Below are 227,415 nucleotides of genomic sequence, written 5' to 3' on the forward strand. Positions count from 1 at the left end.
GGGCATTCGGTTCACACCCCGTGTGAAGGCAGGGCCACTACGCTGACGGCATCAGGCACTCGGGGGTCATCCCATGCAGCCCAACACGCTCCTTGACGCCATCCTGGACGAGGCGGGGATCTCGCACGCCGGTCTCGCCGCCCATGTGAACCAGGCGGGGCGCCGCCGGGGCCTCGCGCTCCGCTACGAACACACCGCCGTGGCCCGGTGGTTGAAGGGCCAGCGGCCGCGCGGCCAGGTGCCCGACCTGATCTGCGAGGTGCTGGCCGCCCGGCTGCACCGCCCCGTCACCCTGGACGACATCGGTCTCGGTGTGCCCGGCCGGCCCGGCACCGGCTCCGCCGGCACCCTGTCCGGCTTCGTGGAGCGGGCCACCGCCCTGTGGCGCTCCGACGAACAGCAGCGCCCCCATGTGCTGGGCGCCCCGGCCGTCACCGGCACCCCCGCCGTGATGCCCGTATGGGAGTGGGAGAACCCGCCGGAGGACACCGATGTGTCCCGGGGCGGCAGACACCGGGTCACGGCGGCCGACATCGAGACGCTGCGCGCGGCCCGCGCCCACTACGAGCAGATGTACCGCAAGGCCGGTGGCATCGCGACCCGCGCCCGGATCGTCGGCTTCCTCAACACCGAGGCGGCACCCCTGCTGCGGGGCAGCTACACCGACGCCACCGGCCGCCAACTGCACCGTGCCACCGGCGGGTTGGTCGCCGTCGCCGGGATCTGCGCCTACGACTCCGACGCGCACGGACTCGCCCAGCGCTACTTCCACCAGGCGCTGCGCCTCGCGAAGGCCAGCGGGGACCGGGGACTTGGCGCCTATGTCATAGCGCTGCTGGTCAACCAGTCCCTTTTCATGCGGGAGTTCCGGCAGGCGGTGGCCTTCGCGGAGGCCGCGCTGCGCACCGCGGGACGGCACATCACCCCCGCGCTCGCCTCCGACCTGTACGCGATGCAGGCCAAGGCGTACGCGCATCTGGGCGACGCGGGCAGCGCGCTCGCCTGCATCCGGCGGGCGGAGAGCGCGGCGGAACGCATCCGGCGCGGCCATGAACCCGACGAGACCGGCTATGTGCAGCCCGGCCTGGTCAATGTGCAGGTCGCCGAGGCACTGCTCAGCCTGGGTGAACTCGCCGCCGCCCGGGAGCACGCGGCGGCCGCCGTGGACAACCCCGCCCACGACCGGGGCCGGGTGCACCGGCTGGCCATGCTCAGCACCATCGAACTGCGCCAGGGCAACGCGGAGAAGGCCGTGGTCACCGCCGTGCAGATGGCCGAGCAGGCGCGCGGCATGGAGTCCCAGCGGCTGCGCGACCGGCTGCGCGCGGTGCGCGAACATCTGGCGCGCTGCGGGTCGCCCGGCACCACCGAGGCCGCCGAACTCATCGACGGAGCGCTGCGCGTGCCCCTGTAGACGCCCTGTGGGCGCACGGCCGCTGCTGCGATATTGCCACCTACCCCCCGAAAGGTGGCAGAACCGTGCAGTGGACGAAACAGAACGAACAACCCGTGTATGAAAACCGCTGGTTCAGCGTCAAACTCGCAGATGTCCAGCTGCCCGACGGCCGGCATCTGGACCACTTCCTCATCCGGATGCGCCCGGTGGCCGTCGCCACGGTCGTCAACGAGGCCAATGAGGTCCTGCTGCTGTGGCGGCACCGCTTCATCACCGACAGCTGGGGCTGGGAACTGCCCGCGGGCGTCGTCGAGGACGGCGAGGACATCGCGCGCGCGGCCGCCAGGGAACTGGAGGAGGAGACCGGCTGGCGGCCGGGGCCCCTGCACCACCTGATGACGGTGGAGCCGTCCAACGGCCTCACCGACGCCCGGCACCACATCTACTGGTCCGACCGGGGCGAGTACCTCGGGCACCCCGTGGACGACTTCGAGTCGGACCGCCGGGAGTGGGTGCCCCTCAAGCTCGTCCCCGACCTGATCGCCCGCGGGGAGGTCCCGGCCGCCAACATGGCGGCCGCGTTACTGCTGCTGCACCACCTCAGGCTCGCCGAGGGCTAATGGGCGCGCAGGGCCGACCAGACGGTCACCACGAGCGCGCCGAGCGCGGTCAGCGCGGCGAGCGAGGGCAGCGGCCACCGCGTGTGTTCCAGCGAGACCATACGGGAGTTCAGCTCGTCCAGCTCCTTGGCGGTCTCCTCGGTACGGTGACCGAGCAGTGCGAGTCCGCCCTCGACCCGGGCGTAGGCCACGTCCAGTCGGCGCCGTAACTCTGCGAGTTCTCCATGGACCACGGGATGCTCCGGATCGCCGGTCAAGGGTCCACTCCTTTCCGTAGTCGAACGGGGGGTTCCGCACCCCCTTGCATGCGCATGAAGAGTGAACTCGCCTGGTGGTCGCGTGGGGAGCGTGTGCGCTGCGCGGCTGCGGGCCCGGCGCGCACACGGTGTGTGAAACGGATGCGCCCGGCACCGAATCCGGTGCCGGGCACGTCTGTTGGTGGCTGTGTGTGATGCCGGGGCCGCGTCGACTCACACGGAGCCCGGACGGCCCGAGCCCGCTTTCGGCAGCTCATGGTCCCAGCGGAAGAAGCTGACGGCGGCGTGCAGCGCGAGCGCCACCGGTACGGCGAACAGAACGGGCCACGGCACCACGCCGAGCGCGGCCAGCAGGCAGAGGACGGGAAGGGCGAGGAGCGTGGGGAGCGTCGAGGCCAGGGCGAGGCGTATGCGGGTGCGACGGTTCACGAGGAGACTCCTTGGACACAGGGGGCGTGCGGGCCGGCCGAACCCGGCGGGCGCAGGCCGGGCGGGGCGGTGGCGGCCGGGGCGATGGCGGGCTGGGTGATGGCGGGCGGTGGTCAGGTGGCGCTGTGGCGGGCGCGGTCCAGGTACTCGGCCAGCTCGCGCCAGTCGTCGGCCGGGGCGCCCGGATCTCCCGACATGGCGGCCGGGTCGTCGTGCCAGGCCGCCCGCACACCGGCGGAGATGCCGCCGTCGCCGCCGGTGAACAGGGTGCTCAACTCGTCCATGCGGGCCACCAGCCGGCGGACCTCCCGATCCGTGGCGGGAGTTCCGGCCGCCCGGAGGCGTTCGGCCCTGCGGTACAGCTCGGGCCATTCGATTTCGAGCAGGTAGTGCATCGCGGGTCCCAGCGCGGCGGCACGGGTCTTCAGGACCTGAATCTCGTCGGCGTCCAGGTGGCGGTCCAGGATGTGCTCGCCCTCCGGGCCGGTGCCGCCGATCGCCCGCAGCGCGTCGAGCAGGTCCGTGGTCCCCGGAGCCTGGCCGGCGGACAGCTCCGCGCCGAGCCGCGTGAGCCGCTCGCGCAGGACACCGAGCGCGGTGATGGACGCCTCCACGCCGGCCAGATGATCCCGGACCAGCCGTGCCGGGTCGACGCCCGCGTCGAGGCAGACGGCGATGGTGTCCAGTGCCAGGCCCAGGCTGCGCAGGGCCAGCACCTGATAGAGGCGGACGAGATCGTCCTCGCCGTACTCCCGGTGTCCGCCCGCGGTGCGCCGGGAGGGGCTGAGCAGGCCGATGGTGTCCCAGTGGTGCAGTGTGCGCACGGTCAGGCCGCTGGCCTCCGCCAGCCTGCCGACTTTCCAGGTGGTGGACGTAGTCATGGACTCACTCTGCATCCTCACATCGCGTGAGGTTCAAGCCCCGGCCGCGGGCAAGGCTCTCCCCAGCACAGAGGGCCGCCCCCGGATCACGGGTGGCGGCCCTCTCGACGTGCCGTGTGCGGGTCAGCCGTAGGTGTAGAAGCCCGAGCCCGTCTTGCGGCCCAGGCGGCCCGCCTCGACCATGCGCTGGAGCAGCGGGGGAGCGGCGTACAGCGGCTCCTTGTACTCGGCGTACATCGAGTTGGCGATGGAGACGATGGTGTCCAGGCCGATCAGGTCGGACAGCTTCAGCGGGCCCATCGGGTGGGCGCAGCCCATCTCCATGCCGTTGTCGATGTCCTCGCGGGAGGCGATGCCCGACTCGAACATCCGGATCGCGGAGAGCAGATAGGGCACGAGCAGCGCGTTCACCACGAAGCCCGAGCGGTCCTGGGCGCGGATGGCGTGCTTGCCGAGCGCCTTCTCGGCGAACGCCTGGGCGCGGCTGAGGGTGCCCTCGGAGGTGGTGAGCGCGGGGATCAGCTCGACCAGCTGCTGCACCGGGGCCGGGTTGAAGAAGTGGATGCCGACGACATGGTCCGGGCGCGAGGTGGCGACCGCGAGCTTCACCAGCGGGATGGAGGAGGTGTTGGAGGCCAGGATCGCGTCCGGCCGGGTCACCACCTGGTCGAGGACCTGGAAGATCTCGGTCTTCACGGCCTCGCTCTCCACGACCGCCTCGATCACGAGGTCTCGGTCGGCGAACTCGCCGAGGTCCGTGGTGAAGCTGAGCCGCGCCTGGGTGGCGTCCCGCTCCTCCACGGAGATCTTGCCGCGCTCGGCCGCCTTGGACAGGGAGTTGTGCAGCCGGGTACGGCCGATCTCCAGGGCCTCGCCGGTGGTCTCGGCGACCTTCACGTCCAGGCCCGCGCGGGCGCACACCTCGGCGATGCCCGCGCCCATCTGGCCGCAGCCCACGACTCCGACGCGCTCGATGTCGGTCACATCGTCCCCTTCGCTGTTCTCCGGCTTGGCTGGCAGACCTCCGGGTTTCGGCGCCTGCTCCGATCGTGCACGTTACCGCGAAGTATCGATGATCGATCGTCTGGGTGCGGGCATTCTTGGCCACGGAGACCATCCGTGACCGAGCGGATCCGGACCGTCAAGGAAAGTGGCCGATGGAACCCATCTCACGCCGGGCCTTCGCCCTCGCGACGCTGTCGGCGCTGACCACGACCGGATGCGGGGCGGCGGCGACCGGAGCCGCGGAGATCAGGCCGCCGGTCGGGAAGACCGGGGCCGAGGGCGCCACCGGCGTCCGCGCGGCCACCGAGATGCGGGGCGTGTGGATGGCGACCGTCGAGAACCGGGACTGGCCCTCCCGCCCCGGCCTGACCGCCGCCGCGCAGGAGAAGGAGCTGATCGCCCATCTCGACCGGGCGGTCCGCGACCGGCTGAACACCGTGCTGCTCCAGGTGCGGCCCACCGCCGACGCGCTGTGGCCCTCGCCGTACGAGCCGTGGTCCCGATTCCTCACCGGCACCCAGGGCCGCGACCCCGGCTGGGACCCGCTGGGCACCGCCGTGCGCGAGGCCCATGCCCGGGGTCTCCAGCTGCACGCCTGGTTCAACCCGTACCGGATCGCGAACCACACCGACCCGGGTCTCCTCGCCGCCACCCACCCGGCGCGCGTCCACCCCGACTGGGCGGTGCCGTACGGCGGCAAGCTCTACTACAACCCGGGCCTGCCCGAGGTGCGCGCCTTCGTCCAGCGGGCGATGCTCGACGCGGTCGCCCGCTACCCCGTCGACGCGGTCCACTTCGACGACTACTTCTACCCCTATCCCGAGGACGGGGAGAGCTTCGCGGACGACGAGGCGTACCAGCGCCACCGGGGCGCCTTCACCAGCCGGGCCGACTGGCGCAGGAACAACATCGACCTGCTGGTCCAGGAGATGGCGGCGGGCATCAAGCGGGTCCGGCCCGGTACCCGGTTCGGGATCAGCCCCTTCGGGGTGTGGCGCAACGCGGCCACCGACCCGCTCGGCTCCGACACGGACGCGGGCGCGCAGACGTACGACGACCTGTACGCCGACACCCGCACCTGGGTCCGGGAGAACCGGATCGACTACATCGCGCCCCAGCTGTACTGGGAGATCGGTGCGAGCGGCGCGGACTACGCGACGCTGCTGGACTGGTGGGCGCGGACCGCCGAGGGGACCGGGACCCGGCTCTACATCGGCGAGGCCCTGTACCGGGCCGGAGCGTCCGGCGCGGACGGGCGCCCCGCGGCCTGGCAGGACCCGGCGGAGCTGACCCGGCATCTCACCCTCGCCGCCCGCCGTCCGCAGGTGGGCGGGCACATCTTCTTCGCCGCCCAGGACGTGGCGAACGACCCGATCGGGGCGATGCGCCGCGTGGTCGCGGACCACTACGCGCAACCGGCGAGCCCGCCCCGCTGAACCGGCGCAGGCATCGGGGGCATCGGTTGACCCCCGGTGCCTATCGCTGCCCGTCCTCCTTGTGCTTGACCTGGCAGTCGGGCCCCGGCGACATGATCGCCTCGTGCCCGTCCGTGAACCGGACCCGGTAGGGCGGATTGCCCTCCTGACCCATCACTTCGACGACTTCGGACTCCTGGTCGTGTTGGCCGACCACCCTGCCGTGCTGGACAAGCCGGTCGCCCTTGGATGCGCGCATCTCCAGGCCCTCCTCAACGATCACGACCGCTGGGTGACGGCGATGCACACGAGTACGGCGACGGCGGTCAGGGGAGCGGCCGCCGTGAAGTGTTCGCCCAGCAGCAGCGCCGACCACACCAGTGTGAGCAGGGGCTGAGCCAACTGCAACTGGCTCGCCCTGGGCACCCCGATGGCCGCCATCCCCCGGTACCAGACGACCAGTCCGAGGAACTGCGAACCCAGCGCCACCCAGAGCAGTCCGGCGATCCCGTGCGCGGTCACCCGGTACGGCTCCTGCGACAGCGCCAGCGCGGCGGCCGGCAGCGTCAGCGGCAGGCACAGCACCAGCGCCCAGCCGATGACCTGCCAGCCCGGCATCTCCCGGGCCAGCAGTCCGCCCTCGGTGTACCCGGCGGCGCACACCAGCAGGGCCGCGAACAGACAGCCGTCGGCCGCGGTGAGCGCGCCCCCGCTCTGCATCACCGTGAACGTGAGCACCGCCACCGCGCCCGCCACCGCCGCGAGCCAGAACCGGCGGGAGGGGCGGTGGCCGGTGCGCAGCGCCGAGCAGACGGCCGTGGTCAGCGGCAGCAGGCCCACCACGACGGCCGCGTGCGCGGTGGTGGAGGTGCGCAGCGCCAGTGTGGTCAGCGTCGGGAAGCCGAGGACCACGCCGAGCGCCACGACGGCGAGGCCGCGCAGCCGGCGCCGCTCGGGCGGCCGTACCTTCAGGGCCAGCAGGGCGCCGCCCGCGACCAGGGCGGCCAGGACGCTGCGCACGGTCACCAGCGTCCAGGGGCCGAAGCCCTCCAGGCCCCAGGCGGTGGCCGGGAAGGTGAGGGAGAAGGCGGCGACGCCGAGGGCGGCGAGCGCGGTGCCGAGGGTCCGGTGCTCCGGCCGGGGAGCGGTGACCGCTATCGGTCCGGCATCAGTAGCGCTACTCTGTATCTTCATGCAAGAGCGTAGCAGCGTGGGTGAACTGGCGGAACAGCTGCGAAGGGAGCTGGACCGCTACTCACCAGGTGGAAAGCTGCCGTCGAGCCGGGCACTGGTCGAACGGTTCCGGGTGAGCCCGGTGACCGTCTCGCGGGCCCTCGCCCAGCTGGCCGCCGAGGGCCTTGTCGTCACCCGGCCCGGCGCGGGCGCCTTCCGGGCCCGGCCGCGCACCCCCGAGACACCGGCCGGGGACACCTCCTGGCAGGAGGTCGCGCTGAGCGCCGACGGCGCCGCCGACCTCGTACCGCGCACGGTGGACGCCACCGGGGTCACCGTCTCGCTCGCCGCCCCGCCGCCCGGGGTGCTGGAGTTCAACGGCGGCTATCCGCACCCCTCGCTCCAGCCCGAGCGGGCCATGGCGGCGGCGCTGGCCCGCGCGGGGCGGCGGCCCGGTGCCTGGGGGCGGCCGCCGCTGGAGGGGCTGCCGGAGCTGCGCGAGTGGTTCGCGCGGGAGATCGGCGGCACGGTCACCGCGGCCGAGGTGCTGATCGCGGCGGGCGGTCAGTCCGCGCTGGCCACCGCCCTGCGCGCGCTCGCCCCGCCCGGCGCCCCGGTGCTGGTCGAGTCGCCCACCTACCCCGGCATGCTGGCCCTCGCCCGCGCGGGCGGACTGCGCCCCATCCCGGTGCCGGTGGACCGCGACGGCGTACGGCCCGAGCTGCTCGCGGACGCCTTCCGGGCCACCGGCGCCCGGGTGTTCGTCTGCCAGCCCCTCTTCCAGAACCCGACCGGCGCGGTCCTCGCCCCCGCCCGGCGCGCCGAGGTGCTGGGCATCGCCCGCGCGGCCGGCGCCTTCGTCGTGGAGGACGACTTCGTACGGCGCCTGGTGCACGCCGACGCGGGCCCGCTGCCCCGCCCGCTGGCCGCCGACGACCCGGACGGCGTGGTGGTGCACGTCGGTTCGCTGACCAAGGCGACCTCGCCCAGCTTCCGGGTGAGCGCGCTCGCCGCGCACGGCCCGGTGCTCGAACGGCTGCGTGCCATCCAGGTGGTGGACTCCTTCTTCGTGCCCCGCCCGCTCCAGGAGGCCGCCCTCGAACTGGTCGGCTCACCGGCCTGGCCCCGCCATCTGCGCACCCTGTCGGGGGAGTTGAAGGAACGCCGGGACGCGATGACGGGCGCGCTCGCGCTGCGGCTGCCCGAACTCGCCCTGCCGCACGTCCCGTCCGGCGGCTACCACCTGTGGGCCAGGCTGCCGGAGGGCACCGACGACGACGCGTTCAGCGCCGCCGCCCTGCGCGCGGGCGTGGCCCTCACCCCGGGCCGCCCCTACTTCAGCGCCGAACCCCCCGCGCCCTACGTCCGGTTGAGCTTCGCGGCGGTGGCGGGCCTCGGGGAGATCACGGAGGGGGTACGGCGGCTGCGGGCGGCGTGCGACGAGGTGCTGTAGCGGCCCACCACGGGGAGTCACCGCTGCTGGTAGGCGAGTTAACGGTTCGACCCCGCGGGCGGGGCCTGCGACGATCGCGGGATGAGTGACGCATCCCGGCTCCGGCTCCCCGACGGCTACGAGTTCTCCACCGACACCGCCCGCGTCGATGTCGACCTGGTCCACCGCTGGCTGTCGACCGACGCCTACTGGGCGGGCGGCCGCACCCGCGAGAAGCACGAGGAGGCCATGGCGTCCTCGATCAACTTCGGGGTCTACGACCGGGCCTCCGGCGCGCAGGTCGCCTATGCGCGCGGGGTCACCGACCGGGCGCTGTTCGCCTGGCTCGCCGATGTGTACGTCGACCGCTCGGTGCGCGGCAAGGGCGTGGGCACCGCCTTCGTCGCCGGTGTCCGCGACCACCTCGCGTCCTTCGGCGTCCGCCGGATCCTGCTCGCCACCGCGGACGCGCACGGGGTCTACGAGCGGCTGGGCTTCACACCGCTGGAAGACCCCGGGACCTGGATGGTCCACCGCTTCGAGTGAGCGGGCGCTCACCGCCGGTACATCACCGGCGGAAAACCTTGACCTGTGCCCGTCACGGCCGCACCATCACCGCATGCCACTGAGGGTGACGTTCGTCGCCGCCGCGCGGAGTGCGCCGCTGCTCGCGGAGCGGTTCGACGACGACCGGCCGCTGGACCAGGCCGGCTGGGACGAGGTGCGGCGCGCCGCCGACGAACTGGTGCCGCTGGCCGCCGCCGAGCTGCGCTACTGCTCGCCGACCCCCCGCAGCCGCGCCACCGGCGACGCCCTGGGCTATGCCCCGCTGGCCCAGCTCGCGCTGCGCGACTGCGACATGGGGCGCTGGCGCGGGCTGACGCTGGGCGAGGCGATGGCCCGGGAACCGGCGGCGGTGGACGCCTGGCTCGCCGATCCGCGCGCCACCCCGCACGGCGGCGAGTCCCTGCTCGCCTTCATCTCCCGGGCCGGCGGCTGGCTGGACACCCGCCCCGCCGACGACGGCGCCCGGATCGTCGCGGTGGCCGAGCCCGCGGTGATCCGCGCGGCCCTCGTCTACGCCCTGAAGGCCCCGCCCGCCACCTACTGGAACCTCGACATCCGCCCCCTGTCGACCACCACCCTGACCGGCCACAGGGGCCGCTGGAACCTCCGCTTCGAGAGCCCGGCCGTACGGGCGTCCTAAGGTCTTGCGCCCGCACCGGGACGGGCTCGCGGGGTCATGACGTCCTGGCGATCAGCGCCGCGGCGCCCAGGAAGACCAGCCCGACGAGCAGCGTGAACACCACCGGGCCCACCGTGTGCCGCCACATCGACACCCGCGCGTTCTGCGGGTCGTACGGCAGATACACCACCGGCACCTGCCGCCCGGTCGGCAGGGACATGCCGCTGCCGCGCATCTTCGTGGTGAACTCCACCCGGTAGCCGCGCTGATCGGCGAAGGCGATGACCGGCGCCCAGGTCGGGCCCGAATCCCGCCTCTGCACCCGTACGTTGTCCACCACGACGCCCCAGACCCGGATCCCGTGCCGGCGCAGCCGCCACACCACCACGGTCTCGCGCAGCGCGACGCCCAGGAGCAGCACGCCGATCGCCCCGCACAGCGCGATCCCGAGGAATCCGTCCAACACGTCGCCGCCTCTTCCGTCCCGCCCGTGCCCTCGTGTCCACGGAGACAGGGGACGCGTCGCCCGCGCGGGCGGTTGCGGCCACGCGGGACCGAACGCCCGGACCGAACGCCCGGACCGGACCGCCGAGTTCGCCGGGTTCAGCCGCCGAAGTACTGCTGCGCCGCCCGTACGCCCTCGACCAGCGCGTCCACCTCGGCCAAGGTGTTGTAGACGTAGAAGCTGGCGCGGGTGGTCGCGGGAATGCCGTAGCGGCGCACGATCGGGCGGGCGCAGTGGTGGCCGACCCGGACGGCCACGCCCCGGTCGTCCAGGATCTGGCCGACATCGTGCGGATGGACGCCGTCCACGGTGAAGGAGACGGCCGAACCCCGGTCGGTGAGATCGGCGGGGCCGACCACGCGGACGCCCGGGACCTCGGCCAGCCGTTCCAGGGCGCGGGCGGTCAGCGTCTCCTCGTACGCCGCGACCTCGGACATGCCGAGGCGCTCCAGATAGCCGATCGCCGCCGCGAGTCCCACCGCCTGCGCGGCCATCGGGACGCCCGCCTCGAAGCGCTGCGGGGGCGGCAGGAAGGTGGTGCGGTCCATCTCCACGATCTCGATCATGGAGCCGCCGGTGAGGAACGGCGGCAGCGCGCCGAGCAGTTCGGCACGGCCCCACAGCACCCCGATGCCGTTCGGGCCGAGCATCTTGTGCCCGGAGAAGGCGAGGAAGTCCGCGCCCAGCTCTCGCACGTCGACCGGGCGGTGCGGCACGGACTGGGCGCCGTCCACGACCACCAGGGTGCCGAACGCATGGGCCCGGTCGGCGAGTTCGCGCACCGGGTTGAGGGTACCGAGCACATTGGACTGATGGGTCAGGGCGAGCACCTTGGTGCGCTCGTCGAGGAGTTCGCCGATCCGGGTGAGGTCCAGGCGGCCCTCGTCGGTCAGCCCGAACCAGTCGAGCGTCGCCCCGGTGCGCCCGGCGAGCTGCTGCCAGGGCACCAGATTGGCGTGGTGCTCCATCTCCGTCACCACGATCCGGTCGCCGGGGCCGATCCGGCCGGCGTTGCCGAGGGCGTAGGCGACGAGGTTGATGCCCTCCGTGGTGTTCTTGGTGAACACCACCTCGTCGTCGGCGGCGCCGATGAACCGGGCCACCGCATGCCGGGCGCCCTCGTACGCCTCCGTCGCCTCGCCCGCGAGCTGATGCGCCCCGCGGTGCACGGCCGCGTTGCGCGTGACGTAGTAGTCCCGCTCGGCGTCCAGGACCGCCAGCGGTTTCTGCGTGGTCGCCCCGGAGTCCAGGTAGACCAGCGGCGCCCCGCTCTCCAGCGTCCGCCCCAGGATCGGGAAGTCCTCGCGCAACGCGCCCGCGTCGAAGGCCACAGCGTCTCACCTCTCACGGCTTCGTGACTGTTTCTCCGTGAGGCACGCTCATCCCGCCTCACGGAGAAGCACAAGGATTACCATGAGAGCCGTGGATCAAGAGACCCCCGTCTACCTGCACCGGCTCCCCGTCCCCGGCGAGGACCGCTACACCTGCCTGGCCCTGGTCAACAGCCGGTTCCGGGTCAGCCACGGCCAGGTCGACCTGCTCGACGGCGCCGAGGCCGCGCATCTGTGGCTGGTCCGGCACGGACTGCTGCCCGACCGGGTGCCGGTGAACGGACGCCAGACCGGCCGGCTGTGCGCGCTGCGGGAGGCGCTGCGGGCCCTGTTCGAGGCGTACGAGCGGGGCGGTCCGCCGCCCGCCGAAGCCCTCGACGCCCTCAATGCCGCGCTCGCCGCCGCCCCGGCCACGCCCCGCCTCGTCTGGAGCGCCGAGGGGCCGCGCCGGGACGACGTCCCCGACGACGGCAACCCGGCCGCCGCCGCGCTGTCCCTGCTCGCCGAGGACGCCACCGAACTGTTTACCGGGAGCGACGCGGCCCAGCTCGCCGAGTGCGCGGCCCAGGGCTGCGAGCGGTGGTTCCTGCGCTCCCACGGCGCCCGGCGCTGGTGCACGACCCAGTGCGGCAACCGGGTCCGGGCGGCCCGCGCCTATGCGGCCCGCAAAAGCACGTCACCTTGAAAACACCTGCGAATAACATGCAGGAAAGGTCGAGTTTCCCGGCCGGACATCAAATTCCTTAATTTTGCACGGCGTTCGGTGTAAAAAGCATCAACTTCCGTTGAGGGCACAACCGATCGGAATGCTGTCCCGTCTAGGTTGGCGAAATCCAAGGTGAATTCGCTGGGGGGTCTGCCGACCGATGGACCGTTCGACCGTGCCGGGTGCGAGGTGCCGGGCCGCCGCGGCACTCGCCGCCCTCGTGGCGGGCGTGGCATTGTGCGCCGGTGATCTGCTGGCCCGCGACTTTCCCTTCGGCTCCCGCACCCGGGGCGTCAATGACCTGGGCAATCAGTACGTGCCCCTGCACGCCCACCTCTGGGACCTGCTGCACGGCAGGGCGGACGGCGGGCTGCTGGTCAACTGGCAGTCCGGGTACGGCTCCAGCTTCCTGCCGGACTTCGGCACCTATCTCTCCAGCCCGTTCGCACCGCTGGTCGCGCTCTTCCCGCGCGACCGGATCGACCTCGCGGTGTACGCGATCACCGTTCTGAAGATCGCGAGCGCCGCGGCCGCGATGGCCTGGCTGCTGCTCCGGCTGCGCCCCGGCCGCTGGTGGGCGGCGGCGCTGCTCGGGGCGTCGTACGCGCTGTGCGGCTGGACGCTCGCCGCGGACTACAACCCGATGTGGCTCGACGGGCTGATCGCGCTGCCGCTGCTCTGCCTGGTCGGCGAGTGGGCCCTGGCCGGCCGGCGCCTGGTCCCCGGGGTGCTGATCGTCGCGCTCGCCTGGAGCGCCAACTTCTACACCGCCTACATGGCCACCCTCGGCGCCGGACTCGTGCTGCTGGTACGGCTGTCGCTCGCCGCCCCACCGCGCCGGCAGGCCCTGGCCGCCGCCGGCCGTGCCGTGCTCACCGTCGTCCTCGGCATGGGCCTCGCCGCCCCGCTGCTCACGGTCGTCTACCTGGGCACCACGCACGCCTACCCCGGCCGCCTCGCCCGATTCCATCCCGTCCCGGCCGAGAACCTGCTGGCCCGGCTGCTCCCGGCGACGTACGACTACAGCTCCCCGGCGCTCTACGTCGGCACCACCGCCCTGCTCCTCGCCCTCGCCCTGCCCTTCCACCGGGCCGTCCCCGGCCGGGTCCGCGCGGGATGGACCGCGCTGGTGCTGCTGGTGGCCCTCTCCCTGCAATGGGCGCCCACCAGCCTGGCCTGGCACGCCTTCGCCGTCCCGCAGGGCAGCTCCTACCGGCAGAGCTTCGTGCTGTGCGGACTGCTGGTCATCGCCGCCTGGCACGCGCTGTCGTACGGCCCGCCGGGGCTGCCCGCCCTCGGCGCGGCCGGGGCCCTGCTCACCCTGACCGTCGCCGCCGCGAGCCGCACGAACCTGGTCCACGCGCACACCTGGCCGGTGCTGCTGCTCGGCGTCGCCGGGGCGCTCACCGGGCTGCTCCTGCTGCGCCGCAGCGGTCAGCGGGGGCGGCTCGCCGTGCTGGCCGTGCTCGTCCTGCTCGGCGCGCAGACGGGGGAGAGCGCCGCCAGTGCCGCCGTGGCGAGCGGGCTGCGCCTCAAGCACCTGGACGACTACGCGCCCTGGGGCGAGCGGCAGCGGCTCCAGGCCGCCGCGATCGCCCGCGCCGACGGCTGGCCCCGCTACCGCACCGACCCCGGCCGCGAACAGACCGTCGCCAACGACCCGTTGGCGGTCGGCGGCCAGGGCGCCGCCTACTACAGCAGCCTGACCTCCGACGTCCTGACCCGCACCCTCACCGCGCTCGGCGGCGGCTGGACCTCGGGCGGCCGGGGCGTGCAGAGCCTCGACAACGCCGTCACGGACGTGCTCTTCTCAGTCGGCGCCCGGGTGCACAGCCCGCCCGACCCGCACCAGACCCACCGGCCCGAGGACACCGCCGCGCCGACCGTCACCCGGCGGGACGTGCCGCCCCTGGTGACCGTGCGGGCCCGCCCCGACGAGGCGCCCTTCGGCTCCTCGCCGTACCGCAACCAGGAACTGCTGCTCGGCAGCCGCGTCTACACCGTGCCCCGCGTCACCGTGCGGGGCGACGACGGGAGGCAGGTGGCCGGCCGCTGGGTCGGCTCCGGGAACGCGTTGACCGGGCCGACGATCACCACGAGCTGCCCGCCCGGCACCCAGGTGAATCTGTGGGCGCCGCACTTCTCCGGGACCGCCCGGCTCACCGGGGACACGGACGTCGCCGTTTTCCGGTTCACGAACGGGCGTGCCCTGGCCGCCATGGAGCCGCTGGGCCGCGCCCCCGCCTCCGGGCGGGTACGGATCGACCTGGTCCCCGACCGGCCCGGCCGTATCCCGCCCGGCGCCGTCGGCTGCCTGGACACCGCCCGGCTGAGCACCGCCGCCGCCCGCCTCAGGGCCACCGGCGCCACCTCCGTCACCGTCTCCGACGACACCGTACGCGCCCAACTCCCTGCGAAAAGCACGGGGCTTGCCGTCCTCGCCGCGCCCCGCATCGCCGGCTGGCGCTGCGCCGCGGGGGACGGCCCGGCCCGCCCCGCCCGGCAGTACCACGGACTGATCGCCGTCCCCCTTGACGGCACCGAGACCAGCCTGACCTGCACCTTCCACCCACCCGGCCTGCGCCTCGGCACGGCCGTCGGCCTCGCCTCGCTCGCGGCACTGCTGCTGCTCACCGCCGCGACCGCCGTCCGCCGCCGACGCCTGCCGACACCCGCCCCAACCACACCACCGGCACCGCGCGAACGCGTGACAGCCGCGCCCTGACCGCGATCCGACCGCGCCCCTGGGGGACCTCCGCCATGCTGATATCGATCGTCGCGCCCTGCTACAACGAGGAAGACGTCCTGGAACGCTTCCACGAAGCCGTCCAGGAGATCGCCGACGAACTGCTGCCGCTCGGCCACGACATGGAGTTCGTGTACGTCGACGACGGCAGCCGCGACCGCACCCTCACCGTCCTCGAACGCCTCGCCGCCCGCGACCAGCGGGTGCGTTACGTCTCCTTCAGCCGCAACTTCGGCAAGGAAGCCGCCCTGTTGGCCGGGCTGCGGCACGCCTCCGGCGACTCGGTCGTCGTCATGGACGCCGACCTCCAGCACCCGCCCGAGCTGATCGCCCGCATGGTCCGGCTGCGCGAACAGGGCTACGACCAGGTCATCGCGCGCCGCACCCGCACCGGCGACCGCCTCACCCGCACCCTCACCGCCCGCCTCTACTACCGACTCGTCAACCGCCTGGTCGACGTCGAACTCATGGACGGCGTCGGGGACTTCAGGCTGCTGTCCCGCCGGGTGGTGGACGCGGTGCTCGGCCTGACCGAGTACAACCGCTTCTCCAAGGGCCTGTTCGCCTGGGTCGGCTTCCCCAGCACCACCTTCGCGTACGAGAACGCCGTGCGCGAGGCCGGCAGCAGCTCCTGGAACCTGCGCGGACTGCTCGACTACGGCCTGGACGGCGTCCTCTCCTTCAACAACCGCCCGCTGCGCGCCGCCCTCTGGCTCGGCATCAGCCTGCTGCTGTGCGCCGGTCTCTACACCGCCTGGATCGTGGTCGCCGCGCTGCTGCACGGAGTGCAGACACCCGGATATGTCACCATCATCACCGCGGTCACCGCCCTCGCCGGTGTACAGATGGTCATGCTGGGAGTGATCGGGGAGTACACCGGGCGCATCTACTACGAGGTGAAGGGCCGCCCGCACTTCCTGGTGAAGGCGACCAATGTGGAACGGACGAAGGATCTCATTCCTTGATAGCGCGACAGATCATCACCTTCGCCGTGGTCGGCGTGCTCAACACGGCCGTCTACTACGGCCTTTACCTGCTCTTCCTCACCTGGCTCCCCTATCTCGCCGCGCATGTTCTCGCATTCGCGCTGAGCATGATCGGTTCCTTTTTCCTCAATGCGCGGTTCACCTATCGCATCCGTCCGACCTGGCGGAAATTCCTGCTGTTCCCGCTGACCAACGCGGCGAATTTCGTGATCACCACGGTGGGCGTGTACGTGATCGTGGACGTCCTGGGCGCCGGCAGCCGCTTCGCCCCGCTGCTCGCCTCGGCGGCGGCGATCCCGATCACCTTCGTGGTGTCCCGCTGGATCATGCTGCCGGGCGCGTCGCCGCGGGTGGCGGTCGAGGAGTGACCGCGGCCGCCCCGGGCGGCCGAGCGGGGACAGGGCCATCACGGCGGGGCAGACCGAGCCCGCCCAGCTGCCCGGCACCGGCGTGGAGCGTCAGGACGGCGAAGAGCGGCAGCACCACCAGGCTTGTGTGCTCGCCCAGTTGGGAGACCGTCTGACCCGCCCACAGCCGGCGGAAGTCGCGGTCGCGCCACAGCCCCGACGGAGCACCGGACACGGCGGAGGCGGACGGAGAAGAGGAAGCGGACGGCACGGGTGAGGGCCCCTCGGAGTACCGAAGACGGGTCCCGCCGGCCGCTTCGGGCAGCGGGAAGGAAGGGCTCGCGGTGCCGCGCGTTCAGGGCGGCACGCGATGACCGGCCGCTCTCACGGCCACGACGTCAACGCGCGCCCGGACGACCGACCATGTCCTCGCTCCTCCCAGGTCACCGACCGCACGCACCCCAGCCCTCGCCCGGCGCCCCCCGAAAGCCGATTACGCGGCGGCTCAGGGCAGGGCGAGCACGCGGAACTCATGCCCCTCCGGGTCGGTCAGACAGGTCCACGGGGCGTCGCCCTGTCCGAGGCCGGGATCGGTGGCGCCGAGAGACCGCAGCCGGGCCGTCTCCGCCTCCTTGTCGTCACCGGGGTACGGCAGCAGGTCGAGACGGACGCGGTCCGGTGCGGTCCTTCCCCCGGGTGTGCGGAGGAATTCGAGGTAGGGGCCGGTGCCCTCGGCGGAGCGCAGCACCGCGAGACCGTCGCTCACCCGGTGCACGGTCCAGTCCGTCGCCGCGCCCCAGAACCGGGCCATGGCCCGCGGATCCGCGCAGTCGACCACCACCGCGGCGATCGGCCCGGTGTCCCGGTAGACCTCCCGGGGCTCCAGCACACAGAACTCATTGCCCTCCGGATCGGCGAGGCACCGCCACGGCACGTTGCCCTGGCCCACGTCGACGGGCGTCGCGCCGAGTTCCGTGAGGCGTGCGACCAGCTCCGCCTGGTGGGCCGGGGAGGTGGTGGCGAGATCGAGGTGCGTACGGTTCTTCACCGGCGGTTTGGGCTCCGGCACGGGCACGACCTCGATGCCGAGGGCGACCAGGTCCGGCCGGACGAGGCCGCCCGCGGGCCCGACATGGGCGGTCCCCCCGGAGCGGTACGCGCTCCGGCCGAGCGCCGCCGCCCAGAACCGGCCGACCGCCGGGGGATCGAGGGCCTTGATGTTCACCTGGACGGGTCGCAGCGCCATGCCGGTGATCCTATGCAGCCGCGCCCCGACGTCCTCCGGCCTCGCACGGGACGCCGTGGCCCGCGCCTGGGACGACGGGCACGTTCGCCGGTCCCGGCTGACCATCCGGCCTGAGCACGCGTACTCAGCCGCGCCGCGCGGACGTCCCGGCACGGTGTGCCCATGGCGGACACCCTCCCCGAACGACCGGCCCGGCGCGACCTCGATCCCGGGGTTCCGGCAGCCGGGAGCCGCGTCAGCATGGTCCCCGGTGCGCCGCCCCGCCCCGTCGGGCGCCGCCCCCCTGCCGGCCGCGGTGGTCGCGGCTACTTGGTGGTGTGCGTCGGGTAGACCTGGACGTCGGTGTAGGCGCCCTTGATCGCCCCCGCGCCCGTGGGCCACTTCAGGGTCACGGTGTGGGTCTCGTTCGGGGGCGTGACCAGGATGTCGGTCGGGGACGCGAGGCTCTTGCCGCTGGGGTCGATGTCGTAGGCGATGTCGAAGACGGCGGCGTCGCCGGGCTTCAGGGTGGTGACACGCGGCTGGGCGGGGCCGCGCTCGATGGGGCTGGAGGTGTGGTCGGCGTCCTTGATGTCGACGCCCGCGAAGCCCGTCGCCGAGCAGGTGGTCGAACCCCGGTTGACCATGGTGACGTCGATCCTGCCGGACGCCTTGTCGGGCGAGGCGTTCGCGGCGTCGATCGCCAGGTCCGCCGTCCTGCAGAACGTGACCTTGCCGCTGGTCGCCGTCCCGCCGCTCGTGCTACCGGTCCCGGCCTTGCCGCTCCCGCCGGAGGACGACGCCGACTGCCCGGCCGCCGAGCCACCGGAGCCCGAGCCCCCCGGCTGCGAGCCACCCTCGGAGGACGAGGAGCCCGAGGACGACGCCGAGGACGCATCCGTGGGCGCGGACGAGGCCGCGGCGCCCTTCGAGGACGTGTCCTTCCCGGAGTCGTTGCCGCAGGCGGTGAGCGAGAGGGTGGCGACGAGGCCGAGGGCGGCGAGAGCGGTGATTCGCGTGGTCTTCACGGTGTTTCCCCCAGAAACAGTGCACTGCGCGTGGTCGGGAACCTTTGTATCCCGCAGCCAGCTACGGGCGGTTCTCTACGATGTCCTTGTTCGGTCACGGCCCGCAGCGGCCGTCGCCGGACCGCCCCCTGCCTCCGCATAACTCATTGCATAAACGTGCAGAGATGCGTATAGTCATGCCATCCAGAGGAGGACGGACATGGCGGTACGTGCGGCGGTTGCCGGAGCGAGCGGATACGCGGGCGGAGAGGTCCTGCGGCTGCTCCTCGCGCACCCCGAGGTCGAGATCGGGGCCCTGACCGGGAACTCCAACGCCGGGCAACGGCTCGGGGCGCTTCAGCCCCACCTGTGGCCGCTGGCCGACCGGGTGCTGGCCGAGACCACGGCCGAGAGCCTCGCCGGGCACGACGTGGTCTTCCTCGCGCTGCCGCACGGCCAGTCCGCCGCCGTCGCCGAACAGCTCGGCCCGGACGTGCTCGTGATCGACATGGGCGCCGACTTCCGGCTGAAGGACGCGGCCGACTGGGAGAAGTTCTACGGCTCCCCGCACGCCGGCACCTGGCCCTACGGCCTGCCCGAGCTGCCCGGCGCCCGCGCCGCGCTCACCGGCACCAAGCGGATCGCCGTGCCCGGCTGCTACCCCACCGCCGCGACCCTCGCCCTCTTCCCGGCGTACGCGGCGCGGATCGCCGAGCCCGAGGCCGTGATCGTCGCCGCCTCCGGCACCTCCGGCGCGGGCAAGGCACCCAAGGCGCACCTGCTGGGCAGCGAGGTCATGGGCAGCATGTCGCCGTACGGCGTCGGCGGCGGCCACCGGCACACCCCCGAGATGATCCAGAACCTCGGCGCGGTCGCGGGGGAGCCGATCACCGTCTCCTTCACGCCGACCCTCGCCCCGATGCCCCGCGGCATCCTCGCCACGTGCAGCGCGAAGGCCGTCCCCGGAGTGGACGAGCAGACCGTGCGCGCCGCGTACGAGAAGGCGTACGCCGACGAGCCGTTCGTCCACCTGCTGCCCGAGGGGCAGTGGCCCGCGACGGCCGCCGTCCACGGTTCCAACGCCGTTCAGGTGCAGGTCGCGTACGACGCGGCCGCGGGCCGCATCATCGCGATCAGCGCCATCGACAACCTGACCAAGGGCACCGCCGGCGGTGCCGTCCAGAGCATGAACCTCGCCCTGGGTCTCACCGAGACCACCGGGCTTTCCACGATCGGAGTCGCACCGTGAGCGTCACGGCAGCCAAGGGATTCCGGGCGGCCGGTATCGCCGCCGGGATCAAGCAGAACGGCAACCCGGACCTGGCCCTCGTGGTCAACGACGGGCCCCGCCGTGCCGCCGCCGGCGTCTTCACCGCCAACCGCGTCAAGGCCGCGCCGGTGCTGTGGTCCGAGCAGGTCATGAAGAGCGGCCAGGTCTCCGCCGTGGTCCTCAACTCCGGTGGTGCCAACGCCTGTACGGGCCCCCAGGGTTTCCAGGACACCCATGCGACGGCCGAGCAGGCGGGCGAGGTCCTCGGTCGCGGCGCCATCGAGGTCGCCGTCTGCTCCACCGGCCTCATCGGCGTCCTGCTGCCCATGGACAAGCTGCTCCCCGGCATCGGCACCGCCGCCGCCCAGCTGTCCGAGCACGGCGGCGAGAAGGCCGCCATCGCCATCAAGACCACCGACACCGTGCACAAGACCTCGGTCGCCACCGGGCCCGGCTGGACGGTCGGCGGCATGGCCAAGGGCGCCGGCATGCTCGCCCCCGGCCTCGCCACCATGCTGGTCGTCATCACCACCGACGCCGATGTGGACGACGCCACCCTGGACAAGGCCCTGCGCGCCGCCACCAAGGTCACCTTCGACCGCGTCGACTCCGACGGCTGCATGTCCACCAACGACACCGTGCTGCTGCTCTCCTCCGGCGCCTCCGGCATCACCCCGGAGTACGACGCCTTCGCCGAGGCCGTACGGCAGGTCTGCGACGACCTCGGCCGCCAGCTCATCGGCGACGCCGAGGGCGCGAGCAAGGACATCAAGGTCGAGGTCGTGGGCGCGGCCAGCGAGGCGGACGCCGTCGAGGTGGGCCGCTCCATCGCCCGCAACAACCTCCTCAAGTGCGCCCTCCACGGCGAGGACCCCAACTGGGGCCGCGTCCTGTCCGCGATCGGCACCACGAGCGCCGTCTTCGAGCCCGACCAGCTCAACGTCGCCATCAACGGCGTCTGGGTGTGCAAGAACGGCTCCGTCGGCGAGGACCGCGACCTGGTCGACATGCGCTACCGCGAGGTCCACATCGTGGCCGACCTCGCCGCCGGCACCGAGACCGCGACGATCTGGACCAACGACCTCACCGCCGACTACGTCCACGAGAACAGCGCCTACTCCTCATGACCACGACCCGTAAGCACACGGCCCTGCCCAAGGCGCAGATCCTCGTCGAGGCGCTGCCCTGGCTGACCCGGCACCACGGAAAGACCGTCGTCATCAAGTTCGGCGGCAACGCCATGGTGGACGAGGAGCTGAAGGCCGCCTTCGCCCAGGACGTCGTCTTCCTGCGGCACGCCGGACTCAGGCCGGTCGTGGTGCACGGCGGCGGCCCCCAGATCAGCGCCGCCCTCGACCGGCACGGCATCGTCAGCGAGTTCAAGGCGGGCCTGCGGGTCACCACCGCGGACGCCATGGACGTCGTACGGATGGTGCTCGCCGGACAGGTGCAGCGCGAACTGGTCGGCCTGCTCAACCAGCACGGCCCGCTCGCCGTCGGCCTCACCGGCGAGGACGCGCACACCATCACCGCCACCAAGCATCTGCCCGAGATCGACGGGGAGCTGGTCGACATCGGGCGCGTCGGCGAGATCACCGCGATCGACACCGGCGCCATCGAAGCCCTGCTCGCCGACGGCCGCATCCCGGTCGTCTCCTCCATCGCCCGCAGTCAGGACGACGGTCATGTCTACAACGTCAATGCTGATACGGCGGCTGCGGCACTCGCTGCGGCCCTTGGCGCCGAAACGCTCATGGTCCTCACCGATGTCGAGGGCCTCTACGAGGACTGGCCGCACTCCGACGAGGTGATCAGCCGCCTCACCGCCACCCAACTGGAGAAGCTGCTGCCGGAGTTGAGCTCCGGCATGGTGCCCAAGATGCAGGGCTGCCTGCACGCGGTGCGCGGCGGCGTGCGCACCGCCCGCGTCATCGACGGCCGGGTACAGCACTCCATCCTGCTGGAGATCTTCACCGACGAGGGCATCGGCACCATGGTCGTGCCCGACGAGCCCGAAGGGGACACACAGTGACGGGGCACCAGACCGGCAACCAGGACCTGACCCGGCGCTGGCAGGGCGCGCTCATGGACAACTACGGCACCCCCCGCCTGCCCCTGGTACGCGGCGCGGGCACCACCGTGTGGGACGCCGAGGGCCGCGCGTACACCGACTTCGTGGGCGGCATCGCCACCAACGCGCTCGGCCACGCCCACCCGGCGATCGTGGACGCCGTCAGCAAGCAGATCGCCTCCCTCGGCCATGTCTCCAACCTGTTCATGGCCGAGCCGCCCATCGCGCTCGCCGAACGGCTGCTCCAGCTCTTCGGCCGCGAGGGCCGGGTGTTCTTCTGCAACTCGGGCGCCGAGGCCAACGAGGCCGCCTTCAAGATCGGCCGGCTCACCGGGCGCACCCATGTCGTCGCCACCGAGGGCGGCTTCCACGGCCGTACGATGGGCGCCCTCGCGCTCACCGGGCAGCCCGCCAAGCAGGACCCCTTCCGGCCGCTGCCCGGCGATGTCACCCATGTCCCCTACGGCGATGCCCAGGCCCTGGCCGCGGCCGTCACCGACGAGACCGCCCTGGTGATCATCGAACCGATCCAGGGCGAGAACGGCGTGGTCGTGCCCCCGGCCGGCTATCTCAAGGCCGCCCGCGCCATCACCGCCGCCACCGGCGCCCTGCTGGTCCTGGACGAGGTGCAGACCGGCGTCGGCCGCACCGGCACCTGGTTCGCCTACCAGGCCCACGAGGGGGTGCTGCCCGATGTGGTCACCCTCGCCAAGCAGCTCGGCGGCGGCCTCCCGCTCGGCGCCACGGTCGCCTTCGGCCGCGCCGCCGAACTGCTCCGGCCCGGCCAGCACGGTACGACCTTCGGCGGCAACCCGGTCGCCTGCGCCGCGGGCCTCGCCGTCCTCGACACCATCGAGGGCGAGGGACTGCTGGAGAACGTGAAGCGGCAGGGCGAGAAGCTGCGCGCGGGCATCGAGGCGCTGGGCCACCCGCTGGTCGGCCATGTCCGGGGTGCGGGCCTGCTCCTGGGTATCGTGCTCACCGGGCCGCGCGCGCACGAGGTGCAGCAGGCGGCCCAGGAGGCCGGCTTCCTGGTGAACGCCCCCGCCCCCGACGTCGTACGGCTCATGCCTCCGCTGAACCTGCGCGACGACGAGGCGGGCGCCCTGCTCCAGGCGCTGCCCGGCATCCTCGACGCAGGCGGGGACGGACGATCCGGAGAATGAGACGACGATGAGCCACGCGCAGGAGCACGAGCAGCAGACAGGTGCCGGGCCCGCCGTGCCGCAGACCCGCACCGCACGGCACCGCCGGATCGTGGACATCCTCAACCGGGAGCCGGTGCGCTCGCAGAGCCAGCTGGCCAAGCTGCTCGCCGACGACGGGCTCAGCGTCACCCAGGCGACGCTGAGCCGGGACCTCGACGAGCTGAACGCGGTCAAGATCCGCAACAACGACGGCGATCTCATCTACGCCGTGCCCAGCGAGGGCGGCTTCCGCACCCCGCGCGCACCGCTCGGCGAGTCCGCCAAGGAGGAGCGGATGCGACGGCTGTCCCAGGAACTGCTGATCTCCGCGGAGGCCTCGGCCAACCTGGTGGTGCTGCGCACCCCGCCCGGGGCCGCCCAGTTCCTCGCCTCGGCCATCGACCAGGCCGAGCTCCACGACATCCTCGGCACCATCGCGGGCGACGACACCCTGCTGCTGATCAGCCGCGACCCGACCGGCGGCCAGGCCCTCGCGGACCATCTGCTCAAGCTCGCGCAGAACGGCCACTGAGCCGGACCCCGACCGGCATGCGGGCCCCCGCCCCGCGGCGGAGAATGGAAGCGGCAATCTCCCTGAACGGGAGCAGCAATCTCCCTGCGGCCGTCGGCCGTACAAAGAGGTGTGTCGGGTTTGCGGTTCCCCGTGGGTCGCCTCCCGGACGAGGCTCTGCTGTCCGGGCTGGCCACCGGAGACCAGGAGCTGGCCGTCGTCTTCGTACGACGTTTCCAGCACCGGGTCTTCGGTGTCGCCATGGCCGTCACCGGGGACCGTCAGCTCGCCGAGGACGTCGCCCAGCAGACGTTCGAACGCGCGTGGCGGCACGCGCAGATCTACGACTCGCGCCGTGGTTCGGTCACCACCTGGCTGACCACCATCGCGCACAACCTGGCCATCGACGCGGTACGCGCCCGGCGCACCGAGCCGGTGGCCCCCGAGGACCTCGACGCCCTCCTCGGCACCGTCACCGAGACCCCCGAGCGCTGGGCGCTGGCCGACGAGGCCTCCGCCCGGCTGCGGGCCGCGGTCTCCCGGCTGCCCCGCGAACAGGCGCGGGCCCTGATGATGGCCGGTATCTACGGAATGACCGCCCAGCAGGTCGCCGACACGGAACAGATCCCGCTGGGCACCGCCAAGACCCGCATCAGAGCGGCGATGGGCAAACTGCGCACCACACTGTCGGCTCCGGAGCGAGGCGGCCATGTCCAGTGACGCGAACTGCGAGAAAATGCGCGAGATCGGCGCCGAGCTGGCGCTGGGCGTGCTGCCCGGCCGGGAGCGCGCGGAGGCGGTCGCCCATCTGGACACCTGCGCGGACTGCCGGGAGTTCGTCCGGCAGCTGACCCTGGTCGGCGACCGGCTGATCGGCCTGCTGCCCTGCCAGGAGCCGCCGCTGGGCTTCGAGTCCCGGGTGGCCCGCAGCCTCGCCCAGCAGGCGGCCGCGGACGGGCGCACCGCCGCGCGCGCCCCCGCGTTCCCGGTGCTGCGCGGGCGGGCACGCCGGGCCCGGATCCGGCTCGGGGCGGCCGCGGCGGGCCTCGCGGTGGTCGCCGGGTTCGCCGGCTGGGGCATCGGCACCGCCGTGGAGACGGTCACCGCCTCGGCCCCGCACACCATGGAGTCCGAGCCCATGCTGGTCGGCGACATGACCGCGGACTCGGCCGCCGACGGCTCGCCCATCGGCGAGGTCTACGCCCACCCCGGCAGCCCCGGCTGGATCTTCGTGACCGTCGACCTCGCCGGGCACGGCAGCGCGTACAGCGGCCGGGTCAGCTGCGTGCTGGAGCGCTCCGACGGCACGACCGTGCGCGTGGGCGACTTCACCGTGCGCAACGGGCAGGGCCACTGGGGGGCCCAGGCGCCCGTGGACGCGGACGCGGTCTCCGGCGCCCGGCTGACCTCCGCCGACGGCACGGTCCTCGCCCGCGCCCACCTCCAGACCGGGCACGTACTGACCCGGGAGACGCATGTGCCGTCCCAGCAGACATGAGGGCGGCCACCGGGACGGCGAGGGCTTAAGACAGCCGAGGGCTCAAGACAGCACGGTGCCGGTGTTCAGCCGGTGCAGCCGGGCGTACATCCCGTCGCGCACCAGCAGATCGCCGTGGGCGCCGTCCTCCACGACCCGGCCCCGGTCCAGCACCACGATCCGGGTGGCGTCGCGCACGGTGAGCAGATTGTGCGAGATGACGATGGTGGTCCGCCCGGCCATCAGCCGGCGCAGCGGCTCCATGATCCGCCGGCCGGAGCCCGCGTCGATCCCGGTGGTCGGCTCGTCGAGGAGCAGCACGGGCGCGTCCCTGACCATCGCGCGGGCGATCGCGAGGCGCTGGCACTGACCGCCGGACAGGGTGCGGCCGCGCTGCCCGACGAGGGTGTCGTAGCCGTCCGGGAGCCGTTCGATGAACTCGTGCGCGTCCGCCGCCCGCGCCGCCGCGACGATCTCCGCCTCGGACGCCTCCGGGCGGCCGTAGGCGATGTTCTCCCGCACCGTGCCGTGGAAGACCAGGGTCTCCTGGAGCACCACCGCGACGCTCTCGCGCACATCGGCCAGGCGCAGTTCGCGCAGATCGGTGCCGTCGAGCCGGACCGCGCCCCGGTCGGGGTCGTAGAAGCGCAACTGGAGCCGCGCGGCGGTGGACTTGCCCGCGCCGCTCGCCCCGACCAGCGCCAGCGTCTCGCCCGGCGCCGCCCGGAACGACACGTCGGCCAGGGCCCAGGGACCGGCGCCTGGGTAGCGGAACCAGACGCCGTCGAACTCCACCGCCCCGCGCGCCCGGCCGCGCGGGCGGGCACCGGCGCGCTCGGTGACCTGCGGCCGCTGGTCCAGCAGTTCGATGATCCGCTCGGCCGAGGCGGCGGCGGAGTAGAAGGTGGTGCCGAGCCCGGACAGGCCGTGCACGGGGCTGTACATCTTGCCGATCAGGGCGAGGAAGACCAGCAGCCCGCCGAGGGTGAGCTGGCCCTGGGACAGCTTCCAGGTGCCGAGGCCAAGCACCGCGAGCCCGCCCACCACCTCGATGATCTCCACGAGCGGGGCGTACAGGGACCGGATCCGCGTCGAGGCCATCACCGCCCGGAACCGCCCCACACTCTCCCGCTCGAACCGGCGCGCCTCCCAGCCCTGCCGGTTGTACGCCTGCACGAGCGCGACATTGCCGAGCACCTCCTCGGCGATCGCGCTGAGCGAGCCGGTGCGCCGTCTGCGCTCCCGGGAGGCGTCCTTGATCAGCCGCGAGAAGTGCCGGGCCGCGCCCCAGAACAGGGGCACGATGACCAGCGCGAGCAGGGTCAGATCCCAGCTCAGATAGAACAACAGGCCGACGAAGACGGCCAGTTGGAGCACGTAGTACAGGGCGTCCGCCACGCCCGAGAGCAGAAAGGTCTCGACCGCGTCCACATCACCCGTGACGCGGGAGAGCACATCGCCGAGCCGGCGGCGTTCGAAGAAGCCGAGGGACAGGCCCTGCACATGCCGGAAGACATCGCAGCGCAGCGAGAGCAGAAAGCGTTCGCCGACCCAGGTGGAGGTCATCTCGTCGGCGAAGCCGAGGATGCCGGAGCAAAGGATCAGCCCCAGGTAGGCCGGGGCGATCCACAGAAAGGGGTGCAGGTCCCGGGGGACCAGCACCTGGTCCACGACGCTCTTGAACAGCCACAGTTCACCGGCGTCGATGACCGGTCCGGTCAGGCTGAGCAGCAGCAGCGGGGCGAGCCAGCGCCGGTTGCCGCGGGTGTAGGGCCAGAACCGGCGGAAGACCGCGCGCGGTGAGACGGTGGGCGCGGCCGCGACGACATCGCCGGATGCCTCGGGGATGTCGGAGGAGGAGCCATCGGGGTCTCCCCAGGACAGCAGACGCCGCAGGACTTGCGCCATGGGATGCGTTCCTCGGACAGCGGCCGGGCGGACCGGGTCCTCCGGGCCCCGGTCCGCTCAGCCTGTGGGGGTCGGTCAGTAGCCGCCGTGGCCGCCGCGTCCGCCGTGACCGTGGCCACCGCGTCCGTGGTCATGGCCGTGACCGTGGCGGTCGCCGTGCCGGTGTCCGTGGCGGTCGAAGCGGTCGAAGGCGTCGAAGCGGTCGTCGTCGTGGTCACGGCCGTGACCCCGGCCGTGGCCGCCGCCACCCTTGGGCAGCAGACTGCTGAAGATAGCCATGGTGTTCCTCCCGGAAAATTTGCTGCACCTGGGATACGTCCGAGGGCGGCACAGGGATGGCTCTTCGGCGAAAAAATTTCCCTTTCAACCCCTTTTTCACGCTATGTACGTGATCAGTCCCGCGGTGTGGAGCACCTCGCCGTCCGCCGTGAGCAGCAGCGCCTCGGTGTCCGGCAGCGACTCCAGCCATCCGAGGCCCGCCCGCGACCCCCGTGCGAACGCGGCCGTGGCCCAGCAGTCCGCCCAGGTCAGACGAGGTGCCACCACGGTCACCGCCACCAGGTCGGTGACCGCGGGCCGCCCGGAGTGAGGGTCCGTGATGTGCGCGCCCCGCTCGGCCGTGCCCGAGGTGGCCACGGCCAGTTCGCTCGCCCCCGCCGTCGACACCACCGCGATCAGCCCGCCAGGCCGCAGCGGGTCCGCGATCCCCACCCGCCAGGGCCGCCCCGGCTCCGGCGCGCCCAGCGACTGCACATCGCCGCCGCCGCTGACGCTGACCCCCCTCACCCCGGCCACCTCGGCCAGCCGCCGCGCCGCCCGCTCCGCCGCCCACCCCTTGACGATCCCGGTGGGATCCGGCACCCCCCGGTACCGCGCGCTGAACCACCCCTCGCTCACCCGCTCCGCCTCCGCCGCGAGCCCCAGCACCCGTGCGACCTCGGCCGGGCAGCGCTCCACGGTCAGCTCGCCCCGGGCCAGCCGCGACACCGCGCTGTCCGCGCGATAGGTGCTGAACACCGCGTCCACCTCGTGCAGTCGAGCCACCACCTCCCCGAGCGCCGCCCGCACCGCGCCGGCCTCGCCGCCCCGCACATCGAAGGAGAACACGGTCCCCATGACCTCCTCCGCGTGCCGGGCGCCCTCACCCATGGACCCGGTCCAGGGCGGACTGGAGCGACTGCAGGTAGCCGGCGCTGGTGTACGTCGCGCCCGAGACCATGTCGATCCGCGCGCTCTGCGCGGCCAGCGCCTCGCGCCGCAGCTGGGGAAGCGCGTAGCTGTTGATCTCCTGGTCGCGCGGGTTCTCCGTGGGGTACCGCACGGCCGTCACCTCGGTGAGCCTGCCGCCCTTGACCGTCACCCGTACCTGGACCGGACCCCAGCGGGTCTGCGCGGTCTCACCGGTGACGGTCCTCGCGGCCCCTCCGGCCGCCGGGGCACCGCCGGTTGCCGATGCACCGCCGGGCTCCGATGCGCCGCCGGACGGCGAGGAACTCCCGGCCGCCGAGGAACCTCCGGAAGCGGCGGGCGCGCTCGCGCCGCCCCCGGAGCCCTGCGCCGACGCGCCCAGGGCGAGACCCGGGCCGGTGTGCGGCTTCAGGGACAGCAGCAGCACCACGGCGGAGACCGTCGTGGCACTCGCCAGCACGATGCGGCGCAGCGGGCGGTTCTTCCTCAATGCGTGCATGACCTCGGCCTCACAGCTCGAACGACTCGTGATGGATACGGCGGTCCGGCGAACCCGCCGCGCGCAGGGCCTCGTACACGTCCCGGGCGAACCCATGGGGCCCGCAGATGTAGACGTCATAGGCGGGCAGACCGGGGAAGCGCGCCCGCAGCGACGCCGCGGTGATGCGGGGCCGCTCGCCGCCCGGACCGTTCAGCGCGTACAGCACCTTCGCGCCGCGCCACCGCGCTATCGCCTCCAGCTCCCCGCCCAGCGCCAGATCCTGTGCCGAGCGCGCCCGGTACAGCAGCGTGACCTCGCCGGGCAGCGTCTCGAACAGGGCCCGCAGCGGGGTGATGCCGACACCGGCCGCGATCAGCAGGGACCGCCCGCCGGTCGCCCGGTCGGCGGTCAGCGCGCCGTAGGGGCCCTCCGCCCACACCCGGGTGCCGGGCCGGAGCGTGGATATCGCCGCGCTGTGGTCGCCCAGCGCCTTCACCGTGATCCGCAGCCGCTCCGGGCGCGGCGGCGCCGACAGCGAGTACGGCGTGGACGTCCAGGCCATCCCCTCGGCGAGGAACCGCCACCGGAAGAACTGCCCGGGGCGCGCGCCCAGCAGATCGAGGTCCCGCCCGCGCACCACGACCGAGAACACCCCCGGCGCCTCCCGCGTCACCGACTCCACCCGCAGCCGGTGGCGCCGGTTGAGCCGGACCGGCGCGAGGACCCGGAACCACACCACGAGCGCCGCGACCCCGAGGTACAGCGCGTACCAGGCGGCCGTCGCCACCGGCTCGCCGTTGAACTGCTCGCCCAGCGACACCTGGTGGAAGAAGGCCAGGAACACGGCCGCGTACGTCAGCAGATGGACGTAGTACCAGAACTCGTGCCGCATCCGGCGCCGGGCCGTCCGCGCCGAGGTGATGCCGACCGCGAACAGGATCAGCGTGCCCGCGGTGGCCTTCAGCATGTCCGGGTAGTCCAGCACCACGGTGACCGCCTCGTGCCACAGCGACGCCCGGTCCTGCGCGGCGTACCCGGTGAGGATCAGCACGATGTGCGCCACCAGCAGGCACACCGTGTACCGCCCGGCCATCGCGTGCCAGCGGGCCACCCGGTCCGAGCCCACCCGGTTCTCCAGCGCCGGGACCCGCGCCATCAGGCCGACCAGCACCGCGCAGGCGTACCCGCACAGCAGCCCGGCGAGCCGCCCCGCACCGGTCAGCCAGCCCGCCGCGCCGGCCACGGAGGCGGTGTCCGCCCACCACAGCCCGACCACGGCCGCCGCCCCCGCCCACAGCACCGCCAGCAGCGGCCCCGCCGGGGAGCGCCGCGCGACCCCCGGCCGGGGCGGTGCCGCCCGTCTCATGTCCACGGCTGTCATCAGTGCCGTTCCCTTCGTCCGCCGCCCGGGCCACCGGCCGGCCGGAGCCACTGTGCGGGACCCAGCTCTGAGGCGCCTCTGAGAAGGGGCCCCGCGGCCGGTTCTCTGAGGGCTTTCTCACAGAGGTCTCAGCGAGCTCTCACACACCGCCCTGACCAGGGAGTACGACACTGCGCCGAGCCCACTCAGAGGAAACTCAGAGCCGCCGCGGCGACCGGGCGCCGCGCGCACCCGCGATGCTGGGAGGCGCGATGAACACGACCCGTTCCGGCCGCCCGGCCCTCACCCGCCCCGACGGCACCGCGCTGCGTGTCCTCGTCGTGGACGACGACCCCGACCTCGCCGAGGTGCTCACCGGCGCCCTGCGCTACGAGGGCTGGCAGGTGCGCGCCGCCGGTGACGGCGCCGCCGCCCTCACCGCCGCGCGCGAGCTGGCGCCCGACGCCGTCGTGCTGGACGTGATGCTGCCCGACATGGACGGCTTCACCGTGCTGCGCCGGCTGCACGAGACCCAGCCCGAGGTGTGCGTGCTCTTCCTCACCGCCCGGGACGCGGTCGAGGACCGGATCGCCGGGCTCACCGCGGGCGGCGACGACTACGTCACCAAGCCCTTCAGCCTGGAGGAGGTCGTGGCCCGGCTGCGCGGACTGCTGCGCCGCGCCGGCATGGCCCGCCGCCCGGAGCCGGAGGAGGACCCCGGGCTGGTCGTCGGCGACCTGGTGATGGACGAGGACGCCCGCGAGGTGACCCGGGCCGGCGAGCTGATCGAACTCTCGCCGACCGAGTTCGAGCTGCTGCGCTTCCTGATGCGCAACCCCCGCCGCGTCCTCAGCAAGGCGCAGATCCTCGACCGGGTCTGGTCCTACGACTTCGGCGGTCGCGCCCATGTGGTCGAGCTGTACATCTCCTACCTGCGCAAGAAGATCGACGCCGGCCGCGAGCCCATGATCCACACGGTGCGCGGGGCGGGGTACGTACTGAAACCGGTGACCGGGTGAGGATCGGTGAGCGGGGGAGGACCGGTGAGCGGGGGAGAACCGGTGGCCGGGTGCGGGTGGGTGGCCGTGACCGCGCGAAGGACGGGGGCGGCGCGAAAGAAGCGTGCCGCGTGAAGGACGGTGACCGGGCGGCGTCCGGCGGCCGGACGCGACCCGGTGGCCTTCTCGCCCGGCTGCCCCGCTTCCGCACCCTGCGCGCCCGGATCACCTTCGGCCTGGTGGTGCTGCTCGCGGTGAGCTGCGCCGCGGTCGGGGTGGCCGCCGTGGTCGAGCTGAACGGCTTCCTCACCCAGCGCCTGGACGAGCAGCTCGCCCAGGTCGGCACCCGGTTCCCGGAGAGCCTGGAGCACCACGGCAAGCTGCCCGACGACCACGACGGGGACGAGGACGCCGATACCCGCCGGATGGCCACCGGCACCTTCGGCGCCTGCCTGCGCGGCGGCGCCGTCACGGACAAGGGCCTCATCCGCTCCGGCGACCTCTCCGTCGACCTGGACATCACGCTGACCGCGCGGGACGCCGAACGGCTCGCCCGGATCCCGGACGACGGCCGCCCGCACACCGTCGAACTCTCCGACCTGGGCCACTACCGGGTCGTCGCCACCCCCGGCCGCGACGGCGACATCCTGATGGCCGGGCTCCCGCTGAAGCCCGTCGAGGCGGCCGTGCACCGCCTGGAACTGGTCGCCGGGATCGTCTTCGGCCTCGCCCTCGTGACGGCCGGGGTGAGCGGCGCCCTCTGGGTCCGCTGGTCCCTGCGCCCCCTCGGCCGGGTCACCGCCACCGCCACCCGGGTCAGTGAACTCCCGCTCGCCAGCGGCGTGGTGGCACTGCCCCCGCGCGCCCCCGTCGCCGACCCGCACAGCGAGGTCGGCCAGGTCGCCGCGGCCCTCAACGGCATGCTCTGGCATGTCGAGGACGCGCTCACCAAGCGGCACGCCAGTGAGGAGCGGCTGCGCCGGTTCGCCGCCGACGCCAGTCATGAGCTGCGCACGCCGGTCGCCTCGGTGCGCGGCCACGCCGAACTGGGCCTGCTGCATCCGGGGCCGGTGCCACCGGAGATCACCCGGGCCCTGGAGCGCATCGCCGCCGAGTCCTCCCGGATGGGCCTGATGGTGGACGACCTGCTGCTGCTCGCCCGCCTCGACGCGGGGCGCCCGCTGGAGCGCGGCCCGGTCGATCTGACCCGGCTGGTCCTGGACGCGGTCACCGACGCCCGCGCCGCGGGCCCCGGCCACGGCTGGGCCCTTGACCTCCCGGAGGACCCGGTCACGGTCACCGGCGACGCCCACCGCCTCCACCAGGTGTTGGCCAACCTGTTGGCCAACGCCCGTTTGCACACACCTGTTGGCACCAAGGTCACCCTCACCCTGGACCCCGGCGCCGGCCCCGGCTCCGTCCTCCTCTGCGTCCACGACGACGGCCCCGGCATACCCGAGGAGCTGCGCTCCGCCGTCTTCGAACGCTTCACCCGCGCCGACCACCGCCGCCACGGCGACGCCTCCGCCACGGGCGCGGGCCTCGGCCTGTCGATCGTGTCCGCGGTGGTGGAGGCACATGGGGGCACGGTCGGCGTGGAGAGCACACCGGGCTCCACGACGTTCACGGTGAAGCTGCCGACCGGATAAGCAGCCAGGGGCGCGAGGCCGCGTCGACAAGCGGCTCCGCCGCGCGGGCGCAGAGCAGATCAATACCGGGTGACCCCGGTGGCGCCGCCCTCCGTGCCGATGGCGATACGCGGCGCGGCCCCCGGCACCACCCACCGGAGGATCCGTCGCATGGCATCCTCCGGCACCGACACACAACCGGCCGTCGCCCCGGCCCCGTCGACATGCAGGAAGATCCCGGCCCCCCGCCCCCGCACCGGCCGGTGGTAGTTGAACCCCACGACGAGCGCGTACGCGTACTGCCCGGCGTACGCGCTCAGATGCTCCGCCTCCGCGGCCCGGCAGTCGCCCGGCAGCGGATCCGTCCAGCGGTTGTACGACGACGACGCGTTGTCCTGGCACCACCAGGAACTCTCCTTCACCGCCCGGTAGGAGATCCCCGTGCCGGCCGGCGCCGCCTTGACCCCGAACCCGAACGGAAGGTCGTACAACCCGGTCGGTGTCGTGTCCGTCCCCTGGGTGCGCGCGTTCCCCTCGACCAGCCCCTTCGCCCCGAACCGCGCCGGCGCGGAACCGGCCCGGGTCCAGGTGCCGTCGCGCAGGTCCCACCAGCTGACCGTGCCCGTCGTGGACGAGGTGTCCGGCGCCTGCGCGATGATCAGCTGGGTGCCGCCGCCGGTGTCCGCGAGGCGTGCGGGCAGCGGCACCGGGACCGGCGCGCGCGGCGCGGGCGCGGCCCCGAGCAGGCCGAGCACGGAGGCGGACAGGAGGCTGGCGACGACACCGGGGCGCATGCTCAGACGCTAGACGGGGGCAGCGGCAACGGCAGCCCGGGCAGTCCGTCCAGGCTCCTGGCGATGTGCTCCTTCTTGGTGAAGTAGTCGTTCAGGGAGGCGTCGTCCTCCCGCGCGAAGCGCCGCTCGTGCAGATCGCGCTCCTCCTCGTAGGCCATGAAGGGGACGGCGTACCCGCAGGTGTCCCGCACCAGCTCGGCGTGCACCACGATGACCGCGCGCAGCCCGTGCGCGCGGGTGTCGACGCCGGGGAAGCGGGCGAGCAGTCCGCAAAAGCGCGGGTCGTCGCGGAAGACCGGCTCGCCCCGGCCGTGCACCCGCACGATGTTCGGCGGGCCCTGGAAGGCGCACCACATCAGCGTGATCCGCCCGTTCTCGCGCAGATGGGCGATGGTCTCCGCGTTGGATCCGGCGAAGTCCAGGTAGGCCACGGTGAGTTCGTCCAGTACGGCGAACGAGCCCTTGAGGCCCTTGGGGGAGAGGTTGACCCGGCCGTCGCCGGACAGCGGCGCGGTCGCGGTGAAGAAGAGGGGCTGTTCCTCGATGAACGTACGGAGCCTGCCGTCGATGCGCTCGTAGGTCTTTCCCATGCCCGCGGATTATCCCCGGAACTCTTTTGGCTGTCTAAGGATTCTCGGGCCCCGCACGCATCACTCGGAGGGGTGATTGACGAACCATGCGGTGTACTGCATACTCATGCATATCAGCGAATGCACTGTGAGGAGAAACCCCGTGACCGAGCGCGTCGTACTCGCCTACTCAGGCGGTCTGGACACCTCCGTCGCCATCGGCTGGATCGCCGAGGAGACGGGCGCCGAGGTCATCGCCGTTGCGGTCGACGTCGGCCAGGGCGGCGAGGACCTGGACGTCATCCGCAAGCGCGCCCTCGCGTGCGGTGCGGTCGAGGCCGAGGTCGCCGACGCCAAGGACGAGTTCGCCGACGAGTACTGCCTCCCGGCGATCAAGGCCAACGCCCTGTACATGGACCGCTACCCGCTGGTCTCCGCCCTCTCCCGGCCGACGATCGTCAAGCACCTCGTGGCCGCCGCCCAGAAGCACGGCGCCACCACGGTCGCCCACGGCTGCACCGGCAAGGGCAATGACCAGGTCCGCTTCGAGGCCGGCATCGTCGCCCTCGCCCCCGACCTGAAGTGCATCGCCCCGGTCCGCGACTACGCGATGACCCGGGACAAGGCGATCGCCTTCTGCGAGGCCAAGCAGCTCCCGATCGCCACCACCAAGAAGTCCCCGTACTCCATCGACCAGAACGTCTTCGGACGCGCCGTCGAGACGGGCTTCCTGGAGGACATCTGGAACGCCCCGATCGAGGACATCTACGAGTACACCTCCAACCCCGCCACCGCGCGCGAGGCCGACGAGGTCGTCATCAGCTTCAAGCAGGGCGTCCCGGTCGCGATCGACGGCAGGCCCGTCACCGTCCTCCAGGCCATCCAGCAGCTCAACGAGCGCGCGGGCGGCCAGGGCATCGGCCGGATCGACATGGTCGAGGACCGCCTGGTCGGCATCAAGTCCCGCGAGGTCTACGAGGCCCCCGGCGCGATCGCCCTGATCACCGCCCACCAGGAGCTGGAGAACGTCACGGTCGAGCGCGAGCTGGCCCGCTACAAGCGCCAGGTCGAGCAGCGCTGGGGCGAGCTGGTCTACGACGGCCAGTGGTTCTCCCCGCTCAAGCGCGCCCTGGACGGCTTCATCAACGAGGCCAACCAGCAGGTCAACGGCGACATCCGGATGACCCTGCACGGCGGCCGCGCGGTCGTCACCGGCCGGCGCTCCGAGTCGTCCCTGTACGACTTCAACCTCGCCACCTACGACACCGGCGACAGCTTCGACCAGGCCGCGGCCAAGGGCTTCATCGACATCTACAGCCTGTCGTCGAAGATCGCCGCCAAGCGGGATCTCGCGTAACCCCTACGGGTTCACCTCGCCCGCAGCACGCCGACGGCCGCCTCCCCACCTGCAAGGGTGGGGAGGCGGCCGCACAGACACACTCCGAGGAGCAACGCAGTGAGCAGCAACAGCGGTGACGTACGGCTCTGGGGCGGCCGTTTCGCCGACGGTCCCGCCGAGGCCCTGGCGAAGCTGTCCGCGTCCGTCCACTTCGACTGGCGGCTCGCGCCCTACGACATCGCCGGCTCGCGCGCCCACGCCCGTGTGCTGCACAAGGCCGGACTCCTCACCGAGGACGAGCTGACCCGCATGATCGCCGGGCTCGACCGGCTGGAGGCGGACGTCGCCGACGGCTCCTTCACCGGCACCATCGCCGACGAGGACGTGCACACCGCCCTGGAGCGCGGTCTGCTGGAGCGCCTCGGCCCGGACCTCGGCGGCAAACTCCGCGCCGGCCGGTCCCGCAACGACCAGGTGGCCACCCTCTTCCGGATGTACCTCAGGGACCACGCCCGGATCATCGGCGGCCTGATCGCCGACCTCCAGGACGCCCTGGTCGGCCTGGCCGAGGCCCACCCGGACGTGGCGATGCCCGGCCGCACCCACCTCCAGCACGCCCAGCCGGTGCTCTTCGCCCACCATGTCCTCGCCCATGTCCAGTCCCTGTCCCGGGACGCGGAGCGGCTGCGCCAGTGGGACGAGCGCACGGCGGTGTCGCCGTACGGCTCCGGCGCCCTGGCCGGCTCCTCGCTCGGCCTGGACCCGGAGGCGGTGGCCGCGGACCTCGGGTTCGAACACGGCAGCGCCGCCAACTCCATCGACGGCACGGCCTCCCGGGACTTCGTCGCGGAGTTCGCGTTCATCACCGCGATGATCGGCGTGAACCTCTCCCGGATCGCCGAGGAGATCATCATCTGGAACACGAAGGAGTTCTCCTTCGTCACCCTCCATGACGCGTTCTCCACCGGCTCCTCGATCATGCCGCAGAAGAAGAACCCGGACATCGCGGAGCTGGCCCGGGGCAAGTCCGGCCGCCTGATCGGCAATCTGACCGGTCTGCTGGCCACGCTCAAGGCGCTGCCCCTCGCCTACAACCGCGACCTCCAGGAGGACAAGGAGCCGGTCTTCGACTCCTGCGACCAGCTGGAGATCCTGCTGCCCGCCTTCACCGGCATGATGGCCACCCTCACCGTGCACCGCGAGCGCATGGCGGAGCTGGCCCCGGCCGGCTTCTCCCTCGCCACCGACATCGCCGAGTGGCTGGTCCGCCAGGGCGTTCCCTTCCGGGTGGCGCACGAGGTCGCGGGGGAGTGCGTCAAGGCCGCCGAGGCCGAGGGCAAGGAGCTGGACGAGCTGACGGACGAGCAGTTCGCCAAGATCTCCGCCCACCTCACCCCCGAGGTCCGCACCGTCCTGAACGTCCCCGGCGCCCTGGCCTCCCGCAACGGCCGCGGCGGTACGGCCCCGAGCGCGGTGGCGGTGCAGCTGGCCGAGGTCAAGACGGACGTGGCCCGGCAGCACCGGTGGGCGGAGGCGAAAAAGCCCCGTTAGGGGCGCGGGGCTGTGCCGATATGCGGCTGCCGCCGCGTGGGCGCGAGCAACCCGGACGCACTCGCACTCGCGCACCCACCGCACGAGCCACGCCCCTGGGCGGAGCCCCTCGCGGGTTACGTTGGTCGCAAGCCGAACCGGAGCCGACCCAACGGAGCCCGCGATGCCCTTCGCCCGCCTCGCCCACGCGACCACCCCGACCTGCCACCTCGGACTCGGTCTCGCCGCCGTCGGTCGCCCCGGCTACATCAACCTCGGCCGGGACGACGACCTCGGCGCGGACCGCAGCGTCGACGCCCTGCGCACCCGTACCCATGAACTCCTGGACGCCGCCTACGCGCAGGGCGTCCGCTACTTCGACGTGGCCCGCTCCTACGGCCGTTCGGAGGAGTTCCTCGCCCAGTGGCTGGCGGCGAACCCGGGCATCGACGACGTGGTGATCGGCAGCAAGTGGGGCTACACCTACACCGCCGACTGGTCCACCGACGCCGAGCGGCACGAGGTCAAGGACCACACCCTGGCGACGTACGAGCGGCAGCGCGCCGAGTCCGACGCGCTGCTCGGCGACCGGCTCGACCTCTACCAGATCCACTCGCTCACCCCGGACAGCCCCGCCCTCACCGACAAGGAACTCCACGCGCGGCTCGCGGAGGCCGCCGCCGGGGGGCTGACCATCGGCTTCTCCACCAGCGGGCCCCGGCAGGCGGACACCGTCCGCGCCGCCCTCGCGGTGACGGTCGACGGCGAGCCCCTCTTCCGCACCGTCCAGTCGACGTTCAACATCCTGGAGCACTCGGCCGCCCCCGCCCTCGCCGAGGCCCATGACGCCGGGCTGACCGTGATCGTCAAGGAGGGCATGGCCAACGGCCGGCTCGCCGGCCCGAACGCCCCCGAGGCGCTGCGGTCGATCGCCGCCGAGGAGGGGCTCGGCTGTGACGCCGTCGCCCTCGCCTGGATCCTGCGCCACCCCTGGGTGGGCGTCGTCCTCTCCGGCGCCGCGACCCTCACCCAGCTCTCCTCCAACCTGCACGCGCCCGCCGTCGACCTGGACGCGGACCGGATGACCCGCCTCGCCACGCTCACGGAGGAGCCGCGCGTGTACTGGGAGCGGCGCGGACAGCTGCCCTGGCACTGATCGAAGACCCCCGCTGACCCAAGTCTCCCGCTGACCCCTCGCTGACCAGCGACGATGAGTCGTACATGCCCATGATGAGACATTTGTGTCTCACATGGGCTACTCTTGTCTCATGGCCCTGGACCGAGACCATGTACTGCGCAGCGCCGCTGCCCTGCTGACCCGTAAATCCACCGCGACCATGGACGAGGTCGCCAAGGCCGCCGGGATCAGCCGGGCGACGCTGCACCGGCATTTCGCCGGCCGCGACGCGCTGGTACGGGCGCTGGAGGCGCTCGGCATCGCCGAGTGCGAGGCGGCACTGGACCGGGCCCGCCCGGAGGAGGGCACCGCGACCGACGGCGTACGCCGGCTGGTCCGCGAGATCCAGCCGGCCGCGGGACTGCTCGCCTTCCTGTACGGCGAGAGCCAGCTGTGGGAGGGCGACCGGCAGAACGACGGCTGGCAGCGGCTCGACAGCCGGATCGGCGCCCTGTTCCAGCGCGGACAGCAGGACGGCGAGTTCCGTATCGACCTGACCCCCGCCTGGCTCACCGAGGCGCTGTACGGCCTGACCGCCTCCTGCGCCTGGGCCACCCTGGACGGCCGGGTGGCCGCCCGCGACTTCCCGACCATGGTCGCCGAACTACTGCTCGGCGGCGCTCTACGGAGAGAGGAATCATGACCAGCACCATGCGGCCGGCAAGCGTGACGGAGGCGGAGAAGCGTCCGGGCCGCTGGCTCGCGCTCTGCGTCCTCGTCCTGGCCGTGCTGCTGGTGGCCGTCGACGCCACCGTCCTCGGCCTGGCGACCCCCTACATCAGCGAGGACCTGCACCCCTCCGGCACCCAGCTGCTGTGGATCGGTGACGTCTATTCCTTCGTCATCGCCGGCCTGCTGGTCTCCATGGGCAGCCTCGGCGACCGCATCGGCCGCAAGCGGATCCTGCTCTGCGGCGCCACCGCGTTCGGCGCGATATCCGTGCTCAACGCCTACGCCTCGTCACCGGAGTTGATGATCCTGGCGCGGGCGCTGCTCGGAGTCGCGGGCGCGACCCTGATGCCGGCCACCCTCGCCCTGATCCGCAACCTCTTCCACGACCCGCGCGAGCGCAGCCTCGCCGTCGGCATCTGGGGCGCGACGGCCTCGGCCGGTACGGCGGTCGGTCCCATCGTCGGCGGCTTCCTGCTGGAGCACTTCTGGTGGGGCTCGGTCTTCCTGATCAACCTGCCGGTGATGGCGGTCCTCGTCCTGGTCGGCATCCGCACCCTGCCCGAGTCCCGCAACCCGAACCCGGGCCCCTGGGACCTGGCCAGTGTGCTGCTGTCGCTCATCGGCATGATCGGCGTGGTCTACGCCGTCAAGGAGGCGGCCACCCACGGCTTCTCCTGGCCCACGCTCGCCGCGGGTCTGCTGGGCGCGGGCGCGCTGTACGGCTTCGTACGCCGCCAGCTGACCATGCCGGCCCCGCTGCTGGACATGCGGCTGTTCCGGCACCGCGGCTTCAGCGGCGCGGTCCTCGCCGACCTGCTGACCGTGCTCGGCATGTCCGGCCTGGTCTTCTTCCTCTCCCAGTACCTCCAACTCGTCCAGGACAGGCGCCCGTTCGAGGCGGGCCTGGCCGAACTGCCCGCCGCCGTGGGCGCGGTGGCGGCCGGACTGGCCGCGGGCAGCGCCGCCCGGCGCTTCTCGGTCCGCTCGGTGGTCTCGGCCGGGCTCGCCGCGGTCGGCCTGTCCCTGGCCGTGCTGACCTGCCTCGGCCAGAGCACGGGCTATCCGGTGCTCGGCGCCGCCCTGCTGGTGGTGGGCGTCGGCGCGGGCCTGTCCTTCACGGTCACCGCCGACGTCATCCTCTCCAGCGTCCCCAAGGAGCAGGCGGGCTCCGCCTCCGCGGTCTCCGAGACGGCCTACGAACTGGGCGCCGCCCTCGGCATCGCCCTCCTCGGCTCCATCGTGACCGCCGTCTACAGCGGCTTCCGCGGCCCGGCCGGCACCCCGCCGGGCGCCCATGACTCACTGGGCGCCGCCGTGCAGGCATCGGCCCACCTGCCCCCGCAGACCGCCGAGTCCCTCCTGGCCGCGGCCCGCGACGCCTTCGTCCACGGCCTCCACCTGGCCTCCGGCGCGGGCGCGGTCGTCCTGCTGGGCACGGCGATCGCGGCGTGGTTCCTGCTGAAGGGGTGCTCTCTGCGCTGAGCCGGATGCCGTGGGCGTTCCTTGTGAGCGGCTCCGGTGCGTCGCCGCAGGGCTACGATCACTCCCATGACGACCTCGGACATCCATGAGCCACCGAAAATCACGGAAGAACACTTTCTCGACATCGGAACCGATGTCGAGGCGGAGACCGAGGCCGAAGATGCTCCGCCGGAGATCGCCCGTCCGTGGAATCCGGAGCAGATCCGCGTAAACACCAAGCAGTTCTCTCTGCGAAATGCTCTGGACATGATCGAGGACGAGTCCCTGGAGCTTGCTCCGGACTTCCAGCGTGGCCGGGTCTGGAATCCTGTGCAAAAATCCCGGCTGATCGAGTCGGTGTTGCTGCAGATCCCACTTCCTGCCTTCTACTTCGCCGAGGACGCCGACGGCTATATGCGGGTCGTGGACGGTCTGCAGCGGCTTTCGACCATTCATGAATTCGTACGCGGTGACGGATTCGTGCTCAAAGGGCTCGAATATCTGAAGGATGTGGCCGAAGACAGACGGTTCGAGGGGCTGCCCGCTCCCTGGAAGCGGCGTATCCATAATACGCAGATCGTCACTCACGTCATTGACCCGACGACCCCGCCGGATGTCATGTACGACATCTTCAAGCGCATCAACACGGGCGGCACGCCGCTGAATGCGCAGGAGATCCGGCACTGTATGAGTAAGGACCGTAGCCGGAACATCCTCCGGGACATGACATCCAGCGAGGAATTCAACGCAGCTACCAATGGCATGGGCGGCCATATCCGGATGAACGACCGGGAAATGGCTTTGCGGTTCGCCGCGTTCTGGCTGATGGGTACGGAGGGCTATGCAAAATGTGCTGCTATGGACACGTTCCTTCAACGTACCACAAGAATGCTCGACAACCCGAGCGAAGTGGACGATGTTACTGTCGATAACCTCATGACGGGCTTCCGTAAGGCCATGGTGAACGCTCGCCTTGTCTTTGGTGCTCACGCGTTTCGTAAATGGCCCATGTATCACTTCGGTGGACGTAATCCGATCAACCGTGCGCTTTTTGAAACCTGGTCGATAACGCTGGCTGAAATCGAGACCGAGGATCTTGCGCTGCGCAATGATGCCATTGTCAGGGCCGCGCGCACCCTCATGTCCCGTGATTGGAGGTACCTAGAAGCCATCACGTCGTCTACAGGCGACGTGAATCGCGTGTGGTACCGGTTCCGTGCTACGGCGAAGGCCGCAGAGGCCGGAAAATGATCACCTCTCTGCGGGTCCGCTCCTTCAAGCGCTTTACTCATGCCTCGTTCGTGATGCGACCGCTAACTGTTCTCACCGGACTCAACGGCACGGGTAAGAGCACGACGATCCAGTCTCTCCTGCTTGTCCGGCAGCTCTCGGAGGCACCCGACGGGGGCGTAGTCCAGCTCAACGGTCCTTACGGGCTTGCCCTCGGGAAAGCACACGAGGTGCTGCACCCCAGCGCTCCCGATTCGACCATCGAGATCGAGGTCGCCAGCGACCCAGGCATCGAGCCGAACGCTTGCCAATTCACTGTCCCCGATGAGCAGGCTCTCTACCTTGAGGTGACGGGTGGTCCAGCTCGGCCCCTGCCGGAGCTGAGCGGCAAGGGAAGCGCGTTCACCTACCTTTGTGCGGAACGCCTCGGCCCTCGCGACCAGCTCGGAGTCTCCGCCGAGCACCCCGACCTCATCGGTATCGGTGTACGGGGCGAATACACAGCGCAGGTACTGGCCTTGCATGAGACACGGCCAGTCCACGAGTCGCTGCTGCATCCGAGGACCCATGACACTCATAACGTCACCACCCTCCGGACACAGGTGGAAATGTGGGCTTCTGATATCATTCGCTCCACAAAGATCACCGCTCAGTGGCCGCCGGGCATTACGGCCAGCACTATTCGGTTTCAGGAACCGGGACTGCTCAGCGAGCCGATCCGCCCCACCAATATGGGTTTCGGCTTCTCGTACGCGCTGCCGGTGATTGTGGCCGGTCTTCTCACCCGCCCAGGTGACCTCCTGATCGTCGAGAATCCGGAGGCCCACCTCCACCCGGGCGGTCAGTCCAAGCTCGGTCGTTTCCTCGCGCGTGTCGCCGGGGCGGGAGCCCAAGTGATCGTGGAAACACACAGCGATCATGTCCTCAACGGCGCGCGGCTGGCCGTGGCGGAAGAGCGAGTGCTGGCACCGGAGCACGCGATCGTTCACTACTTCGGTGACGAAGAGGTCGGTTCGATCCCCATCGAGTTCACCGAGAAAGGTGAACTGACGGAATGGCCGCAGGGCTTCTTCGACCAGATCGAACATGACTTGGGGAGGCTGGCACGTGCCAGGCGCCGGGGGCGGTGAGTCTTACCGGTTCGTCGTGGACGAGTCGTCCTTCGACTTCCGAGGGCTGACGGAGGAGCGGCTCACGGATCTGTTGAACGACTTCAGCGATGTACTCGACACCGTGTCCGAGCAGCGCACGGTCGCCGTCTCGCCATACTGGATCGAGACGGAATGCGTGGAGGGGCGAGAGCTGTACGACGTTCTCTACGAGGGCGAGGCTCCGAAGGTCGGCCGTGATGCCCGGCTGAGGATGGTGCGCCTCATGGACCGCTGTCCCGCCTGGGACACGGACTTGCCCGGCCTCCCCGACCGAGTCGAGCTGGGTGGGGTCACCCAGGATCCGGCCTGGTCCATCGGTTATGCCTGGTGGCGGACCCGGCAAAGACATCACGTCGGGTGCCTGGTTTTCGCGAGTGAGGCTCGTCGTGGCTGGCAACCGGTCGGCGCGAAAGACGGGACGGGGCAAGGGCTCCCCGAGACGGCGGAGGTTTTCTTCCTCGGTGAGGATTCAGCTCTTCCGGAATTCTGGCGCCCGCTTTTCTCGCGCGAGGACGTCGCGGAGCCGGACTTCTTGGATCTGGCCCGTGATGCCTTCACGGGACTCGTGTTCGCCGACTCACTCTCCTTCCGTAAGTTCGACGGATCGTATGCGCAGATGCGTGACTGGGTGGTGAAGATCCTCGCCGTGGTCAACGATCACTTCGCAGAGGCACTCGCGGCTCACGCGGGACAACCACACGCCGTCCAGGCCGAACTGGGCCGCTTCGGGCTGGATTTGTCGCCAGAGAGCCCCAACACTCGCTCCAAGCCCGGCATCATGAAGCAGAGAGACGTCGACCATGATGGCGAGACCTACCGCTGCGAGTGGCACGGAAAGAAGGAAAGACACCGTAACCGTGTGCATTTCAGTCTGCCCGAACAGCGTCTCGACGGCCGCATGCTGATCGGGATCTTCACTGACCACTTGGACACCTGAGCGATCGCTTTCACCGCTTGTAGCCGAGCACCGTCATCATCCCGCTCTCCGAGTGGTACTGGTTGTGGCAGTGCACCATCCACAGCCCGGGGTTGTCCGCGTCGAACTCCACCACCAGCTTGCGGTGCGGCAGCACCAGGGCCGTGTCCTTGCGCGCGCCCACCGCGTCCAGGCCCGTCATCGCGAAGGTGTGCCCGTGCACATGCATGGGGTGCCACATGTCCGTCGCGTTGATGAGGGTCAGCCGCACCCGCTCGCCGGCGTGGATCTCGTGCCGCTGGCGGACGTCGTACGGCTTGTGGTCGAAGCCCCAGTCGAACTTCGCCATGCTGCCGGTGATCTTGATGCGCAGCTGGCGGTCGGGGTGCCGCTCGGGCAGCGCCACCGAGTCGGCCGGCCGCAGCCGTCGCGCGGGCACGCACTCGCCGTCCAGTTCATCGGGGCGGACATTCGGCGCCGGAAGGTTCTTCCCCTTGTCGGTGCGCAGGACGGCGAGCGCGTTGCCCTTCTTGCCCTCGGCCAGCGCGACCAGCGGGAAGCAGCCGTCCTTGGCGGTCACCAGCACGTCGTACCGCTCGGACATCCCGATGAGCAGCGCGTCGGTCTCCTTGTGCCGCACCGGGTAGCCGTCGGTGTGGGTGACCGTCATGGCGTGGCCGCCGAGCGAGACCCGGAAGGCCGTCTCCGAGCCCGCGTTGACGAAGCGCACCCGGATGCGCTCGCCGGGACGGCAGCGGAACTCCTGGGGGTGGTGCGGCAGCCGCCCGTTGGCGAGGTAGTACGGGTAGTCGACGCTGCCGCCGTCGCCGTCCAGCATGCGGCTGTGGGAGTCGTGCAGCACCCGGTTGGGGCCGCCCCCGGCCTTCATGGACGGCGCCGGCTTGGCCTTGGCCGATCCGCGCGGGCTCGGGGAAGGGCTCCCGCTCGCGTGCGGGTGCTCCGGGCCCATGCCCATGCCGGCCATCCCGGAGCCGCCCGGCTTGAGTTGTTCGAGCACGCTGTCGGGGGTGGAGCCGTCCACGCCGTCGAGCCAGTCGTCCAGGACGACGACCCACTCCTTGTCGTAGGCGAGCGTCTCCTTGGGATCGTCCACCACCAGCGGCGCGTACAGGGCGCGGTCCGGCTGCATCCCGACGTGGGAGTGGAGCAGATATGTGCCGGGGTGCTTCACATTGAACCGGTAGCGGAAGTCCGTGCCGGCCGGGATCGGGCGCTGCGTCAGATCCGGGACGCCGTCCATGTCGCAGCGCAGCCGCACCCCGTGGGAGTGCAGGGTGGTGGTGGTCGGCAGCCGGTTGGCGAGTGTCAGATCCAGGATGTCGCCCGCGGTCACCCGGACCAGCGGCCCCGGCACCGTGTCGTTGTACGCCCAGGTGCGCACCGAGCGCCCGCCCAGGTCGAGCTTGGTCTCCGCGGCGGTGAACCGGTACGTGCGCACGCGCCCCGCCCCGCGTTTGCGCTCGGCGGCGAGCACCTCCGGGTCCGACGGGTTGACGTACCCCTTGGGCCCCGCCGGTACGAAGTTCCCCTCGATGCCCGCCCCGAGGGGTCCGGTGTCCGGGTGATGCGGACCGGAGCGGGTCTCGGGCCCCGAACCGGAGCCGCAGGCCGCCAGGAAACCCGCGCCGGCGGCTGCGAGCGGGACACGGAGGAGGGTTCGCCGCGAAGGTGTATCCATGTCTGAATAAGACATGTTCTGTGGATCATGCGCTCGGGGGCGTAGGCCGAATGACCCTGCCCCAGGGCAGATTCACACCGGCAGACGGACGAACGCGGGCCGCCCCGGTACAACCGGAACGGCCCGCGGCCATCTGCTGCGTGGGACTCAGGCGGCCTTCGCCTTGGTGGCGTACATGTCGACGTACTCCTGCCCGGACAGCCGCATGACCTCGGCCATCACGGAGTCGGTGACGGCGCGCAGCACATAGCGGTCGCGGTCCATGCCGTCGTAGCGGGAGAACTCCATCGCCGGGCCGAACCGGACGGTGACCTTGCCGGGCCGCGGCATGCCGTTGCCGCCGGGCTGGAGCTTGTCGGTGCCGATCATCGCGAACGGCACCACCGGCGCGCCGGTCATCAGGGTCAGCCGGGCGATGCCCGTACGCCCCCGGTACAGGCGGCCGTCGGGGGAGCGGGTGCCCTCCGGGTAGATCCCGAAGACCTTGCCCTCCTCCAGGACCCGGCGACCCGTCATCAGCGCCGCCACACCGCCGTTCGCGCCGTCCCGGTCCACCGGGATCATGCCGACCCCGGTGAAGAACCACGCCATCAGCCGGCCCTTGAAGCCCTTGCCGGTGACGTACTCGTCCTTGCCGATGAAGAGCACCTGACGCTTCGTGACGACCGGAAGCACGATCGAGTCGATGAAGGTGAGGTGATTTCCGGCCAGAATCACCGGTCCGTCCCCCGGGATGTTCTCCGCGCCCTCCACCTGTGGGCGGAACATCAGGCGCATGATCGGTCCGAGCACTGCCTTGATGAGGCGGAAGCGGGACAACGGGTCCTCCGATGTCAGGGGGCGGTATGAATCTGTGCGATGTGGGTCTGTGCAGGTGAGGACATTACTCGCGGCTTCGCCGCGAGCGCACATCGGGGACGAGCGGTTCACCGAGGTCTTACGAAGTGTTGACATGGGTTTACCTGCGGTGACGTGCCGCGGACGGCGTGTAACGCCCTTGTGCCGATGTGACGGACATCGCTCGCCTGGTCCCCGTACGCGACACCCCGTCACCTGCCCGCACGCACGGGCCATACGCCGGCACCCGCGAGTTCGACGCGAAGCCGCCCGTCTGTCATGTGTGCGCCCCTACGATCTCCCGGACTGATGAGCATCGGACTGATGAGCGAAGACAGAAGACGGCAGGAGGCCGCCATGGGAACCGAGCGTACGACCGAGACGCAGCCACAGACGCAGGTCACGGGACGGCGGGCGCTCCTCGGCGCCGCGATGCTGGGCGCGAGCGGCGCGGTCCTCGGACTGTCCGGCACCGCCCGGGCGGCCGAGAACCCGGCGGCGAAGCGCACCGCGCGCGGGCTCAAGGGCCTGCCGGTGCCGACCATCGTCGGCCACCGCGGCGCCAGCGGCTACCGCCCCGAGCACACCTTCGGCTCCTATGAGCTGGCCCTCGACCTCGGCGCCGACATCGTCGAGGCCGGCGACCTGTGCCCCACCAAGGACGGCCATCTGGTCTGCCGGCACGAACCGGAGATCGGCGGCACCACCGATGTCGCGGACCACCCCGAGTTCGCCGGCCGCAAGACCACCAAGGTGCTCGACGGCGTCCCCACCACCGGCTGGTTCACCGAGGACTTCACCCTCGCCGAGCTGAAGACGCTGCGCGCGATCGAGCGCATCCCGGACAACCGGCCGCACAACAAGCTCTACAACGGCCGCTGGGAGATCCCCACCTTCGAGGAAGTCCTGAAGTGGCAGGACGAGCAGACCCGCAAGCGCGGCAAGCAGGTCTGGATCTACCCCGAGACCAAGCACCCCACCTACTTCCGCAAGCTGGGCCTCGCCCTGGAGGAGCGGGTGGCCAAGCTGCTGCGCAAGCACGGCAAGGACACCCGCAACTCCCCGGTGATCCTCCAGTCGTTCGAGCCCACCAGCATCCAGCGGCTGAACCAACTGGTCGACAACCCGCTGGTGGTGCTGCTGTCCACGGCCGACAGCCGCCCCTGGGACTTCGTGGAGACGGGTGACCCGCGCACGGTCGCCGACCTGATCACCCCCAAGGGCCTGCGGGAGATCGCCGGTTACGCCCAGGGCATCGGCCCCACCCTGGACCTCGTCATCCCCAAGAAGGCGGACGGCTCCCTCGCCGAGCCCTCCACCCTGGTCTCCGACGCGCACCGGGTCGGCCTGATCCTGCACCCCTACACCATGCGCAACGAGAACCCCTTCCTGCCCACCGAGTTCCGCAAGGGCGGCGCGGCCGACGGCTACGGCGACCCGTTCGGTGCCTTCAAGGCGTACTTCGCGACCGGCATCGACGGCGTCTTCACCGACAACGCCGACACCGGCGTCCTGGCCCGCGCCGACTTCCTGGGCTGACCCGCGCGTCTGTCGCCGTGTCGACGCCCCCGCGATCTCCCGGAAGGCCCCGCTCCGCCGGGAGATCGCGGGGAGTCGGCTATGTCACAGGGCGTCCCCGTGCGACGAAGGTTGCTTCCCGTCGAGCGCGGGGATAGGAGTGTGGGGGACAACAGATGATCAGGTGAGCGGGAGGCATGCGCACATGGGCATGAGCGTGACCATCTCGGTGGCGACCGAACAGGACGCGGAGGAAATCTTCCGCCTCCAGTACCTGTGCTTCCAGAGCGAGGCGCAGCTGTACGGCAACTACCGCATCGACCCGCTCGTCGAGACCCTCGACGCCGTCCGCCGCGAGATCGGCGTCGACTGCGTCTTCGTCGCCCGGCTCGGCGACGAGGTGATCGGCGCCGTACGCGGCAGGATCACCGAGGACGGTTCCGCCGCGATCGCCCGCCTCTGCGTCCACCCCCGCCTCCAGGGCCACGGCATCGGCGCCCGGCTGCTGCGCGCCGCCGAGGCCGACCTGGCCGGGGCACGCGGCGCCACCCTCTTCCGCCTCCGGACCGGCCACCGCAGCGAGGGCAACCTCCGCCTCTACCGCCGCGTCGGCTACGAGCCGGTGGGCCGGTCGAAGGGAACGGACGGGGTGGACCTGATCGTGCTGGAGAAGGCGGCGGCCACGTATGTGGCTACGGCGTGAGCGGCGCGCCCCCGCGACTCAACCGGCCCCCTGCGACCGCGCCTTCCGCAGCCAGTACATCGCGGAGATGGGCAGCAGCACGGGAATGAACACGTAGCCCATCCCGTAGTCGGACCACACCGTGGAGTCGGGGAACGCCGAGGGATCGGCCACCGTCCACGTCCCCACGAGCAGCACCCCCACCAACTCGACCCCGCAGCACAGCAGCGCCGCCCGCCGGGCCACGTCCCCGCCCCGCACCAAGGTGTAGGTGATGAACGCGTAGATCAGCCCGGCGACCGCGGACAGCGTGTACGCGAGCGGCGCCCGTCCGAAGTCCGTCGCGATCTGGTACACGGAACGCGACACCGCGCCGACGACCATCACGCCGTAGAACCACACGAGCAGCATTCCCGGCCCGCTGATCAACCGGGCCGGCTTCTCCTCGACCGTCGTCATCCTCAGCCTCCCCAGATGTCAAAGAGCCGGACCTGAAGCACGGCCAGCACCACGCCGCCCGCCGCGGCCGTCACCGAACCCCATCGGGTCCGCTCGGCCAGCGACATGAACCCCGCGGCCGGCACACACGCGAACGCGCCCAGCAGATACGCCACGAAGATCGCGGTCCCCTGCTCCGGCTTCTCGCCCCGCGCCAGCTGCACGATCCCGATCACCAGCTGGATCACGCCCAGCAGCGACACCACGGCCATACCGATGAAGTGCCAGTCCTTCGTCGGCTGGTCACGATAGGCGGCCCAGCCGCACCACGCGGCGAGCAGCAGCGCGGCGACCCCGGTCACCAGCGTCAGGACAGTGAGCATGCGGTCGACCTTATTACGGCGGAATCGGGTCAACGCCGCCGACCCCGCCGTACGCCGTAGGGTCGAGGCCATGACGATCCACGCGCACGCTCTCCTGTTCGACAACGACGGCACCCTGGTCTCCTCCTACGACTCCGTCGTGCGCTGCTGGACGCTCTGGGCCCAGGAGTACGGCGTGACGGCCGAACAGTTCGGACAGGTGGAGCTGCACGGGCGTACCGCGGCCGAGATCATCGGCGATCTGCTGCCCGCCGACCTGGTGCCGGAGGCCGTCGCCCGGGTCGAGCAGCTGGAGGTGGCGGACGTGTCCGACGTAAGGCTGCTGCCCGGCACCCGGGAGTTCCTGGAGCCGCTGCCCGCCGACCGCTGGGCTGTAGTCACCTCCGCCACCCGCCGGCTCGCCGAGGCCCGCCTCGCGGCCGTGGATGTCACCCCGAAGTGCCTGGTCAGCGCCGACGACGTCAGCCGGGGCAAGCCCGACCCGGAGCCCTATCTGCTGGCCGCCCGGCAGCTCGGCGCGGACCCGGCCGACTGCGTGGTCTTCGAGGACGCCCCCGCGGGACTGCGCGCGGCCCGCGCGGCCGGCATGCGGACCGTGGCGTTGGCCACAACCCACCGCGCCGAGGAGCTCGACGCCGACCTGGTCGTGGACGACCTCGCGGCCTTGCGCGCACTGGTCACCGACGGGGGAGTGGAGATCTCCGTCCGCGACTGAGCCCGCCCCGAGGTGTCCGCCGCTGTCCACTATGCGGACGGCGGCCACCGCTCCCCGGCGGGCTTCTGCTTTACTGGGCCGCATGACCACGACGAACAGCCGCATCCCTGCGACCGAGGCGACCATCGCGCCCGGTGCTGTTTGTCTGTGTCCGTGTCGAATGTGCGCCTTCTAGAGGGCCCCCGCACCACCTGAGCCTCGCGCCCCGAAGCGAGAGCCGCGGCCCGTCCCGCGCCCCTACCCGGGCGAGTGGGACCCGAGGGCCGTACCGCGCACACCACGTTCTCTCCGCTGCACCGCCACCCGAGAACCGTGCCGCGTACCCCACGAACGCACGCAACGCACCCGTGCCCGGGCACACCCGCGCCCGCGCACTCGACAGTGACGGAAATCCTGTGATCACCACATCGGGCCTGACCAAGGTCTACCGCTCCCGCGGCCGCGATGTCACCGCCCTCGACGGCGTCGATCTCCACGTCCGCGAGGGCGAGGTCTACGGCGTCATCGGCCAGTCCGGCGCCGGCAAGTCCTCGCTCATCCGCTGCGTCAACCTGCTGGAGCGCCCCACCTCCGGCACCGTGACCGTCGCCGGTCAGGACCTCACCGCCCTGGCCGGCCGCGGCCCGCGCGCGGGCCGGGAACTGCGCCGGGCGCGCAGCCGGATCGGCATGGTCTTCCAGCACTTCAACCTGCTGTCCTCGCGGACCGTGCAGGACAACATCGAGCTGCCGCTGGAAATCCTCGGCACCTCCGGGAAGGAACGTTCCCGCAAGGCGCTGGAACTGCTGGACCTGGTCGGCCTCGCCGACAAGGCCAAGAGCTACCCCGCCCAGCTCTCCGGCGGTCAGAAGCAGCGCGTCGGCATCGCCCGCGCCCTGGCCGGCGACCCCAAGGTGCTGCTCTCCGACGAGGCCACCAGCGCCCTCGACCCGGAGACCACCCGCGCCATCCTCCAGCTGCTGCGCGACCTGAACCGGCAGCTCGGCCTCACCGTCCTGCTCATCACCCATGAGATGGACGTGGTCAAGTCGATCTGCGACTCCGCCGCCCTGATGGAGAAGGGCCGGATCGTGGAGTCCGGCACGGTCAGCGAGCTGCTGGCGACCCCCGGCTCCCAGCTGGCCGCCGCGCTGTTCCCGGTGAGCGGCGAACGCACCGGCGCGGAGCGCACCGTCCTCGACGTCACCTTCCACGGCGAGGCCGCGACCCAGCCGGTCATCTCCCAGCTGTCGCGCACCTACAACATCGACATCTCGATCCTCGGCGCCGCCATCGACACCGTCGGCGGGCTCCAGATCGGCCGGATGCGCATCGAACTGCCCGGCCACTACGAGGACAACGTGGTGCCCATCGGCTTCCTGCGCGAGCAGGGGCTCCAGATCGACGTCGTGGGCCAGGAGTCCGCACTGGTGAAGGAAGGTGCCAAGTGACCTGGTCCGAGATGCAGCCGCTGTTGTCGGACGCGTGTTCCCAGACGTTCGACATGGTGCTCTGGTCCACCCTGATCGCCATCGTCGTGGGCCTCCCGCTCGGCCTCCTCCTCGTCCTCACGGACCGCGGGGGCCTGCTCCAGAACGTCGTCGCCAACAAGGTGATCGGCCAGATCGTGAACGTCGGCCGCTCGCTGCCGTTCATCATCCTGATGGTCGCCCTGATGAGCTTCACCCGCTGGGTCACCGGGACGACGATCGGCACCGCCGCGGCGGTCGTACCGCTCGCCATCGGCGGCATCCCCTTCTTCGCCCGCCTGGTGGAGACGGCCGTGCGCGAGGTGGACGGCGGGCTCGTGGAGGCCGTGCAGTCCATGGGCGGCAACACCTGGACCATCGTCCGCAAGGTGCTCGTCCCCGAGTCCCTGCCCTCCCTGATCGCCAGCACCACCACCACGGTCATCGCCCTCATCGGCTACTCCGCCATGGCCGGCACGGTCGGCGGCGGCGGCCTCGGCGACCTCGCCGTCCGCTACGGCTACCAGCGCTTCGAGACCGAGCTGATGTGGATCACCGTCGGCATCCTCGCCGTCGTCATCTCCCTCATCCAGTTCGCCGGCGACTTCGCGGCCCGCGCCCTGCACCACCGCGGCGGCCGCTCGGGCCCCGCGCCCAAGCTGCGGCTGCTGAAGGCCAAGGAGACCGAGAAGTCCGAGAAGACCGAGGATCCGGGCCCGGCCGAGGTCACCAAGGCCGCCTAGCAGCACCCCCAGACTCCCCGTCGCCCACCCGTCACCCGACCACCACCCCTCAACGAGGCGCTCCGCGCCACACCCCCTCATCCGGGGTCGCACCACCCATAAGGAAAGGCACTTTTCGTGCGTAACACCGCCAAGCTCACCACCGCCGTCCTCGCCGCCGCAGCCCTCACCTTCGGGCTGACCGCCTGCGGCTCCGGCAAGTCCTCCGCCTCCCACGACTACAGCGGGCCGCTGGTCGTCGCCGCCAGCCCGGTCCCGCACGCCGAGATCCTGAACTTCGTCGAGAAGAACCTCGCGAAGAAGGCCGGGCTCGACCTCCAGGTCAAGGAGTTCACCGACTACATCACGCCGAACACGGCGACCGAGGACGGCTCGGTGGACGCCAACTACTTCCAGAACCAGCCGTACCTGGACGACTTCAACAAGAAGCGCGGCACCCACATCGTGCCCGTCGTCACGGTGCACCTGGAGCCTCTCGGCCTGTACTCCCACAAGGTCAAGAAGGCGGACGAGCTGAAGAGCGGTGCGACCGTCGCCGTCCCCAACGACGCCGTCAACGAGGGCCGCGCCCTCAAGCTGCTCGCCGACAACGGGCTCATCACCCTGAAGTCCGGCGCGGGCAACGACGCCACCCCCGAGGACATCGCCAAGAACCCCAAGCACCTCCAGTTCAAGGAGGTCGAGGCGGCCCAGACCCCGCGCTCCCTGGACGACGTGGACGCGGCGGTCGTCAACGGCAACTACGCCATCTCCGCGGGCCTCAAGCCCGCCAAGGACGCCCTCGTCCTGGAGTCCGCGAAGAACAACCCCTACGGCAACTTCCTCGCGGTGAAGAAGGGCAACGAGAACGACCCCCGGGTCAAGAAGCTCGCCAAGCTCCTCACCTCGCCCGAGGTCAAGAAGTTCATCGAGGACAAGTACCAGGGCTCGGTCATCCCGTCCTTCTGATCCGGCCACCGGCAGCGCACGGCACCGCGACGCACGGGGTCCGCTCCCTCACCGGGAGTGGACCCCGTCGTGCGGTTCAGTGGTTTCATGCTGCATGCTGGGCAGTTCAGCAGGTACTTACGAAGGCTACGGAGCGGCGCATGACGAGCACCTTCCCCAACATCTCCATCAGCACGGAGCGGTTGGTGCTGCGCCCCCTCGACGAGGACGACGTACCCGCGCTGGCCGAGATGATGAACGACGAGCAGGTCGCCGCCTGGACCGATGTGCCCCAGCCGTTCACCGAGGCCGGCGCCCGGCGCTGGATCGGCGAGCAGGCGCCCGCCGAACGCGCCGCGGGCCGCGGACTCGACCTCGCCGTCACCGAGTTCCTCACCCAGCGCCTGGTCGGCATCGTCCGGCTGACCCGCACCGACTGGCGCATCCGCGCCACCGAGCTGTCGTACATCGTCGCCCCCTGGGCCCGCGGCGAGGGCTACGCCTCCGAGGCCGCGCTCGCCACCGCCCGCTGGCTCTTCGGCGACCAGCGCTTCGAGCGCATCGAGCTGCGCACCGCGGCCGACAACACCGCCTCCCAGCAGGTCGCCCAGAAGATCGGCTGCATCAGCGAGGGCGTGCTGCGCAACGCGTGCATAGTCCATGTACGCACCGAGGACGACGGCTGGGCCGATCTGCGCACCGACTTCATCGTGTGGAGCCTGCTGCCGGAGGACCTGGAGGGCGCCGACGAGCAGCTCGCCGACACCAGCGGCTTCACGTCGTACGCCGACTGGAACTGATCCCCGCCACGGCCGCCCGACCGGGTACCCTCACGGAGCCCGCCCACGGGCCTCGTACCCCTGACGACCTGCGAAAACCTGGAGATGGACGACGATGGCCGACCGGGTCACGGTGATCGGCTGGGACGGCTCGCCGCTGACCGAGGCGGCACGCTCCGCGCTCGGCGCCGCCACCCTCGTGGCAGGCGCGGCCCACCATCTGGCACTGCCCGAGGTCCCGCCCCTCGCCGAACGCATCCGGCTCGGCAGCGTCGCGCTCGCCGCCCGCCGGATCGCCGGCCACCGCGGCACCGCGGTCGTGCTCGCCGACGGCGACCCCGGCTTCTTCGGCGTCGTACGCACCCTGCGCGCACCGGAGTTCGGCCTGGAGGTGGAGGTCGTCCCCGGCGTCTCCTCCGTCGCCGCCGCCTTCGCCCGGGCCGGGATGCCCTGGGACGACGCCCAGGTCGTCGTCGCCCACCCGCGCACCCTGCGCCGGGCCGTGAACGTCTGCCGCGCCCACGCCAAGGTGGCCGTCCTCACCTCACCGGGCGCGGGCCCCGCCGAACTCGGCCTCCTCCTCGCGGGCGTCCACCGCACCTTCGTCATCTGCGAGGAACTGGGCACCGAACGCGAACAGGTCTCCGTCGTCACCTCCGACAACGCCCCCGACCACACCTGGCGCGACCCCAATGTCGTCATCGTCATCGGCGGCCCGGTGGGCGCGGCCGAGGACGGCGGCTGGATCGCCGGCCGCGACCCGGGCACCGGCCCGCGCGGCTGGGTCCAGCCCGACGAGGCGTACGGCGACGGCACCGCGCTCGGCGAGGGCGAGACCGAGCTGCTGCGCGCCGCCCAACTCGCCCGCCTCGGGCCCCGGGTCGGCGACCTCGTCTGGGACATCGGCTGCGGCTCCGGCGCGTTCGCCGTCGAGGCGGCACGCGCCGGCGCCGCCGTCATCGCCGTCGACCGCGACCCGGCCGCCTGCGCCCGCACCGACGGCGCCGCCCGCCGCTACGGCGTCCAGCTCCAGGTGGTGCACGGCAGCGCCCCGCATGTCCTGGAGGACCTGCCCGAACCCGATGTGGTCCGGGTCGGCGGCGGGGGAGCGGCCGTGGTCTCGGCGGTCGCCGACCGGCGCCCGCAGCGCATCGTCGCCCACGCCGCGACCCGCGACGCGGCCGAACTCGTCGGCCGCGACCTGACCGAGCACGGATATCGCGTCGAGTGCGCCCTGCTCCAGTCCGTCGAACTCGACACCCGGGCCTGGCGGGAGACCGAACGGAACGTCGCGTTCCTGCTCAGCGGCGTACTGTCCGATCGCCCCGTGATCCGGTAGTCGTACCGCGCGCGGTAGGCTGGCCGATCGTTGTACCGCACCGGTGGCCCGGAACTTCGTTCGCCAATGTCCGGAACGCACGCCCGTTTTGGGTCGGGGTGGTACGGCGAACCCGTGGACGCGCAACGTGGCGTAGTCCACAGCGGCCTGTCGCGGATCATGCTGTCGCGACGGCGCAACGACCGGGACAATGCCACTGAATGGCTTTGTCGCCTTTTCCGGCGGGTCGTTCGTGCCGCTGGGCACGGACGCTCGTTCTTCACTATGGGGCGGTCGGTGTGCCGTTCCGGGTGAGCTGGTCGTAGGAGCACTAACCGATGGGGCGAGGGGTACGCATGACCGACACCGGCCAGGTCCCGGGCGAGGGACAGCCGGAGAGCGCAGGCATGGTGGAGCAGCCGGGCGTCACCGCGCACGGTGCGTACACCTACCTCTCCGAGGCCCCCGCCGAGGACGAAGACCTGCTGCTGCCGGGCGCCCAGGGCGCATGGGGCAACGAAGTGCCACCGCCCGCTCCGGAGCCGGTGGTCGAGACCCTGCACGAGGCCTCCGGCCATGACACGGGCTCCGTGGACCTGGGCGGCGTCCGCCTCCCGTCCGCGCAGGAGACCTCGGCGCCGCGCCGTCCGCTGCACCTCGGCCCGCCCATCCCCGACACCTCCGCGGGACCGGTCCGCACCCTCGCCGACCGCGGCCCCGAGTACCTCGACGCCCAGCCGCTGAGGGAGATGGGCCCGCAGAGCGCGGCCCCCTGGGGCGCGGCCCCGGCGGGTACGGCCGTGACGGCGCCGGTCATCGGCCAGGCACCGGGCGCGGTGGAGACCGCCCCGGACGCGGCCCAGCTGCCGGGCGTGGCGGAGACCGGACAGGTCGCCGTGCAGGTGATCGGCGTGCCGGTGGCCGCGGCCGAGGCCGTACCGGTCGCCGTCGAGGCGCCGGAGCCGATCGCCGACGTGGCCGCCGACGCCGAGGCGCCGGGTACGGCTCCGGACGCGGTCGTCGTCGTTCCTGAGGCGCCGGGCGCGGGGGCCGTGGCGGTCGCCGAGCCGGTCGCCGGGGAGGCGCCCCAGGTGCCGGTCGCAGAGCAGGTGCCGGTCGCCGAAACGGTTGACCCGGCGCTCGCCGGAACGCCGGAGACCGCCGCCGGTGAGGTCGCCGCGCAGGCGCCCGCCCCCGAGCAGGCCGTACAGGATGAGGACGGTCCGCGGCCCCTCGACAGTCAGGATGGCGCGGGGGCGCCGCAGGTTCCGCAGGGACCCGAGGTTTCCCAGCAGTTGGCGGCCGAGGGCACGGAGAGCGTGCCGGTCGCCGCGGAGCCCGTGCCGGTGCCGGACGTCCAGGTGGTCGAGGCCGTCGCGGAAGCGGCCGCTCCCGTGCCGCCGGTCCAGGAAGCGCAGGCCGTCGAGGCGGCGGCTCCCGTGGCGGACGCGCCCGCGCCGACCGAGGCTCGGATTCCCGGTGCCGCCGCGCCGGTCGCCGAGGCCGTTCAGCCGGTCGCCGTCGAGCCGGTGCAGGTGGCCGAGCCGGTCGAGGCAGCCCAGCAGCCCCAGTCGCCCCAGCCGGTCGAGGCCGTCGCCGTCCCGGTGCCGGACGTCCAGCAGGCTCCCGAAGCCGTGGCTCCTGGCGCCGAGGCCGTCCAGCAGAACGAGCCGATCGAGTCGGTCGAGCCGGTCACGGCTGAGGCCGTCGAGGCCGTACAGGCCACCGAGCCGGTCGAGCCCGTCGCCGTCGAAGCTGTCGCCGTCGAGCCCGTCCAGGTGATCCAGCCGGTCCAGCCCGGCGCCGCCGAGGCGGCTCAGCCCGCCCAGCCCGTGGCCGTCCCGGTCGAGCAGGCCCAGCCGGTCGAGGCCGTCGAAGTGCCCGCCGCCCTCGCCCCGGACGCCCAGCAGGTCCAAGGCCCGCAGCCGGTGGAGCCCGTCGTTCAGGACGCCCCGGCCGTGCCCGGCGTCCAGCAGCAGCCGGAGCCTGAGGCGCAGCCGGTGGCCCAGGACCCGGTGGTGGCCCAGGCGGCTCCCGTCGCCGAGCCCGTTCCGGCCGGCGCCCCCGCCGTACCCGCGCCCCAGCAGCCCGCGGACGTCACCCCTGCGCCCGTAGCCGCCGTAGCCGCGGACCCGCAGGCAGACGTCAACGCCGTGGCGGCCGAGGCCGCGCAGCCGCAGGCCGTCGCCGAACCGGCACCCGCCGCACCCCCCGCACCCGTCGCCCCCGCCGCCGAGCAGCCGCAGGCCGTCCCGGCACCCGTCGAGGCTCCGCTGCCCGCCCCGGCCGAGATGCCCGCCGAGGCCCCGGCCCAGCAGAGCGCCGTGCCGACGGACGCCCCCGTGCGGCCCGCTCCCGCCGAGCAGTCGCCCGGGGCCCTCCCGGAGCCGGCTCCCGAGCAGCCGCTCGGGGAGTTCGTGCCGGTGGAGGGGCAGGTGCCGAGCGCGCCGCATCTCGCGCCGACCCCGCCGCACCCCCTCGTGCTGCCCGCCCAGGGACCTGCGGCGGGGGCCACCGTGCCCGCGCCCCGGGAGGCCGAGGCCCTGCCGCACGCCGAGGTCCCGGAGCCCGCCGCCGAGCAGGGGGAGACCCCGGCCGAGGCGGCACCGGCGCCCGCGCCGGGGCCCACCGGACCCGCCGCCCCCGGCTACGACGACGCCGAGCGCGAGGCCGTGCTCAAGGTGATGCGCGAGCGCCGCGACATCCGCAACGGCTTCCGCAAGGACCCCATCCCGCACGAAGTGCTGCTCCGCGTCCTGGAGGCCGCGCACACCGCGCCCTCCGTCGGCCACTCGCAGCCCTGGGACTTCGTCGTCATCCGGTCCGCCGAGACCCGCAACACCATGCACGAACTGGCCGTGCGCCAGCGCGAGGCGTACGCGAAGTCGCTGCCCAAGGGCCGGGCGAAGCAGTTCAAGGAACTGAAGATCGAGGCCATCCTCGACACCCCGGTGAACATCGTCGTCACCGCCGACCCCACCCGCGGCGGCCGGCACACCCTGGGCCGCTACACCCAGCCCCAGATGGCGCCGTACTCCGCCGCGCTCGCCGTCGAGAACCTCTGGCTCGCCGCCCGCGCCGAGGGTCTGGGCGTAGGCTGGGTCAGCTTCTTCGACGAGCGCGAGATGGTGCGGGCCCTCGGCCTGCCCGAGCACCTGGAGGTCATCGCCTACCTGTGCGTCGGGTACGTCGACGAATTCCCGGACGAGCCCGAGCTGATGCAGGCCGGCTGGTCCAAGCGACGCCCCCTGTCCTGGGTGGTGCACGAAGAGACGTACGGCCGCCGCGCCCTGCCCGGAGAGGAACCCCACGACCTGCTTGCCGAGACCGTCGCCCAGATCCGCCCGCTCGACGCCAAGGCCCTCGGTGAGGCCTGGGAGCGACAGAAGCGCATGACCAAGCCGGCCGGCGCGCTCGGCATGCTGGAGATCATCTCCGCGCAGCTGTCGGGCCTGTCCCGGCAGTGCCCGCCGCCGATCCCGGAGCCCGCGGCCGTCGCCATCTTCGCGGGCGACCACGGTGTGCACGCCCGGGGCGTCACCCCCTGGCCCCAGGAGGTCACCGGCCAGATGGTGGCCAACTTCCTGGGCGGGGGTGCGGTCTGCAACGCCTTCGCCGCCCAGGTCGGCGCCGAGGTGTGCGTCGTGGACGTCGGCGTCGCCGCCGACCTGCCCGCCACCCCCGGACTGCTGCCCCGCAAGATCCGCGGCGGCACCTCCGACATGACCGCGGGGCCCGCGATGAGCCGCGAGGAGGCCAAGGCCGCCATCGAGGTCGGCATCGAGACCGCCCGCGATCTGGTCGCGGCCGGCAACAAGGCGCTGCTCACCGGTGAGATGGGCATCGCCAACACCACCGCGTCCGCCGCGCTGATCTCCGTCTTCACCGGCACCGACCCGGCCGAGGTCACCGGCCGCGGCACCGGCATCAACGACGAGACGCTGGCCCGCAAGACCGAGGTGGTCCGCCGCGCCCTGGACCTCCACCAGCCGGACCCGTCCGACCCCATCGGCGTCCTCGCGGCCCTCGGCGGCTTCGAGCACGCGGCGATGGTCGGCCTGCTGCTCGGCGGCGCGTCCCTGCGCACCCCGGTCATCCTGGACGGCGTGAGCGCCGGTGCCGCGGCCCTGGTGGCCCGCGCCATCGCGCCCGAGGTCCTCGCGGCCTGCATCGCCGGTCACCGCAGCGCCGAGCCGGGCCATGTCGCGGCCCTCAACAAGCTGGGCCTGCGCCCCCTGGTCGACCTCGACCTCCGCCTCGGCGAGGGCACCGGCGCCCTGCTCGCCCTGCCGCTGGTGCAGAGCGCGGCGAGAGCGATGCACGAGGTGGCCACGTTCGACTCGGCGGGAGTCACCGAGAAGTAGGTGCTACGGCACCGCGGTCCCGGGCGCGGCCCGGTGGGTGGTTGTGCCCACCCACCGGGCCGCCCCTGCCCACCCCCCGGACACCCGTCCCGCCACCGCCCTCCGTCACCGTAAAATCCGCACGTCAGGGCCACCACAACGCCCCCGGAGGAGCCATGGCCGAACACCCCGCCTACCCCGTAGGTCTGCGCCTCTCCGGCCGCCGCGTGGTCGTCCTCGGCGCCGGACAGGTCGCCCAGCGTCGGCTGCCCGCCCTGATCGCGGCCGGCGCGGACATCGTGCTCGTCTCCCCCGAGGCGACCCCCTCCGTCGAGGCCATGGCGGACGCGGGCGAGCTCACCTGGCACCGGCGGCGCTACACGGACGGCGATCTCGCCGACGCCTGGTACGCGCTCATCGCCACCAGCGACCCCGAGGCCAACACCGCCGCCTCCGCCGAGGCCGAGCGGCACCGCGTCTGGTGCGTCCGCTCCGACGACGCCGACCGGGCCACCGCCTGGACCCCCGCGACCGGCACCAGCGAGGGTGTCACCGTCGCCGTCCTCACCACGGACGCCCGCGGCCGCGACCCCCGGCACACCGCCGCCATCCGCGACGCGGTCGTCGAGGGCCTGCGCGACGGCACCCTCGTCGCCCCCCACCACCGCACCCGCGCCCCCGGCGTCGCGCTCGTCGGCGGCGGCCCCGGCGACCCCGATCTGATCACGGTCCGCGGCCGTCGGCTGCTCGCCGAGGCGGACGTCGTCATCGCCGACCGGCTCGGCCCCCGCGACCTGCTCGCCGAACTCCCGCCGCATGTCGAGGTGATCGACGCGGCGAAGATCCCGTACGGCCGCTACATGGCCCAGGAGGCCATCAACAACGCGCTGATCGAGCACGCCAAGCAGGGCAAGTCGGTCGTACGGCTCAAGGGCGGCGACCCCTTCGTCTTCGGGCGGGGCATGGAGGAGGTCCAGGCGCTCGCCGAGGCCGGCATCCCCTGCACCGTCGTCCCGGGCATCTCCAGCTCCATCTCGGTGCCCGGCGCGGCCGGCATCCCGGTCACGCACCGGGGCGTCGCCCATGAGTTCACGGTCGTCAGCGGCCATGTCGCCCCCGACGACGCGCGTTCGCTGGTCGACTGGCCCTCGCTGGCCAGGCTCACCGGCACCCTGGTGATCCTGATGGGCGTCGACAAGATCGGGAAGATCGCCGAGACGCTCGTCGCGCACGGCAAGGCCCCCGAGACCCCGGTCGCCCTGGTGCAGGAGGGCACGACGGCCGCGCAGCGCCGGGTCGACGCCACCCTCGCCACGGTCGCCGAGACCGTCCGCACCGAGGACGTGAAGCCCCCGGCGGTCATCGTGATCGGCGCGGTCGTGACCGAGGGCCCCGACCGGACCGTCTGACCGAATACCCCCTTGATCACGCGTAACCTCGGGTAACGCACCTCTACCCAGCCGTTGGCACCACACCCAGGACAAGGCAGTATCACCCTGTGGCCGATCTCATCACCGTCGAGGACCCCGACGACCCGCGCCTCGCCGACTACACGGACCTGACCGACGTCGAGCTGCGCCGCAAGCGCGAGCCCGCCGAGGGCCTGTTCATCGCCGAGGGCGAGAAAGTCATCCGCCGGGCCAAGGAAGCCGGCTACGAGATGCGCTCCATGCTGCTCTCGGCCAAGTGGATCGACGTCATGCGCGACGTCATCGACGAACTTCCCGCCCCCGTCTACGCCGTGAGCCCCGAACTCGCCGAGCGCGTCACCGGCTACCACGTGCACCGCGGCGCCCTCGCCTCCATGCAGCGCAAGCCGCTGCCCACCGCCGCCGAACTGCTCGGCTCCGCCCGCCGCGTGGTGGTCATGGAGTCGGTCAACGACCACACCAACATCGGCGCCATCTTCCGCTCCGCCGCCGCCCTCGGCATGGACGCCGTGCTGCTCTCGCCCGACTGCGCCGACCCGCTGTACCGGCGCAGCGTCAAGGTGTCGATGGGCGCCGTGTTCTCGGTGCCGTACGCCCGCCTGGAGAATTGGCCGAAGGGCCTGGAGCAGGTCCGTGAGGCCGGCTTCACCCTGCTCGCCCTCACCCCGGACGAGAAGGCCCGCAGCCTGGACGAGGCCGCCCCGCACACCATGGACAGGGTCGCGCTGATGCTGGGCGCGGAGGGCGGCGGCCTGTCCAGGCAGGCCCTGGTCGCCGCCGACGAATGGGTCCGCATCCCGATGTCCCACGGCGTCGACTCGCTCAACGTGGGCGCGGCGGCCGCGGTCGCCTTCTACGCGGTGGCGACGGGACGACCCCGGCCCTGACCGGGGACTCCCCTAGATTCCGGCGCCGCGCCGGGTGGGGGAGGACCCGTACGGGTCGTCGTACGGCCGCTCGTCTCCGGCCGCTCGCGCGCGCTCGGCCGACAGCTGCTGCGACTGCCGTACGTCCGTCCCGGCGCTCCCGCCGGACGCGCCCCCGAACCCGTCGCCCAGCCCCCGGGCCGGGCCCTGGCAGCCCTGGGCCAGGGCGATACCGAGGGCCACGAGCAGGGTCACCACGAAGAACACGGTGAGGCGCTGACGCAGCAGGCGGGGGTTGGCGGGGCGCAGCCCGGTCTTCGTGGTGCGCGGCGCCGGACGCCGGGCACCGCCGCGGGCACCGGGACGGCTGCCACCGGTGGACCGGGGGCCACCGCCCCGCTGCTCGGGGGCGGGCCGCGCCGCCCCCGGACGCGAGGGAGCGCCGCCGGCCCGTGAACCGCCCCGCGAGGGCACCCCGCCCCGGGGGCCCGCGCCGCGCGGCAGCGGTGTGCCGGGAGCCTGGCGGCGCGCGGCACGCCCCGGTTCGGGGTAGGTGTCGACGAGCCGCCCGGTGGGCCGGTCCGCCTCCGCCGCGCGCGGGGACGGCGGCCGTACCTCGCCCAGACCCTGGGCCTCGCGGGCCGCGATCTCCTTGAGCCGCAGCGACAGTTGGAGGGTGCTGGGCCGGTCCTCGGGGTTCTTGGCGAGACAGGCCCGGATCAGCGGGGCGAGCGCGTCGGGCACACCGTGCAGATGCGGCTCCTCGTGCACCACGCGGTACAGCATCACCTCGGAACTGCCGTGTCCGAAGGGGGAGTCGCCGGTCGAGGCGTAGGCGAGGGTCGCGCCCAGCGAGAAGACGTCGGTGGCCGGGGTGACGGCGGCGCCGCGCACCTGCTCGGGCGCGAGGAAGCCGGGGGAGCCCACGGCGGTGCCCACATGGGTGAGGGTGGAGGCGCCGGTGGACCAGGCGATGCCGAAGTCGATGATCCGCGGCCCCTTGGGGGACAGCAGGATGTTGGAGGGCTTCAGGTCCCGGTGGACCACCCCCGCCTCGTGCACCGCGACCAGGCCCTCGGACAGCGCCGCGCCGATCGCCGCAGCGTCGGCCGCGAGCAGCGCGCCCTCGTCGGCGACCCGGTCGTGCAGCGAGGGCCCGGGGACGTACTGGGTGGCGAACCAGGGGCGGTCGGCCTCCAGGTCGGCGGCCACCAGCCGGGCCGTGCAACCGCCCCGGATACGGCGGGCCGCGGAGACCTCGCGCGCGAAACGCGAGCGGAACTCCTGGTCCTCGGCGAGATCGGGCCGGATCACCTTCAGCGCGACCCGCTGGCCCTTCTTGTCGGAGCCGAGGTAGACCACGCCCATCCCGCCCGCGCCGAGCCGTCGGTGAAGCCTGAACGAGCCGACGACGCGCGGGTCCTCGCGCCTCAGGCGCATCATCGCCATGTTCATCCCCGCTGCCCGGTCCCTCTGACGTGGCACAGCTTACGTTTCCCGGGCCGCCCGCGCGCAGAGGCCGCGCCCTCTCGGCGCGACGGATTGTGCGCGCCACGCCGGTGAGGTGAGAGACGGTCAGGACGGCAGCGCCCGCCGCCCTCCTGACCGTCCGTCACCGTCAACCGGGCGCGACCGAGGGGACGTTGACCCCGTCGCGACCAGGGGCCGCCTTCCTCTCCGCCCTTCCCGCGCCCCACCGCGGACACCCCGTCCCACCCGTCGCCGACCGGCACCCGGACCGCGCCCGGCAGCCGTCCCATGACCGTCCCGAGTGATCGAAGTCACGCGTTCCGGGGCGCCGCCCGCATCCGACATGCCCGACACGGTGGGCCACCCCTCAGGGATGACCCCGAGACCCGGGACCGGCTCTCCACCCTGGGGAGTAGACCGCGGCCGGGGGCTCATCCTCCGGGAGGCCCGCCAATCGGTACGAGGGCATGACGCCCGGTTCGGGCCCCGCGCCTAGATTTGAGGTCAAGCGGCGGGTGCAGCGCTCGTCCCCCGAGGTCGGACACCCGCCGCTGTGAAGAGAAGCCACAAGGACAACACGAGACGGTCAGGAGAGGGACCATGACCCACCCGGCACCGCGACGTCCCACGTTCGCACCCCGCCGCGCGGGTCGCCGCCACCCCTTGGTGGCGACACTCATGGCCCTTCCCCTGGCGGCCCTGCTCCTGCTCGTCTTCGACGGCTGGGAGACGGTGGCCACACAGGCGTCGTCCGTGGGTGCGATGCTGGGGCGCTGAGCGGCGACCCCAGGCCCGAAAGAGCGGTTCGGGCGGGGACATCCATCCATGAAACCCCGTGGGGACGGGGGTGCGGCGGACGGCACATATGCCGGCGCAGCTGGGGAGCTGCGCCGGCATCGCCGTTTTCCGGGCGCGGTGCGCTGTGCCGCCGGGCGCGGCCCCGCCATGGGCCGCCCGCGCACCGGAACCGGCACCCTCCACTCCACCGTCGTACCCCTCACTTCACCCCCGACCACCCGAAGGCCCCGTGACCATCCTCCCCGCGCTCACGGCACACATCAGCGCCCCAGGCGCCCCCGCCGGTGCCCCCACCACCCTCGCCGACCGCCCCGACGCCACCGTCCTCCGCCTCGGGGACACCGTCGTCAAGGCCCACGCCCCCGGCACCGACCCCGCCGAGCTGACCCGGCGCCTCGAAACGGCCGCCGGGCTGTCCGGCATCCTGCTGCCCCCGCTCACCCCCACCGCGGAGAAACTGCACGACCGCCTGGTCACCTCCTGGCCGTACGGCACCCCCGTGGACCCCGACACCCCCAGCGCCGCCCCCTGGGAAGCTGTGGCCACTCTCCTCGCCCGGCTGCACCACAGCACCCCCCACCCGGCGCCGCCCCCGATGCGCGGCCCCGCCAAGGCCGCCCGCGCCGTCACCCGGCTCCGCGCCGCCGTCCGCGTGCGTCCGCACCCCGCCGCCCGCCCCGTCCTCGACGCCTGGTCCGCCCTCCCCGCCTGGGCCCGTGCCCAGGCCCCGATGCCGGGCCCCGCCCTCCTCTGCCACGGCGACCTCCACCTCGGCCAACTCGTCCGGCACCCCGCCCCCGACGGCCCCTGGCGGCTGATCGACGTGGACGACCTGGGACTCGGCGTCCCCGCCTGGGACCTCGCCCGCCCCGCCGCCTGGTACGCCTGCGGACTCCTCCCGCCCGCCGAGTGGACCCGCTTCCTGACCGCCTACCAGGAGGCGAACGGCCCCGCCGTGCCCGCGACCGGCGACCCCTGGCCCGCCCTGGACGTCCCGGCCCGCGCCCTCACCGTCCAGACGGCCGCCCTGGCGATCACCAAGGCGCTCGCGGCGGACCGCCCGCTGGACGAGATCGAGCAGGCCGTCGTCGACGCCTGCGCCCGCATGCCCGCACGGTGACCCGGAGGCTTCCGTAAAAACATTGCAACCACGGAGCGGTGAAACGGAGTCTGTGCTGGGGAACCACCAAGCAGTACCGACCGGCGAGGAGTTGAGCCGACGATGCAGTGTCCGAAGTGCCACGCACCCATGCAGACGTACAACCGCAGCGGCGTCCAGATCGAGCAGTGCGGCGGGTGCCGCGGCATCTTCCTCGACTACGGCGAGCTGGAGGCGCTGACCCAGGTGGAGTCCCAGTGGTCCAAGCCCGTCCCGCCGGCCCCGCCCGCCGCCCCGGGGGGCTACCCGGCCCCGTCCGCGCCCGCCTGGGGCGCCCCGTACGGCGGCCATGGCGGCGGTCACGGCGGTGGGCACTACGAGCACGGGCATCATGGTCATCACGGCCACCACGATCGCCACCACCGGAGCTTCACGCACATGCTGTTCTCCAGCTGAGGCCCACGCAGAAGCCCCCGGCCGTGGGAACGGCCGGGGGCTTCTCGGTGTGTGGACGATACTGGGATTGAACCAGTGACCTCTTCCGTGTCAGGGAAGCGCTCTCCCGCTGAGCTAATCGTCCGCGGACAGTGATCCGGGGATCACGGTCAGTGCGCGATACTGGGATTGAACCAGTGACCTCTTCCGTGTCAGGGAAGCGCTCTCCCGCTGAGCTAATCGCGCGGGGTGGTCTTCGAGAGACCCGGGATCTCCGGACGGACCGGGGATCCAGTGGACGATACTGGGATTGAACCAGTGACCTCTTCCGTGTCAGGGAAGCGCTCTCCCGCTGAGCTAATCGTCCTTGGAGGTGGAGACGGGATTTGAACCCGTGTAGACGGCTTTGCAGGCCGTTGCCTCGCCTCTCGGCCACTCCACCAGGAGTGTAGGGGATCGGGATGACCCCTTCTTCCTTCGAGCGGACGACGAGGCTCGAACTCGCGACCTCAACCTTGGCAAGGTTGCGCTCTACCAACTGAGCTACGTCCGCTTGTCGTTTCGGTCCGCTTCCGCGTCCCGGCGACGTGTTGAACTCTAGCGGATTCCCGGGCCAGTACAAAAACGCGTTTGCGCAGCGTGCTGCGGTGCACCCGGCGGACCCGGTGGTCAGGGGCCCCTCCGGGACATCCCCGGGTCACCTCCGGGACACCCACCTAGACTCGGGCACGTGCTCCACCATGCTCCTGGCCTTCCCCCTCTGGCCCGCTTCGGCGACCGACTCGCCACCGGCCTCCTCGATGTCACCAGCGATCCCGCCGCCCTGGAGTCCACCGGCTTCTGGGCCGTGTGCGCGGACTTCGAGGGCCGTCTGACCTGCGCACGCTTCGCGGACGTACGACCTGCCCCGGTGCCCGCCCCGGCGCCCGGCGGCTGGCACGGCCCCGCGGTGGGAGACTGGGCCACCTCCCTGGACCGCGCCGCCTACACCGCGGCCGTCCGCCGCATCCGCGCCCACATAGCGGCCGGCGAGGTCTACCAGGCCAACCTCTGCCGGGTGCTCAGCGCGCCGATCGCCCCGGACGCCGACGTGGACGCCCTGACCGCCCTGCTGGCCCGCGGCAACCCGGCGCCGTACGCGGGAACGATCCGGCTGCCCGCGCACGGCGTGGAGATCGCCACCGCCTCCCCGGAACTGTTCCTGCGCCGCTCCGGCCGCACCGTGGAGTCGGGCCCCATCAAGGGCACCGGCCGCACCGAGGCGGACCTGCTGGAGAAGGACTACGCCGAGAACGTGATGATCGTGGACCTGGTCCGCAACGACATCGGGCGCGTCTGCGCCACCGGCAGCGTCACCGTCCCCGACCTGTGCGTCGTGGAGAAGCACCCCGGGCTCGTCCACCTCGTCTCCACCGTCCGCGGCGAACTGCGCGCCGACGCCGGCTGGCCCGAGCTGCTCGGCGCCGCCTTCCCGCCCGGCTCCGTGACCGGCGCGCCCAAGTCCAGCGCCCTGCGGATCATCGAGGCCCTGGAGCCGGTACCGCGCGGCCCCTACTGCGGGGGCATCGGCTGGGTGGACGCCGACCGGGGCACCGCCGAGCTGGCCGTGGGCATCCGCACCTTCTGGATCGACCGCGCCGAGGGCGTCCTGCGCTTCGGTTCCGGCGCCGGGATCACCTGGGGGTCGGACCCGGAGGGGGAGTGGCGGGAGACCGAACTGAAGGCGTCCCGGCTGCTCGCGGTAGCGTCGGGGTCGTACGAGGCGAGTGGAGAGGCGTGCGCATGAGGATCTGGCTGGACGGCGGGCTGCGGGACGCGGATTCCGCCCGGGTCTCCGTGTTCGATCACGGGCTGACCGTCGGCGACGGCATCTTCGAGACGGTGAAGGCGGCCGAGGGGCGCACCTTCGCGCTCACCCGGCACCTCGACCGGCTGACCCGCTCGGCCCGGGGCCTCGGGCTGCCCGACCCCGACCACGACGAGATCCGCGAGGCGTGCGCCGCCGTGCTCGCGGCCAACCCGATGCCGCTCGGCCGGCTGCGGATCACCTACACCGGCGGCCACGGCCCGCTCGGCTCCGACCGCGGCGAGCACGGCCCGACGCTGGTGGTCGCCCTCGGCGAGACCGCCCGCCGACCCGACAGCACGGCCGTGATCACCGTCCCCTGGACCCGCAACGAGCGCGGCGCGCTGACCGGCCTGAAGACCACCTCGTACGCCGAGAACGTCGTCGCCCTCGCCCGCGCCCACGAACGGGGCGCCTCCGAGGCCCTGTTCGCCAACACGGTCGACCAGCTGTGCGAGGGCACCGGCTCGAACGTCTTCGTCGTCCTGAACGGCGAGATCCACACCCCGCCGGTCTCCTCGGGCTGCCTTCCCGGCATCACCCGGGCCCTCGCCGTCGAATGGACCGGCGCCACGGAGACCGACCTCCCGCTCGACGTGCTGGACCGCGCCGACGAGATCTTCCTGACCTCCACCCTGCGCGACATCCAGGCGGTGCACCGGGTGGACGACCGCGAACTCCCGGGCGCACCGGGCCCGGTGACCGCCAAGGCGATGCGGATCTTCGAGGAGCGGTCGGGGCAGGACCTCGACCCGCGCTGACACGCCGACCGATCCGCCGGGGCGTGCGGCGAGGTCCCGCCGTCCCGGGACGGCCCTTGCCGCCCGGCCATTCCGCACGACCCCGGCTCCGCTCCCGGCTCCCGGCCTCGCCGCCCGGCCCCGGCTTCCGGCCGGCCTTGGCCCCGCCCCGGCTCCCGGCCCTGGTCCCAGCCTCGGCTCTCGGCCCCGCCGCCCTGTGTCGGCCCCGGCTCCGCTCCCGGCTCCCGGCCTCGCCGCCCGGCCCCGGCTCCCGGTCGGCCCTGGCCCCGACTCTCTGTCCCGGCCCCGGCTCCCGACTCCAGCCCTGGCCCCGGCTCCCGGCCTCGCCGCCCGGCCGCGGCCCTGGTCCCGACTCCCGGTGAACCGCCCGAACCGGCTGACCCGGCCCGTGCGGTGGGGAGAACACGTGGGTAGAACAGCTGTGATGACCACGACCCTGCGGCCGGCCGAGCCGCTTCAGCAGCACCCCGACGGCACGCGTTCGCGCCGCTACCAGGTGTGCGTGAACAGCCGTCCCGTCGGCGAGATCCGCCTCGGCACCTCGCCGACCCTCGGGGACACGGTGGGCCGCATCGACGAACTGCGGATCGCCGAGGGGGACCGCCGCCGCGGCCGGGGCACGATCGCCGCGCTCGCCGCGGAGGAGGTGGCGCGCGGCTGGGGCTGCCGGCAGATCGAGACCGTCGTACCCGCGGCCTCGGCGGACGGCGCGCTACGGCTGTTCGACGCCCTCGGCTACACCCTCCGCAACCGGGGCATGGAGAAACGCCTTGCCGCCGCCCCGCCCGCACTGCCGCCGGATCTGCGCGAACGGCCCATGACCGAGGCGGAGTTCGCGGCCTGGCAGACCCGCGAGCACGAGCGCTACGCCCGCAACTGGGCCGAGCGCGGCGTCCCCGAGACCGTCGCCCGCGCCAAGGCCCACGACGACCAGGCCCGGCTGCTGCCGCACGGCCTCGTGACCGACGGCATGCTCCTCAGCGTCCTGGAACGCGCCGGAACCCGGGTCGGCACCCTGTGGCTGGCCCTGCGGGAGGACAAGGCGTACGTGTACGACGTCGAGACCGCCGCTGCCGAGCGCGGCCGGGGGCACGGCAGGGCCCTGATGCTCCTCGCGGAACGCCAGGCACTGGCATCCGGCCGACCGCTCCTCGGCCTCAACGTGTTCGCGGGCAACACCCCGGCGGAGCGGCTCTACGAGTCGCTCGGCTACGAGACGGTGACGTACTCCCTGGCGAAGCCACTGCTGTAGGCGGGGCGACGTCGCACGGTGCCGCCCCGCCTACCCGTACCCGAGGGCCTCAGCCCTCCTGCTCGGCCAGCAGCCGGTCCGCGATCTCCTCGATCCGGGCGCGCAGCCCCTCCTGGCTCTTGCCGCCGTCCAGCCGCTCGCCGCCGATGACGTACGTCGGGGTGCCGGTCACGCCGATCGCCTTGCCCTCGGCCTGGTCGGCGTCGACGATCAGGATGTGCCGGCCGTCGATCAGCGCGGTGTCGAATTCCTCGGCGTCCAGACCGAGTTCACGGGCCACCTCGACCAGGAGGGGTTCTCCCGTACGGCCCAGCTCGTCGACCCGCGCCAGGACGGCCTCCACGTACGGCCAGCCGTCGCCCTGCGCCAGCGCCTCCTCGACGGCCTGCGCGGCGGCGAAGGCGTGCTTGTGCCGCTCCAGCGGGAAGTGCCGCAGCCGTACGTCCAGCCGGTCGCCGTAGCGGGCGCGCAGGGCGCGCACGTCGTCGAGGGCGGTACGGCAGTCGGGGCACTGGAGTTCGCACCAGACGTCGAGGACGACGGCGTCGGCGCGCACGGGGGAGGAGTCGCTCATACGCCCCAGTCTCCCAGGCCGGCCACGACCACCCCAATCCGGACCTGGGCACGCGTCCGCGGCGCCCCGTAGGGGTTCGGCACCGCCGCCCCCCTTCGCGTGCCCCGCCACCGGCACCCGAGGAGGAGGCGACCCGGAGATCACCCTGATCTGTGGCCGGGGCCGTGGCCCCGCAGGGGGCGGGCGGTGCAGGATGGAAGGGACGAAGCGCACGTCGGCCCGGCCGTGGTGCCGCTTCCGTCGTACGTGCCTGCCACCCGACCGAGCCCGCCTGGAGGACCGGATGATCGCCGAGACAGTCTGCTCCGCCGTGTCCGCGGCGGGCCTGGGAATCGCGGTGGTCACGGCCTACCGCAGACGCTTCCTGGCGGCCGCCCGCATCGCGGCCTACTCGCTGGTGCCGGTCGGCCTGGTGATGACCGGCGTCGTGGGCTGGCTCTCGGACACCGCCCTCAGCCCCACCGCCTGGGCCGGCTTCGGCGTGCTGGCTGGGGCCTGGCTGCTGTTCGCCACCACCCGCGCGGTGGAGCGCCGCAGGACCGGCGCGGGCGCGGAAGGCGGCGCGGCGGCCGGCACCGGTTCGATACGCCCGGGCACCACGGCACCCGCCTCCGCCACCCCGGCCCTGCGCCAGGGCCGGGACAAGGGAGCGGCGCAGGGACAGCCGCAGGGACAGCCGCAGGGCCAAGGCAAGCGCCCGGCGTCCGGCGACGACTTCAGCGACATCGAGGCGATCCTCAAGAAGCACGGCATATGACAGTCACATGACTCGCCGGATCGTCACAGTGGGTCCGCGGACGTCCTGATTCGTTCACCAGCCGAAGCGAGCCGGAAGCAAGATCATGGGATTCGGCGAACTCCCGCAAGATCGTGCGTCTTGATCGCTTACGGGGTTCCGGGTACGCCATCATCGGCCGCGAGATGCTGGATACGACACAGAGCGAGGCCGCGCCGCCGAAGGACGAGCCGCGCGGGTGCCTCTTCGCCCTTTCCCAGCCACCGCTGATGATCTTCCTTGCGGTGATCGGGTGTCTGATCCTCATGGCTGCGCTGCACGATCTGCTGTTGCTGTGAGCCGTACACGTCCGTCCCGGCGCCACCCGCCGGGACCGACGTCGCCCGAGCACCGCCGCCGTCGACAGGGGCGCCGGCCGGGGTCGGATTCACCCGCTCGGACCAGACCGGGTCAGCCGGTCGCCTCCTTCCGGCGCGCCCGGTACGCGGCCACATGCAGACGGTTGCCGCAGGTGCGGCTGTCGCAGTAGCGGCGGGAGCGGTTGCGGGAGAGGTCCACGAAGGCGCGGCGGCAGTCCGGGGCCTCGCAGCGGCGCAGCCGCTCCTCCTCGCCGGCGACGACGAAGAAGGCCAGGGCCATGCCGCAGTCGGCCGCGAGGTGGTCGGCCACGGAGGAACCCGGGGCGTAGTAGTGGACATGCCAGTCGTAGCCGTCGTGATCGGTCAGCCGCGGGGTGGTGCTCGCCGCCGCGACCAGCTCGTTGATCAGCCCGGCCGCGCTCCTGGCGTCCGGGGCCGCGAAGATCGCCGCGAACCGCGCCCGGACCGCCCGCACCGCCGAGAGGTCGGCGGAGGACATCACGCCGACATCGCTGACCTCGTGGTTCCGTACGAATTCCGCGAGGGCCGGGACATCGGGCAGCCCCTCCGGCGCCGATTCGTCCTCCGGCGCGGTGTTCACCAGGTCCACCACGGTGTCGAGGGCGCACCGGGTGTCATGGGTGATCAGCACGTTTCGCTCCCTGGCCTGGGGGTCGGGCAGGCGCCCGCCGATGCTGGCCGATGGTAGCGACAACGCGCCCACCGCACGGGCCTTGTCCGGCCCGACTGCCGGTGGAACGCCTCCGGGGCCCCCGGGGTTCCCGGAGGCCGCCGTACGCCCGCTCCGGGCCGCCACAGGCGACACGCGGACGCGCGCGGACGGACCGACGCCGTTCCGTGAGCGCTCACGGTGACGGCGCCGGCCCGTGCCGTATGCGGTTGTCCTGGCCCAGGCCGTCTCCCCGAGTGGACGGCGCCGGGCTGCTCAGAAGGGCGGGCTAGCTTTCCGCCAGGATGTGGGAGAGCTCCTGGTCCAGATCGAAGTGCCGGTGCTCCGTGCCGGGCGGCACGGCGGCGTCGGTTCGCTTCAGGAAGGACTCGAGGGCCCGTGCGGGCGCCTCGAGCAGGGCCTCCCCCTCAGGGGAGCTGAGGGCGATGCAGACAACGCCCTGACCATGGCTGCGGGACGGCCAGACGCGGACGTCTCCGGTTCCGGTGGGCCGATGCAGCCCCTCGGCGAGGAGGTCGCGGGCGAACACCCACTCGACGGTCTCCTCGGCTCCGGTGTGGAAGGTGGCGTGCACGGCGTAGGGGTCGGCCGTGTCGTACCGCAGGCCTGCGGGGACAGGCAGGGAGGACTCGCTCGACACAACGAGGCGCAGGTGCAGCTCGCAGCTGACCGTGGTGTTCATAAGCGCCAGGGCCTTTCGCTCAGTGTGCGCTCGGGGATTCGCACGTCGGCGAAATCGACATGCCACCTACGGTGCCGTTGTAAACCCCTCTGAGGGTTTTGCGTGCGTTTACGACACTCTTCCGGCCGAGAACTCGTACCGGATCTACGACCATTCCGGTGATGTGAATCACTCGGGTAGCGTTGTCGGTATGAATACGGGGAGTGACCACCCTGGGCTCGGGTCCCGCGCGCCGGAATTCATCAAGGCGCGCAGACTGCTGCACCGCGGCTGGCAGGCCGGCGTCTTCGTGATCGGCCTCGCGGTCGTGATCGCCGGCGTCGCCATGCTCGCGCTGCCCGGACCGGGCTGGGTGGTGATCTTCGCGGGCATGGCGATCTGGGCGACCGAGTTCGTCTGGGCCCAGGTCGTGCTCCGCTGGACCAAACGCAAGGTCACCGAGGCGGCACAGCGCGCCCTCGATCCCGCGGTGCGCCGCCGCAACATCGCGCTGACCGTGACCGGAGCGGTGATCATCGTGGTGCTGTGCACGATCTACTTCTGGCGCTTCGGACTCGTGCCGCCCTGGAAGATCAAGGGCCGGTGAGCCGCTCGCGCCACCCCGCGCCCGCACCGGCGGGCCGCTGGTCGAAGGCACCGCCTGACATGGGGTAATCTTCTTCCTGTGCCCGGGCGATTAGCTCAGTGGGAGAGCGCTTCGTTCACACCGAAGAGGTCACTGGTTCGAACCCAGTATCGCCCACCCCGGACCGACGGCCCATCCGCGAAAGAGCGGATGGGCCGTCGTCGTATTCGTAAGCCATGACGAACCGTCACCCGGTGGGAGAAGTTCCGGTCACGTACAACTGGCCGAAAGTATCCGGGTTTTCCGGAAAGCCGCGGACTTTCCCGCGCGCCGCGCCTGGAGCGCGGAATTCCGTGTTGTGCCAACGCCGGTGAACCGTAAGCAATCTGAGGTCTCCTCGGTGTCCGGCGCGGTCGGCCGCCCCGGTGCGGGCAGACTCGGCGCATGGACTGGAACCACTACCGCTTCCGCAGCCCATGGCGCCTGCCGGTGGCACCGGCCGCCGTCTTCGCCGTGCTGGAACGGCCCGAGGACTACCCCCACTGGTGGCCCCAGGTGCGCTCGGTGACCCGGCTCGACGACGCCACCGGCATCCTCACCATCCGCTCGGTGCTGCCGTACGCCATGACCTTCACCGCGCACGAGCGCCGCCGCGATCCGGCCGCCGGGATTCTGGAGATCGCCATGAGCGGCGACATCGAGGGCTGGGCGCGCTGGACGGTCACCGCCGCGGGTGCCGGGACGCTCGCCGTCTACGAGCAGGAGGTCGACGTCCGCAAGCCCCTGCTCCGGCGTCTGGCCCTGCCCGGCCGCGCGGTGTTCCGCGCCAACCACCGCCTGATGATGCGCTCCGGACGGCGCGGACTGCTGCGCCGGCTGCGAGCGGTTTGAAGGATCGGCGTCGGGACCTGTATTGTTCAGTGCGTTCCCGGGCGATTAGCTCAGTGGGAGAGCGCTTCGTTCACACCGAAGAGGTCACTGGTTCGAACCCAGTATCGCCCACCGGGAAAGAGCCGGTCCGCAGCAGCGGACCGGCTCTTTTTGCTGCCGGGGGAGGGGCGGCCCCGGGCAACTGAGCGGCCGTACACCGGTGATGCACCGGCGGGATCACCCCTTCGACCGCGGGGCCGGGGAACGGCAGGATGCCCAAGTGACTCATCCGCTCCGGCTCCGTGACTTCCGGCTGCTCTTCGTCAGCCGCACCATGTCCACGCTCAGCGACGCCCTGGTGCCCACCGCCCTGAGCCTCGCCGTGATCGGGGTGACCGGCTCGGCGACCGATCTGGCCGTGGTGCTCGGCTGCGCCCTGGGCGCCCGGCTGCTCACGCTGCCCGTGGCAGGCGTCGTGGCCGACCGCTACAACACCCGCCGGGTGGCCTTCGGCGCCGACCTCACCCGGGTCGCCACCCAGGCCCTCGTCGCCTTCCAACTGATCGGCGGCCACCCCTCGATCCCGCTGATCGCCGCCGCCCAGGCCGTGGCGGGGGTGGCCTCGGCCGTCAGCCTCCCCAACCTCGCGCCGCTCGTCACCCGGGCCGTGCCCGGCCCCGGACCGGAGCGGCAAAAGGCCAACTCGCTGATGGGCGTGGCCAAGAGCATCTCCCAGCTGGCAGGACCCGCCCTGGCCGGCGGGCTGATCTGGGCGGTCGGCATCGGCTGGGTCTTCGTCCTCGACTCCGCCGCCTTCGCCGTCAGCGCGACCATGATGCTCCTCGTCCGCCTGAACCGGGAGGGGACACCGCCCGGCGCCCACCGCGCGATCCTCGTCGGCCTGGTCGAGGGCTGGGCCGAGGTGCGGGCCCGTGACTGGTACCGGATCAGCCTGATCGCGCACGCCACCTGGAACTTCGCCGCCAACGTCCTGCTCACCCTCGGCCCGCTCGTCGCGGTCACCCGGCTCGGCGGACAGGGCACCTGGATCGCCGTGACACAGGCCGGCGGCATCGGCCTGCTGGCCGGCTCGCTGCTGGCCGGACGGGCCCGCCCGCGGCGCCCGATCCTCGCCGGCAACCTGGTCCTGGCGAGCTACGCCGTGCCCCTGACCTGCTTCGCGATCGGGGCCCCGGTACCCGTGCTCGTGGCCGGGTACGGCGTCGCCATGGCCGGCCTCGGCTTCCTGAACCCCACCTGGCAGACCGCGGTGCAGACGGCCGTCCCGCAGCGCGTGCTCGCCCGCGTCAGCTCCTACGACTGGCTGGCCTCGCTCGCCGCACAGCCCCTCGGCGTCATCCTCGCCCCGATCGCCCTGCACGCCTGGGGCGCAAGACTGCCCTTCGCGCTCACGGCCGTCCTGGTCGCCACCGTCTGCGTCGGTGCCGCACTGGCACCCGGCGTGCGCAACCTGCGCCTCGAACAGCCCGCCGACACCACGGGCGACGGCCCCCGTTCCCTCCGCGAGGCCGCGTCGGACAAGGCGACGGACACGGTCTGACCCCTCGTCCGGGGGCCTCGCGCACCGGACGCGACACGGCCCCCGCGGTGATCACTCCACGCACACCGGTGCCGACGGGGCCCTCCGGCCCACGCGTCGAAGCACCGGAGGCGCTACGCCGCCGCCGGCATCTCCGGCCGCAGCGGCCACTCCGTGTGGACCGTCTCCTCCGAGCCGTTGCGCGCGAACCAGGACTGGAGGCCGCGGGCCTGGGCGGCATGCCAGTTGGCCTGGAGGGTGTGCAGCTCGGCGGGGGAGAGGCGTTCGAGGCGGGTGGCGAAGCGGCGGCCCAGCGCGCGCACCACCTCCAGCGCGGCCAGCGCGTCCGCCGCCGCGTCATGCGCCCCCTCCAGCTCCACGCCGTAATGCGCGCACAGATCCGTCAGCGTGCGGCGCCCCTTGCGGTAGCGGTCCAGATGCTTGTCCAGCACCCGCGGATCCAGCACCCGCAGCGGCACCGAAGGGAACCACCGCTCCAGCGACGACGCCCGGTGCCGGCGCAACTCCCGGTCCAGCAGCGTCAGATCGAACGGCGCGTTCATCACCACCAGCGGGCGCCCCCGCGCCGCGTGCTCCGCCAGCTGCTCGGCTATCTCGAACATCACCGGCGCCGGCCAGCGCCCGTTGCGCTGCAGGTGCTCCTCCGTCAGCCCGTGCACCGCCGTCGCCCCCGCCGGCACCGGAACCCCCGGGTTCACCAGCCAGCGCGAGACGCGGGGCAGGGTCTCCGGCGCGTCCTGGACGACGACGGCGGCCGACACGATCCGGTCGGTCTCGACGTCCACACCTGTGGTCTCCGTGTCGAAGGCGGCCAACGGCCCTTCGTACCAGTACGTCATCCCAACCCAACTCCTCGTTCACCCACGGCAGATGACGTCCCGTCTTCTGCCCGTTTGGTGATACCCGGGCCGTTTGCGCCGTACGCCGGAAGGAGACAACAGGAGTACGGGTCTTTGCAGTTCAGCAGCCCGCAGCGGAGAAACTCTTGGCTCGGAAGGCTGTTGGTCATGGCCACTCTGCAGCCCGAGCGCGGTGGGCTGCTGCCCGAGCGCACGGGCACCGTCCGCGGCTCGCTCGCCACCACCGCCTGCATGGAGACGCTCCAGGTCGGCTATCTGCACGCGGTCGCCGCCGCGGCCGGCTGCTCGCTGTCCCAGCCCTTCCCGGACAACGGCATCGACTGGCACGTCAGCCACAGCGCGCCCGGCCACACCGTCGACGACGAGGTCACCATCAAGGTCCAGCTCAAGGCCACGTACCAGATACCGCCCCACCCCCCGGGCCGCACCTTCTCCTTCACCCTCGACAACGACCATCTGCGCAAGCTCGCCCGCACACCCGTCTCGGTGCACAAGATCCTCGTCGTGATGCTGGTCCCGCGTGCCCAGGACGACTGGCTGCGCGCCGGCCACGACCGGCTCGACCTGAGGCACTGCTGCTACTGGGTCAACCTGGCCGGCCACCCGCTCACCGGCCGGACCCGGACCACCGTGCGGATACCGACCACACGCATCTTCGACGACCGGGCGCTGTGCGAGATCATGACCCGCGTCGGGACGGGAGGCAGACCATGAGGATCCGTCCCGACGAGGAGCAGGTGCCGCCGCGGCCGCACCCGGGCGCCCTCCCCTGGCACCGCCCCCCGAACCCCGCCGACGTCGACCCCGCCGTCCTCGCCGTCCTGCTGCGCCGGCACGGCTGGCAGCGCCGCGGCGGGGCCGCCGGACGCTACGGCCGCTGGACCCCGCCAGGACCGGGCGGCGCCGGCACCAGCCTGCTGGTCCCCGAGGGCCGCGCCTACCCCGACAGCGACGACCTGCTCGCCGAGGCCCTGGACGCCCTCGCCCGCAGCGACACCCCCGCCGCCCGCGAGGTGCTGATCGGCCTCGCCGTACCCAGCGACGAGATCCGCTGGTGGCGCGATGCCCCGAGCGGCCCGGCCGGCGCCGCCTCCTGGGGCCACGAGGAGCAACTACGCGACGCCGGACGCCAGTTGCTGCTCGCCGCGGCCCTCGCCACCCGCGCCAGGGCCGGCTACCACGGAGCCCGCCACCGGCGCGCCGCCACCGCCCTCCTCGACGACGTCCTCGTCGGCCCCGCCGCCGAGGACGGCCGACTGACCGCCTTCGCACCCGTGGCCGTCGCCCGCCCCCTCGCCGTCCGCCTCCACCAGGCGCTGTACGCCGCCCGCGAGGCCATCGACTACCGGCGCGCCACCGGCGGCATGGACGCCTTCGACGGCGCCGTCGAGGCCGGCGTCAGCCGCGAGCTGACCGAGGCGATCGGCGCGCTGGTGCGGGGCACCGAGGGCGCCGGGGTCGCCGTCGCCTGGGCACCCGCCGCCGGTGTCCCCGAGGGCTGCGCCCCGGGCGCCGAACCCGTCGAGTTCTCCCCCGGCGACCTGCCCGTGCTGCGCGAGGCCGCGGCCCGCTATCTGCACGAGGAACCCTCCGAGCCGGTGCGGATCACCGGCGCGGTGGTGCGCCTGCGCCGCTCGGGCCCGTGCGGCGAGGGCACCGTACGGCTGCGCGTCCTCGCGGGCGCCGAGGTGCCGCACGTCCGCGTCACCCTGGACGAGGAGGACTACCGGATCGCGGGCCACGCCCATCTCGTCGGCCTCCCGGTGCGGGTGCACGGCCGGCTGGAGCGGCGCGGCGGCTTCCGCAGGCTCACCGGCGCCTCCGGGGTCGTACCGGTACAGGTGGACGAGGCGGAGCGGGACCGGCTGATGAAATCCCTCCAGGAGAACCTGGACTTCTTCGAGGAGGCCTGCGGGGAGGCGTGAGGGGCCGGGGACCGACCGTAACCGTTTCGCGGTCGGCGCCCTCGGGTCGGTACGATCGCCTGTGCGCGCGCTCCTGGTATGGCGCCGCACCCACCTTCAGTCAGGAGAGACCGGTGTCAGACGTCCGTGTGATCATCCAACGCGATTCCGAGCGGGAAGAACGCGTGGTGACGACGGGCACTACGGCCGCCGACCTCTTCGCGGGCGAGCGCTCGATCATCGCCGCGCGCGTGGCCGGCGAGCTGAAGGACCTCGCGTACGAACTGTCCGACGGCGACGAGGTCGAGGCCGTCGAGATCGCCTCCGAGGACGGCCTGAACATCCTGCGCCACTCCACCGCGCACGTCATGGCACAGGCCGTGCAGGAGCTGTTCCCCGAGGCCAAGCTGGGCATCGGCCCGCCGGTCAAGGACGGCTTCTACTACGACTTCGACGTCGAGAAGCCGTTCACGCCCGAGGATCTCAAGGCCATCGAGAAGAAGATGCAGGAGATCCAGAAGCGCGGGCAGAAGTTCGCCCGTCGCGTCGTCACCGACGAGGCCGCCCGCGAGGAGCTGGCCGACGAGCCGTACAAGCTGGAGCTGATCGGCCTCAAGGGCGCCGCGTCGCACGACGACGGCGCGGACGTCGAGGTCGGCGCCGGCGAGCTGACGATCTACGACAACCTGGACGCCAAGACCGGCGAGCTGTGCTGGAAGGACCTCTGCCGCGGTCCCCACCTGCCCTCCACCCGCCTCATCCCGGCGTTCAAGCTGATGCGCAACGCGGCCGCCTACTGGCGCGGCAGCGAGAAGAACCCGATGCTCCAGCGCATCTACGGCACCGCCTGGCCGTCCAAGGACGAGCTGAAGGCGTACCTGGAGTTCCTCGCCGAGGCCGAGAAGCGCGACCACCGCAAGCTCGGTGCCGAGCTGGACCTCTTCTCCGTCCCCGAGCAGATCGGCTCCGGCCTCGCCGTCTTCCACCCCAAGGGCGGCATCATCCGCCGCACCATGGAGGACTACTCGCGGCGCCGCCACGAGGAGGAGGGCTACGAGTTCGTCTACACCCCGCACGCGACGAAGGGGAAGCTCTTCGAGACCTCGGGCCACCTGGACTGGTACGCCGACGGCATGTACCCGCCCATGCAGCTCGACGAGGGCGTGGACTACTACCTCAAGCCCATGAACTGCCCGATGCACAACCTGATCTTCGACGCGCGCGGCCGCTCCTACCGCGAACTGCCGCTGCGCCTCTTCGAGTTCGGGACCGTGTACCGGTACGAGAAGTCGGGCGTCGTGCACGGCCTCACCCGCGCCCGCGGCTTCACGCAGGACGACGCGCACATCTACTGCACCCGTGAGCAGATGTCCGAGGAACTGGACAAGACGCTCACCTTCGTCCTCGGACTGCTGCGGGACTACGGTCTGACCGACTTCTACCTGGAGCTGTCCACCAAGGACCCGGAGAAGTTCGTCGGCTCCGACGAGGCCTGGGAGGAGGCGACCGAGACCCTGCGCCAGGTCGCCGAGAAGCAGGGCCTGCCGCTGGTCCCGGACCCGGGCGGCGCCGCGTTCTACGGCCCGAAGATCTCCGTCCAGGCCAAGGACGCCATCGGCCGCACCTGGCAGATGTCGACCATCCAGCTCGACTTCAACCTGCCCGAGCGGTTCAACCTGGAGTTCACCGGCTCCGACGGCACCAAGCAGCGCCCGGTCATGATCCACCGCGCGCTGTTCGGCTCCATCGAGCGGTTCTTCGCGGTGCTCCTGGAGCACTACGCGGGCGCGTTCCCGGCGTGGCTGGCCCCGGTGCAGGCGCTCGGCATCCCGATCGGCGACGGTCATGTCGAGTACCTGGAGAAGTTCGCCGCGGCGGCCCGCAAGCAGGGCCTGCGCGTCGAGGTGGACTCCTCCTCGGACCGTATGCAGAAGAAGATCCGCAACGCGCAGAAGCAGAAGGTGCCCTTCATGGTCATCGCGGGCGACGAGGACATGTCGAACGGCTCGGTGTCCTTCCGTTACCGCGACGGCTCCCAGGAGAACGGCATCCCGGTCGACGAGGCCATCGCCAAGATCGCCAAGATCGTGGCGGAGCGGGCCCAGGTCTGACCCTGGCCGAGAAGGGCCCCCGGCGGACTTCGGTCCCCGGGGGCCCTGGCCTGTACGGGGGCCTTACGCCATATGCTGCACAGCATGACGAGTGAGCCGGAGCAGCAGATCGGCGTGGGGACGCAGGACGCGTTCCAGCGCCTGTGGACGCCTCATCGGATGGCCTACATCCAGGGCGAGAACAAGCCGAGCGGCCCGGAGGCCGGAGACGGCTGTCCCTTCTGCTCGATCCCGGCCAAATCGGACGAGGACGGGCTGATCATCCGCCGCGGCGAGCATGTCTACGCCGTCCTCAACCTGTATCCGTACAACGGCGGCCATCTGATGACCGTGCCCTACCGGCATGTGGCCGACTACACGGAGCTCACCGGGCCGGAGACCGCCGAGCTGGCGGAGCTGACCAAGCAGGCGATGACCGCCCTGCGCACCGCGTCCGGGGCGCACGGCTTCAACATCGGCATGAACCAGGGCGCGGTGGCGGGCGCCGGCATCGCCGCCCATCTGCACCAGCATGTGGTGCCCCGCTGGGGCGGCGACACCAACTTCATGCCGGTCGTCGGCCACACCAAGGTCCTCCCGCAGCTTCTCGCCGACACCCGCAAGATGCTGGCGGACGCCTGGCCCGCGTAGACAGGTACGTCGTACGGAAGAGGGCGCCCCCCGCTCGGGGAGGCGCCCTCTTCCGTGTTTTGGACGCGCTACGCGTCGTACAGGTCAGCCTTGCGCGGCGAGGGGTCCTGGATCATTCCGCTGAGCACCGAGGAGCGGTTGCCGAACTTCTCCGTCTCGACGCCGTGGTCCTTGAGGACCTTGATCGCGGCCGAGTGCACGACCCGCAGCACCGGGGTGGCCGCGCGCAGCGCGTCGTCGGCCATGAAGCGGTGCTTCCACGGCTGGTCGGCCCAGGCGTGCCGCAGACCGAACGGCTCGGGCAGGCCCAGCGAGCCGCCGAGCCAGTTGAGCAGCGGCGGGTACCAGGCCAGCGGGGCGCGCACGGCGAGCCGTACCACCTCGTCCGTGGTCATCAGCGGCAGGTTGATCTTGCGGGTCTCCCAGAACTTGAAGGTCTTGGTGACCTCCTTGGTCCGGCCCTCCGGCTTGCCCCAGAACAGGCCGTTGACCGGGCCGAGCGCATGGCCGGTGACCTCGATGCGCAGCGTTTCGTGCAGCACGGTGACCGTGATCATCATGGTGATCACCAGCTGGCCGTCCCACAGCGTCCACTGCACGCCCAGGTAGTGCCGGTCGCCCTTGCCGAACTGCTGCTTGTTGCAGATGTCCTGTATGGCGTGCGGCTTGACCTGGAAGGCCTCCACGTCGGCGCCCTCGGGCCGGGACACCGCGCCCGCGCCCTCCGGGATCGGGGTGACGATCCAGTGCTTGACCGACGGCTTGGGGAAGCCCCCGGTGTTCAGCGGGCCGCGCTCCAGCAGGGCCAGCTGGTCATGGATCGCGCGGATGACGTCCCAGCTGCGGAACGGGTGGATCTCCCGGCCGGGGGCGTCGGACACCAGCTCCTCGGCGAGCTGCCAGGAGCCCCAGCGGGTGCCCATGCCGAGTATGCCCTTGGGGCCCGCGTAGAAGACCGAGTTGGACTGCTGCTCGGCGGTGAGCCGGGCCAGGGACTCGCGCAGCGCGTCGGCCGCGGTCTGGTCCGGGCCGCGCGGCACCGCCTCGGGCACCTTGATGCCGACGCTGCTGCCGGAGAGCAGGCCGTCCCAGCGGGAGCGCAGGTCCTGGGCGGTGCGCTCGCAGATCCGCTTGGCCAGGTACCAGCCGACGACGGGGAGCACCACGGCCGCCCGCGCGTACCACCCCCAGAAGCCGCCGAACGGCATCTTCCACAGGAACAGCGCCGCCAGCAGGCCCACGCCGAGGAGCAGCGTGGTGGCCAGGGTGCCGGCCCGCTTGTCGTCCCGCTTGGCGACGAAGGCGCGCAGCTGGAAGACGAGCAGCCAGCCGATCAGGCCCGGCAGGAAGAGCACACCGCACAGGACCGTCACGAGCGTCAGCCGGTTGTCGCGCTCCCGGCGGATGTTGTTGGCCGCCAGACAGTGCTCGACCACGAACTGGGGTTCGGAGCCGAAGGACTGGATGAGCGGCTTGCGGCCGGCGCCGAGCATGCGGTCCACGACGGCGCGTGAGAACGCCTCGCCGAGGTTGGGCCTGAACAGGGCGATCCTGCCGCCCTTGACGGTGGACTGATGCCACTCGTTGTCCGCGTCCTTGATCTTGTCGACCGGGCCGTCCCGGTAGGCCGCGGAGGCCAGGGCGGCCGTCGCCGCCTGCTGGCCGTCGCCGGAGACGGGCACCTGGGGCCCGTCCCACTCCGTTCCAAACGACATTCCCGCCCCCATCGCCGCCGGTGTCGCTTCTGCGGCCTTCCCGACTTCCCTGCCCCGCACACCTGTTGAGCCCGTCGTCGTACCGGAACCGGACGGCCGGCGCGGGACGTGCCCAGGTGATCAGCGTATCGGCCGGCACCGACAAGCGGAGGGCGGACGGCCGAAGCCGTCCGCCCCGGTGTCCGGGAACTACCCGTCCTCCCCGCCCTGTTCGCGGATGCGTTCGGCGATCTGCGCCGGCATCGGCTCGTGCCGTGCGTACGCCCGGTCGAAGCGGGCCGTGCCGTGGGAGAGCGAGCGCAGGTCGACGGCGTAGCGGCCGATCTCGAACTCGGGGACCTCGGCCCGGATCAAGGTGCGTCCGGAGCCCACCTGTTCGGTGCCGAGCAGCCGGCCGCGGCGGCCCGAGAGGTCGCTCATCACGGCGCCCACGTAGTCGTCGGGGACGAGGACGCCCACCTCGGCGACCGGCTCCAGCAGGTGGATCCTCGCGTCGGCGGCGGCCTCGCGCAGGGCGAGCGCGCCCGCGGTCTGGAAGGCGGCGTCGGAGGAGTCCACCGAGTGCGCCTTGCCGTCGAGCAGGGTGACCCGTACGTCCACGAGCGGATGTCCGGCCGCGACGCCCTTGGCGGCCTGGGCGCGGATCCCCTTCTCCACGGACGGGACGAACTGGCGCGGCACCGCGCCGCCGACCACCTTGTCCACGAACTCGATGCCGGAGCCGCCGGGCAGCGGTTCGACCTCGATCTCGCAGATGGCGTACTGGCCGTGCCCACCGGACTGCTTGACATGCCGGCCGCGCCCGGTCGCCCTGTTCGCGAACGTCTCCCGTAGGGGGACCTTGTGCGGTACGACGTCCACCTGGACGCCGTAGCGGCTGCGCAGCCGTTCCAGTGCGACGTCCGCGTGCGCCTCGCCCAGGCACCACAGCACCACCTGGTGGGTGTCCTGGTTCTGTTCCAGGCGCATCGTCGGGTCCTCGGCGACCAGCCGGGACAGTCCTTGCGAGAGTTTGTCCTCGTCGGCCTTGCTGTGCGCCTGGATGGCGACCGGGAGCAGCGGGTCCGGCATCTGCCAGGGCTCCATCAGCAGCGGGTCGTCCTTGGCGGAGAGCGTGTCCCCGGTCTCGGCGCGGGCGAGCTTGGCCACGCTCACCAGGTCCCCGGCGACGGCCTGGGTGACGGGCCGCTGCTGCTTGCCGAAGGGCATGGACAGGGCGCCGATCTTCTCGTCGACGTCATGGTCCTCGTGGCCCCGGTCGGTCAGGCCGTGTCCGGAGACGTGCACCGTCTGGTCGGGGCGCAGCGTGCCGGAGAAGACACGGACCAGGGAGATGCGGCCGACGTAGGGGTCGGAGGCGGTCTTGACGACCTCGGCGGCCAGCGGTCCTTCGGTGTCGCACGGTGTGAGCTCGCGGGCCTTTCCGTCGGGGGTGGTCATGCCGGGCACCGGGTGTTCGAACGGGGTCGGGAAGCCGCCCGTGATCAGGTCGAGCAGTTCCACGGTGCCCAGGCCCTGGCGGCCGCCGTCGGCCGCGGGGGCGGCCGCGAGCACCGGGAAGAAGCTGCCGCGGGCCACGGCCCGCTCCAGGTCCTGGATCAGGGTCTTGATCTCGACCTGCTCGCCGCCGAGGTAGCGGTCCATGAGGGTCTCGTCCTCGCTCTCGGCGATGATCCCCTCGATGAGCCGGTCGCGGGCCTCGTCCAGGTCCGGCAGCTGGTCCGCGCCGGGTTCGGACTCCTTGCGCTCGCCGGTCGAGTAGTCGAACAGCTTGCGGGTGAGCAGCCCCACCAGGCCGGTGACGGGCGCGTGTCCGTCGGGGCCCTCGGCGCCGCGCAGCGGCAGGTAGAGGGGCAGTACGGCGTCCGGGTCGTCGTCGCCGAAGGCCTCCGCGCAGATCCGGGTGGTCTCCTCGAAGTCGGCGCGGGCCGCCTCCAGGTGGGTGATCACGATCGCCCGGGGCATCCCGACGGCCGCGCACTCCTCCCAGACCATGCGGGTGGAGCCGTCCACGCCGTCCGAGGCTGAGACCACGAAGAGGGCCGCGTCCGCGGCACGCAGACCGGCCCGCAGTTCTCCGACGAAGTCGGCGTATCCGGGGGTGTCCAGGACGTTGATCTTGATGCCGTCCCAGCTGACCGGCACCAGGGACAGCTGGACGGAGCGCTGCTGGCGGTGCTCGATCTCGTCGTAGTCGGAGACGGAGCCGCCGTCCTCCACGCGGCCCGCCCGGTTCACCGCCCCGGCGGTCAGCGCGAGGGCCTCCACCAGGGTCGTCTTGCCCGATCCGGAGTGGCCGACCAACACCACATTCCGTATGGACGCGGGCTGGTCGGCCGTCAGAGCCCTGCCGGCGGCCCCGGGGTGTGTCTGGTTCTTGTCGCCCATGATCCTGCCTCCCGTGCACGGTGAGGTCATCGGGGCGCGGACACGCGAACCGCGTGCTGCGGCGGCTTCGGCGACGCCCGCGGTTATTCGAGCTTTCCACTCCCGTCACGTCGCGTCCATACGACGGACCCCGCGACGGTCCCGATCCCGCCGCCGGCGCCCGGCACGGGGTCGTACGGCTGCCCCCGCCGCGCCCCGCGAGGGGCCCGCGGAATCCCTCCGCCGCCGCACCGGGCGGGATCGTACGGGCCGCTTCCGGACGTTCTCGTGCGAGCCCGGCGCACCACCTCGGCGCACGGCCCGCGGGTGCCCGCCCGCCACGCGTACGCGCGCGTGGCTACGATGGGCCAGCCGGCGGCCATCAGGGCCGCGGCGACACCGACCGTCGGGAAGGCCATGCTGAACAAGTACGCGCGTGCATTTTTCACGCGTGTCCTCACACCGTTCGCCGCGTTTCTCATCCGGCGGGGGGTGAGCCCCGACACGGTCACGCTGCTCGGCACGGCGGGCGTGGTGGCGGGCGCGCTGGTCTTCTACCCCCGGGGCGAGTTCTTCTGGGGCACGGTCGTGATCACCCTGTTCGTCTTCTCCGACCTGGTCGACGGCAACATGGCCCGCCAGCTGGGCCGTTCCAGCCGCTGGGGCGCCTTCCTGGACTCCACCCTGGACCGGGTCGCCGACGGCGCGATCTTCGGCGGCTTCGCGCTCTGGTACGCGGGGCAGGGCGACGACAACATGATGTGCGCGGTCTCGATCTTCTGCCTGGCCAGCGGCCAGGTGGTGTCGTACACCAAGGCGCGCGGCGAGTCGATCGGGCTGCCGGTCGCCGTCAACGGTCTGGTCGAGCGTGCGGAGCGGCTGGTGATCTCGCTGGTCGCGGCCGGTTTCGCGGGTCTGCACAAGTTCGGTGTGCCCGGCATCCAGTGGCTGCTGCCGGTCGCCCTGTGGATCGTGGCCGCGGGCAGCCTGGTCACGCTGATCCAGCGGGTCGTCACGGTGCGCCGCGAGTCCGCGGAGGCCGAGGCGGCCGCGCGGGACGCGAGCGGGGCGGCGAAGTGAGCGTCTCGGACCGGCTCAGCGACGCGCTGTACGGCGCGGGCTGGAGCACCGTCAAGAAGCTCCCGGAGCCCGCCGCCGCCCGCCTGGGGCGGACCGTCGCGGACCTCGCCTGGAAGAAGCGCGGCAAGGGCGTGCTGCGCCTGGAGGCGAACTACGCGCGCGTCGTGCCCGGCGCGAGCCCCGAGCGGCTCGCGGAACTCTCCCGCAAGGGCATGCGCTCCTACCTGCGCTACTGGATGGAGTCCTTCCGGCTGCCCGCCTGGAGCCCCGAGCGGATCAGGACGGGCTTCGCCGCCAAGGACATACACCACCTGACCGAGGGCCTGGACGCGGGCAAGGGCGTGATCCTCGCCCTGCCGCACCTGGCCAACTGGGACCTGGCCGGCGCCTGGGTGACCACCGAGCTGCGCACCCCGTTCACCACGGTCGCCGAACGCCTCAAGCCCGAGACGCTCTACGACCGCTTCGTCGCCTACCGCGAGGGCCTCGGCATGGAGGTGCTGCCGCACAGCGGCGGCTCCGCCTTCGGCACCCTGGCCCGCAGGCTGCGCGACGGCGGCCTGGTCTGCCTGGTCGCCGACCGCGATCTGTCCGCCTCCGGCGTCGAGGTCGACTTCTTCGGCGAGAAGGCCCGGATGCCCGCGGGCCCCGCCCTGCTCGCCCAGCACACCGGCGCCCTGCTGCTGCCGGTCACCCTCTGGTACGACGACTCGCCCGTCATGCGGGGCCAGGTCCACCCCCCGATCGAGGTGCCCGAGTCGGGCACCCGGGCGGAGAAGTCGTCCGTCATGACACAGGCCCTGGCCGACGCCTTCGCCACCGGGATCGCCGAGCACCCGGAGGACTGGCACATGCTGCAGCGGCTGTGGCTCGCCGACCTCGACCCCGCGAAGGGACCCTCGTGAGAATCGGGATCGTCTGCCCGTACTCCTGGGACGTGCCCGGTGGCGTCCAGTTCCACATCCGCGACCTCGCCGAGTACTTCATCCGCCTCGGCCACGAGGTCTCGGTGCTGGCCCCGGCCGACGACGACACCCCGCTGCCGCCGTACGTCGTCTCGGCGGGCCGCGCGGTCCCGGTGCCGTACAACGGCTCGGTGGCCCGGCTGAACTTCGGCTTCCTGTCGGCCGCGCGGGTACGGCGCTGGCTGCACGACGGCGCCTTCGACGTGGTGCACATCCACGAGCCGACCTCGCCCTCGCTGGGCCTGCTCACCTGCTGGGCGGCGCAGGGCCCGATCGTGGCCACCTTCCACACCTCCAACCCGCGCTCGCGGGCGATGATCGCCGCGTACTCGATCCTCCAGGCCGCCCTGGAGAAGATCAGCGCCCGGATCGCGGTCAGCGAGTACGCCCGGCGCACCCTGGTCGAGCATCTGGGCGGGGACGCGGTGGTCATCCCGAACGGCGTCGACGTCGACTTCTTCGCGAAGGCCGAGCCCAAACCCGAGTGGCAGGGGGAGACGATCGGCTTCATCGGCCGGATCGACGAGCCCCGCAAGGGCCTGCCCGTGCTGATGAAGGCCCTGCCGAAGATCATGGCCGCCCGGCCCACCGCGCGGCTGCTGGTCGCGGGCCGCGGCGACGAGGAGGCGGCCGTCGAGCACCTGCCCGCGCAGCTGCGTTCCCGGGTGGAGTTCCTCGGCATGGTCAGCGACGAGGACAAGGCCCGCCTGCTGCGCAGCGTGGACGTGTACGTGGCGCCCAACACCGGCGGCGAGAGCTTCGGCATCATCCTGGTCGAGGCCATGTCCGCGGGCGCCCCGGTGCTCGCCTCCGACCTCGACGCCTTCGTCCAGGTCCTCGACCAGGGCCGGGCGGGCGAGATCTTCGCCAATGAGGACGCCGACGCGCTCGCCGACGCCGCCGTACGGCTGCTGGCCGACCCGGAACGCCGGGCCGCGCTGCGCGCCCACGGCAGCGCCCATGTGCGGCGCTTCGACTGGTCCACGGTCGGCGCGGACATCCTCTCCGTCTACGAGACGGTCACGGACGGCACGACGGCGGTCGCGGCGGACGAGCGGTCCACGGGGCTGCGGGCGCGGTTCGGGCTGGCGCGGGACTGAGACCCGACGCCGGGTGCGGGTGCACTGAGAGCTTGTCCGGGACCCAAACCTCGTGCGGGGGTGAGAGCCTCGGGCGGGGGTGAATCAGGTGCCTTCCCGGCGCGCGTCCGGCGGGCCCGAGAGGTGCCGATAGCCTTCCCGCGTGACCGCAACCCTCATCTGGATCCTCGTCGCCCTCCTCGCGATCGGCGTCTACCTGAGCTGGACCGCAGGACGCCTGGACCGGCTGCACGTACGGATGGACGCCGCCCGCGCCGCGCTCGACGCCCAGCTGCTGCGCCGCGCCTCCGTGGCCCAGGAACTCGCCACCTCCGGCGTGCTCGACCCGGCCGCCTCGATCGTGCTGTACGAGGCCGCGCACGCCGCCCGGCAGGCCGAGGAGGAGCAGCGGGAGGTCGCCGAGAGCGAGCTGAGCCAGGCCCTGCGTGCGGTGTTCGCGGAACCGGCCCAGGTGGAGGCCCTGCGAGAGGCGCCCGGCGGCGAGGACGCGGCCCATGAGCTGGCCGAGGCCGTGCGCCGGGTCCCGATGGCCCGTCGCTTCCACAACGACGCCGTGGGCGCCGCCCGCAGGCTGCGCGGGCACCGCAAGGTCCGCTGGTTCCGGCTGGCAGGCCACGCCCCCTTCCCGCTGGCCTTCGAGATGGACGACGAACCCCCCGCCGCCCTGGTGGAACGGGTCGCCTGACCGCCCCTCACCTGGCATTCCCAGCGAAAACGAGCCACGGGCTTTCCATTGGCCCTTGCTGTGGCCTGGTCCCCTCGCGTTTCCTCGGTGCAGCAGAGAACCCTCTTTCCCTTCAGTGAGGTCGCCCGTGTCCACCACCGAGAACCAGGCTCCCGAGACCGGCACCGCCCGCGTGAAGCGCGGCATGGCCGAGCAGCTCAAGGGCGGCGTCATCATGGATGTCGTCACCCCGGAGCAGGCGAAGATCGCCGAGGACGCGGGCGCCGTCGCCGTCATGGCCCTGGAGCGGGTCCCGGCCGACATCCGCAAGGACGGCGGCGTGGCCCGGATGTCCGACCCGGACATGATCGAGGGCATCATCGAGGCCGTCTCGATCCCGGTCATGGCCAAGTCCCGCATCGGCCACTTCGTCGAGGCCCAGGTCCTCCAGTCCCTCGGCGTGGACTACATCGACGAGTCCGAGGTCCTCACCCCGGCCGACGAGGTCAACCACTCGGACAAGTGGGCGTTCACCACCCCGTTCGTGTGTGGTGCCACCAATCTGGGCGAGGCCCTGCGCCGCATCGCCGAGGGCGCCGCGATGATCCGCTCCAAGGGCGAGGCCGGCACCGGCAACGTCGTGGAGGCCGTGCGCCACCTGCGCCAGATCAAGGGCGAGATCGCCAAGCTGCGCGGCTGCGACAACAACGAGCTGTACGCCGCCGCCAAGGAGCTGCGCGCCCCCTACGAGCTGGTCAAGGAGGTCGCCGAGCTGGGCAAGCTCCCCGTGGTGCTGTTCTCCGCCGGCGGCGTGGCCACCCCGGCCGACGCGGCCCTGATGCGCCAGCTCGGCGCCGAGGGCGTGTTCGTCGGCTCCGGCATCTTCAAGTCCGGCGACCCGGCCAAGCGCGCCGCCGCCATCGTGAAGGCCACCACCTTCTACGACGACCCGAAGATCATCGCGGACGCGTCGCGCGACCTCGGCGAGGCCATGGTCGGCATCAACTGCGACACCCTCCCCGAGACCGAGCGCTACGCGAACCGCGGCTGGTAACCACAGGCCACAGGTAACTGAACCCCATGAACACTCCTGTCATCGGTGTCCTGGCGCTCCAGGGCGACGTACGGGAGCACCTCATCGCCCTGGCCGCGGCGGACGCCGTGGCCAGGCCGGTGCGGCGCCCCGAGGAACTCGCCGAGGTCGACGCGCTCGTCCTGCCCGGCGGCGAGTCCACCACCATCTCCAAGCTGGCCGTGCTCTTCGGGGTGATGGAGCCCCTGCGCGCCCGGGTGCGCAGGGGCATGCCCGTCTACGGCACCTGCGCGGGCATGATCATGCTGGCCGACAAGATCCTCGACCCGCGCTCGGGCCAGGAGACCATCGGCGGCATCGACATGATCGTGCGCCGTAACGCCTTCGGACGACAGAACGAGTCCTTCGAGGCCGCGATCGACGTGCGCGGCGTCGCGGGCGATCCTGTGGAGGGCGTCTTCATCCGCGCCCCCTGGGTGGAGTCCGTGGGCGCGGACACCGAGGTGCTCGCCGAGCACGGCGGCCATATCGTCGCCGTCCGCCAGGGCAACGCGCTCGCCACGTCGTTCCACCCGGAACTGACCGGCGACCACCGGGTGCACGCCCTGTTCGTCGACATGGTGCGCGCCAACGCCGACGCGGAGTCCTTGTAGGATCTCAGGCGTTCGTTCATAGATGGGTAACGCGAAGGAGACAGGCAGATGTCCGGCCACTCTAAATGGGCTACGACGAAGCACAAGAAGGCCGTGATCGACGCCAAGCGCGGCAAGCTCTTCGCGAAGCTGATCAAGAACATCGAGGTCGCCGCGCGGATGGGCGGCGTCGACCTCGAAGGCAACCCGACGCTCTACGACGCCGTCCAGAAGGCCAAGAAGCAGTCGGTCCCGAACAAGAACATCGACTCCGCGATCAAGCGCGGTGGCGGTCTTGAGGCCGGCGGCGCCGACTACGAGACGATCATGTACGAGGGTTACGGCCCGAACGGCGTCGCGGTGCTCATCGAGTGCCTCACCGACAACCGCAACCGCGCCGCCTCCGACGTGCGCGTGGCCATGACCCGCAACGGCGGCAACATGGCCGACCCGGGCTCGGTGTCGTACCTCTTCAACCGCAAGGGCGTCGTCATCGTCCCCAAGGGCGAGCTGAGCGAGGACGACGTGCTCGGCGCTGTCCTGGACGCCGGTGCCGAGGAGGTCAACGACCTCGGTGAGTCCTTCGAGGTGCTCAGCGAGGCCACCGACCTGGTCGCGGTCCGCACCGCCCTCCAGGAGTCCGGCATCGACTACGACTCCGCCGAGGCCAACTTCGTCCCGACCATGCAGGTCGAGCTGGACGAGGAGGGCGCCAGGAAGATCTTCAAGCTGATCGACGCCCTGGAGGACAGCGACGACGTGCAGAACGTCTTCGCCAACTTCGACGTGAGCGACGAGGTCATGGAGAAGGTCGACGCGTAACGCGTACGGCTGACCGACCGGGCCGACGGGACACACCCCGTCGGCCCGTCGTGTTGCCGGGTACCGGCGGGGCGGCAACGGGGGCGTTGGTGCGCGGCGTTGTCAGTGCCACCCGATAGCCTGCACAAACAGGTGATCGAGCGGTCGGAGGGAGGGGCCCGTGCGGGTGCTGGGGGTGGACCCGGGACTGACCCGGTGCGGGGTCGGCGTGGTCGAGGGGGTCGCGGGGCGCCCGCTCACCATGATCGGCGTCGGCGTCGTCCGCACCGCCGCGGACGCCGAGCTCAGCCGCCGGCTGCTCGCCGTCGAGCAGGGCATCGAGGCGTGGCTGGACGAACACCGGCCCGAGTTCGTCGCCGTGGAGCGCGTCTTCAGCCAGCACAATGTGCGCACCGTGATGGGCACCGCCCAGGCAAGCGCCGTCGCCATGCTGTGCGCCGCCCGCCGCGGCATCCCCGTCGCACTGCACACCCCCAGCGAGGTCAAGGCCGCCGTCACCGGCTCGGGCCGCGCCGACAAGGCCCAGGTCGGCGCCATGGTCACCCGGCTGCTCCGGCTCGCCGCGCCCCCGAAACCCGCCGACGCGGCCGACGCCCTCGCCCTCGCCATCTGCCACATCTGGCGCGCCCCCGCCCAGAACCGACTCCAGCAGGCCGTCGCCCTGCACACCACCCACGCAACGAAAGGCCGTACGGCATGATCGCCTTCGTCAGCGGCACGGTCGCCGCGCTCGCCCCCGACGCCGCGGTGGTGGAGGTCGGCGGTGTCGGCATGTCCGTCCAGTGCACCCCGGACACGCTCTCCACGCTCCGCGTCGGACAGCCCGCCAAACTGCACACCTCCCTGGTCGTGCGCGAGGACTCGCTGACCCTGTACGGCTTCGCGGACGACGACGCCCGCCAGGTCTTCGTCCTGCTCCAGACCGCCAGCGGCGTCGGCCCCCGCCTCGCCCAGGCCATGCTCGCCGTGCACTCCCCGGACGCGCTGCGCCGCGCCGTCGCCACCGGTGACGAGAAGGCCCTGACCGCGGTCCCCGGCATCGGCAAGAAGGGCGCGCAGAAGCTGCTCCTGGAACTGAAGGACCGCCTCGGCGCCCCCGTCGGCACCGCCCCCGCCATCGGCGCCCCGGTCACCCAGGGCTGGCGCGACCAGCTGCACGCGGCCCTCATCGGCCTCGGCTACGCCACCCGCGAGGCCGAGGAGGCCGTGACCGCCGTGGCCCCGCAGGCCGAGGCGGCGGGCGGCACCCCGCAGGTCGGCCCGCTCCTGAAGGCCGCCCTGCAGACCCTGAACCGCGCCCGCTGACCCCCACCCCTGTTGAGGCACACCACATGAACTGGGACGACACGGCCGACACCGCCGACACGCCCGCCGCCGAGCGACTGGTGGGCTCCGCCGCCGACCGCGAGGACCAGGCCGTCGAGGCCGCCCTGCGCCCCAAGGATCTCGGCGAGTTCATCGGCCAGGAGAAGGTCCGCGAACAGCTCGACCTGGTGCTGCGGGCGGCCCGCGCGCGCGGCGCCACCGCCGACCACGTGCTGCTCTCCGGCGCCCCCGGCCTCGGCAAGACCACCCTGTCGATGATCATCGCCGCCGAGATGGGCGCCCCCATCCGCATCACCTCGGGCCCCGCCATCCAGCACGCCGGCGACCTCGCCTCGATCCTCTCCTCCCTCCAGGAGGGCGAGGTGCTCTTCCTGGACGAGATCCACCGCATGTCCCGGCCCGCCGAGGAGATGCTCTACATGGCGATGGAGGACTTCCGCGTCGACGTCATCGTCGGCAAGGGCCCCGGCGCCACCGCCATTCCCCTCGATCTGCCCCCGTTCACCCTGGTCGGCGCCACCACCCGGGCCGGGCTGCTGCCGCCCCCGCTGCGCGACCGCTTCGGCTTCACCGCGCACATGGAGTTCTACGAGCCCCGCGAACTGGAGCGCGTCGTGCACCGCTCCGCGCAGCTCCTGGACGTCGGTATCGACACGGACGGCGCCGCCGAGATCGCCGGCCGCTCCCGCGGCACCCCCCGTATCGCCAACCGCCTGCTGCGCCGCGTCCGCGACTACGCGCAGGTCAAGGCGGACGGCGCGATCACCCGGGACATCGCCGGTGCCGCCCTCGCCGTCTACGAGGTCGACGCACGCGGCCTCGACCGGCTGGACCGTGCCGTCCTGGAGGCTTTGCTGAAGCTTTTCGCCGGCGGCCCCGTCGGCCTGTCCACCCTGGCCGTCGCGGTGGGGGAGGAGCGGGAGACCGTCGAGGAGGTCGCCGAGCCCTTCCTGGTCCGCGAGGGACTGCTGGCCCGCACCCCGCGCGGCCGCGTCGCCACGCCTGCCGCCTGGACGCACCTCGGTCTCACCCCGCCCGGCTCCGCCGCGTCGGGAAACGGACAACCGGACCTGTTCGGGACGTGACACCACCGGCCCCGGGCATCCCTCCGCTTCGGTGGTGGCCCGGTGCGGAACCCAGGTGCCATGCTGGGCGTTGTTCCATGTGTGCGGACTCGCTTAGACTCCGCCGATGCCGCCCTTGTGGGCGGCGCCGACACACCCCCATCCCCGAAAAGGCCGCTCTCCGTCGCGGTCGCGCGAAGGAAATCCCGTCCCGTGAATCCGTATACCCTTCTCCCGTTCATCGTGCTCATCGCGGCCATGTTCCTGATGACGCGCTCTGCCAAGAAGAAGCAGACTCAGGCCGCGCAGATGCGCAATGAGATGCAGCCCGGCTCCGGTGTCCGCACGATCGGGGGAATGTACGCGACGGTCAAGGAGGTCAATGAGGACACCGTCCTCCTGGACGCCGCTCCCGGTGTCGACCTCCTCTTCGCCAAGAACGCGATCGGCGCCGTCCTCACCGACGACGAGTACAACCGCATCGTGCACGGCATCGAGCACGACCTGAAGTCCGACGCCGACATCGTCCCGGACGACGCCTCCTCCCTCACCGAGACCGACGAGACCGACGGATCTGCCGCCGCTGCCGCCGCCTCCGACGACAAGATCGACCTCGGTAAGAAGGACGCAGACGAGGACACCGCCGACGAGTCCGAGGCCGCCGAGGCCTCGACGGAGGACAAGCCGAAGAAGTCCGACGGCGATTCCGACGCGAAGTAGTCACGCCCCGGTGGTGCGCGAGACGGCATAATCACGCCCCGCGCACCACCGGGCGCGTCTGTTTCCCGTACGGGGAGCCCGACACCATGTCATGGCCGCCGAGCGCCGACCGGGCGCCGGAGCGGCCCGAGAGGGAGTACGAGAAGGTGGCAGCACCTAAGAAGGGCCGGAGCGCGAGCGCCCAGAGCAAACCAGGGCGCTCACTGGCCCTCATCCTGATCGCCATCGTGGCGCTCACCGGAGGGATGTTCGCCTCCGGGCACACCACCCCGCGTCTCGGCATCGACCTCGCCGGTGGTACGAGCATCACGCTCAAGGCGAAGGCCGACCAGGGGTCCGCGGTCAACAAGGCCAACATGGACACCGCGGTCGAGATCATGAACCGCCGTGTCAACGGCCTCGGCGTCTCCGAGGCGGAGGTGCAGACCCAGGGAACCGACAACATCATTGTCAACATCCCGCGGGGCACCAACTCCAAGGAGGCCCAGCAGCAGGTCGGCACCACCGCCAAGCTCTACTTCCGGCCGGTTCTGGCCAGCGAGCCCAGCGGTGCCGCGGCCAGCCCCTCGCCGAGTGGCTCCCCGACGGCCGGCTCCTCGCCCAAGCCGGGCTCCAGCTCCTCCCCGAGCGCCTCCTCCTCGCAGAAGGCCTCCTCCCCGTCGTCCTCGTCCCCGTCGTCGAGCACGTCCCCGACCGGCTCCGCGACCACGCAGGGCCGTGTGGTCACCGACGCGCTCAAGGCCGGCTCCAGCCCCTCGCCGAGCGCGACGCCCACCGGCGGCTCCTCCCCGAAGCCGACCCCCTCGGCCTCCGGCGGCACGGACACGGCCAAGCTCCAGGCCGCGTACACCGCCCTGGACTGCTCCAACCCGGACGACCGCGCCAAGGCGGGCAACAACGCCAAGCCGGGCGACTCCACCATCGCCTGCGGCAAGGTCGGCAAGGGCTACTACAAGTACCTGCTCGGCCCGGCCGGCGTGGACGGCACCGAGGTGAAGAAGGCCCAGGCCGTCTTCGACACCCAGGGCGCCTCCGGCTGGCAGGTCCAGATGACCTTCAACTCCACGGGCGCCAAGAAGTTCGCCGACATCACCGGCGAGCTGGCCAAGAACCAGGCCCCGCAGAACGAGTTCGGCATCGTCCTGGACGGCGAGGTCGTCTCCAGCCCGTATGTCAGTCTGGCCATCACCGGCGGCCAGGCGGAGATCTCCGGCAGCTTCACGCAGCAGGACGCGCAGAGCCTCGCCAACATGCTGTCGTACGGCGCGCTGCCGCTCTCCTTCCAGGAGCAGTCCGTCACCACCGTGACCGCCGCGCTCGGCGGTCAGCAGCTGCACGCCGGTCTGCTCGCCGGCGCCATCGGCCTCGCCCTGGTCGTGCTCTACCTGGTGGTCTACTACCGCGGCCTGTCGCTCGTCGCCATGGCCTCGCTGCTCGTCTCGGCGATCCTCACCTACGTGATCATGTCGCTGCTCGGCCCGGCCATCCATTTCGCACTGAACCTGCCGGCCGTCTGCGGCGCCATCGTCGCCATCGGTATCACCGCCGACTCGTTCATCGTGTACTTCGAACGCATCAGGGACGAGATCCGCGAGGGCCGCTCGCTGCGACCCGCCGTCGAGCGTGCCTGGCCGCGCGCCCGGCGCACCGTCCTGGTCTCCGACTTCGTGTCGTTCCTCGCCGCCGCCGTGCTGTTCATCGTGACCGTCGGCAAGGTCCAGGGCTTCGCGTTCACGCTGGGCCTGACCACCGTGCTCGACGTGGTCGTCGTCTTCCTGTTCACCAAGCCGCTGATGACCCTGCTCGCCCGCCGCAAGTTCTTCGGCAACGGCCACAAGTGGTCCGGCCTCGACCCGAAGAGCCTCGGTGGCAAGCCGCCGCTGCGCCGCACCCGCCGTCCCGCCGGCCCCGCCGCCGGCCCTGTCGACCCGAAGGAGGCGTGAGCGATGTCGAAACTCGGCTCCATCGGCGCCCGGCTGCACCGCGGTGAGATCAGCTACGACTTCATCGGCAAGCGCAAGATCTGGTACGGCGTCTCCATCCTGATCACCATCACGGCCATCCTCGGCCTGGCGGTGCGCGGCCTGAACATGAGCATCGACTTCCAGGGCGGCGCCGTCTTCACGACGCCGACCAACATGAGCACCTCGATCGCTCAGGCGGAGTCGTACGCCAAGGACGCCTCCGGCCACGAGGCCGTCGTGCAGAAGCTCGGCAACGGCAGCCTGCGCATCCAGGTCGCCGGCCTGGACACGGCCAAGTCCGACCAGGTCAAGGAGAGCCTGGCCAAGGACCTGAAGCTCAACCCCGAGAAGCTCGCCGCCGACCTGGTCGGCCCGAGCTGGGGCCAGGAGATCGCCAACAAGGCCTGGGAGGGCCTGGCGATCTTCATGGTGCTCGTCGTGATCTACCTGGCCATCGCCTTCGAGTGGCGCATGGCCGTCGCGGCCCTGATCGCGCTGATCCACGACATCACCATCACGACCGGTATCTACGCCCTGGTCGGCTTCGAGGTCTCGCCCGGCACCATCATCGGTCTGCTGACCATCCTCGGTTACTCGCTCTACGACACGGTCGTCGTCTTCGACAGCCTCAAGGAGCAGACCAAGGACATCACCAAGCAGACCCGCTTCACCTACAGCGAGATCGCCAACCGGTCGATCAACGGCACCCTGGTCCGCTCCATCAACACCACGGTCGTCGCCCTGCTGCCGGTCGCCGGTCTGCTCTTCATCGGCGGCGGCTTCCTCGGCGCCGGTGACCTCAACGACATCTCGCTGTCGCTGTTCGTCGGCCTCGCGGCCGGTGCGTACTCCTCGATCTTCATCGCCACTCCGCTGGTCGCCGATCTCAAGGAGCGCGAGCCCGCGATGAAGGCGCTCACCAAGCGGATCATGGCCAAGCGCGCCCAGGCCGCTTCGGAGGACGGTCCCGTCACCACCGGTGGCGACGACACCGAGGACGCCGCGCCCGCCGTGGTCGGCCCGCGCAACCAGCCCTCCGCCCGCGGCCGTGGCCGCGGCCGGCAGGCGGGCGGCAAGCGCCGATGACCGACATCCAGGAGCTGCTGCTCAGCCGCATCCGTGACGTCGCGGACTACCCGGAGCCGGGAGTGATGTTCAAGGACATCACCCCGCTCCTGGCGGACCCCGCCGCGTTCACCGCCCTGACCGACACGCTCGCCGGTATCGCCACCGGCACCGGTGCCACCAAGATCGTCGGTCTGGAGGCCCGGGGCTTCATCCTCGGCGCCCCGGTCGCCGTCCGCGCGGGCCTGGGCTTCATCCCGGTCCGCAAGGCGGGCAAGCTGCCCGGCGCCACCCTGCGCCAGGCCTACGACCTGGAGTACGGCTCGGCCGAGATCGAGGTGCACGCGGAGGACCTGACCTCCGGCGACCGCGTCCTGATCGTGGACGACGTGCTGGCCACCGGTGGCACCGCCGAGGCGGCCATCCACCTCATCCAGCGCGCCGGTGCCGAGGTCGCGGGCCTCGCGGTCCTGATGGAGCTGGGCTTCCTCGGCGCCCGCACCCGGCTGGAACCGACCCTCGCCGGAGCCCCCCTGGAGGCCCTCCTCCAGGTCTGACCAGGCTTCCGCCGGCAGCAACGCCGTACGGCCGCCCCGGCACCCCGCCGAGGCGGCCGTACGGCGTTCCCGGCCCGGTCCTCCCGGCGCTCCGCGCCCTGGTCTTCCCGGTGCTCCACGTCCCGGTCCTCCCGGCTCTGCGCGTCCTCGGCGGCACCGCCCGGCCACCTCCCGGAATCCCAGGTGCACCTCCGGCGTTACCGGGGTAGTCGGTCCCTACGATCCGCCTGCGGGCGATCCGCGGCGGCGGGATCGCTACCATGGGGTCTCCGGAGCCTGACCGGGGGACCCGGAACGTGCACGAGGAGCCCTCTTGCCAGACGAGGCCCAGAGACTGACCGCCGCCAAGCCCGAGCCCGCCTCGGCGCCCGCGGCCAAGCCCGCGCCCACTGTGTCGACCGCCAAGAACGACACCCGCGGGGCGGTCGAGCACGCCCCGGCCGCGCCCGTCGAGAAGTCCGCGGAGTCCTCGCGTCCCAAACCGGCGACCCCCGTCGAGCGCCCCGCCCAGCCTCCCGTCGTGCGCCCGCCCGCCGTGCAGAACGGCCGCTCCGGCTCCTCCAACCGCGTCCGCGCCCGCCTGGCCCGGCTCGGCGTCCAGCGCGCCAACCCGTACAACCCGGTCCTGGAACCGCTGCTGCGGATAGTGCGCAGCAATGACCCGAAGATCGAGAACGCCACCCTCCGCCAGATCGAGCGCGCCTACCAGGTCGCCGAACGCTGGCACCGCGGCCAGAAGCGCAAGAGCGGCGACCCGTACATCACGCACCCGCTCGCGGTCACCACCATCCTCGCCGAGCTGGGCATGGACCCGGCCACGCTGATGGCGGGCCTGCTGCACGACACCGTCGAGGACACCGAGTACGGCCTGGAGGACCTGCGCCGCGACTTCGGCGACGTGGTCGCCCTGCTCGTCGACGGCGTCACCAAGCTGGACAAGGTCAAGTTCGGCGAGGCCGCGCAGGCCGAGACCGTGCGCAAGATGGTCGTCGCCATGGCCAAGGACCCCCGTGTCCTGGTCATCAAGCTCGCCGACCGGCTGCACAACATGCGCACCATGCGCTACCTCAAGCGCGAGAAGCAGGAGAAGAAGGCGCGCGAGACCCTGGAGATCTACGCGCCGCTCGCCCACCGCCTGGGCATGAACACCATCAAGTGGGAACTGGAGGACCTCGCCTTCGCGATCCTCTACCCCAAGATGTACGACGAGATCGTCCGGCTGGTGGCCGAACGGGCGCCCAAGCGCGACGAGTACCTCGCCATAGTGACCGACGAGGTCCAGTCCGACCTGCGGGCCGCCCGCATCAAGGCGACCGTCACCGGGCGCCCGAAGCACTACTACAGCGTCTACCAGAAGATGATCGTCCGCGGCCGCGACTTCGCGGAGATCTACGACCTGGTGGGCATCCGTGTCCTGGTCGACACGGTCCGCGACTGCTATGCCGCCCTCGGCACCGTGCACGCGCGATGGAACCCGGTCCCCGGCCGGTTCAAGGACTACATCGCGATGCCCAAGTTCAACATGTACCAGTCACTGCACACCACGGTGATCGGCCCCAACGGCAAGCCCGTCGAACTCCAGATCCGCACCTTCGACATGCACCGCCGCGCCGAGTACGGCATCGCCGCGCACTGGAAGTACAAGCAGGAGGCCGTCGCCGGCGCCTCCAAGGTGCGCACCGACGCGCCCAAGACGGCCGGCAAGGACAAGGACGCCATCAACGACATGGCGTGGCTGCGGCAGTTGCTCGACTGGCAGAAGGAGACCGAGGACCCGGGCGAGTTCCTGGAGTCGCTGCGCTTCGACCTGTCGCGCAACGAGGTCTTCGTCTTCACGCCCAAGGGCGACGTCATAGCGCTCCCGGCCGGCGCCACCCCGGTGGACTTCGCCTATGCCGTGCACACCGAGGTGGGCCACCGCACCATAGGAGCGCGGGTCAACGGCCGCCTCGTACCGCTGGAGTCCACCCTGGACAACGGCGACCTGGTCGAGGTCTTCACCTCCAAGGCGCCCGGCGCCGGACCCTCCCGGGACTGGCTCGGGTTCGTCAAGTCGCCCCGGGCGCGCAACAAGATCCGCGCCTGGTTCTCCAAGGAGCGCCGGGACGAGGCGATCGAGCAGGGCAAGGACGCCATCGTGCGGGCCATGCGCAAGCAGAACCTGCCGATCCAGCGCATCCTGAACGGCGACTCCCTGATCACGCTCGCGCACGAGATGCGCTACTCGGACATCTCCGCGCTGTACGCGGCGATAGGCGAGGGCCATGTCTCCGCGCAGAACATCGTGCAGAAGCTGGTGCAGGCCCTCGGCGGCGAGGAGGCCGCCACCGAGGAGATCGACGAGACGGTCCCGCCGTCCCGCGGCCGTCGCAAGCGCCGCTCCAGCGCCGACCCCGGTGTCGTGGTCAAGGGCGTCGACGACGTGTGGGTGAAGCTGGCCCGCTGCTGCACGCCCGTGCCCGGCGACCCGATCATCGGTTTCGTCACCCGCGGCAGCGGCGTCTCCGTGCACCGCAGCGACTGCGTCAACGTGGACTCGCTGTCCCGGGAGCCGGAGCGCATCCTGGACGTCGAGTGGGCGCCCACCCAGTCCTCGGTCTTCCTGGTCGCCATCCAGGTCGAGGCCCTGGACCGCTCCCGCCTGCTGTCGGACGTCACCCGCGTGCTGTCCGACCAGCACGTCAACATCCTCTCGGCCGCCGTCCAGACCTCCCGGGACCGCGTCGCCACCTCCCGCTTCACCTTCGAGATGGGCGACCCCAAGCACCTGGGACACGTCCTGAAGGCCGTACGGGGCGTGGAGGGCGTGTACGACGTCTACCGGGTGACCTCGGGACGCCAGAAGCACTAGAGGGGCTCCGAGCACAGCGAAGGGCGGGCCGGGCAGAGTGACTGCCCGGCCCGCCTTTTTTGCTGCGCTCAGTGCCTCTTCCAGGCCCTGAGACGTCTGAAGTACTTCACGAAGAGAATGACCCCGGCCACGGCGATCAGCGCGCCGCCGCCCTGGATCCATGGAGAATTCTCGGGCCCCTCCGACAAGTAGCCGAGCCCGACGGCGATGAAAATAAGCCCCAGGAGAACACCGGCGATATGCGCCCAGGTCCTTTTCAAGGAGTTTCTCCCCTCTCCTCCGTCACTCCGTGAATGTCATCGATCAGGTGGTCGAGTAAATGGGCCACACCCGGGAGTTGGACGTGTGGGCGGTTGCCGGGCTCTGCGGCCCGTACATGTTCACCACATCGCTGAACGTCACGGTTCCCGAGGGACCGCACACGGGAAGCTTCTTCGCGATGCACGCCTGGAGGACGACCTTGCCCTCCACGTGGTAACGCCCGCCGTCACCCTTCTTCACATACGGCTGGGTGAAATCCATCTTGATTCCGAGCGCCATGCCCTGGACGTTGTTGTGCCCCGACAACGTGCCCTTCACGTCGACCAGCTTCCCCTTGCCGTCACGGGTGGTGGTCACGACGAAGTCGATCTCACCCGTGCGGCTGTGGCCCGCGCCCCCGCCGGGATAGAAACGGTAGACCTGACTCGAAACGTGGTTGGCGGCGAAGGCGCTGGGCGCCATGGCCACACCGGACGCCACTACGGCGGCCAGCGATACTGCGATCCCTGCGGTACGGGCGCGCAATGTTCCCCCTGTTTTCAATTTGAACCAGATATATGAATGAATCGATCCAGGCGGTTGGTCAGGTGCCGCCGGATGATCACATTGAAGCATGGGGGTTCAATGGGGCTCCAGCGAGATTCACTGAGAGGAAATTCATGATGTCCGGCCGGAACCAGGACGCCCATAAAGCGGTCGGGGCGGCAACCGTTTCCGGTCACCGCCCCATGAGGTGCGTGCTGTCGCCGGCAGGTCAGCCGCCGAACTCCTGGAGACCCTTCAGGGCCTGGTCCAGAAGTGCCTGGCGGCCTTCCAGCTCCTTCTGGAGCTTGTCGGCCCTGGAGTTGTTGCCCTGGGCGCGGGCCTGCTCGATCTGCGTCCCGAGCTTGTCCACGGCGGCCTGGAGCTGACCGGTCAGACCCTCGGCGCGCGCCCGCGCCTCCGGGTTCGTCCGGCGCCACTCGGCCTCCTCGGCCTCCTGGATCGCCCGCTCGACCGTGTGCATCCGGCCCTCGACCTTCGGGCGCGCGTCCCGCGGGACGTGGCCGATGGCCTCCCAGCGCTCGTTGATCGAACGGAAGGCGGCACGGGCGGCCTTCAGCTCACCGATCGGCAGGAGCTTCTCGGCCTCCTCGGCCAGCTCCTCCTTGAGCTTCAGGTTCTCCGCCTGCTCCGCGTCCCGCTCGGCGAACACCGAGCTGCGCGCCGCGAAGAACACGTCCTGGGCGCCGCGGAAGCGGTTCCACAGGTCGTCCTCGTGCTCGCGCTGGGCGCGGCCCGCGGCCTTCCACTCCGACATCAGATCGCGGTAACGGGCCGCCGTCGGACCCCAGTCCGTGGAACCCGACAGCGACTCGGCCTCGGCGACCAGCCGCTCCTTGATCCGACGGGCGTCCTCGCGCTGCGCGTCCAGCTGCGCGAAGTGCGCCTTGCGGCGCTTGGAGAACGCCGACCGGGCGTGCGAGAAGCGGTGCCACAGCTCGTCGTCGGACTTGCGGTCCAGACGCGGCAGCCCCTTCCAGGTGTCCACCAGCGCCCGCAGCCGCTCACCCGCGGCCCGCCACTGGTCGGACTGCGCCAGCTGCTCCGCCTCGGCGACCAGGTCCTCCTTGGCCTTGCGGGCCTCGTCGGACTGCTTGGCCCGCTGGACCTTGCGCTCCTCGCGGCGCGCCTCGACCGTCTCCACGAGCTTGTCCAACCGACCGCGCAGCGCGGCCAGATCGCCGACCGCGTGATGCGCGTCCACCTGCTCGCGCAGATGGTCGATGGCGGCCTGGGCGTCCTTCGCCGACAGGTCGGTGGTCCGCACTCGCTTCTCGAGGAGGCCGATCTCGACAACCAGGCCCTCGTACTTGCGCTCGAAGTAGGCCAGCGCCTCCTCAGGGGAGCCGGCCGCCCAGGATCCGACGACCTGCTCGCCGTCGGCCGTACGCACGTACACGGTCCCCGTCTCGTCGACGCGGCCCCACGGGTCGCTGCTCACAGCGCCTCCTCCACATGATGCCTCGGGGTGCCTCAGCGCCCCCGGGCATCGACCACAGTTTCGTCACGGCCAACATAGGCGACCAGCGGGTTCCCTGTCCGCATCCAGCGCGACCGAAATTCCGCCGACGGCCCCGGCCGCTCTCAGGACTTGGCGACCGTCGCCTTGTTGATCACAACGGTCGCGTTCGGGGCGGTGTTGCCGGAGGTCGGGTCGGCCGGCTGGGCACCTGCCGCCGCGATCTTGTTCAGCACCTTCATGCCGGACGCCGAGATCGTGCCGAACGGCGTGTACTGGGCCGGCAGCGGGCTGTCCTTGTAGACCAGGAAGAACTGGCTGCCACCGGTGTGCTTCTGGCCGGTGTTGGCCATCGCCACCGTGCCCGCCGGGTAGGTGTTCTTCTTCAGACTGGCGTCCTTCAGGTTCTCGTCCGGCAGCGTGTAGCCGGGACCGCCCATGCCGGTGCCCTGCGGGTCGCCGCACTGGAGCACGAAGATGCCATCGGTGGTCAGCCGGTGGCACTTGGTGTGGTCGAAGAAGCCCTTGCCCGCGAGGAAGTCGAAGGAGTTGACCGTGTGCGGGGCCGCCGACGTCTTCAGCGCGATCGAGATGTCACCGCACGTCGTCGCGAGGTCCATCGTGTACTTCGCCGACGTGTCGATGGACATCGCCGGTTCCTTCTTCCAGCTGAGCTTCTTCACCGAGCCCGCCGCCGGCTTCTGGCACGGGTCCGGCGCCTTGCTCTGCTGCGTGGACGCGCTCGGCTTCGTCTTGGCGCCGGCGTCGGTCTTCTTGTCGTCGCCCCCCAGCACATGGGTCGTGTAGAGCGCCACACTGCCGATCACGATCACGCCCAGTACCGACGCGATCGCGGAGTTGCGCACGCGGGCCTTGCGCCGCGACTCGGTGCGTCGCTGCTGCTGCCGCAAGAACTTCTCCCGGGCGAGCTGACGCCGCCGCTGCTCCTGGCTGACCACCGGGTTCTCTCCTCATGCGTGTCGTGTGTCGAGCGGTACGCGTGCGTCCTCGTGGGCCGACCACTGCGTGTAGCCCCGTACCGTATATGGGTTCGCTGAGGAAACGGCAGCGCCGGTAGGCTCTGAGTGCGGTCGAGGCCGCCTTGTCACCACCTGCACACCGATGAAACGAAGGACGATCGTGCTCATTGCCGGGTTCCCCGCCGGGGCTTGGGGGACGAACTGCTACCTCGTCGCCCCCGCCGCCGGTGAGGAGTGCGTGATCATCGACCCGGGCCACCAGGCCGCCGAGGGAGTCGAGGAAGCGCTGAAGAAGCATCGGCTCAAGCCCGTCGCCGTCGTCCTCACCCACGGCCACATCGACCATGTGGCCTCGGTCGTCCCCGTCTGCGGCGCCCATGACGTGCCCGCCTGGATCCACCCCGAGGACCGCTTCATGATGAGCGACCCGGAGAAGGCGCTCGGCCGCTCGATCGGCATGCCCCTCATGGGCGAGCTGACCGTGGGCGAGCCCGACGACGTCCGGGAGCTGGCGGACGGCGCGCAGCTGGACCTGGCCGGACTGGAGTTCTCCGTCGCGCACGCGCCGGGCCATACCAAGGGGTCGGTGACCTTCCGGATGCCCGAGAGCGCCGACGTGCCGTCGGTGTTCTTCTCCGGGGATCTGCTGTTCGCCGGCTCCATCGGACGCACCGATCTGCCGGGCGGATCCATGGCGGACATGTTCGGGTCGCTGGCACGGGTGTGCCTGCCGCTCGACGACTCCACCGTGGTCCTGTCCGGCCACGGCCCCCAGACGACCATCGGCCGCGAGCGCGCCACCAACCCCTACCTGCGGGAAGTGGCGGCCGGCCAGGGAGCCCCCGCGGCTCCCCGACGAGGAATGTGACGAGAGAGCTTCCGTGAGCACCTTCCAGGCCCCCAAGGGCACCTACGACCTGATCCCGCCGGACTCCGCGACGTACCTCGCGGTCCGCGAGGCGATCGCCGCCCCGCTGCGCAACTCCGGCTACGGCTACATCGAGACCCCCGGCTTCGAGAACGTCGAGCTGTTCGCGCGCGGTGTCGGCGAGTCCACCGACATCGTCACCAAGGAGATGTACGCCTTCGAGACCAAGGGCGGCGACAAGCTCGCCCTGCGTCCCGAGGGCACGGCCTCCGTGCTGCGCGCGGCCCTGGAGGCCAACCTGCACAAGACCGGCAACCTCCCGGTCAAGCTCTGGTACTCGGGCTCGTACTACCGCTACGAACGCCCGCAGAAGGGCCGCTACCGCCACTTCTCCCAGGTCGGTGCCGAGGCGATCGGCGCGGAGGACCCGGCGCTGGACGCCGAGCTGATCATCCTGGCCGACCAGGCGTACCGCTCGCTGGGCCTGCGCAACTTCCGCATCCTGCTCAACAGCCTGGGCGACAAGGAGTGCCGACCGGTGTACCGGGCCGCTCTCCAGGACTTCCTGCGCGGCCTGGACCTCGACGAGGACACGCTGCGGCGCGCCGAGATCAACCCGCTGCGCGTCCTGGACGACAAGCGCGAGTCGGTCCAGAAGCAGCTCACCGGCGCCCCGCTGCTGCGCGACTACCTGTGCGACGCCTGCAAGGCGTACCACGAGGAGGTCCGCGAGCTGATCACGGCGGCGGGCGTGGCCTTCGAGGACGACCCGAAGCTGGTCCGCGGCCTGGACTACTACACCCGCACCACCTTCGAGTTCGTGCACGACGGCCTCGGCTCGCAGTCCGCGGTGGGCGGCGGCGGCCGCTACGACGGCCTGTCCGAGATGATCGGCGGCCCCGCGCTGCCCTCCGTCGGCTGGGCCCTGGGCGTCGACCGCACGGTCCTCGCGCTGGAGGCCGAGGGCGTGGCGCTGGACCTCCCGTCCACCACGTCCGTGTACGCCGTCCCGCTCGGCGAGGAGGCCCGCCGCGTCCTGTTCGCCAAGGTCACCGAGCTGCGCAAGGTGGGCATCGCGGCGGACTTCGCCTACGGCGGCAAGGGCCTCAAGGGCGCCATGAAGAACGCCAACCGCAGCGGCGCGCGTTACACCCTGGTCGCCGGCGAGCGCGACCTCGCCGAGGGCGTCGTCCAGCTCAAGGACATGGAGTCCGGCGAGCAGAGCGCGATCGGTGTCAACGAGATCGTGGCGGAGCTGGAGTCACGGCTCGGCTAGCAGCCGACAGCGAGTTCAGGAAGGGCGCCGGGGACATTCCCGGCGCCCTTTTCCACGGCTCCTGCAGCCCGTGCCGGGGCCCGTCGTCAACCCCTTGAACGCCGATTCGTCCTGCCGGCGGATCCCGAACATCTCACCGCGCCGGGCGCCGGGATCCGGGCCGTCCACCGCGGTCACGTCCCCGTACCGCTTGCGCGACCCCGTCCCTTCACCGCGAATTCGCTCACATGTGCTGTCATGGCCTTGATGCTCCGGCCGAAACCATACGGTCCGTGACCGCCGGGCGGCCTTCCTTATGCCCATCGAACGGTGGACACACAGAAGGGTGCGGCACAATGGCCGGTGCCCGAAGATTGTCCAACTCTCAAGTGACGGAATCGGCGTGATGAGCAAGACGACAGTCAACGACGTCTCCGCGGTGTCCGGTCCCGACCGCCCCGCCGACGGCCGCACCGTGGGCGGCAGCCGCGCCTTCGCCCTGCTGCTGGTCATCACCGGCGCGGCCGGACTGCTGGCCGCCTGGGTGATCACGCTCGACAAGTTCAAGATCCTCGAGTACAAGGTCGCGGGCAAGACCTTCACGCCCGGTTGCAGCGTGAACCCGGTGGTCTCCTGCGGCAGCGTGATGGAGAGCAAGCAGGCCGCCGCCTTCGGCTTCCCCAACCCGATGCTCGGCCTGGTCTGCTACGGCATCGTGATCTGCGTCGGCATGAGCCTGCTGACCCGCGCCCGCTTCCCGCGCTGGTACTGGCTGACCTTCAACTTCGGCACCCTCTTCGGTGTCTGCTTCGTCACCTGGCTCCAGTTCGAGTCCCTGTACCGGATCAACGCGCTGTGCCTGTGGTGCTCGCTGGCCTGGGTCGCCACGATCACCATGTTCTGGTACGTCACCTCGTTCAACGTCCGCAACGCCTTCCTGCCCGCCCCGCGCTGGCTGCGCTCCTTCCTCGGCGAGTTCACCTGGGTGCTGCCGGTCACCCACTGCGGCATCATCGCCATGCTGATCCTGACCCGCTGGGGCAGCACCCTCTGGGCCTGAGACCCCGCCCGCGGCCCGGTCCCGGCATGGGTCCGGGCCGCATTGTCAGTGCCGTGACTTAGGGTTTCAGCGTGGAACCCGACCTCTTCACCGCCGCAGCAGAAGAACGCCAGGAGAAGGACCCGGCGGCCAGCCCCCTGGCGGTGCGCATGCGCCCGCGCACCCTCGACGAGGTCGTGGGCCAGCGGCATCTGCTCAAGCCCGGCTCGCCCCTGCGCCGCCTGGTCGGCGAGGGCTCCGGCGGCCCCGCGGGACCGTCCTCGGTGATCCTCTGGGGCCCTCCCGGCACCGGCAAGACCACCCTCGCCTACGTGGTCTCCAAGGCCACCAACAAGCGCTTCGTGGAGCTGTCCGCGATCACCGCGGGCGTCAAGGAGGTGCGCGCGGTCATCGACGGCGCCCGCCGCGCCACCGGCGGTTTCGGCACCGAGACCGTCCTCTTCCTGGACGAGATCCACCGCTTCAGCAAGGCCCAGCAGGACTCCCTGCTCCCCGCCGTCGAGAACCGCTGGGTGACCCTGATCGCGGCCACCACCGAGAACCCCTACTTCTCGGTGATCTCCCCGCTGCTGTCCCGCTCCCTGCTGCTGACCCTCGAACCCCTCACCGACGACGACATCCGCGGCCTGTTGCGGCGCGCCCTGGACGCCGAGCGCGGCCTGAAGGGCGCGGTCACCCTCCCCGAGGACACCGAGGAGCACCTGCTGCGCATCGCGGGCGGCGACGCCCGCCGCGCCCTGACCGCCCTGGAGGCCGCCGCCGGGGCCGCCCTCGACCAGGACGAGCGCGAGATCTCCCTCGCCACCCTGGAGCAGACCGTGGACCGGGCGGCGGTCACGTACGACCGCGACGGCGACCAGCACTACGACGTCGCCAGCGCCCTCATCAAGTCCATCCGCGGCTCCGACGTGGACGCGGCCCTGCACTACCTCGCCCGCATGATCGAGGCCGGCGAGGACCCCCGGTTCATCGCACGGCGCCTGATGATCTCCGCCAGCGAGGACATCGGCCTGGCCGACCCGAACGCGCTGCCCATCGCGGTCGCCGCCGCCCAGGCCGTCGCCATGATCGGCTTCCCCGAGGCGGCCCTCACCCTCAGCCACGCCACCATCGCCCTCGCGCTCGCCCCCAAGTCCAACTCCGCGACGACCGCGATAGGCGCCGCCCTGGAGGACGTCCGCAAGGGCCTGTCCGGCGCGGTGCCGCCGCATCTGCGCGACGGCCACTACAAGGGCGCCGCCAAACTCGGCCACGCACAGGGTTACGTGTATCCGCACGACGTGCCCGAGGGCATCGCCGAGCAGCAGTACGCCCCGGACACGATCAAGGACCGCGAGTACTACGCGCCGACCCGGCACGGCGCCGAGGCGCGCTACGCGGACGCGGTCGACTGGACCCGCAGGCACCTCGGTCGCAGGCGGTCCTGAGCAGCCTGTAGAATGCTCCGAAGCGCCCAGTCCCGTGCCGTCAGAGCGGGACAACGGGCCGGAGACCCCGTCCCCCCGGGGACGGACTCCAGGAGCGTCGCGCACCGTCGAACGGTGTCGCGGGCAGCCCACCACCACCCGGAGTCCCGGAGCGGTCGGTGGGCCACTCGCGTGCTGCACGTATGTGCCCAGATCAGGGAAGCGGCTGCCCAGCGGGTCCCCAAGTGGACCGGCGGGTCTTCCCGGCTGCGGATGCGACCTCCCGAAACCTCTGGCAAGCCGAACACTACGAAACGAGATTGAGACAGTGGCGAACCAGTCCCGCCCCAAGGTCAAGAAGTCGCGTGCCCTCGGCATCGCGCTGACCCCGAAGGCCGTCAAGTACTTCGAGGCCCGCCCCTACCCGCCGGGCGAGCACGGCCGCGGCCGCAAGCAGAACTCGGACTACAAGGTCCGTCTGCTGGAGAAGCAGCGCCTGCGCGCTCAGTACGACATCTCCGAGCGCCAGCTGGTCCGCGCCTACGAGCGCGCCTCCAAGGTCCAGGGCAAGACCGGTGAGGCCCTGATCGTGGAGCTGGAGCGCCGCCTCGACGCGCTGGTCCTGCGTTCGGGTCTCGCCCGCACGATCTACCAGGCCCGCCAGATGGTCGTCCACGGCCACATCCAGGTCAACGGCCAGAAGGTCGACAAGCCGTCCTTCCGTGTCCGTCCGGACGACGTCGTGCAGGTCCGCGACCGCTCCAAGGACAAGACGCTCTTCCAGATCTCCCGTGAGGGTGGCTTCGCCGCCGACGGCGAGACCCCGCGCTACCTCCAGGTGAACCTCAAGGCCCTGGCGTTCCGCCTGGACCGTGAGCCGAACCGCAAGGAGATCCCGGTGATCTGCGACGAGCAGCTCGTCGTCGAGTACTACGCCCGCTGATCCCAGCCCCGGCGCAGCACCGCACTCCGGACCGCCGTCCTCTCCGTCCTGCCGGGCGGAGGAGGCGGCGGTTCCGCGTTTCCCGGCGCCCTCCCCGACGTGCCGCCCGCCCTACCGGCCCTTCCCCGCCTCGCAGCCCCCGCCGGTGCGCACCGCGCCCCACCGCCCCGCCCCGCGCGGCGCCGGTACCGAGGCCGGCGGCCGGTTCCCCGCCCGGCCCAGCGCCCGGCTGACCGCGGCCTCCCGGTCCAGGCGCCCCCCGCGTCGTACACACTCCTCGTAACGGGCATCGCCGAGCGCCCCGCGGGCGGCCGACTCGCACTGGGCGTGCGGCGCGTTGTAGTGCGCCGAACCGAAGAGGGGCAGGCCCACCGAGGGCCACAGCCGGGCGGCCGCACCCTGGAGGACGGCCGCCTCGGCAAGATCGCCCTCGGTCGCCGTCACCAGGGCGAGCAGTTCGAGGGCCAGCACCGAGCCGAGCAGATCGTCGAAGGCATGGGCGTTGCCCAGACACTCGGTCAGCAGCTCCCGCGCCCGCCCCGGCGCGCCCTCCCGCCAGGCCGCGTACGCCAGGACGTACAGCGCGTACGACCGCGCCCAGCGCTCCCCGTGCTCCTCGCACACCCGGCGCACGTCCTCGCACAGCCGTACCGCGTCCGGCAGATCCCCCTGGAAGGCACGCGCCATCGCCAGCTCGACGCGCCCCATGAGCACATTGCTGTTCAGCTCGCCGATCTCCGCATAGCGCGCCAGCGCCGAGCGCAGCAGCGTTTCTGCACGGGGGGGATCGTCCGTGACCAGCGCCAGACAGCCGGTGCGATGCTCCGCGTACGCCAGCGCCGGCGCGTCCGCCGACCGCTCCGCCCGCTCCCGGCACGCGCGCAGTGTCCGCCGCGCGAGCCCGCTGTCGCCCTGGAGCACCGCCACGTACCCGAGCACCCACAGGGCCTTCAACAGGGACCGCTCGTAGCCCGACTCCAGCGCCACGCTCCGCTCCAGCCAGCGCCGCCCCTCCGCCAGCCGCCCGCACCCCACCCAGCAGAACCACAGCGACCCCGCCAGGTACTGCCCCAGATGCGCCTCCGCGGGCTCGGTCAGGCAGAACTCCAGCGCGGCCCGCAGGCTGGGCAGCTCCACCGCCACCCGCGCGGCCACCTCCCGCTGCCGGGGCGAGAACCACTCCAGTTCGCACCAGGTCGCCAGGCCCAGGTACCAGTCCCGGTGCCGCCGCCGCAGCCGTACCGCGTCCCCGGTCGCCTCCAGCCAGCCGGCGCCGTAGGCCCGCACGGTGTCCAGCATCCGGTAGCGCGAGCCCGCCGCGGTCTCCTCGCGGGCGATCACCGACTGGGCCAGCAGCTCCGAGAGCACATCGAGGATCTCCGTGTCGGGCAGCCCGTCCCCGCTGCACACGTACTCGACCGCCTCCAGATCGAAGGTCCCCGCGAACACCGTGAGCCGCGCCCACAGCAGCCGCTCGGGCGGGGTGCACAGCTCATGGCTCCAGCCGATCGCCGTGCGCAGCGTCTGATGGCGGGGGAGCGCGTCGCGGCCGCCGCCGGTCAGCAGCCGGAACCGGTCGTCCAGCCGGTCCAGCAGCTGCGCGGGGGACAGGGCCCGCAGCCGCGCCGCCGCCAGCTCCAGCGCCAGCGGGATGCCGTCGAGCCGCGCGCACAGCTCGCGCACCTCGGGATCGTCGGACACCGTGATCCCCTGCTCCCGGGCCCGGTCCATGAGCAGCCGCACCGCCTCGTCCGCGCCCAGCGGCGCCAGCGGGAACAGCCGCTCGCCCGCGAGACCCAGCGGACGCCGGCCCACCGCCAGCACCCGCAGCTCGGGCAGCTTGCGCAGCAGCTGCGCGACCAGCTCGGCGGTGGCCGCCACCAGATGCTCGAACCCGTCGAGGACCAGCAGCGTCGGGCGCGCGGCCAGCTGCTCCAGCACCGTCTCGCGCGGCGTCCGGGTGGTGTGGTCGGTCAGCCCGAGGGCCTCCGCCACCTCGTACTCCACGAACTCCGGGTCGTGCGCCGGCGCCAGCTCCACCCAGCCGTGCGCCGTCTCCCAGTCCGCCACGACCCGTGCGGCCAGCCGGGACTTGCCCACTCCGCCGGGCCCGGTCACCGTCACCAGGCGGGCCGACCGCAACGCCGCGGCGAGCCCCGCCACCTCCGTCGTACGTCCGACGAATCCGGTCAGTTCAAGGGGCGGCTCGCCGTCGGCGAAAGGTTCTGGGCACTGAGGACCTCGCATGGGACACGGAGCGTACTGAACCGTGTTCATTCCGTACAATCGCTTCCCGTAACTCCACCGTTCCCGCCGGTAATCCGGTACGGAGCGTCCGCCCCGGCGCGATAGGCTCGGGACACGACTTTTCCGATGCTCAGGCACGTTTCAGGGAGCGGGTGCGCACAGTGTCCGGTGGCGAGGTGGCCGGGATCCTGGTGGCCGTCTTCTGGGCGGTCCTGGTCTCCTTCCTCGCGGTGGCTCTCGCGAGGGTGGCCCAGACGCTCAAGGCGACCACCAAGCTCGTGGCGGACGTGACCGACCAGGCCGTCCCGCTGCTCGCGGACGCCTCCCAGGCGGTGCGCTCCGCGCAGACCCAGATCGACCGGGTCGACGCGATCGCCACCGACGTCCAGGAGGTCACCTCCAACGCCTCCGCGCTGTCCACCACCGTCGCCTCCACCTTCGGCGGCCCGCTGGTCAAGGTCGCGGCCTTCGGCTACGGCGTCCGCAGGGCGCTCGGCGGCCGCAAGGAGGAGGACGTGCCCGGGAATTCGGCCCGGCGTACGGTGATCATGGGCCGCACGGTCCCCGCCGCACGACGCAAGCGCAACCTCCGCGGGAAGAGGGACTGAGACCGAGCCATGTTCCGTCGTACCTTCTGGTTCACCACCGGCGTCGCCGCCGGTGTCTGGGCCACCACCAAGGTCAACCGCAAGCTGCGGCAGCTGACCCCCGAGAGCCTGGCCGCGACCGCGGCCAACAAGGCTCTGGAGACCGGTCAGCGCCTGAAGGACCGCGCGGTCGGCTTCGCGCTCGACGTCCGCGACAACATGGCCCAGCGGGAGGACGAGCTCCAGGAGGCCCTCGGCATCCAGGACGACGCGCTCCCGGCGCCCCGGCGGCTCACCGCCATCGAGTACACCCCGAGCACCGACTGCACCAACCCGAAGTACATCGAATCCCCGATGCACTCGTACAACCGGAATGAGGACCACTGATGGAGTCGGCCGAGATTCGCCGCCGCTGGCTGAGCTTCTACGAGGAGCGCGGTCACACCGTCGTCCCTTCGGCGTCGCTCATCGCGGACGATCCGACCCTGCTCCTCGTCCCCGCCGGCATGGTGCCCTTCAAGCCCTACTTCCTGGGTGAGGTCAAGCCCCCCTTCCAGCGTGCCACCAGCGTGCAGAAGTGCGTGCGCACGCCCGACATCGAAGAGGTCGGCAAGACCACCCGCCACGGCACGTTCTTCCAGATGTGCGGCAACTTCTCCTTCGGCGACTACTTCAAGGAAGGCGCCATCAAGTACGCCTGGGAGCTGCTCACCAGCGACCGGGACAAGGGCGGCTACGGCCTCGACCCCGAGCGGCTGTGGATCACCGTCTACCTGGACGACGACGAGGCCGAGCGGATCTGGCACGAGGTCGTCGGCGTGCCCAAGGAGCGCATCCAGCGCCTGGGCAAGAAGGACAACTTCTGGTCCATGGGCGTCCCCGGACCCTGCGGCCCCTGCTCCGAGATCAACTACGACCGCGGCCCCGAGTTCGGCGTCGAGGGCGGCCCGGCCGTCAACGACGAGCGGTACGTGGAGATCTGGAACCTCGTCTTCATGCAGTACGAGCGGGGCGAGGGCACCGGCAAGGACGACTTCGAGATCCTCGGCGACCTGCCCAGCAAGAACATCGACACCGGCCTCGGCCTGGAACGCCTCGCCATGATTCTGCAGGGCGTGCAGAACATGTACGAGATCGACACCTCGATGGCCGTCATCGAGAAGGCCACCGAGCTGACCGGTGTCCGCTACGGCGACGCCCATGACTCGGACGTCTCCCTGCGCGTGGTCACCGACCACATGCGCACCTCCGTGATGCTCATCGGCGACGGCGTCACCCCGGGCAACGAGGGCCGCGGCTATGTGCTGCGCCGCATCATGCGCCGCGCCATCCGCAACATGCGGCTGCTGGGCGCCACCGGACCGGTCGTCAAGAACCTGGTCGACACCGTGATCGCCATGATGGGCCAGCAGTACCCGGAGCTGGTCACCGACCGCGAGCGCATCGAGAAGGTCGCCGTCGCCGAGGAGAACGCCTTCCTCAAGACGCTCAAGGCCGGCACCAACATCCTGGACACCGCCGTCACCGAGACCAAGCAGTCCGGCGGCAGCGTCCTGTCCGGCGAGAAGGCCTTCCTGCTCCACGACACCTGGGGCTTCCCGATCGACCTCACCCTGGAGATGGCCGCCGAACAGGGCCTCGCCGTGGACGAGGAGGGCTTCCGCCGCCTGATGAAGGAGCAGCGGGAGCGGGCCAAGGCCGACGCCCAGGCCAAGAAGACCGGCCACGCCGACCTCGGTGCCTACCGCGAGATCGCCGACAAGGCCGGCGCCACCGACTTCATCGGGTACGGCGACACCGAGGGCGAGTCCACCATCGTGGGCCTCCTGGTCGACGGCGTCTCCTCGCCCGCCGCCTCGGAGGGCGACGAGGTCGAGGTCGTCCTGGACCGCACCCCGTTCTACGCCGAGGGCGGCGGCCAGATCGGTGACACCGGCCGGATCAAGGTCGACTCCGGTGCCGTGATCGAGATCCGCGACTGCCAGAAGCCGGTCCCGGGCGTGTATGTGCACAAGGGCGTCGTCCAGGTCGGCGAGGTGACCGTCGGCGCCAAGGCCCAGGCCTCCATCGACGTGCGCCGCCGCAAGGCCATCGCCCGCGCCCACTCGGCCACCCACCTCACCCACCAGGCCCTGCGCGACGCCCTCGGCCCGACGGCCGCCCAGGCCGGTTCCGAGAACCAGCCGGGCCGCTTCCGCTTCGACTTCGGTTCGCCGGCCGCCGTGCCGACGGCCGTGATGACCGACGTCGAGCAGAAGATCAACGAGGTCCTCGCCCGCGACCTCGATGTGCACGCCGAGGTCATGGGCATCGACGAGGCCAAGAAGCAGGGTGCCATCGCCGAGTTCGGCGAGAAGTACGGCGAGCGGGTCCGCGTGGTCACCATCGGCGACTTCTCCAAGGAGCTGTGCGGCGGCACGCATGTGCACAACACCGCCCAGCTGGGCCTGGTGAAGCTGCTCGGCGAGTCCTCCATCGGCTCCGGTGTGCGCCGTATCGAGGCCCTGGTCGGCGTGGACGCCTACAACTTCCTCGCCCGTGAGCACACGGTCGTCAACCAGCTGACCGAGCTGCTCAAGGGCCGCTCCGAGGAGCTGCCGGAGAAGGTCTCCGCCATGCTCGGCAAGCTGAAGGACGCCGAGAAGGAGATCGAGAAGTTCCGCGCCGAGAAGGTGCTCCAGGCCGCCGGCGGCCTCGCCGAATCGGCCAAGGAGGTGCGGGGCATCGCCCTGGTCACCGGGCAGGTCCCGGACGGCACCACGCCGGACGACCTGCGCAAGCTGGTCCTCGATGTGCGCGGCCGCATCCAGGGCGGCCGGGCCGCCGTGGTCGCCCTGTTCACGGTGAACAACGGCAAGCCGCTGACGGTCATCGCCACCAACGAGGCCGCCCGCGAGCGTGGTCTGAAGGCCGGTGACCTGGTGCGCACGGCCGCCAAGACCCTCGGTGGCGGCGGTGGCGGCAAGCCGGACGTCGCCCAGGGCGGCGGTCAGAACCCGGCCGCTGTCGGCGAGGCCGCCGAGGCCGTCGAGCGTCTCGTCGCCGAGACCGCCAAGTGATACCCGAGTAAGGAAACGGTCGGAAATGCGCAGAGGACGTCGGCTTTCGATCGACGTCGGGGACGCCCGGATCGGGGTCGCCTCGTGTGACCCCGATGGGATCCTCGCCACCCCGGTGGAGACGGTCCCCGGCCGGGACGTCCCCGCCGCCCACCGCCGGTTGCGTCAACTGGTGGCGGAGTATGAGCCGATCGAGGTAGTCGTCGGTCTCCCTCGCTCCCTCAAGGGGGGCGAGGGCCCGGCCGCCGTGAAGGTCCGGGCCTTCACCCAGGAGCTGGCCAAGGGCATCAAGCCGGTGCCGGTCCGCCTCGTGGACGAGCGGATGACCACGGTGACGGCCTCGCAGGGACTGCGGGCCTCGGGCGTGAAGTCCAAGAAGGGCCGGTCCGTCATCGACCAGGCCGCGGCCGTGATCATCCTCCAGCAGGCCCTCGAATCCGAACGGGTGTCAGGTAAGCCACCCGGCGAGGGCGTCGAAGTGGTCATCTGATCGCGATACGGTAACGTTCCGCGCGATGCGGCGGCGTTCGAACAGCCGCCGCACAGCAAGAGGCGGAGCGGAAGCCGGCCCCCGGCCGCGTGACCGTCGGCCTCGCGGCTCTAGGGGATCGATGACTGAGTATGGCCGGGGCCCAGGCTCCGAACCGTGGCATCCGCAGGACCCGTTGTACGGGGACGGCGGATGGGAAGGGCAGCAGGCGTACGCCGGGCATCAGGCTGCCTACGGCGGCCAGTCGCAGCAGCAGTACCCGCAGCAGCAGTACGGCGGCGAGTGGGCCCAGGGCCCCCAGCCCGGATACGACGGTCAGCAGTACCCGTACTACGGCGACCAGGGCCATCCCCAGTACGACCCCCAGTACCAGGGCCAGTATCCGCAGCACCCGCAGCAGCCGGGCCATCCGCAGCAGCCCGGCCATCACCAGGGCGGCTGGGACGCGACCGGCACCCATGGCCAGATGCCCTACGCGGCCGACCCCGGCGACCCCTACGGCCAGCAGCCCGTGGCCTACGGCGCCGAACAGCCCGACCTCTACGGCACCGAGGACGCCTACCCCCCGCCGGAGCCCCCCGGCCGCAGACGCCCCGAGGCCGAACCCGACCCGGAGGCCCCCGCCGACGACGAGGAGGAGCACGCCTTCTTCGCGGGCGGCGCGGACGACGACGAGGACGGCGAGGAGCACGAGCTGGCCGGCCGCCGGGAGCGGCGCGGCGGCAAAGGCAGAAAACCCGTCAAGAGCAAGAAACGCCGCACCGGCTGCGCCTGCATGGTCGTCGTCCTGGTCTTCGGCGGCGGCCTCGGCGGAGTCGGGTACTACGGCTACAAGTTCTACCAAAATCGTTTCGCCCCGGCCCCGGACTACGCGGGCGACGGCACCGGCGAGACGGTGACCGTCGAGATCCCCAAGGGCGCGGGCGGCTGGGACATCGGGCGGCGGCTGAAAGAGGCCGGTGTCGTCAAGAGCGCCGACGCGTTCGTGCACGCCCAGGGCACGACACCGGGCGGCGACTCGATCCAGGCCGGCGCCTATCTCCTGAAGAAGGAGATGTCCGCCGCGAGCGCGGTGCGCATGATGCTCGACCCGAAGAGTCAGAACAATGTGATGGTGACGCCGGGCGAGCGTAATTCCGCCGTGTACCAGACCATCGACAAGAAGCTCGAAATGCCCGCCGGCAGCACCGAGAAGATCGCGAAGAAGAACTACACCAGCTTCGGGGTCCCGGCCTGGGTGCAGAAGAACTCCGAGATGAAGGACCCGCTGGAGGGCTTCCTCTTCCCGGGCACGTACCCGGCCGCCAAGGGCATGAAGCCGGACGCGATCCTCAAGCAGATGGTGACCCAGGCCAAGGAGCGGTACGCCGCCTACGGACTGGACGCGAAGGCCAAGTCCCTTGGTCTGCATGATGCGTTCGAGCTGGTCACGGTCGCGAGCCTGGTCCAGGCGGAGGGCAAGACGCACGAGGACTTCCGCAAGATGGCCGAGGTGGTTTACAACCGCCTCAAGCCCACCAACACCGAGACGAACCAGCTGCTCCAGTTCGACTCGACGTACAACTACGCCAAGGGCACCAGTAACATCCATATCTCCGAGAAGGAGATCAACAGCAACCAGAGCCCGTACAACACGTACACCCACAAGGGCCTGCCGCCCGGTCCGATCGGAAACCCCGGCGAGGACGCGATCAAGGCGGCGCTGAATCCGACCCACGACGGCTGGATCTATTTCGTGGCGACCGACGGTACGACCAATACCGAATTCGCCAAGACGTACGAAGAATTCCAGCAACTCAAGGACAAGTTCAATGCCAGCTCGGGCAACTGACGCCCGCCGGGCCGCCGTGCTCGGAAAGCCCATCGCCCACTCGCTCTCCCCGGTGCTGCACCGGGCCGCCTACGCCGAACTCGGCCTCACCGGCTGGTCGTACGACCGGTTCGAGGCCGACGAGGCGGACCTGCCCGGCTTCTTCGAGAAGCTCGGGCCCGAGTGGGCGGGGCTGTCGCTGACCATGCCCCTGAAGCGGGCGGTCATCCCGCTGCTGGACGAGATCAGCGAGACCGCCGCCTCGGTGGACGCGGTCAACACGGTCGTGTTCGGCGCGGACGGCCGCACGCGCGGCGACAACACCGACATCCCGGGCATGGTGGCCGCGCTGCGCGAACACGGCATCGAGGAGGTCGAGTCCGCCGCGATCCTCGGCGCCGGCGCCACCGCGTCCTCCGCGCTCGCCGCCCTCTCCCGTGTCTGCACCGGCGAGGTCGTCGCCTATGTGCGCAGCGAGCCCCGCGCCGCCGAGATGCGCCAGTGGGGCCGCCGCCTCGACGTGGACGTCCGTACGGCCGACTGGTCGGACGCGGCCGAGGCACTGCGCGCCCCGCTGGTGATCGCCACCACCCCGGCCGGCACCACGGACGCCCTCGCCGCCGCCGTGCCCGAGCGCCCCGCCACCCTCTTCGACGTGCTCTACGAGCCCTGGCCCACCGAGCTGGCGGCCCGCTGGTCCATGTACGGCGGCGCCGTGGTCGGCGGCCTCGACCTGCTGGTCCACCAGGCGGTCCTCCAGGTCGAGCAGATGACCGGCCGCGCCCCCGCGCCCCTGGAGGCCATGCGCCGGGCCGGGGAAGCGGCACTCGCCGCCCGCTGACCGGCCGAGTCCGGCCCGCTGAGCGCCGCGCGTCCGGCCCGCCGAGCGCCCGTATCCCGTCCGGTTGCTGGACCGGACGCCGGACACCCGTCGCGGACGTGGGAGGATCGGACATGGCGGACCGGGGTCGCGCATCCGGTCACTCCGTCGGCGCCCGCGGAAAGACGCGTGGGCCGGGCAGTACCGGGCGCGAACACTGAGGAGCACCGTTGAGCAGGCTGCGTTGGCTGACCGCGGGGGAGTCCCACGGTCCCGCACTTGTGGCGACGCTGGAGGGCCTTCCCGCCGGCGTACCGATCACCACGGAGATGGTGGCGGATCACCTCGCGCGGCGGCGGCTCGGTTATGGCCGCGGTGCGCGGATGAAGTTCGAGCGGGACGAGGTCACCTTTCTGGGTGGTGTCCGGCACGGACTGACCCTCGGCTCCCCGGTCGCGGTCATGGTGGGCAACACCGAGTGGCCGAAGTGGGAGCAGGTCATGTCGGCCGACCCGGTCGACGCCGAGATCCTCGACGGGCTCGCCCGCAATGCGCCGCTGACGCGGCCGCGGCCCGGTCACGCGGACCTGGCGGGCATGCAGAAGTACGACTTCGAGGAGGCCCGCCCGATCCTGGAGCGCGCCTCCGCCCGGGAGACGGCCGCGCGGGTGGCGCTGGGTGCGGTGGCCCGGTCGTACCTGAAGGAGACGGCCGGGATCGAGATCGTCTCCCATGTGGTCGAGCTGTGCTCGGTGAAGGCCCCGGCCGGGGTGTACCCGACGCCGGCCGATGTGGAGAAGCTGGACGCGGACCCGCTGCGCTGCCTGGACGCGGACGCGTCGCGGGCGATGGTCGAGGAGGTCGATCAGGCCCACAAGGACGGCGACACCCTCGGTGGCGTGGTCGAGGTGCTGGCGTACGGCGTGCCGGTGGGTCTGGGCTCGCATGTGCACTGGGACCGCAAGCTGGACGCGCGGCTCGCCGGTGCCCTGATGGGCATCCAGGCGATCAAGGGTGTGGAGATCGGCGACGGCTTCGAGCTGGCCCGGGTGCCGGGCTCGCAGGCGCACGACGAGATCGTGAGCACTCCGGAGGGCATCCGGCGGGTCTCCGGGCGGGCGGGCGGCACCGAGGGCGGTCTGTCCACGGGTGAGCTGCTGCGGGTGCGGGCGGCGATGAAGCCGATCGCGACCGTGCCGCGTGCGCTGCGGACCGTGGACGTGACCACCGGCGAGGCCGCGCAGGCCCACCACCAGCGCTCCGACGTCTCCGCGGTGCCGGCCGCGGGCATTGTGGCCGAGGCGATGGTCGCGCTGGTCCTGGCGGATGCGGTCGCGGAGAAGTTCGGCGGCGACTCGGTGGGCGAGACCCGTCGAAACGTCCGCTCGTACCTCGACCATCTGCGGATCCGATGAGCGGGCCGCGTCTCGTCCTCGTCGGCCCGATGGGTGTCGGCAAGTCCACCGTGGGCCGGCTGCTGGCCGAGCGGCTGGACGCCGGCTACCGGGACACCGACGACGACATCGTGGCCGCCGAGGGCCGGGAGATCTCCGAGATCTTCGTGGACGAGGGCGAGGAGCACTTCCGGGCGCTGGAGAAGGCGGCCGTGGCCAGCGCGCTCACCGAGCACCGGGGCGTCCTCGCGCTCGGCGGCGGCGCGGTCCTCGACGCGGACACCCGGGCGCTGCTCGCCCCGCACCCGGTGGTCTACCTCTCCATGGACGTGGAGGAGGCGGTCCGCCGCACCGGTCTGAATGTGGCCCGTCCGCTGCTCGCGGTCAACCCGCGCAAGCAGTGGCGCGAGCTGATGGAGGCCAGGCGCCACCTGTACGAGGAGGTCGCCACCGCCGTCGTCACCACCGATGGGCGCACCCCCGAAGAGGTCGCCCAAGCAGCGCTGGACGCACTGGAGTTGAAGAAGGCATGAGCGAGGCAGTCACCCGGATCCAGATCGCGGGCAGCGCGGGCACCGACCCGTACGAGGTGCTGGTCGGCCGCCAACTCCTGGGCGAACTGGCCGGGTTGATCGGTCCCAGGGCCAAGCGGGTCGCGGTGATCCACCCGGAGGCGCTGGCCGAGACCGGGGACGCGCTCCGCGCCGACCTGGCCGAGCAGGGCTACGAGGCGGTCGCCATCCAGGTGCCCAACGCCGAGGAGGCCAAGACCGCCGAGGTCGCCGCCTACTGCTGGAAGGCGCTCGGCCAGTCCAACTTCACCCGCACCGACGTCATCGTCGGCGTGGGCGGCGGCGCGACCACCGACCTGGCCGGGTTCGTGGCCGCGACCTGGCTGCGCGGGGTGCGCTGGATCGCCGTACCGACCACGGTGCTCGCCATGGTGGACGCGGCGGTCGGCGGCAAGACGGGCATCAACACCGCCGAGGGCAAGAACCTGGTCGGTGCCTTCCACCCGCCGGCCGGGGTGCTGTGCGACCTGGCCGCGCTGGACTCGCTGCCGGTCAACGACTACGTCTCCGGGCTCGCCGAGATCATCAAGGCCGGTTTCATCGCCGACCCGGTGATCCTCGACCTGATCGAGGCCGACACCGAGGCCGCACGGAGCCCGCAGGGGCCGCACACGGCCGAGCTGATCGAGCGCTCGATCCGGGTGAAGGCCGAGGTGGTCTCCTCGGACCTGAAGGAGTCCGGCCGCCGCGAGATCCTCAACTACGGCCACACGCTCGGCCACGCCATCGAGAAGAACGAGCGCTACAAGTGGCGGCACGGCGCCGCGGTCGCGGTCGGCATGCACTTCGCCGCCGAACTCGGCCGTCTCGCGGGCCGGTTGGACGACGCGACCGCCGACCGGCACCGCGCGATCCTGGAAGCCGTCGGCCTCCCGCTGCACTACCGCTACGACCAGTGGCCCAAGTTGGTCGAGAACATGAAGGTCGACAAGAAGTCCCGCGGCGATCTGCTGCGCTTCATCGTCCTCGACGGGCTGGCCAAGCCGACCGTCCTGGAGGGCCCGGACCCGGCCGTCCTGCTGGCCGCCTACGGGGAAGTCGGCGAGTAGCTCCGCGTTCTCGCAGGTTGCGCCATCTTTCTCGGCGCAGCGGGCACTTCGGAACGTCCCCGGCCGTTTCACCGAACGACGGCCGGGGACGGTACCGTTCGCAGAGGAGCGGGGCCCACCCCCGCCGCCTGCACCCCCAACTGCCTGTACGAGACGGAGTGGCAACGGATGCAGCACGCAGTGGGATCTCCGCTGCCGCCGCCCCATCAGCCGGGGCACCGGCCGCACACCGGCTGGCCGTCGGCCGCACAGCCCCCGGGTGAACCCCCCGCGCAGGGCTCCGCGGCCCCGCCCCCGGCCTTCCCGCCACCGTCGCCGCAGGTCCCGCCGGGCGGGCAGCAGCCGCCGTCGCGGGGGATCCCCGGAGGTCACCAGCCCCCGCAGGCCCCTCCGGGGCAGCAGCGGCCACCGGTTCCGCCCGCACCGGCACCGTCGGGGCACCCGCAGCCGCACCCGCATGCGTCGCCCCCGGCTCCCACCCCTCCGGCCGCCCCGGCGCATCCGCGGACCTCGGCCCCCGGGGGCCCCGTGCCGCCGCAGGCGCCCGCCGGGCAGCACAGGCCCGCGCCGCCGCCCCCCGACGGCACCGGCCATGTGCACCTGCCCCCGGGCGCCCCCTTCGGTGTGCCGACCCCGGCGCCGACCGCCACCGCGGTGCCCGACCCGACGACCACCACGCTGGCCGTCCTGCTGATCGGACCCGCGGGCGCGGGCAAGACCAGCGTGGCGAAGTACTGGGCGGACCACCGGCGCGTGCCGACGGCCCACATCAGCCTGGACGACGTCCGCGAATGGGTGCGCTCCGGTTTCGCCGATCCGCAGTCCGGCTGGAACGACCACTCCGAGGCCCAGTACCGCCTGGCCCGCCGCACCTGCGGCTTCGCCGCGCGCAACTTCCTGGCCAACGGCATCTCCTGCATCCTGGACGACGCGGTCTTCCCGGACCGCCCGGTCGTCGGCCTCGGCGGCTGGAAGCGCCATGTCGGCCCCGGCCTGCTCCCGGTCGTACTGCTGCCCGGCCTGGACATCGTCCTGGAACGCAACGCCGAACGCTCCGGCAACCGCCGCCTCACCGATGAGGAGGTCGCCCGCATCCACGGCCGCATGGCCGGCTGGTACGGCTCGGGCCTCCCGATCATCGACAACTCCCAGCTGGACGTCCCGGGCACGGCGAGGGTCCTGGACGAGGTCCTGTCGAGGGCGATAGCAAGCCCGCCGAACTGGTGATCACGGGGGCCCGGTCCCGACCCGAGGGGCGCGGGGAACGGCGCGACCAGCCACGGGGAACCCGCACCCGGCGGCGAGACAGTGCCACCCCCCCCAAACCCCACTCGGCCCCCCTGAATCGGCACAAACGGCATAAAACTCCTACGCTCATCTCATGTCAGAGGTGTACGCGAACCGCCGATCCCGTCTGCGGGACCACTTCAACGCGGCCGGCACCGCGGCAGCGCTCGTCACCCGCCCCGCCAACGTGCGCTACCTCGCGGCCGCCGCCCCGCACGGCGCCGTCCTGCTCCTCGGCGGCAGCGAGGACCTCCTGGTGTGCGCGGTCCCGCCCGACGACCGCCCCTTCGAGGGCCGCCCGGACGAGGCCCTGCGGGTACAGGTCCTGCCCGCGCGGGGCGGCGACACCGCCGTGACCGCCGCCGACCTCGCCCGGAGCCAGGGCGCGGACTCCCTCGCCGTCGAGGAGCACCATCTGACGGTCGCCCGGCACCGCGCCATCGCCGCGGCCGCCCCGGCCCTGCGCCTCGCCGACGTCGGCTGCGCCGTGGAGCAGCTCAGGGTCGTCAAGGACGAGGAGGAGATCTCCTGTCTGCGGATCGGCGCCGAGATCGCCGACCAGGCCCTCGGCGAGCTGCTGGAGTCCATCCTCGTCGGCCGCACCGAACGGCATCTCGCCCTGGAGCTGGAGCGCCGCCTGGTCGACCACGGCGCCGACGGCCCGGCGTTCCCCACCTCCGTCGCCACCGGACCGAACTCCGGCCGCCGGGGCCACCGGCCCACCGACCGGCGGGTGGAGGAGGGCGACTTCCTCTCCGTGTGCCTCGGCGCGACCTACCGCGGCTACCGCTGCGAGATCGGCCGTACGTTCGTCATCGGCACCTCTCCGGCGGACTGGCAGATCCAGCTGTACGACCTGGTCTTCTCCGCCCAGCGCGCCGGACGCGAGGCCCTCGCACCCGGCGCCGCCTACCGTGATGTGGACCGCGCGGCACGCCATGTGCTGGACTCAGCGGGCTACGCGGAGGCCCTGCCGCCGCTCACCGGGCACGGTGTCGGACTCGAAATCGACGAGGACCCGCAGTTGTCCCCCGCGGCCATGGGTAAACTGGACGCTTGCGTGCCGGTCACCGTCGAACCGGGGGTCCACCTCCCGGGCCGGGGCGGTGTCCGGATCGATGACACGCTCGTCGTGCGCCCCGAGGCGGACGGCGGACCCGAGCTACTCACCATCACGACCAAGGAGCTGCTCGCGCTGTAGCGCGTGACCCGGGGTCGTACGTCAGTCCAGGAGATTCCGCAACCGTGGCTTCCACGAACGACCTCAAGAACGGCCTGGTGCTCAAGCTCGAAGGCGGCCAGCTCTGGTCCGTCGTCGAGTTCCAGCACGTCAAGCCCGGCAAGGGCCCGGCCTTCGTGCGCACCAAGCTCAAGAACGTGCTCTCCGGCAAGGTCGTCGACAAGACCTTCAACGCCGGTGTCAAGGTCGAGACCGCCACTGTCGACAAGCGCGACATGCAGTTCTCGTACATGGACGGCGACTACTTCGTCTTCATGGACATGCAGACCTACGACCAGCTGATGGTCGACCGCAAGGCCGTCGGCGACGCCGCCAACTTCCTCATCGAGGGCTTCACCGCCACCGTGGCCCAGCACGAGGGCGAGGTGCTCTTCGTGGAGCTGCCCGCCGCCGTCGAGCTGGTCATCCAGGAGACCGAGCCGGGCGTCCAGGGCGACCGCTCCACCGGTGGCACCAAGCCCGCCACCCTGGAGACCGGTCACCAGATCCAGGTCCCGCTCTTCATCACCACCGGTGAGAAGATCAAGGTCGACACCCGTACGAGCGACTACCTCGGCCGGGTGAACAGCTAACCGTGGCTGCCCGCAACACGGCCCGCAAGCGCGCCTTCCAGATCCTCTTCGAGGGCGACCAGCGCGGCGCCGACGTCCTGACGGTCCTCGCCGACTGGGTGCGGCTGTCCCGGTCCGACACCCGCCAGCCGCCGGTCAGCGAGTACACGATGCAGCTGGTCGAGGGCTACGCCGAGCACGCCCGGCGCATCGACGAGCTGATCGCCCAGTACGCGGTCGGGTGGACGCTCGACCGGATGCCCGTCGTGGACCGCAACATCCTGCGGCTGGGCGCGTACGAGCTGATCTGGGTGGACGAGACCCCGGACGCCGTCGTGCTGGACGAGATGGTGCAGCTGGCGAAGGAGTTTTCGACCGATGAGTCGCCCTCGTTCGTCAACGGTCTCCTGGGGCGCTTCAAGGAGCTGAAGCCTTCGCTCCGCCGGGCCTAGCCCGTAGAGACCGCTCAGAGGGGCGCCGGGTGACTGTGGACGGCGGCTACGGGTGTGCCCGTGGCGCGTCGCACAGTGCCTCGCGCCCCTCAGGCATGTCCGCGGCCACCGGCGTCGAGAAGCCGGCCCGGACTGTCGTATGAACTAGACAGTCGTATCAAAACGCCGCCGGGGTGGCCGGAACCATCTGGTTCCGGCCACCCCGGCGACACGTTTCTGCTTGTTTGTCCGTCCGGACCTATCTGGTCACGCCTCTTCGTGCGTGGCGACCGCGCGGCGCGCGTCCGCGTCCAGGACGCCCCAGCTGATCAGCTGCTCGGTGAGGACCGAGGGGGACTGGTCGTAGATGACGGCGAGTGTGCGCAGGTCGTCCTGGCGGATCGAGAGCACCTTGCCGTTGTAGTCGCCGCGCTGGGACTGGATCGTCGCCGCGTAGCGCTGGAGGGGGCCCGCCTTCTCGGCCGGGACCGTGGCCAGCCGCTCCAGGTCGAGGACCAGCTTCGGCGGCGGCTCGGCGGCGCCGCCGGGCGTGGTGCCCGGCAGCAGCTCCTGCACCGGGACGCCATAGAAATCGGCCAGCTCGGCAAGGCGCTGCACGGTCACGGCACGGTCGCCGCGCTCGTACGAACCCACCACCACGGCCTTCCAGCGACCCTGGGACTTCTCCTCGACACCGTGGAGGGAAAGGCCCTGCTGGGTGCGGATGGCCCGGAGCTTGGCCCCGAGCTGTTTGGCGTATTCGCTGGACATATAGCTCCCCGGACACTGTGTCGACGCGGCCGGCTGTCTTCCCGCCGCGCGTTTTGGTAACTCACTGTGAGGTTACGCAGCGTGATTCTTCTGCGTCAAGCCGAATGGGCCACCCCGACGCTTCCGTGGTAGTGCTGACGCGTTGGGCCAAGGGGGTGAACCGAAGCGGTCCCCGCGACCTGCTACCGTAGATGGCGCAATTCCGACGTCCTTTAAGGTCCGTCCCGTGAGGCGGAGAAGGAGGTCCGTTTTCTATGGACACGAACGCCCATCTGTCGGCAACCGATGCCCGGCCCGTTCTTGAGGGCCCCGACATCGCGCGGGTACTGACCCGTATCGCCCACGAGATCGTCGAGCGCGCCAAGGGCGCCGACGACGTGGTACTCCTCGGCATTCCCACCCGGGGCGTCTTCCTCGCCCAGCGGCTGGCCGCCAAGCTGGAGCAGATCACCGACCGCGCCATCCCGGTCGGCTCCCTCGACATCACCATGTACCGCGACGACCTGCGCATGCACCCGCCGCGTGCGCTGGCCCGCACCGAGATCCCCGGTGACGGCCTCGACGGCAAGCTGGTCGTCCTCGTGGACGACGTGCTCTTCTCCGGCCGCACCATCCGCGCCGCCCTCGACGCCCTGAACGACCTCGGGCGCCCGCGCGCGGTCCAGCTCGCGGTCCTGGTCGACCGCGGCCACCGGGAACTGCCGATCCGCGCCGACTACGTCGGCAAGAACCTCCCCACGTCGCTGCGGGAGACGGTCAAGGTCCAGCTCGCCGAGGAGGACGGTCGCGACACCGTGCTGCTCGGTGTGAAGCCGGCCGGCCAGTAGCAGGCCAGGCGCGTCAGGGTCGCTTCGGCGTACCCACCCGCGCCCGGGTTTGCCCCAATCCTCCCGAACTGCCTTACGGAGCCTGACAGATGCAGCGTCATCTCATCTCGGCCGCCGACCTCTCCCGCGACGACGCCGTCCTGATCCTCGACACCGCCGAGGAGATGGCCCGGGTCGCCGACCGGCCGATCAAGAAACTGCCGACCCTGCGCGGCCGTACCGTCGTGAACCTCTTCTTCGAGGACTCCACGCGCACCCGGATCTCCTTCGAGGCCGCCGAGAAGCGCCTGTCCGCGGACGTCATCAACTTCTCCGCCAAGGGTTCGAGCGTCTCCAAGGGCGAGTCCCTGAAGGACACCGCCCAGACCCTGGAGGCGATGGGCGTCGACGCCGTCGTCATCCGGCACGGCGCCTCCGGCGCGCCCTACCGCCTCGCCACCTCCGGCTGGATCGACGCCGCCGTGATCAACGCGGGCGACGGCACCCACCAGCACCCCACCCAGGCCCTCCTGGACGCCTTCACCATGCGCCGCCGCCTGGTCGGCCGCGACGCCGGCCTCGGCCAGGACCTGGCAGGCAAGCGCGTCACCCTCGTCGGCGACGTCCTGCACAGCCGGGTCGCCCGCTCCAACGTCGACCTGCTGCACACCCTCGGCGCCGAGGTGACCCTGGTCGCCCCGCCCACCCTGATCCCGGTCGGCGTCGAGTCCTGGCCCTGCGAGGTGTCGTACGACCTCGACAGCACGCTGCCCAAGTGCGACGCGGTGATGATGCTGCGCGTGCAGCGGGAGCGGATGAACGCCGCCTTCTTCCCGACCGAGCGCGAGTACTCCCGGCGCTACGGCCTCGACGGCGACCGCATGGCCAAGCTGCCCGAGCACGCCATCGTGATGCACCCCGGCCCGATGGTGCGCGGCATGGAGATCACCGCCGAGGTCGCCGACTCCGACCGCTGCACCGCCGTCGAGCAGGTCGCCAACGGCGTGTCCATCCGGATGGCCGTCCTGTACCTGCTGCTCGGCGGCAACGAGCCCGCCGCCGCCCCCACCCGCACTGAGGAGAAGTAAGAACATGAGCAAGATCCTGATCCGCGGTGCGAAGGTGCTCGGCGGCGAGCAGTGGGACGTGCTGATCGACGGCGAGACCATCGCCGAGGTGGGCACCGGACTGTCCGCCGAGGGCGCCGAGGTGATCGAGGCCGAGGGCAAGGTGCTGCTGCCGGGCCTGGTCGACCTGCACACCCATCTGCGCGAGCCCGGCCGCGAGGACTCCGAGACCGTCCTCACCGGCACCCGGGCGGCCGCGAGCGGCGGCTACACCGCCGTGTTCGCCATGGCCAACACCTTCCCCGTCGCCGACACCGCCGGCGTCGTCGAGCAGGTCTGGCGGCTCGGCAAGGAGCACGGCTACTGCGACGTCCAGCCCATCGGCGCCGTCACCGTGGGCCTGGAGGGCAGGAAGCTCGCCGAACTCGGCGCCATGCACGAGTCCGCCGCCGGGGTCACCGTCTTCTCCGACGACGGCAAGTGCGTGGACGACGCGGTGATCATGCGCCGCGCCCTGGAGTACGTGAAGGCGTTCGGCGGCATCGTCGCCCAGCACGCCCAGGAGCCGCGGCTGACCGAGGGCGCCCAGATGAACGAGGGTGTCGTCTCCGCCGAACTCGGCCTGGGCGGCTGGCCGGCCGTCGCCGAGGAGTCGATCATCGCCCGCGACGTCCTGCTCGCCGAGCACGTCGGCTCCCGCGTCCACATCTGCCATCTGTCGACCGCCGGCTCCGTCGAGATCGTCCGCTGGGCCAAGTCCCGCGGCATCCAGGTCACCGCCGAGGTCACCCCGCACCACCTGCTGCTCACCGACGAGCTGGTGCGCACCTACAACCCCGTCTACAAGGTCAACCCGCCGCTGCGCACCGAGCGCGACGTCATGGCCCTGCGCGAGGCCCTCGCCGACGGCACGATCGACATCGTCGCCACCGACCACGCCCCGCACCCGCACGAGGACAAGGACTGCGAGTGGGCCGCGGCCGCCATGGGCATGGTGGGCCTGGAGACCGCGCTGTCGGTGGTGCAGGAGACCATGGTCGACACGGGTCTGCTGGACTGGGCCGGCGTCGCCGACCGGATGTCCGCCAAGCCCGCGCAGATCGGACAGGCCACCGGACACGGCCGTCCCGTCTCGGCCGGTGAGCCTGCCAACCTCACCCTGGTCGACACGGCATACCGTGGCCAGGTGGACCCCGCGGGCTTCGCCTCGCGCAGCCGCAACACCCCCTACCAGGGGCGCGAGCTGCCGGGCCGTGTGACGCACACATGGCTGCGGGGCAAGGCCACGCTCGTCGACGGGAAGCTCACGTGACACCTGTAATCCTCCTGGCCGAGGCAGAGAAGTCGGCCCCGGTCACCGACTGGCCGGCGCGCATCGGCTGGCTCGTCGGTCTCCTGCTCTTCATCGCGCTCGTCTACTGGCTGATGCGCGAGGGCTGGAAATGGCGCGCCACGCTCCAGAGCGACATCCCGGAGCTGCCCGCCGCGCCCGAGGACACCGGCCCGGTGAAACTGACCATGAGCGGCCGCTATCACGGCTCCACCACCGCGGGGCAGTGGCTGGACCGCATCGTGGCCCACGGCCTGGGCACCCGGAGCCTGGCCGAGCTCACCCTCACCGACACGGGCATCGAGGTCGAACGCCCCGGTGCGAACGACTTCTTCATCCCGGCCGCCGCGCTGCGCGAGGCCCGGCTCGACAAGGGCATCGCGGGCAAGGTCCTCACCGAGGGCGGTCTGCTGGTGGTGACCTGGGCGCACGGCGACAAGCTGATCGACTCCGGCTTCCGCTCCGACCACGCGGCCGAGCACCCCGCATGGGTCGACACCATCAACCACATGATCAACGACACGGAAGGCGCACGATGACGACCTCCACCAGGGGAGCCGCGAAGACTCCCGCCGTACTCGTCCTGGAGGACGGCCGCATCTTCCGCGGCCGCGCCTACGGGGCCGTGGGGGAGACCTTCGGCGAGGCCGTGTTCTCCACCGGCATGACCGGCTACCAGGAGACCCTGACCGACCCGTCGTACGACCGCCAGATCGTCGTCGCCACCGCCCCGCAGATCGGCAACACCGGCTGGAACGACGAGGACGACGAGTCGGGCCGCATCTGGGTCTCCGGCTACGTGGTCCGCGACCCCGCGCGCGTGCCGTCCAACTGGCGGGCCAAGCGCTCCCTGGACGACGAGCTGGAGCGCCAGGGCGTCGTCGGCATCTCCGGCATCGACACCCGCGCCCTCACCCGCCATCTGCGCGAGCGCGGCTCCATGCGCGCCGGCATCTTCTCCGGCGCGGCCGTCGCCGCCGAGCCGGAGCTGCTGGCCCGGGTGCAGGCCCAGCCCCACATGAAGGGCGCGAGCCTCTACGAGGAGGTCGCCACCAAGGAGGCGTACGTCGTCCCCGCGGTCGGTGAGAAGAAGTTCACCGTCGCCGCCGTCGACCTCGGCATCAAGGGCATGACCCCGCACCGCATGGCCGAGCGCGGCATCGAGGTGCACGTGCTGCCCGCCACCGCCACCGCCGACGACATCTACGCCGTCAGCCCCGACGGCGTGTTCTTCTCCAACGGCCCCGGCGACCCCGCCACCGCGGACGGCCCGGTCGCCCTGATGACCGCCGTCCTGGAGCGCAGGACGCCGCTGTTCGGCATCTGCTTCGGCAACCAGATCCTCGGCCGCGCCCTCGGCTTCGGCACCTACAAGCTGAAGTACGGCCACCGGGGCATCAACCAGCCCGTCCAGGACCGTACGACCGGCAAGGTCGAGGTCACCGCGCACAACCACGGCTTCGCCGTCGACGCGCCGCTCGACCAGGTCAGCGACACGAAGTTCGGCCGCGCCGAGGTCTCGCACGTCTGTCTGAACGACGACGTCGTGGAGGGGCTCCAGCTGCTCGACCAGCCCGCCTTCTCCGTCCAGTACCACCCCGAAGCGGCGGCCGGCCCGCACGACGCCGCCTACCTGTTCGACCGCTTCGTTTCCCTGATGGAGGGCCAGCGTGCCTAAGCGCACCGATATCCAGTCCGTCCTGGTCATCGGCTCCGGCCCGATCGTCATCGGCCAGGCCGCCGAGTTCGACTACTCCGGCACCCAGGCATGCCGCGTGCTCAAGGCCGAGGGCCTGCGCGTCATCCTCGTCAACTCCAACCCGGCGACGATCATGACCGACCCGGAGATCGCCGACGCCACGTACGTCGAGCCGATCACCCCCGAGTTCGTCGAGAAGATCATCGCCAAGGAGCGCCCCGACACCCTGCTGCCCACCCTGGGCGGCCAGACGGCCCTGAACACCGCCATCTCGCTGCACGAGAACGGCGTGCTGGCCAAGTACGGCGTCGAGCTGATCGGCGCCAAGCCCGAGGCCATCCACAAGGGCGAGGACCGCGACCTCTTCAAGGGCGTCGTGGAGGAGGTCCGCCGCAAGACCGGGCACGGCGAGTCCGCCCGCTCGGTGATCTGCCACACCATGGACGACGTCCTCAAGGGCGTAGAGACGCTCGGCGGCTACCCGGTCGTCGTGCGCCCCTCCTTCACCATGGGCGGCGCCGGCTCCGGCTTCGCGCACGACGAGGAGGAGCTGCGCCGCATCGCCGGCCAGGGCCTCACCCTCTCGCCGACCACCGAGGTGCTCCTGGAGGAGTCCATCCTCGGCTGGAAGGAGTACGAGCTGGAGCTGATGCGCGACAAGAACGACAATGTCGTGGTCGTCTGCTCCATCGAGAACTTCGACCCCATGGGCGTGCACACCGGTGACTCCATCACCGTCGCGCCCGCCATGACGCTCACCGACCGCGAGTACCAGATCCTGCGCGACATCGGCATCGCCGTGATCCGCGAGGTCGGCGTCGACACCGGCGGCTGCAACATCCAGTTCGCGGTCGACCCGGTGGACGGCCGCGTGATCGTCATCGAGATGAACCCGCGCGTGTCGCGCTCCTCGGCCCTCGCCTCCAAGGCGACCGGATTCCCGATCGCGAAGATCGCCGCCAAGCTGGCCGTCGGCTACACCCTGGACGAGATCCCGAACGACATCACCCAGGAGACCCCGGCCTCCTTCGAGCCCACGCTCGACTATGTCGTCGTCAAGGCGCCCCGGTTCGCGTTCGAGAAGTTCCCGCAGGCCGACTCGACGCTGACCACCACCATGAAGTCGGTCGGCGAGGCCATGGCCATCGGCCGCAACTTCCCCGAGGCCTTCCAGAAGGCGCTGCGCTCCCTGGAGAAGAAGGGCAGCCAGTTCACCTTCGTCGGCGAGCCCGGCGACAAGGAGGCGCTGCTGCGCGAGGCGGTGCGGCCCACCGACGGCCGGATCAACACCGTCATGCAGGCCATCCGCGCCGGCGCCACCCCGGAGGAGATCTTCGAGTACACGAAGATCGACCCCTGGTTCGTGGACCAGCTCTTCCTCATCAAGGAGATCGCGGACGAGCTGGCCGAGGCCGCCGAACTCACCGGCGAACTGCTCGGCGAGGCCAAGCGGCACGGCTTCTCCGACCAGCAGATCGCCGAGATCCGCGGCCTGCGCGAGGACGTCGTCCGCGAGGTCCGGCACGCGCTCGGCATCCGCCCGGTCTACAAGACGGTCGACACCTGCGCCGCCGAGTTCGCCGCCCGCACGCCGTACTTCTACTCCGCCTACGACGAGGAGTCGGAGGTCGCCCCGCGCGAGAAGCCGGCCGTCATCATCCTCGGCTCCGGCCCCAACCGCATCGGCCAGGGCATCGAGTTCGACTACTCCTGCGTCCACGCCTCCTTCGCGCTGTCCGACGCCGGGTACGAGACCGTGATGGTCAACTGCAACCCGGAGACCGTCTCCACCGACTACGACACCTCCGACCGGCTGTACTTCGAGCCGCTCACCCTGGAGGACGTCCTGGAGATCGTGCACGCCGAGCAGCAGGCGGGCCCGGTCGCCGGTGTGATCGTCCAGCTCGGCGGCCAGACCCCGCTCGGCCTCTCGCAGGCCCTCAAGGACAACGGCGTGCCGGTCGTGGGCACCTCCCCGGAGGCCATCCACGCCGCCGAGGACCGCGGCGCCTTCGGCCAGGTCCTCGCCGAGGCCGGCCTGCCCGCCCCCAAGCACGGCACCGCCACCACCTTCGCGGGCGCCAAGGCCATCGCCGACGAGATCGGCTACCCGGTCCTGGTCCGGCCCTCGTACGTGCTCGGCGGACGCGGCATGGAGATCGTCTACGACGAGACCCGCCTCGCCGCCTACATCGCCGAGTCCACCGAGATCAGCCCGTCCCGGCCGGTCCTCGTCGACCGCTTCCTGGACGACGCCATCGAGATCGACGTCGACGCGCTCTACGACGGCGAGGAGCTGTACCTCGGCGGCGTCATGGAGCACATCGAGGAGGCCGGCATCCACTCCGGCGACTCGGCGTGCGCCCTGCCCCCGATCACCCTCGGCGGCTTCGACATCAAGCGGCTGCGCGCCTCCACCGAGGCCATCGCCAAGGGCGTCGGCGTACGCGGTCTGATCAACATCCAGTTCGCGATGGCCGGCGACATCCTCTACGTCCTGGAGGCCAACCCGCGCGCCTCCCGTACGGTCCCCTTCACCTCGAAGGCGACCGCGGTGCCGCTCGCCAAGGCCGCCGCCCGCATCTCGCTGGGCGCGACCGTCGCCGAGCTGCGCGCCGAGGGACTGCTGCCGAAGCACGGCGACGGCGGCGAGCTGCCGCTGGACGCGCCGATCTCCGTCAAGGAGGCCGTGATGCCCTGGTCGCGCTTCCGCGACATCCAGGGCCGCGGCGTGGACACCGTCCTCGGCCCGGAGATGCGCTCCACCGGCGAGGTCATGGGCATCGACTCCGTCTTCGGCACGGCCTACGCCAAGTCGCAGGCGGGCGCTTATGGCCCGCTGCCCACCAAGGGCCGCGCGTTCATCTCGGTCGCCAACCGCGACAAGCGCTCGATGATCTTCCCGGCCCGCGAGCTGGTCGCCCACGGCTTCGAGCTGCTGGCCACCTCCGGCACCGCCGAGGTCCTCAAGCGCAACGGCATCAACGCCACCGTGGTGCGCAAGCAGTCCGAGGGCACCGGCCCGAACGGCGAGAAGACCATCGTCCAGCTCATCCACGACGGCGAGGTCGACCTCATCGTCAACACGCCGTACGGCACCGGCGGCCGCCTCGACGGCTACGACATCCGTACGGCCGCCGTCGCCCGCTCCGTGCCGTGCCTGACGACCGTCCAGGCGCTCGCCGCGGCCGTCCAGGGCATCGACGCCCTCAACCACGGCGACGTGGGCGTCCGCTCGCTCCAGGAACACGCGGAACACCTGACCGCGTCCCGCGACTAGCAGCCCCGAGGGGGACACCGGAAACGGTGTCCCCCTCTGTATGAGGACCCCTCGGTCCTCATACGGACACCAGAGGACTTCCCCACGATGTACAAGCTGTTCTTCCGTCTGGTCTTCAAACGGATGGACCCCGAGAAGGCCCACCACCTCGCCTTCCGCTGGATCCGGCTCGCCGTGCGCGTCCCGGGCCTGCGCACCTTCGTCGCGGCCGCCCTCGCGCCCCGCCACAAGGAGCTGCGCACCGAGGCGCTCGGGCTGCGGATGCACGGCCCGTTCGGGCTCGCGGCCGGTTTCGACAAGAACGCCGTGGCGATCGACGGGATGTCGATGCTGGGCTTCGACCATGTCGAGATCGGCACCGTCACCGGCGAGCCGCAGCCCGGCAACCCCAGGAAGCGCCTGTTCCGCCTCGTCGCGGACCGCGCGCTGATCAACCGCATGGGCTTCAACAACGACGGCTCGCTGGCCGTGGCGGCCCGCCTGGCCACCCGTGAGCCCGTCTTCAGGACGGTCGTCGGTGTCAACATCGGCAAGACCAAGGTCGTCCCGGAGGCGGAGGCCGTCGCCGACTACGTGAAGTCCGCCGAGCGCCTCGCGCCCTACGCCGACTACCTGGTCGTCAACGTCTCCTCGCCGAACACGCCCGGCCTGCGCGACCTCCAGGCCGTCGACCACCTGCGGCCGCTGCTGACCGCCGTCCGTGAGGCCGCCGACCGCATGGTCGCCGACCGCCGTGTCCCGCTGCTGGTGAAGATCGCACCGGACCTCGCCGACGAGGACGTGGACGCCGTCGCCGACCTGGCCGTGGAGCTGGGCCTGGACGGCATCATCGCCACCAACACCACCATCGCCCGCGAGGGCCTCGGCCTGAAGTCGCCCGCCGCCCTGGTGGGGGAGACCGGCGGCCTGTCCGGCGCGCCCCTCAAGGCGCGCTCCCTGGAGGTCCTGCGCCGCCTGTACGCCCGCGTGGGCGACCGGATCACCCTGGTGGGCGTCGGCGGCATCGAGACCGCCGAGGACGCCTGGCAGCGCATCCTGGCCGGTGCCACGCTGGTCCAGGGCTACAGCGCCTTCATCTACGAGGGCCCCTTCTGGTGCCGCGCGATCCACAAGGGCCTCGCCGCCCGGCTGCGCACCAGCCCGTACGCCACCCTCGCCGACGCGGTCGGCGCCGACGTGAGGAAGCCCGCATGACTTCGCTGGAGCCCTTCGGCGCCCGGCTGCGCCGCGCCATGGACGAGCGCGGCCCGCTGTGCGTCGGCATCGACCCGCACGCCTCCCTGCTCGCCGAGTGGGGCCTCACCGACGACGTGGCGGGCCTGGAGCGGTTCAGCCGCACCGTCGTCGAGGCCCTGGCCGGCCGGGTGGCCGTGCTCAAGCCGCAGAGCGCGTTCTTCGAGCGGTTCGGCTCGCGCGGCGTCGCCGTCCTGGAGAAGTCGGTCCAGGAGGCGCGCGCGGCCGGCGCCCTGGTCGTGATGGACGCCAAGCGCGGCGACATCGGCTCGACCATGGCCGCCTACGCCGAGGCGTTCCTGCGCAAGGACGCCCCGCTGTTCTCCGACGCGCTGACCGTCTCGCCGTACCTCGGCTACGGCTCGCTGAGCCCGGCCGTGCAGCTGGCCGAGGAGAACGGCGCCGGGCTGTTCGTGCTGGCGCTGACCTCCAACCCGGAGGGCGGCGAGGTGCAGCACGCGGTGCGCGCCGACGGCCGGGGCGTGGGCGCGACCATGCTGGCCCACCTGGCGGCCGAGAACGCGGGAGCGGAGCCGCTGGGCTCCTTCGGCGCGGTCGTCGGCGCCACGCTCGGCGACCTGTCCGCGTACGACCTGGACATCAACGGCCCGCTCCTCGCGCCCGGCATCGGCGCCCAGGGCGCGACCCCGGCCGACCTCCCGGGGGTCTTCGGGGCGGCCGTACGCAATGTCGTGCCGAACGTCAGCCGGGGCGTGCTGCGGCACGGACCCGACGTCGGGGCGCTGCGCGCGGCGGCCGAACGCTTCGCGGAGGAGATCAGGACGGCCGTCGCCGGAGACTGAGACACGCCTTCGGGTGCTCGGTTGAGCGGACCGGCGCCGACTTGAGTGTGAATACATCCTCAAATCAAGGGCAATATGTCTGAAATGTCTGGCCTGGCGGAGGCTGACCAGGACTTTTCCGCTGTTCTCGCTGACTCTGGCGGACTTGGCCGCTAGTCTCCGAGCGAGGGTGAACGGGCAAGCGTGTTGCTCGTGGCTCCCCAGGTGTGGGGCGACTAGGTTCCTCACCGGTCCGTATCCGACAGTTCGACATCCGAGGTGACGTAGGCGTGGCTCTTCCGCCCCTTACCCCTGAACAGCGCGCAGCCGCGCTCGAAAAGGCCGCCGCGGCTCGCCGGGAGCGGGCCGAGGTCAAGAATCGACTCAAGCACTCCGGCGCCTCCCTGCACGAGGTGATCAAGCAGGGCCAGGAGAACGACGTCATCGGCAAGATGAAGGTCTCCGCGCTGCTGGAGTCCATGCCTGGCGTGGGCAAGGTCCGCGCCAAGCAGATCATGGAGCGTCTGGGCATCTCCGAGAGCCGCCGTGTGCGGGGTCTCGGTTCCAACCAGATCGCCTCCCTGGAGCGTGAGTTCGGCAGCACCGGCGCCTGAGTCCGGCCTCGCACCGGACCGGGAGTCCCGGGCACCCCGGGATTGCTGGAATAATCGCTGCATGGCTGCAACATTCCGGGGGACGACCCCCGAGCCCCCGGACGTACGTCCGCGGCTGACCGTGCTCTCCGGCCCCTCGGGGGTCGGCAAGAGCACGGTCGTCGCTCATATGCGCAAGGAACACCCCGAGGTCTGGCTCTCGGTGTCGGCGACGACCCGTAAGCCGCGCCCCGGTGAACAGCACGGAGTCCACTACTTCTTCGTCACCGACGACGAGATGGACAAGCTGATCGCCAACGGCGAGCTGCTGGAGTGGGCCGAATTCGCCGGCAACCGGTACGGCACGCCCCGCGCTGCCGTCCTGGAGCGGCTGGAGAAGGGCGAGCCCGTTCTGCTGGAGATCGACCTCCAGGGCGCCCGCCAGGTCCGTGAGTCCATGTCCGACGCACGGCTGGTGTTCCTGGCCCCGCCCTCCTGGGAGGAGCTGGTGCGCAGGCTGACCGGCCGGGGCACCGAGTCGCCCGAGGTCATCGAGCGCCGCCTGGCGGCGGCCAGGACCGAACTGGCGGCCGAGCCGGAGTTCGACGAGACCCTGGTCAACACCTCCGTCGAGGACGTGGCCCGTGAGCTGCTAGCCTTGATGGACGTTGTGTAATCGTGACTCTGATCACGATCATTGATTCTTTTCCATCCATCGGAAGGTAGAGCGTGTCCTCTTCCATCACCGCGCCCGAGGGCATCATCAACCCGCCGATCGACGAGCTCCTCGAGGCAACCGACTCGAAGTACAGCCTCGTGATCTACGCGGCCAAGCGTGCTCGCCAGATCAACGCGTACTACTCGCAGCTCGGTGAGGGCCTCCTTGAGTACGTGGGTCCGCTCGTCGACACCCATGTCCACGAGAAGCCGCTCTCGATCGCCCTGCGCGAGATCAACGCCGGTCTGCTGACCTCCGAGGCCATTGAGGGCCCCGCGCAGTAGTACCCGGTAGTACGTTCAGACCGCAGATGGTTTTATCCACAGGCCCGGCAGCCATGCTGCCGGGCCTGTGGTGTGTCATGGGTGTTGCAGGATTTCCGGACCGAGGAGACATGGTGGACAAGCCGAGGGTGGTACTGGGGGTCAGCGGTGGCATCGCCGCCTACAAGGCCTGTGAGCTGCTGAGAAGGTTCACCGAATCGGGCCACGACGTGCGCGTGGTGCCGACCGCGTCCGCGCTGCACTTCGTCGGCGCCGCCACCTTCTCCGCCCTGTCCGGAAATCCCGTCGCCACCGAGGTCTGGGACTCCGTGCACGAGGTCCCGCACGTCCGCATCGGCCAGCACGCCGACCTCGTCGTGGTCGCCCCCGCCACCGCCGACCTGCTCGCCAAGGCCGCCCACGGCCTCGCCGACGACCTGCTCACCAACACCCTCCTGACGGCCCGCTGCCCCGTGGTCTTCGCCCCGGCCATGCACACCGAGATGTGGGAGCACCCCGCCACCCGGGAGAACGTGGCCACGCTGCGCCGCCGCGGCGCCGTCGTCATCGAGCCCGCCGTCGGCCGCCTCACCGGCGTCGACACCGGCAAGGGGCGGCTGCCCGACCCGGGCGAGATCTTCGAGGTCTGCCGCCGCGTCCTCGCCCGCAGCGCCCAGGAGCCCGACCTGCGCGGCCGCCATGTGGTCGTCTCCGCGGGCGGCACCCGCGAGCCCCTGGACCCGGTGCGCTTCCTCGGCAACCGCTCCTCCGGCAAGCAGGGCTACGCCCTCGCCCGCACCGCCGCCGCCCGCGGCGCCCGGGTGACGCTGATCGCGGCCAACACCCAGCTGCCCGACCCCGCGGGCGTGGACGTCGTACAGGTCGGCACCGCCGTCCAGCTGCGCGAGGCCGTGCTGAAGGCCGCGGCCGACGCCGACGCCGTGGTCATGGCCGCGGCCGTCGCCGACTTCCGCCCCAGCGCCTACGCCACCGGCAAGATCAAGAAAAAGGACGGCAAGGAGCCCGAGCCCATCGTCCTGGTCCGCAACCCCGACATCCTCGCCGAGGTCTCCGCCGAACGGGCCAGGGCCGGACAGGTGATCGTGGGCTTCGCCGCCGAGACCGACGACGTCCTCGCCAACGGCCGCGCCAAGCTCACCCGCAAGGGCTGCGACCTGCTCGTCGTCAACGAGGTGGGGGAGCGCAAGACCTTCGGCTCCGAGGAGAACGAAGCCGTCGTACTGGGCGCCGACGGCAGCGAGAATCCCGTGCCGCACGGGCCCAAGGAGGCCCTCGCCGACATCGTTTGGGACCTCGTCGTGGACCGCCTCGACTGACCCCCGCGCGGCCGGCCGGGCGAATCCGAAGGCGGATTCAGGCCATGCTCAAGTCCGGGACCGATACCCTGGCCAAGGTCGTCGGGCATTGTGCACAATGCCCGTGCCGCAGGTCACAGCGCTCCCGAGAGGCGAGACAGTGGCCCATCGGCCGAGCACGACCGATAAACTGTTGAAGGTCGACCGGGCGCAGCCCCGCGTCGACTGCAAATGATCAGCCAGCAGCCGCTGCAACCACAGGGAGCGTTGTGTCCCGTCGCCTGTTCACCTCGGAGTCCGTGACCGAGGGTCACCCCGACAAGATCGCTGACCAGATCAGCGACACCATTCTCGACGCGCTTCTGCGTGAGGACCCGTCCTCCCGGGTCGCCGTGGAGACGCTCATCACCACCGGCCTGGTGCACGTGGCCGGCGAGGTGACCACCAAGGCGTACGCGGACATCGCGACCCTGGTCCGCGGAAAGATCCTGGAGATCGGCTACGACTCCTCGAAGAAGGGCTTCGACGGCGCCTCCTGCGGCGTGTCGGTGTCCATCGGCGCCCAGTCCCCGGACATCGCGCAGGGCGTCGACACGGCGTACGAGTCCCGTGTCGAGGGCGACGAGGACGAGCTGGACAAGCAGGGCGCGGGCGACCAGGGCCTGATGTTCGGCTACGCGTCCGACGAGACGCCGACCCTGATGCCGCTGCCCGTCTTCCTGGCGCACCGCCTGTCGAAGCGGCTGTCGGACGTCCGCAAGAACGGCACCATCCCCTACCTGCGCCCCGACGGCAAGACCCAGGTCACCATCGAGTACGACGGCGACAAGGCCGTCCGCCTCGACACCGTCGTCGTCTCCTCGCAGCACGCCTCCGACATCGACCTCGAGTCGCTGCTGGCCCCCGACATCCGCGAGTTCGTCGTGGAGCCGGAGCTGAAGGCGCTGCTGGAGGACGGCATCAAGCTGGACACCGAGAACTACCGGCTCCTGGTCAACCCGACGGGCCGGTTCGAGATCGGTGGCCCGATGGGCGACGCGGGCCTGACCGGCCGCAAGATCATCATCGACACCTACGGCGGCATGGCCCGCCACGGTGGCGGCGCCTTCTCCGGCAAGGACCCGTCCAAGGTGGACCGCTCGGCCGCGTACGCGATGCGCTGGGTCGCCAAGAACGTCGTGGCCGCGGGCCTGGCCTCACGCTGCGAGGTGCAGGTGGCGTACGCGATCGGCAAGGCCGAGCCGGTGGGTCTGTTCGTGGAGACCTTCGGCACGCACAAGGTCGACACCGACCGGATCGAGAAGGCCATCGACGAGGTCTTCGACCTGCGTCCGGCCGCGATCATCCGCGACCTCGACCTGCTCCGCCCGATCTACGCCCAGACCGCGGCGTACGGCCACTTCGGCCGCGAGCTCCCCGACTTCACCTGGGAGCGCACGGACCGCGTGGACGCCCTGCGCAAGGCCGCGGGCGTCTGATCCCACACGGCGCTACGAGGCCCGGCCCCCCTTCGGGAGGCCGGGCCTCGGCGTTCTCACGGGCTTCGTTGCCCTTCCGGACCTCGTTGTTCTTCCGGGCCGGGGATCAGTCCGCGAGTCCCAGCCGGATCCGGCGCCGCGCCCGGTCGACCTCCAGGATCCTGACCCGAAGCTCCTGCCCCTCCTCGGCGCTCCGCCCGCCCAGCTCGTCGCAGTGCACCAGTCCCTCCACGAACGCGTTCACCCGCACGAAGACCCCGAAGGGGATGACCTTGGTCACCGGCCCGGCCAGGACGTCCCCGGCGCCCACGGCCAACTGGTCCCAGGGATCGTCCTGAAGCGCCTTGAGGGACAGCGCGACCTGGCCCCGGCGGGTGTCCGAGCCAAGCACCTCGACGCGGATCCGCTGCCCCGGCACCACCACCTCCGCCGGATCCTCGAACCGGGACCACGACAGCTGCGGGACATTGATGAACCCGGTCCCCGGGTAGACCGGATGCCCGGGTTCACCGTCGATCCGCACGAAGACCCCGAAGCGGTGCACGGAGGACACCGTCCCCGCGACGACGTCCCCGCGCCCGAGACCCAGGAGGAAGCCGTACAGCGCCTCGTCCTCGCACGCCCGCGCGGACAGCAGCGTCCGGCCGTCGTACCCGCCGCGCATCGTCACCTCCGCGCGGATCCGCTGCCCGACCGTGAGCACGTCCGACGGGTCCTGGACATCGCGCCAGGTCAGTTCGTGCCCAGGGACACGACCGGAGGGGAGTCCCGGCGCGTCGCCGTCCAGCAGCACCAGCACATCGCCCCCGTCGAAACCGGCGACGGTGCCGGTCACCAACTCCCCGGGGGCGACGAGGCGTTCTCTCAGACATTCCAGCGGGTCAGGTGTCGGTTCGGTCACGGTCGGTTCGGTCATGGGGCGAGCGTAGGCAGGGCCCCGGGCACGCCGGTAGCGAATTGAGCGGTGGGTGTCCTACGGCGCGGCCGCGGCCGGGACGAACTCGGGCGGGCGCCGGCACCCGGGGCCGTTGTCAGTGGGATTTGGTAAGAATGCAAGCGTGAGCAGCGAGAACGGGGAGCCCCGGGCGGACGGGGAAGGCGGGGCCGAAGGGGCGCCGCCGGAGCAGCTTGCGCTCATCCGGGAGAGCGTGCGCAAGGCCAGGACACCCCGGGCCAAACCGCGGACCTGGCGGGGCGCCGCGCTCGCGGAGCGGCTGCCGGTCGCCCGCGTGCTCGTCGACAAGGGCGTACTCCACCTCGACCGCTACTTCGACTACGCGGTCCCCGCCGAACTGGACGAACAGGCACAGCCCGGCGTCCGCGTCCGTGTGCGCTTCGGCGCCGGACGGCACCGGGTGCGCGAGGGCCGCCGCGAGGGCGGCGGCCTCATCGACGGCTTCCTCATCGAACGGCGGGCCGAGTCCGACTACTCCGGCCCCCTCGCCGCACTCGCCCAGGTCGTGTCCCCCGAGCCCGTGCTCAGCGAGGAACTGCTCGGCCTCGCCCGCGCCGTCGCCGACCGGTACGCGGGCAGCCTCGCCGACGTCCTCCAACTCGCCGTACCCCCCCGCAGCGCCCGCGCCGAACAGCGCACCTCGCCCGCACCCCTGCCACCTCCCGAGGCACCCGACCCCGGCTCCTGGACACGCTACGAACAGGGCGGCGCCTTCCTGCGGACACTGGCCGACGGCGGCGCCCCCCGGGCCGTGTGGCACGCCCTGCCGGGACCGCGCTGGAGCGAGGAACTGGCCCGCGCCGTCGCCGCCACCCTCGCCTCGGGACGCGGCGCGCTCGTCGTCGTACCCGACGGCCGGGCCGCCGCCCGCGTCGACGCCGCCCTGACCACCCTGCTCGGCAAGGGCCACCACGCCCTGCTCACCGCCGACGCCGGACCCGAGAAGCGGTACGCGCAGTGGCTCGCGGTACGACGCGGATCGGTGCGCGCGGTCGTCGGAACCCGGGCCGCCATGTTCGCGCCCGTACGAAACCTCGGGCTCGTCGCGATCTGGGACGACGGCGACGACAGCCACAGCGAGCAGCACGCCCCCCAGCCGCACGCACGCGACGTCCTGCTGCTGCGCGCCACCCTCGACAAGTGCGCCTTCCTGCTCGGCGGCTTCTCCTGCACCGTCGAGGCGGCCCAACTGGTCGAGAACGGCTGGGCGCGCCCCCTGATCGCCGGACGGGAACAGATACGGCGGTCCGCGCCCCTCGTCCGCACCGTCGGCGACCAGGACCTCGCCCGCGACGAGGCCGCCCGCGCCGCCCGGCTGCCCACCCTCGCCTGGCAGACGGCCCGCGAGGGGCTGCGGCACGGGCCGGTGCTGGTCCAGGTGCCGCGCCGCGGATACGCCCCGCGCATGGCCTGCGACCGGTGCCGGGCGCCCGCCCGCTGCGTGCACTGCTCAGGGCCGCTCCAGGGCCAGGACGCGGGCGTGCTGCGCTGCGGCTGGTGCGGGCGCGCGGAGGGCAACTGGCACTGCCCCGAGTGCGGCGGCTTCCGGCTGCGCGCCCAGGTGGTGGGCGCCCGGCGCACCGCCGAGGAACTGGGCCGCGCCTTTCCCGCCGTACCGGTGCGCACCTCGGGGCGCGAACACGTACTGGACACCGTGCCGTCCGCGCCCGCGCTGGTGGTGAGCACCCCGGGCGCCGAACCGGTCGCCGAGGGCGGCTACGCGGCGGCGCTGCTGCTCGACGGCTGGGCCATGCTCGTACGACCCGATCTGCGGGCCGGTGAGGACGCGCTGCGCCGGTGGATCGCGGCGGGGGCGCTGGTCCGGCCGCAGGGCGAGGGCGGCACGGTGGTCGTGGTGGCCGAGCCGACCCTGCGGCCCGTGCAGGCACTGGTGCGCTGGGACCCCGTGGGGCATGCCCTGCGGGAGCTGTCCGAGCGGGCCGAGCTGGGCTTTCCGCCGGTGTCCCGGATGGCGGCCGTGTCGGGGACGCCGGAGGCCCTCGCCGAGTTCCTGGCCGCAGTCCAACTGCCGTCGGACGCGGAGGTGTTGGGGCCGGTGCCGGTGCCGCCTGCCCCGTCGGCCGGCCCGCGCAGGCCCGGCGCGGCGCCGCCCGGCGAGCACTGGGAACGAGCCCTTGTACGGGTCCCTCCGGGCAGCGGCTCCGCACTGGCCTCCGCCCTGAAGACGGCACAGGCCGCGCGGATGGCGCGGGGGAGCGGGGAGGCGGCGCGGGTGCGGGTGCGGATCGATCCGCCGGATATCGGGTGAGGGCGGGGAGCCCGGGCAGCGCCGGACGATGAGCGGGTCCGGCCCCTCCCGGAAGGTTCCCCGAGGCTCCCGGGAGGGCGGGGCCGGCAGCTGTCGCGCGGGGAGCCGGTCAGCCGTTGCGCGGGCCCGGGAAGGCCGTCGGGCGGGCGTCCTCCCGGAACGTGGGGCTGCCCGAGGTCGGCTGGGTGGGCATGGAGCGGGCGGCGGGGACCGTCGGCACCGGCATCGTGGGCAGGCCGGCGTTCACATTGAGCGTGCGGGTGCCGGACGGCTCCGGAGTCCGCTCGGCCTCGGCGGCCGCCTGGGTCGCGGCGCGGCGGGCGCCGTAACGGCGGTGCACCGCCTGCTTGGTGACGCCGAGCGCCGAACCCACCGCGTCCCAGGAGAAGCCGAGCGAGCGGTCGAAGTCCACGGCGGCCGTGACCAGGGTCTCGACACTGTCGCGGAGTTCCTGGGCGAGGCGGACCGTCGGGGCGGGGGCGCGTCCGTAGACGACGAAGCCCGTGGACGGGCCGGTGCGGCGCGGACGGTAGACGTTGCCCAACTGGGCGGTGAGCGTGCGCAGTGCGTCCACCTGCCGGCGGACCCGCTCGATGTCCCGCACCAGCAAGTGCAGGCTGGCCCGAGCCTGGGCGTCGTGGGTTGCATGGTCGGCCATGAACAAGCCTCTCGAACCGGCGTTGAAAGGAATCGGGCGGCCGAAGCGGCCCTATGTGGTCAACTCTTTCTTGACCAACGCGTATGCGCTCCGCTGGTCACGGGGTGGGGGCGTGCGGGCATATGCGTACGCCGTCAGTCCACCCGTGCGCCGCCCGTTTCCAGTTGACGCGTGCGCCGGGCGAGTTGATCGGCGCCGTGCTCCGCGCGGTGCCGGTTCCCGGGCGGTCATAGACTGGTGCGCTGCCCGTCCGATCCCCGCCCGAGAGGCCCGATCCCGCCCATGAAGCTCGTCTTCGCCGGTACCCCCGAGGTCGCCGTTCCCGCCCTGGACGCCCTGCTCGCCTCCGGGCGGCACGAGGTGGCCGCCGTCGTCACCCGGCCCGACGCCCCCGCGGGCCGGGGCCGCAGGCTGGTCGCGTCGCCCGTGGCCGAGCGGGCGGTGGAGGCCGGCATCGAGGTGCTCAAGCCGGCCAAGCCGCGGGACCCCGAGTTCCTGGCGCGGCTCACCGAGATCGCCCCGGACTGCTGCCCGGTCGTCGCCTACGGCGCGCTGCTGCCCCGAGTGGCCCTCGACATCCCGGCCCACGGCTGGGTCAACCTGCACTTCTCGCTGCTGCCCGCCTGGCGCGGCGCGGCGCCCGTGCAGCACTCGCTGATGGCGGGCGACGAGATCACGGGCGCGTCCACCTTCCTCATCGAGGAGGGCCTGGACTCCGGGCCGGTGTACGGGACGGTGACCGAGGAGATCCGCCCCACCGACACCAGCGGCGATCTGCTCACCCGGCTGGCCTTCGCCGGGGCGGGGCTGCTCGCGGCGACCATGGACGGCATCGAGGACGGCACCCTGAAGGCCGTACCGCAGCCGGGCGAGGGCATCACCCTCGCGCCGAAGATCAACGTCGAGGACGCCGAGGTGGACTGGGCGGCGCCGGCGCTGCGCGTCGACCGGGTCGTGCGCGGGTGCACCCCGGCGCCCGGCGCCTGGACCACGTTCCGCGGTGAACGGCTCAAGCTCATCCAGGTCGCCCCCGTCCCCGAGCGGACCGACCTCGCCCCGGGCCACCTCGCCGCGGGCAAGAACAGCGTCCACGTCGGCACCGGCTCCTACGCCGTCGAACTCCTCTGGGTCCAGGCCCAGGGCAAGAAGCCGATGCGCGCGGCGGACTGGGCCCGCGGGGCACGGATCGGCGAAGGCGAAACCCTGGGCGACTGAGCCCGACTGGGCCTGGGCGGGCCTGTCCGGGACGAGCCCGGCCGAGTCAGGCTGAGTCCGACTGGGCATGCCCGGCTGGCTCGGGGCGCGCATGTCTGTTCGGGACAGCTGATCGCTCGTCTGTGAGGGACGGCTGGGGGCCCCTCCCCCTCCCCCCCTCCCCCTCCCCCCCCGCCCCCTCCCCACCCCCGGTCACCCCCCTCGACGTAGGCTTGGCCGCATACCCCTTTTCACCTCCGGAGCACCTTTTTCGTGAGCGAGCAGTCGCGGCGTGGTCATAAGCCCGCCAAGCCCTATCGGCGTCCCAAGAAGGACCCCGTCCGCATTCTGGCCTTCGAGGCGCTGCGGGCGGTGGACGAGCGGGACGCGTACGCCAACCTCGTGCTGCCCCCGCTGCTGAGGAAGGCGCGGGAGAAGGACGACTTCGACGCGCGGGACGCCGCGCTCGCGACCGAGCTGGTGTACGGGACGCTGCGCAGGCAGGGCACGTACGACGCCGTGATCGCCGCGTGTGTGGACCGGCCGCTGCGCGAGGTCGACCCGCCGGTGCTGGACGTGCTGAGCCTCGGCGCGCACCAGCTGCTCGGGACCCGGATCCCGACGCACGCCGCGGTGTCCGCGACCGTGGAACTCGCCCGGGTCGTGCTGGGTGACGGGCGGGCCAAGTTCGTCAACGCGGTGCTGCGCAAGATCGCCCAGAACGATCTCGACGGCTGGATCGACAAGGTCGCGCCGCCCTACGACGAGGACCCCGAGGACCACCTCGCCGTCGTGCACTCCCATCCCCGCTGGGTCGTCTCCGCGCTGTGGGACTCCCTGGGCGGTGGGCGCGCCGGCATCGAGGAGCTGCTCGCGGCCGACAACGAGCGGCCCCGGGTGACGCTGGTCGCGCGGCCGGGCCGGGCCACCGCCGAGGAGCTGCTGCGCGAGGAGGCCGCGGAGGCCGGGCGCTGGTCGCCGTACGCCGTGCGGCTGGCCGAGGGCGGTGAGCCGGGCGCGGTCGACGCGGTGCGCGAGGGCCGTGCCGGGGTGCAGGACGAGGGCAGCCAGCTGGTCGCCCTCGCGCTGGCCAACGCTCCCCTGGAGGGGCCGGACACCAAGTGGCTCGACGGCTGTGCGGGGCCCGGCGGCAAGGCCGCTCTGCTGGGGGCGCTCGCCGCCGAACGCGGGGCGATGCTCCTCGCCTCGGAGAAGCAGCCGCACCGGGCCGGTCTCGTGGCCAAGGCGCTGGCCGGTAATCCGGGGCCGTACCAGGTCATCGCGGCGGACGGCACGCGGCCGCCGTGGCGGCCCGGCAGTTTCGACCGGGTGCTGGTGGACGTGCCCTGCACCGGGCTGGGCGCGCTGCGCCGACGGCCCGAGGCGCGCTGGCGCAGGCGTCCCGAGGACCTGGACAATTTCGCTCCTCTCCAGCGCGCCCTGCTGCGCACTGCGCTCGACTCGGTGCGCGTCGGTGGCGTGGTCGGCTATGCCACCTGCTCTCCGCACCTCGCCGAGACCCGCGTGGTCGTCGCCGATGTGCTCAAGCAGTACCCGGACGCCGAACTCCTCGACGCCCGGCCGCTGCTGCCCGGGGTCCCCGCGCTCGGGGACGGCCCGGACATCCAGCTGTGGCCGCATGTGCACGGCACTGACGCGATGTACCTCGCGCTGATCCGCAGGACGGCCGGCTGACGGTCGCGAAGAGCGGCTGCGCGGTTCCCATTTCACCGCGTGCGTCGGCTTCGTCGCCGTCGGTTATCCACAGGCGCGGGCAGACCATCCGATGAACAGCGGATCAGTATGATGAACGCTCTCGCCTGTGGACAGGCGCGAACATCAGTGCCTCGGACATGGCAGTCTTGGGGCATGGCCGCGCAGATCAACCCCAGCATCCTGTCCGCCGACTTCGCACGCCTCGCGGAGGAGGCCAAGGCTGTCCAGGGCGCCGACTATCTCCACGTCGACGTCATGGACAACCATTTCGTCCCCAACCTCACCCTCGGCGTGCCGGTGGTGGAGTCCCTGGCCCGTGCGACGGACACCCCGCTGGACTGCCATCTGATGATCGAGGACCCCGACCGCTGGGCTCCTCAGTACGTGGAGGCGGGCGCCTCGTCCGTCACCTTCCATGTGGAGGCGGCCGCCGCCCCGGTCCGCCTCGCCCGCGAGATCCGTGCCAAGGGTGCGCGCGCCTCCATGGCGCTCAAGCCCGCGACACCGATCGAGCCGTACGAGGACCTGCTGCCGGAACTCGACATGCTGCTGATCATGACCGTCGAGCCGGGCTTCGGTGGCCAGGCCTTTCTCGACATCATGCTGCCGAAGATCCGCCGCACCCGCGAGCTGATCGCCAAGCACGACCTGCAGCTCTGGCTCCAGGTCGACGGCGGTGTCTCGGCGTCCACGATCGAGCGGTGCGCGGAGGCGGGCGCCGATGTGTTCGTGGCCGGCTCGGCGGTCTACGGGGCGCAGGACCCGGCGGAGGCGGTGCGTGCCCTGCGCGCCCAGGCGGAGACGGCCACCGCCAAGGCGTCCTGGGCATGCGACCACTGAGCCACGGCTACGTGAACGGTTGAGAGAACGCCGCCCATCAGGGCGGATCAGTTGCGCCGAATCTGCAAGGATGAACGGCGAATCCAGAGTGTGAACAGCAGTGAGGAGATCGCCGTGTCGGGTATGTCGGCGGGCCGGTCAGCCATGCGGATGGGACCCGCTGAGCTGGTCCAGGCGGCGGCCATGGCCCGCCGCTTCTACCTTGAGGGCAAGTCCAAGATCCAGATCGCGGAGGAGTTCGGCGTCAGCCGCTTCAAGGTGGCCCGGGTCCTGGAGACCGCTCTCGAACGGGATCTCGTACGCATCGAGATCCGCGTACCGGCCGAGCTGGACGCCGAGCGCTCCGACGCGCTCCGCGCCCGTTACGGCCTGCGGCACGCCGTCGTGGTCGAGTCCCCGGCCGAGGCCGAGGAGACCCCCGACCCCGAGAACCTCGGCGAGGTCGCCGCGGACCTGCTCGGCGAACTGGTCAACGAGGGGGACGTGCTCGGACTGGCCTGGGGCCGGTCCACCATCCATATGGCGGCCGCGCTCGACCGGCTGCCGCCGTGCACGGTGGTGCAGCTGACGGGTGTGTACGACGCCGGTACCTCCGAGCGCGGCTCGGTCGAGGCCGTGCGCCGTGCCGCGCAGGTGTCGGGCGGCGACGCCCACCCGATCTACGCGCCGATGCTGCTGCCGGACGCCGCCACCGCGGCGGCCCTGCGCAACCAGACCGGGATCGCCCGCGCCTTCGAGTACTTCGACAAGGTCACGGTCGCCTGCGTCTCCATCGGATCCTGGGAGCCGGGCATCTCGACGGTGCACGACATGCTCAGCGACGAGGAGCGGGCGCACTACGCCTCGCTCGGTGTCGCCGCCGAGATGGCCGCGCACCTCTTCGACGCCGACGGGCGCCGGATCGGGCGGGACCTCGGGGAGCGGTGCATCACCGTCAAGGCGGACCAGCTGCGCCGTATCCCGGAGGTCGTCGCGATCGCCGGTGGCCAGCGCAAGGCGTCCGCGATCGACGCGGTGCTCCGCTCCGGGCTGGTCACCAGCCTGGTCACGGACACCTCGGCCGCGGACTACCTGATGACGGCGGGCCCGACACCGAAGCCCGCGCTGAGCCGCCAGGACCCCGACGGGCAGTAGGGGATCCGAGGCGGTCCCCGAACGCCGTATGCCGTCGGCCCGTCCGGACCGGGCCGGCGGTACGACTGTGATGCCGCCGGTCCGGTGACAGGGCCCCGCGATGACCCCGGCCGGGCGTGTCGGCCGGGGGCATCGTCCTGTCGTCGTTCCCGCGGCCGCCATGACAGCATCGTCCGCATGCTGTCGTCGTTCCGCTCCGTCCGCCCGCCGTCCGAACGGCCCCGTCCCCGGCCGCCCGCCCGATCTCTGTCCCGGCCCGTGTCCCGGCTCTTCGCGGGGCTGCTCGTCGTCCTCGCCGTGCTGCTCGCCGGGTGCTCCCCGACCGCGACGACCGGCAGTGGCACGACGGGGACGCGTACCGGCGCGTCCTCCGGATCCGTCGCCACGCCCGGCTGGGCCAAGGGCATGGCGACCGTGCCCGCGTCGCGGTTGCCGGCCGAGGCGCGGCGGACGCTGGCGCTCATCGACCGGGGCGGGCCCTACCCCTACTCGCGGGACGGCATCGTCTTCGGGAACTTCGAGCGGCATCTGCCGAAGCACCAGCGCGGCTACTACCACGAGTACACCGTGCAGACACCAGGCTCACGCGACCGCGGGGCGCGGCGCATCATCACCGGGCAGGGCGGGGAGTTCTACTACACCGATGATCACTACAACTCGTTCCGGGCGGTACTGAGATGACCGAGAACCTCACGGACCGCCGGGTCGTCACCCTGGACCTCACCGGGGTCACGGACAAGTCCGGCCTGCTGGACGCCGTGGCGCGCGCCCTCCACCTTCCCGACTGGTTCGGCCGGAACTGGGACGCGCTGCTCGACAGCCTCTCCGACCCCTCGGTCTGGCCGTCCGAGGCCGCAGAACGCGGGCTGCTGCTCGTCGTCACGGGATGGGAGCCGTACGCAGGGGCCCGGCCCGACGAGTGGCGGGTGGCCCGTGAGGTCTTCACCGAGGCGACCGAGCGCACCGCACCATTGACGGTGGCCCTCGCCCTGGCCTGACGGCCTCCGCACCGGCCGCCGTGGCCTCACCCGGCCACACCCGGCCACACCCGTGTGGCCGACACCCGCACAGCACGGCATGCCAACTCCCCTTTGCCGATAGGCTCGTGGTGATGCCGAGCGATGCGGGACGGGGGCCAGTCAGACGTGGTGTATCAGGTTCCGGCGGAGCCGGCGCACTTTGTGGACCGTGAGCGGGAGCAGGCGCGCGCCCGGCAGCTGGTCATGGAGCGGCGGCCTGCCGAGGACGGCGGCACCCGCCCGCTGTGCCTGCTGCTGCGCGGCCACGCCGGCACCGGCAAGACCGAGCTGGCCTTCCGCCTCGCCCGCGCCCTGCACCAGCACCACCCGGACGGCGTGCTCTACGTCGACCTGGACGATGTGCGCCGCGACGGCGCCGTGGAGGTCGCCGACGTCCTCGGCGAGCTGCTGCGCGGCCTCGGCGCGGAGTGGATCGCGCCCGTGTTCCGGGAACGGGCCCGCCAGTACTGGTCCCTCACTCACGGCAAGCGGCTCCTGCTCGTCATCGACAACGCCCGCCACGGCACCGAGGTGGAACCACTGCTGCCCGCCTCGGGCGACAGCCTGGTGATCGTCACCAGCCATGGGCCGCTGTACGACCTCCAGGCAGGGGCGGCCACCGAGTTCCCGCTGGCGCCGCTCGGCCCCGCCGACGCCCTGGAACTGCTGGAACGGGTCACCAAGGACACCCGCCTCGCCGTCGAGCCGGAGGAGACACGCCGGCTGCTCGACCTGTGCTCGGGGCTTCCGGCCGCGCTGCACATCGCCGGGAGCTGGCTGCGCCGCCACCAGGAGCCGCCGCTGGCCAGGCTCCTCGACCGGCTCGGCACCGAACTGAGGGAGAGGGGCATCCCCGTGGTCGAGCAGGTGTGGGACGCGGCCTACGACAGCCTCGGCCCCGCCGCGGCCAGTCTCTACCGGCTGCTGGGCCACTTCCCCGGCCCCTCCTTCACCCTCGCCGCCGCCGACGTCCTGCTCGGCCGGGACCTCGACACCACCGAGGACGCGCTCGCCGAACTGCGCGCCGCCGGACTGCTCGACGGCCGGGGCACCGACGGCCGCGAGCGCCTCCCGGAGCTGCTGCGCGCCCACGCCCGCCGCCGCGCGGAGACATGCGGCGACCAGGGCGAGCGCGAGGAGGCGCTGCGGCGGCTGGTGCGCTGGTATCTGCGCCAGGCCCAGCGCGCCGACCTGACCGCCGCCGGACCGCGCCTGCGGACGGCGGCCGAGGCGCCGCCGGTGCCCGGCACCCGCGAGGTGCTCTTCGAACAGCCCGGGGACGCCCGGGGCGAGGCGGCGGCCCGCGCCTACCACTGGCTGGAGGCCGAACGGCACGCCCTGTTCGGCTGCGTCCGCCTCGCCCACACCATCGGCACCGCCGGAGACGCGGACTGGGGCCTCACCGAGGCCGCCGCGCTCTGCGAACCCCTGTGGACCCACTTCCTCAACCACCCGCACTACGGCGACCACATCGACGCGTTCCGCAGGGGCGTGGCCGCCGCCCAGCAGGCCGGTGATCTTCCGCTGCTGGTCCGGATGCGCTGCCAGCTGGCCCGGCCGCTGTGGGAGCAGGGGGAGTTCGAGGAGGCGGAGCGGCAGCTGAACCAGGCGTGGTCGACGGTCCAGGGCGCCCTCGGTGCCTCGCCGAAGGAGCGCAAACTGGCCGCCTCCACCCGCGAGTTCCTGGGCATGCTCGGCTCGGCACGCGGCGACTGGGCCGGCGCGGCCCGGGAGTTCGAGGCGTCCGGGGCGGTGCACCAGGAGATCGGCAACGCCTACGGGGCCACCCTCCAGCGGTACCGGCTCGGCGAGGCCCTCGCGCACCTCGGTGAACTGGAGCGCGCCGCCGAACTGTTGGAGCGGTCCCGCGACGAGTTCGCCGCCGACGGCCGCACCCGGCTCGCCGGACGCGCGGAGTTTGCCCTCGGTGGCGTGTACGCCCGGCTCGGCCGCGGCGAAGAGGCGGGTGCCCGCTACCGGGCGGCGCTTGAGGGGACCCGCGCCGTGCGGGGTGTGCGGGACGAGGCCCGGGTGCTGGACGCCCTCGCGGAACTCGCCGCGAGCCTCGGCGCGGAGCGCGAGGCGGAGGAACACCGTGCGGCGGCCCGGGAGTTGTGGGAGCGGCTCGGGCTGGCCGGCGCCGGGTCAGACCGGTAGGGCGGCCTCTTCGGGGGTGGCCGGGGTCAGCTGGGCCGCCACCTTGTGGGGGCCCACCGAGCAGACCAGGTCGGTGCCCGGGGCGCCCCGCCCCGCGAGCAGTGCGGCGTGCACCGCCGACAGGACGGCCACCGGGTCGACGGGCGCGGCCCGGCGTGCGCCGTCGCCCGGACCCAGTCGCACGGACAGCAGCGGGCCCGAGCGGGCGCGCAGCAGGCAGTGGGTGGGCGAGAGGACGATCGCGGCGGTGCGGTGGCCGCCGGGGTGGTCCGCCAGGGTGCGCAGGGTCCACTCGTCGGCCGGTTCCGTCCAGGCCCCCGGGTGTTCGCCCGCGCGGCGGTGCAGCAGGGCCGCGCTCTGGGTGAACCGGCGGTGCGCGGCGCCCACTTCGGCGGACAGGTGGTGCGCGGGCGCGGGCGGTACGAGATGCGCCGGGTGCCGCAGTACCCGCGGGCTCCCCTGGTCGTCGTACTCGATACGGACCGCGAAGGCGGCGGGTGCGAGCGCTGCCGGTGCCGGGTCGGGGAGCAGGCGGGGCAGCACGGGGCGGTCGGGCGGGGTGAGGTCCAGCAGGTCGTACAGGGTCTCCCGCAGTCGGTCGAGGGCCCGGCCCTGTTCGGCGAAGGCCGGTTCGGCGAGGGCGCGGCTGCTGCCCGGGCGGTGGGCGCGGACCGCCGTGGCCAGGCGGGCCGCCGGGTCCGCGCCGGGAAGGTGCGGGGGGAGGTGGGGGACGCCGGTGAGCAGGGCGGACATCGGGCTGTCGGGAAGGAGTTCCCGGCCGCCGTCGTAGGCGCCGAGCAGGGGGCGGTCGAGGGCGGCCGGGTAGAGGGCCGCCGAGCCGTGGTCGGTGATCAGGAGGTCCGCCGCGATGGCGACCGACGCCCATTCCTCGTGGACCGCGGGCAGGATCAGACCGGCCTGGCGGGCGGGGTCCAGATACTCGGCGAGGTCGAGCGTCCCGCGCCGGGCGCGCTCGTTCGGGTGCAGGACCAGGGCGAGCTGGTACTCGTCGTGGGGGAGGGCCGCGGCCAGTTCGGCGGGGAGGGACGGACGGCGGCCGATCAGGGACTCCGGGCCCCAGGTGGAGAGCAGTACGACGAGGGTGCGGGCGCCGGTGCGCAGGGCGGCGCGGTAGCGGTCGCGGCGGTCCTGGGACTCCAGGAACCGTTCCAGCAGTGGGTCGCCGACGACCGTCGAACGGGCCGCCAGCGCGGGGCTGAGCGGCGCCAGCCGGGCGATCTGGCTGGGGTGGGAGAACAGATAGCGGGTGGCGAGCGGGGCGCCGTCGGGCCGCAGCAGATGGGCGGGGTCCAGTCCGGAGGCGGAGTCCTCGGTGCCCTCGCCCGGCACCGACTTGTTGAACCCGGCGCCGTGCGGGAGCAGCACGCGGGGGCCGTGCAGGGCGTGCAGATCGCCCTTGGGACTGGCGGCGAGGATCAGTGCGAAGCTCTGCTCGACGGCCTCGGCCCAGGGGAGGGTGCGGCCGCCCGCGCGGTCGATGGCGCTCAGCGCGTCCAGGGAGAACGCGGAGCCCGGCACGAGGGTGAAGTAGCGGTGCACCCGGTCGTCGCCCGCGAAGACGGGGAGCGTGTCGAGCAGCCGGTGCAGGGCGTTCTGCGACCGCGCGGCGAACAGGACGGTGCGTTCGCCGCCCGTCGCCCGCCCGTCCTTCACCCGACTCTCCCGTCCGCTCGGCGCGCTCGTCTCCCACCGGGCGCCGGTGGCGCGCCGGGCCGGCCAGGTGATCGTACCGAGGACGGCCGAATCGGCCCTGCTCCATGCCGTGTCCATGCAGAATGCACTCCATGAACGAGTGGCTCATCGCCCTGCTGGCGGCGCTCATCGGCGCCGGCGCCGCGCTCGGCGGCAGCGTCATAGCGGCGCGCTCCACCCGGGAGGCCGGGGAACGCCAGGCGGCGGCCGCCCTGGAGGCGCTGCGGCTGAGCACCGCCGAGCAGCGGGCGGCGCGCGTCCACGACCAGCGGCGGCAGGCGTACGTACGGTTCCTCGAAGCGGTGGGCGCCGTCGCCGAGACCCGGCGGACCGGCGAGGGGCGGCCCGGGGACCGTACGGACCTCCAGCGGGCCCATGACCTGGTGGTCCTGGAAGGGCCCGGCGAGGTGGCGGCCGCGGCCACGGCGCTCCTGGAGCAGGTACGGCGGGACGCCCGCCCGGACGCGCTGGACCGGGCCCGCGAGGCGTTCCTGCACCGGGCGCGCACCGCCCTGCACTGACCGGGAGGCCCTTCGGCGGATCATCCGAAGGCGGGCCGGTCACCCTGGAGGTTCCGCCCGGGGACGCGCGGGCCCGGGTCGTGGGAGAATGAAGTACGTGCTCTTTTCCCCCTGGCGCACCCGTCGGGGGGTCACCTCTGAACGACTGGGATGTGCAGCACGTGCGTTTCCTCAACGACATCCGGCCCACGTACGACCTGACGTACGACGACGTGTTCATGGTGCCGAGCCGCTCCGCCGTGGGCTCCCGGCAGGGCGTGGACCTCAGTTCGCCGGACGGCACGGGAACGACCATCCCGCTCGTCGTCGCCAACATGACCGCCATCGCCGGCCGCCGCATGGCCGAGACCGTGGCCCGCCGCGGCGGCCTCGTGGTCATCCCGCAGGACATCCCGAACGATGTGATCATCGACGTGGTCTCCTGGGTGAAGAGCCGCCACCTGGTGCTGGACACCCCCATCGTGCTGGCCGCGCACCAGACCGTCGCCGACGCCCTCGCGCTGCTGCCCAAGCGGGCGCACAACGCGGGCGTGGTCGTGGACGGCGAGCGGCGGCCCATCGGCGTCGTCACCGACGCGGACCTCTCCGGCGTCGACCGCTTCACCCAGCTCGAAGTGGTCATGTCCAAGGACCTGCTGCTGCTGGACGCGGACATCGACCCGCGCGAGGCCTTCAACACCCTCGACGCGCACAACCGGCGCTACGCCCCGGCCGTCGACAAGGACGGCCGGCTGGCCGGCATCCTCACCCGCAAGGGCGCCCTGCGCGCCACCCTGTACACCCCGGCCGTGGACGCGCACGGCAGGCTGCGCATCGCCGCCGCCGTCGGCATCAACGGCGATGTGGCGGGCAAGGCCAAGGAACTGCTCGACGCGGGCGTGGACACGCTCGTCATCGACACCGCGCACGGCCACCAGGAGTCGATGATCAACGCGATCAAGGTGGTGCGGGCCCTCGACCCGCAGGTGCCGATCGTCGCGGGCAACATCGTCTCCGCCGAGGGCGTCAAGGACCTGATCGACGCGGGCGCGGACATCATCAAGGTCGGTGTCGGCCCCGGCGCCATGTGCACCACCCGGATGATGACCGGCGTGGGCCGCCCGCAGTTCTCCGCGGTCCTGGAGTGCGCCGCCGAGGCGAAGAAGTACGGCAAGCACGTGTGGGCCGACGGCGGTGTCCGCCACCCGCGCGACGTGGCCATGGCGCTCGCCGCCGGTGCCTCGAACGTGATGGTGGGCTCCTGGTTCGCCGGTACGTACGAGTCCCCTGGCGACCTCCAGCACGACGCGAATGGCCGCCCGTACAAGGAGTCGTTCGGCATGGCGTCCGCGCGCGCGGTGCGCAACCGCACCTCGGAGGAGTCGTCGTACGACCGCGCCCGCAAGGCGCTGTTCGAGGAGGGCATCTCCACCTCGCGGATGTTCCTCGACACGGCCCGCCCGGGCGTCGAGGACCTGATCGACTCGATCATCGCGGGCGTCCGTTCCTCCTGCACCTACGCCGGCGCCGACTCGCTGGAGGAGTTCGCCGAGCGCGCCATCGTCGGTGTCCAGAGCGCGGCCGGATACGCCGAGGGCAAGCCGCTGCACGCCAGCTGGAGCTGATCCCGCGCCCTTCGGCCCCCGCCGCGACCGGCGGGGGCCGAAGGCGTCCAGCGACCGGAGCGCGACGTTCCGGTACGTGACGTACCGTGGATGCGATGATCACGCGTCAGCAGCCGTCCGCGGGCCTCGGTGCGCGCCTGATGCGCCGCAAGCCCGTGGAACTCCTGGTCGCCGAGGGCGGCCACGGCGAGGGCGGAACGCTGCGGCGCTCCCTCGGGCTGTGGCAGCTGACCATGATCAGCATCGGGGCCACCCTCGGCACCGGCATCTTCGTGGTCCTCGGCGAGGCCGTCCCCAAGGCGGGCCCCGCCGTCATCCTGTCCTTCGTGCTCGCCGGTTTCACCGCGCTGTTCTCGGCCCTGTCCTACGCCGAACTCGCGGGCACCATCCCGGTCGCCGGCTCCTCCTACTCGTACGCCTACGCCACGATGGGCGAGCTGATCGCCTGGGTCTGCGGCTGGTGCCTGCTCCTGGAGTACGGCGTCTCGGTCGCCGCCGTCGCGGTCGGCTGGGGCCAGTATCTGAACGAGCTGCTGGACGGCACCGTCGGCTTCGCCTTCCCGGCCGCCCTGTCCGCCCCGCCGGGCCACGGCGGCGTCTTCAACCTGCCCGCCCTGATCGTCGTCCTGCTCGCCATGGTGTTCCTGCTCGGCGGCGCCAAGGAGTCCGCACGGGTCAACACCGTGATGGTGTGCGTGAAGATCGCCGCGCTGATCCTGTTCTGCGCCGTCGGCCTCATGGGCGTCCGGGCCGGGAACTACGTGCCCTTCATGCCGCTCGGCATGGCCGGAGTCAGCGCGGCCGGCGGCACGCTGTTCTTCTCCTACATCGGCTTCGACGCGGCCTCCACCGCGGGCGAGGAGGCGAAGGACGCGCCGCGTGACCTGCCCCGCGCGATCATGCTGTCGCTGGTCATCGTGACGGCCCTGTACGTGCTGGTCGCGGCCGTCGCGGTCGGCGCCAGGCCGTGGCGCTCCTTCAGCGGCTCCGAGGCGGCGCTGGCCCAGATCATGCGGGACGTCACCGGACAGCGCTTCTGGGCGACCCTGCTGGCCTTCTGCGCGGTCATCGCCATCGCCAGCGTGGTGCTGACCGTGCTCTACGGCCAGACGCGCATCCTGTTCGCCATGTCCCGCGACGGCCTCATGCCGAGGATCTTCGAGCGGGTGCACCCGAGGAGCGGCACCCCGCGGGCCAACACCGTGATCGTGTCCCTGTTCTGCGGCATCCTCGCGGCGGCGGTCCCGCTCGGGCAGCTGGCCGACGCCACCAGCATCGGCACGCTGTTCGCCTTCGCGCTCGTCAATGTGGCGGTCGTGGTGCTGCGGCGGACGCGGCCGGGGATGCGGCGCACCTTCCGGGTGCCGCTGTCGCCGCTGCTGCCCGCGCTGGGCTTCTTCTTCTGCGTCTGGCTCATGGGGAGCCTGTCCACGGTGACCTGGACGGTGTTCGGTGTCTGGCTGGCGGTCGGGATCGTGTTCTACTTCGTATACGGCTTTCGCCGGTCCCGTCTCGCTGAAGAAGTACTCGCAAAGAAGTAAGTGAACCACCTGCTGTGCTGAACGATCTCGACGAACGCATCGTGCACGCCCTCGCCGAGGACGCCCGCCGCTCCTACGCGGACATCGGGCAACTGGTCGGACTGTCCGCGCCCGCGGTGAAACGGCGGGTGGACCGCTTGCGGGCCACCGGAGCGATCACCGGATTCACCGTGCGGGTGGATCCCGCGGCGCTCGGCTGGGAGACCGAGGGGTACATCGAGATCTACTGCCGCCGCAACACCTCGCCGGAGACGATCCTGCGGGGCCTTGAGCGGTACCAGGAGGTCGTGGCGGCGTCGACGGTCACCGGGGAGGCGGACGCGATCGCGCAGGTCTTCGCCTCCGACATGCGGCACTTCGAACGGGTCCTGGAACGGATCGCGGGCGAGCCGTTCGTGGAACGGACGAAGTCCGTACTGGTGCTGTCACCCCTGCTGCGGAGGTTCTCCTCGGGCGCGCCGGGGTGAGCGGCGTGGGCGGAATCCAGCCCCCGAGACCTACTCCGCCGTCTTCCGCGACAGCGCGTTGTTGCCGATCGAGTTGTGCACGCTGAACGTCACCGCGTCCGGCCGGTAGCGGTCGTCCGACCACTCCACCGGGCGGCCCTCCCGCGTCGTCGTCACGCGGCGCACCCGCAACAGCGGGCTGGTGCGGCGGACATGGAGCAGTTCGGCGTCGCGCGCTCCGCAGGCGACCGCGTCGATGATGTGCTCGCCGTAGGCGAAGACCAGCCCGGTGTCGTCGTACAGGCGCTGGGTGACGGAGGGGCAGTCGGGCTCGATGGACTCGACGGCGGGGGAGATCCAGTCGGCGTAGACCGTGCGTTCGAGCAGGACCGGGTCGCCGTCCAGGCCGCGCAGCCGAAGGACGTGCAACACGGGTGTGCGCAGCGGGAGCTGGAGGCGGACGGCGTCCTCGTGGGTGGCCGGGCGGTAGGTCTGCTCGACCACCCGGCCGGTCGCCTCGCGGCCCATCGCGCGGGCCCACTGGGCGAAGCTGCGCAACTCCTCGAAGCTCTGGCTGCGGCGGCTCGCGAGGACCACGCGGCGGGCACCCTGACGGGAGCCGATCAGCCCCTCCGCGGTGAGCGCGGCGACGGCCTGGCGGACCGTGCCGCGCGAGACGCCGTAGTGGGCGGCCAGCTCCGACTCCGAGGGCAGCCGGCTGCCGACCGTGTACTGCTCGCGGTCGATCGCGCGGCGCAGCTCGTCGGCGATCTCCTCGTGTCGCGCCGTCATGCTTCCCCTCTGCGTAGGCGGCTGTGCACAGCGTGACCAGCCTAATCGACGTTTCACGGGGTGCTGGGCGAGCCGTAACTGTGCAGGGAAACAGCGGCTGATGTTCCCTCCGTGTTTACGAACAGGACACCGAAGCCGGGCGTACTGAGGCCGACTTGTTCAGACAAGTTTGTCGAGCGGGTCTACAAACCCTCGTAGCACCTCACCCCCGTGCTTCCCCTGGAGAGACCGTGAAGTTGTCCCTGCCGAGAAACGCCGTGCTCGGCGGCTCCCTCGCCGTCGTCGCCGCGCTCGCGCTGAGCGCCTGCGGCGCCGCCCCCGACAACGCGTCGACCACCACCAAGGACGGCAAGAGCGCCGCCACCGCCGCCTCCGCGGCCGACTTCGGCGGCATGGACGCCCTCGTCAAGGCGGCCAAGAAGGAGGGCTCGCTGCACATCATCGCGGTGCCCCGCGACTGGGCGAACTACGGCGCGATCATCGACGCCTTCCAGAAGAAGTACGGCATCAAGATCCAGGACGAGAGCCCCGACGGCTCCAGCCAGGACGAGATCAACGCCGTCACCTCCCGCAAGGGCCAGGACCGCGCCCCCGACGTCCTCGACCTCGGCAGCTCCTTCGCCCTCAGCGCCGCCCAGCAGGGTCTGCTCGCCCCGTACAAGGTGGCCTCCTTCGGCGACATCCCGGCCGGCCAGAAGGACCCGCAGGCGCGCTGGTACAACGACTACGGCGGCTACATCTCCATCGGCTGCGACGCCAAGCGCGTCAAGGAGTGCCCGACCACCTTCAAGGACCTGCTCAAGCCCCAGTACAAGGGCCAGGTCGCGCTCAACGGCAACCCCACCAAGTCCGGCTCGGCCTTCGGCGGCGTCTACGCGGCGGCGCTCGCGAACGGCGGCTCCTTCGGCGACATCCAGCCCGGCCTGGACTTCTTCGCCAAGCTGAAGAAGAGCGGCAACTACACGCCGGTCGAGTCCACCCCGGCCACCGTGGAGAAGGGCGAGACCCCGATCTCCATCGACTGGGACTACCTGAACGCCGGTTACGCCGACGAGTTCAAGTCCAAGGGCCTCGACTGGAAGGTCGTCGTGCCGAGCGACGGCCAGTACGCCCAGTACTACTCCCAGGCCATCACCAAGGACGCCCCGCACCCCGCGGCCGCCCGCCTGTGGCAGGAGTTCCTGTACAGCACCGAGGGCCAGAACCTGTGGCTCAAGGGCTACGCCCGCCCGGCCCTGATGACCTCCATGGAGTCGGCCGGCACCCTCGACAAGACGGCCGCCGCCAAGCTGCCCAAGGTCACCGGCTCGGCGTCCTTCCCGACCGAGGCCGAGCAGAGCAAGGCCAAGACGGTCATCGCGCAGGGCTGGGGTAAGGCCGTCTCCGGATGACCACCGCTCTGACGCGCTCGGACGTGGCGCCCGTCGCTTCGGCGAAGCGGCGGCGCCGCGCCCCGGGCTGGCTGGCCGTGCTGCCGCTGCTGGTCTTCACCGCCGTGGCCTTCGGCCTGCCCGCCCTCGCGATCCTCGACGGCGCCTTCACCGCGAAGGACGCCACCACCGGCGCCACCTCCTACACCGGCGCCAACATGACGGCCTCGCTGCACGGGGCGTACCTCACCGCCCTGCTCGGCAGCGTCAAGCTGTCCGCGGTCTCCGCGGTGCTCGGCGCCCTGTTCGGACTGCCGCTCGCCCAGGCCGTCGCCAGTTCCCGCTCCCGCGCGCTGCGCGAGGCCGTGCTGACCGCCTCCGGTGTGCTCGCCAACTTCGGCGGCGTCCCGCTGGCCTTCGCCTTCGTGGCCACCCTCGGCAACGCGGGCGTGCTCACCCTGCACCTCGGCCTGAAGGACAGCGGCTGGGACCTGTACAGCTTCTGGGGCCTGGTCCTCGTCTACCTGTACTTCCTCATCCCGCTGATGGTCCTCACCATCACCCCCGCCCTCGACGGCCTGCGCGCCCAGTGGCGGGAGGCCGCGCTGAACAACGGCGCCACCGGCGTGCAGTACTGGCGGCACGTGGCCCTGCCCGTGCTCGCGCCCTCCCTGCTCGGCGGGTTCGTGCTGCTGTTCGGCAGCGCCTTCGCCGCCTACGCCACCGCCGCCGCGATGGTCGGCAGCGCGGTCCCGCTGGTCACCCTCCAGATCGCCGACGCCCTGTCCGGCAACGTCCTGGTCGGGCAGGAGAACGTCGCCCTCGCCCTCAGCCTCGACATGGTCCTGGTGGCCGGCCTGGTGATGGCCGTGTACCTGCCCCTGCAACGCCGGAGCGCCCGATGGCTCGACGCCTGACCCCCTGGCGGTGGGCCGTCCTCGGCCTCGCCGCCCTGTACTTCCTGGTCCCGCTCGCCGCCTCCGTGGTCTTCACGGTGGACGACCCCGACGGCATCAGCTTCGACGCCTACACCAAGATCCTCTCCACCGGCGGCTTCGTCTCCAGCCTGCTGCTGTCGCTGGAACTGGCCGTGGCCACCATCGTGGTCGTGCTGCTGCTGATGGTGCCCGCCGTGGTCGCCCTGCGGCTCGGCGCGCCCCGGCTGCGCCCGGTGGTCGAGGTGGTCTGCTCGCTGCCGCTCGTGGTGCCGCCGATCGCGTTCGTCGCGGGCATCGTCAGCGTCCTCAAGTGGGGCCCGGACCACCTGTCCAAAACCCCGCTGTTCCAGACCTTCGTGGCGATCCAGAACCCCAGCTTCCCGGTCGTCCTGGTCCTCGCCTACGTCGTGATGGCGCTGCCCTTCGTGTACCGGGCGCTGGACGCGGGCCTGCGCGCCATCGACGTACGCACCCTGGTGGAGGCCGCCCGCAGCTGCGGCGCCTCCTGGCCCAAGGCGCTGGTGCGGGCCGTACTGCCCAATCTGCGCGGGGCGCTGCTGAACGCGTCCTTCCTCACGCTGGCGCTGGTCCTCGGCGAGTTCACCGTCGCCCAGCTGCTCGGCTACCAGCCCTTCGCCGTATGGATCTACAACGTCGGCAGCGACCAGGCCCAGATGTCCGTCGCCGTGTCCGTGCTCAGCCTGCTCGTCACCTGGGCCCTGCTCCTCGCGCTCGCCGGTGTCGGCGGCGGACGCAACCGAACCGCTCCTTCCCGGGGATGACAACACACCATGACCGCCACCACTCTTGAGAAGACCGCCACCGAGCAGGCCGCGACCGTCGAATTCCGGGGTCTGCGCCGCGAGTTCGGTGCCACCGTCGCCCTCGACGGGCTCGACCTCACCGTCCGCCCCGGCGAGTTCCTTGCCCTGCTCGGCCCCTCCGGCTGCGGTAAGACCACCGCCCTGCGCATGCTCGCCGGGTTCGAACACCCCGACGCCGGCGCGGTACTGGTGGACGGCCGGGACATCACCCAGGTGCCGGCCCACCGCCGCGACGCCGGGATGGTCTTCCAGTCGTACAGCCTCTTCCCGCATCTCAGCGCCGTCGACAACGTGGCCTTCGGGCTGCGCATGCGGGGCGTACGCGCGGCCGAACGGCGTTCCAGGGCAGCCGAGTTGCTGGAACTGGTCGGCCTCGGCGACAAGGGGGAGCGGTTCCCGCACCAGCTCTCCGGCGGCCAGCAGCAGCGCATCGCGCTCGCCCGCGCCCTCGCCCTGCGCCCCCGCGTGCTGCTGCTCGACGAGCCGCTGTCCGCGCTGGACGCCAAGGTGCGGCTGAGCCTGCGCGAGGAGATCCGCCGGCTCCAGCAGGAACTCGGCATCACCACCCTGTTCGTCACCCACGACCAGGAGGAGGCCCTCTCGATCGCCGACCGGGTCGCCGTGATGCGCGCCGGACGGCTCGAACAGTGCGCCGAACCCGCCGAGTTGTACGGCCGCCCCGCCACCGCCTTCGTCGCCGAGTTCGTCGGCACCATGAGCCGGATCCCCGGGGAGCTGAAGGACGGCACCGTCGAGGTGCTCGGACAGCGGCTGCCCGCCGACGGCGAGGCGGCGGACGGCACGGTGGACGTCCTGGTACGGCCCGAGAACCTGCGGGTGCGGGCCGACGCGCAGGGCGGCGCCCGGGTCGTCGCCACCGCCTTCCTCGGCGCGGTCGTCCGGCTCACCGTACGGCTCGCCGACGGCACCGAGGCCAAGGCCGACCTGCCCGCGCACGAGGCCGCGGGGCTGGGCGCCGGAGCCGCCGTCACCGCATCGCTGCCGGAGCGCCCCGTGCTCGTGGCCGCCCGCACCGAGAACTAGAGGACAGAAACCCACGTGACCACCCCCCACAACCCCCGACTCCCGCTCCAGGCAGTCCTGTTCGACATGGACGGCACGCTCGTGGACACCGAGCACCTGTGGTGGGAGGCGGTCGAGGCCGTCGCCGGCCGGCCGCTGACCGAGGCCGACCAGCCGGACGTGCTCGGCCGCCCGGTGGAGCACACCGCCCACTGGCTCGCCGACGCCACCGGGCGGCCCGCCCACGACCTCGCCGCCGGACTCCACCGCGAGTTCGCCGACCGGGTCCGCGCCGGGATCGTGCCCCGCCCCGGCGCCCTCGCCCTGCTGGACGCGCTGGCCGCCCGGGGCGTACCGACGGCGCTGGTCACCGCGTCCCCGCGCGCGGTCGCCGACGTCGTCATCGAGGCCCTCGGCGCCCACCGGTTCGCCCTCTCCGTCACGGCCGACGACACCGCCCGCACCAAGCCCGAACCCGAGCCCTACCTCGCCGCCTGCCGCGCCCTCGGCGTCGAGCCGGCGGCCTGCGTGGCCGTCGAGGACACGGTGACCGGGGTGGCCTCCGCCGAGGCCGCCGGATGCGCGGTGCTCGCCGTGCCCTCGCTCGCCCCGATCGGCGCCGCGCCCGGCCGCACCGTCCGTGACAGCCTGGCGGGAGTCACCGTCGAGGAGCTGAGTGCCATGGCCGCGCCCGTACTGACCGTCCTGAGCTGGAACCTCTGGCTCGGCGGCGCGAAGGTCGACGACCACCGGGCCAAGCAGATCAAGGTGATCCTGGACAGCGGCGCCGACGTCGTCGGGCTCCAGGAGACCGCGGGCACCGCCGCCCAGGAGCTGGCCGAGGCCCTCGGCTGGCACCACCACCGGGCCGGTGAGAACCTCGGCGTCATCAGCCGCCACCCGATCACCGCCCGCTTCGGCGACCCGGACGTCGGCTTCTACGGCGCCACCGGCGTCCGCGTCCAGGTCGCCCCCGGCCGCGCGGTCGACGTATGGACCGCGCATCTGCACTACACGCCGTACGGGCCCTACGAGTCCGCCTTCGACGGGCTGGCGGCGGAGGAGCTGATCGCCCACGAGGAGGTCCGGCTCACTCAGATGCGCGAGGCGCTGGAACGGATCGGGAAGGCGTCCGAGGAGGGCGTCCCCGTCGTCCTGACCGGCGACTTCAACTGCCCCTCGCACCTGGACCGGCCCGAGGTGGCCTGGCCCGTGACGAAGGCCGCGGAGGACGCGGGGCTCGCCGACTCCTACCGCGAGGCCCACCCCGACCCCGCCGCGGAACCCGGGCACACCTGGTCGCCGATCCACCCGGTGCACGAGGACGGCAGCGGCCGGGCCGAGCCGCAGGACCGGATCGACTACGTCCTGCACCGGGGCCTGACCGTCCGAGGCGCGCGCACCGTGGTCAGCGGGGACCCCCGCCCCTGGCCGGACGTGGCCGAAAACGAATGGCCCTCCGACCATGCCGCGGTCCTCGCCTCCTTTGCGTTTCCTGTGAGCTGACCTGGGGTTATCGGGGGTCACCGTTGCTATTCGAGGTGACCGTCCCGTAAGTTGTGCGAGCTCTCTACTGACTGGTAATACCGGTAGGTCTTTCATGCGCTGGCCCCTCGGCCGTCCCACCACCGTCCGCACCCGGATCGTGGCGCTCGCGCTCGCACCGGCCGTCGCCCTGATGGCCCTGTGGGGCTTCGCCATGGTGTCCGTCACCGCGGAGCTGCGCGCGCTGATCCGGGTCCAGGGGGTGTACGACGACTTCGGCACCCCCGTGGACACCGCGGTCGGGCAGATCCAGATCGAGCGCCGGATGTCCGCCGCCTATCTGGGCGCGGGCGGCCGGGACGCCGCGGGGGCGGGCCGGCTGCTCGGCCAGCAGCGCCGTACCGACCAGGTGGTCGACGCCATGCGGCAGGCGATCCGCGGCGGCGACCGGAGCCGGCTCACGGCGCGCCAGCGGCAGTCGCTGGACGCGATGCTCACGGCCACCGACCGGCTGGACGGGCTGCGGCAGCGGGTGCTCACCCGGAAGATCAGCTGGGACCAGGCGGTCGAGCAGTACAGCGCGCTGATCGAGCCCACCTTCGATGTGCAGTCCACGCTGACCGCGCTCCAGGCCGGGCAGCTCGCCCGGGAGACCGAGACCGTCTTCGAGCTGGTCCGGGTGCGCGAGTTCGTCTCCCGCGAGGACGCGCTGGTCGCCGGGGCGCGGGCGGCGGACACGGCGCTGACCCCGGGCCAGTACAACGCGCTCACCCAGACCATCGAGGACCGGCGCGTCTTCCAGCAGACCTATGTGCCCGATCTGCCCGCCGATTCCCGGGCGCTGTTCGAGAAGTTCCAGGACGGCGCGCTGTACCGCTCGCTGAACCAGGGCGAGGACGCGCTGCTGCGGGCCGGGGCCGGCGGGGCGTCCCAGGCGGTCGCGGCGGGCAGCTGGCGCTCGACCGTCGACCGGATCGTCAAGCAGTACCGGGATCTGTGCACCGAGGCCGGTGACAACTCGGCCGCGCGCGGACGGGCGTTCGCCTATCAGGAGCTGACCAAGGCCGCGATCGCCGGTGCCGCGGGACTGGTCGTCGCGGGGCTGTCGCTGTGGTTCGCGGTGCGCGGCGCGCGGCGTATCTCGCGTCGCCTGGAGGCGCTGCGGGACGCCGCCGATGTGCTCGCCGGGCGGCAACTCCCCGACGTGATGCGCCGATTGGGCGCCGGTGAGGAGGTGGACGCGGTAGCCGAGGCGCCGCCGCTCGCCGCCGCCGGGGACCGCGACGACGAGATCGGGCAGGTCGGCCGGTCCTTCAACACGGCGCGGCTGGCCGCGGTCGAGGCCGCGGTGAAGCAGGCGACGCTGCGCCGGGGCCTGTTCGCGGTGCTGCTCAACATCGCGCGCCGCAACCAGGCGCTGGTGCACCGGCAGTTGAAGCTGGTGGACACGCTGGAGCGGCGCACCGAGGACCCCGATGTGCTGCGCGAGCTGTTCCGCATCGACCATCTCACCACGCGTATGCGGCGGCACGCGGAGAGCCTGATCATCCTCTCCGGCTCGGCGCCCGGCCGCCGTTGGCGCGGGCCCGTGCCCATCGCGCAGGTCGTCTCCTCGGCGGTCGGCGAGATCGAGGACTACGCGCGGGTGGTGGTGCCGCCGATGCCGGACACCGGGATCGCGGCGGACGCGGTCGCCGACGTCGTCCATCTCTTCGCCGAACTCCTGGAGAACGCCACGGTGTTCTCGCCGCCGCACACCCAGGTGACGCTGCGCACCGGGCGGGTCGGCGGCGGCTTCGTGCTGGAGATCGACGACCGCGGGCTCGGCCTGGACGCCGAGGCCCACGCGCACGCCGAGCGCACCCTCACCGACCCCGACGCCTTCGACCCCACCCGCCACGACCGGCTCGGCCTCTACGTCGTCGGCCGCCTCGCCGCCCGCCACGGCATCGACGTCAGCCTCCGGGACTCCCCGTACGGGGGTACGACCGCGGTGGTCCTCCTCCCGGAATCGATCCTGGCGGAGACCGGTGGGACGGACACCTCGCAGGACATCGAGCCATCGGCCGCGCTGCCGGAGGCACGACCCGAGCACGGGGGAGCGCGTGTGCCGCTGCCGCCCGAGTCACACGCCGGGGTACGACCGCTGCCGTCACGACGCGGGAACGGTCCTGCGAAGTCCGAGACGCGGGGTGCGTCCGGGGTCGGCACCGGGCGGCCGACGCCGTCTGGGCGGACGGGCGCGCGTGAGTCAGGGTCCGGATCGGATACGGCGGGGCCCGAAGCCGTGCCGGCCGGGGGGTCGGGTGCGTCCAGGGCTGGTACCGGGTGGGACGCGGCGCCTTCCCGGTCTGCGCCGGTCGGCACGTCCGGTGTGTCTGAGACCGGTGCCGGGTGGCTGACGCCGTCCGAGCGTTCGGGCGCGCGTGCGTCGGGGGTCGAGTCCGCGTCGGCTGCGGAGTCCGGTGTGTCTGAGACCGGTGCCGGGTGGCTCACGTCGTCCGAGCAGCCGGGTGCGCACGACTCGGGCGTCGCCTGGGACGTGCCCTCCGAGCCCTTGCCGCCGCGGAGGAGGCCGGGTGCGCCCGAGGCCGGGGCCGCGCCGGAGACGCCGTCGTCCGAGGCCGGGGCCGTGTGGCAGGGGGCGCCGGAGCCTTGGCCCGCGAAGGGGTCCGGCGGGCCCGGATCGCCGGTGACGCCGTCGTCCACGCCCGAAACCTCCTGGCGGGCGCCGTCCGACGCCGGAGCCTCCTGGCAGGCGCCGTCGGATGCCGGAGCCTCCTGGCAGCCGTCGTCCCGAGCCGATGCCCCCGCGCAGACGCCGTCGCAGACCGGCCCCTCCTGGCCCGCCAAGCCCGATCCTCTGCCCACGAGGCGTTCCGGCCCGTCCGAGGGCGGCGCTCCCTGGCAGGCGCCACACGCGGGTCAGCCCGTTTCCGGGGCCGGGGCCGCTTTCGGGTCCGGCGACGCGTCGCACTCGCATGCCCAGGCCAACCCCCTGCCCGCGAGGCGTCCCGGCGCCTTCGAGCCCGCCGCCCCCTGGGAGTCCCCGCACGCCCCCCGACCCGGTACCACCGAAGGCGCCCCCGTACCCCCGCCCCTCCCCACCAGACGCTCCGATACCGGCGAGGGCGGCACACCGGCCGGGCTTCCGCGCACCGGCACCTCCGCGAGCACCCCGCCCCCGGCCCTCCCCAGCAGGCGCCCCACCAGGCGCCTCAGCACCCCCGAGCCCGGCACCCCGGAGACCGGCACCCCCGAGCCCGGCACCGCGGACGCGTCCACGGTCGCCCCCGCCCTCCCCACCCGTGTCCGTCAGGCCTCTCTCGCGCAGCAGTTGCGGGATGAGCCGCGGGAGCAGGCGAAGGGTGGGCGGCGGGAGGTCGATGCCGAGGAGATGAGGGCGATCTTCGGGGCGTTCCAGCGCGGGCTCGACCAGGGGCGCAAGGGGATGCCCGCGCGGCCCGGGGCCATCGATGGCGACACCGTGAACATCCACGTCGACGAAGGGACGGACACCGACGATGCACGGTGACGACCAGACCCGCAACCAGCCCGCCGCACCCGCCGGAACACCCGGCACGGACCTCGGCTGGCTGCTGGACGACCTCGTGGCGCGCACCGACCACGTCCGCCAGGCCGTGCTGCTGACCGCCGACGGCCTTGCCCTGAGCAGTTCCGAGGGCATGCCCCAGCAGGACATCGAGCACCTGGCCGCCGTCTGCTCCGGCTTCCACGGCCTCGCCCGTTCCGCCGGGGAGCGGTTCGCCGCCGGAGGAGTGCGCCAGACCATGGTGATGCTGGACGAGGCCTACCTGTTCATCACCCCGGCAGGGCACGGCAGCCGACTCGCCGTGCTCAGCGAGGCCAACACCGACGTCGGTCAACTCGCCCACGAGATGGCCCTGTTGGTCCGCCGTCTCGGCAGCCATCTGGACGCGGCAGCCCGTGCCACCCCATGATCCCGCCGTGAGCGACGAGCACTGGTACGAGGACGAGACCGGGTCGATGGTGCGGCCCTACACCGTGACCCGGGGCCGTACCCGGCCCTCTGACCGGCATGCCATCGATCTGATGTCCCGGGTCACCGCCCTGGAGACGGCCGACGCCGCCCAGGCCGGTGTCGACCACGCGAGCGCCGCCCTGCTGGAACTGGTACGGCGCGGCCCGCGCCCCGTCGCCGAACTGGCCGCCGACGCCGACCTCCCCCTGACCGTGGTGCGGGTGCTGCTCGGCGACCTGGCCGAGGCCGGCCTCGTCCGCATCGCCGCGCCCCGCCGCGACCCCGCGGGCGGCCCCACCGCCGACCCCGGGCTGCTGCGGGAGATCGTCGACCGGCTGCGCGAAATCTAGTGTTTGTAACAGCCATGTAGGGGACCGGTGTTGACCGGAACCCCTGATCCACCCCGGTTGTCTCAGGGAACAGCACGTCAGCCGTACCTCTTAAGGGGAATCATGCGCGTCCAGAAGATCTCGCTGCTCGCCGTCGCCGTCGCCGCGGGCCTGTCGCTCACCGCCTGCGGGAGCAGCGACAACAACTCCGGCGGCGGCGACTCCTCCGCGCCGAGCAGCGCCGCCTCGGACACCTCGGGCACCCAGGGCTCCGGCAGCTCCAGCGGCTCGACGGGCGCCACCGGTTCCACGGGCTCCACGGGATCCGGCGCCACCGGCTCCACCGGCCAGAACGGCGGCCAGTCGAGCGGCACCAACGGCGCCACCGGCTCCGGCCGCGCCTCCGGCGCCGGCTGCACCACCGCCCACCTCTCCTTCAGCACCTCCGGCGGCATGGGCGAGGGCGAGCTGATCGTCAACATGAAGAACACCGGCTCGGCCAACTGCACCCTGCACGGCTTCCCGGGCGTCGACCTGAAGAGCAAGGACGGCACGGTCAGCGCCTCCCGCAGCAAGCTCGCCGCCCCCACCGTCACCCTCCAGCCGGGCGCCGAGACCCGCTTCACCCTGCACTACCCGCCGAACAACTCCGGCGGCTCCGGCGAGACCTTCACCCAGCTCGTCGTCACCCCGCCGAACGAGACCCACTCCACGACCCTGAACGCCGGCATCAACGTCCCCGTCACCGACGGCAGCGGCCCCGGCATCACCGTCGACCCGGTCGGCACCGGTAAGTAACGCGGGCTCCGAAGCGCACGGGGGCGCCCGCACAGCGCCCCCAGGCGGCTCCCGGGCGCGGGCGCGCAACGAATCGCCGCCCCGCCCCCCTCGTACGCAACGAACCGCGCACCGGCGCGCAACGGCTGCTCCTTGTCCGGCCGAGCGCGCCGACCGTACCGTCTATCTGACCCTGAACCCCCTCCGTGACCGGTGAGGTAGACGCATGCGCACCGCCCTGCTCCAGAGCTCCGGCCACCCCGGCTCCGTCGCCGAGAACCTCCGGGTGCTGGACGAGGCCGCGGGCCGGGCCGCCGCCGCGGGCGCCGCGCTGCTGACCGCGCCCGAGATGTTCCTCACCGGCTACGCGATCGGCGACGAGATCGGCCGCCTCGCCGAGCCCGCCGACGGCGCCTCGGCCACCGCCGTTGCCGCGATCGCCGTCCGGCACGGCCTCGCCCTCGCCTACGGCTACCCCGAGCGCGACGGCGACACCGTCTACAACTCCGCCCAGCTGATCTCCGCCGACGGCACCCGGCTCGCGAACTACCGCAAGACCCACCTCTTCGGCTGCTTCGAGCGCGACCACTTCACCCCGGGCGACCACCAGGTCGTACAGGCCGAACTGAACGGCCTCACCGTCGGCCTGCTGATCTGCTACGACGTCGAGTTCCCGGAGAACGTCCGGGCCCACGCCCTCGCCGGCACCGACCTGCTGCTGGTCCCGACCGCGCAGATGCACCCGTACCAGTTCGTCGCCGAGTCGATGATCCCGGTGCGCGCCTTCGAGAACCAGATGTACGTCGCGTACGTCAACCGGGTCGGCCAGGAAGGGGAGTTCGAGTTCGTCGGCCTCTCCGTGCTCGCCGGACCCGACGGCGTCCCGCGGACCCGCGCGGGCCGCGCCGAGCAGCTGGTGTTCGCCGACGCCGACCCGGCCTTCCTAACCGCCTCCCGCGCGGCCAACCCCTACCTGAAGGACCGTCGTCCGGGCCTGTACGGCTCCCTGAGCTGACCCGCGCCCCCTCGACCCGCCCTTCACCTCTCTCAGTTCTTTCGCGCAAGGAGTCCGTACCCCATGACGTCCACGGTGCCCAACGCCGTCGAGCACACCGACGGGCAGCAGCCGCCGATCACCATGTTCGGCCCGGACTTCCCCTACGCCTACGACGACTACCTCGCCCACCCGGCGGGCATCGGCCAGATCCCGGCGACCGAGCACGGCACCGAGGTCGCCGTCATCGGCGGCGGTCTGTCCGGTGTCATCGCCGCCTACGAGCTGATGAAGATGGGCCTCAAGCCCGTCGTCTACGAGGCCGACCAGCTCGGCGGCCGGCTGCGCACCGTCGGCTTCGAGGGCTGCGACGAGGAGCTGAACTGCGAGCTGGGCGCGATGCGCTTCCCGCCCTCCTCCACCGCCCTCCAGCACTACATCGACCTGGTCGGCCTCACCACCCGGCCCTTCCCCAACCCGCTGGCCGAGGCGACCCCGTCGACCGTCGTGGACCTCAAGGGCGAGTCGCACTACGCCGTCACCGTCGACGACCTGCCCCAGGTGTACCGGGACGTCGCCGAGGCCTGGAACAAGTGCCTCGAAGAGGGCGCCGACTTCTGCGACATGAACCGCGCGATGCGCGAGCGGGACGTGCCGCGCATCCGCGAGATCTGGGCGAAGCTGGTCGAGAAGCTCGACAACCAGACCTTCTACGGCTTCCTGTGCGACTCCGAGGCCTTCAAGTCCTTCCGGCACCGCGAGATCTTCGGCCAGGTCGGCTTCGGCACCGGCGGCTGGGACACCGACTTCCCCAACTCCATCCTGGAGATCCTGCGCGTCGTCTACACCGAGGCCGACGACCACCACCGCGGCATCGTCGGCGGCTCCCAGCAGCTGCCGTTGCGCCTGTGGGAGCGCGAGCCGGCGAAGATCGTCCACTGGCCGTACGGCACCTCGCTCGCCTCCCTGCACCCGAGCGGCGAGCCCCGCCCGGCCGTGACCCGGCTGCACCGCACCGCGGGCAACCAGATCACCGTGACGGACGCGAACGGCGACATCCGTACGTACAAGGCGGCGATCTTCACCGCCCAGTCCTGGATGCTGCTGTCCAAGATCGCCTGCGACGACTCGCTGTTCCCGATCGACCACTGGACGGCGATCGAGCGCACCCACTACATGGAGTCCAGCAAGCTCTTCGTGCCGGTCGACCGGCCGTTCTGGCTTGACAAGGACGAGGTCACCGGCCGGGACGTCATGTCGATGACCCTCACCGACCGTATGACGCGCGGTACCTACCTCCTGGACGACGGTCCGGACAAGCCGGCCGTGATCTGCCTGTCGTACACCTGGTGCGACGACAGCCTGAAGTGGCTGCCGCTGTCCGCGAACGAGCGGATGGAGGTCATGCTGAAGTCGCTCGGCGAGATCTACCCGAAGGTCGACATCAGGAAGCACATCATCGGCAACCCGGTGACCGTCTCCTGGGAGAACGAGCCCTACTTCATGGGCGCGTTCAAGGCCAATCTGCCCGGCCACTACCGCTACCAGCGGCGCCTGTTCACGCACTTCATGCAGGACCGGCTGCCCGCCGACAAGCGGGGCATCTTCCTCGCCGGCGACGACATCTCCTGGACGGCCGGCTGGGCCGAGGGCGCCGTCCAGACCGCGCTGAACGCGGTCTGGGGCGTCATGCACCACTTCGGTGGTGAGACCGACGCGACCAACCCCGGTCCGGGCGACGTCTACGACGAGATCGCGCCCGTGGAGCTGCCGGAGGACTGACCGGGCGGCGCCGAACCCGGGAGACGGGACGGCGGGGCGCGGGCGGCCGGTCAGACTCCGGCCGCCCGCGCCTTCTCGAACACCTCGGCGGCGACGTCCGTCAGCTCCGCCGCGTCCCGCGCGGTGCCCTGGAGGTCGAGGAGGATCTCCTCCAGACCGATCTCCGCGTACTCCACCAGGTCCCGCACGATCTGGTCGACGCCGCCCTGGAACGGCCGCCGGTCGGCGCCCTCGTACCCCGCGCGCCGGAACTCGGCGTTCACCCGCAGCACCGTACGGATCGGTTCCGTACGGCCCCGCTCCTCGGCCAGTTCGCGCAGCCGCCGCCACTGGTCGGCGACCCGCGTGCCGCCCATGGCCACCGGCAGCCAGCCGTCGGCCCTGTCGACCAGGCGCCGCCAGGAGCGCCGGTTGCCCGCGGCCAGCAGGATCGGGATCGGGCGCGCGGGCTTGGGTCCGACGACGGCCGGGGCGATCTTCGTCAGGGGGCCGTCGTGGGCGACCGGATCGGGGCCCCACACCGCGCGGCACACGTCGATGATCTCGTCCAGCACCGCGCCGCGCTCCTCGAAGGGCCGGACGCCCGCGGCCGCGTACTCGTCCAGGGACCAGCCGGTGCCGAGGCCCGCCAGCACCCGGCCGCCGCTCGCCACATCGAGCGAGGCCAGCGCCCTGGCCAGCTGGAACGGCAGATGCAGCGGCGCCACCAGCACACTGGTGCCCAGCTCCGCGCGTCCGGTGGCCGCCGCGGCCAGGGTGAGGGTGACCAGCGGCTCCGCCACCGACCGGTACTGGTCGGGCCAGGGCAGGCCGTCGATGCCGTACAGCCCCTGGGTGGCGGGCTCCGGGAACAGGGCCCGTTCGAAGACCCACAGGCTGTCGTAGCCGATGTCCTCGGCGGCGCGGGCCACCGCCGGGACGTCCTTGCCGATCGAGTACTGCCGCATCTGGGGGAGACCGAGACCGAGCCGGGTCGTCATGCCAACGCTCCTTCGCCATCGGGTTCTTGCCGAGCAGGGGGTTTCAGGCACGCGCGGCTTTCAGCGTGCGAGCGGCGTCAGCAGCATCCTGCCCGCGAACCCCACCGCCGCGTCCAGCCGTTCGGCGAACTCCTCGGCGATGTCCGGGCTGTGCCGCAGCGCCCACAGGGCCCGCGCCGCCGCCCAGGCCGCGTCCCGGGCGCGCTCCAGGCTCCAGGCGCCCAGGAGATGGGTGAGCGGGTCGGCGAGCTGGAGGAGGTCGGGGCCGGGCATCAGATCCTCGCGGACCCGCTCCTCCAGGGCGGTGAGGATCTCGCCGACATGGTCGAACTCGTCGGCCAGATCGGCGGGTTCGCAGCCGACCGTGCGGCAGGCGTCCACCACGGCGAGGGCCAGGTCGTGCCCGATGTGCGCGTTGACACCGGCCAACGCGAACTGGAGCGGCCGTACCTGGGGATGGTGGCGCAGCTGGAACAGCGGCCGCCAGCACGCGGGCGGTCTCAGGTCCGCCTCGGCGGCGTCGATCGCGGTGAGATAGCGCTCGGCGAAGCGCACGTCCAGCGCCGCGGCCGCCCGGGGATCGGGGAACTCCCCGGAGCCCAGGCGGCGGTCGATGTCCTCGGTGACGGTGAGGTACACGCGGTTGAAGACGGCGACGCCGTCCCGCTCGGGCAGGACGGCGGCCAGCGCCCGCATCCGGGAGACCACGGCGTCGACGGGACCGGCGATGCCGGCGGGGCCGATGACGGGGGACGACTGCGACATGGAGGAAGGGTCGCAGCCCGGGCCCGGCCGAGGTGCCGACCGGCCCGGTGCGTCGCCGGAACGGGGGAACGGGTCCTTACGACTCCGGGGAGTTCGGGTCGTAGCTGGAGGTGCCCTCGTCCAGCAGCGGCGCCTGCTGCTTGAGGTGGGCGGGGGCGAAGGCGCGCAGCGCGTGGTAGCCGGTGATGACGACCAGGGTGCCCAGCGCGATACCGCTGAGCGAGAAGTTGCTGGTGAACTTCATGCTGACGTTGCCCACCCCGATGATGATGCCCGCGGCGGCCGGCACCAGGTTCAGCGGATTGCGCAGATCCACCTTGGCGTTGAGCCAGATCTGCGCGCCGAGCAGGCCGATCATGCCGTACAGGATGACGGTGATGCCGCCGAGCACACCGCCCGGGATGGCGGCCACGATCGCGCCGAACTTCGGGCACAGGCCGAACAGCAGGGCGAAGCAGGCGGCCGCCCAGTACGCGGCGGTGGAGTAGACGCGGGTCGCGGCCATCACGCCGATGTTCTCGGAGTAGGTGGTGTTCGGCGGGCCGCCCACCGCGGTGGACAGCATGGAGGCGACGCCGTCGGCCGAGATCGCCGTGCCCAGCTTGTCGTCCAGCGGGTCGCCGGTCATCTCGCCGACCGCCTTGACATGGCCCGCGTTCTCCGCGACCAGCGCGATGACGACCGGCAGCGCGACGAGGATCGCCGACCACTGGAAGGACGGGCCGTGGAAGTGCGGCAGACCGATCCAGTCGGCCTTGGACACGCCCGAGAGGTCCAGGCGCCAGTGGTCGGTCAGCTTGCCGTCGCCGCCCACGGAGTGGATCTTGCCGAAGACCCGGTCGAAGACCCAGGAGATGCCGTAGCCGAAGATCAGCCCGAGGAAGATCGCGATCCGGGACCAGAAACCGCGCAGGCAGACCACCGCGAGCCCGGTGAACAGCATCACCAGCAGCGCCGTCCACTGGTCCTGCGGCCAGTAGGTGGAGGCGGTCACCGGGGCCAGGTTGAAGCCGATCAGCATCACGACCGCGCCGGTCACGATGGGCGGCATGGCCGCGTGGATGATCCGCGCCCCGAACTTCTGCACCGCGAGGCCCACCAGGAACAGCACCACACCGACGGCGAGGGTCGCGCCGGTCACCGTGGCGCTCTTACCGCCCTGCGCGCGGATGACGGCGGCCACGCCCACGAAGGACAGCGAGCAGCCGAGGTAGCTGGGCACCCGGCCGCGGGTGGCGAGCAGGAAGATGACCGTGGCGACGCCGGACATCATGATCGCCAGGTTGGGGTCCAGGCCCATCAGTACCGGCGCCACGAAGGAGGCGCCGAACATCGCGACCACGTGCTGGGCGCCGAGGCCCACCGTCCGGGGCCAGGACAGCCGTTCGTCGGGCCGTACCACTGCTCCGGGCGCGGGCGTCTTCCCGTCACCGTGCAGTTTCCAGCGCACGCCGAGGTCCATGGTGGGTTTCGCTTTCTGTGGTGCGTCGTTGCGTCGTTGCGTCCTCGTGTCCGGGCAGCCGGGAGGGCCGGGGGACAGGGGGGTGTCCGCACCATTGTCGCTGGTCGTCGGCGCGGTCCGCGCACAGCGTCCGCGCGGGGGCGTGCCGGGGGCGTGCGCCGGGGCGCGTCAGGGCTGTGCCCGGGGTGTCCCGGAGGGCGTTCTGAGCGGTCGCTTAGTATGTATGGGCGTACGCCCCGGGGGACACCCCCGGCCGCCTTGTCCAGGAGCCCCGCCGTGACCGTCGAAGCCCCCTCCGCCCCCGCCGTCTCGCACGGCCGGCTGATCCCCGTCACCGTCCACTTCGACGACCTCGACGCGCTCGGCCTGCTGCACAACGCCCGCTATCCGCTGCTGGTCGAGCGCGCCTGGACCGAGCTGTGGCACGAGCACGGCATCCGCTTCGACGGCGACTGGGTGGCGGCCGGGGACGCCTGCAACGCCGTACGCGAACTGCGCATCGGCTACGAGGCCCCGGTCACCAGCCCCGGCCGCTACGCCGTGCACCTGTGGCTGGAGCGGCTCGGCACCACCGGGCTGACCTACGGCTTCCGGTTCTGCTCGGCGGACGGCGCCGAGACCTACGCCCGGGGCGCCCGGGTGCTGGTGCGGCTTGACGCGACCACCCTGCGCCCGGCGCCGTGGAGCGACGGCTTCAGGGCCGTGGCCCGGGAACTGCTGCGGCCCGCGGACTGACCTCCCGCTCCACTCCGCGCTCGGCGGAGCGCAGCACGCCCGCGCACATCGCGAGCCCGCACGCGAGCGCCGTCACCACGCCGAACGAGACCACCAGGCTGGTCGCCTGCGCCACCCCGCCGATCAGACTGGGCGCGATCAGCCCCGAGGTGTAGGTGATGGTCGCCACGCCCGCGATGGCCTGACTGGGGTTGGGCCCGGCGTGCCCGGCGGCGGCGAAGCACAGCGGTACGACGACCGCGATGCCGAGACCCATCAGGGCGAAGCCGCCCATCGCCACCACGGGCTGCCCGGCGAGGACGACCAGCAGACCGCCGAGGACGGCCAGCACACCGCCGGCCCGGACCGTGCGCACCGCGCCGAACCGGTTCACCACCGCGTCCCCGGCGATCCGGGCCACGGCCATCGTCAGCATGAAGGCGGTGGTCGACGCCGCCGCGAGTCCGGCCGAGCTGTCCAGCCGGTCCCGCAGGAACACCGCCGACCAGTCCAGGCTCGCGCCCTCCGCGAACACCGCACAGAAGCCGACCGTGCCGATCAGCAGCGCGGAGCGGGGCGGCAGCGCGAACCGGGGCGGGGGCTCCTCGTCCGCGGCGGGCTGTATGTCCAGCACCCAGGTGCAGGAGAGCACACCGAGCACGGTCAGGACGGCCGCGGCCAGCAGGAAGTGGGTACGCGCGTCGGCGCCGAGATGGGCGGCGAGGGTGCCGGCGGCCGAGCCGACCAGGGCGCCCGCGCTCCACATCCCGTGCAGGCCGGACATCACCGACCTGCCGAGCCGCCGTTCCACCTCGACGCCGAGCGCGTTCATCGCCACGTCCGCCATGCCCGCGCAGGCGCCGTAGGTGAACATCGCGAGGCACAGGGCGGGCAGGTTCGGCGCGAGGGACGGCAGCACGAGGGACAGCGTCCACAGGGCGATCAGTCCGCGCAGGGCGTTGCGGCTGCCGAAGCGGTGGCTGATCCGGCCCGCGAGCGGCATCGCGCAGGAGGCGCCGAGCGCGGTGAAGGCGAGCGCGAAGCCCAGCCGGCCCGCGCCGAGCGAGGCGTGGTCCTGGATCCAGGGCACCCGGGTCGCGAAGGAGCCGGTCACGGCGCCGTGGACGGCGAACACGGCCGCGACGGCGTAGCGCGCGCGGCGCACCCCGCTCCTGTCCTCCATGTCTGCGTTCCTCCCCCTCGATCGGTGCGCCGTAAACTATCAGGGACCCTTCCTGATAGATAGCGCTTATCGCGCCGCGATGCGGACCGGCCGGGCGTGCCGGTCCCGACCGGTCCCGGCGCGCCGTTGTGGAAGGATCCCCGCCATGCCCGCATCACCGAGCACCGCCAGGGCCATCAACGACCGGCTGGCCCTGGGGCTCCTCCAGGACAAAGGCCCGCTGACGGCAGGGCAGTTGAAGCAGCTGACGGGGTTGTCCCGGCCGACGGTCGCCGATCTCGTCGAGCGGCTCGGCGCGGCCGGGCTGATCACCGTCGTGGGGGAGTCCGGCGCGGCCCGCCGGGGGCCGAACGCCCGGCTCTACGGCATCGCCGCCGACCGCGCCCATCTGGCGGCGCTCGATGTGCGCACCGAGGGAGTTGCTGTACTGGTCGCCGATCTGGTGGGGCGGGTGCTCGCGGAGGCGTCCGTGCCGATCGAGGGGGACACCGGGACCGGGCCCGCGGTGCAGCGGGTGGTGGCGGCGGTGGCGGGGGCGGTCGGGCGGGCCGGCGCCCAGGGGCCCCACACGGTCGGCATCGGCGCGCCGGGCCTCATCGATCCGGCCACGGGTGACCTGCGGGACTCCGCGGGGCTGCCCGCGTGGCACCGCAGCCTGTCCGCCGCCCTCCAGGAACGGCTGCCCGGAGCGCGCGTCACGGTGGAGAACGAGACCAACCTCGCCGCCCTCGCCGAACAGCGCGAGGGCGCCGCCCGCGACCGCGACACCTTCGTCCTCCTCTGGCTCGGCCACGGCACCGGCGCGGCGGTCGTCCTCGACGGCACCCTCCGCCGCGGCGCCTCCGGCGGCACCGGCGAAATCGGCTTCCTCCCGGTCCCGGGCACCCCCACCCTCCCCTCCGCCACGGACTGCTCGGGCGGCTTCCACACGCTGGCGGGCGCCGCGGCGGTCGTGTCCCTGGGAGCGGAACACGGCCTGCTGACACCTGCGACGACGGACGGGCCGGGGGCGGCGGAGATGGTTCGGGGAGCGGTGGAGCGGGTGCTTGCGGCGGGGGAGCCTGCGGGGGTTGGGGGATCGGGGGAGCCTGCCGGGACTGGGAGGCCCGAGGAAGAGTCGGGCGCGGGGGAGGGGCCGGGTGGAGGAGACGCGGTGGCCCTGGCGGCGGGGGAGCCGGTCGGGGCACGGGGTGTAGCCGCGTCGGCGAAGTCGGGTGGCGCGGTGGGGCGGGGCTCTTGGCCGGTGGAGGAGAGTCGGCCGGTGGTAGAGGGAGCGTCGGAGGGTGGGGCGCGAGGGGAGGTCTCGGTGCCGGCGGAGCTGGTCGCGGCGAGGGGTGAGGCTGCGGAGATCGAGAGGGAAACGGGGCCGGGTGGCGCGGTGGGGCGGGGCTCTTGGCCGGTGGAGGAGAGTCGGCGGGTCGTGGGGGGAGCGTCAGAGGGTGGGGCGCGGGCGGGGAGCCCGGTGAAGGGGAAGCCGGTCGCGGCGCGAGGGGCGTTCGTCCGCGAAGAGCCCTCGGCGGTGGGCGGGTCGACAGACCGGGAACCCGCTACGGCGGCCGGTGCCGACGAGCGCTTCCTCTCCGCCCTCGCCGACCGGATCGCCATCGGTGCCGCCTCCGTCGTCGCCGTGCTCGACCCCGGTTGCGTGGTCCTCGGCGGAGAGATCGGCCACGCCGGCGGCGATGTCCTCGCCGGACTCGTGGCGCAGCGTCTGCGCCGGATGTCCCCCCTGCCCACCGAGGTCCGCGCGGGCGCCCTCGGCGGCTCCGCCGTCCTGCGCGGCGCCCTCCTGACCGCCCGTGACCGGGCCCAGGACACCCTGTGGTCCGACCCGTCGCGGTCACCGGTCGTGTCGTAGTCGTCGGCTATCCGAACCGCCTCCCCTGATACCCCTCGAACGTCCCCTTCCCCACCGCCCGTTCCGGTGCGAGGTGGTCGCCCGAGCGGAAGGCGCGGGCCAGCGAGGGGAGGGAGCGGACTTCGGGGCCGCCGCTCGGTGACATGCCTGCCAAGCGTGCCCGTGCCCGGAAATGTGACATCGCCCCGGTTCCGGACCGCTGGCGACCCGGCGGCGGGCAAGGGCCGTCGTCACCGCCGCCGGGCCCGATCGGCACCCTAAAAGGACTAGACCATTACGGTCAATGGGAGGGGAGGGGCCAACCTGCGCCGGAGGTGAGGGAGTTGGGGGTGGGGGTCGCGGTGCCCGTCCGCGAGGACACGGACTGTGAGCGAGCCCACACGGACCCCCTGTCGGCGCGGCCACCCGGCGTGGCACACTGGCCGGGTACCAGAAGCAGCGCACTCCGGGGTCGGTGAAAGTCCGAACCGGCGGTTACAGTCCGCGACCCGGTCGCCTCCAGCGACCGGTTGACCAGGTGAAATTCCTGGACCGACGGTTAAAGTCCGGATGGGAGGCAGTGCGCGGCGGGCGGGCATGCGTTCCGTGTGCGCGCCGCCGTATCCGGTCTCGTCCGTATTCGGACGGGCCCTTTTCGGCGACGCCCCGAGTGTGTGCTCACCCGTAGATTCTGTCGTCCGTCGACAGGCCCCGGAGTCCGTGCCCCATGAGGCAGGAGGACCCGGGAAGTGTTCACCGGAATCGTCGAAGAGCTGGGTGAGGTCACCGCCGTCGAGAATCTCGGCGACGCCTCCCGTTTCCGGCTCCGCGGCCCCGTCGTCACCGACGGCGCCCGGCATGGCGACTCCATCGCCGTGAACGGGGTCTGTCTCACCGTCGTCGACCACGAGGGCGACGAGTTCACCGCCGACGTCATGGCCGAGACCCTGAAGCGCTCCAGCCTGGGCGCCCTCACCACCGGCTCCCGCGTCAACCTCGAACGCCCCACCGCCGTCGGCGCCCGCCTCGGCGGCCACATCGTGCAGGGCCATGTCGACGGCACCGGCGAGGTCCTGGAGCGCACGCCCTCCGAGCACTGGGAGATCGTGAAGATCTCCCTGCCCGCCGGGCTCGCCCGCTACGTGGTCGAGAAGGGCTCCATCACCGTCGACGGCATCAGCCTCACCGTCGTGGACGCCGGGGCCGACCACTTCACCGTCAGCCTCATCCCGACCACCCTCGCCCTGACCACGCTCGGCGTGAAGCAGCCCGGCGACCCGGTGAACCTTGAGGTGGACGTCATCGCCAAGTACGTCGAGCGGCTCCTCACGGCGGGCCGCGCCGACGGGAGCGGACAGGAGGCCGGCCGGTGAACTCGCTCAACACCGAGGCGTTCACCCTCTTCGGACAGCACATCCTGTGGTCCGACATGACCGGCAACATCCTCGGCCTGATCGGACTCGTCCTCGGCTGGCGCCGCTCCCTGTGGAGCTGGCCGGTGCAGTTCGTGTCCGGCCTGGTCCTCTTCGCCGCCTTCTACGGCCATCTCACCGGCAGCGCGGGCAAGCAGGCCGTCGTCATGGTGGTCGCCGGCTACGGCTTCTGGCAGTGGAACCGCGGCCGGGGCGGCGCCGGTGACGGCCATGTCTCCCCCCGGTTCGCCACCTGGCGCGAGCGCGCCGCCCTGGTCGGCGCCGCCGCGATCGGCACCGTCGCCGTCGCCCTGCTGTTCACCGCGTTCCCCGAACTGTCCTGGGACCCCTGGCCGGACGCCTACATCTTCGTCGGCACCGTCGTCGCGATGTACGCCCAGGCCAAGGGCATGGTCGAGTTCTGGTTCGCCTGGCTGCTCGTCGACCTCGTCGGCGTCCCCCTCAACTTCGCAGGCGGCTACGCCTTCTCCGGCTTCGTCTACGTCATCTACGGCGCACTCGTCCTGTGGGGCATGCGCGACTGGTGGCTGCGCTCCCGCAAGAGCCCGCGGCCCGTTCTGGAAGGAGCACCGGCATGACCCCGGCCACCCCGCTCTACGACCCCTACTCCTACTCCTACGACGGCGACAGCATCGAGGAGTTCACCCTCGACCCCGTCGAGCAGGCCGTCGCCGACATCGCCGCCGGACGCCCCGTGATCGTCGTCGACGACGAGGACCGGGAGAACGAGGGCGACCTCGTCATCGCCGCCGAGAAGGTGACCCCCGAGATCGTCGCCTTCATGATGAGCGAGTGCCGGGGCCTGGTCTGCGCCCCCATGGAGGCCGCGGAACTCGACCGGCTGCGGCTGCCGCAGATGGTCGAGGACAACACCGAGTCGATGAAGACCGCCTTCACCGTCTCCGTGGACGCCTCCGGCGCGCACGGCGTGACCACCGGCATCTCCGCCGCCGACCGCGCCACCACGCTCCAGCTGCTCGCGAGCGGCACCGCGGGACCCGCCGACTTCGTGCGCCCCGGGCATGTCTTCCCGCTGCGCGCCCGGCCCGGCGGCGTCCTGGAGCGCAACGGCCACACCGAGGCCGCCGTCGACCTCGCCCGGCTCGCGGGGCTGCGCCCGGCCGGCGCCATCGTGGAGATCGCCGGTGAGGACGGCCGGATGCTGCGGCTGCCCGAGCTGATCCCGTTCGCCCGCAAGCACGGTCTGACGATCATCTCCATCGAGGACCTGATCGCCCACCGCCGCGGCACCGAACCCACCGTCCGCCGCGAGGCCGAGACCCTGCTGCCCACCCGGCACGGCACCTTCACCGCGCACGGCTACCGCTCCACCGTCGACGGCGTCGAGCACGTCGCCCTCGTGCACGGCGAGATCGGCACCGGCGAGGACGTCCTGGTCCGTGTGCACTCCGAGTGCCTCACGGGCGATGTCTTCGGCTCGCTGCGCTGCGACTGCGGCCCCCAGCTGGACAGTTCCCTCGCCCGTATCCAGGAGGAGGGCCGCGGCGTCGTGGTCTACCTGCGCGGGCACGAGGGCCGCGGCATCGGCCTGCTGTCCAAGCTGCGCGCCTACGAGCTCCAGGAGCAGGGCCGCGACACGCTCGACGCCAACCTGGAACTGGGCCTGCCCGCCGACGCCCGCGACTACGGGGCCGGCGCCCAGATCCTCGCCGACCTCGGCGTGCGCAGCGTCCGGCTGATGACCAACAACCCCGACAAGGCCGACGCGCTGGAGCGCCACGGCGTGCGGGTCGCCGGGCGCGAGCCGATGCCGGTCCAGGCGGGCGAGCACAATCTGCGCTATCTGCGCACCAAGCGGGACCGGATGGGCCACGACCTGCCCTGGCTGGACACCCCGGCCACCTGCCCGAACCAGTAGAACCGGTAGACAGGCAACACCAGCGACACCAGCGACATCAGTCGAGCAAGACGGCAAGACGGCACTTAGGAGAGACGTGAGCGGCAAGGGTGCACCGGAACTGTCCGTACGCAACGTCGGCGACCTCAGGGTCGCCGTCATCGCGGCGCAGTGGCACGAGAAGGTGATGGACGGTCTGGTGAACGGCGCCCTGCGCGCCCTCGGCGACCTGGGGATCGACGAGCCGACCCTGATCCGGGTCCCGGGCAGCTTCGAGCTCCCGGTCGCCGCCAAGGTGCTGGCCGCGCGCGGCTACGACGCGGTGGTCGCCCTCGGCGTCGTCATCCGCGGCGGCACCCCCCACTTCGACTACGTGTGCCAGGGCGTCACCTGGGGCCTCACCCAGGTCTCCGTGGAGACCGGCGTCCCGGTCGGCTTCGGCGTGCTCACCTGCGACACCGAGGAGCAGGCCCTGGACCGGGCCGGCATCGAGGGCTCCAGCGAGGACAAGGGCCACGAGGCGGTGATCGCGGCGGTCTCGACGGCCGCGACGCTGCGTTCGGTATCCGAACCCTGGCACTGAGGCACCGGTCGGAGCGCGTAGGGTAAGGACCACCATGTCCAAGAAGACGTTCGAGGAGCTCTTCACCGAGCTCCAGCACAAGGCCGCCCACGGCGATCCCGCCACCTCCCGCACCGCCGAACTGGTCGGCAAGGGGGTCCATGCCATCGGCAAGAAGGTCGTCGAAGAGGCCGCCGAGGTCTGGATGGCCGCCGAGTACGAGGGCAAGGAGGCGGCAGCCGAGGAGATCTCCCAGCTGCTGTACCACGTCCAGGTGATGATGGTCGCCCGCGGGATCTCCCTGGACGACGTCTACGCCCACCTCTGACCGAACCGCCGCGCTCCGCCGCGGCACACCGCACCGACCCCCTTCACCGCAAAGGAAGCCGTCCTCATGCTGCGCATCGCCGTCCCCAACAAGGGTTCCCTGTCCGGCCCTGCGGCGGACATGCTGCATGAGGCCGGCTACCGGCAGCGCCGGGAGTCCAAGGAACTGCGGATCGTCGACCCGGGCAACGAGGTCGAGTTCTTCTACCTCCGCCCCCGCGACATCGCGATCTACGTCTCCTCCGGCCGCCTCGACATCGGCATCACCGGGCGCGACCTGCTGGTCGACTCCGGCGCGGACGCCGAGGAGATCCTCCCGCTGGGCTTCGCCCGCTCCACCTTCCGCTTCGCCGGGAAGCCGGGCACCGCGAACGGCGTCGAGGACCTGAAGGGCCGTACGGTCGCCACCTCCTACGAGGGCATCGTCGCCCGGCACCTCGCCGACAGCGGCGTCGACGCCTCCGTCGTCCACCTGGACGGCGCCGTGGAGACCGCGATCGAGCTGGGCGTCGCCGAGGTCATCGCCGACGTCGTGGAGACCGGAACCAGCCTGCGCAACGCGGGCCTGGAGGTCTTCGGCGAGCCGATCATGAAGTCCGAGGCCATCGTGATCCGCCGCACCGGCGCGGACGCGGAAGAGGCCGCCGAGCCGAAGGTCCAGCAGTTCCTGCGCCGCCTCCAGGGCGTCCTGGTCGCCCGCACGTACGTGATGATGGACTACGACTGCCGGGTCGAGCAGCTGGAGAAGGCCGTCGCCCTCACCCCCGGCCTGGAGTCCCCGACCGTCTCCCCGCTGCACAACGAGGGCTGGGTCGCGGTCCGCGCCATGGTCCCCGCCAAGGACGCGCAGCGGATCATGGACGACCTCTACGCCATCGGCGCCCGCGCCATCCTGACCACGGCCATCCACGCCTGCCGCCTCTGAGGGGTATGTGATGTCCGACCTGCCGAACCTGCCCGGCCTCCCCGTCACCTTCCGGCCGGGTCACACCCGGGTGATCCTGCTCACCGCCGCCGTGGCGATCTTCCTCACCATCTCGGGGGTCGCCCTGCTCCTGGAGGGCCTCGGCCCGGGGGAGCGGATGAGCTTCGTGGTCACCGGGGCACTGATCTTCTGGGTGCTCGCCCAGCTGGCCCGGATCAAGGTCGTCGCCGACGAGAGCGGTGTCACCGTCGTGAACATCGCCAGCAGCCGGCGCCTGGACTGGGCGGAGATCCTTCAGGTGAACCTCCGTCCGGGCGATCCCTGGGTGTTCCTCAACCTCAGCGACGGCACCAGCCTGCCCGCGCTCGGCATTCAGCCGGGCATCGCCAGGCAGCGGGCGATCGCCGACGCCAAGGCGCTGCGGGCGCTCGCCGAGGCCCACTCGGCCGTCCGCCCCGGGGAAGATCAGGGCTGACTCGGGGCCGACTCCGGGTCGCCCACCCTGCCCGCCCGGCCCGCGTCTTGATTAACCTGGTGGGCGGAGGCCGCGCCGATCGCGCCTCCGCCCCTGTGCGCCGCCCGGTGCCAGGGGTTCCTGCGACCCGAGGAGTGAATCCCTCCGGCGATGGACGGATCGTCCTGTAGTACCTGCGCCGCCCCCACCCGACATACCGGGGAGGCGGCGGCATCGTGACCACCCCTCTGCTGCTCCTCGCAGCCGCGTTTCTGCTGATTCTGGCCAACGGATTCTTCGTGGCGGCCGAATTCGGCCTGGTGACGGTCGAGCGCCCCGAGGCCGAGAAGGCCGCCACCGACGGCGACAAGCGCGCCCGTACGGTCGTGGACGCGCTGAAGGAACTCTCCTTCCAGCTCTCCGGCACCCAGCTCGGCATCACCATCACCTCCCTGGTCGTCGGCATGCTCGCCGAACCGGCCCTGGGCCGGCTGCTGGCCACCCCGTTCGCCGCGCTCGGCCTGCCCGACGGCGTCGCCTCCGGTGCCGCCGTGCTCGTCGGCATGCTGCTGGCCTCCGCCATCCAGATGGTGATCGGCGAACTGGTGCCCAAGAACTGGGCGGTCTCCCGGCCGCTCCAGGTCGCGCGCTTCGTCGCGGGCCCCCAGCACCACTTCTCCCGGCTCTTCCGGCCGGTCATCGCCGCGCTCAACACGGTCGCCAACCGGCTGGTCCGCGCCCTCGGCGTCGAACCCGCCGACGAGCTGGCCTCCGCCCGCACCCCCGGCGAACTGGTCTCCCTGGCCCGGCACTCCGCGCAGGCCGGCGCCCTGGAGCAGGACACCGCCGACCTGTTCGTGCGCACCCTCTCGCTGGGCGAGCTGACCGCGCAGCACGTCATGACCCCGCGCGTGAAGGTCAGTGCGCTCCAGGACTCGGCCACCGCCGAGGACGTGGTCAACCTCACCCGGGCCACCGGACTCTCCCGCTTCCCCGTCTACCGGGAGAAGATCGACGAGATCGTCGGCATGGCCCACCTCAAGGACGCCCTCGCCGTCCCCGCGCGCGACCGGCTGCGCACCCCCGTCGGCCGCATCGCCCGCCCCGCGCTGCTGGTCCCCGAGACCCTGCCCGTCCAGCCCCTGCTGGCCCGGCTGCGCAGCGAACAGCCCATCGCGGTCGTGGTGGACGAGTACGGCGGCACGGCCGGCGTGGTCACCCTGGAGGACATCGTCGAGGAACTGGTCGGCGAGGTCCGCGACGAGCACGACGTCAAGGACGTGCCCGAGCTGGCCGCCGCCCCGCCCGAGGACGGCAGGCCCGCCTGGGACGTGGCCGGCAGCTGCCGGGTCGACATCCTCCAGCGGATAGGCCTGGATGTGCCCGAGGGGCCGTACGAGACCGTCGCCGGACTGGTCGCCGACCTGCTCGGCCGGATCCCGGCCCCCGGCGACCGGGCCGAACTGCCCGGCTGGCGGCTCGCGGTCCGCCAGGTCGGCCACTACCGCGCCGAACGGGTCCGCCTGGTCAGGACGGCCCCGGCGGCGAACATCGCGGAGGCCGCCCGATGAGCGTGCTCCAACTGGTCTTCGCCGCCCTGCTGGTGCTGGCGAACGGCTTCTTCGTCGGCGCCGAGTTCGCCCTCGTGTCCGTGCGCCGCAGCCAGATCGAACCGCTCGGCACCACCCGGGCCCGGCAGGTGCTGTACGGCCTGGAGCGGCTGCCGCAGATGATGGCCGCCGCGCAGTTCGGGATCACCATGTGCTCTCTGACGCTCGGCGCGGTCGCCGAACCGACCGTCGCGCGGCTGCTGGAGCCGGTGTTCGAGGCGGTCCACCTCCCGGACGGCGTGATCCATCCGCTCGGCTATGTCATCGCGCTGGCCGCGGTGGTCTTCTTCCACCTGGTCATCGGCGAGATGGTGCCGAAGAACCTCGCGATGGCGGCGCCCGAGAAGGCGGCGCTGTGGCTCAGCCCCGGCCTGGTCTGGTTCGCCCGGGTGTGCAAGCCGATCACGGTCTCGCTGGGCGCCGTCGCCCAGGCCGTGCTGCGGCTGTTCCGGGTGGAGCCCAAGGACGAGGTCGAGGCGGTCGTCACCAGCGAGCAGCTCAACCGGCTCCTGGAGGACTCCGGACAGGCGGGCCTGCTCGACCCGGAGGAGCGCGAACGCCTGGAGGACGCCCTGGAACTGGGCTCCCGCCCGGTCACCGACGTCCTGCTGCGCCGTGAGTCCCTGGTCACGGTGACCCCCGCGGTCACCCCGGGGGAGATCGTGCGGCTCACCGCGCGCACGGGATACTCCCGCTTCCCGGTCGCGGCGACGGAACAGGGCGCCTTCATGGGGTACGTCCATGTCAAGGACGTACTCGACCTAGAGGACTCCGAACGGGCGGTGCCGCAGAACATCTGGCGCCCCATGACGACCCTGCGGGCCGAGCTCCCCCTGGACGACGCCCTCACGGTGATGCGGCGCGCCGCCACGCACCTGGCCCAGGTGGCCGACGCGTCCGGCAAGGTGCTGGGCCTGGTGGCGCTGGAGGACGTTTTGGAGACGCTGGTGGGCGAGGTCCGCGACCCCGCGCACCGGGAGATCCCCGACTTCCCGGAGCAGGCGCTCGCCACGTAGGCGCTTGCCGCTCAGGGGGGCGGGAGCTGTGCGGGTGCGGCCCGGTGGTGGGTTGCTCGCGCAGTTCCCCGCGCCCCTTACGGGGCGCCTATGTGGGCGACGGGTCCTGTGGGCCCCTCCCCGAGAGCACCTCGCCGTAAGCCTGCATCAGGTCGGCCAGGCGCAGGGTCGCCAGGTCGTCGCGGGTCAGTGATCCGGCGTAGGTGGACAGCCGCAGATCCCGGTACGCGCAGCTCTTCTCGTACAGGGTGCGCAGGAACCGCCCGTTGCCCAGCTCGTCGATCCAGCCCTGGTCGACCACGTGCCCGGCGATCGACCGCAGCTCCTCCAGCGCCTCCTCGTCCCACTGGTCCCCGTTCTCCGCGGCCAGCACCTTCCCGATCTCGGTGAGTTCCCCGGGCCGGTACGAGGGGAAGTCGACCCGGCTGGTGAAGCGGGACGACAGCCCGGGGTTCGCCGCGAGCAGCCGGTCCATCCCCTCGGGATACCCCGCGAGGATCACCACGAGATGGTCCCGGTTGTCCTCGGCCCGCTTCAGCAGCACCTGGAGCGCCTCGTCCCCGTACGCGTCCCCCTTGCCGTACCCGGAGTTGGAGAGCGAGTACGCCTCGTCCACGAACAGCACCCCGCCGATCGCGGAGTCGATCAGCTCATTGGCCTTCACCGCGGTCTGCCCGAGGTACTCGCCGACCAGATCGGCCCGCTGCGCCTCGACGAGATGATCCCCGCCGAGCAGCCCGAGGGCGTAGAAGACCCGTCCCAGGATGCGCGCCACCGTCGTCTTGCCGGTCCCGGACGGACCGGAGAAGACGAAGTGCCGCTTCGGCGGCTGCACGGGCAGCCCCTGACCGGCCCGCAGCCGCGCCATGTTCAACTGCGCGGACAGCGCCTTCACCTGGCGCTTGACCGGTTCGAGCCCGACCATCCGCTCCAGCTCGGCGAGCGCCTGTTCGAGCAGCGCGGGATCGGTCGGCCCGGTGGGCAGCGGCGAGCCGGGCACCCCGCCCCGGTCGCGGACCCCCGGCTCGGCGACGGCCGGCAGCGGCCCGGTCGGCAGATCCGGCTCCGGCAGCCGCAGATCCCGCCCCTCGGTGCCGAAGAACGGATCGAAGCCGTCGGGTCCGTCCACCGTGTCCCCGGCACCGGTCAGGGTGATCGCGGCGAGATCGGCCGCGTCGTCGTACCCGTCCCCCTCGGAGATCGCCGCGAGCCGCGCCGAGGTGTCCATGAAGGCGGGGTCCACCCGGTGGACGGCCCGGTAGAGGGGGAGCGCGGCGGCGGAGCGGCCGGTGCCCTCGTGCGCCCGCGCGAGCCAGTAGCGCAGCTCCTTGCGCTGCGGCTGCTCGCTGCGGCACCGCATCAGCGCCGTCGACAGCAGCGGTTCGGCCTGGCCGTACATCTCCAGGCGGACCCGGGCCATGCCGCCGAACAGCCCCGCCTCTATGCCGAGCAGGGGATCGTCCAGCAGCGGATCGGTGTGCCGTACCAGCTGCTCCCAGTCCTTGACCAGGTAGGAGCGGCAGGCGTGCAGAAAGCGGACCTGGGGATCGGTGTCGACCGGGGGCAGCCCGGCCAGCGCCCGGTCCAGCTCGGGCACATGCCGGCCGTCCAGCCAGTGCGAGGCGTGCGCCAGCAGCAGATCGCGCGGGCTCTCCAGCACCGGCTGCACCCACCAGCCCAGCCAGTACCAGGAGTTGATCGTACGGCGATGCCGGGCGCGCTGTTCGCCGAAGCGCTCGCGGTGCCGGAACATCCGCAGCAGCGCGGTGGTGGTGTCGACCCGGAGCGCGTGCAGCCCGAGCCAGCCGTCCGCCATGCCCGGGTCCATCCGCACCGCGGCCCGGAACTCCTCCTCCGCCTGCGGATAGGCGCCCATGGTGTAGGCGTCGACCCCGCGCAGCCAGGCGAGGTCGGCCGGGGCCTCGGGGCCCTGCGTGCCGAAGTCCATCACGTCCCCCACAGACCGTGCCCCCGTGGTTCACCGCCGGACGGTCGCCCGGCGGCCGCCGCGGCCGAACCGCCGTGCCGCGGACCGGAGTTGCAGGTGCGCGAGGCTGCCGCCGAAGGTCGCACCAAGGGCATCGTACCCGCGTGGGTACCGGGTGCCGAAGGGTGCGGTACAGGCCGTTCGGCGCGGGGGGAGCGGACGGAATCCGGACGCTTCAGTGACCGAGGGTGATCGGATCGGCGCGCAATGGGCCCGGAAAGCGATGCACGGGCAGAACGAAGCCCCCGATCACGGGGGAACAACCGGGGGCTTCGCGTCTTCGGGCGGCTTCGAATCGCCGCACATTGAGAACGTAAGACCTGTACGGGCCCCCGGTCAAGCGAAGTTGGGGCACTTCAGGAAGTTGGCCGACAAGAGTCTTCACAATTTCACCACATGGGGGTGGAGCCATCACTGTGGGTCACTCCTTGGCCCGATCCCTGGGGCCGCTCGGGCCCCGGCAGCACCTCGTACCCCCGGTCGGTCTGGCGCACCAGAAGCCCGGCGTGGGGGCGGGTGGGGTCGGTGTCGAAGTGTGCGCGCTCGGCCTCGACCCAGCCGTCCCAGAACTCCCGCTGCGCCGCCCCGTCCCGCCGCCGGCCGCGCGCCCAGGACTCCTCGCGGGGCAGTTCCATCCACAGCAGTTCGGCCAGAAACGGCCGCAGCGCGCGGCGGCCCGCGCCGACGCCCTCCAGCAGGATCACCGGCGCGGGCGGCAGCGGGCGCGCCGGGCCGAACGCGCGGGCGTTCCAGTCGTAGGGGAGGTAGGCCCCGGCCTCGCCCCGGGACAGCGGCTCGATCACCTGCGTCAGCAGCCGGTCGGTCCAGTCGAACAGCCGCTCATGGCTCGCGATGTCGTCGAGATGGAGTACCGGCGCCCCGTCCAGGGCTGCGGCCAGCCGCCCGGCGAAGGTCGACTTCCCCGAGCCCGCGTGCCCGTCGACGGCGATCAGCCGGACCGGTCCGAGGGAGGGCGGGAGCCCGCGCAGCCGGGCGGCGAGGTGCTGAATGACGATTCCCGAAGGTGTGATGCGGTGTGGGGGGTTTTCCGGAAAGAGTCTAGTAGCGGCGCATAGCGGCCGGGCCGCCGAGGGTGCCCCACGAAAGAAAGTTACGCCTTGAACCATCGTCCGTCGGGGTCTCCCCGCGCACTTCTATAAACATTCTCGAATCGCTGACCGATATGTCGAATTCGGCGTTCCGGGGGTCCGCCGTGCTGAGTAAGGTGCCTCCTGCGCTGCCGCGAGAAGCGGCGGCCGGGGACACGGTACGGGGACAAGGCAGGGGACATGGCCGCGGAGTTATTCGAAGGGCAGTATGTGTGGCACCCGGCTGCCGACGACCGAGTCCTGGCCGGCGTTTGCGTCGATGTCCGCGCCGGCCGATATCGGCACGCGTACGAGGCGCTGGCCGAGACGCGTCACGACTTCGCGCTGCGCGCCCACCGCTCCCTGGTCCTTGCCTCCGAGGCGGCCGGCACCGACCTGGTCGAACGCTGGCTGGACGAGGAGCCCTCGCCCGAGGCGGCCCTCATGTGGGCCCGCGTCGCCGTCCAGCGCGCCCTGCGCGCCGCCGACGGCAACGACGACCGGGCCGAGGCCCTGGAGCGCATAGCGCTCACCGCCTGCGAACGGGCCGCGGCCCTGGCCCCGCGGGACCCCACCCCCTGGGTCGCCAAGCTCGCCATGGCCCGGCTGCACCGGCTGCGCGACCCCGCCCCGCAGGGTCTGCTCACCGCGCCGCCCGGTCCCTGGCGCCTGTTCGCGCACATCCTCACCCTGGACCCGTGGCACCGCGAGGCGCACCACCGCTTCCTCTCCGCCTTCTTCGCCCGGCACGGCGGCTCGGTCAACGCCGCCTGGGACGTGGCCGCCTTCCTCAGCCAGCGCGCGCCCGCCGACTCCGCGCTGCGTCTGCTGCCCCTGGTCGCCCTGGTGGAGAGCTACAACCCGACCCAGCTGCTCGCCGACCGCGTCTGGGAGCAGCCCCAGTGGCGTGCCACCGCGCTCGCGATCTACCACAACTGGCTTCCGGCGGTGTCCAGTTACCGCTTCACACCGGTGCTCGACCTCGCCTACCTCGCACACGCGCTGGTCATGGGCCAGCGCGAGTTCGAGGCCCGCGCGGTGTTCACGGCGATGGGCCCCTACGCCTCACGCATGCCCTGGAGCGCCTTCGGTGACCCCGCCGAACAGCTCTCCCGGGCGCGCCGTGCCTGCGGGCTGCCCGTCCCCGGGCCCGCCTGACCCCCCTTTGCTCGTCACCCGTCCCCCCCCTCATCGGGCGCCGCCCCCCGAGCGTCCGAGAGGCACGAGAGAAAGGCCGATCTGTGTCAGAACGGATGTCTGCTCCCCGGGCCAAGGCCCGCGGCGGAGAAGACGCGGTCGTGCTCGACGACGACGCGACCCTGCACGCGATGGGTTATCCGCGGAAACTCACCCGCCGTTTCAAGGCGTTCGACAATTTCGCGATCTCCTTCACCATCATCAATATTCTTTCGGGCATCTTCTCGTCCTTCGGATTCGGAATGAACGCGGGCGGCCCCCGCATTCTCGTATTCGGTTGGATCGGTGTCTCGATCATGGTGCTGCTCATCGGCGCGGCCATGGGCGAGGTCGCCTCCGCGTATCCGACGAGCGGTGCCCTCTATTTCTCCGCCGGTAAACTCGCCAAGCGCCACAAGGGTGCCTGGTCCTGGTACACGGGCTGGTTGAATTTCGTCGGACAGATCGGCGGCACCGCCGCCACCGGCTATGCGGCGGCCACCTTCATCCAGGCCTTCGTGCAGCTCCAGTGGCCCTCCTACCAGCCGACCGTCCATCAGACGGTGCTGATCACGGCCTTGATCATCGTGCTCCAGGGGCTCGCCAACACCTACACGGTCCAGCTCGTCGCCGTCCTCAACCGCATTTCCGTGTGGTGGCTGCTGATCGGACTCGTCGTGATCGTGGGCGCACTCATAGTGATACCGGATCACCATCAGTCGGCGTCGTTCGTCACGCATTTCGAGAACAACACCGGCTTCACAAGCGGACTTTACGGAGGCATGCTCGGCCTGCTGGTCACCAGCTGGACGTTCACCGGCTTCGACGGCAGCTTCCACATGTCCGAGGAAACGGTGCAAGCCACGGTCAACGCACCCAAGGGGATCACCCGCGCCATCGGCTATTCGGCGATCACCGGTCTCATCCTGATGCTGGCACTGGTCTACAGCATTAAGGACTACGCCAAGGAGGCGGCCAACGGCGCGCCGCCCGTGCAGATCCTGATCGACGGCCTCGGCCTGACCACCGCCAAGGTCATGCTTCTCATCGTCATCGGCGCGATGCTCTTCTGCGGCCTCGCCAACCTCACCAGCAACACCCGGCAGATCTTCGCCTTCTCCCGCGACGGCGCCATGCCCGGCTCCCGGCTGTGGCACTCGGTCTCGCCGCGCACCCGTACGCCCGTCAAGGCGGTCTGGCTCGCGGTGGCCTGCTCGCTCGCCCTGATCGTGCCCGGCTGGTGGTCGCACACCGCCTTCACCGCGATCGTCAGCGTCAACGTGGTCGGCCTGTTCCTCGCCTACGCCGTGCCGATCTTCCTGCGGCTGCGGCTCGGTGACGCCTTCGAGTCCGGCCCGTGGAACCTGGGCCGCTGGAGCAAGCCGGTCGGCTGGCTCGCCGTGATCTGGATCGCGCTGAGCAGCATCCTGTTCATGCTGCCGCAGGCGTCCCCGATCACCGTGGATTCCTTCAACTACGCGCCGATCGCGCTCGCCGTCGTCCTGCTCGTGGCCACCGTCTGGTGGTTCGCCACCGCCCGCCGCCGCTTCCAGGGCCCGATCAGCTACGGCCGCCCCGACGAGATCGCGGCCATGGACCTCATCTGATCCGTACGGATCCAGGCGCGTCCCCGCGCCTCCAGGCCCCGGCCTCGGCACCGCCTCCGCGGTACCGGGGCCGGGGCCGTTGTCCGCCCCGCGCCCGCACCGCCACCGGATCAGACCAATATTCATGGCGCGGCATCCGCCCAAGTGCTGGCAGGGGCCCTGCGGCTGCTCCATAGTTGGCGCACGACGTGCACATGATCCAGCCATGACTCCGGACACCTGGGGGTAATCGCGCCCATGAGCAGCGCCCAACAGCCGTCCCGCAGAACCGTTCTGACCGTCGCGGCCGCCGCCGCGGTGGCCGGCGCCGCCACGCCCGCCGCGGCCGCCGCCCAGCGGGGGACCGCCACCGCCCGGGCGGTCGCCGCCGACAAGCCCGGCCGGGCGGGGGCCCGGCCCGTCGACTACCACGCCTGGACCACCTACAGCGAGTGGCGCACCGGCACCGCCCAGGGCGCCCGCGCGGTCTCCGGCCCCCGCCCCGGCGTGCGGATCGGCGCCCCGGCGGGCACCGTCGACTACACCGACCCGCACACCGGCACCACCGCGACCTGGGAGTACGCCACCTGGACCGCTCCGCGGTACCGGCTCACGGTCCCGGCCACCGAGGTCGTCTCCTCCTGGAACGCGCACACCCCCGACGGCACCTGGATCCAGGTGGAGTTGAGCGGGACGTACTCGGACGGCGGTGACACGCCCTGGTACGTGATGGGCCGCTGGGCGGCCGGCGACCAGGACATCAAGCGGACCTCGGTGGACGGCCAGAGCGACGGCAGAAGCAGCATCTGGACCGACACCTTCGCCATCGACGACGCGAGCACCGGGCTGCGCCTCGTGTCGTACCGGCTGCGCCTGACCCTCTACCGCAGGCCGGGCACCCGGCTCACCCCGACCGTGTGGCGGCTCGGCGCGATGGGCTCCGACATCCCGGACCGCTTCACCGTCCCGGCCTCCACGCCCGGCCTCGCGCAGGAACTGGTGGTGCCGCGCTACTCGCAGGAGATCCACAAGGGCCAGTACCCGCAGTACGACAACGGCGGCGAGGCGTGGTGCAGTCCGACCTCCTCGCAGATGATCGTGGAGTACTGGGGCGGCCGGCTCACGGCCGGCCAACTGTCCTGGATCGACCCGTCCTACGCCGATCCGCAGGTCGACGCGGCGGCGCGCTTCACCTACGACTACCAGTACGAGGGCTGCGGCAACTGGCCGTTCAACGCGGCCTACGCGGCGACCTTCGCCGACCTCCAGGGCGTCGTGACCCGGCTCGCCTCGCTGACGGATCTGGAGACGCTGGTGGCGGCCGGCATCCCGGCCATAACGTCCCAGTCGTTCCTGAGCACCGAGCTGACCGGGGCGGGCTACGGCACGTCCGGACACCTGATGACGGTGATCGGGTTCACCGCGGACGGCGATGTGATCGCCAACGATCCGGCCTCGCCCGGGGACGACGCGGTACGACGGGTGTACAAGCGCCGGGAGTTCGAGAACATCTGGCTGCGGACGAAGCGGTACAACGCCACCGGCGGGGTCTCCTCCGGCACCGGCGGGGTCTGCTACCTCTACTTCCCGGCCCGTCCGAGCGCCCACCAGCGCACGGCCCTGGCCGCGGTGGGGGTGCGCTGACCATGTGAGGAAGCTCATCGCCGCGTACGCCGTCGCGGGTGGCAAGGTGGACGGACGGGTGGGGGAGACCGCTCTGTACGTCCGACCTCTGTGAGTACCAGCATGACCGCACACTCCGCCACCGCCGCCCGCGCCCGTACCGGCGGTCCCCGCGACAACGGGCCCAAGATCCTCGAACATGTGCTGGGCTGGGTCCTCGTCGTGGTCACCGCGATGCTGGTCACCCAGCTGGGCCTGCTCTGAACCCGGCGCCTACTCCAGGGACTTGATCAACCCCGGCGCGTTGCCGTGCTGGAGGGCCCCGTCCCGGTCGCTGCTGACGGCTGCCGCCCCCAGGAGCAGCCCGACGCCGATCACGGCCGCACACACCGCCGAGACCAGCGTCCGCATCCGAAGCCGCTGAGAATGCCGCATCGTGCCTCCTCGCATCCGTGAGAGAAACACCCGCACGCGCTGCCGCGTCGGTCATGGACCGTAGGAGGACTAGACCAGTAGGTCAACGCCGGGGGAGCGGTTTCCGGCCGCACGGACCGCGCCCCGGACCCACGCCCTCCGCTTCCGGGAACCTGGAACGCACCGCGAACCCGACCTCCCGGCCCTTACGGCAGCCCGCTGCGGCCCCTCGCCTTCCCACCGCGACCGCCGACGCCCCCGACCGGGCACTCCGAGGCCCTGACCTGGGGAGTTCCGGCCTCCCGCCTGCTGCCTCCGGTCGCCGGGCGCCGGAGCCGGCCATCACCCGAGCCCCGCCCCGCCTGGGCCTGCTCGCCCCACCTCCGCCCTCCGAAACCCACCCACGACGGCCCCCGCCTGCCACCTGACCCCCACGTGACCCAGCCACGGGGGCCTCACGGCGCGCCGGGCCATCGGGCTTTCGACTGTGATCACCTGGACCCGTAGGTCGCCATACGCCCGGGGGCGGAGGCGCTGCACCTACCCATGCTTCGGCCGCCGACCGTCGCGCATCCCGAGCACCTCACATCCGGGCCCGGCCTGCCGCGGCCCCCGACCCCGGGTGTCCCGCCGTTCCGGACGGACAGCCGCCCCGATCCTTGGACTCGGCCCCACGGTGCTCTCGCATCCGAGCCTCCCGGCCCCCCGCCGCTCCTGTCGGCTCCGGTCGTGGTCTCAGCCGTCCCGGAGGCCTACCGCCGAAACCCCCGTTCAGCGCCCGGCTGGAATGTTTGAGTGAGCGGTCGTTAACTGGTGACGGGAGTCCGATGTTCGGGCATACTCAGCGCAGCCGCTGGTCAGCGGGCTTCCGTGATCCGGGAGTGCGCGCCGTGGCCGTAACGGAACGATCAGGCGGAGCCGCCCTGACCCGTGGGCCGTGCCGCCGGTTCCCCAGCAGGGAGGAGACCGACGCCATGTCCGACCGCGACCCGCAGCCGGTGGAGCGTCAACTGCCGACGGACGAGGCGAGGGACCTGCTCACCCTCGTCCGGGAGATAGCCCGGCGTGAGATCGCCCCGAGGGCCGCCGAGGAGGAGGACGCGGGCCGCTTCCCGCGCGAGGTCTTCACCCTGCTCTCCGAATCCGGCCTGCTCGGCCTGCCGTACGCCGCGGAGCACGGCGGCGGCGACCAGCCGTACGAGGTCTACCTCCAGGTGCTGGAAGAGCTCGCCGCGGTCCGGCTCACCGTCGGCCTCGGCCTCAGCGTGCACACCCTCGCCGCCTACGCGCTCGCCACCCACGGCACCAAGCAGCAGCAGGTCGAACACCTCCCCGCGATGCTCGGCGGCGGACTCCTCGGCGCCTACTGCCTGTCCGAACCCGCCTCCGGTTCCGACGCCGCCTCCCTGCGCACCAGGGCCGTGCGGGACGGCGACGACTGGGTGATCACCGGCACCAAGGCCTGGATCACCCACGGCGGCATCGCCGACTTCTACACCGTGATGGCCCGCACCGGCGAGGACGGCCCCCGCGGCATCACCGCCTTCCTCGTGCCCGGCGACGCCCCCGGCCTCAGCGCGGCCGCCCCCGAGAAGAAGATGGGCATGAAGGGCTCGCCCACCGCCCAGGTCCACTTCGACGGCGTCCGCGTCGCCGACGACCGCCGCATCGGCGAGGAGGGCCAGGGCTTCGGCATCGCCCTGTCCGCGCTCGACTCCGGCCGCCTCGGCATCGCCGCCTGCGCCATCGGCGTCGCCCAGGCCGCACTGGACGAAGCGGTCGGCTACGCCACCGGGCGGCGGCAGTTCGGCCACCCCATCGCCGACTTCCAGGGCCTGCGCTTCATGATCGCCGACATGGCCACCCAGATCGAGGCGGGCCGCGCCCTCTACCTCGCCGCGGCCCGGCTGCGCGACGCCGGCAAGCCGTTCGCCAAGCAGGCCGCCATGGCCAAGCTGCACTGCACCGACACCGCCATGAAGGTCACCACGGACGCCGTACAGATCCTCGGCGGATACGGCTACACCGCCGACTTCCCGGCCGAGCGCTACATGCGCGAGGCCAAGGTGCTCCAGATCGTCGAGGGCACCAACCAGATCCAGCGGATGGTCATCGCCCGTCACGTGGCGGGACCCGAAGCCCGCTGAACCGGTCCGCGCCGAACTGCCCCGGACGCACCGTCGGCGCCGCCAGCCGCACCCACTCGGGGTCCTGGCGGCCCGGCAGCGTACGGCCGCGATCGGCCCAGGTACGCAGCAGATCGCGGTAGATGGGCGGGTCCTGCGGGGCGGCGGACCGGTCCGCCGCCGCCGGGTGCGGGACGAAGATACGGCGCCGACGCCCGGTGACCGGGTGCAGGGATGTCATACCCGTGAGAACGCGGCACCCGGCGCACAGGTCACCGCCCGCCCGAATCGAGCGTCAGTCCAGGGCCGTCCGGCGTCGCACCGGCTCCGGCGCGCGGGGCTCAGGCGGCCCGCTGGCGCATCTCCGGCACCCGCATCGGGCGCGAGCCGGGACCGCCGACGTGCGAGAAGGGCTGCGTCCGCCAGTCCAGGCCCTGGGGGAGCGTCAGCAGCAGGGCGGTGTCCTGCTCCTGCGGGGTGACGGACTCGTCCGCGGGCCGGGCGTCGGTGGCCGAACGGCCCGTGCCCGCGCACACGGTGAGCCCGAACGGGTTCCACGGCGAGGCGCACAGCGCGTGCTCCGGCAGGATCTCCTCGTCCGCCAGCAGCGCGATCGGCTGCGCGCAGTCCGGGCAGATCACCCGGTACATCTCCAAGGTGTCGTAGGCGTCCAGCTCGTCCTCGAAGGCGTCGGATTCGACGCCCTCCGGCTCGGGCTCGACCACCGGCTGCTGCCGCTTGGACGCGGATCGACCAGGGCGCTTGACACTCTGCATGGGATTCTCCCCCTAAGGCTGGGCCGTGAAAGGCTCGGCGGCCACGACCACAGCAAGCACTTCCCGTCCGCTCTCGGCGGTAATCACGAGAACATCACGGAGCCTGTTCGAATGGTGTGTCGTTCGTCACATGCCGCGCGCAGATGACCGTACCGGCGTCCGAGGAGGGCCGTCGGCTGTCCGAGAAGATCGAACGCCCTGTAGGTTTTGGCGCCATGGAGGAGCTGGACCGTCAGATCGTGCAGCTGCTCGTCAAGGACGGGCGGATGAGCTACACAGACCTGGGCAAGGCCACGGGCCTGTCCACGTCGGCCGTGCATCAGCGGGTGCGCCGGCTCGAACAGCGTGGCGTCATCCGCGGCTATGCCGCGGTGGTCGACCCGGAGGCCGTCGGGTTGCCCCTCACCGCGTTCATCTCGGTGAAACCGTTCGACCCGAGCGCCCCCGACGACATCGCCGACCGCCTCGCCGGCGTGCCCGAGATCGAGGCGTGCCACAGCGTCGCCGGCGACGAGAACTACATCCTCAAGGTCCGCGTGGCGACCCCGCACGAACTGGAGGAGCTGCTGGCCCGGCTCCGGAGCCTGGCCGGCGTGTCGACCCGTACGACGGTGGTCCTCTCGACGCCGTACGAGGCCCGTCCACCGCTCATCTGACGACGCCCTGTCCGCCATGGGCGCCCCGCCGCACCGGCACCCACTGCCCCAGGTGCACCACCCCGCGCCGTCCGAGGGAAACTGTCGCCTATGAGCGACCGCACCCTCCTTCTCCGCAACGGCGATGTCCACAGTCCCGCCGATCCCTTCGCCACCGCGATGGTCGTGGAGGCCGGCCATATCGCGTGGGTCGGATCGGAGGGCGCCGCGGACGCGTTCGCCGACGGGGTGGGGGAGGTGATCGATCTCGACGGCGCCCTGGTGACCCCGGCGTTCACGGACGCCCATGTGCACACCACGGCCACCGGTCTCGCGCTGACCGGACTCGATCTGAGCGCCGCGCCGTCGCTCGCGGCCGCGCTGGACCTGGTCCGGGAGTTCGCCGCCGCCCGGCCCGGAGACCGCGTGCTGCTGGGCCACGGCTGGGACGCCGCCCGCTGGCCCGATGGCCGGCCGCCGACGCGCGCGGAGCTGGACGAGGCCACCGGCGGGCGCCCGCTGTACCTCTCCCGTATCGATGTGCACTCGGCCGTCGTCACCACCGCCCTGCTGGACATGGCCGGCGGCGACCTGCCCCGCACCGACGCGCCCCTGACCCGGGACGCCCATCACGCCGTACGCGAGGCCGCCTTCGCCGCCATCACCCCCGCCCAGCGCGAGGGGGCCCAGCGGACCGCGCTGACGCACGCCGCCTCCCTCGGCATCGGCTCGGTGCACGAGTGCGGCGGGCCGCAGATCTCCTCCGAGGACGACTTCACGGGGCTGCTGGAGCTGGCCGCCACCCTGCCCGGACCCCGGGTCCTCGGCTACTGGGCCGAGCGGGACGTCGACAAGGCCCGTGAGCTGGGCGCGATCGGCGCCGCGGGCGACCTCTTCGCCGACGGCGCCCTCGGCTCGCACACCGCGTGCCTGCACGAGCCGTACGCCGACGCGGACCACACCGGCACCGCCTACCTGGACGCCGACGCCGTCGCCGCCCATGTGATCGCCTGCACCGAGGCGGGCCTCCAGGCGGGCTTCCACGCCATCGGCGACGCCGCCGTGTCGTCCGTGGTCGACGGGGTGCGCGCGGCCGCCGAGAAGGTCGGCCTCGCCCGGATCCGGGCCGCCCGGCACCGCGTCGAGCACGCCGAGATGCTCACCCCCGAGACCGTGGCCGGCTTCGCCGAGCTGGGCCTGATCGCCTCCGTGCAGCCCGCCTTCGATGCGCTGTGGGGCGGAGAGGACGGCATGTACGCCCGCCGCCTCGGCGCCGAACGGGCCCGCACCCTCAACCCGTACGCCGCCCTGCTGCGCTCCGGCGTCCCGCTGGCCTTCGGCTCCGACAGCCCCGTCACCCCGCTCGACCCCTGGGGCACGGTCCGCGCCGCCGCCTTCCACCACACCCCCGAGCACCGCGTCTCCGTGCGCGCCGCCTTCACCGCGCACACCAGGGGCGGCTGGCGGGCGATCGGCCGGGACGACGCGGGCGTCCTGGTGCCCGGGGCGCCCGCCGACTTCGCGGTCTGGCGCACCGGCGACCTGGTGGTGCAGGCCCCCGACGACCGGGTGGCCCGCTGGTCGACCGACCCGCGCTCCGGCACCCCCGGCCTGCCCGACCTCACCCCGGGCGGCGAGCTGCCGCGCTGTCTGCGCACCGTGGTGGGCGGCCGGACGGTCTTCGTACGGCCGGGCGAGTGATCTCCGGGGGTGGCGCGGCGGCCGCCCCTCGCCCCGGGCGCCTCGCGCGACCTGCGGATCCTCCGCACCGCTCCCGGGCGGCACGGAGGACGCCCAGGTCAGGGGTCTGTTGACAGTCGGGCGCGGAGGGCCGGTAGGTTCGTCCGAGTCCACCACCGGACGCCCGACCGGGAAGCGTTCGCGCACCTCCCCGCCGCGCCGCTGGGTCAGGGACGGCGCCCCGCACCGGGGCACCGCCACTGGCAGCCAGGCTCAGCGCCCGCGCCGGCGGGGAAGCGTTCCAGCCGGTCGGCCAGGTGTGACCCCGGGTGGGGCCCGGCCTCAGTAGACAACGGCTTTCGGTCGATCCGCAGCCAGCGGGTCCCAGGTCGGCCCGAAGAGCGCCGGGCCCCCATCCGCAGCACGGGGGAGGCAACCCAGCCGGGTTCGGAACCATCCGAACAGTCGGAAGAGGAAAAGAACGTGCCGCGAACAGGTCGGGAACATCCCGAAAAGCACGTTCTTACCCCACTCTTGTGCAATCGACACCACCATACGTACCAGCTGTCACGTCCACCCAGGCGACGGCCACTATGGTGGACGCCTGCGTACGACCAGAAGGGGCAGCAGTGAACGACGGCGACGGGACCCTCGCGGCCAAGGCCCAGGGGAGGCAGTTCGGTCCGCTCGGCACGGCCTTGGTGATCATCCCGACCTACAACGAGGCGGAGAACATCAAGACCATCGTCGGCCGGGTGCGCAAGGCCGTCCCCGAGGCCCACGTGCTGATCGCGGACGACAACAGCCCCGACGGCACCGGCAAGCTCGCCGACGAGCTGGCCGCCGAGGACGACAACGTCCAGGTGATGCACCGCAAGGGCAAGGAAGGCCTGGGCGCCGCCTACCTCGCGGGCTTCCGCTGGGGCCTGGAGCACGACTACGGCGTGCTGATCGAGATGGACGCCGACGGCTCCCACCAGCCCGAGGAACTGCCCCGACTGCTCACCGCCCTCAAGGGCGCCGATCTGGTGCTCGGCTCCCGCTGGGTGCCCGGCGGCCGGGTGGTCAACTGGCCCAAGTCCCGCGAGTTCATCTCCCGCGGCGGCAGCCTCTACTCCCGGCTCGCCCTCGATCTGCCGCTGCGCGACATCACCGGCGGCTACCGCGCCTTCCGCGCCGAGACCCTCAAGGGCCTGGGGCTGGACGAGGTCGCCTCCCAGGGCTACTGCTTCCAGGTCGACCTCGCCCGCCGCGCGGTCAAGGCCGGCTACCACGTGATCGAGGTCCCGATCACCTTCGTGGAGCGCGAGCTGGGCGACTCCAAGATGAGCAAGGACATCCTGGTCGAGGCGCTGTGGCGGGTCACCGCCTGGGGCGCGGGGGACCGCGTCGCCAAGCTCACCGGCAAGGACAAGCACACCCCGTAGCCCCTTATCCGGCGCTGAGCCGGAGCCAGGCACACTGGGGGTATGACGACTGGCGCTCCGACCACCCCGCACACCGCCCGGCCCCGGCGCTCCCGGCTGCGCAGATATCTGCCGCTGGGCCTCGCCGGGTGGCTGGTGCTGGAGATCTGGCTGCTGACCCTGGTCGCGGGCGCGGCGGGCGGCATGACCGTGTTCCTGTTGCTGGTGGCCGGTGTGGTGGCCGGTTCCGTGGTGATCAAGCGGGCGGGCCGGCGGGCCTTCCAGAATCTGAACGAATCGCTTCAGCAGGGCGGCTCCCCCAAGCGCGGGGAGGGCAACGGGCTGACCATGCTGGGCGGCCTGCTGCTGATCATCCCGGGCATGATCTCCGACGTCCTGGGCCTGCTCCTGCTGCTGCCCCCGGTGCAGAAGGCCGTGAGCCGGCTCGCGGAGAACACCTTCGAGAAGCGGCTGCGCGCCGCCGCCCCGGGCAGCCTGGGCGACGCCTTCCAGCAGGCCCGGATGCACCGCCCCGACGGCAAGGTCGTCCAGGGCGAGGTCATCCGCGAGGACCGCGCCGACCGTCCGGGACCGGACGAGCGGCGACCGCCCCTGACCCGCTAGCCCGGAAGCATGACAGACCGAGCCCGCAGGCATGACAGACCGCGGGCGCCGTACGTCCTGAAGAACGTACGGCGCCCGCGGTCTCGTGTATGTGCGCTGTGCGGCTTGCCCGCTATGCCGACTTGCGGCTGTCCCGGGGATGCACGGCGATGTTCATCGCCCCCGAACGCAGCACCGCCAGGCGCTCCTCAAGGACCTCTTCGAGTTCCTCACGGGTGCGCCGCTCCATCAGCATGTCCCAATGGGTACGCGCGGGCTTGGCCTTCTTCTCCTCAGGGCCGTCGCCGTCCACCAGGAGTGCCTGGGCCCCGCAGACCTTGCACTCCCACTCCGGCGGGATCTCCGCCTCGACCGAGAAGGGCATCTCGAAGCGATGCCCCTTCTCACATGCGTACTCCACGGCCTGGCGCGGGGCCAGGTCGATGCCGCGGTCCGTCTCGTAGCTGGTCACCACGAGGCGCGTACCGCGAAGAGCTCGCTCACTCATGAATCGTGCCTCCCGGGCTTGTCGCCCACAGGACAGGTGTCGCTGTCGTCGTCATCCGGTCAACGTCCGGTCGGCGGTAAAGATTCCCGTTCCGAGTCCCGTTCCGGGTCATGCGTCGCCGTCGTAGCCGCCCCTTGTTCTACCCACAGGCGCCCGGTTTGTCACATCTGCTAGCAGATGTCACCCAGCGTTTCGGCATCTCTGACGCGCAGTAACGGTCCGCCTGGCAGGCCAAACGCGTACACTACCGCCCTTTCGCGCCGAGCGCTAAATCGGCGCTAGATCTTCTCGGGCACCGGGTTGCCCGCGGCCGCGATCGCCCGCCGCACCGGGACCCGGGCGAGCAGCGCGAATCCGATGATGAAGAAGGCCACCAGGGAGATGATCGCGGACCGGTAGCTACCGGTCAGCTGGTACGTCACACCGAACAGCATCGGGCCGAGCCAGCTCATCCCGCGGTCGCTGAGCTCGTACGCCGAGAAGTACTCGGCCTCCTTGCCCGGCGGCACCAGATGGGAGAAGAGCGAGCGGGACAGCGCCTGGCTGCCGCCGAGGACCATGCCGATGCCGGCGGCCAGCAGGAAGAAGTACACCGGCGCCTTCGCGGGCAGGAAGTACCCGGCGGCGAGCGTGATCGTCCAGGCCACCAGCGAGCCGAGGATGGTGCGCTGGGCGCCGTACGTCCGCGCGAGGCGGCCCATCGCCAGCGCGCCCGCCACCGCCAGCACCTGCACCAGCAGCACCGCCACGATCAGCGTGGACTGCCCGAGCCCCAGCTCCTGGGAGCCGTAGACCGAGGCCTGGGAGATGACGGTCTGGATGCCGTCGTTGTAGATCAGGTAGGCCAGCAGGAAGGACAGGGTCAGCGGGTGGCGGCGCATGTCCCGCACGGTCGCCGCCAGCTGCCGCAGCCCCGTCGACGGGACCCCGTCCGGCGCGGTCTCGCCCGCCGCCCGCGCCCGCCGGTCGCGCAGCAGCCGCAGCGGTACGAGGGTGAAGGCGCCCCACCACAGGCCCGCCGAGGCCAGGCAGATGCGCACCGCCTGGCCCTGGCTCAGGCCGAAGGAGTCGTGGGCCGAGTACAGGACCAGGTTGGCGACGAGGACCATGGCGCCCGCGCCGTAGCCGAAGGCCCAGCCCCGGGAGGAGACCGCGTCGCGCTCCTCGGGCGGGGCGATCTGCGGCAGATAGGAGTTGTAGAGCATCCCGCCGACGGCCGCCGCGGCATTGGCCACGACGAGCAGCACCCCGCCCAGCAGATACCGGTCGCCGTCCAGGAAGAACATGCCCGTGGTCGCCGCGGCGCCGGTGTACGCGGCCGCCGCGAGCAGCGGCTTCTTGCGGCCCGTGCGGTCGGCCGCGCTGCCCACCAGCGGCATCGCCACGACGGCCAGGATCACCGAGAGGGACACCGAGTAGGCGAAGTACGACCCCGCCCGCACCGGTATGCCCAGCGGGTGCACATAGCCGCCGGAGTCCGCCGCGTGCTCGGCGATCGAGGTGAGATAGGGACCGATGAAAACGGTCAGGACGCTCGCCGAATAGACGGAGTACGCCCAGTCGTAGAAGTACCAGCCTCTTTGCTGGCGCCGGAGGTCGGCGGTCTCGTCCGCCACCCCCGCGCGCACGGTGTCGATCCCCATCGTGCCCTCGCTTCCGCTCCCCTGCGAAGGCAAGGGCGGGCGGTGCCGGGTCGGTTCAGACCCAGACCCCGCGCTCCTCCATGACCTTGCGCAACGTGTCGATGTGATCGGTCATGATGCCATCCACACCCAGGTCCAGCAGCCGGTGCATGCGTTCCGGTTCGTTGATCGTCCAGACGTGCACATGCAGACCGCGCGCGTGGGCGGCGCGGACGAAGCGGGCGTCGACCACCGGGACGCCCGACTGGGCCTCCGGCACCTGTGCCGCCACCGCCGAGCGGCGCACCGCGGCCGGCAGCCCCCAGGAGCGCAGCCGCAGGCTCAGCACCCCGCGGGTGCCGAAGGAGGTGGCCAGGCGGGGCCCGGCCAGCCGCTGGGCGCGCAGCACCCGCGCCTCGGAGAACGAGCCCACGCAGACCCGGTCCCAGGCGCCCGTGCGCTCCAGCAGGTCGAGCAGCGGCCGCAGCGCGGGCTCCGCCTTGATGTCGATGTTCCAGCGGACCTCGGGGAAGGTCTCCAGCAACTCCTCGAACAGCGGCACCGGTTCACGGCCGCCGACCCGCGCCCCCCGGACCTCGGCCCAGGGCAGGTCGGCGATGCGGCCCGCGCCGTCGGTGACCCGGTCCAGGGTCGTGTCGTGGAAGGCCACGAGCCGGCCGTCCGCCGTGGCGTGCACATCGGTCTCGATGTAGCGGTAGCCCAGCTCCACGGCGCGGCGGAACTGCGCCGCGGTGTTCTCCACCCCGTCGGCGGCTCCGCCGCGATGGGCGAAGGCGAGGGGGCCCGGGTGGTCGAGGTAGGGGTGGCGTATCGCGGTGGTCACCGACGCAGTATCGCTCCGCGGGGTGTCCTTTCGGCAACGATCGTGCTGCTGCTCGATGCCGAGGGCAGGGCGAAGACCCGCAGGAAGAACTGGGCCAGCGGGCCGATGGACAGGGCGTACAGCACGGTGCCCACGCCGATGGTGCCGCCCAGCGCGAACCCGGTGGCCACGACCGTCACTTCGATGAGCGTGCGCATCAGCCGGATCGAGCGTCCGGTGCGCTGGTGCAGACCCGTCATCAGCCCGTCGCGCGGACCCGGTCCAAAGCGCGCCGCGATGTACAGGCCGGTGGCCGCGCCGTTGAGCAGGACCCCGGCGAGCATCAGCGGGACGCGCACGAGCAGCGAGTGCGCCGGGGGCAGCAGCGCGAGCGTCCCGTCCAGGGCCAGGCCGATGAGGAAGACATTGGAGACTGTGCCCAGCCCGGGGCGCAGCCGCAGCGGGATCCACAGCAGCAGCACCGCCGCCCCCACCACGATGGCCACCTCGCCGATGCTCAGCCCGGTCCGCCGCGCGAGCCCCTGGTGCAGCACCCCCCAGGGCTCCAGGCCGAGCCCCGAGGTGACGAGCAGCGCGGAACTGGCGCCGTAGAGCGTGAGCCCGACGTAGAGCTGGACCAATCGGCGTCCTATATGCCCGGGAGTGGACACAACATACCCCCCTGGGTAGTGGTGGTGGCCTGACGCATGTCACTCTGTGGCTTGGGAGGAAACTCCATCCATGGCCAATCCGGGGAAGGTGGACTGATCTCATGGCGCAGTGGACCTCGGCGGTGGGGGCCGCGCAGCTCGCCCGGCTGCTCAACTCCCAGCAGGAACGGCCGGCCGGGCCCGGCAGCCGCCGCCCGCCCGCCTACCGGGCGCTGGCCGACGGCATCCGGCTGCTGGTCCTGGAGGGGCGCGTCCCGGTCGCCGCCCGGCTGCCCGCCGAACGCGAACTGGCCCTCTCCCTCTCGGTGAGCCGCACCACCGTCGCGGCCGCCTACGAGGCGCTGCGCGGCGAGGGCTTCCTGGAGTCCCGGCGCGGCGCGGGCAGCTGGACCGCGGTACCGGCCGGCAACCCGGTGCCCGCGCGGGGCCTGGAGCCGCTGCCCCCTGAGGCCCTCGGCTCGATGATCGACCTCGGCTGCGCCTCGCTGCCCGCGCCCGAGCCCTGGCTCACCCGGGCCGTGCAGGGGGCGCTGGAGGAACTGCCGCCGTACGCGCACACCCACGGCGACTACCCGGCCGGGCTGCCCGCGCTGCGCGCGATGATCGCCGAGCGCTACACCGCGCGCGGGATCCCCACGATGCCCGAGCAGATCATGGTGACGACCGGCGCGATGGGCGCCATCGACGCGATCTGCCATCTCTTCGCGGGCCGCGGCGAGCGCATCGCCGTGGAGTCCCCCTCCTACGCCAACATCCTGCAGCTGATGCGGGAGGCGGGCGCGCGGCTGGTGCCGGTCGCGATGGCCGAGGGGCTCGCCGGGTGGGACATGGACCGCTGGCGCCAGGTGCTGCGGGAGGCCGCGCCGCGGCTCGCCTATGTGGTCGCCGACTTCCACAACCCCACGGGGGCGCTGGCCGACGAGGACCAGCGGCGCCGCCTGGTGGACGCGGCGCGCGCGGCGGGCACGGTGCTCGTCGCCGACGAGACGATGAGCGAGCTGTGGCTGGAGGAGGAGGTGGGGGAGTCGCGGATGCCGCGCCGGGTCTGCGCGTTCGACCCCGCGGGCTCCACGGTGATCACGGTCGGCTCGGCCAGCAAGGCGTTCTGGGCCGGGATGCGGATCGGCTGGGTGCGGGCGGCGCCGGACATCGTCCGCAGCCTGGTCGCGGCGCGGGCGTACGCCGACCTGGGGACGCCGGTGCTGGAGCAGCTGGCCGTCAACTGGCTGTTCAGCACGGGGGGCTGGGAGCAGGCGGTGGCGCTGCGGCGGGCGCAGGCCCGGGAGAACCGGGACGCCCTGGTCACCGCGCTGCGCCGGGAGCTGCCGGACTGGGAGTTCGCCGTCCCCCAGGGCGGCCTGACCCTCTGGGTGCGCGCGGGCGGCCTCTCCGGCTCCCGCCTCGCGGAAATGGGCGAACGCACGGGCGTCCGCGTCCCCTCCGGCCCGCGTTTCGGCGTCGACGGCGCGTTCGAGGGATATGTCCGGCTGCCGTTCACCGTGGGGGGAGCGGTGGCGGAGGAGGCCGCGGTACGACTGGCCGCGGCGGCCCGGCTGGTGGAGACCGGGGGCACGGGGGCGGCGGCGGAATCACCGCGGACGTTCGTGGCGTAGAGCGCCCCCGAAGGGGCGCGGGGAAGCGCGCGAGGGGCCACGACGCACCCGCGCCCGAAGAACTCCTTACTCCGCCGCCACGGGCTCCGCGGGAACCGGCTTGGTCAGATCGATCGGCTGCCCCGCCTGCGCGGCCCGCGGCGGCAACAGGTCCAGCACCGCGCGCCGGTCCCCCTCACTCGTCGCGTCGTCGTAGGGATCCGGCGTCCTCGGCACCTGAAGCCGGTGCACCGGACCGTGGCCGAGGCGGGCGTACCCCCGCCCCGGCGGCACCTGCGCCGGCGGGGTCGTCCGCGGCGCCGCCCCCAGCACCGCCTCCACCTGCCGTGCCGCCGCGGGCCCGAGGGCGACCCGGGCCCTGGTGTGCTGCCGTACCGCGTCGGCGAGCGCGTCGAGGCCGTCGTACTGCTCGGCGACGACGACGGTCACGTTCGCCGCCCGTCCGTGCCGCAGCGGCACCTGGAGCAGGTCCTGCGGGTCCTCGCGGCCGTCCACCTCCGCGAGGTGCGCGAAGACGCTCGGCCGGTCGAGGAGGATCCACAGCGGGCGCCGGGTGTCGGCCGGGGGCGGATCGCCCGCCTGCCGGGCGAGGTTGATCGCGACCAGCCGCCGTTCCGTCTCGCGCGCGGCCCAGTCCAGGCTGGCCAGCGCCCCCGGCAGCGCGCACTCCACGGCCAGCACCCCGTCCCGGCCGGTCAGGCACGCGTACTCACCGGTGCCCCCGCCGTCCACGATGAGGACATCGCCGTACTGGAGGGCTTGCAGGGCCAGCGAGCGCAGCAGGGTGGAGGTGCCGCTGCCGGGCTGGCCGACCGCCAGCAGATGCGGCTCGGTGGAGCGGGTGCCGGTGCGCCAGACGACGGGCGGTACATCGCGCTGCTCGTCGTAGGAGTCCCCGTAGTCGCCGAAGGAGAGGGGAAGCGTGCGCTGCACCTCGCTCGGGTCGGTGAAGCCGAGCACGCTCTCGCCGGGCGCGGTCACGAACCGCTGGGCCACGATGTCGGCGGGCAGCGGCGGCAGGACGCTCACGGTGAGCTGGTTGCCCTCCTCGTCCCAGCCGAAGCGGTACTCGCGCCCGCGCCCCGCCTTCGCGGTGAGCACCTGCTCGATCCGCGCGCGGGCCTCGGGCTCGCCGTCCGGGAAGTACGCGGGATAGCGGAGCACCAGCTGCCCGACACGCCCCGCGTCGTCGAACTCCTGCGCGGGGAAGGCCTTCTCCCAGTCCCCGCCGTGCGTGTACAGCGGGGCGGGGTCCTCGGGGACGGAGAAGTACGGCACCAGCGCCTCGTACAGCGCCCGGAGCCGCTCGGTCTGTGACTCGTCGGGCCCGTCGGGTTCGGGGGCGGTGCGGTCGCGGCCCAGCCAGGCCGCCGCCGCCATCACGGTGATGACGGCGAGCAGCGGCCCGTACGGTGCCAGCGCCACCACCAGGACCACGCAGGCCAGCAGGAACAGCAGCGGCCCGCGCCGGTCCTTGGGGGTGGCGGCCCATCTGCGCCGCCCCGCCGACGCCAGCAGGCGCAGCCCGCGGGAGAGGGTGATCAGCGGATGGAGGACGTCGGTGGCGCTGTCGGCCGCCGTCCGGGCCAGCTCCCGGCTCCGGGCCAGCTGCGTCCGCGCGAGCTGCGCGCCGTCCTTGCTCAGAATGCGGGGAAGTGGGCGCCGGGCCACTGCTGTCTCCTGGTGGTGCGTGCGGGCGGGGCGTCGTGCGGGACCGGCGTCAGAACTTGATGCCGCCCAGGAGGCTGGCCAGGCTCTCCCCGCCGGCCTTGATGCTCGGCGCGATGGCCGTGCTCGACAGATAGAACCCGAACAGGGTCGAGGCGCAGGCGTGCGAGCCCTTGAGGCCGTCCTTGCGGAAGTAGAGGAACACGACGGTGCCGAGCAGGACGACGCCTGACATGGAGAGGATCATTGGGGGCCTCCTGGTGTCGAGGGGGACAGTCACCATCAGTACTTCCAGGATCACAGCATGTGTCTATACGACAAAGAGCGCAACTGGGTGAATATCGTGACTATTCGCCCGTACGGTGGAGCCAATACGGCACCGTTGAGCGGGGCATGTGTGGCCGACCCCGCCCGTAGCGATCTTTACGTCGGGCACAACGGGTCATGTGAGGCACGAGCCAGTACCCTTGCGGTTCACCTGAACGGTTGTAATGAGAGGCGGTCCGGCCGATGAGCGAAGCCCCCGACCCCGAGGTCGTGGAGCTGGCGACCAAGATCTTCGATCTGGCCCGGCAGGGACAGACCGAGGCACTCGTGGCGTACGTCGACGCGGGCGTTCCGGCCAACCTCACCAACGACCGCGGGGACTCCCTCGTGATGCTCGCCGCGTACCACGGGCACGCCGACGCGGTGCGCGCGCTGCTCGCCCGCGGCGCCGAGGCGAACCGGGTCAACGACCGGGGCCAGACCCCGCTCGCGGGCGCGGTCTTCAAGGGGGAGAAGGAGGTCGTCAAGGCCCTCCTGGAGGGCGGCGCCGACCCCGCCGAGGGCACGCCGTCGGCCGTCGACACCGCCCGGATGTTCGGTCGGACCGATGTGCTCGAACTGTTCGGCGTCAGCTGACGCCGGGCTTCTGACCAGCTAAGACACAGAAAACGGGGGAGGCGGTACAGGGCCGCCGGAAATACGGTCGCGGCAGCACACACCGCGGGTCATCATGACGACGTGATTCACGGACGCGATGGCTGGGCAGGTGTTGCCGCACCGCGCGGACCGTGATGCGGTCCGCATGGGCCACCGACGAGAGGCAGAGAGAAATGGGCTACAGCAAGCAAGAGACGGCGGGCGCTCCGACGTTGTGTCACGCGGCCAGGTAGTGCGTGTTCCCCGGTTGCGTCGACGCTTGATGTGAGGCTGTTTCCCATGTTCGATCCGGTCATAGCGCCCAGCGGTACGCTGCTCGGCCTGCTTCAGCGGGGCCGCGGCGACGGCACGCTGCACGCGCTCACCGCCCCCCGCGCGGAAGCGCTCGCGGCCCTGAACCACTGTGTGCTGCGCGATCCCCGCCACGACTGGCAGGTGGAGAACCGCTCCCTGTACTACGCCCGGCTCTTCCTCGACCTGAACGGCGAGCTGGACGCCGTCGAGGCACACCTCTTCGACCCCGAGGACCACCTGGAGACGGACGAGTCCCGCACCGGCCTGGCCCTCGCGGTGCTCGGCCATCTCGCCTCGTACGGCCGCCGGGACGCCCTCGACCTGCTGCGCCGGTACGCCGCCCAGGGCGCCAACTGGGCCTGGGCGCTGGACGAACTGGCGCTGCGCGACGACGACGCGGGGCTGCGCGCCCTGGCCGCCCCCGTGCTCGCCCGTTTCCCCGCCGACCCCGAGGGCGAGGCCGAGCTGGCCACCGCCGTGCGCGACGCCTTCGAACCCCGGCCCTGGCGGCTGTGGGCCGAGGATCCGCGCGACGGCATCGGCGCCCGGGTGCGGGCCGCCCACGAGACCGGATGCTTCGACCGCTGGCAACGGCAGCTGCGGCCGACCGGGCCCCGCCCCGGCTGGAGTGTGAGCGCCGTCTTCGAGTGGGCCCAGCAGGGCCTCGACCGGGGCGCCGCCCTCCATGTGCCCGCCGCCCGCTGTCTGGTCGCCGTGGCCGGACCCGAGGACCGGCCGGAGATCCTGCTGGCCGCCCGCGCCGGCACCGACGGGGCCCGCTGCACCGCCCTGCGCTATCTCGCCGACAGCGGCGATCCCGAGGCGCTCGATCTGGTCGAGGCCGCGGTCGCCGACGGCACCGCGGTCGTCGTGGAGGCGGCCGTCGACGCCTTCGAACGGATGCGCACGATCGCGGCCGTGGACCGTGCGCGCGGCTGGGCCCAGCGCCCCGACGTGCTCGGCGCCGCCGCCGGCCGGGTCCTCGCCTGCCGCGGCGGTGCCCAGGACAGCCCGCTGGTGCTCGGCGCCCTGCGCGAGGCCGTGCGCGGCGAGGGCCCCGACGCGCCCACGCTGTGGACCCTGGTCGACGGCGCGGGACGCCTCGGCATCGCCTGCGCGGCGCCGGTGCTGCGCCATGTCTACCGCGAGACCGCCTCCTCCCACCTCCGCGGCCGCGCCGCCCGCGCCCTCGCCGCCACCGATCCCTCCTTCGCCACCGGCTTCGCCGTCGAATGCCTCTGGGACTGCGAGGAGACCACCCGCGAACTCGCCGCCCGCCATGCCGAGACCGGCGACAACCGGGTCGTCGAACGCCTCCGCCGCCTCGCCGCCGACCCGGCCGAGGAGGACGAGGTCCAGACGGCGGTCCGCAGCCGCTTCGGGCCGGACATGTCCGCGGGCTGAGGCTGACGAAGCGACCGGGACGGGCCCGTGTACATCGGGGCGGGCTCGTGCACCGGAGGCCCCGGACCCGAACGCCGGGCCCTCGGGCCCCCGCTGAACACGGGGTTCCTGGGTGAATACGGGGTCCCCGGGTGAACGCCGGGTGACCCTCGGACCAGCACCCCATGGCCGACGTCCGACCCGCCGATCCGCGGAGGACAACGCTCACGGGACGTTCCCCGGGCGGAAAGATCGACGTTGACGCGGCCACGTCCGGTGCGGCGACAACACCCGTATGCGTGTCGTCATCGTGACCGAATCCTTTCCCCCCGATGTGAACGGCGTGGCCCACTGCGCGCTTCAGACCGCCCGGCACCTCGTAGATCGCGGTCACCACCCGCTCGTCGTCGCCCCCGCCCCCGCACCCGGCACCGGCCCCGACACGGACGCCCCGTGCCCGGTCGTCCGGATCCCCTCCCTCCCGCTCCCCGGCTACCCCCAGGTCCGCGTCGCCCTGCCCAGCCGGCGCCTGGCCGCGGCCCTCGTGACGCACCGGCCCGATGTGGTGCACCTCGCCAGCCCCTTCGTCCTCGGCGCCCGCGGGATGGCGGCGGCCGCCCGGCTCGGCCTGCCCGCCGTGGCCGTCTACCAGACCGACCTCGCCGGTTACGCCCGCACCTACATGGGCGCCGGGGAGGCCGCCGCCTGGCGCCGGATCCGCTCCGTGCACGCCGCCGCCGACCGCACCCTCGCCCCCTCCAGCGCCGCCCTGGGCGATCTGGAGACGCACGGGGTGCCCCGGGTGCGGCTGTGGCCGCGCGGCGTGGATACCGTACGTTTTCGGCCAGAGCGGCGTGACGAGGAGCTGCGCCGGGAGCTCGCCCCGAACGGTGAGCTGATCGTCGGCTACGTCGGCCGGCTCGCCCCCGAGAAGCACGTCGAACTGCTCGCCGGCGTCTGCGCCCTGGACGGCGTCCGGCTCGTGGTCGTCGGCGACGGACCCAGCCACGCCCACCTGACCGAGGCGCTGCCCGGCGCCGTCTTCCTGGGCCGCCGTACCGGCGACGACCTGGCGCGGATCTTCGCCTCGCTGGACGTGTTCGCGCACACCGGCCCGTTCGAGACCTTCTGCCAGACCGTGCAGGAGGCCATGGCCAGCGGCGTCCCCGTCGTCGCGCCCGCCGTCGGCGGACCGCTCGACCTGGTCGACCACGGCCGTACCGGACTGCTGGTGCCGCCGCGCGACGCCGAGGCCGTCCGGAACGCGGTGCGCTCCCTGGCCGAGGACCCCGCGCGCCGGATCGCGTTCGGCGCCGCCGCCCGCGCCCTGGTCGAGGGCCGTACCTGGGCCGCCGTGGGCGACCGGCTGATCGGGCACTACGAGGACGTGCTCGCCGGGCGCCGGACGGCGGTGGCGGCATGAGCGCCCGGCCGCTGCGCATCGTCCGGCTCGCCAACTTCGTCGCGCCCGCCTCCGGTGGTCTGCGCACCGCCCTGCGCGAGCTGGGCAAGGGCTTCCTGGCGGCGGGCCATGAACCGGTGCTGATCGTGCCCGGAGACCGGCACACCGACACCGACACCGAGCAGGGCCGCGTCATCACCCTGCCGGGACCGCTGCTCCCCGGCACCGGCGGCTACCGCGTGCTGACCGACAGGCGCCGCCTCACCGCCCTCCTGGAGGACCTCGGCCCCGACCGGCTGGAGGTCTCCGACCGGACCACCCTGCGCTGGACCGGGCGCTGGGCGCGCCGGGCGCGGGTGCCCGCCGTGATGGTCTCCCACGAGACCGCCGATGGCGTGCTGCGCACCTGGGGCCTGCCCGAGCACCTGTCCAAGCGGGCCGCGGACGCCCTCAACACCCGTACCGCGCACGTCTATTCACGCGTGGTGTGCACCACCGAGTACGCCGAGCGCGAGTTCGTCCGCATCGGCGCGCGCAATGTCGTACGCGCTCCCCTGGGCGTCGACCTGACCGCCCGCCACCCCGCGCTGCGCGACCCCGGCGTGCGCACGCGACACGCGCGCGGGGGAGAGGCGCTGCTGGTGATGTGCTCCCGGCTGTCCGTGGAGAAGCGCCCCGGCACCGCGCTCGACACCCTGGAGGCGTTGATACGACGCGGTCGGCCGGCGGTGCTGGTGGTCGCGGGGGACGGGCCGTTGCGGGCCCGCCTTGAGCAGCGCGCCCGGGAGCGGGGGCTGCCGGTGACCTTCCTCGGGCACCTCTCCGACCGGGCCGAGCTCGGCGCGCTCCAGGCCACCGCCGATCTCGCGCTCGCCCCCGGGCCCGCCGAGACCTTCGGGCTCGCCGCCCTGGAGGCGATGGCCTGCGGCACGCCCGTGGTGGCCAGCGCCTCCTCTGCGCTGCCCGAGGTCATCGGTTCGGCCGGAGCGACCGCGGCCGACCACGGGGAGGCGTTCGCCGACGCCGTTGAACTGCTCCTGGACCGGCCCGAGTCCGAGCGCCGGGAGGCGGCCCGCGCACGGGCCGAGTGCTTCGGCTGGGGCACGGCGGTCGAGGCATTCCTCGCCGCCCACGACACGGAGGTGCTGGATCGTGCCGGGGGTCGGGCGGCCGATACGGAGGTGCTGGGCCGTGCCGGGGGTTGTGTGGACGGCCGGGAGGTGCTGGATCGTGCCGGGGGTCGGGCGGCCGATACGGAGGCGCTGGATCGTGCCGGGGGTTGTGTGGACGGCCGGGAGGTGCTGGATCGTGCCGGGGGTCGGGCGGCCGACACGGAGGTGCTGGATCGTGCCGGGGGTTGTCCGGACGGCCGGGAGGTGCTGGGCCGTGCTGAGGGTTGCGCGGATGGCGGGGAGGTGCTGGATCGCGCCGGGGGCCGGGCGGACGGCCGGGAGGCGTTGGGCCGTGGCGAGGGTCGTGCGGACGGCCCGGAGGTGCTGGGCCGTGCCGAGGGTCGTGCGGATGGCCGGGGCGGCACCCGGCGGGGTGTCCCGGAGGGCGTGGCATGAGATCCGTCCGCTTCGTCGCCCTCGGGGACTCGCTGACCGAGGGCGTGGGCGACTTCACCGAGGACGGGCCGCGGGGCTGGGCCGCGCTGCTCGCACCCTCGCTCGGCGCGGGCACGGAGTTCACCAACCTCGCGGTCAGCGGCGCGCAGACCCGGGACGTGCTGGAACGGCAGACCCCGGCCGCCCTCGCGCTGCGCCCCGATCTGGTCGCGGTGGTCGTCGGCGTCAACGACACCCTGCGCCACACCTTCGACATCCACGCGGTCGCCGCCCGTCTCGACCAGGTCTACGCGGCCTGCGCCCGCGAGGGCGCCACCCTGCTCACCGCCTGCCTGCCCGACCCCGGCGCGATGCTCGGCCTGCCGAGCGCCCTGGCCGCCCCGCTGGCCCGGCGCCAGCGGGCGGTCAACGCGGTCGTGCACGCCCTGTCCGACCGGTACGGCGCCGTGCATCTGCACGCGTCCGACGGCGGCTGGATCGCCGACCGGGCGCTGTGGAGCGCGGACCGGCTGCACCCCGGCGAACGCGGCCACCGCCGACTCGCCGCCCGCTTCCACACGCTGCTCACCGCCGCGGGCCACGCCACCGGCCGGCCCCCGTCCCTGGAACCGGAGTTCCCCGCCCCGACCCGCACCGCGAGCCTGCTGTGGCTGGCCACCGCGGGCACCGCCTGGGTGGCCCGGCGCTGCCGCGATCTGCTGCCCCAGCTGCTGCGACTCGCCCTGGACGAACTGCGCCACAACGCCCGTGGCACCGGCGCCGATCTCGACGCGGCCGCGTCGGCCGCGGTCGCCGCCGCCCTGGCCGCGCTTCCGGAGCGCGCACATGCGGAGCGGCGCCCGGCCCGGACACCGGCCGGGGCACACGCCCTGACCGGTCCGCCGCCGCGCGCCGTACTGCCCGGATCCGGCCCGCTCGACCTGGAGGCCGGTATCAGCTGACCTCGGCTCCGGCCGCCGGGCGGGCGCCGTCCGGCTCGGCCGGGGTCAGGGAACGCAGGATCAGGGACAGGCCGTGGTCGAAGCGTTCGTCGAAGTCGATGTCCTCCAGGTACGCGGCCACCCGGCTCAGCGACGGATGGTCGCCCGCCGCGAGTGCGGCGCTCAGTGTGTGCTCCTGCGCGTCGCCCAAAGCCTGCTGCTCCTGGGTGAGGCCGAGCGTCAGATAGAGCACCGTCCAGAAGGCCCAGGCCGCGTCGCGCTCGGACAGACCGCCGTCGAGCAGCGCCTCCAGCATGGTGTCCGCGTAGCGCAGGGTGCCCGGCTCGGCCGCGTACGTGCCCGTCACCAGCGCGGCGCCGTCCCGGTGCGCGAGCAGTGCGCGGCGGTAGCGGTGGGCCAGTTCGCGCACCCTCGCACGCCAGTCCTCGGGCAGGCCGTCCAGCGGCACCTCCGCGGCGATCGCGTCCGCCACCAGCTCCAGCAGCCGTGACTTGGTCTTGGCGTGCCACAGCACGGTGTTCATCCGCACGCCGAGCCGGTCGGCGGTGCCGCGCACCGACACGGCATCGGCGCCGCGTTCGTCGAGCACGCCGAGGGCGGCCCGTACGACGGACTCCAGATCGAGCCTCGATCGGGTGGCTGTCTCATCCGCAGCTTGCTTCTTGGTCACCGACCTAGTCTACTGAAAGTGCGCCTTGGTCACCGACCAAGAGGTGCGGACGGACTGTGCCCGAGTAGGGGTTCATGGAATTGAGGAGGGGTTCATGGAGTTGACGGAGTTCATGGCGGCGGACGGGGTCATCGTCGTCGGCGGTGGGCCGGTCGGACTGTGGCTCGCGGCCGAACTGCGGCTGCGTGACGTGCCGGTGACCGTGCTGGAGGCCCGGCAGCGGCGCAGCCCGCACTCGCGTGCGCTCACCGTGCATCCGCGCACCCTGGAGGTGCTGGACTGCCGGGGAGTGGTCGAGCCCTTCCTCGCGGAGGGGGTGCGCATACCGAGCGGCCACTTCGCCGCGCTGACCGAGCGGATGGACTTCCGGCCGCTGGACACCCCGTTCCCCTTCACCCTCTCGCTGCCCCAGGCCCGCACCGAGGAGCTGCTGGAGGAGCACGCGGTGCGGGCCGGCGCGCGGATCCTGCGCGGCCACCGGGTCACCGGGGTCGAGGCGGGCGCGGACGCGGTGGAGCTGACCGTCGAGGGTCCGGACGGGCCCTACCGGACCGGCGCCGCCTATGTGGTGGGCTGCGACGGCACACGCAGCGCGGTCCGGGAGTCGGCCGGCGTGGCCTTCCCCGGCACTCCGGCGACGCTGTGGGCCTGGATGGGCGATGTGGTGCTGGACGCGCCGCCGGCCGGCCCGGCGGTCAGCGGGCCGCGCGGGCAGCTGATGGTGTTCCCGCTGCCGGGCGGGGTGCACCGGGTCGTGGGCAATGATCCGGACACCCTGCGTCAGGCCCGGCCGGGCGAGCTGACCTTCGAGGAGCTGCGGGACCGCGTGACGGCCATAGCGGGCACCGACTTCGGCATGCGCGACCCCCGCTGGCTCTCCCGCTTCGGCAACGCCACCCGGCAGGCGGAGACCTATCGCTGCGGCCGGGTGCTGCTGGCCGGGGACGCCGCCCATATGCACTTCCCGGCGGGCGGCCCCGGACTGAATGTGGGGGTGCAGGACGCCACCAACCTCGGCTGGAAGCTGGCCGCCGTCCTCCGGGGCACCGCCACGGACGGCCTCCTCGACAGCTACCACGGCGAGCGCCATCCGGTCGGCGCCGAGCTGCTGCTCAACACCCGCGCGCAGACCGCCCTGATGACCACCTACGCCCCGGAGGGGCAGGCGCTCCGCGGGCTGCTGGGCGAATTCATCGCCACGGTCCCGGAGTTCAGCCTGACCCTCGCCGAGCGGATGTCGGGTCTCTCCGTGGTCTACCCCCCGGCCGAGGGCGCCGCGGCCCATCCGCTGACCGGCCGCCGGGCACCCGACCTCCGGTTCGCCGACGGGCGGCGGCTGTTCGAGCTGCTGCGCGATGGCCATCGGGTCCTGCTGGACCTGACCGGCAAGGCGGCGGCAGGGCTGCCCGGGCAGGCACCGGAGACCGTCGTGCACACCGCACCGCTCGCCCCGCACGACCGGGATGCCTGGCGGCGGGTGACCGCGGCACTGATACGCCCCGACGGCCATGTCGCCTGGGCCGCCGAGGAGACCGACCCGGAGACGCTCACCCGGTCCATGTCCGGTGCCCTCGCCGCGATGGCGGGTCAGGGGGCGGCCGCTGTCCGGTGACACGGGGCCGGGATGTGCCGGTCCGGGGCGTAGCTGTCTGCCGCCGGGTCGGCGCTGCCGGTCACGCGGGTCCGTGCCGTCCGTCGTCCCCCCGGGGAGCCGGTGCCGCCCGGCGTTCGGTGGGGTGACTCTCCCGTCCGGCGTCAGGGTCGTCCCACCGATACGAAGCGGACCGGTGTCCCCGGAGGGGCCTGCGCGGCGGCCGGGAGGTCGCAGGCGCGGACGACGGCGATCACGGGATAGCCCCCGGTGGTCGGATGGTCGGCCAGGAAGACCACCGGGCGGCCGTCCGGCGGTACCTGTACGGCGCCCAGCACCATGCCCTCGCTGAGCAGTTCGCCCTCACGGGCGCGTTCCAGCGCGGGGCCCTCGGTGCGCAGGCCGATGCGATTGCTCGCCGGGGAGACCCGGTAGGCGCGCGCGGTCAGGTCGTAGCGTCCGCGCGCGGTGAACCAGTCCGCGCGCGGGCCCGGCGTCACCCGGAGCACGAGTTCCGTCGGCGGGCCCGGCTGCGGGACGGTGTCCACGCGCGCGGGCGGTCCCGCCGGGCGGCCGAGCGGCAGCACCGTGCCCTCGGCGAGCGGGGCCGGACCGAGGCCGGACAGCAGGTCGGTGGCGCGGCTGCCGAGCACCGGCTCGACGGCGATACCGCCGCGCACGGCGACATAGCCGCGCACTCCCGCGGACACCGCGCCCACCTCCAGGAGTTCACCGGCGGGCACCACCAGGGGTGCGCCCCATGCCGCCGGGCGGCCGCCGACCGCCACCGGGCAGGGCGCCCCGCCGACCACCACGGTCACCGCCGAACGGGGGCGCAGGGCACACCCGTCGAGTGTCGTCTCCAGCACCGCGGCCTCCGGTCCGTTCCCGGCCAGCCGGTTGACGAGCGCCGCCGCGGGCGGATCCAGCGCCCCCGAGCGCGGCACCCCGAGATGCGCGTACCCGGGCCGCCCGAGGTCCTGCACGGTGGTCAGCATCCCGGGTCGTACGACGACGAGCGCGCGGTCGGTCATGGGCCCTCCAGCGGCGGAACACTCAGGGATACGACGTCCGGGCCCCCGCTCATGGCCCCTCCACCGGCACGAACCGCACCCGTGTGCCCGGCGACAGCAGCGCGGCCGGGTCGCGGGTGTGGTCCCAGAGCACCGCGTCCGTGGCGCCGATCAGCTGCCAGCCGCCCGGCGAGGTGCGCGGGTACACGCCGGTGTACGGCCCCGCGAGCGCCACCGCGCCGGGCGGGACCGCCGTGCGCGGAGTGGTCCGGCGCGGCATGTCGTAGCGGGCCGGGAGCCCGGTGAGATAGCCGAAGCCGGGCGCGAAACCGCAGAAGGCCACCGTGAACTCGGTGCCCGCGTGGATACGGACCACCTCCCGCTCGGACACCGCCCAGTGCGCGGCGACGGCGGCGAGGTCGGGGCCGTCGTAGCGCACCGGGATCTCCACCAGGGAGTGCGTCGAGGGAGCGGGCGACTCTCCTTCCGACGAGGTCAGTTCGGAGATCCAGCGGGCCGGTTCGTGCAGTCCGTCCAGCAGGACCGTGCGCGCGGCCGGCACGATCTCGCGGACGGTCAGCGTGCCCTTGGCGCGGCGCCGCAGCAGCGCCGCGTGCAGGGCCGCCGCCTCCTCGGCCGAGCCCACCTCGATGAGCAGCGCCTCCTGGCCGACCGGCAGCGCCCTCATGCGAAGGCCTCCACCCGCACGCCCGTCGCGAGCAGCCGCGCCCGCACCTGCCGGGCCAGCTGCACCGCGCCGGGCGTATCGCCGTGCAGGCACAGTGAGCGGGCGCGCACCCGGACCCGCGCGCCGGAGTGCGCGGTGACCGTGCCGGAGCGCACGAGCCCGACCGAGCGCCGTACGACCGCCTCCGGGTCGCTCACCACCGCGCCGCCTCGGCCGCGCGGCAGCAGCGTGCCCTCGTCGGTGTACGCGCGGTCCGCGAACGCCTCCGGTACGGCAGGCAGGCCCGCCTTCCCGGCCAGCGCCAGCAGCCGGGAGCCGGGCAGGCCGAGGACCGGCAGCGCGGGGTCGGCGAGGAGCACGCCGTCGATCACCGCGCCCGCCTGCTCCTCGTCGTGCACGACCCGGTTGTAGAGCGCGCCGTGCGGTTTGACGTACGCCACCCGGGCCCCGGCGGCGCGCGCGAACACCTCCAACGCGCCGATCTGGTAGGCCACTTCGGCCGCCAGCTCGGCGGGCGGCACCTCCATCGCGCGCCGCCCGAAACCGGCGAGGTCCCGGTAGGAGACCTGGGCGCCGATCGTCACCCCGCGTGCGGCGGCCAGCTCGCACACCCGGCGCATGGTGGGCGCGTCCCCGGCGTGGAAGCCGCAGGCCACGTTGGCGCTGGTGACGACGGACAGCAGCTGTTCGTCCTCGGTGAGCCGCCAGCGGCCGAAGCCCTCGCCGAGGTCGGCGTTCAGATCGATCGCGGTCATGGTCGTTCCCGTGTCTCCGGTTCGTCGGGTCATGGGTTTGTCGGTATGTCGGCTTGGTGGTTCATGGGGTCGTCGGCACGGTGACTCATCGGCCTGTCGGTTCGTCGGGCCGCCGGTTGATCGGTCGGTCGGCTGGTCAGCCAGTCGGTTGGTCAGGTGGTCGGTTCGTCGTGCTGTCCGTTCACCGTTCTGTCTGTTGACCGGTCCGTCTGTTGACCGGTCCGGCTCCGTGCGGGGTGTCAGTCGACGCCGACCAGCCGGTACTGCTCGTCGCGGGCGTCGGTCAGGAACATCTGGCCCGGGGCGTGGGTGATGGCGAACGGCGGCCGGGAGGCCATCACCGCCGCCTGCGGGGTCACCCCGCACGCCCAGAACACCGGGATGTCGCCGTCCTGGAGGGCCACCGGGTCGCCGAAATCCGGCCGGCCGAGGTCCGCGATGCCGAGCCCCGCCGGGTCCCCGCAGTGCACGGGCCCGCCGTGCACGGCCGGCAGCAGACTGCTCTCCCGGATCGCGGCCCCGAGCCGCTCGGGCGGCACCGGCCGCATGGACACCACCATCGGCCCGCTCAGCCGGCCCGCCGGGCGGCACGGGCGCCCGGTGACGTACATCGGCACATTGCGGCCCTGTTCGACATGGCGGATCGGCACGCCCGCCCGGCTCAGCGCCCATTCGAAGGTGAAACTGCATCCGAGCAGGAACGCCACCAGGTCCCCGCGCCAGTGGGGCCGCGCATCGGTCGGCTCCGCGACCAGCTCGCCGTCCTGCCACACCCGGTAGCGCGGCAGATCGGTGCGCAGATCGGCGCCCTCGGCGAGCACCGTCGTCGGGGAGCCGGCGTCGGTGACGTCGAGCACCGGGCAGGGCCGGGGATTGCGCTGGCAGAACAGCAGCATGTCGTAGGCCCAGTCGGCGGGCACCGCGATCAGATTGGCCTGGGTGTGCCCGGCCGCGACCCCGGCTGTGGGGCCGGCGAGACCGGCGCGGAACCGGGCCCGCGCGGTCCGCGGGCTCCAGGCGGGCGCCCGCTCGTCGAGGGTGGTGACGGGACGGTCCGCGGTGCGCTGCACCTGTGTCATGCCAGTTCCTTCCCGCGCGTCTCGGGCAGCCCGAGCAGCGCCAGTGCCGCGATCCCGTAGCCGACCGCGCCGAAGACCAGTGCGCCGCCGACGCCCCAGCTGTCGGCCAGTAAGCCGACCAGGGTGGGGAAGACCGCGCCCACCGCGCGGCCCGTGTTGTAGGTGAAGCCCTGTCCCGTACCGCGCACCGCCGTCGGATACAGCTCGCTGAGGTAGGAGCCGAAGCCGCTGAAGATGGCCGACATGCAGAACCCGAGCGGGAAACCCAGCACCAGGAGCACGGCGTTGGCGCCCTGCGGGATGTGCGCGTACGCCAGCACGCACACCGCCGACAGCAGCGCAAACAGCCAGATGGTGGCGCGCCGGCCGAGCCGGTCGGTGAGGTGGCCGCCGGTCAGATAGCCGAGGAACGCGCCGGAGATGAGGAAGGCGAGATAGCCGCCGGTGCCGACCACCGACAGACCGCGGTCGGACTTCAGATACGTGGGCACCCAGGTGGCCAGCGTGTAGTAGCCGCCCTGCACGCCCGTGGACAGCAGGCTCGCCAGCAGCGTGGTGCGCAGCAGGCCCGGGGCGCCGGCCCGGGCAGGCCGGAAGATCGCGGTGAACGAGCCGCGGCGCGGGTCCTGTTCGCGGGCCGCGAGTGCCACCGGCGCGTCGTGCACCCGGCGGCGCAGCCACAGCACCAGCAGCGCGGGCAGCGCGCCGGTCCAGAACATCACCCGCCAGGCCAGGTCGTCGCCCGCGAAGGAGAAGACCAGCGTGTAGACGACGGCGGCCAGCGCCCAGCCGACCGCCCAGGAGCTCTGGACCGTGCCGAGGGTACGGCCCCGGTGGCGGGCGGAGGCGTACTCGGCGACCAGGATCGCGCCGACCGCCCACTCCCCGCCGAAGCCGAGGCCCTGGAGCGCGCGGAAGACCAGCAGCGTCTCGAAGTTTGGCGCGAAGCCGCAGGCCACGGTGAACACCGCGTAGGTGAGCACCGTGATCACCAGCGCCCGGACCCGGCCCACCCGGTCGGCGAACACACCCGCCAGGGCGCCGCCGACCGCCGAGACGACCAGGGTGACGGTGGTGAACAGCCCAGTTTGGCCGCTGTCCAGGCCGAAGTACGCGGAGAGCGCCACCATGCTCAGCGGCAGCGTGAAGTAGTCGTAGGAATCCAGGGCATATCCGCCGAAGGCTCCGGCGAACGCGCGCCGCCCGTGCGGGCCGAGATCGCGCAGCCAGCCGAACGCGCCGTCCTGGTCGGTGTGTTCGAGCGCGGGGGCGGTGGCGGAAGGAGGGGTCGTGCTCATGGGCACCTCGCAGAAGGGGACGGAGGGTGCGGTGGAGTGAGCCGTGTCGAGCACCGTAGAGGATCGTTCAACGATCCTTCAATACCCGTGTTGTCTCGTCCTGATGTCTGCGATTGAATTCCGGGCATGGCAGAGCAGCTGGCGGGACTGGCCGACGACCGCGCCCTCCTGGGCCGTACGAGCACGGCGGAGAGGGTTTCGGACATCCTCAGGAGCCGTGTCGCGGACGGGTACTTCCCGCCCGGCACCCGGCTGTCCGAGGACAGCATCGGCGGCGCGCTCGGCGTCTCCCGCAACACCCTGCGCGAGGCGTTCCGGCTGCTCACCCACGAACGGCTCCTCGTCCACGAGCTCAACAGGGGCGTGTTCGTACGGGTCCTGACCGTCGAGGACGTCGAGGACATCTACCGCACCCGCGCCCTCGTCGAGTGCGCCGTCGTGCGCGGCCTCGGCGCGGCGCCGTACCCCCTGCGGGGGCTCGCCGACGCGGTCGCCGCGGGCGAGACAGCGGCCGCCGAGGATGACTGGAAAGCGGTGGGTACGGCCAACATCCACTTCCACCAGGAACTCGTCGCCCTCGCCCGCAGCGCCCGCACCGACGAACTGATGCGCAGCGTCTTCGCCGAACTCCGCCTCGCCTTCCACCTGGTGGACGACCCGCACCGGCTGCACGAGCCGTACCTGACGCGCAACAGGGAGATCCTGGGCGCGCTGGAGGCGGGGGAGCGGGGCGCGGCGGAGGGGTTGCTGGAGCGGTACCTGGCGGACTCGCTGGAGCGGGTGGTGGAGGTCTACCGGCGCAGAGTGAGTGAGGAACGCACCCCGTAGAGGCGCGGGGCTGTATCGATCAGCGGCTCCGCCGCGGGGCGCGACCGGCCATGACGGACCGGCAGCCGAAATGCGGTGATCTGTACTCCGGAGGCTTCCCGTTTGGGTAGATGTCAGACCGAGGACCTACTCTGTGCACCGTGACTTCCGAGACCGCTAAGCCGCAGCTCAGCACAGCGCAGCGTCCCGCTCCGGGACCCGCCGCCGACGAGGGCCTCGCCCGTCGGCTGCGCGCGCTCGCGTGCACCGCGCCGCTGCACGACCTGGACGCCCGCAAGGGCAGCCTGGCGGGCGAGTACTCGGTGTACGGAATGGCCGAGGTGGCCCTCGCCGCCATCGACCTGGTCACGCTGAACATGGACTTCGACACCGGCGCCGACCATGAGCAGATCGTCGCCCGTCTGATCCCCCGCATCGCCGCCCAGGCCCCGCACCGCCCCACCGCCGAGCACGAGCGCGTGGCCCGCTGGGTCCTGGAGAACCTGATCAACGTCGGCAGCGTGGACCGCGGCTTCCGCGCCGTCTACGGCACCTTCGCGGCGGACGGCACCTATGTCCGCCGCGACTACGACTTCAAGCTGATCGAAGAGGTCCCGGGCCCCGGCGGCACGGTGTACCTGCGCACCACCGACGAGGCGGTCAACGTCCTGGTCGGCGCCCTCGACACCGACGTCACCAGCGCCCAGATCGCCGCCGAGGTCAAGCTGGAGGTGCTGATCAACCGGGGCCGGCTCGCCGACGCCCAACTCGCCGCCGAACAGGCCCGCTACCGCACGGTGCAGTACTCCGAGACCCTGCGCCGCGCCCTGGACGCCACCCGGCGCAACGTCCGCGCGGTCGACTGGCTCAACGCCGTCCCCGACATGATCGCCGAGGCCCTCGAACACGTGGCCGACCGCTATCGGCACGAGAACGCGATCCTCACCAACATCCGCAAGGCCCGCGACGAGACCGAGGAGCCCGAGCACAAGCGGCGCGCCGCCGAGCTGGTCGACATCGTCAAGGACTGCATCCGCCGGCACACCCAGCTCCAGTCCCGGCTGCTGGAGGCGGGCCCGCTGTTCCGCGCGGAACAGGACCGGCAGGCCTTCGCCACGCCCGCGAGCACCGCGGGAATAGACCTGTACGGCCATCTGGTCGCCCCGGTGCTCACCCTCCCCGCCGAGCAGGCCACCCGGGTCACGGACGCCTTCTTCGCCCGCGGCACCGGCCTGCGCACCCCCGTCTCGGTGCGGATCGCCGACCTCGTGGACATCCTGCTGACCCCGCCCGTGGAGCGCGAGCACCTGGGCGCGGAGATGCCCGAGCCGGACCTGATCGCGACGCCGGACGACAGCCGGTTCAGCGAGGAGCAGCTCGCCACCGCCATGGAGCTGCTCGACCTGCCCGCCGACGCCCCGCGCAGACTCTCCGGGCTGCTCGCCGAGGCCCGGCGCACCGGCGACCCGGAGCTCGCCTACCTGGTCGCCCTGCTCGCGGTGCACGCGGCCAGCCCCGCCGTCGGCACCGCCTACCGGCAGGGCGAGGAGAAGCTGCTGTTCGCCGTGGACGACGGCACCGAGCTGGACGACCACGAATTCGGCGGCGCCGATCTGATCGTCGGCATGGCGCTGCTGGACGCGGCCGGCATGGCGGCGGACCGGGCGGCATGAGCAGGCCGTATGCGACATCGGCATGAGTAGCCCATATGCGACACCAACGGGCCGTATGCGACATTTGCGGACCATGGGCGAGGGGCCCGGAAGCAGCATGAGCAAGTCAGAGAGCGACAAGGAGTCAAAGCCGTGAGCGAGCACGTCGAGTGGAGTGACACCGAGGCCCCGGCCCCGTCGGCCACCGCCGCCGTCACCCCCGCCGACGCCGCCGACGCGGCGCGGCTCGTCGCCTACGGGCTCCAGCCCAAGCTCCAGCCCGCCCGCGACCAGGACTACACCGAACTGCTGCGCCGCTACCGCGAGGACCCGGCATTCGCACGGCTCGCCGATGCCGTCGCCGCCGGCCTCGGGCTCGTCGTCCTGGAGGTGTCCCCGCGCGCCGGCATGGCCGTGACCGCCGCCGAGGACTCGGTGTTCGCCGTCCGCATGGGCGACTACGCGCGTCGCACCACCGCCGACTCCGGCGACCGCTTCCTGCACGGCCTGGCCCATCTCGCCGTCGCCGCCCTCGCGTTCCCGCGCCCCGAGGACCTGGCCGACGACGGCTACATCGGCCGGGTCACGGTCAACGGCGTCGACGCGTTCGTCCGCCAGGCCTGCCGCCGCCTGGAGGAGCGCGCCGAGGAGCAGGGCGAGAACACCGACCCGGCCACCGACGCGCCCGGCCTGGAGGCCGCCTGGCGGATCTGGGCCAGACGCAGCGCCACCGGCGCCACCAAGGACGCCCGCAGGCCCGCCTCCTCCACCACCGGCATCGTCGCCAAGGCCCTCGCCTTCCTCACCGACTCCGGCTTCCTCCAGCGCACCGGCGACGAAGGCGGCGGCACCTACCGCACCACCGCCCGCTACCAGCTCCAGGTCCGCGACCTGGCCGGCACCGCCGCCATGGCCGAACTGATCGAGCTGGGCGTGGTCCCGGTGACCGACGGCACCGCCAGCCTGCTGCCCGCCGAGGACACCGACGACCTGGACCTGGTGGCCGACGCGGGCCTCCCCTTCCACTCCTGAAGCACCAAAGGGCCGATCCTGAAGCACTGAAGCACTGAAGCACTGAAGCACTGAAGCACTGAAGCACTGAAGCACCGAAGGGCTGACGCGCCCCGTGCCCCCCGAACGACCGCACCTTTCACCAGACTTACGAGAGTCCGCCATGTACGAGCTGTCCCGGGTCCGCCTCTACTCCATCGGGCCCGCCGGTGCGCGCTACGCCGACACCGTGCTTGACCTGCGGGGTGTCGGCGAGCCCGTGCCCGATCCGGCGCCCACCCAGGCGGAGTTCTTCGCGGCGGAGCCGTCCGGCCCGCCGCGCCGCCCCGCGCCCGCGGGCGTGCTGTTCCTGGAGAACGGCGGCGGCAAGTCCGTCCTGCTCAAGCTGATCTTCTCGGTGATGCTCCCCGGCCACCGCAACACCCTCGGCGGCGCCAGCTCCGGTGTGCTGCGCAAGTTCCTGCTCGCCGACGACTGCGGCCATGTGGCCCTCGAGTGGCAGCATGTGCTGACCGGCGAGTGCGTGGTCGTCGGCAAGGTCAGCGAGTGGCGCGGCCGCCAGGTCTCCAACGACCCGCGCAAGTTCGCCGAGGCCTGGTACTCCTTCCGGCCCGGCCCCGGACTCAGCCTCGACAACCTCCCGGTGGCCGAGTCCA

General features: G+C 72.2%; 210 protein-coding genes, 7 tRNA genes, 4 pseudogenes and 1 riboswitch (1 of these 222 cut by a window edge). Of the genes and pseudogenes, 155 read left to right on the plus strand and 66 right to left on the minus strand.

Features of this window, described 5'->3' with window-relative positions:
• Positions 1-73: 73 nt before the first annotated feature.
• The gene (locus tag AB0N90_RS22485) at positions 74-1,414 is read left to right on the plus strand and encodes a transcriptional regulator (protein WP_365199226.1); all 1,341 of its coding nucleotides are present in this window, start codon (positions 74-76) and stop codon (positions 1,412-1,414) included.
• A gap of 65 nt (positions 1,415-1,479) precedes the next feature.
• Positions 1,480-2,016 carry an NUDIX hydrolase gene (locus tag AB0N90_RS22490; RefSeq protein WP_365199228.1) on the plus strand — a complete coding sequence of 179 codons (537 nt, stop codon included), beginning with the start codon at positions 1,480-1,482 and terminating at the stop codon, positions 2,014-2,016.
• Here the strand turns inward: AB0N90_RS22490 and AB0N90_RS22495 are convergent.
• The 4 genes from AB0N90_RS22495 to AB0N90_RS22510 all read right to left on the minus strand — a co-directional run bounded on the left by AB0N90_RS22495 (position 2,013) and on the right by AB0N90_RS22510 (position 4,567).
• Positions 2,013-2,273 carry a hypothetical protein gene (locus AB0N90_RS22495; protein ID WP_037651194.1) on the minus strand — a complete coding sequence of 87 codons (261 nt, stop codon included), beginning with the start codon at positions 2,271-2,273 and terminating at the stop codon, positions 2,013-2,015. The genes AB0N90_RS22490 and AB0N90_RS22495 overlap by 4 nt on opposite strands.
• A gap of 213 nt (positions 2,274-2,486) precedes the next feature.
• Positions 2,487-2,702 carry a hypothetical protein gene (locus tag AB0N90_RS22500; RefSeq protein ID WP_085562463.1) on the minus strand — a complete coding sequence of 72 codons (216 nt, stop codon included), beginning with the start codon at positions 2,700-2,702 and terminating at the stop codon, positions 2,487-2,489.
• Between the two features lie 113 nt (positions 2,703-2,815).
• Entirely contained in the window at positions 2,816-3,583 is a 768-nt protein-coding gene (locus tag AB0N90_RS22505) for a MerR family transcriptional regulator (protein ID WP_365199231.1), read from the minus strand.
• Positions 3,584-3,706: 123 nt separating this feature from the next.
• Positions 3,707-4,567 (minus strand): 3-hydroxybutyryl-CoA dehydrogenase, encoded by an 861-nt coding sequence (locus AB0N90_RS22510; protein WP_037651192.1) that lies wholly within the window; start codon positions 4,565-4,567, stop codon positions 3,707-3,709.
• A 173-nt stretch (positions 4,568-4,740) separates the two neighbouring features.
• Between AB0N90_RS22510 and AB0N90_RS22515 the strand changes: the two genes are divergently transcribed.
• A complete protein-coding gene (locus tag AB0N90_RS22515; protein ID WP_365199234.1) occupies positions 4,741-6,024 on the plus strand; it encodes a family 10 glycosylhydrolase in 1,284 nt (427 codons plus the stop codon).
• A gap of 40 nt (positions 6,025-6,064) precedes the next feature.
• Here the strand turns inward: AB0N90_RS22515 and AB0N90_RS22520 are convergent, their stop codons facing one another.
• Together AB0N90_RS22520 and AB0N90_RS22525 are read right to left on the minus strand one after the other, a co-directional pair.
• On the minus strand, positions 6,065-6,262 hold the full coding sequence (locus AB0N90_RS22520; protein WP_037651188.1) for a DUF1918 domain-containing protein: 198 nt from the start codon (positions 6,260-6,262) through the stop codon (positions 6,065-6,067).
• A 20-nt stretch (positions 6,263-6,282) separates the two neighbouring features.
• Positions 6,283-7,197, minus strand: a complete 915-nt coding sequence (locus AB0N90_RS22525; protein WP_365199237.1) for a DMT family transporter — start codon at positions 7,195-7,197, stop codon at positions 6,283-6,285.
• Between AB0N90_RS22525 and AB0N90_RS22530 the strand changes: the two genes are divergently transcribed.
• From AB0N90_RS22530 to AB0N90_RS22540, 3 genes are all read left to right on the plus strand, one after another.
• A complete protein-coding gene (locus AB0N90_RS22530) occupies positions 7,196-8,629 on the plus strand; it encodes a PLP-dependent aminotransferase family protein (protein WP_365199240.1) in 1,434 nt (477 codons plus the stop codon). The genes AB0N90_RS22525 and AB0N90_RS22530 overlap by 2 nt on opposite strands.
• Positions 8,630-8,710: 81 nt before the next feature.
• Positions 8,711-9,154, plus strand: coding sequence for a GNAT family N-acetyltransferase (locus AB0N90_RS22535; RefSeq protein ID WP_365199242.1), 444 nt, complete (start codon positions 8,711-8,713; stop codon positions 9,152-9,154).
• Positions 9,155-9,227: 73 nt separating this feature from the next.
• Positions 9,228-9,815 carry a histidine phosphatase family protein gene (locus tag AB0N90_RS22540; RefSeq protein WP_361680155.1) on the plus strand — a complete coding sequence of 196 codons (588 nt, stop codon included), beginning with the start codon at positions 9,228-9,230 and terminating at the stop codon, positions 9,813-9,815.
• A gap of 34 nt (positions 9,816-9,849) precedes the next feature.
• Here the strand turns inward: AB0N90_RS22540 and AB0N90_RS22545 are convergent, their stop codons facing one another.
• Together AB0N90_RS22545 and AB0N90_RS22550 are read right to left on the minus strand one after the other, a co-directional pair.
• On the minus strand, positions 9,850-10,260 hold the full coding sequence (locus tag AB0N90_RS22545) for a DUF3592 domain-containing protein (protein WP_365199245.1): 411 nt from the start codon (positions 10,258-10,260) through the stop codon (positions 9,850-9,852).
• Between the two features lie 137 nt (positions 10,261-10,397).
• Complete coding sequence (locus AB0N90_RS22550) at positions 10,398-11,630, minus strand: cysteine desulfurase (protein ID WP_365199248.1); 1,233 nt, start codon at positions 11,628-11,630, stop codon at positions 10,398-10,400.
• Between the two features lie 82 nt (positions 11,631-11,712).
• Between AB0N90_RS22550 and AB0N90_RS22555 the strand changes: the two genes are divergently transcribed.
• The 4 genes from AB0N90_RS22555 (at position 11,713) to AB0N90_RS22570 (ending at position 16,436) form a co-directional block, all read left to right on the plus strand.
• Positions 11,713-12,315 carry an ABATE domain-containing protein gene (locus AB0N90_RS22555; RefSeq protein WP_365199251.1) on the plus strand — a complete coding sequence of 201 codons (603 nt, stop codon included), beginning with the start codon at positions 11,713-11,715 and terminating at the stop codon, positions 12,313-12,315.
• A gap of 181 nt (positions 12,316-12,496) precedes the next feature.
• Positions 12,497-15,061: a YfhO family protein gene (locus AB0N90_RS22560; RefSeq protein ID WP_365199253.1), complete on the plus strand. Its 2,565-nt coding sequence runs from the start codon at positions 12,497-12,499 to the stop codon at positions 15,059-15,061.
• 35 nt (positions 15,062-15,096) lie between these two features.
• Positions 15,097-16,047 carry a glycosyltransferase family 2 protein gene (locus AB0N90_RS22565; protein ID WP_365199256.1) on the plus strand — a complete coding sequence of 317 codons (951 nt, stop codon included), beginning with the start codon at positions 15,097-15,099 and terminating at the stop codon, positions 16,045-16,047.
• Positions 16,044-16,436, plus strand: coding sequence for a GtrA family protein (locus AB0N90_RS22570; RefSeq protein WP_361680137.1), 393 nt, complete (start codon positions 16,044-16,046; stop codon positions 16,434-16,436). Before AB0N90_RS22565 ends, AB0N90_RS22570 begins: the two co-directional genes overlap by 4 nt.
• A gap of 55 nt (positions 16,437-16,491) precedes the next feature.
• Here the strand turns inward: AB0N90_RS22570 and AB0N90_RS22575 are convergent.
• From AB0N90_RS22575 to AB0N90_RS22585, 3 genes and pseudogenes are all read right to left on the minus strand, one after another.
• Positions 16,492-16,686 (minus strand): annotated as a pseudogene (locus AB0N90_RS22575) (MFS transporter); the annotation flags it as partial.
• 234 nt (positions 16,687-16,920) lie between these two features.
• A complete protein-coding gene (locus tag AB0N90_RS22580; RefSeq protein ID WP_365199258.1) occupies positions 16,921-17,661 on the minus strand; it encodes a VOC family protein in 741 nt (246 codons plus the stop codon).
• Positions 17,662-17,966: 305 nt separating this feature from the next.
• Positions 17,967-18,668: a DUF4232 domain-containing protein gene (locus tag AB0N90_RS22585; RefSeq protein ID WP_365199260.1), complete on the minus strand. Its 702-nt coding sequence runs from the start codon at positions 18,666-18,668 to the stop codon at positions 17,967-17,969.
• 199 nt (positions 18,669-18,867) lie between these two features.
• On the opposite strand from AB0N90_RS22585, the gene argC reads away from it, so the two are divergent.
• The 7 genes from argC to AB0N90_RS22620 all read left to right on the plus strand — a co-directional run bounded on the left by argC (position 18,868) and on the right by AB0N90_RS22620 (position 25,184).
• The gene (argC, locus tag AB0N90_RS22590; protein ID WP_365199262.1) at positions 18,868-19,896 is read left to right on the plus strand and encodes an N-acetyl-gamma-glutamyl-phosphate reductase; all 1,029 of its coding nucleotides are present in this window, start codon (positions 18,868-18,870) and stop codon (positions 19,894-19,896) included.
• Complete coding sequence (argJ, locus tag AB0N90_RS22595) at positions 19,893-21,044, plus strand: bifunctional glutamate N-acetyltransferase/amino-acid acetyltransferase ArgJ (RefSeq protein ID WP_365199264.1); 1,152 nt, start codon at positions 19,893-19,895, stop codon at positions 21,042-21,044. The genes argC and argJ overlap by 4 nt, the downstream gene beginning before the upstream one ends.
• Entirely contained in the window at positions 21,041-21,949 is a 909-nt protein-coding gene (gene argB / locus AB0N90_RS22600; protein WP_361680122.1) for an acetylglutamate kinase, read from the plus strand. The genes argJ and argB overlap by 4 nt, the downstream gene beginning before the upstream one ends.
• Entirely contained in the window at positions 21,946-23,154 is a 1,209-nt protein-coding gene (locus AB0N90_RS22605; protein ID WP_365199267.1) for an acetylornithine transaminase, read from the plus strand. The genes argB and AB0N90_RS22605 overlap by 4 nt, the downstream gene beginning before the upstream one ends.
• A gap of 7 nt (positions 23,155-23,161) precedes the next feature.
• Positions 23,162-23,707 (plus strand): arginine repressor, encoded by a 546-nt coding sequence (locus tag AB0N90_RS22610; protein WP_361680116.1) that lies wholly within the window; start codon positions 23,162-23,164, stop codon positions 23,705-23,707.
• Positions 23,708-23,818: 111 nt separating this feature from the next.
• Positions 23,819-24,406, plus strand: a complete 588-nt coding sequence (locus AB0N90_RS22615) for a sigma-70 family RNA polymerase sigma factor (protein WP_086809001.1) — start codon at positions 23,819-23,821, stop codon at positions 24,404-24,406.
• On the plus strand, positions 24,396-25,184 hold the full coding sequence (locus AB0N90_RS22620) for a zf-HC2 domain-containing protein (RefSeq protein WP_361680113.1): 789 nt from the start codon (positions 24,396-24,398) through the stop codon (positions 25,182-25,184). The genes AB0N90_RS22615 and AB0N90_RS22620 overlap by 11 nt, the downstream gene beginning before the upstream one ends.
• A gap of 42 nt (positions 25,185-25,226) precedes the next feature.
• Here AB0N90_RS22620 and AB0N90_RS22625 read toward each other — a convergent pair whose 3' ends face one another.
• From AB0N90_RS22625 to AB0N90_RS22645, 5 genes are all read right to left on the minus strand, one after another.
• Positions 25,227-27,071: an ABC transporter ATP-binding protein gene (locus tag AB0N90_RS22625; RefSeq protein ID WP_365199270.1), complete on the minus strand. Its 1,845-nt coding sequence runs from the start codon at positions 27,069-27,071 to the stop codon at positions 25,227-25,229.
• Between the two features lie 75 nt (positions 27,072-27,146).
• Positions 27,147-27,350, minus strand: a complete 204-nt coding sequence (locus AB0N90_RS22630) for a hypothetical protein (protein ID WP_361680107.1) — start codon at positions 27,348-27,350, stop codon at positions 27,147-27,149.
• Positions 27,351-27,446: 96 nt separating this feature from the next.
• Positions 27,447-28,187, minus strand: a complete 741-nt coding sequence (locus AB0N90_RS22635; RefSeq protein ID WP_365199586.1) for an FAD:protein FMN transferase — start codon at positions 28,185-28,187, stop codon at positions 27,447-27,449.
• 25 nt (positions 28,188-28,212) lie between these two features.
• Complete coding sequence (locus AB0N90_RS22640; protein ID WP_365199272.1) at positions 28,213-28,758, minus strand: FMN-binding protein; 546 nt, start codon at positions 28,756-28,758, stop codon at positions 28,213-28,215.
• Positions 28,759-28,768: 10 nt separating this feature from the next.
• Complete coding sequence (locus tag AB0N90_RS22645; protein WP_365199275.1) at positions 28,769-30,121, minus strand: ferredoxin reductase family protein; 1,353 nt, start codon at positions 30,119-30,121, stop codon at positions 28,769-28,771.
• 251 nt (positions 30,122-30,372) lie between these two features.
• Between AB0N90_RS22645 and AB0N90_RS22650 the strand changes: the two genes are divergently transcribed.
• Positions 30,373-31,119 carry a response regulator transcription factor gene (locus AB0N90_RS22650; RefSeq protein ID WP_361680099.1) on the plus strand — a complete coding sequence of 249 codons (747 nt, stop codon included), beginning with the start codon at positions 30,373-30,375 and terminating at the stop codon, positions 31,117-31,119.
• A 218-nt stretch (positions 31,120-31,337) separates the two neighbouring features.
• The gene (locus AB0N90_RS22655; RefSeq protein ID WP_365199588.1) at positions 31,338-32,747 is read left to right on the plus strand and encodes a HAMP domain-containing sensor histidine kinase; all 1,410 of its coding nucleotides are present in this window, start codon (positions 31,338-31,340) and stop codon (positions 32,745-32,747) included.
• Between the two features lie 59 nt (positions 32,748-32,806).
• Here AB0N90_RS22655 and AB0N90_RS22660 read toward each other — a convergent pair whose 3' ends face one another.
• Positions 32,807-33,520, minus strand: coding sequence for a L,D-transpeptidase family protein (locus AB0N90_RS22660; protein ID WP_361680096.1), 714 nt, complete (start codon positions 33,518-33,520; stop codon positions 32,807-32,809).
• Between the two features lie 2 nt (positions 33,521-33,522).
• Positions 33,523-34,110: a pyridoxamine 5'-phosphate oxidase family protein gene (locus tag AB0N90_RS22665; protein WP_365199279.1), complete on the minus strand. Its 588-nt coding sequence runs from the start codon at positions 34,108-34,110 to the stop codon at positions 33,523-33,525.
• A gap of 142 nt (positions 34,111-34,252) precedes the next feature.
• Here AB0N90_RS22665 and AB0N90_RS22670 point away from each other — a divergent pair, with 142 nt between their 5' ends.
• The 8 genes from AB0N90_RS22670 (at position 34,253) to AB0N90_RS22705 (ending at position 43,586) form a co-directional block, all read left to right on the plus strand.
• Entirely contained in the window at positions 34,253-35,446 is a 1,194-nt protein-coding gene (locus AB0N90_RS22670) for an argininosuccinate synthase (RefSeq protein ID WP_136101915.1), read from the plus strand.
• A gap of 99 nt (positions 35,447-35,545) precedes the next feature.
• Positions 35,546-36,979, plus strand: a complete 1,434-nt coding sequence (gene argH / locus AB0N90_RS22675) for an argininosuccinate lyase (RefSeq protein WP_365199282.1) — start codon at positions 35,546-35,548, stop codon at positions 36,977-36,979.
• 163 nt (positions 36,980-37,142) lie between these two features.
• Positions 37,143-38,114 carry an aldo/keto reductase gene (locus AB0N90_RS22680; RefSeq protein ID WP_365199285.1) on the plus strand — a complete coding sequence of 324 codons (972 nt, stop codon included), beginning with the start codon at positions 37,143-37,145 and terminating at the stop codon, positions 38,112-38,114.
• Positions 38,115-38,226: 112 nt separating this feature from the next.
• Positions 38,227-38,778 (plus strand): helix-turn-helix domain-containing protein, encoded by a 552-nt coding sequence (locus AB0N90_RS22685; RefSeq protein WP_365199288.1) that lies wholly within the window; start codon positions 38,227-38,229, stop codon positions 38,776-38,778.
• Positions 38,775-40,289, plus strand: coding sequence for an MFS transporter (locus AB0N90_RS22690; RefSeq protein ID WP_365199291.1), 1,515 nt, complete (start codon positions 38,775-38,777; stop codon positions 40,287-40,289). The genes AB0N90_RS22685 and AB0N90_RS22690 overlap by 4 nt, the downstream gene beginning before the upstream one ends.
• A gap of 66 nt (positions 40,290-40,355) precedes the next feature.
• Entirely contained in the window at positions 40,356-41,519 is a 1,164-nt protein-coding gene (locus tag AB0N90_RS22695) for a DUF262 domain-containing protein (protein WP_365199293.1), read from the plus strand.
• Entirely contained in the window at positions 41,516-42,628 is a 1,113-nt protein-coding gene (locus AB0N90_RS22700) for a DUF3696 domain-containing protein (RefSeq protein ID WP_365199295.1), read from the plus strand. The genes AB0N90_RS22695 and AB0N90_RS22700 overlap by 4 nt, the downstream gene beginning before the upstream one ends.
• Positions 42,629-42,644: 16 nt before the next feature.
• A complete protein-coding gene (locus tag AB0N90_RS22705; protein WP_365199297.1) occupies positions 42,645-43,586 on the plus strand; it encodes a hypothetical protein in 942 nt (313 codons plus the stop codon).
• A 10-nt stretch (positions 43,587-43,596) separates the two neighbouring features.
• On the opposite strand, the gene AB0N90_RS22710 is transcribed toward AB0N90_RS22705, so the two are convergent.
• A complete protein-coding gene (locus AB0N90_RS22710; RefSeq protein ID WP_365199299.1) occupies positions 43,597-45,264 on the minus strand; it encodes a multicopper oxidase family protein in 1,668 nt (555 codons plus the stop codon).
• A gap of 147 nt (positions 45,265-45,411) precedes the next feature.
• On the minus strand, positions 45,412-46,176 hold the full coding sequence (locus AB0N90_RS22715; RefSeq protein WP_361680333.1) for a lysophospholipid acyltransferase family protein: 765 nt from the start codon (positions 46,174-46,176) through the stop codon (positions 45,412-45,414).
• A gap of 282 nt (positions 46,177-46,458) precedes the next feature.
• Between AB0N90_RS22715 and AB0N90_RS22720 the strand changes: the two genes are divergently transcribed.
• The gene (locus tag AB0N90_RS22720) at positions 46,459-47,640 is read left to right on the plus strand and encodes a glycerophosphodiester phosphodiesterase (protein ID WP_365199591.1); all 1,182 of its coding nucleotides are present in this window, start codon (positions 46,459-46,461) and stop codon (positions 47,638-47,640) included.
• 184 nt (positions 47,641-47,824) lie between these two features.
• Positions 47,825-48,322 (plus strand): GNAT family N-acetyltransferase, encoded by a 498-nt coding sequence (locus tag AB0N90_RS22725; protein ID WP_365199302.1) that lies wholly within the window; start codon positions 47,825-47,827, stop codon positions 48,320-48,322.
• Positions 48,323-48,340: 18 nt separating this feature from the next.
• Here AB0N90_RS22725 and AB0N90_RS22730 read toward each other — a convergent pair whose 3' ends face one another.
• Both AB0N90_RS22730 and AB0N90_RS22735 read right to left on the minus strand, forming a co-directional pair.
• Positions 48,341-48,760 (minus strand): hypothetical protein, encoded by a 420-nt coding sequence (locus AB0N90_RS22730; protein ID WP_361680071.1) that lies wholly within the window; start codon positions 48,758-48,760, stop codon positions 48,341-48,343.
• 2 nt (positions 48,761-48,762) lie between these two features.
• The gene (locus tag AB0N90_RS22735) at positions 48,763-49,122 is read right to left on the minus strand and encodes a hypothetical protein (protein WP_037651124.1); all 360 of its coding nucleotides are present in this window, start codon (positions 49,120-49,122) and stop codon (positions 48,763-48,765) included.
• Between the two features lie 70 nt (positions 49,123-49,192).
• Between AB0N90_RS22735 and AB0N90_RS22740 the strand changes: the two genes are divergently transcribed.
• From AB0N90_RS22740 to AB0N90_RS22780, 9 genes are all read left to right on the plus strand, one after another.
• Positions 49,193-49,837 (plus strand): HAD-IA family hydrolase, encoded by a 645-nt coding sequence (locus tag AB0N90_RS22740; RefSeq protein WP_365199306.1) that lies wholly within the window; start codon positions 49,193-49,195, stop codon positions 49,835-49,837.
• A gap of 395 nt (positions 49,838-50,232) precedes the next feature.
• Positions 50,233-51,267, plus strand: a complete 1,035-nt coding sequence (locus tag AB0N90_RS22745; RefSeq protein ID WP_358670141.1) for an ATP-binding cassette domain-containing protein — start codon at positions 50,233-50,235, stop codon at positions 51,265-51,267.
• Positions 51,264-52,028, plus strand: a complete 765-nt coding sequence (locus AB0N90_RS22750; RefSeq protein WP_361680063.1) for a methionine ABC transporter permease — start codon at positions 51,264-51,266, stop codon at positions 52,026-52,028. Before AB0N90_RS22745 ends, AB0N90_RS22750 begins: the two co-directional genes overlap by 4 nt.
• Positions 52,029-52,145: 117 nt before the next feature.
• Positions 52,146-52,976 (plus strand): MetQ/NlpA family ABC transporter substrate-binding protein, encoded by an 831-nt coding sequence (locus AB0N90_RS22755; protein ID WP_365199311.1) that lies wholly within the window; start codon positions 52,146-52,148, stop codon positions 52,974-52,976.
• A 140-nt stretch (positions 52,977-53,116) separates the two neighbouring features.
• Positions 53,117-53,755: a GNAT family N-acetyltransferase gene (locus AB0N90_RS22760; protein ID WP_361680057.1), complete on the plus strand. Its 639-nt coding sequence runs from the start codon at positions 53,117-53,119 to the stop codon at positions 53,753-53,755.
• 94 nt (positions 53,756-53,849) lie between these two features.
• Complete coding sequence (cbiE, locus tag AB0N90_RS22765) at positions 53,850-55,073, plus strand: precorrin-6y C5,15-methyltransferase (decarboxylating) subunit CbiE (RefSeq protein WP_361680054.1); 1,224 nt, start codon at positions 53,850-53,852, stop codon at positions 55,071-55,073.
• 335 nt (positions 55,074-55,408) lie between these two features.
• On the plus strand, positions 55,409-59,416 hold the full coding sequence (gene cobT / locus AB0N90_RS22770) for a nicotinate-nucleotide--dimethylbenzimidazole phosphoribosyltransferase (protein WP_365199314.1): 4,008 nt from the start codon (positions 55,409-55,411) through the stop codon (positions 59,414-59,416).
• 155 nt (positions 59,417-59,571) lie between these two features.
• The gene (gene cobA, locus AB0N90_RS22775) at positions 59,572-60,804 is read left to right on the plus strand and encodes a uroporphyrinogen-III C-methyltransferase (RefSeq protein WP_365199316.1); all 1,233 of its coding nucleotides are present in this window, start codon (positions 59,572-59,574) and stop codon (positions 60,802-60,804) included.
• Between the two features lie 89 nt (positions 60,805-60,893).
• Entirely contained in the window at positions 60,894-61,712 is an 819-nt protein-coding gene (locus AB0N90_RS22780; RefSeq protein ID WP_093681345.1) for an RNA methyltransferase, read from the plus strand.
• A gap of 12 nt (positions 61,713-61,724) precedes the next feature.
• Here AB0N90_RS22780 and AB0N90_RS22785 read toward each other — a convergent pair whose 3' ends face one another.
• Positions 61,725-63,146, minus strand: a complete 1,422-nt coding sequence (locus AB0N90_RS22785) for a protein kinase (protein WP_365199319.1) — start codon at positions 63,144-63,146, stop codon at positions 61,725-61,727.
• 1,042 nt (positions 63,147-64,188) lie between these two features.
• Between AB0N90_RS22785 and AB0N90_RS22790 the strand changes: the two genes are divergently transcribed.
• Together AB0N90_RS22790 and AB0N90_RS22795 are read left to right on the plus strand one after the other, a co-directional pair.
• Complete coding sequence (locus AB0N90_RS22790; protein WP_365199321.1) at positions 64,189-65,079, plus strand: aminoglycoside phosphotransferase family protein; 891 nt, start codon at positions 64,189-64,191, stop codon at positions 65,077-65,079.
• Positions 65,080-65,181: 102 nt separating this feature from the next.
• A complete protein-coding gene (locus AB0N90_RS22795) occupies positions 65,182-65,514 on the plus strand; it encodes a zf-TFIIB domain-containing protein (protein WP_301491732.1) in 333 nt (110 codons plus the stop codon).
• Between the two features lie 52 nt (positions 65,515-65,566).
• On the opposite strand, the gene AB0N90_RS22800 is transcribed toward AB0N90_RS22795, so the two are convergent.
• The 5 genes from AB0N90_RS22800 to AB0N90_RS22820 all read right to left on the minus strand — a co-directional run bounded on the left by AB0N90_RS22800 (position 65,567) and on the right by AB0N90_RS22820 (position 66,046).
• Positions 65,567-65,638: transfer RNA gene (locus AB0N90_RS22800), tRNA-Val, on the minus strand.
• Between the two features lie 29 nt (positions 65,639-65,667).
• Positions 65,668-65,739: transfer RNA gene (locus AB0N90_RS22805), tRNA-Val, on the minus strand.
• Between the two features lie 49 nt (positions 65,740-65,788).
• A tRNA-Val gene (locus AB0N90_RS22810) sits at positions 65,789-65,860 on the minus strand.
• 1 nt (position 65,861) lies between these two features.
• Positions 65,862-65,935, minus strand: a tRNA-Cys gene (locus tag AB0N90_RS22815).
• 38 nt (positions 65,936-65,973) lie between these two features.
• Positions 65,974-66,046 (minus strand) — tRNA-Gly (locus AB0N90_RS22820).
• 177 nt (positions 66,047-66,223) lie between these two features.
• Between AB0N90_RS22820 and AB0N90_RS22825 the strand changes: the two genes are divergently transcribed.
• The 3 genes from AB0N90_RS22825 (at position 66,224) to AB0N90_RS22835 (ending at position 69,352) form a co-directional block, all read left to right on the plus strand.
• Positions 66,224-67,279 (plus strand): chorismate-binding protein, encoded by a 1,056-nt coding sequence (locus tag AB0N90_RS22825; RefSeq protein ID WP_365199324.1) that lies wholly within the window; start codon positions 66,224-66,226, stop codon positions 67,277-67,279.
• Positions 67,276-68,100 (plus strand): aminotransferase class IV, encoded by an 825-nt coding sequence (locus tag AB0N90_RS22830; RefSeq protein ID WP_093680667.1) that lies wholly within the window; start codon positions 67,276-67,278, stop codon positions 68,098-68,100. The genes AB0N90_RS22825 and AB0N90_RS22830 overlap by 4 nt, the downstream gene beginning before the upstream one ends.
• Positions 68,101-68,524: 424 nt before the next feature.
• A complete protein-coding gene (locus AB0N90_RS22835; protein WP_365199327.1) occupies positions 68,525-69,352 on the plus strand; it encodes a GNAT family N-acetyltransferase in 828 nt (275 codons plus the stop codon).
• A 49-nt stretch (positions 69,353-69,401) separates the two neighbouring features.
• On the opposite strand, the gene AB0N90_RS22840 is transcribed toward AB0N90_RS22835, so the two are convergent.
• Positions 69,402-69,926, minus strand: coding sequence for a DsbA family protein (locus AB0N90_RS22840; protein ID WP_365199330.1), 525 nt, complete (start codon positions 69,924-69,926; stop codon positions 69,402-69,404).
• 283 nt (positions 69,927-70,209) lie between these two features.
• On the opposite strand from AB0N90_RS22840, the gene AB0N90_RS22845 reads away from it, so the two are divergent.
• Positions 70,210-70,683, plus strand: a complete 474-nt coding sequence (locus AB0N90_RS22845; RefSeq protein ID WP_365199333.1) for a hypothetical protein — start codon at positions 70,210-70,212, stop codon at positions 70,681-70,683.
• Between the two features lie 164 nt (positions 70,684-70,847).
• The gene (locus AB0N90_RS22850; protein ID WP_164932512.1) at positions 70,848-71,000 is read left to right on the plus strand and encodes a hypothetical protein; all 153 of its coding nucleotides are present in this window, start codon (positions 70,848-70,850) and stop codon (positions 70,998-71,000) included.
• Positions 71,001-71,112: 112 nt separating this feature from the next.
• Here the strand turns inward: AB0N90_RS22850 and AB0N90_RS22855 are convergent, their stop codons facing one another.
• Positions 71,113-71,673, minus strand: a complete 561-nt coding sequence (locus AB0N90_RS22855) for a CGNR zinc finger domain-containing protein (RefSeq protein WP_365199335.1) — start codon at positions 71,671-71,673, stop codon at positions 71,113-71,115.
• Between the two features lie 307 nt (positions 71,674-71,980).
• Positions 71,981-72,394, minus strand: a complete 414-nt coding sequence (locus AB0N90_RS22860; protein ID WP_004002642.1) for an SsgA family sporulation/cell division regulator — start codon at positions 72,392-72,394, stop codon at positions 71,981-71,983.
• A gap of 190 nt (positions 72,395-72,584) precedes the next feature.
• Between AB0N90_RS22860 and AB0N90_RS22865 the strand changes: the two genes are divergently transcribed.
• The 5 genes from AB0N90_RS22865 (at position 72,585) to AB0N90_RS22885 (ending at position 75,390) form a co-directional block, all read left to right on the plus strand.
• The gene (locus AB0N90_RS22865) at positions 72,585-72,980 is read left to right on the plus strand and encodes a TIGR02611 family protein (protein WP_365199338.1); all 396 of its coding nucleotides are present in this window, start codon (positions 72,585-72,587) and stop codon (positions 72,978-72,980) included.
• 84 nt (positions 72,981-73,064) lie between these two features.
• Positions 73,065-73,136 (plus strand) — tRNA-Val (locus AB0N90_RS22870).
• Between the two features lie 267 nt (positions 73,137-73,403).
• Positions 73,404-73,850 carry an SRPBCC family protein gene (locus AB0N90_RS22875; protein ID WP_361680025.1) on the plus strand — a complete coding sequence of 149 codons (447 nt, stop codon included), beginning with the start codon at positions 73,404-73,406 and terminating at the stop codon, positions 73,848-73,850.
• A gap of 39 nt (positions 73,851-73,889) precedes the next feature.
• A tRNA-Val gene (locus AB0N90_RS22880) sits at positions 73,890-73,961 on the plus strand.
• A gap of 148 nt (positions 73,962-74,109) precedes the next feature.
• Complete coding sequence (locus tag AB0N90_RS22885; protein ID WP_365199341.1) at positions 74,110-75,390, plus strand: MFS transporter; 1,281 nt, start codon at positions 74,110-74,112, stop codon at positions 75,388-75,390.
• A 113-nt stretch (positions 75,391-75,503) separates the two neighbouring features.
• On the opposite strand, the gene AB0N90_RS22890 is transcribed toward AB0N90_RS22885, so the two are convergent.
• A complete protein-coding gene (locus AB0N90_RS22890; RefSeq protein WP_365199344.1) occupies positions 75,504-76,229 on the minus strand; it encodes a 3'-5' exonuclease in 726 nt (241 codons plus the stop codon).
• Positions 76,230-76,397: 168 nt separating this feature from the next.
• Here AB0N90_RS22890 and AB0N90_RS22895 point away from each other — a divergent pair, with 168 nt between their 5' ends.
• The 4 genes from AB0N90_RS22895 to AB0N90_RS22910 all read left to right on the plus strand — a co-directional run bounded on the left by AB0N90_RS22895 (position 76,398) and on the right by AB0N90_RS22910 (position 80,895).
• Positions 76,398-76,964: a DUF4365 domain-containing protein gene (locus tag AB0N90_RS22895; protein WP_037651085.1), complete on the plus strand. Its 567-nt coding sequence runs from the start codon at positions 76,398-76,400 to the stop codon at positions 76,962-76,964.
• The gene (locus AB0N90_RS22900) at positions 76,961-78,175 is read left to right on the plus strand and encodes a hypothetical protein (RefSeq protein WP_365199347.1); all 1,215 of its coding nucleotides are present in this window, start codon (positions 76,961-76,963) and stop codon (positions 78,173-78,175) included. The genes AB0N90_RS22895 and AB0N90_RS22900 overlap by 4 nt, the downstream gene beginning before the upstream one ends.
• A gap of 113 nt (positions 78,176-78,288) precedes the next feature.
• Positions 78,289-80,265, plus strand: coding sequence for a threonine--tRNA ligase (gene thrS / locus AB0N90_RS22905; RefSeq protein ID WP_361680013.1), 1,977 nt, complete (start codon positions 78,289-78,291; stop codon positions 80,263-80,265).
• 72 nt (positions 80,266-80,337) lie between these two features.
• On the plus strand, positions 80,338-80,895 hold the full coding sequence (locus AB0N90_RS22910; RefSeq protein ID WP_365199350.1) for an HIT domain-containing protein: 558 nt from the start codon (positions 80,338-80,340) through the stop codon (positions 80,893-80,895).
• A 68-nt stretch (positions 80,896-80,963) separates the two neighbouring features.
• Here the strand turns inward: AB0N90_RS22910 and AB0N90_RS22915 are convergent, their stop codons facing one another.
• A complete protein-coding gene (locus tag AB0N90_RS22915; protein ID WP_365199353.1) occupies positions 80,964-82,610 on the minus strand; it encodes a hypothetical protein in 1,647 nt (548 codons plus the stop codon).
• Positions 82,611-82,799: 189 nt separating this feature from the next.
• Complete coding sequence (locus tag AB0N90_RS22920; RefSeq protein WP_365199356.1) at positions 82,800-84,998, minus strand: elongation factor G-like protein EF-G2; 2,199 nt, start codon at positions 84,996-84,998, stop codon at positions 82,800-82,802.
• Positions 84,999-85,340: 342 nt separating this feature from the next.
• Between AB0N90_RS22920 and pgsA the strand changes: the two genes are divergently transcribed.
• From pgsA to AB0N90_RS22995, 15 genes are all read left to right on the plus strand, one after another.
• Positions 85,341-86,057: a phosphatidylinositol phosphate synthase gene (pgsA, locus tag AB0N90_RS22925; protein ID WP_361680001.1), complete on the plus strand. Its 717-nt coding sequence runs from the start codon at positions 85,341-85,343 to the stop codon at positions 86,055-86,057.
• Positions 86,054-86,962 (plus strand): phosphatidylinositol mannoside acyltransferase, encoded by a 909-nt coding sequence (locus AB0N90_RS22930; protein ID WP_361679998.1) that lies wholly within the window; start codon positions 86,054-86,056, stop codon positions 86,960-86,962. The genes pgsA and AB0N90_RS22930 overlap by 4 nt, the downstream gene beginning before the upstream one ends.
• The gene (locus tag AB0N90_RS22935) at positions 86,959-88,122 is read left to right on the plus strand and encodes a glycosyltransferase family 4 protein (RefSeq protein ID WP_361679995.1); all 1,164 of its coding nucleotides are present in this window, start codon (positions 86,959-86,961) and stop codon (positions 88,120-88,122) included. The genes AB0N90_RS22930 and AB0N90_RS22935 overlap by 4 nt, the downstream gene beginning before the upstream one ends.
• A gap of 142 nt (positions 88,123-88,264) precedes the next feature.
• A complete protein-coding gene (locus AB0N90_RS22940) occupies positions 88,265-88,807 on the plus strand; it encodes a hypothetical protein (protein WP_111586967.1) in 543 nt (180 codons plus the stop codon).
• Positions 88,808-88,934: 127 nt separating this feature from the next.
• Positions 88,935-89,840 (plus strand): pyridoxal 5'-phosphate synthase lyase subunit PdxS, encoded by a 906-nt coding sequence (pdxS, locus tag AB0N90_RS22945; RefSeq protein WP_085562525.1) that lies wholly within the window; start codon positions 88,935-88,937, stop codon positions 89,838-89,840.
• A gap of 26 nt (positions 89,841-89,866) precedes the next feature.
• The gene (gene pdxT / locus AB0N90_RS22950) at positions 89,867-90,472 is read left to right on the plus strand and encodes a pyridoxal 5'-phosphate synthase glutaminase subunit PdxT (protein WP_365199360.1); all 606 of its coding nucleotides are present in this window, start codon (positions 89,867-89,869) and stop codon (positions 90,470-90,472) included.
• Between the two features lie 48 nt (positions 90,473-90,520).
• Positions 90,521-91,273, plus strand: coding sequence for a YebC/PmpR family DNA-binding transcriptional regulator (locus AB0N90_RS22955; RefSeq protein ID WP_361679987.1), 753 nt, complete (start codon positions 90,521-90,523; stop codon positions 91,271-91,273).
• A gap of 160 nt (positions 91,274-91,433) precedes the next feature.
• Positions 91,434-91,973, plus strand: a complete 540-nt coding sequence (gene ruvC, locus AB0N90_RS22960; RefSeq protein ID WP_365199363.1) for a crossover junction endodeoxyribonuclease RuvC — start codon at positions 91,434-91,436, stop codon at positions 91,971-91,973.
• Positions 91,970-92,578: a Holliday junction branch migration protein RuvA gene (gene ruvA, locus AB0N90_RS22965; protein WP_128789218.1), complete on the plus strand. Its 609-nt coding sequence runs from the start codon at positions 91,970-91,972 to the stop codon at positions 92,576-92,578. The genes ruvC and ruvA overlap by 4 nt, the downstream gene beginning before the upstream one ends.
• A gap of 26 nt (positions 92,579-92,604) precedes the next feature.
• Positions 92,605-93,684 (plus strand): Holliday junction branch migration DNA helicase RuvB, encoded by a 1,080-nt coding sequence (gene ruvB / locus AB0N90_RS22970; RefSeq protein ID WP_365199366.1) that lies wholly within the window; start codon positions 92,605-92,607, stop codon positions 93,682-93,684.
• Between the two features lie 192 nt (positions 93,685-93,876).
• Positions 93,877-94,383: a preprotein translocase subunit YajC gene (gene yajC / locus AB0N90_RS22975; RefSeq protein ID WP_085562530.1), complete on the plus strand. Its 507-nt coding sequence runs from the start codon at positions 93,877-93,879 to the stop codon at positions 94,381-94,383.
• 146 nt (positions 94,384-94,529) lie between these two features.
• Entirely contained in the window at positions 94,530-96,326 is a 1,797-nt protein-coding gene (gene secD, locus AB0N90_RS22980) for a protein translocase subunit SecD (RefSeq protein ID WP_365199369.1), read from the plus strand.
• A gap of 3 nt (positions 96,327-96,329) precedes the next feature.
• The gene (gene secF / locus AB0N90_RS22985; RefSeq protein ID WP_365199372.1) at positions 96,330-97,433 is read left to right on the plus strand and encodes a protein translocase subunit SecF; all 1,104 of its coding nucleotides are present in this window, start codon (positions 96,330-96,332) and stop codon (positions 97,431-97,433) included.
• A complete protein-coding gene (locus tag AB0N90_RS22990) occupies positions 97,430-97,969 on the plus strand; it encodes an adenine phosphoribosyltransferase (RefSeq protein WP_365199374.1) in 540 nt (179 codons plus the stop codon). Before secF ends, AB0N90_RS22990 begins: the two co-directional genes overlap by 4 nt.
• A 313-nt stretch (positions 97,970-98,282) precedes the next feature.
• Positions 98,283-100,820 (plus strand): bifunctional (p)ppGpp synthetase/guanosine-3',5'-bis(diphosphate) 3'-pyrophosphohydrolase, encoded by a 2,538-nt coding sequence (locus AB0N90_RS22995; RefSeq protein ID WP_361679965.1) that lies wholly within the window; start codon positions 98,283-98,285, stop codon positions 100,818-100,820.
• 68 nt (positions 100,821-100,888) lie between these two features.
• Here the strand turns inward: AB0N90_RS22995 and AB0N90_RS23000 are convergent, their stop codons facing one another.
• The 4 genes from AB0N90_RS23000 to AB0N90_RS23015 form a co-directional block, all read right to left on the minus strand.
• On the minus strand, positions 100,889-101,080 hold the full coding sequence (locus tag AB0N90_RS23000) for a hypothetical protein (protein WP_361679962.1): 192 nt from the start codon (positions 101,078-101,080) through the stop codon (positions 100,889-100,891).
• 43 nt (positions 101,081-101,123) lie between these two features.
• Entirely contained in the window at positions 101,124-101,543 is a 420-nt protein-coding gene (locus AB0N90_RS23005; protein ID WP_361679959.1) for a hypothetical protein, read from the minus strand.
• 292 nt (positions 101,544-101,835) lie between these two features.
• On the minus strand, positions 101,836-103,065 hold the full coding sequence (locus AB0N90_RS23010; protein ID WP_085562538.1) for a DUF349 domain-containing protein: 1,230 nt from the start codon (positions 103,063-103,065) through the stop codon (positions 101,836-101,838).
• Between the two features lie 143 nt (positions 103,066-103,208).
• Positions 103,209-104,042, minus strand: a complete 834-nt coding sequence (locus tag AB0N90_RS23015) for a peptidylprolyl isomerase (protein ID WP_365199378.1) — start codon at positions 104,040-104,042, stop codon at positions 103,209-103,211.
• Between the two features lie 181 nt (positions 104,043-104,223).
• On the opposite strand from AB0N90_RS23015, the gene AB0N90_RS23020 reads away from it, so the two are divergent.
• The 5 genes from AB0N90_RS23020 (at position 104,224) to rpsD (ending at position 109,595) form a co-directional block, all read left to right on the plus strand.
• Complete coding sequence (locus AB0N90_RS23020) at positions 104,224-104,931, plus strand: MBL fold metallo-hydrolase (protein WP_093681036.1); 708 nt, start codon at positions 104,224-104,226, stop codon at positions 104,929-104,931.
• 13 nt (positions 104,932-104,944) lie between these two features.
• The gene (hisS, locus tag AB0N90_RS23025; RefSeq protein WP_361679949.1) at positions 104,945-106,207 is read left to right on the plus strand and encodes a histidine--tRNA ligase; all 1,263 of its coding nucleotides are present in this window, start codon (positions 104,945-104,947) and stop codon (positions 106,205-106,207) included.
• 385 nt (positions 106,208-106,592) lie between these two features.
• On the plus strand, positions 106,593-107,246 hold the full coding sequence (locus tag AB0N90_RS23030) for a vitamin K epoxide reductase family protein (RefSeq protein WP_361679946.1): 654 nt from the start codon (positions 106,593-106,595) through the stop codon (positions 107,244-107,246).
• Between the two features lie 71 nt (positions 107,247-107,317).
• Entirely contained in the window at positions 107,318-108,673 is a 1,356-nt protein-coding gene (locus AB0N90_RS23035; protein WP_365199381.1) for a replication-associated recombination protein A, read from the plus strand.
• A gap of 307 nt (positions 108,674-108,980) precedes the next feature.
• Entirely contained in the window at positions 108,981-109,595 is a 615-nt protein-coding gene (rpsD, locus tag AB0N90_RS23040; RefSeq protein ID WP_037651039.1) for a 30S ribosomal protein S4, read from the plus strand.
• Positions 109,596-109,706: 111 nt separating this feature from the next.
• Here rpsD and AB0N90_RS23045 read toward each other — a convergent pair whose 3' ends face one another.
• On the minus strand, positions 109,707-111,842 hold the full coding sequence (locus tag AB0N90_RS23045) for an AAA family ATPase (protein WP_365199385.1): 2,136 nt from the start codon (positions 111,840-111,842) through the stop codon (positions 109,707-109,709).
• Between the two features lie 152 nt (positions 111,843-111,994).
• Here AB0N90_RS23045 and AB0N90_RS23050 point away from each other — a divergent pair, with 152 nt between their 5' ends.
• The 13 genes from AB0N90_RS23050 to nusB all read left to right on the plus strand — a co-directional run bounded on the left by AB0N90_RS23050 (position 111,995) and on the right by nusB (position 125,153).
• Positions 111,995-112,450 (plus strand): DUF948 domain-containing protein, encoded by a 456-nt coding sequence (locus AB0N90_RS23050; protein ID WP_365199386.1) that lies wholly within the window; start codon positions 111,995-111,997, stop codon positions 112,448-112,450.
• Positions 112,451-112,459: 9 nt separating this feature from the next.
• Positions 112,460-112,816, plus strand: a complete 357-nt coding sequence (locus tag AB0N90_RS23055; RefSeq protein WP_365199388.1) for a hypothetical protein — start codon at positions 112,460-112,462, stop codon at positions 112,814-112,816.
• The gene (alaS, locus tag AB0N90_RS23060) at positions 112,816-115,488 is read left to right on the plus strand and encodes an alanine--tRNA ligase (protein WP_365199390.1); all 2,673 of its coding nucleotides are present in this window, start codon (positions 112,816-112,818) and stop codon (positions 115,486-115,488) included. Before AB0N90_RS23055 ends, alaS begins: the two co-directional genes overlap by 1 nt.
• Positions 115,489-115,513: 25 nt before the next feature.
• The gene (gene ruvX / locus AB0N90_RS23065) at positions 115,514-115,978 is read left to right on the plus strand and encodes a Holliday junction resolvase RuvX (protein ID WP_128789206.1); all 465 of its coding nucleotides are present in this window, start codon (positions 115,514-115,516) and stop codon (positions 115,976-115,978) included.
• Positions 115,979-116,099: 121 nt separating this feature from the next.
• Complete coding sequence (mltG, locus tag AB0N90_RS23070) at positions 116,100-117,809, plus strand: endolytic transglycosylase MltG (protein ID WP_365199392.1); 1,710 nt, start codon at positions 116,100-116,102, stop codon at positions 117,807-117,809.
• The gene (locus AB0N90_RS23075; RefSeq protein ID WP_365199394.1) at positions 117,790-118,629 is read left to right on the plus strand and encodes a shikimate dehydrogenase; all 840 of its coding nucleotides are present in this window, start codon (positions 117,790-117,792) and stop codon (positions 118,627-118,629) included. The genes mltG and AB0N90_RS23075 overlap by 20 nt, the downstream gene beginning before the upstream one ends.
• A gap of 209 nt (positions 118,630-118,838) precedes the next feature.
• Positions 118,839-120,023 (plus strand): chorismate synthase, encoded by a 1,185-nt coding sequence (gene aroC, locus AB0N90_RS23080; protein ID WP_128789203.1) that lies wholly within the window; start codon positions 118,839-118,841, stop codon positions 120,021-120,023.
• Positions 120,020-120,535 carry a shikimate kinase gene (locus AB0N90_RS23085; RefSeq protein WP_365199397.1) on the plus strand — a complete coding sequence of 172 codons (516 nt, stop codon included), beginning with the start codon at positions 120,020-120,022 and terminating at the stop codon, positions 120,533-120,535. Before aroC ends, AB0N90_RS23085 begins: the two co-directional genes overlap by 4 nt.
• Entirely contained in the window at positions 120,532-121,623 is a 1,092-nt protein-coding gene (gene aroB, locus AB0N90_RS23090; protein ID WP_365199400.1) for a 3-dehydroquinate synthase, read from the plus strand. The genes AB0N90_RS23085 and aroB overlap by 4 nt, the downstream gene beginning before the upstream one ends.
• Before the next feature lie 168 nt (positions 121,624-121,791).
• Positions 121,792-122,850: an AAA family ATPase gene (locus AB0N90_RS23095; protein WP_365199403.1), complete on the plus strand. Its 1,059-nt coding sequence runs from the start codon at positions 121,792-121,794 to the stop codon at positions 122,848-122,850.
• A gap of 154 nt (positions 122,851-123,004) precedes the next feature.
• Positions 123,005-124,111, plus strand: a complete 1,107-nt coding sequence (locus tag AB0N90_RS23100; protein ID WP_361682435.1) for an aminopeptidase P family protein — start codon at positions 123,005-123,007, stop codon at positions 124,109-124,111.
• A gap of 44 nt (positions 124,112-124,155) precedes the next feature.
• Positions 124,156-124,722, plus strand: a complete 567-nt coding sequence (gene efp / locus AB0N90_RS23105; protein WP_111586997.1) for an elongation factor P — start codon at positions 124,156-124,158, stop codon at positions 124,720-124,722.
• Between the two features lie 2 nt (positions 124,723-124,724).
• Positions 124,725-125,153 (plus strand): transcription antitermination factor NusB, encoded by a 429-nt coding sequence (gene nusB, locus AB0N90_RS23110; RefSeq protein ID WP_037651022.1) that lies wholly within the window; start codon positions 124,725-124,727, stop codon positions 125,151-125,153.
• Positions 125,154-125,399: 246 nt separating this feature from the next.
• On the opposite strand, the gene bldD is transcribed toward nusB, so the two are convergent.
• Positions 125,400-125,903 (minus strand): transcriptional regulator BldD, encoded by a 504-nt coding sequence (gene bldD / locus AB0N90_RS23115; RefSeq protein ID WP_014671524.1) that lies wholly within the window; start codon positions 125,901-125,903, stop codon positions 125,400-125,402.
• A gap of 254 nt (positions 125,904-126,157) precedes the next feature.
• Here bldD and pyrR point away from each other — a divergent pair, with 254 nt between their 5' ends.
• From pyrR to metK, 13 genes are all read left to right on the plus strand, one after another.
• Entirely contained in the window at positions 126,158-126,730 is a 573-nt protein-coding gene (gene pyrR / locus AB0N90_RS23120; RefSeq protein ID WP_361682433.1) for a bifunctional pyr operon transcriptional regulator/uracil phosphoribosyltransferase PyrR, read from the plus strand.
• Between the two features lie 89 nt (positions 126,731-126,819).
• The gene (locus AB0N90_RS23125; RefSeq protein ID WP_361682431.1) at positions 126,820-127,797 is read left to right on the plus strand and encodes an aspartate carbamoyltransferase catalytic subunit; all 978 of its coding nucleotides are present in this window, start codon (positions 126,820-126,822) and stop codon (positions 127,795-127,797) included.
• A 4-nt stretch (positions 127,798-127,801) separates the two neighbouring features.
• The gene (locus tag AB0N90_RS23130) at positions 127,802-129,088 is read left to right on the plus strand and encodes a dihydroorotase (RefSeq protein WP_365199407.1); all 1,287 of its coding nucleotides are present in this window, start codon (positions 127,802-127,804) and stop codon (positions 129,086-129,088) included.
• Entirely contained in the window at positions 129,085-129,645 is a 561-nt protein-coding gene (locus tag AB0N90_RS23135) for a hypothetical protein (RefSeq protein ID WP_365199409.1), read from the plus strand. The genes AB0N90_RS23130 and AB0N90_RS23135 overlap by 4 nt, the downstream gene beginning before the upstream one ends.
• The gene (gene carA, locus AB0N90_RS23140; protein WP_365199412.1) at positions 129,642-130,784 is read left to right on the plus strand and encodes a glutamine-hydrolyzing carbamoyl-phosphate synthase small subunit; all 1,143 of its coding nucleotides are present in this window, start codon (positions 129,642-129,644) and stop codon (positions 130,782-130,784) included. The genes AB0N90_RS23135 and carA overlap by 4 nt, the downstream gene beginning before the upstream one ends.
• Positions 130,777-134,085 carry a carbamoyl-phosphate synthase large subunit gene (carB, locus tag AB0N90_RS23145; RefSeq protein WP_365199415.1) on the plus strand — a complete coding sequence of 1,103 codons (3,309 nt, stop codon included), beginning with the start codon at positions 130,777-130,779 and terminating at the stop codon, positions 134,083-134,085. The genes carA and carB overlap by 8 nt, the downstream gene beginning before the upstream one ends.
• A gap of 87 nt (positions 134,086-134,172) precedes the next feature.
• Positions 134,173-135,279 (plus strand): quinone-dependent dihydroorotate dehydrogenase, encoded by a 1,107-nt coding sequence (locus AB0N90_RS23150; protein ID WP_365199417.1) that lies wholly within the window; start codon positions 134,173-134,175, stop codon positions 135,277-135,279.
• Positions 135,276-136,121 carry an orotidine-5'-phosphate decarboxylase gene (gene pyrF / locus AB0N90_RS23155; protein ID WP_365199420.1) on the plus strand — a complete coding sequence of 282 codons (846 nt, stop codon included), beginning with the start codon at positions 135,276-135,278 and terminating at the stop codon, positions 136,119-136,121. Before AB0N90_RS23150 ends, pyrF begins: the two co-directional genes overlap by 4 nt.
• Positions 136,122-136,390: 269 nt before the next feature.
• The gene (locus AB0N90_RS23160; RefSeq protein WP_037651003.1) at positions 136,391-136,714 is read left to right on the plus strand and encodes an integration host factor; all 324 of its coding nucleotides are present in this window, start codon (positions 136,391-136,393) and stop codon (positions 136,712-136,714) included.
• A 61-nt stretch (positions 136,715-136,775) separates the two neighbouring features.
• On the plus strand, positions 136,776-137,369 hold the full coding sequence (gmk, locus tag AB0N90_RS23165) for a guanylate kinase (protein WP_051849846.1): 594 nt from the start codon (positions 136,776-136,778) through the stop codon (positions 137,367-137,369).
• Positions 137,370-137,422: 53 nt separating this feature from the next.
• The gene (rpoZ, locus tag AB0N90_RS23170; RefSeq protein ID WP_005319902.1) at positions 137,423-137,695 is read left to right on the plus strand and encodes a DNA-directed RNA polymerase subunit omega; all 273 of its coding nucleotides are present in this window, start codon (positions 137,423-137,425) and stop codon (positions 137,693-137,695) included.
• A gap of 113 nt (positions 137,696-137,808) precedes the next feature.
• Positions 137,809-139,011, plus strand: a complete 1,203-nt coding sequence (gene coaBC / locus AB0N90_RS23175; RefSeq protein ID WP_365199593.1) for a bifunctional phosphopantothenoylcysteine decarboxylase/phosphopantothenate--cysteine ligase CoaBC — start codon at positions 137,809-137,811, stop codon at positions 139,009-139,011.
• 248 nt (positions 139,012-139,259) lie between these two features.
• Positions 139,260-140,468, plus strand: coding sequence for a methionine adenosyltransferase (metK, locus tag AB0N90_RS23180; protein ID WP_037650999.1), 1,209 nt, complete (start codon positions 139,260-139,262; stop codon positions 140,466-140,468).
• A 106-nt stretch (positions 140,469-140,574) separates the two neighbouring features.
• Here the strand turns inward: metK and AB0N90_RS23185 are convergent, their stop codons facing one another.
• Positions 140,575-141,384 (minus strand): S1 RNA-binding domain-containing protein, encoded by an 810-nt coding sequence (locus tag AB0N90_RS23185; RefSeq protein ID WP_365199424.1) that lies wholly within the window; start codon positions 141,382-141,384, stop codon positions 140,575-140,577.
• 142 nt (positions 141,385-141,526) lie between these two features.
• Here AB0N90_RS23185 and AB0N90_RS23190 point away from each other — a divergent pair, with 142 nt between their 5' ends.
• Positions 141,527-143,692, plus strand: a complete 2,166-nt coding sequence (locus tag AB0N90_RS23190; protein ID WP_365199427.1) for a primosomal protein N' — start codon at positions 141,527-141,529, stop codon at positions 143,690-143,692.
• A 109-nt stretch (positions 143,693-143,801) separates the two neighbouring features.
• Here AB0N90_RS23190 and AB0N90_RS23195 read toward each other — a convergent pair whose 3' ends face one another.
• On the minus strand, positions 143,802-144,350 hold the full coding sequence (locus AB0N90_RS23195) for a hypothetical protein (RefSeq protein WP_085562564.1): 549 nt from the start codon (positions 144,348-144,350) through the stop codon (positions 143,802-143,804).
• A gap of 282 nt (positions 144,351-144,632) precedes the next feature.
• On the opposite strand from AB0N90_RS23195, the gene fmt reads away from it, so the two are divergent.
• From fmt to AB0N90_RS23230, 7 genes are all read left to right on the plus strand, one after another.
• Positions 144,633-145,565, plus strand: a complete 933-nt coding sequence (fmt, locus tag AB0N90_RS23200; RefSeq protein ID WP_361682415.1) for a methionyl-tRNA formyltransferase — start codon at positions 144,633-144,635, stop codon at positions 145,563-145,565.
• 252 nt (positions 145,566-145,817) lie between these two features.
• Positions 145,818-147,239, plus strand: a complete 1,422-nt coding sequence (locus AB0N90_RS23205; RefSeq protein ID WP_365199430.1) for a transcription antitermination factor NusB — start codon at positions 145,818-145,820, stop codon at positions 147,237-147,239.
• A gap of 174 nt (positions 147,240-147,413) precedes the next feature.
• Entirely contained in the window at positions 147,414-148,100 is a 687-nt protein-coding gene (gene rpe, locus AB0N90_RS23210; RefSeq protein ID WP_085562568.1) for a ribulose-phosphate 3-epimerase, read from the plus strand.
• A gap of 90 nt (positions 148,101-148,190) precedes the next feature.
• Complete coding sequence (locus AB0N90_RS23215; protein ID WP_365199433.1) at positions 148,191-149,234, plus strand: sugar-binding domain-containing protein; 1,044 nt, start codon at positions 148,191-148,193, stop codon at positions 149,232-149,234.
• 177 nt (positions 149,235-149,411) lie between these two features.
• Entirely contained in the window at positions 149,412-149,915 is a 504-nt protein-coding gene (locus tag AB0N90_RS23220) for a ribonuclease domain-containing protein (protein WP_365199436.1), read from the plus strand.
• Positions 149,912-150,232: a barstar family protein gene (locus AB0N90_RS23225; protein ID WP_365199439.1), complete on the plus strand. Its 321-nt coding sequence runs from the start codon at positions 149,912-149,914 to the stop codon at positions 150,230-150,232. Before AB0N90_RS23220 ends, AB0N90_RS23225 begins: the two co-directional genes overlap by 4 nt.
• A 183-nt stretch (positions 150,233-150,415) precedes the next feature.
• Positions 150,416-152,410 carry an ATP-binding protein gene (locus AB0N90_RS23230; RefSeq protein WP_365199440.1) on the plus strand — a complete coding sequence of 665 codons (1,995 nt, stop codon included), beginning with the start codon at positions 150,416-150,418 and terminating at the stop codon, positions 152,408-152,410.
• Here AB0N90_RS23230 and AB0N90_RS23235 read toward each other — a convergent pair.
• Complete coding sequence (locus AB0N90_RS23235; RefSeq protein WP_365199441.1) at positions 152,399-154,201, minus strand: translation initiation factor 2; 1,803 nt, start codon at positions 154,199-154,201, stop codon at positions 152,399-152,401. The two genes, AB0N90_RS23230 and AB0N90_RS23235, sit on opposite strands and share 12 nt — an antisense overlap.
• Positions 154,202-154,215: 14 nt before the next feature.
• Between AB0N90_RS23235 and AB0N90_RS23240 the strand changes: the two genes are divergently transcribed.
• The 4 genes from AB0N90_RS23240 to AB0N90_RS23255 all read left to right on the plus strand — a co-directional run bounded on the left by AB0N90_RS23240 (position 154,216) and on the right by AB0N90_RS23255 (position 158,256).
• Positions 154,216-154,644, plus strand: a complete 429-nt coding sequence (locus tag AB0N90_RS23240; RefSeq protein ID WP_365199442.1) for a hypothetical protein — start codon at positions 154,216-154,218, stop codon at positions 154,642-154,644.
• A 161-nt stretch (positions 154,645-154,805) separates the two neighbouring features.
• Complete coding sequence (locus AB0N90_RS23245) at positions 154,806-156,248, plus strand: GuaB1 family IMP dehydrogenase-related protein (protein ID WP_361682453.1); 1,443 nt, start codon at positions 154,806-154,808, stop codon at positions 156,246-156,248.
• Between the two features lie 95 nt (positions 156,249-156,343).
• Entirely contained in the window at positions 156,344-157,789 is a 1,446-nt protein-coding gene (locus AB0N90_RS23250; protein WP_365199445.1) for an amino acid permease, read from the plus strand.
• A 14-nt stretch (positions 157,790-157,803) separates the two neighbouring features.
• The gene (locus tag AB0N90_RS23255) at positions 157,804-158,256 is read left to right on the plus strand and encodes an Lrp/AsnC family transcriptional regulator (protein WP_037650980.1); all 453 of its coding nucleotides are present in this window, start codon (positions 157,804-157,806) and stop codon (positions 158,254-158,256) included.
• Positions 158,257-158,286: 30 nt separating this feature from the next.
• Here the strand turns inward: AB0N90_RS23255 and AB0N90_RS23260 are convergent, their stop codons facing one another.
• Positions 158,287-159,027: a GntR family transcriptional regulator gene (locus tag AB0N90_RS23260; RefSeq protein ID WP_085562572.1), complete on the minus strand. Its 741-nt coding sequence runs from the start codon at positions 159,025-159,027 to the stop codon at positions 158,287-158,289.
• 230 nt (positions 159,028-159,257) lie between these two features.
• Here AB0N90_RS23260 and AB0N90_RS23265 point away from each other — a divergent pair, with 230 nt between their 5' ends.
• From AB0N90_RS23265 to AB0N90_RS23315, 11 genes are all read left to right on the plus strand, one after another.
• Positions 159,258-160,418: an extracellular solute-binding protein gene (locus AB0N90_RS23265; protein ID WP_365199448.1), complete on the plus strand. Its 1,161-nt coding sequence runs from the start codon at positions 159,258-159,260 to the stop codon at positions 160,416-160,418.
• A complete protein-coding gene (locus tag AB0N90_RS23270; RefSeq protein ID WP_365199450.1) occupies positions 160,415-161,314 on the plus strand; it encodes an ABC transporter permease subunit in 900 nt (299 codons plus the stop codon). Before AB0N90_RS23265 ends, AB0N90_RS23270 begins: the two co-directional genes overlap by 4 nt.
• On the plus strand, positions 161,299-162,117 hold the full coding sequence (locus AB0N90_RS23275; RefSeq protein WP_365199452.1) for an ABC transporter permease subunit: 819 nt from the start codon (positions 161,299-161,301) through the stop codon (positions 162,115-162,117). The genes AB0N90_RS23270 and AB0N90_RS23275 overlap by 16 nt, the downstream gene beginning before the upstream one ends.
• A gap of 9 nt (positions 162,118-162,126) precedes the next feature.
• A complete protein-coding gene (locus AB0N90_RS23280) occupies positions 162,127-163,203 on the plus strand; it encodes an ABC transporter ATP-binding protein (RefSeq protein WP_365199455.1) in 1,077 nt (358 codons plus the stop codon).
• Between the two features lie 15 nt (positions 163,204-163,218).
• Entirely contained in the window at positions 163,219-164,688 is a 1,470-nt protein-coding gene (locus AB0N90_RS23285; protein ID WP_365199458.1) for an HAD-IA family hydrolase, read from the plus strand.
• Positions 164,689-164,782: 94 nt separating this feature from the next.
• Positions 164,783-168,202, plus strand: coding sequence for a nitrate- and nitrite sensing domain-containing protein (locus AB0N90_RS23290; protein ID WP_365199460.1), 3,420 nt, complete (start codon positions 164,783-164,785; stop codon positions 168,200-168,202).
• A complete protein-coding gene (locus AB0N90_RS23295) occupies positions 168,192-168,629 on the plus strand; it encodes a roadblock/LC7 domain-containing protein (protein WP_361682381.1) in 438 nt (145 codons plus the stop codon). Before AB0N90_RS23290 ends, AB0N90_RS23295 begins: the two co-directional genes overlap by 11 nt.
• 7 nt (positions 168,630-168,636) lie before the next feature.
• Entirely contained in the window at positions 168,637-169,020 is a 384-nt protein-coding gene (locus AB0N90_RS23300; RefSeq protein ID WP_365199463.1) for a DUF742 domain-containing protein, read from the plus strand.
• A gap of 102 nt (positions 169,021-169,122) precedes the next feature.
• Complete coding sequence (locus AB0N90_RS23305) at positions 169,123-169,797, plus strand: DUF4232 domain-containing protein (protein WP_365199465.1); 675 nt, start codon at positions 169,123-169,125, stop codon at positions 169,795-169,797.
• Positions 169,798-170,002: 205 nt separating this feature from the next.
• On the plus strand, positions 170,003-170,791 hold the full coding sequence (locus AB0N90_RS23310; protein WP_365199467.1) for a carbon-nitrogen hydrolase family protein: 789 nt from the start codon (positions 170,003-170,005) through the stop codon (positions 170,789-170,791).
• A gap of 63 nt (positions 170,792-170,854) precedes the next feature.
• Positions 170,855-172,552, plus strand: coding sequence for an FAD-dependent oxidoreductase (locus AB0N90_RS23315; RefSeq protein WP_365199468.1), 1,698 nt, complete (start codon positions 170,855-170,857; stop codon positions 172,550-172,552).
• A 50-nt stretch (positions 172,553-172,602) separates the two neighbouring features.
• Here the strand turns inward: AB0N90_RS23315 and AB0N90_RS23320 are convergent, their stop codons facing one another.
• The 3 genes from AB0N90_RS23320 to AB0N90_RS23330 all read right to left on the minus strand — a co-directional run bounded on the left by AB0N90_RS23320 (position 172,603) and on the right by AB0N90_RS23330 (position 175,759).
• Positions 172,603-173,532: an LLM class F420-dependent oxidoreductase gene (locus tag AB0N90_RS23320; RefSeq protein ID WP_365199471.1), complete on the minus strand. Its 930-nt coding sequence runs from the start codon at positions 173,530-173,532 to the stop codon at positions 172,603-172,605.
• Positions 173,533-173,592: 60 nt separating this feature from the next.
• A complete protein-coding gene (locus AB0N90_RS23325; RefSeq protein WP_365199474.1) occupies positions 173,593-174,297 on the minus strand; it encodes a DUF5995 family protein in 705 nt (234 codons plus the stop codon).
• A 76-nt stretch (positions 174,298-174,373) separates the two neighbouring features.
• Positions 174,374-175,759 carry a solute carrier family 23 protein gene (locus tag AB0N90_RS23330; protein ID WP_365199475.1) on the minus strand — a complete coding sequence of 462 codons (1,386 nt, stop codon included), beginning with the start codon at positions 175,757-175,759 and terminating at the stop codon, positions 174,374-174,376.
• A gap of 276 nt (positions 175,760-176,035) precedes the next feature.
• Here AB0N90_RS23330 and AB0N90_RS23335 point away from each other — a divergent pair, with 276 nt between their 5' ends.
• Positions 176,036-176,494 carry an acyl-CoA thioesterase gene (locus AB0N90_RS23335; protein ID WP_361682365.1) on the plus strand — a complete coding sequence of 153 codons (459 nt, stop codon included), beginning with the start codon at positions 176,036-176,038 and terminating at the stop codon, positions 176,492-176,494.
• Here the strand turns inward: AB0N90_RS23335 and AB0N90_RS23340 are convergent.
• Positions 176,454-177,656, minus strand: a complete 1,203-nt coding sequence (locus AB0N90_RS23340) for an MFS transporter (protein WP_365199479.1) — start codon at positions 177,654-177,656, stop codon at positions 176,454-176,456. The genes AB0N90_RS23335 and AB0N90_RS23340 overlap by 41 nt on opposite strands.
• A 145-nt stretch (positions 177,657-177,801) precedes the next feature.
• On the opposite strand from AB0N90_RS23340, the pseudogene AB0N90_RS23345 reads away from it, so the two are divergent.
• A pseudogene (locus tag AB0N90_RS23345) lies at positions 177,802-177,939 on the plus strand (ROK family transcriptional regulator); the annotation flags it as partial.
• A gap of 168 nt (positions 177,940-178,107) precedes the next feature.
• Positions 178,108-179,514 carry an ROK family protein gene (locus tag AB0N90_RS23350; RefSeq protein ID WP_365199596.1) on the plus strand — a complete coding sequence of 469 codons (1,407 nt, stop codon included), beginning with the start codon at positions 178,108-178,110 and terminating at the stop codon, positions 179,512-179,514.
• A 7-nt stretch (positions 179,515-179,521) separates the two neighbouring features.
• Here AB0N90_RS23350 and AB0N90_RS23355 read toward each other — a convergent pair.
• Positions 179,522-179,611: pseudogene (locus AB0N90_RS23355) on the minus strand (nucleoside-diphosphate sugar epimerase); the annotation flags it as partial.
• 339 nt (positions 179,612-179,950) lie between these two features.
• Positions 179,951-180,081: riboswitch (FMN riboswitch) on the plus strand.
• Between the two features lie 161 nt (positions 180,082-180,242).
• On the opposite strand from AB0N90_RS23355, the gene AB0N90_RS23360 reads away from it, so the two are divergent.
• The 9 genes from AB0N90_RS23360 to AB0N90_RS23400 all read left to right on the plus strand — a co-directional run bounded on the left by AB0N90_RS23360 (position 180,243) and on the right by AB0N90_RS23400 (position 187,678).
• Complete coding sequence (locus AB0N90_RS23360) at positions 180,243-180,866, plus strand: riboflavin synthase (RefSeq protein WP_365199481.1); 624 nt, start codon at positions 180,243-180,245, stop codon at positions 180,864-180,866.
• Positions 180,863-181,504 (plus strand): nicotinamide mononucleotide transporter family protein, encoded by a 642-nt coding sequence (locus tag AB0N90_RS23365; RefSeq protein WP_365199483.1) that lies wholly within the window; start codon positions 180,863-180,865, stop codon positions 181,502-181,504. Before AB0N90_RS23360 ends, AB0N90_RS23365 begins: the two co-directional genes overlap by 4 nt.
• The gene (locus tag AB0N90_RS23370) at positions 181,501-182,805 is read left to right on the plus strand and encodes a bifunctional 3,4-dihydroxy-2-butanone-4-phosphate synthase/GTP cyclohydrolase II (RefSeq protein ID WP_358671205.1); all 1,305 of its coding nucleotides are present in this window, start codon (positions 181,501-181,503) and stop codon (positions 182,803-182,805) included. The genes AB0N90_RS23365 and AB0N90_RS23370 overlap by 4 nt, the downstream gene beginning before the upstream one ends.
• Before the next feature lie 76 nt (positions 182,806-182,881).
• The gene (ribH, locus tag AB0N90_RS23375; RefSeq protein WP_365199484.1) at positions 182,882-183,367 is read left to right on the plus strand and encodes a 6,7-dimethyl-8-ribityllumazine synthase; all 486 of its coding nucleotides are present in this window, start codon (positions 182,882-182,884) and stop codon (positions 183,365-183,367) included.
• A gap of 34 nt (positions 183,368-183,401) precedes the next feature.
• Complete coding sequence (locus AB0N90_RS23380; RefSeq protein ID WP_007491392.1) at positions 183,402-183,674, plus strand: phosphoribosyl-ATP diphosphatase; 273 nt, start codon at positions 183,402-183,404, stop codon at positions 183,672-183,674.
• Between the two features lie 66 nt (positions 183,675-183,740).
• Positions 183,741-184,598: an ATP phosphoribosyltransferase gene (hisG, locus tag AB0N90_RS23385; RefSeq protein WP_136101994.1), complete on the plus strand. Its 858-nt coding sequence runs from the start codon at positions 183,741-183,743 to the stop codon at positions 184,596-184,598.
• 10 nt (positions 184,599-184,608) lie between these two features.
• Positions 184,609-185,073, plus strand: a complete 465-nt coding sequence (locus AB0N90_RS23390; protein ID WP_361682353.1) for a PH domain-containing protein — start codon at positions 184,609-184,611, stop codon at positions 185,071-185,073.
• A 215-nt stretch (positions 185,074-185,288) separates the two neighbouring features.
• On the plus strand, positions 185,289-186,623 hold the full coding sequence (locus AB0N90_RS23395; protein WP_365199488.1) for a hemolysin family protein: 1,335 nt from the start codon (positions 185,289-185,291) through the stop codon (positions 186,621-186,623).
• On the plus strand, positions 186,620-187,678 hold the full coding sequence (locus AB0N90_RS23400) for a hemolysin family protein (protein WP_085562592.1): 1,059 nt from the start codon (positions 186,620-186,622) through the stop codon (positions 187,676-187,678). Before AB0N90_RS23395 ends, AB0N90_RS23400 begins: the two co-directional genes overlap by 4 nt.
• Positions 187,679-187,766: 88 nt before the next feature.
• Here AB0N90_RS23400 and AB0N90_RS23405 read toward each other — a convergent pair whose 3' ends face one another.
• Both AB0N90_RS23405 and AB0N90_RS23410 read right to left on the minus strand, forming a co-directional pair.
• Positions 187,767-189,626, minus strand: a complete 1,860-nt coding sequence (locus AB0N90_RS23405) for an AAA family ATPase (RefSeq protein WP_361682349.1) — start codon at positions 189,624-189,626, stop codon at positions 187,767-187,769.
• Between the two features lie 428 nt (positions 189,627-190,054).
• A complete protein-coding gene (locus AB0N90_RS23410) occupies positions 190,055-190,675 on the minus strand; it encodes a hypothetical protein (protein ID WP_365199599.1) in 621 nt (206 codons plus the stop codon).
• A 279-nt stretch (positions 190,676-190,954) separates the two neighbouring features.
• On the opposite strand from AB0N90_RS23410, the gene AB0N90_RS23415 reads away from it, so the two are divergent.
• The 4 genes from AB0N90_RS23415 to AB0N90_RS23430 all read left to right on the plus strand — a co-directional run bounded on the left by AB0N90_RS23415 (position 190,955) and on the right by AB0N90_RS23430 (position 195,402).
• Positions 190,955-191,911: a hypothetical protein gene (locus AB0N90_RS23415; RefSeq protein WP_172427351.1), complete on the plus strand. Its 957-nt coding sequence runs from the start codon at positions 190,955-190,957 to the stop codon at positions 191,909-191,911.
• A 95-nt stretch (positions 191,912-192,006) separates the two neighbouring features.
• Positions 192,007-193,536 (plus strand): amino acid permease, encoded by a 1,530-nt coding sequence (locus tag AB0N90_RS23420; RefSeq protein ID WP_361682347.1) that lies wholly within the window; start codon positions 192,007-192,009, stop codon positions 193,534-193,536.
• Positions 193,537-193,773: 237 nt separating this feature from the next.
• A complete protein-coding gene (locus AB0N90_RS23425) occupies positions 193,774-195,159 on the plus strand; it encodes a peptidase C39 family protein (RefSeq protein ID WP_365199492.1) in 1,386 nt (461 codons plus the stop codon).
• 102 nt (positions 195,160-195,261) lie between these two features.
• Entirely contained in the window at positions 195,262-195,402 is a 141-nt protein-coding gene (locus tag AB0N90_RS23430; protein ID WP_365199495.1) for an SCO1431 family membrane protein, read from the plus strand.
• Between the two features lie 9 nt (positions 195,403-195,411).
• Here AB0N90_RS23430 and AB0N90_RS23435 read toward each other — a convergent pair whose 3' ends face one another.
• Complete coding sequence (locus AB0N90_RS23435; protein WP_365199498.1) at positions 195,412-195,573, minus strand: hypothetical protein; 162 nt, start codon at positions 195,571-195,573, stop codon at positions 195,412-195,414.
• A 953-nt stretch (positions 195,574-196,526) separates the two neighbouring features.
• Here AB0N90_RS23435 and AB0N90_RS23440 point away from each other — a divergent pair.
• Positions 196,527-197,699 carry an acyl-CoA dehydrogenase family protein gene (locus tag AB0N90_RS23440; RefSeq protein WP_365199500.1) on the plus strand — a complete coding sequence of 391 codons (1,173 nt, stop codon included), beginning with the start codon at positions 196,527-196,529 and terminating at the stop codon, positions 197,697-197,699.
• Here the strand turns inward: AB0N90_RS23440 and AB0N90_RS23445 are convergent.
• Together AB0N90_RS23445 and AB0N90_RS23450 are read right to left on the minus strand one after the other, a co-directional pair.
• Positions 197,662-197,919 carry a hypothetical protein gene (locus AB0N90_RS23445; protein WP_365199502.1) on the minus strand — a complete coding sequence of 86 codons (258 nt, stop codon included), beginning with the start codon at positions 197,917-197,919 and terminating at the stop codon, positions 197,662-197,664. The two genes, AB0N90_RS23440 and AB0N90_RS23445, sit on opposite strands and share 38 nt — an antisense overlap.
• Before the next feature lie 100 nt (positions 197,920-198,019).
• On the minus strand, positions 198,020-198,454 hold the full coding sequence (locus AB0N90_RS23450; RefSeq protein ID WP_365199504.1) for a hypothetical protein: 435 nt from the start codon (positions 198,452-198,454) through the stop codon (positions 198,020-198,022).
• Between the two features lie 215 nt (positions 198,455-198,669).
• Here AB0N90_RS23450 and AB0N90_RS23455 point away from each other — a divergent pair, with 215 nt between their 5' ends.
• The 4 genes from AB0N90_RS23455 (at position 198,670) to fxsA (ending at position 202,799) form a co-directional block, all read left to right on the plus strand.
• The gene (locus AB0N90_RS23455; protein ID WP_085562598.1) at positions 198,670-199,110 is read left to right on the plus strand and encodes an Lrp/AsnC family transcriptional regulator; all 441 of its coding nucleotides are present in this window, start codon (positions 198,670-198,672) and stop codon (positions 199,108-199,110) included.
• Between the two features lie 90 nt (positions 199,111-199,200).
• Entirely contained in the window at positions 199,201-200,790 is a 1,590-nt protein-coding gene (locus AB0N90_RS23460) for an amidohydrolase (RefSeq protein ID WP_365199507.1), read from the plus strand.
• 608 nt (positions 200,791-201,398) lie between these two features.
• Positions 201,399-202,196: a polyprenol monophosphomannose synthase gene (locus tag AB0N90_RS23465; protein WP_199573181.1), complete on the plus strand. Its 798-nt coding sequence runs from the start codon at positions 201,399-201,401 to the stop codon at positions 202,194-202,196.
• Between the two features lie 42 nt (positions 202,197-202,238).
• A complete protein-coding gene (gene fxsA, locus AB0N90_RS23470) occupies positions 202,239-202,799 on the plus strand; it encodes an FxsA family membrane protein (RefSeq protein ID WP_365199510.1) in 561 nt (186 codons plus the stop codon).
• A gap of 112 nt (positions 202,800-202,911) precedes the next feature.
• Here the strand turns inward: fxsA and AB0N90_RS23475 are convergent, their stop codons facing one another.
• The 4 genes from AB0N90_RS23475 to AB0N90_RS23490 form a co-directional block, all read right to left on the minus strand.
• Positions 202,912-203,286, minus strand: a complete 375-nt coding sequence (locus tag AB0N90_RS23475; RefSeq protein WP_003977404.1) for an RNA polymerase-binding protein RbpA — start codon at positions 203,284-203,286, stop codon at positions 202,912-202,914.
• A 278-nt stretch (positions 203,287-203,564) separates the two neighbouring features.
• Positions 203,565-204,929, minus strand: coding sequence for an MFS transporter (locus tag AB0N90_RS23480; protein WP_365199513.1), 1,365 nt, complete (start codon positions 204,927-204,929; stop codon positions 203,565-203,567).
• Between the two features lie 55 nt (positions 204,930-204,984).
• On the minus strand, positions 204,985-205,752 hold the full coding sequence (locus AB0N90_RS23485) for a glycerophosphodiester phosphodiesterase (RefSeq protein ID WP_365199516.1): 768 nt from the start codon (positions 205,750-205,752) through the stop codon (positions 204,985-204,987).
• A complete protein-coding gene (locus AB0N90_RS23490) occupies positions 205,749-206,372 on the minus strand; it encodes a hypothetical protein (RefSeq protein ID WP_365199518.1) in 624 nt (207 codons plus the stop codon). Before AB0N90_RS23490 ends, AB0N90_RS23485 begins: the two co-directional genes overlap by 4 nt.
• 131 nt (positions 206,373-206,503) lie before the next feature.
• Here AB0N90_RS23490 and AB0N90_RS23495 point away from each other — a divergent pair, with 131 nt between their 5' ends.
• Positions 206,504-208,015 carry a PLP-dependent aminotransferase family protein gene (locus tag AB0N90_RS23495; RefSeq protein WP_346080403.1) on the plus strand — a complete coding sequence of 504 codons (1,512 nt, stop codon included), beginning with the start codon at positions 206,504-206,506 and terminating at the stop codon, positions 208,013-208,015.
• Between the two features lie 66 nt (positions 208,016-208,081).
• Here the strand turns inward: AB0N90_RS23495 and AB0N90_RS23500 are convergent, their stop codons facing one another.
• Both AB0N90_RS23500 and AB0N90_RS23505 read right to left on the minus strand, forming a co-directional pair.
• Complete coding sequence (locus AB0N90_RS23500; RefSeq protein ID WP_365199521.1) at positions 208,082-209,686, minus strand: hypothetical protein; 1,605 nt, start codon at positions 209,684-209,686, stop codon at positions 208,082-208,084.
• Between the two features lie 49 nt (positions 209,687-209,735).
• Positions 209,736-209,930 carry a hypothetical protein gene (locus AB0N90_RS23505; RefSeq protein WP_037650905.1) on the minus strand — a complete coding sequence of 65 codons (195 nt, stop codon included), beginning with the start codon at positions 209,928-209,930 and terminating at the stop codon, positions 209,736-209,738.
• 263 nt (positions 209,931-210,193) lie between these two features.
• On the opposite strand from AB0N90_RS23505, the gene AB0N90_RS23510 reads away from it, so the two are divergent.
• The 5 genes and pseudogenes from AB0N90_RS23510 to AB0N90_RS23530 all read left to right on the plus strand — a co-directional run bounded on the left by AB0N90_RS23510 (position 210,194) and on the right by AB0N90_RS23530 (position 216,195).
• Complete coding sequence (locus AB0N90_RS23510; protein WP_365199524.1) at positions 210,194-210,586, plus strand: ankyrin repeat domain-containing protein; 393 nt, start codon at positions 210,194-210,196, stop codon at positions 210,584-210,586.
• Between the two features lie 300 nt (positions 210,587-210,886).
• A complete protein-coding gene (locus tag AB0N90_RS23515; RefSeq protein ID WP_365199526.1) occupies positions 210,887-212,305 on the plus strand; it encodes a HEAT repeat domain-containing protein in 1,419 nt (472 codons plus the stop codon).
• A 274-nt stretch (positions 212,306-212,579) separates the two neighbouring features.
• The gene (locus AB0N90_RS23520; RefSeq protein WP_365199529.1) at positions 212,580-213,707 is read left to right on the plus strand and encodes a glycosyltransferase family 1 protein; all 1,128 of its coding nucleotides are present in this window, start codon (positions 212,580-212,582) and stop codon (positions 213,705-213,707) included.
• Positions 213,704-214,828, plus strand: a pseudogene (locus AB0N90_RS23525) (glycosyltransferase); the annotation flags it as partial. The gene AB0N90_RS23520 and the pseudogene AB0N90_RS23525, both read left to right, overlap by 4 nt.
• A gap of 422 nt (positions 214,829-215,250) precedes the next feature.
• Positions 215,251-216,195, plus strand: coding sequence for an SGNH/GDSL hydrolase family protein (locus AB0N90_RS23530; protein ID WP_365199531.1), 945 nt, complete (start codon positions 215,251-215,253; stop codon positions 216,193-216,195).
• Here the strand turns inward: AB0N90_RS23530 and AB0N90_RS23535 are convergent.
• The gene (locus AB0N90_RS23535; protein WP_365199534.1) at positions 216,188-216,865 is read right to left on the minus strand and encodes a TetR/AcrR family transcriptional regulator C-terminal domain-containing protein; all 678 of its coding nucleotides are present in this window, start codon (positions 216,863-216,865) and stop codon (positions 216,188-216,190) included. The genes AB0N90_RS23530 and AB0N90_RS23535 overlap by 8 nt on opposite strands.
• Positions 216,866-216,977: 112 nt before the next feature.
• On the opposite strand from AB0N90_RS23535, the gene AB0N90_RS23540 reads away from it, so the two are divergent.
• Positions 216,978-218,477 (plus strand): FAD-dependent monooxygenase, encoded by a 1,500-nt coding sequence (locus tag AB0N90_RS23540; protein WP_365199602.1) that lies wholly within the window; start codon positions 216,978-216,980, stop codon positions 218,475-218,477.
• Positions 218,478-218,620: 143 nt separating this feature from the next.
• Here AB0N90_RS23540 and AB0N90_RS23545 read toward each other — a convergent pair whose 3' ends face one another.
• From AB0N90_RS23545 to AB0N90_RS23565, 5 genes are all read right to left on the minus strand, one after another.
• Positions 218,621-219,490 carry a biotin-dependent carboxyltransferase family protein gene (locus AB0N90_RS23545; protein ID WP_365199537.1) on the minus strand — a complete coding sequence of 290 codons (870 nt, stop codon included), beginning with the start codon at positions 219,488-219,490 and terminating at the stop codon, positions 218,621-218,623.
• A gap of 49 nt (positions 219,491-219,539) precedes the next feature.
• The gene (locus tag AB0N90_RS23550; protein ID WP_365199539.1) at positions 219,540-220,157 is read right to left on the minus strand and encodes an allophanate hydrolase subunit 1; all 618 of its coding nucleotides are present in this window, start codon (positions 220,155-220,157) and stop codon (positions 219,540-219,542) included.
• The gene (locus tag AB0N90_RS23555; RefSeq protein WP_365199542.1) at positions 220,154-220,912 is read right to left on the minus strand and encodes a 5-oxoprolinase subunit PxpA; all 759 of its coding nucleotides are present in this window, start codon (positions 220,910-220,912) and stop codon (positions 220,154-220,156) included. The genes AB0N90_RS23550 and AB0N90_RS23555 overlap by 4 nt, the downstream gene beginning before the upstream one ends.
• Positions 220,913-221,151: 239 nt before the next feature.
• Positions 221,152-221,991: a putative hydro-lyase gene (locus AB0N90_RS23560; protein ID WP_365199544.1), complete on the minus strand. Its 840-nt coding sequence runs from the start codon at positions 221,989-221,991 to the stop codon at positions 221,152-221,154.
• Entirely contained in the window at positions 221,988-223,289 is a 1,302-nt protein-coding gene (locus AB0N90_RS23565) for an MFS transporter (RefSeq protein WP_365199547.1), read from the minus strand. The genes AB0N90_RS23560 and AB0N90_RS23565 overlap by 4 nt, the downstream gene beginning before the upstream one ends.
• Positions 223,290-223,415: 126 nt before the next feature.
• Between AB0N90_RS23565 and AB0N90_RS23570 the strand changes: the two genes are divergently transcribed.
• The 4 genes from AB0N90_RS23570 to AB0N90_RS23585 form a co-directional block, all read left to right on the plus strand.
• Positions 223,416-224,117, plus strand: a complete 702-nt coding sequence (locus AB0N90_RS23570) for a GntR family transcriptional regulator (protein ID WP_365199549.1) — start codon at positions 223,416-223,418, stop codon at positions 224,115-224,117.
• Positions 224,118-224,227: 110 nt separating this feature from the next.
• Complete coding sequence (locus AB0N90_RS23575) at positions 224,228-225,769, plus strand: hypothetical protein (protein WP_365199552.1); 1,542 nt, start codon at positions 224,228-224,230, stop codon at positions 225,767-225,769.
• Between the two features lie 132 nt (positions 225,770-225,901).
• Complete coding sequence (locus AB0N90_RS23580) at positions 225,902-226,780, plus strand: hypothetical protein (RefSeq protein ID WP_365199554.1); 879 nt, start codon at positions 225,902-225,904, stop codon at positions 226,778-226,780.
• Between the two features lie 142 nt (positions 226,781-226,922).
• Positions 226,923-227,415 carry the beginning of a hypothetical protein gene (locus tag AB0N90_RS23585; RefSeq protein ID WP_365199556.1) on the plus strand. The gene runs 4,151 nt beyond the window's last position, so 493 of the gene's 4,644 nt are visible here — the first part of the coding sequence; the start codon lies at positions 226,923-226,925; its stop codon lies beyond the right edge, outside the window.

Source organism: Streptomyces sp. NPDC093018, from assembly GCF_040684035.1.
GTDB classification, from domain to species: Bacteria; Actinomycetota; Actinomycetes; order Streptomycetales; family Streptomycetaceae; genus Streptomyces; species Streptomyces murinus.

Excerpts from the sequence above, each read along its gene's own strand:
- fxsA (WP_365199510.1), top strand. The coding sequence starts at position 202,239 with ATGACGACTGGCGCTCCGACCACCCCGCACACCGCCCGGCCCCGGCGC.
- AB0N90_RS23475 (WP_003977404.1), bottom strand. The coding sequence starts at position 203,286 with ATGAGTGAGCGAGCTCTTCGCGGTACGCGCCTCGTGGTGACCAGCTAC.
- AB0N90_RS23555 (WP_365199542.1), bottom strand. The coding sequence starts at position 220,912 with ATGACCGCGATCGATCTGAACGCCGACCTCGGCGAGGGCTTCGGCCGC.
- AB0N90_RS22710 (WP_365199299.1), bottom strand. The coding sequence starts at position 45,264 with ATGGATACACCTTCGCGGCGAACCCTCCTCCGTGTCCCGCTCGCAGCC.
- AB0N90_RS23420 (WP_361682347.1), top strand. The coding sequence starts at position 192,007 with ATGTCTGCTCCCCGGGCCAAGGCCCGCGGCGGAGAAGACGCGGTCGTG.
- AB0N90_RS23125 (WP_361682431.1), top strand. The coding sequence starts at position 126,820 with ATGCAGCGTCATCTCATCTCGGCCGCCGACCTCTCCCGCGACGACGCC.
- ruvB (WP_365199366.1), top strand. The coding sequence starts at position 92,605 with ATGAACTGGGACGACACGGCCGACACCGCCGACACGCCCGCCGCCGAG.
- AB0N90_RS22735 (WP_037651124.1), bottom strand. The coding sequence starts at position 49,122 with ATGCTCACTGTCCTGACGCTGGTGACCGGGGTCGCCGCGCTGCTGCTC.
- AB0N90_RS22840 (WP_365199330.1), bottom strand. The coding sequence starts at position 69,926 with ATGAGCGACTCCTCCCCCGTGCGCGCCGACGCCGTCGTCCTCGACGTC.
- AB0N90_RS23495 (WP_346080403.1), top strand. The coding sequence starts at position 206,504 with ATGGCGCAGTGGACCTCGGCGGTGGGGGCCGCGCAGCTCGCCCGGCTG.
- AB0N90_RS22740 (WP_365199306.1), top strand. The coding sequence starts at position 49,193 with ATGACGATCCACGCGCACGCTCTCCTGTTCGACAACGACGGCACCCTG.
- pyrR (WP_361682433.1), top strand. The coding sequence starts at position 126,158 with ATGGACACGAACGCCCATCTGTCGGCAACCGATGCCCGGCCCGTTCTT.
- AB0N90_RS23480 (WP_365199513.1), bottom strand. The coding sequence starts at position 204,929 with ATGGGGATCGACACCGTGCGCGCGGGGGTGGCGGACGAGACCGCCGAC.
- AB0N90_RS23320 (WP_365199471.1), bottom strand. The coding sequence starts at position 173,532 with ATGACGACCCGGCTCGGTCTCGGTCTCCCCCAGATGCGGCAGTACTCG.
- AB0N90_RS23325 (WP_365199474.1), bottom strand. The coding sequence starts at position 174,297 with ATGTCGCAGTCGTCCCCCGTCATCGGCCCCGCCGGCATCGCCGGTCCC.
- AB0N90_RS22630 (WP_361680107.1), bottom strand. The coding sequence starts at position 27,350 with ATGGCTATCTTCAGCAGTCTGCTGCCCAAGGGTGGCGGCGGCCACGGC.
- AB0N90_RS23340 (WP_365199479.1), bottom strand. The coding sequence starts at position 177,656 with ATGGAGGACAGGAGCGGGGTGCGCCGCGCGCGCTACGCCGTCGCGGCC.
- AB0N90_RS22715 (WP_361680333.1), bottom strand. The coding sequence starts at position 46,176 with ATGTGCGCTCGCGGCGAAGCCGCGAGTAATGTCCTCACCTGCACAGAC.
- AB0N90_RS23370 (WP_358671205.1), top strand. The coding sequence starts at position 181,501 with ATGACCCCGGCCACCCCGCTCTACGACCCCTACTCCTACTCCTACGAC.
- AB0N90_RS22620 (WP_361680113.1), top strand. The coding sequence starts at position 24,396 with ATGTCCAGTGACGCGAACTGCGAGAAAATGCGCGAGATCGGCGCCGAG.
- AB0N90_RS23185 (WP_365199424.1), bottom strand. The coding sequence starts at position 141,384 with ATGACCGAACCGACCGTGACCGAACCGACACCTGACCCGCTGGAATGT.
- AB0N90_RS23315 (WP_365199468.1), top strand. The coding sequence starts at position 170,855 with ATGACGTCCACGGTGCCCAACGCCGTCGAGCACACCGACGGGCAGCAG.
- AB0N90_RS23295 (WP_361682381.1), top strand. The coding sequence starts at position 168,192 with ATGCACGGTGACGACCAGACCCGCAACCAGCCCGCCGCACCCGCCGGA.
- AB0N90_RS22785 (WP_365199319.1), bottom strand. The coding sequence starts at position 63,146 with ATGAACATGGCGATGATGCGCCTGAGGCGCGAGGACCCGCGCGTCGTC.
- AB0N90_RS22555 (WP_365199251.1), top strand. The coding sequence starts at position 11,713 with ATGAGAGCCGTGGATCAAGAGACCCCCGTCTACCTGCACCGGCTCCCC.
- AB0N90_RS23510 (WP_365199524.1), top strand. The coding sequence starts at position 210,194 with ATGAGCGAAGCCCCCGACCCCGAGGTCGTGGAGCTGGCGACCAAGATC.
- AB0N90_RS23085 (WP_365199397.1), top strand. The coding sequence starts at position 120,020 with ATGAGCGGGCCGCGTCTCGTCCTCGTCGGCCCGATGGGTGTCGGCAAG.
- AB0N90_RS23045 (WP_365199385.1), bottom strand. The coding sequence starts at position 111,842 with ATGCGAGGTCCTCAGTGCCCAGAACCTTTCGCCGACGGCGAGCCGCCC.
- argB (WP_361680122.1), top strand. The coding sequence starts at position 21,041 with ATGACCACGACCCGTAAGCACACGGCCCTGCCCAAGGCGCAGATCCTC.
- AB0N90_RS22730 (WP_361680071.1), bottom strand. The coding sequence starts at position 48,760 with ATGACGACGGTCGAGGAGAAGCCGGCCCGGTTGATCAGCGGGCCGGGA.
- AB0N90_RS22530 (WP_365199240.1), top strand. The coding sequence starts at position 7,196 with ATGCAAGAGCGTAGCAGCGTGGGTGAACTGGCGGAACAGCTGCGAAGG.
- bldD (WP_014671524.1), bottom strand. The coding sequence starts at position 125,903 with ATGTCCAGCGAATACGCCAAACAGCTCGGGGCCAAGCTCCGGGCCATC.
- AB0N90_RS23055 (WP_365199388.1), top strand. The coding sequence starts at position 112,460 with ATGTTCCGTCGTACCTTCTGGTTCACCACCGGCGTCGCCGCCGGTGTC.
- AB0N90_RS22645 (WP_365199275.1), bottom strand. The coding sequence starts at position 30,121 with ATGACAGCCGTGGACATGAGACGGGCGGCACCGCCCCGGCCGGGGGTC.
- AB0N90_RS22955 (WP_361679987.1), top strand. The coding sequence starts at position 90,521 with ATGTCCGGCCACTCTAAATGGGCTACGACGAAGCACAAGAAGGCCGTG.
- pdxT (WP_365199360.1), top strand. The coding sequence starts at position 89,867 with ATGAACACTCCTGTCATCGGTGTCCTGGCGCTCCAGGGCGACGTACGG.
- AB0N90_RS23250 (WP_365199445.1), top strand. The coding sequence starts at position 156,344 with ATGATCACGCGTCAGCAGCCGTCCGCGGGCCTCGGTGCGCGCCTGATG.
- ruvX (WP_128789206.1), top strand. The coding sequence starts at position 115,514 with ATGCGCAGAGGACGTCGGCTTTCGATCGACGTCGGGGACGCCCGGATC.
- AB0N90_RS23240 (WP_365199442.1), top strand. The coding sequence starts at position 154,216 with ATGAACGAGTGGCTCATCGCCCTGCTGGCGGCGCTCATCGGCGCCGGC.
- carA (WP_365199412.1), top strand. The coding sequence starts at position 129,642 with ATGACGACCTCCACCAGGGGAGCCGCGAAGACTCCCGCCGTACTCGTC.
- AB0N90_RS23290 (WP_365199460.1), top strand. The coding sequence starts at position 164,783 with ATGCGCTGGCCCCTCGGCCGTCCCACCACCGTCCGCACCCGGATCGTG.
- pgsA (WP_361680001.1), top strand. The coding sequence starts at position 85,341 with ATGGGCCAGCCGGCGGCCATCAGGGCCGCGGCGACACCGACCGTCGGG.
- AB0N90_RS22795 (WP_301491732.1), top strand. The coding sequence starts at position 65,182 with ATGCAGTGTCCGAAGTGCCACGCACCCATGCAGACGTACAACCGCAGC.
- AB0N90_RS23455 (WP_085562598.1), top strand. The coding sequence starts at position 198,670 with ATGGAGGAGCTGGACCGTCAGATCGTGCAGCTGCTCGTCAAGGACGGG.
- AB0N90_RS23100 (WP_361682435.1), top strand. The coding sequence starts at position 123,005 with ATGTCAGAGGTGTACGCGAACCGCCGATCCCGTCTGCGGGACCACTTC.
- AB0N90_RS23440 (WP_365199500.1), top strand. The coding sequence starts at position 196,527 with ATGTCCGACCGCGACCCGCAGCCGGTGGAGCGTCAACTGCCGACGGAC.
- AB0N90_RS23260 (WP_085562572.1), bottom strand. The coding sequence starts at position 159,027 with ATGACGGCGCGACACGAGGAGATCGCCGACGAGCTGCGCCGCGCGATC.
- AB0N90_RS22835 (WP_365199327.1), top strand. The coding sequence starts at position 68,525 with ATGACCACGACCCTGCGGCCGGCCGAGCCGCTTCAGCAGCACCCCGAC.
- AB0N90_RS22875 (WP_361680025.1), top strand. The coding sequence starts at position 73,404 with ATGGACTGGAACCACTACCGCTTCCGCAGCCCATGGCGCCTGCCGGTG.
- AB0N90_RS23405 (WP_361682349.1), bottom strand. The coding sequence starts at position 189,626 with ATGGACTTCGGCACGCAGGGCCCCGAGGCCCCGGCCGACCTCGCCTGG.
- cobA (WP_365199316.1), top strand. The coding sequence starts at position 59,572 with ATGGCCGAACACCCCGCCTACCCCGTAGGTCTGCGCCTCTCCGGCCGC.
- AB0N90_RS23150 (WP_365199417.1), top strand. The coding sequence starts at position 134,173 with ATGTACAAGCTGTTCTTCCGTCTGGTCTTCAAACGGATGGACCCCGAG.
- AB0N90_RS22850 (WP_164932512.1), top strand. The coding sequence starts at position 70,848 with ATGCTGGATACGACACAGAGCGAGGCCGCGCCGCCGAAGGACGAGCCG.
- AB0N90_RS22580 (WP_365199258.1), bottom strand. The coding sequence starts at position 17,661 with ATGGCGCTGCGACCCGTCCAGGTGAACATCAAGGCCCTCGATCCCCCG.
- AB0N90_RS23380 (WP_007491392.1), top strand. The coding sequence starts at position 183,402 with ATGTCCAAGAAGACGTTCGAGGAGCTCTTCACCGAGCTCCAGCACAAG.
- AB0N90_RS23445 (WP_365199502.1), bottom strand. The coding sequence starts at position 197,919 with ATGACATCCCTGCACCCGGTCACCGGGCGTCGGCGCCGTATCTTCGTC.
- AB0N90_RS23235 (WP_365199441.1), bottom strand. The coding sequence starts at position 154,201 with ATGGACACGGCATGGAGCAGGGCCGATTCGGCCGTCCTCGGTACGATC.
- AB0N90_RS22485 (WP_365199226.1), top strand. The coding sequence starts at position 74 with ATGCAGCCCAACACGCTCCTTGACGCCATCCTGGACGAGGCGGGGATC.
- AB0N90_RS22650 (WP_361680099.1), top strand. The coding sequence starts at position 30,373 with ATGAACACGACCCGTTCCGGCCGCCCGGCCCTCACCCGCCCCGACGGC.
- AB0N90_RS23520 (WP_365199529.1), top strand. The coding sequence starts at position 212,580 with ATGCGTGTCGTCATCGTGACCGAATCCTTTCCCCCCGATGTGAACGGC.
- AB0N90_RS22915 (WP_365199353.1), bottom strand. The coding sequence starts at position 82,610 with ATGTCGTTTGGAACGGAGTGGGACGGGCCCCAGGTGCCCGTCTCCGGC.
- pyrF (WP_365199420.1), top strand. The coding sequence starts at position 135,276 with ATGACTTCGCTGGAGCCCTTCGGCGCCCGGCTGCGCCGCGCCATGGAC.
- AB0N90_RS23540 (WP_365199602.1), top strand. The coding sequence starts at position 216,978 with ATGGCGGCGGACGGGGTCATCGTCGTCGGCGGTGGGCCGGTCGGACTG.
- AB0N90_RS22635 (WP_365199586.1), bottom strand. The coding sequence starts at position 28,187 with ATGGGGACCGTGTTCTCCTTCGATGTGCGGGGCGGCGAGGCCGGCGCG.
- AB0N90_RS22685 (WP_365199288.1), top strand. The coding sequence starts at position 38,227 with ATGGCCCTGGACCGAGACCATGTACTGCGCAGCGCCGCTGCCCTGCTG.
- AB0N90_RS22720 (WP_365199591.1), top strand. The coding sequence starts at position 46,459 with ATGGGAACCGAGCGTACGACCGAGACGCAGCCACAGACGCAGGTCACG.
- AB0N90_RS23545 (WP_365199537.1), bottom strand. The coding sequence starts at position 219,490 with ATGACCGACCGCGCGCTCGTCGTCGTACGACCCGGGATGCTGACCACC.
- argC (WP_365199262.1), top strand. The coding sequence starts at position 18,868 with ATGGCGGTACGTGCGGCGGTTGCCGGAGCGAGCGGATACGCGGGCGGA.
- alaS (WP_365199390.1), top strand. The coding sequence starts at position 112,816 with ATGGAGTCGGCCGAGATTCGCCGCCGCTGGCTGAGCTTCTACGAGGAG.
- AB0N90_RS22520 (WP_037651188.1), bottom strand. The coding sequence starts at position 6,262 with ATGCGCGCATCCAAGGGCGACCGGCTTGTCCAGCACGGCAGGGTGGTC.
- AB0N90_RS23415 (WP_172427351.1), top strand. The coding sequence starts at position 190,955 with ATGGCCGCGGAGTTATTCGAAGGGCAGTATGTGTGGCACCCGGCTGCC.
- AB0N90_RS23195 (WP_085562564.1), bottom strand. The coding sequence starts at position 144,350 with ATGGCCGACCATGCAACCCACGACGCCCAGGCTCGGGCCAGCCTGCAC.
- ruvA (WP_128789218.1), top strand. The coding sequence starts at position 91,970 with ATGATCGCCTTCGTCAGCGGCACGGTCGCCGCGCTCGCCCCCGACGCC.
- AB0N90_RS22535 (WP_365199242.1), top strand. The coding sequence starts at position 8,711 with ATGAGTGACGCATCCCGGCTCCGGCTCCCCGACGGCTACGAGTTCTCC.
- AB0N90_RS22725 (WP_365199302.1), top strand. The coding sequence starts at position 47,825 with ATGGGCATGAGCGTGACCATCTCGGTGGCGACCGAACAGGACGCGGAG.
- AB0N90_RS23430 (WP_365199495.1), top strand. The coding sequence starts at position 195,262 with ATGACCGCACACTCCGCCACCGCCGCCCGCGCCCGTACCGGCGGTCCC.
- AB0N90_RS23390 (WP_361682353.1), top strand. The coding sequence starts at position 184,609 with ATGTCCGACCTGCCGAACCTGCCCGGCCTCCCCGTCACCTTCCGGCCG.
- AB0N90_RS23310 (WP_365199467.1), top strand. The coding sequence starts at position 170,003 with ATGCGCACCGCCCTGCTCCAGAGCTCCGGCCACCCCGGCTCCGTCGCC.
- AB0N90_RS23095 (WP_365199403.1), top strand. The coding sequence starts at position 121,792 with ATGCAGCACGCAGTGGGATCTCCGCTGCCGCCGCCCCATCAGCCGGGG.
- mltG (WP_365199392.1), top strand. The coding sequence starts at position 116,100 with ATGACTGAGTATGGCCGGGGCCCAGGCTCCGAACCGTGGCATCCGCAG.
- AB0N90_RS22830 (WP_093680667.1), top strand. The coding sequence starts at position 67,276 with ATGAGGATCTGGCTGGACGGCGGGCTGCGGGACGCGGATTCCGCCCGG.
- AB0N90_RS22910 (WP_365199350.1), top strand. The coding sequence starts at position 80,338 with ATGCTGCACAGCATGACGAGTGAGCCGGAGCAGCAGATCGGCGTGGGG.
- AB0N90_RS23460 (WP_365199507.1), top strand. The coding sequence starts at position 199,201 with ATGAGCGACCGCACCCTCCTTCTCCGCAACGGCGATGTCCACAGTCCC.
- cbiE (WP_361680054.1), top strand. The coding sequence starts at position 53,850 with ATGGCCGACCGGGTCACGGTGATCGGCTGGGACGGCTCGCCGCTGACC.
- AB0N90_RS23005 (WP_361679959.1), bottom strand. The coding sequence starts at position 101,543 with ATGGCGCCCAGCGCCTTCGCCGCCAACCACGTTTCGAGTCAGGTCTAC.
- AB0N90_RS22690 (WP_365199291.1), top strand. The coding sequence starts at position 38,775 with ATGACCAGCACCATGCGGCCGGCAAGCGTGACGGAGGCGGAGAAGCGT.
- AB0N90_RS23565 (WP_365199547.1), bottom strand. The coding sequence starts at position 223,289 with ATGAGCACGACCCCTCCTTCCGCCACCGCCCCCGCGCTCGAACACACC.
- hisG (WP_136101994.1), top strand. The coding sequence starts at position 183,741 with ATGCTGCGCATCGCCGTCCCCAACAAGGGTTCCCTGTCCGGCCCTGCG.
- AB0N90_RS22890 (WP_365199344.1), bottom strand. The coding sequence starts at position 76,229 with ATGACGTACTGGTACGAAGGGCCGTTGGCCGCCTTCGACACGGAGACC.
- AB0N90_RS22900 (WP_365199347.1), top strand. The coding sequence starts at position 76,961 with ATGAGGATCCGTCCCGACGAGGAGCAGGTGCCGCCGCGGCCGCACCCG.
- AB0N90_RS23075 (WP_365199394.1), top strand. The coding sequence starts at position 117,790 with ATGCCAGCTCGGGCAACTGACGCCCGCCGGGCCGCCGTGCTCGGAAAG.
- AB0N90_RS22680 (WP_365199285.1), top strand. The coding sequence starts at position 37,143 with ATGCCCTTCGCCCGCCTCGCCCACGCGACCACCCCGACCTGCCACCTC.
- AB0N90_RS23550 (WP_365199539.1), bottom strand. The coding sequence starts at position 220,157 with ATGAGGGCGCTGCCGGTCGGCCAGGAGGCGCTGCTCATCGAGGTGGGC.
- AB0N90_RS23220 (WP_365199436.1), top strand. The coding sequence starts at position 149,412 with ATGCTGTCGTCGTTCCGCTCCGTCCGCCCGCCGTCCGAACGGCCCCGT.
- AB0N90_RS23515 (WP_365199526.1), top strand. The coding sequence starts at position 210,887 with ATGTTCGATCCGGTCATAGCGCCCAGCGGTACGCTGCTCGGCCTGCTT.
- AB0N90_RS23450 (WP_365199504.1), bottom strand. The coding sequence starts at position 198,454 with ATGCAGAGTGTCAAGCGCCCTGGTCGATCCGCGTCCAAGCGGCAGCAG.
- AB0N90_RS23130 (WP_365199407.1), top strand. The coding sequence starts at position 127,802 with ATGAGCAAGATCCTGATCCGCGGTGCGAAGGTGCTCGGCGGCGAGCAG.
- AB0N90_RS22860 (WP_004002642.1), bottom strand. The coding sequence starts at position 72,394 with ATGAACACCACGGTCAGCTGCGAGCTGCACCTGCGCCTCGTTGTGTCG.
- gmk (WP_051849846.1), top strand. The coding sequence starts at position 136,776 with ATGGCTGCAACATTCCGGGGGACGACCCCCGAGCCCCCGGACGTACGT.
- AB0N90_RS23560 (WP_365199544.1), bottom strand. The coding sequence starts at position 221,991 with ATGACACAGGTGCAGCGCACCGCGGACCGTCCCGTCACCACCCTCGAC.
- cobT (WP_365199314.1), top strand. The coding sequence starts at position 55,409 with ATGACCGACACCGGCCAGGTCCCGGGCGAGGGACAGCCGGAGAGCGCA.
- AB0N90_RS23305 (WP_365199465.1), top strand. The coding sequence starts at position 169,123 with ATGCGCGTCCAGAAGATCTCGCTGCTCGCCGTCGCCGTCGCCGCGGGC.
- AB0N90_RS23530 (WP_365199531.1), top strand. The coding sequence starts at position 215,251 with ATGAGATCCGTCCGCTTCGTCGCCCTCGGGGACTCGCTGACCGAGGGC.
- AB0N90_RS22515 (WP_365199234.1), top strand. The coding sequence starts at position 4,741 with ATGGAACCCATCTCACGCCGGGCCTTCGCCCTCGCGACGCTGTCGGCG.
- AB0N90_RS22695 (WP_365199293.1), top strand. The coding sequence starts at position 40,356 with ATGACGACCTCGGACATCCATGAGCCACCGAAAATCACGGAAGAACAC.
- AB0N90_RS22895 (WP_037651085.1), top strand. The coding sequence starts at position 76,398 with ATGGCCACTCTGCAGCCCGAGCGCGGTGGGCTGCTGCCCGAGCGCACG.
- AB0N90_RS23400 (WP_085562592.1), top strand. The coding sequence starts at position 186,620 with ATGAGCGTGCTCCAACTGGTCTTCGCCGCCCTGCTGGTGCTGGCGAAC.
- AB0N90_RS23225 (WP_365199439.1), top strand. The coding sequence starts at position 149,912 with ATGACCGAGAACCTCACGGACCGCCGGGTCGTCACCCTGGACCTCACC.
- AB0N90_RS22665 (WP_365199279.1), bottom strand. The coding sequence starts at position 34,110 with ATGGGAAAGACCTACGAGCGCATCGACGGCAGGCTCCGTACGTTCATC.
- AB0N90_RS22865 (WP_365199338.1), top strand. The coding sequence starts at position 72,585 with ATGAATACGGGGAGTGACCACCCTGGGCTCGGGTCCCGCGCGCCGGAA.
- AB0N90_RS23030 (WP_361679946.1), top strand. The coding sequence starts at position 106,593 with ATGAGCAAGACGACAGTCAACGACGTCTCCGCGGTGTCCGGTCCCGAC.
- AB0N90_RS22505 (WP_365199231.1), bottom strand. The coding sequence starts at position 3,583 with ATGACTACGTCCACCACCTGGAAAGTCGGCAGGCTGGCGGAGGCCAGC.
- AB0N90_RS22565 (WP_365199256.1), top strand. The coding sequence starts at position 15,097 with ATGCTGATATCGATCGTCGCGCCCTGCTACAACGAGGAAGACGTCCTG.
- aroB (WP_365199400.1), top strand. The coding sequence starts at position 120,532 with ATGAGCGAGGCAGTCACCCGGATCCAGATCGCGGGCAGCGCGGGCACC.
- AB0N90_RS22845 (WP_365199333.1), top strand. The coding sequence starts at position 70,210 with ATGATCGCCGAGACAGTCTGCTCCGCCGTGTCCGCGGCGGGCCTGGGA.
- AB0N90_RS23270 (WP_365199450.1), top strand. The coding sequence starts at position 160,415 with ATGACCACCGCTCTGACGCGCTCGGACGTGGCGCCCGTCGCTTCGGCG.
- AB0N90_RS22625 (WP_365199270.1), bottom strand. The coding sequence starts at position 27,071 with ATGGCGCAAGTCCTGCGGCGTCTGCTGTCCTGGGGAGACCCCGATGGC.
- AB0N90_RS22640 (WP_365199272.1), bottom strand. The coding sequence starts at position 28,758 with ATGCACGCATTGAGGAAGAACCGCCCGCTGCGCCGCATCGTGCTGGCG.
- AB0N90_RS22525 (WP_365199237.1), bottom strand. The coding sequence starts at position 7,197 with ATGAAGATACAGAGTAGCGCTACTGATGCCGGACCGATAGCGGTCACC.
- AB0N90_RS22560 (WP_365199253.1), top strand. The coding sequence starts at position 12,497 with ATGGACCGTTCGACCGTGCCGGGTGCGAGGTGCCGGGCCGCCGCGGCA.
- AB0N90_RS22660 (WP_361680096.1), bottom strand. The coding sequence starts at position 33,520 with ATGCGCCCCGGTGTCGTCGCCAGCCTCCTGTCCGCCTCCGTGCTCGGC.
- AB0N90_RS23575 (WP_365199552.1), top strand. The coding sequence starts at position 224,228 with ATGTCAGACCGAGGACCTACTCTGTGCACCGTGACTTCCGAGACCGCT.
- AB0N90_RS23435 (WP_365199498.1), bottom strand. The coding sequence starts at position 195,573 with ATGCGGCATTCTCAGCGGCTTCGGATGCGGACGCTGGTCTCGGCGGTG.
- AB0N90_RS22760 (WP_361680057.1), top strand. The coding sequence starts at position 53,117 with ATGACGAGCACCTTCCCCAACATCTCCATCAGCACGGAGCGGTTGGTG.
- AB0N90_RS22700 (WP_365199295.1), top strand. The coding sequence starts at position 41,516 with ATGATCACCTCTCTGCGGGTCCGCTCCTTCAAGCGCTTTACTCATGCC.
- AB0N90_RS23505 (WP_037650905.1), bottom strand. The coding sequence starts at position 209,930 with ATGATCCTCTCCATGTCAGGCGTCGTCCTGCTCGGCACCGTCGTGTTC.
- AB0N90_RS22990 (WP_365199374.1), top strand. The coding sequence starts at position 97,430 with ATGACCGACATCCAGGAGCTGCTGCTCAGCCGCATCCGTGACGTCGCG.
- AB0N90_RS22920 (WP_365199356.1), bottom strand. The coding sequence starts at position 84,998 with ATGGGCGACAAGAACCAGACACACCCCGGGGCCGCCGGCAGGGCTCTG.
- AB0N90_RS23280 (WP_365199455.1), top strand. The coding sequence starts at position 162,127 with ATGACCGCCACCACTCTTGAGAAGACCGCCACCGAGCAGGCCGCGACC.
- AB0N90_RS23330 (WP_365199475.1), bottom strand. The coding sequence starts at position 175,759 with ATGGACCTCGGCGTGCGCTGGAAACTGCACGGTGACGGGAAGACGCCC.
- AB0N90_RS23275 (WP_365199452.1), top strand. The coding sequence starts at position 161,299 with ATGGCTCGACGCCTGACCCCCTGGCGGTGGGCCGTCCTCGGCCTCGCC.
- fmt (WP_361682415.1), top strand. The coding sequence starts at position 144,633 with ATGAAGCTCGTCTTCGCCGGTACCCCCGAGGTCGCCGTTCCCGCCCTG.
- secF (WP_365199372.1), top strand. The coding sequence starts at position 96,330 with ATGTCGAAACTCGGCTCCATCGGCGCCCGGCTGCACCGCGGTGAGATC.
- AB0N90_RS23570 (WP_365199549.1), top strand. The coding sequence starts at position 223,416 with ATGGCAGAGCAGCTGGCGGGACTGGCCGACGACCGCGCCCTCCTGGGC.
- AB0N90_RS22610 (WP_361680116.1), top strand. The coding sequence starts at position 23,162 with ATGAGCCACGCGCAGGAGCACGAGCAGCAGACAGGTGCCGGGCCCGCC.
- AB0N90_RS23425 (WP_365199492.1), top strand. The coding sequence starts at position 193,774 with ATGAGCAGCGCCCAACAGCCGTCCCGCAGAACCGTTCTGACCGTCGCG.
- rpe (WP_085562568.1), top strand. The coding sequence starts at position 147,414 with ATGGCCGCGCAGATCAACCCCAGCATCCTGTCCGCCGACTTCGCACGC.
- AB0N90_RS22540 (WP_361680155.1), top strand. The coding sequence starts at position 9,228 with ATGCCACTGAGGGTGACGTTCGTCGCCGCCGCGCGGAGTGCGCCGCTG.